The organism is Hymenobacter mucosus (genome assembly GCF_900188255.1).
Lineage (GTDB): Bacteria > Bacteroidota > Bacteroidia > Cytophagales > Hymenobacteraceae > Hymenobacter > Hymenobacter mucosus.
In genome coordinates this window covers 346,030-576,715 of record NZ_FZNS01000002.1, presented here as the reverse complement: position 1 = coordinate 576,715, position 230,686 = coordinate 346,030, and the positions used below count along the sequence as shown (strand labels likewise).

190 protein-coding genes and 1 tRNA gene (2 of these 191 running past the window's edge) are annotated in these 230,686 nt (G+C 55.3%); 85 read left to right on the top strand and 106 right to left on the bottom strand.

Translation table 11 applies throughout. The features are described from left to right. The 5 genes from CHB83_RS06360 to CHB83_RS06340 all read left to right on the top strand — a co-directional run. Window positions 1-372 carry the 3' portion of a PPC domain-containing DNA-binding protein gene (locus CHB83_RS06360; protein ID WP_089332048.1) on the top strand. Its footprint begins 174 nt before the window's first position, so the window shows 372 of its 546 coding nt (coding positions 175-546); its start codon lies beyond the left edge, outside the window; it ends in the stop codon at window positions 370-372. A 133-nt stretch (window positions 373-505) separates the two neighbouring features. Continuing rightward, window positions 506-3,823, top strand: a complete 3,318-nt coding sequence (locus CHB83_RS06355) for a hypothetical protein (protein ID WP_089332047.1) — start codon at window positions 506-508, stop codon at window positions 3,821-3,823. Beyond that, window positions 3,810-5,777 carry a DUF3857 domain-containing protein gene (locus tag CHB83_RS06350; protein WP_161806974.1) on the top strand — a complete coding sequence of 656 codons (1,968 nt, stop codon included), beginning with the start codon at window positions 3,810-3,812 and terminating at the stop codon, window positions 5,775-5,777. Before CHB83_RS06355 ends, CHB83_RS06350 begins: the two co-directional genes overlap by 14 nt. Window positions 5,778-5,888: 111 nt before the next feature. After that, window positions 5,889-7,868 (top strand): DUF3857 domain-containing protein, encoded by a 1,980-nt coding sequence (locus CHB83_RS06345; protein ID WP_179225470.1) that lies wholly within the window; start codon window positions 5,889-5,891, stop codon window positions 7,866-7,868. A gap of 140 nt (window positions 7,869-8,008) precedes the next feature. Further along, entirely contained in the window at window positions 8,009-8,524 is a 516-nt protein-coding gene (locus tag CHB83_RS06340) for a DUF4442 domain-containing protein (protein ID WP_089332044.1), read from the top strand. Between the two features lie 8 nt (window positions 8,525-8,532). Here CHB83_RS06340 and CHB83_RS06335 read toward each other — a convergent pair whose 3' ends face one another. The 3 genes from CHB83_RS06335 to CHB83_RS06325 form a co-directional block, all read right to left on the bottom strand. Continuing rightward, on the bottom strand, window positions 8,533-9,153 hold the full coding sequence (locus CHB83_RS06335) for a hypothetical protein (protein WP_089332043.1): 621 nt from the start codon (window positions 9,151-9,153) through the stop codon (window positions 8,533-8,535). Window positions 9,154-9,309: 156 nt separating this feature from the next. Beyond that, entirely contained in the window at window positions 9,310-10,878 is a 1,569-nt protein-coding gene (locus tag CHB83_RS06330; RefSeq protein ID WP_089332042.1) for a diadenylate cyclase, read from the bottom strand. A 148-nt stretch (window positions 10,879-11,026) separates the two neighbouring features. Further along, window positions 11,027-11,818: an energy transducer TonB gene (locus tag CHB83_RS06325; protein ID WP_045688296.1), complete on the bottom strand. Its 792-nt coding sequence runs from the start codon at window positions 11,816-11,818 to the stop codon at window positions 11,027-11,029. A gap of 114 nt (window positions 11,819-11,932) precedes the next feature. Here CHB83_RS06325 and CHB83_RS06320 point away from each other — a divergent pair, with 114 nt between their 5' ends. The 10 genes from CHB83_RS06320 to CHB83_RS06275 all read left to right on the top strand — a co-directional run bounded on the left by CHB83_RS06320 (window position 11,933) and on the right by CHB83_RS06275 (window position 24,504). Continuing rightward, window positions 11,933-12,364, top strand: a complete 432-nt coding sequence (locus tag CHB83_RS06320; protein WP_089332040.1) for a RidA family protein — start codon at window positions 11,933-11,935, stop codon at window positions 12,362-12,364. An 11-nt stretch (window positions 12,365-12,375) separates the two neighbouring features. Further along, window positions 12,376-13,497: a hypothetical protein gene (locus tag CHB83_RS06315; protein ID WP_089332039.1), complete on the top strand. Its 1,122-nt coding sequence runs from the start codon at window positions 12,376-12,378 to the stop codon at window positions 13,495-13,497. A gap of 11 nt (window positions 13,498-13,508) precedes the next feature. Beyond that, window positions 13,509-14,630 (top strand): hypothetical protein, encoded by a 1,122-nt coding sequence (locus CHB83_RS06310; protein WP_143437019.1) that lies wholly within the window; start codon window positions 13,509-13,511, stop codon window positions 14,628-14,630. A gap of 106 nt (window positions 14,631-14,736) precedes the next feature. Further along, the gene (locus tag CHB83_RS06305; protein WP_143437017.1) at window positions 14,737-16,581 is read left to right on the top strand and encodes a MutS-related protein; all 1,845 of its coding nucleotides are present in this window, start codon (window positions 14,737-14,739) and stop codon (window positions 16,579-16,581) included. Window positions 16,582-16,726: 145 nt separating this feature from the next. Next, the gene (locus CHB83_RS06300; RefSeq protein WP_045688292.1) at window positions 16,727-17,695 is read left to right on the top strand and encodes a bestrophin family protein; all 969 of its coding nucleotides are present in this window, start codon (window positions 16,727-16,729) and stop codon (window positions 17,693-17,695) included. A gap of 59 nt (window positions 17,696-17,754) precedes the next feature. After that, the gene (locus CHB83_RS06295; protein WP_089332036.1) at window positions 17,755-18,096 is read left to right on the top strand and encodes a hypothetical protein; all 342 of its coding nucleotides are present in this window, start codon (window positions 17,755-17,757) and stop codon (window positions 18,094-18,096) included. An 87-nt stretch (window positions 18,097-18,183) separates the two neighbouring features. Next, a complete protein-coding gene (locus CHB83_RS06290; RefSeq protein ID WP_089332035.1) occupies window positions 18,184-19,737 on the top strand; it encodes an FAD-dependent oxidoreductase in 1,554 nt (517 codons plus the stop codon). An 81-nt stretch (window positions 19,738-19,818) separates the two neighbouring features. Continuing rightward, entirely contained in the window at window positions 19,819-20,712 is an 894-nt protein-coding gene (locus CHB83_RS06285) for a cyanophycinase (protein WP_089332144.1), read from the top strand. A 264-nt stretch (window positions 20,713-20,976) separates the two neighbouring features. Then, window positions 20,977-23,115 (top strand): FUSC family membrane protein, encoded by a 2,139-nt coding sequence (locus tag CHB83_RS06280; RefSeq protein ID WP_089332034.1) that lies wholly within the window; start codon window positions 20,977-20,979, stop codon window positions 23,113-23,115. 102 nt (window positions 23,116-23,217) lie between these two features. Beyond that, a complete protein-coding gene (locus tag CHB83_RS06275; protein WP_089332033.1) occupies window positions 23,218-24,504 on the top strand; it encodes an MFS transporter in 1,287 nt (428 codons plus the stop codon). Between the two features lie 7 nt (window positions 24,505-24,511). Here the strand turns inward: CHB83_RS06275 and CHB83_RS06270 are convergent, their stop codons facing one another. The 3 genes from CHB83_RS06270 to CHB83_RS23765 all read right to left on the bottom strand — a co-directional run bounded on the left by CHB83_RS06270 (window position 24,512) and on the right by CHB83_RS23765 (window position 29,003). Next, entirely contained in the window at window positions 24,512-26,464 is a 1,953-nt protein-coding gene (locus tag CHB83_RS06270; RefSeq protein WP_089332032.1) for a sensor histidine kinase, read from the bottom strand. Window positions 26,465-26,602: 138 nt separating this feature from the next. Continuing rightward, complete coding sequence (locus CHB83_RS06265) at window positions 26,603-28,657, bottom strand: S9 family peptidase (RefSeq protein ID WP_089332031.1); 2,055 nt, start codon at window positions 28,655-28,657, stop codon at window positions 26,603-26,605. 169 nt (window positions 28,658-28,826) lie between these two features. Further along, complete coding sequence (locus CHB83_RS23765) at window positions 28,827-29,003, bottom strand: hypothetical protein (protein WP_045688286.1); 177 nt, start codon at window positions 29,001-29,003, stop codon at window positions 28,827-28,829. 147 nt (window positions 29,004-29,150) lie between these two features. On the opposite strand from CHB83_RS23765, the gene CHB83_RS06260 reads away from it, so the two are divergent. The 4 genes from CHB83_RS06260 (at window position 29,151) to CHB83_RS06245 (ending at window position 32,480) form a co-directional block, all read left to right on the top strand. After that, entirely contained in the window at window positions 29,151-29,396 is a 246-nt protein-coding gene (locus CHB83_RS06260) for a hypothetical protein (protein ID WP_045688285.1), read from the top strand. A gap of 62 nt (window positions 29,397-29,458) precedes the next feature. Next, window positions 29,459-30,178, top strand: coding sequence for a hypothetical protein (locus tag CHB83_RS06255; protein WP_045688284.1), 720 nt, complete (start codon window positions 29,459-29,461; stop codon window positions 30,176-30,178). A gap of 2 nt (window positions 30,179-30,180) precedes the next feature. Beyond that, entirely contained in the window at window positions 30,181-31,347 is a 1,167-nt protein-coding gene (locus CHB83_RS06250) for an SHOCT domain-containing protein (RefSeq protein WP_089332030.1), read from the top strand. 80 nt (window positions 31,348-31,427) lie between these two features. Continuing rightward, entirely contained in the window at window positions 31,428-32,480 is a 1,053-nt protein-coding gene (locus CHB83_RS06245) for a DUF3089 domain-containing protein (protein WP_179225469.1), read from the top strand. Window positions 32,481-32,575: 95 nt separating this feature from the next. Here CHB83_RS06245 and CHB83_RS06240 read toward each other — a convergent pair whose 3' ends face one another. From CHB83_RS06240 to recA, 12 genes are all read right to left on the bottom strand, one after another. Further along, on the bottom strand, window positions 32,576-32,938 hold the full coding sequence (locus CHB83_RS06240; RefSeq protein WP_045688281.1) for a hypothetical protein: 363 nt from the start codon (window positions 32,936-32,938) through the stop codon (window positions 32,576-32,578). Window positions 32,939-32,979: 41 nt separating this feature from the next. Further along, on the bottom strand, window positions 32,980-33,402 hold the full coding sequence (locus CHB83_RS06235; protein WP_089332028.1) for a hypothetical protein: 423 nt from the start codon (window positions 33,400-33,402) through the stop codon (window positions 32,980-32,982). Between the two features lie 21 nt (window positions 33,403-33,423). Then, window positions 33,424-34,131 (bottom strand): carboxypeptidase-like regulatory domain-containing protein, encoded by a 708-nt coding sequence (locus CHB83_RS06230; RefSeq protein WP_089332027.1) that lies wholly within the window; start codon window positions 34,129-34,131, stop codon window positions 33,424-33,426. 484 nt (window positions 34,132-34,615) lie between these two features. Then, window positions 34,616-35,455, bottom strand: coding sequence for a translation elongation factor Ts (gene tsf, locus CHB83_RS06225; RefSeq protein ID WP_045689286.1), 840 nt, complete (start codon window positions 35,453-35,455; stop codon window positions 34,616-34,618). Between the two features lie 159 nt (window positions 35,456-35,614). Next, entirely contained in the window at window positions 35,615-36,382 is a 768-nt protein-coding gene (gene rpsB, locus CHB83_RS06220) for a 30S ribosomal protein S2 (protein ID WP_089332026.1), read from the bottom strand. A 21-nt stretch (window positions 36,383-36,403) separates the two neighbouring features. Beyond that, entirely contained in the window at window positions 36,404-36,790 is a 387-nt protein-coding gene (rpsI, locus tag CHB83_RS06215) for a 30S ribosomal protein S9 (RefSeq protein ID WP_045689284.1), read from the bottom strand. 43 nt (window positions 36,791-36,833) lie between these two features. Continuing rightward, on the bottom strand, window positions 36,834-37,286 hold the full coding sequence (gene rplM, locus CHB83_RS06210; RefSeq protein ID WP_045689283.1) for a 50S ribosomal protein L13: 453 nt from the start codon (window positions 37,284-37,286) through the stop codon (window positions 36,834-36,836). Between the two features lie 225 nt (window positions 37,287-37,511). Continuing rightward, complete coding sequence (locus tag CHB83_RS06205; protein ID WP_045689282.1) at window positions 37,512-38,225, bottom strand: RluA family pseudouridine synthase; 714 nt, start codon at window positions 38,223-38,225, stop codon at window positions 37,512-37,514. A 99-nt stretch (window positions 38,226-38,324) separates the two neighbouring features. After that, the gene (locus CHB83_RS06200; RefSeq protein ID WP_089332025.1) at window positions 38,325-39,413 is read right to left on the bottom strand and encodes a sensor histidine kinase; all 1,089 of its coding nucleotides are present in this window, start codon (window positions 39,411-39,413) and stop codon (window positions 38,325-38,327) included. Between the two features lie 131 nt (window positions 39,414-39,544). Beyond that, entirely contained in the window at window positions 39,545-40,246 is a 702-nt protein-coding gene (locus CHB83_RS06195; protein ID WP_045689290.1) for a response regulator transcription factor, read from the bottom strand. A gap of 261 nt (window positions 40,247-40,507) precedes the next feature. Next, the gene (locus CHB83_RS06190) at window positions 40,508-41,338 is read right to left on the bottom strand and encodes a DUF3108 domain-containing protein (RefSeq protein WP_045689280.1); all 831 of its coding nucleotides are present in this window, start codon (window positions 41,336-41,338) and stop codon (window positions 40,508-40,510) included. Between the two features lie 203 nt (window positions 41,339-41,541). Continuing rightward, entirely contained in the window at window positions 41,542-42,639 is a 1,098-nt protein-coding gene (recA, locus tag CHB83_RS06185; RefSeq protein ID WP_045689279.1) for a recombinase RecA, read from the bottom strand. Between the two features lie 193 nt (window positions 42,640-42,832). On the opposite strand from recA, the gene CHB83_RS06180 reads away from it, so the two are divergent. Continuing rightward, a complete protein-coding gene (locus CHB83_RS06180) occupies window positions 42,833-44,002 on the top strand; it encodes a hypothetical protein (protein ID WP_089332024.1) in 1,170 nt (389 codons plus the stop codon). Window positions 44,003-44,010: 8 nt separating this feature from the next. Here CHB83_RS06180 and CHB83_RS06175 read toward each other — a convergent pair whose 3' ends face one another. Beyond that, entirely contained in the window at window positions 44,011-44,580 is a 570-nt protein-coding gene (locus tag CHB83_RS06175) for a GNAT family N-acetyltransferase (protein ID WP_089332023.1), read from the bottom strand. A gap of 171 nt (window positions 44,581-44,751) precedes the next feature. On the opposite strand from CHB83_RS06175, the gene CHB83_RS06170 reads away from it, so the two are divergent. Further along, the gene (locus CHB83_RS06170) at window positions 44,752-45,636 is read left to right on the top strand and encodes an SDR family NAD(P)-dependent oxidoreductase (protein WP_045689278.1); all 885 of its coding nucleotides are present in this window, start codon (window positions 44,752-44,754) and stop codon (window positions 45,634-45,636) included. Between the two features lie 138 nt (window positions 45,637-45,774). Here the strand turns inward: CHB83_RS06170 and CHB83_RS06165 are convergent, their stop codons facing one another. The 8 genes from CHB83_RS06165 to guaB form a co-directional block, all read right to left on the bottom strand. Beyond that, a complete protein-coding gene (locus tag CHB83_RS06165; RefSeq protein WP_045689277.1) occupies window positions 45,775-46,212 on the bottom strand; it encodes a hypothetical protein in 438 nt (145 codons plus the stop codon). A gap of 49 nt (window positions 46,213-46,261) precedes the next feature. Beyond that, a complete protein-coding gene (locus CHB83_RS06160; RefSeq protein WP_045689276.1) occupies window positions 46,262-47,224 on the bottom strand; it encodes an AAA family ATPase in 963 nt (320 codons plus the stop codon). Between the two features lie 90 nt (window positions 47,225-47,314). Continuing rightward, entirely contained in the window at window positions 47,315-48,703 is a 1,389-nt protein-coding gene (locus CHB83_RS06155; protein WP_089332022.1) for a peptidylprolyl isomerase, read from the bottom strand. 294 nt (window positions 48,704-48,997) lie between these two features. Continuing rightward, window positions 48,998-51,325, bottom strand: coding sequence for a peptidylprolyl isomerase (locus tag CHB83_RS06150; protein WP_089332021.1), 2,328 nt, complete (start codon window positions 51,323-51,325; stop codon window positions 48,998-49,000). A 181-nt stretch (window positions 51,326-51,506) separates the two neighbouring features. Next, window positions 51,507-51,920: an ATP-binding protein gene (locus CHB83_RS06145; protein WP_045689274.1), complete on the bottom strand. Its 414-nt coding sequence runs from the start codon at window positions 51,918-51,920 to the stop codon at window positions 51,507-51,509. Window positions 51,921-51,944: 24 nt separating this feature from the next. Further along, window positions 51,945-52,274, bottom strand: a complete 330-nt coding sequence (locus tag CHB83_RS06140; protein ID WP_045689273.1) for an STAS domain-containing protein — start codon at window positions 52,272-52,274, stop codon at window positions 51,945-51,947. Between the two features lie 14 nt (window positions 52,275-52,288). Continuing rightward, the gene (locus tag CHB83_RS06135; RefSeq protein WP_161806907.1) at window positions 52,289-54,352 is read right to left on the bottom strand and encodes a GAF domain-containing SpoIIE family protein phosphatase; all 2,064 of its coding nucleotides are present in this window, start codon (window positions 54,350-54,352) and stop codon (window positions 52,289-52,291) included. Window positions 54,353-54,582: 230 nt separating this feature from the next. Beyond that, on the bottom strand, window positions 54,583-56,055 hold the full coding sequence (guaB, locus tag CHB83_RS06130) for an IMP dehydrogenase (protein ID WP_089332020.1): 1,473 nt from the start codon (window positions 56,053-56,055) through the stop codon (window positions 54,583-54,585). Between the two features lie 603 nt (window positions 56,056-56,658). Here guaB and CHB83_RS06125 point away from each other — a divergent pair. Next, window positions 56,659-57,504 (top strand): oxidoreductase, encoded by an 846-nt coding sequence (locus CHB83_RS06125; RefSeq protein ID WP_089332019.1) that lies wholly within the window; start codon window positions 56,659-56,661, stop codon window positions 57,502-57,504. Between the two features lie 79 nt (window positions 57,505-57,583). Here the strand turns inward: CHB83_RS06125 and CHB83_RS06120 are convergent, their stop codons facing one another. From CHB83_RS06120 to CHB83_RS06075, 10 genes are all read right to left on the bottom strand, one after another. Further along, the gene (locus CHB83_RS06120) at window positions 57,584-58,882 is read right to left on the bottom strand and encodes a PAS domain-containing protein (protein ID WP_089332018.1); all 1,299 of its coding nucleotides are present in this window, start codon (window positions 58,880-58,882) and stop codon (window positions 57,584-57,586) included. An 18-nt stretch (window positions 58,883-58,900) separates the two neighbouring features. Then, entirely contained in the window at window positions 58,901-59,257 is a 357-nt protein-coding gene (locus CHB83_RS06115) for a hypothetical protein (protein ID WP_045690526.1), read from the bottom strand. Between the two features lie 277 nt (window positions 59,258-59,534). Next, the gene (hrpB, locus tag CHB83_RS06110) at window positions 59,535-62,072 is read right to left on the bottom strand and encodes an ATP-dependent helicase HrpB (RefSeq protein WP_245855291.1); all 2,538 of its coding nucleotides are present in this window, start codon (window positions 62,070-62,072) and stop codon (window positions 59,535-59,537) included. A 134-nt stretch (window positions 62,073-62,206) separates the two neighbouring features. Further along, the gene (locus CHB83_RS06105) at window positions 62,207-63,682 is read right to left on the bottom strand and encodes an efflux transporter outer membrane subunit (RefSeq protein WP_089332016.1); all 1,476 of its coding nucleotides are present in this window, start codon (window positions 63,680-63,682) and stop codon (window positions 62,207-62,209) included. Between the two features lie 2 nt (window positions 63,683-63,684). Beyond that, window positions 63,685-66,909: an efflux RND transporter permease subunit gene (locus tag CHB83_RS06100; RefSeq protein ID WP_089332015.1), complete on the bottom strand. Its 3,225-nt coding sequence runs from the start codon at window positions 66,907-66,909 to the stop codon at window positions 63,685-63,687. A gap of 133 nt (window positions 66,910-67,042) precedes the next feature. Next, on the bottom strand, window positions 67,043-68,203 hold the full coding sequence (locus CHB83_RS06095) for an efflux RND transporter periplasmic adaptor subunit (RefSeq protein ID WP_089332014.1): 1,161 nt from the start codon (window positions 68,201-68,203) through the stop codon (window positions 67,043-67,045). A gap of 46 nt (window positions 68,204-68,249) precedes the next feature. Then, a complete protein-coding gene (locus tag CHB83_RS06090) occupies window positions 68,250-68,516 on the bottom strand; it encodes a hypothetical protein (RefSeq protein WP_045690394.1) in 267 nt (88 codons plus the stop codon). A 129-nt stretch (window positions 68,517-68,645) separates the two neighbouring features. Further along, on the bottom strand, window positions 68,646-70,016 hold the full coding sequence (locus tag CHB83_RS06085) for a sensor histidine kinase (RefSeq protein WP_089332013.1): 1,371 nt from the start codon (window positions 70,014-70,016) through the stop codon (window positions 68,646-68,648). Continuing rightward, a complete protein-coding gene (locus tag CHB83_RS06080; RefSeq protein WP_045690395.1) occupies window positions 70,016-70,693 on the bottom strand; it encodes a response regulator transcription factor in 678 nt (225 codons plus the stop codon). The genes CHB83_RS06085 and CHB83_RS06080 overlap by 1 nt, the downstream gene beginning before the upstream one ends. 54 nt (window positions 70,694-70,747) lie before the next feature. After that, window positions 70,748-71,071, bottom strand: a complete 324-nt coding sequence (locus CHB83_RS06075) for a rhodanese-like domain-containing protein (RefSeq protein WP_045690396.1) — start codon at window positions 71,069-71,071, stop codon at window positions 70,748-70,750. Between the two features lie 128 nt (window positions 71,072-71,199). Between CHB83_RS06075 and pnuC the strand changes: the two genes are divergently transcribed. From pnuC to CHB83_RS06055, 4 genes are read left to right on the top strand one after another with little or no spacing between them, the layout of a single operon-like run. After that, window positions 71,200-71,907: a nicotinamide riboside transporter PnuC gene (gene pnuC / locus CHB83_RS06070; protein WP_052695646.1), complete on the top strand. Its 708-nt coding sequence runs from the start codon at window positions 71,200-71,202 to the stop codon at window positions 71,905-71,907. Then, a complete protein-coding gene (locus CHB83_RS06065; protein ID WP_045690397.1) occupies window positions 71,907-72,458 on the top strand; it encodes an AAA family ATPase in 552 nt (183 codons plus the stop codon). Before pnuC ends, CHB83_RS06065 begins: the two co-directional genes overlap by 1 nt. 28 nt (window positions 72,459-72,486) lie before the next feature. Beyond that, complete coding sequence (locus tag CHB83_RS06060) at window positions 72,487-73,362, top strand: aldose 1-epimerase family protein (protein ID WP_045690398.1); 876 nt, start codon at window positions 72,487-72,489, stop codon at window positions 73,360-73,362. 8 nt (window positions 73,363-73,370) lie between these two features. Next, window positions 73,371-73,787 carry a GNAT family N-acetyltransferase gene (locus CHB83_RS06055; protein WP_045690399.1) on the top strand — a complete coding sequence of 139 codons (417 nt, stop codon included), beginning with the start codon at window positions 73,371-73,373 and terminating at the stop codon, window positions 73,785-73,787. A gap of 85 nt (window positions 73,788-73,872) precedes the next feature. Here the strand turns inward: CHB83_RS06055 and CHB83_RS06050 are convergent, their stop codons facing one another. Next, window positions 73,873-74,097: a hypothetical protein gene (locus CHB83_RS06050; protein ID WP_045690400.1), complete on the bottom strand. Its 225-nt coding sequence runs from the start codon at window positions 74,095-74,097 to the stop codon at window positions 73,873-73,875. 406 nt (window positions 74,098-74,503) lie between these two features. Between CHB83_RS06050 and CHB83_RS06045 the strand changes: the two genes are divergently transcribed. Together CHB83_RS06045 and CHB83_RS06040 are read left to right on the top strand one after the other, a co-directional pair. Then, window positions 74,504-76,987, top strand: a complete 2,484-nt coding sequence (locus CHB83_RS06045) for a TonB-dependent receptor (protein WP_089332012.1) — start codon at window positions 74,504-74,506, stop codon at window positions 76,985-76,987. 375 nt (window positions 76,988-77,362) lie between these two features. Beyond that, window positions 77,363-78,595 carry an acyl-CoA dehydrogenase family protein gene (locus CHB83_RS06040; RefSeq protein ID WP_089332011.1) on the top strand — a complete coding sequence of 411 codons (1,233 nt, stop codon included), beginning with the start codon at window positions 77,363-77,365 and terminating at the stop codon, window positions 78,593-78,595. Window positions 78,596-78,743: 148 nt separating this feature from the next. On the opposite strand, the gene CHB83_RS06035 is transcribed toward CHB83_RS06040, so the two are convergent. After that, the gene (locus CHB83_RS06035; protein ID WP_045687427.1) at window positions 78,744-79,205 is read right to left on the bottom strand and encodes a DUF4268 domain-containing protein; all 462 of its coding nucleotides are present in this window, start codon (window positions 79,203-79,205) and stop codon (window positions 78,744-78,746) included. A gap of 134 nt (window positions 79,206-79,339) precedes the next feature. On the opposite strand from CHB83_RS06035, the gene CHB83_RS06030 reads away from it, so the two are divergent. Continuing rightward, a complete protein-coding gene (locus CHB83_RS06030) occupies window positions 79,340-79,675 on the top strand; it encodes an HIRAN domain-containing protein (protein WP_045687426.1) in 336 nt (111 codons plus the stop codon). A 22-nt stretch (window positions 79,676-79,697) separates the two neighbouring features. Here the strand turns inward: CHB83_RS06030 and CHB83_RS06025 are convergent, their stop codons facing one another. Then, a complete protein-coding gene (locus tag CHB83_RS06025; RefSeq protein ID WP_045687425.1) occupies window positions 79,698-80,669 on the bottom strand; it encodes a hypothetical protein in 972 nt (323 codons plus the stop codon). A gap of 200 nt (window positions 80,670-80,869) precedes the next feature. Between CHB83_RS06025 and ruvB the strand changes: the two genes are divergently transcribed. From ruvB to queG, 4 genes are all read left to right on the top strand, one after another. Continuing rightward, window positions 80,870-81,916, top strand: a complete 1,047-nt coding sequence (ruvB, locus tag CHB83_RS06020) for a Holliday junction branch migration DNA helicase RuvB (protein ID WP_045687424.1) — start codon at window positions 80,870-80,872, stop codon at window positions 81,914-81,916. A gap of 242 nt (window positions 81,917-82,158) precedes the next feature. Then, window positions 82,159-82,419, top strand: coding sequence for a hypothetical protein (locus CHB83_RS06015; RefSeq protein ID WP_089332010.1), 261 nt, complete (start codon window positions 82,159-82,161; stop codon window positions 82,417-82,419). Between the two features lie 75 nt (window positions 82,420-82,494). Beyond that, entirely contained in the window at window positions 82,495-82,686 is a 192-nt protein-coding gene (locus CHB83_RS06010) for a hypothetical protein (protein WP_089332009.1), read from the top strand. 66 nt (window positions 82,687-82,752) lie between these two features. Continuing rightward, window positions 82,753-83,736 (top strand): tRNA epoxyqueuosine(34) reductase QueG, encoded by a 984-nt coding sequence (gene queG / locus CHB83_RS06005; protein WP_089332008.1) that lies wholly within the window; start codon window positions 82,753-82,755, stop codon window positions 83,734-83,736. 114 nt (window positions 83,737-83,850) lie between these two features. On the opposite strand, the gene CHB83_RS06000 is transcribed toward queG, so the two are convergent. The 5 genes from CHB83_RS06000 to CHB83_RS05980 all read right to left on the bottom strand — a co-directional run bounded on the left by CHB83_RS06000 (window position 83,851) and on the right by CHB83_RS05980 (window position 87,964). Then, window positions 83,851-84,042: a hypothetical protein gene (locus CHB83_RS06000; protein WP_045687423.1), complete on the bottom strand. Its 192-nt coding sequence runs from the start codon at window positions 84,040-84,042 to the stop codon at window positions 83,851-83,853. Window positions 84,043-84,302: 260 nt separating this feature from the next. Next, the gene (locus CHB83_RS05995) at window positions 84,303-85,220 is read right to left on the bottom strand and encodes a ferritin-like domain-containing protein (protein ID WP_052694993.1); all 918 of its coding nucleotides are present in this window, start codon (window positions 85,218-85,220) and stop codon (window positions 84,303-84,305) included. 15 nt (window positions 85,221-85,235) lie between these two features. Then, the gene (locus tag CHB83_RS05990) at window positions 85,236-85,958 is read right to left on the bottom strand and encodes a ferritin-like domain-containing protein (protein ID WP_089332007.1); all 723 of its coding nucleotides are present in this window, start codon (window positions 85,956-85,958) and stop codon (window positions 85,236-85,238) included. Window positions 85,959-86,158: 200 nt separating this feature from the next. Beyond that, window positions 86,159-87,181 (bottom strand): ferritin-like domain-containing protein, encoded by a 1,023-nt coding sequence (locus tag CHB83_RS05985; protein WP_089332006.1) that lies wholly within the window; start codon window positions 87,179-87,181, stop codon window positions 86,159-86,161. Window positions 87,182-87,223: 42 nt separating this feature from the next. Then, the gene (locus tag CHB83_RS05980) at window positions 87,224-87,964 is read right to left on the bottom strand and encodes a ferritin-like domain-containing protein (protein WP_052694992.1); all 741 of its coding nucleotides are present in this window, start codon (window positions 87,962-87,964) and stop codon (window positions 87,224-87,226) included. A gap of 263 nt (window positions 87,965-88,227) precedes the next feature. Between CHB83_RS05980 and CHB83_RS05975 the strand changes: the two genes are divergently transcribed. Next, window positions 88,228-89,718: a BatD family protein gene (locus CHB83_RS05975; protein WP_179225468.1), complete on the top strand. Its 1,491-nt coding sequence runs from the start codon at window positions 88,228-88,230 to the stop codon at window positions 89,716-89,718. A 191-nt stretch (window positions 89,719-89,909) separates the two neighbouring features. After that, window positions 89,910-90,992: a chorismate synthase gene (aroC, locus tag CHB83_RS05970; protein WP_089332004.1), complete on the top strand. Its 1,083-nt coding sequence runs from the start codon at window positions 89,910-89,912 to the stop codon at window positions 90,990-90,992. A 57-nt stretch (window positions 90,993-91,049) separates the two neighbouring features. Here aroC and CHB83_RS05965 read toward each other — a convergent pair whose 3' ends face one another. Beyond that, window positions 91,050-92,396 (bottom strand): HTTM domain-containing protein, encoded by a 1,347-nt coding sequence (locus CHB83_RS05965; protein WP_089332003.1) that lies wholly within the window; start codon window positions 92,394-92,396, stop codon window positions 91,050-91,052. Window positions 92,397-92,463: 67 nt separating this feature from the next. Further along, window positions 92,464-93,825 carry a sodium:proton antiporter gene (locus CHB83_RS05960; RefSeq protein ID WP_089332002.1) on the bottom strand — a complete coding sequence of 454 codons (1,362 nt, stop codon included), beginning with the start codon at window positions 93,823-93,825 and terminating at the stop codon, window positions 92,464-92,466. A gap of 335 nt (window positions 93,826-94,160) precedes the next feature. Between CHB83_RS05960 and CHB83_RS05955 the strand changes: the two genes are divergently transcribed. Beyond that, entirely contained in the window at window positions 94,161-94,793 is a 633-nt protein-coding gene (locus CHB83_RS05955) for a NifU family protein (protein ID WP_045687417.1), read from the top strand. Between the two features lie 301 nt (window positions 94,794-95,094). Here CHB83_RS05955 and secDF read toward each other — a convergent pair whose 3' ends face one another. Beyond that, complete coding sequence (gene secDF, locus CHB83_RS05950) at window positions 95,095-98,076, bottom strand: protein translocase subunit SecDF (protein ID WP_089332001.1); 2,982 nt, start codon at window positions 98,074-98,076, stop codon at window positions 95,095-95,097. Window positions 98,077-98,243: 167 nt separating this feature from the next. Next, window positions 98,244-98,612, bottom strand: a complete 369-nt coding sequence (locus CHB83_RS05945) for a hypothetical protein (protein ID WP_045687415.1) — start codon at window positions 98,610-98,612, stop codon at window positions 98,244-98,246. A gap of 158 nt (window positions 98,613-98,770) precedes the next feature. On the opposite strand from CHB83_RS05945, the gene CHB83_RS05940 reads away from it, so the two are divergent. Both CHB83_RS05940 and CHB83_RS05935 read left to right on the top strand, forming a co-directional pair. Beyond that, window positions 98,771-99,160 (top strand): hypothetical protein, encoded by a 390-nt coding sequence (locus CHB83_RS05940; RefSeq protein WP_143437015.1) that lies wholly within the window; start codon window positions 98,771-98,773, stop codon window positions 99,158-99,160. Between the two features lie 3 nt (window positions 99,161-99,163). Further along, window positions 99,164-100,195: a hypothetical protein gene (locus tag CHB83_RS05935; RefSeq protein WP_089331999.1), complete on the top strand. Its 1,032-nt coding sequence runs from the start codon at window positions 99,164-99,166 to the stop codon at window positions 100,193-100,195. 75 nt (window positions 100,196-100,270) lie between these two features. Here CHB83_RS05935 and CHB83_RS05930 read toward each other — a convergent pair whose 3' ends face one another. The 3 genes from CHB83_RS05930 to CHB83_RS05920 form a co-directional block, all read right to left on the bottom strand. Next, window positions 100,271-100,900 carry a uridine kinase family protein gene (locus CHB83_RS05930; RefSeq protein WP_089332143.1) on the bottom strand — a complete coding sequence of 210 codons (630 nt, stop codon included), beginning with the start codon at window positions 100,898-100,900 and terminating at the stop codon, window positions 100,271-100,273. Window positions 100,901-101,003: 103 nt separating this feature from the next. Continuing rightward, a complete protein-coding gene (rdgB, locus tag CHB83_RS05925; protein ID WP_045687413.1) occupies window positions 101,004-101,588 on the bottom strand; it encodes an RdgB/HAM1 family non-canonical purine NTP pyrophosphatase in 585 nt (194 codons plus the stop codon). 139 nt (window positions 101,589-101,727) lie between these two features. After that, on the bottom strand, window positions 101,728-102,111 hold the full coding sequence (locus CHB83_RS05920) for a hypothetical protein (protein WP_045687412.1): 384 nt from the start codon (window positions 102,109-102,111) through the stop codon (window positions 101,728-101,730). Between the two features lie 211 nt (window positions 102,112-102,322). Between CHB83_RS05920 and CHB83_RS05915 the strand changes: the two genes are divergently transcribed. The 4 genes from CHB83_RS05915 (at window position 102,323) to hemC (ending at window position 106,365) form a co-directional block, all read left to right on the top strand. Then, window positions 102,323-102,571: a type B 50S ribosomal protein L31 gene (locus CHB83_RS05915; protein ID WP_045687428.1), complete on the top strand. Its 249-nt coding sequence runs from the start codon at window positions 102,323-102,325 to the stop codon at window positions 102,569-102,571. Window positions 102,572-102,719: 148 nt separating this feature from the next. Next, window positions 102,720-103,958, top strand: a complete 1,239-nt coding sequence (locus tag CHB83_RS05910) for a GlmU family protein (RefSeq protein WP_089331998.1) — start codon at window positions 102,720-102,722, stop codon at window positions 103,956-103,958. Between the two features lie 110 nt (window positions 103,959-104,068). Next, window positions 104,069-105,205 (top strand): DNA polymerase III subunit, encoded by a 1,137-nt coding sequence (locus CHB83_RS05905; RefSeq protein ID WP_089331997.1) that lies wholly within the window; start codon window positions 104,069-104,071, stop codon window positions 105,203-105,205. Between the two features lie 218 nt (window positions 105,206-105,423). After that, a complete protein-coding gene (gene hemC / locus CHB83_RS05900; protein ID WP_089331996.1) occupies window positions 105,424-106,365 on the top strand; it encodes a hydroxymethylbilane synthase in 942 nt (313 codons plus the stop codon). 96 nt (window positions 106,366-106,461) lie between these two features. Here hemC and CHB83_RS24205 read toward each other — a convergent pair whose 3' ends face one another. Together CHB83_RS24205 and CHB83_RS24200 are read right to left on the bottom strand one after the other, a co-directional pair. Beyond that, window positions 106,462-106,641, bottom strand: a complete 180-nt coding sequence (locus tag CHB83_RS24205; protein ID WP_262490728.1) for a DUF2238 domain-containing protein — start codon at window positions 106,639-106,641, stop codon at window positions 106,462-106,464. A 14-nt stretch (window positions 106,642-106,655) separates the two neighbouring features. Next, window positions 106,656-107,087 (bottom strand): DUF2238 domain-containing protein, encoded by a 432-nt coding sequence (locus tag CHB83_RS24200; protein ID WP_262490727.1) that lies wholly within the window; start codon window positions 107,085-107,087, stop codon window positions 106,656-106,658. A 301-nt stretch (window positions 107,088-107,388) separates the two neighbouring features. On the opposite strand from CHB83_RS24200, the gene CHB83_RS05890 reads away from it, so the two are divergent. Beyond that, window positions 107,389-108,039 (top strand): peptidylprolyl isomerase, encoded by a 651-nt coding sequence (locus CHB83_RS05890; RefSeq protein ID WP_045690486.1) that lies wholly within the window; start codon window positions 107,389-107,391, stop codon window positions 108,037-108,039. A 38-nt stretch (window positions 108,040-108,077) separates the two neighbouring features. Then, window positions 108,078-108,983 carry an SDR family oxidoreductase gene (locus CHB83_RS05885; RefSeq protein ID WP_089331995.1) on the top strand — a complete coding sequence of 302 codons (906 nt, stop codon included), beginning with the start codon at window positions 108,078-108,080 and terminating at the stop codon, window positions 108,981-108,983. Window positions 108,984-109,688: 705 nt separating this feature from the next. On the opposite strand, the gene CHB83_RS05875 is transcribed toward CHB83_RS05885, so the two are convergent. From CHB83_RS05875 to CHB83_RS05860, 4 genes are all read right to left on the bottom strand, one after another. Further along, the gene (locus tag CHB83_RS05875) at window positions 109,689-110,681 is read right to left on the bottom strand and encodes an ABC transporter permease (RefSeq protein WP_089331994.1); all 993 of its coding nucleotides are present in this window, start codon (window positions 110,679-110,681) and stop codon (window positions 109,689-109,691) included. Next, window positions 110,678-111,304, bottom strand: a complete 627-nt coding sequence (locus CHB83_RS23760) for an ABC transporter permease (protein WP_179225467.1) — start codon at window positions 111,302-111,304, stop codon at window positions 110,678-110,680. Before CHB83_RS23760 ends, CHB83_RS05875 begins: the two co-directional genes overlap by 4 nt. A 451-nt stretch (window positions 111,305-111,755) precedes the next feature. Then, the gene (locus CHB83_RS05865; protein WP_089331992.1) at window positions 111,756-113,489 is read right to left on the bottom strand and encodes an ABC transporter substrate-binding protein; all 1,734 of its coding nucleotides are present in this window, start codon (window positions 113,487-113,489) and stop codon (window positions 111,756-111,758) included. Between the two features lie 96 nt (window positions 113,490-113,585). Continuing rightward, window positions 113,586-113,855, bottom strand: a complete 270-nt coding sequence (locus CHB83_RS05860) for a hypothetical protein (protein WP_089331991.1) — start codon at window positions 113,853-113,855, stop codon at window positions 113,586-113,588. A gap of 370 nt (window positions 113,856-114,225) precedes the next feature. Here CHB83_RS05860 and CHB83_RS05855 point away from each other — a divergent pair, with 370 nt between their 5' ends. Beyond that, entirely contained in the window at window positions 114,226-115,767 is a 1,542-nt protein-coding gene (locus CHB83_RS05855) for a phospholipase D-like domain-containing protein (RefSeq protein WP_045690254.1), read from the top strand. 83 nt (window positions 115,768-115,850) lie between these two features. On the opposite strand, the gene CHB83_RS05850 is transcribed toward CHB83_RS05855, so the two are convergent. The 7 genes from CHB83_RS05850 to CHB83_RS05820 all read right to left on the bottom strand — a co-directional run bounded on the left by CHB83_RS05850 (window position 115,851) and on the right by CHB83_RS05820 (window position 125,159). After that, complete coding sequence (locus CHB83_RS05850; protein ID WP_143437013.1) at window positions 115,851-116,213, bottom strand: hypothetical protein; 363 nt, start codon at window positions 116,211-116,213, stop codon at window positions 115,851-115,853. Between the two features lie 217 nt (window positions 116,214-116,430). Further along, complete coding sequence (locus CHB83_RS05845; protein ID WP_179225466.1) at window positions 116,431-117,000, bottom strand: PKD domain-containing protein; 570 nt, start codon at window positions 116,998-117,000, stop codon at window positions 116,431-116,433. 80 nt (window positions 117,001-117,080) lie between these two features. Continuing rightward, the gene (locus CHB83_RS05840) at window positions 117,081-117,809 is read right to left on the bottom strand and encodes a LytR/AlgR family response regulator transcription factor (protein WP_089331989.1); all 729 of its coding nucleotides are present in this window, start codon (window positions 117,807-117,809) and stop codon (window positions 117,081-117,083) included. Between the two features lie 35 nt (window positions 117,810-117,844). Then, complete coding sequence (locus CHB83_RS05835; RefSeq protein ID WP_089331988.1) at window positions 117,845-121,387, bottom strand: hybrid sensor histidine kinase/response regulator; 3,543 nt, start codon at window positions 121,385-121,387, stop codon at window positions 117,845-117,847. Window positions 121,388-121,508: 121 nt separating this feature from the next. Continuing rightward, window positions 121,509-123,548, bottom strand: coding sequence for an OmpA family protein (locus tag CHB83_RS05830; RefSeq protein WP_179225465.1), 2,040 nt, complete (start codon window positions 123,546-123,548; stop codon window positions 121,509-121,511). A gap of 114 nt (window positions 123,549-123,662) precedes the next feature. Next, window positions 123,663-124,727, bottom strand: coding sequence for a tetratricopeptide repeat protein (locus CHB83_RS05825; protein ID WP_089331986.1), 1,065 nt, complete (start codon window positions 124,725-124,727; stop codon window positions 123,663-123,665). 138 nt (window positions 124,728-124,865) lie between these two features. After that, on the bottom strand, window positions 124,866-125,159 hold the full coding sequence (locus CHB83_RS05820; RefSeq protein ID WP_089332142.1) for a hypothetical protein: 294 nt from the start codon (window positions 125,157-125,159) through the stop codon (window positions 124,866-124,868). A 217-nt stretch (window positions 125,160-125,376) separates the two neighbouring features. Here CHB83_RS05820 and CHB83_RS05815 point away from each other — a divergent pair, with 217 nt between their 5' ends. Then, the gene (locus CHB83_RS05815) at window positions 125,377-125,799 is read left to right on the top strand and encodes a BrxA/BrxB family bacilliredoxin (protein ID WP_045690250.1); all 423 of its coding nucleotides are present in this window, start codon (window positions 125,377-125,379) and stop codon (window positions 125,797-125,799) included. Window positions 125,800-125,913: 114 nt separating this feature from the next. On the opposite strand, the gene CHB83_RS05810 is transcribed toward CHB83_RS05815, so the two are convergent. Further along, window positions 125,914-127,623, bottom strand: coding sequence for a carbamoyltransferase family protein (locus CHB83_RS05810; protein WP_089331985.1), 1,710 nt, complete (start codon window positions 127,621-127,623; stop codon window positions 125,914-125,916). A gap of 146 nt (window positions 127,624-127,769) precedes the next feature. Continuing rightward, complete coding sequence (gene recQ / locus CHB83_RS05805; protein WP_089332141.1) at window positions 127,770-129,968, bottom strand: DNA helicase RecQ; 2,199 nt, start codon at window positions 129,966-129,968, stop codon at window positions 127,770-127,772. A gap of 166 nt (window positions 129,969-130,134) precedes the next feature. Between recQ and CHB83_RS05800 the strand changes: the two genes are divergently transcribed. Both CHB83_RS05800 and CHB83_RS05795 read left to right on the top strand, forming a co-directional pair. Further along, on the top strand, window positions 130,135-131,112 hold the full coding sequence (locus CHB83_RS05800) for a KpsF/GutQ family sugar-phosphate isomerase (RefSeq protein ID WP_045690247.1): 978 nt from the start codon (window positions 130,135-130,137) through the stop codon (window positions 131,110-131,112). A 167-nt stretch (window positions 131,113-131,279) separates the two neighbouring features. Next, window positions 131,280-132,407, top strand: a complete 1,128-nt coding sequence (locus CHB83_RS05795) for a mannose-1-phosphate guanylyltransferase (RefSeq protein WP_045690246.1) — start codon at window positions 131,280-131,282, stop codon at window positions 132,405-132,407. Between the two features lie 90 nt (window positions 132,408-132,497). On the opposite strand, the gene rlmB is transcribed toward CHB83_RS05795, so the two are convergent. The 5 genes from rlmB to CHB83_RS05770 all read right to left on the bottom strand — a co-directional run bounded on the left by rlmB (window position 132,498) and on the right by CHB83_RS05770 (window position 139,573). Continuing rightward, window positions 132,498-133,436 carry a 23S rRNA (guanosine(2251)-2'-O)-methyltransferase RlmB gene (rlmB, locus tag CHB83_RS05790; protein ID WP_317044774.1) on the bottom strand — a complete coding sequence of 313 codons (939 nt, stop codon included), beginning with the start codon at window positions 133,434-133,436 and terminating at the stop codon, window positions 132,498-132,500. Continuing rightward, entirely contained in the window at window positions 133,400-134,617 is a 1,218-nt protein-coding gene (locus CHB83_RS05785; protein ID WP_143437011.1) for a GWxTD domain-containing protein, read from the bottom strand. The genes rlmB and CHB83_RS05785 overlap by 37 nt, the downstream gene beginning before the upstream one ends. A gap of 183 nt (window positions 134,618-134,800) precedes the next feature. After that, window positions 134,801-137,788: a glycosyltransferase family 117 protein gene (locus tag CHB83_RS05780; protein WP_089331982.1), complete on the bottom strand. Its 2,988-nt coding sequence runs from the start codon at window positions 137,786-137,788 to the stop codon at window positions 134,801-134,803. Between the two features lie 278 nt (window positions 137,789-138,066). After that, complete coding sequence (locus tag CHB83_RS05775; RefSeq protein ID WP_052695609.1) at window positions 138,067-138,498, bottom strand: T9SS type A sorting domain-containing protein; 432 nt, start codon at window positions 138,496-138,498, stop codon at window positions 138,067-138,069. Between the two features lie 283 nt (window positions 138,499-138,781). Further along, window positions 138,782-139,573 (bottom strand): biotin--[acetyl-CoA-carboxylase] ligase, encoded by a 792-nt coding sequence (locus CHB83_RS05770; protein ID WP_089331981.1) that lies wholly within the window; start codon window positions 139,571-139,573, stop codon window positions 138,782-138,784. A gap of 15 nt (window positions 139,574-139,588) precedes the next feature. Between CHB83_RS05770 and rsfS the strand changes: the two genes are divergently transcribed. The 7 genes from rsfS to CHB83_RS05735 all read left to right on the top strand — a co-directional run bounded on the left by rsfS (window position 139,589) and on the right by CHB83_RS05735 (window position 149,296). Next, a complete protein-coding gene (gene rsfS, locus CHB83_RS05765; protein ID WP_045690243.1) occupies window positions 139,589-139,981 on the top strand; it encodes a ribosome silencing factor in 393 nt (130 codons plus the stop codon). A gap of 100 nt (window positions 139,982-140,081) precedes the next feature. After that, window positions 140,082-142,202, top strand: coding sequence for an ATP-dependent zinc metalloprotease FtsH (ftsH, locus tag CHB83_RS05760; RefSeq protein ID WP_045690242.1), 2,121 nt, complete (start codon window positions 140,082-140,084; stop codon window positions 142,200-142,202). Window positions 142,203-142,776: 574 nt separating this feature from the next. After that, window positions 142,777-143,439, top strand: coding sequence for a LutC/YkgG family protein (locus CHB83_RS05755; protein WP_089331980.1), 663 nt, complete (start codon window positions 142,777-142,779; stop codon window positions 143,437-143,439). Next, window positions 143,414-144,223 (top strand): UDP-2,3-diacylglucosamine diphosphatase, encoded by an 810-nt coding sequence (locus CHB83_RS05750; protein ID WP_045688860.1) that lies wholly within the window; start codon window positions 143,414-143,416, stop codon window positions 144,221-144,223. Before CHB83_RS05755 ends, CHB83_RS05750 begins: the two co-directional genes overlap by 26 nt. Further along, window positions 144,186-145,124, top strand: coding sequence for a hypothetical protein (locus tag CHB83_RS05745; RefSeq protein ID WP_179225464.1), 939 nt, complete (start codon window positions 144,186-144,188; stop codon window positions 145,122-145,124). The genes CHB83_RS05750 and CHB83_RS05745 overlap by 38 nt, the downstream gene beginning before the upstream one ends. 191 nt (window positions 145,125-145,315) lie before the next feature. Then, window positions 145,316-146,479, top strand: a complete 1,164-nt coding sequence (locus tag CHB83_RS05740) for a zinc-dependent alcohol dehydrogenase (RefSeq protein WP_089331978.1) — start codon at window positions 145,316-145,318, stop codon at window positions 146,477-146,479. A gap of 192 nt (window positions 146,480-146,671) precedes the next feature. Then, entirely contained in the window at window positions 146,672-149,296 is a 2,625-nt protein-coding gene (locus tag CHB83_RS05735) for a S8 family serine peptidase (protein WP_179225463.1), read from the top strand. A 253-nt stretch (window positions 149,297-149,549) separates the two neighbouring features. Here the strand turns inward: CHB83_RS05735 and CHB83_RS05730 are convergent, their stop codons facing one another. Next, window positions 149,550-150,353 carry a M57 family metalloprotease gene (locus CHB83_RS05730; RefSeq protein WP_089331976.1) on the bottom strand — a complete coding sequence of 268 codons (804 nt, stop codon included), beginning with the start codon at window positions 150,351-150,353 and terminating at the stop codon, window positions 149,550-149,552. Window positions 150,354-150,723: 370 nt separating this feature from the next. Here CHB83_RS05730 and ricT point away from each other — a divergent pair, with 370 nt between their 5' ends. Both ricT and CHB83_RS05720 read left to right on the top strand, forming a co-directional pair. Beyond that, window positions 150,724-152,310, top strand: a complete 1,587-nt coding sequence (gene ricT, locus CHB83_RS05725) for a PSP1 domain-containing protein (RefSeq protein WP_179225462.1) — start codon at window positions 150,724-150,726, stop codon at window positions 152,308-152,310. 3 nt (window positions 152,311-152,313) lie between these two features. Further along, on the top strand, window positions 152,314-152,811 hold the full coding sequence (locus CHB83_RS05720) for a gliding motility lipoprotein GldH (protein WP_245855290.1): 498 nt from the start codon (window positions 152,314-152,316) through the stop codon (window positions 152,809-152,811). A 169-nt stretch (window positions 152,812-152,980) separates the two neighbouring features. Here the strand turns inward: CHB83_RS05720 and CHB83_RS05715 are convergent, their stop codons facing one another. Further along, window positions 152,981-153,172 (bottom strand): cold-shock protein, encoded by a 192-nt coding sequence (locus CHB83_RS05715; protein WP_045688855.1) that lies wholly within the window; start codon window positions 153,170-153,172, stop codon window positions 152,981-152,983. Between the two features lie 139 nt (window positions 153,173-153,311). Between CHB83_RS05715 and CHB83_RS05710 the strand changes: the two genes are divergently transcribed. Beyond that, the gene (locus tag CHB83_RS05710) at window positions 153,312-154,337 is read left to right on the top strand and encodes a hypothetical protein (RefSeq protein ID WP_089331975.1); all 1,026 of its coding nucleotides are present in this window, start codon (window positions 153,312-153,314) and stop codon (window positions 154,335-154,337) included. 73 nt (window positions 154,338-154,410) lie between these two features. Here the strand turns inward: CHB83_RS05710 and CHB83_RS05705 are convergent, their stop codons facing one another. Then, window positions 154,411-155,274, bottom strand: a complete 864-nt coding sequence (locus tag CHB83_RS05705; protein WP_089331974.1) for a hypothetical protein — start codon at window positions 155,272-155,274, stop codon at window positions 154,411-154,413. A 176-nt stretch (window positions 155,275-155,450) separates the two neighbouring features. Here CHB83_RS05705 and CHB83_RS05700 point away from each other — a divergent pair, with 176 nt between their 5' ends. Beyond that, window positions 155,451-156,269: a phosphatase PAP2 family protein gene (locus tag CHB83_RS05700; RefSeq protein WP_089331973.1), complete on the top strand. Its 819-nt coding sequence runs from the start codon at window positions 155,451-155,453 to the stop codon at window positions 156,267-156,269. Here CHB83_RS05700 and CHB83_RS05695 read toward each other — a convergent pair. Beyond that, window positions 156,251-157,309 (bottom strand): ComEA family DNA-binding protein, encoded by a 1,059-nt coding sequence (locus tag CHB83_RS05695; protein ID WP_143437009.1) that lies wholly within the window; start codon window positions 157,307-157,309, stop codon window positions 156,251-156,253. The genes CHB83_RS05700 and CHB83_RS05695 overlap by 19 nt on opposite strands. Window positions 157,310-157,541: 232 nt before the next feature. Beyond that, window positions 157,542-158,525 carry a hypothetical protein gene (locus CHB83_RS05690; protein ID WP_045688851.1) on the bottom strand — a complete coding sequence of 328 codons (984 nt, stop codon included), beginning with the start codon at window positions 158,523-158,525 and terminating at the stop codon, window positions 157,542-157,544. A gap of 131 nt (window positions 158,526-158,656) precedes the next feature. Between CHB83_RS05690 and CHB83_RS05685 the strand changes: the two genes are divergently transcribed. The 3 genes from CHB83_RS05685 (at window position 158,657) to CHB83_RS05675 (ending at window position 166,437) form a co-directional block, all read left to right on the top strand. Next, on the top strand, window positions 158,657-159,241 hold the full coding sequence (locus tag CHB83_RS05685) for a DinB family protein (protein WP_055562473.1): 585 nt from the start codon (window positions 158,657-158,659) through the stop codon (window positions 159,239-159,241). Window positions 159,242-159,458: 217 nt separating this feature from the next. Next, window positions 159,459-165,734 (top strand): alpha-2-macroglobulin family protein, encoded by a 6,276-nt coding sequence (locus CHB83_RS05680; protein WP_089331971.1) that lies wholly within the window; start codon window positions 159,459-159,461, stop codon window positions 165,732-165,734. A 253-nt stretch (window positions 165,735-165,987) separates the two neighbouring features. Next, the gene (locus tag CHB83_RS05675; protein ID WP_045688733.1) at window positions 165,988-166,437 is read left to right on the top strand and encodes a hypothetical protein; all 450 of its coding nucleotides are present in this window, start codon (window positions 165,988-165,990) and stop codon (window positions 166,435-166,437) included. Window positions 166,438-166,566: 129 nt separating this feature from the next. On the opposite strand, the gene CHB83_RS05670 is transcribed toward CHB83_RS05675, so the two are convergent. The 3 genes from CHB83_RS05670 to CHB83_RS05660 all read right to left on the bottom strand — a co-directional run bounded on the left by CHB83_RS05670 (window position 166,567) and on the right by CHB83_RS05660 (window position 168,554). Continuing rightward, complete coding sequence (locus tag CHB83_RS05670; protein WP_045688732.1) at window positions 166,567-166,893, bottom strand: 2Fe-2S iron-sulfur cluster-binding protein; 327 nt, start codon at window positions 166,891-166,893, stop codon at window positions 166,567-166,569. Between the two features lie 83 nt (window positions 166,894-166,976). Beyond that, window positions 166,977-167,990, bottom strand: a complete 1,014-nt coding sequence (locus tag CHB83_RS05665; protein ID WP_045688731.1) for an NAD(P)/FAD-dependent oxidoreductase — start codon at window positions 167,988-167,990, stop codon at window positions 166,977-166,979. A 147-nt stretch (window positions 167,991-168,137) separates the two neighbouring features. Further along, window positions 168,138-168,554 carry a hypothetical protein gene (locus CHB83_RS05660; protein ID WP_089331970.1) on the bottom strand — a complete coding sequence of 139 codons (417 nt, stop codon included), beginning with the start codon at window positions 168,552-168,554 and terminating at the stop codon, window positions 168,138-168,140. Window positions 168,555-168,828: 274 nt separating this feature from the next. Here CHB83_RS05660 and dinB point away from each other — a divergent pair, with 274 nt between their 5' ends. Beyond that, the gene (gene dinB / locus CHB83_RS05655) at window positions 168,829-169,908 is read left to right on the top strand and encodes a DNA polymerase IV (RefSeq protein ID WP_089331969.1); all 1,080 of its coding nucleotides are present in this window, start codon (window positions 168,829-168,831) and stop codon (window positions 169,906-169,908) included. A gap of 18 nt (window positions 169,909-169,926) precedes the next feature. On the opposite strand, the gene CHB83_RS05650 is transcribed toward dinB, so the two are convergent. Further along, window positions 169,927-170,562 (bottom strand): sce7726 family protein, encoded by a 636-nt coding sequence (locus tag CHB83_RS05650; RefSeq protein WP_089331968.1) that lies wholly within the window; start codon window positions 170,560-170,562, stop codon window positions 169,927-169,929. An 898-nt stretch (window positions 170,563-171,460) separates the two neighbouring features. Between CHB83_RS05650 and CHB83_RS05640 the strand changes: the two genes are divergently transcribed. After that, window positions 171,461-171,754 carry a hypothetical protein gene (locus CHB83_RS05640; RefSeq protein WP_045688727.1) on the top strand — a complete coding sequence of 98 codons (294 nt, stop codon included), beginning with the start codon at window positions 171,461-171,463 and terminating at the stop codon, window positions 171,752-171,754. Between the two features lie 144 nt (window positions 171,755-171,898). Further along, entirely contained in the window at window positions 171,899-172,945 is a 1,047-nt protein-coding gene (gene arsS / locus CHB83_RS05635; protein ID WP_089331967.1) for an arsenosugar biosynthesis radical SAM (seleno)protein ArsS, read from the top strand. Between the two features lie 122 nt (window positions 172,946-173,067). Here the strand turns inward: arsS and CHB83_RS05630 are convergent. The 3 genes from CHB83_RS05630 to CHB83_RS05620 form a co-directional block, all read right to left on the bottom strand. After that, a tRNA-Arg gene (locus CHB83_RS05630) sits at window positions 173,068-173,141 on the bottom strand. A gap of 135 nt (window positions 173,142-173,276) precedes the next feature. After that, window positions 173,277-173,996 carry a TVP38/TMEM64 family protein gene (locus CHB83_RS05625; RefSeq protein ID WP_052695239.1) on the bottom strand — a complete coding sequence of 240 codons (720 nt, stop codon included), beginning with the start codon at window positions 173,994-173,996 and terminating at the stop codon, window positions 173,277-173,279. Window positions 173,997-174,065: 69 nt separating this feature from the next. Then, complete coding sequence (locus CHB83_RS05620; protein WP_179225461.1) at window positions 174,066-174,989, bottom strand: DUF2167 domain-containing protein; 924 nt, start codon at window positions 174,987-174,989, stop codon at window positions 174,066-174,068. A 216-nt stretch (window positions 174,990-175,205) separates the two neighbouring features. On the opposite strand from CHB83_RS05620, the gene CHB83_RS05615 reads away from it, so the two are divergent. The 7 genes from CHB83_RS05615 (at window position 175,206) to CHB83_RS05585 (ending at window position 183,349) form a co-directional block, all read left to right on the top strand. Next, entirely contained in the window at window positions 175,206-176,345 is a 1,140-nt protein-coding gene (locus CHB83_RS05615; protein ID WP_045688724.1) for a cystathionine gamma-synthase, read from the top strand. A 390-nt stretch (window positions 176,346-176,735) separates the two neighbouring features. Beyond that, the gene (locus CHB83_RS05610) at window positions 176,736-177,116 is read left to right on the top strand and encodes an SGNH/GDSL hydrolase family protein (protein ID WP_089331965.1); all 381 of its coding nucleotides are present in this window, start codon (window positions 176,736-176,738) and stop codon (window positions 177,114-177,116) included. Window positions 177,117-177,236: 120 nt separating this feature from the next. Further along, a complete protein-coding gene (locus CHB83_RS05605) occupies window positions 177,237-178,241 on the top strand; it encodes an MBL fold metallo-hydrolase (protein WP_089331964.1) in 1,005 nt (334 codons plus the stop codon). 546 nt (window positions 178,242-178,787) lie between these two features. Further along, complete coding sequence (locus CHB83_RS05600; RefSeq protein ID WP_089331963.1) at window positions 178,788-181,547, top strand: TonB-dependent receptor; 2,760 nt, start codon at window positions 178,788-178,790, stop codon at window positions 181,545-181,547. A gap of 108 nt (window positions 181,548-181,655) precedes the next feature. Continuing rightward, the gene (locus CHB83_RS05595) at window positions 181,656-181,919 is read left to right on the top strand and encodes a hypothetical protein (RefSeq protein WP_089331962.1); all 264 of its coding nucleotides are present in this window, start codon (window positions 181,656-181,658) and stop codon (window positions 181,917-181,919) included. 99 nt (window positions 181,920-182,018) lie between these two features. After that, window positions 182,019-182,222: a hypothetical protein gene (locus CHB83_RS05590; protein ID WP_045688721.1), complete on the top strand. Its 204-nt coding sequence runs from the start codon at window positions 182,019-182,021 to the stop codon at window positions 182,220-182,222. Between the two features lie 71 nt (window positions 182,223-182,293). Further along, the gene (locus CHB83_RS05585; protein WP_089331961.1) at window positions 182,294-183,349 is read left to right on the top strand and encodes an SDR family oxidoreductase; all 1,056 of its coding nucleotides are present in this window, start codon (window positions 182,294-182,296) and stop codon (window positions 183,347-183,349) included. A 174-nt stretch (window positions 183,350-183,523) separates the two neighbouring features. Here CHB83_RS05585 and CHB83_RS05580 read toward each other — a convergent pair whose 3' ends face one another. The 4 genes from CHB83_RS05580 to CHB83_RS05565 all read right to left on the bottom strand — a co-directional run bounded on the left by CHB83_RS05580 (window position 183,524) and on the right by CHB83_RS05565 (window position 189,241). After that, on the bottom strand, window positions 183,524-185,107 hold the full coding sequence (locus CHB83_RS05580) for an amidase family protein (protein WP_089331960.1): 1,584 nt from the start codon (window positions 185,105-185,107) through the stop codon (window positions 183,524-183,526). Between the two features lie 255 nt (window positions 185,108-185,362). After that, window positions 185,363-187,606, bottom strand: a complete 2,244-nt coding sequence (locus tag CHB83_RS05575; RefSeq protein WP_089331959.1) for a xanthine dehydrogenase family protein molybdopterin-binding subunit — start codon at window positions 187,604-187,606, stop codon at window positions 185,363-185,365. 14 nt (window positions 187,607-187,620) lie between these two features. Next, a complete protein-coding gene (locus tag CHB83_RS05570) occupies window positions 187,621-188,604 on the bottom strand; it encodes an FAD binding domain-containing protein (protein WP_045689582.1) in 984 nt (327 codons plus the stop codon). Between the two features lie 10 nt (window positions 188,605-188,614). Continuing rightward, on the bottom strand, window positions 188,615-189,241 hold the full coding sequence (locus tag CHB83_RS05565) for a (2Fe-2S)-binding protein (RefSeq protein WP_045689583.1): 627 nt from the start codon (window positions 189,239-189,241) through the stop codon (window positions 188,615-188,617). A gap of 330 nt (window positions 189,242-189,571) precedes the next feature. On the opposite strand from CHB83_RS05565, the gene CHB83_RS05560 reads away from it, so the two are divergent. Then, complete coding sequence (locus tag CHB83_RS05560; protein WP_089331958.1) at window positions 189,572-192,382, top strand: TonB-dependent receptor; 2,811 nt, start codon at window positions 189,572-189,574, stop codon at window positions 192,380-192,382. Window positions 192,383-192,451: 69 nt separating this feature from the next. On the opposite strand, the gene CHB83_RS05555 is transcribed toward CHB83_RS05560, so the two are convergent. Then, window positions 192,452-192,838 carry a hypothetical protein gene (locus CHB83_RS05555; protein WP_089331957.1) on the bottom strand — a complete coding sequence of 129 codons (387 nt, stop codon included), beginning with the start codon at window positions 192,836-192,838 and terminating at the stop codon, window positions 192,452-192,454. 94 nt (window positions 192,839-192,932) lie between these two features. Next, complete coding sequence (locus tag CHB83_RS05550) at window positions 192,933-193,937, bottom strand: OmpA family protein (protein WP_245855289.1); 1,005 nt, start codon at window positions 193,935-193,937, stop codon at window positions 192,933-192,935. A 554-nt stretch (window positions 193,938-194,491) separates the two neighbouring features. On the opposite strand from CHB83_RS05550, the gene accD reads away from it, so the two are divergent. The 6 genes from accD (at window position 194,492) to CHB83_RS05520 (ending at window position 200,061) form a co-directional block, all read left to right on the top strand. After that, the gene (gene accD, locus CHB83_RS05545) at window positions 194,492-195,385 is read left to right on the top strand and encodes an acetyl-CoA carboxylase, carboxyltransferase subunit beta (protein WP_045688926.1); all 894 of its coding nucleotides are present in this window, start codon (window positions 194,492-194,494) and stop codon (window positions 195,383-195,385) included. A 230-nt stretch (window positions 195,386-195,615) separates the two neighbouring features. After that, window positions 195,616-196,359 carry an OmpA family protein gene (locus CHB83_RS05540; RefSeq protein WP_236705000.1) on the top strand — a complete coding sequence of 248 codons (744 nt, stop codon included), beginning with the start codon at window positions 195,616-195,618 and terminating at the stop codon, window positions 196,357-196,359. A gap of 406 nt (window positions 196,360-196,765) precedes the next feature. Continuing rightward, the gene (locus CHB83_RS05535; RefSeq protein WP_089331956.1) at window positions 196,766-197,476 is read left to right on the top strand and encodes an OmpA family protein; all 711 of its coding nucleotides are present in this window, start codon (window positions 196,766-196,768) and stop codon (window positions 197,474-197,476) included. Between the two features lie 130 nt (window positions 197,477-197,606). Continuing rightward, window positions 197,607-198,377, top strand: coding sequence for an endonuclease III domain-containing protein (locus tag CHB83_RS05530; RefSeq protein ID WP_245855288.1), 771 nt, complete (start codon window positions 197,607-197,609; stop codon window positions 198,375-198,377). 108 nt (window positions 198,378-198,485) lie between these two features. Then, window positions 198,486-199,469 (top strand): radical SAM protein, encoded by a 984-nt coding sequence (locus tag CHB83_RS05525; RefSeq protein WP_089331955.1) that lies wholly within the window; start codon window positions 198,486-198,488, stop codon window positions 199,467-199,469. A gap of 73 nt (window positions 199,470-199,542) precedes the next feature. Beyond that, window positions 199,543-200,061 (top strand): gamma carbonic anhydrase family protein, encoded by a 519-nt coding sequence (locus CHB83_RS05520; protein WP_045688929.1) that lies wholly within the window; start codon window positions 199,543-199,545, stop codon window positions 200,059-200,061. 96 nt (window positions 200,062-200,157) lie between these two features. Here CHB83_RS05520 and CHB83_RS05515 read toward each other — a convergent pair whose 3' ends face one another. Continuing rightward, window positions 200,158-201,492 carry a hemolysin family protein gene (locus CHB83_RS05515; protein WP_045687614.1) on the bottom strand — a complete coding sequence of 445 codons (1,335 nt, stop codon included), beginning with the start codon at window positions 201,490-201,492 and terminating at the stop codon, window positions 200,158-200,160. Window positions 201,493-201,698: 206 nt separating this feature from the next. Here CHB83_RS05515 and CHB83_RS05510 point away from each other — a divergent pair, with 206 nt between their 5' ends. From CHB83_RS05510 to CHB83_RS05500, 3 genes are all read left to right on the top strand, one after another. Continuing rightward, window positions 201,699-203,894, top strand: a complete 2,196-nt coding sequence (locus CHB83_RS05510) for a protein-disulfide reductase DsbD family protein (protein ID WP_089331954.1) — start codon at window positions 201,699-201,701, stop codon at window positions 203,892-203,894. A gap of 724 nt (window positions 203,895-204,618) precedes the next feature. Further along, window positions 204,619-205,086: an AsnC family transcriptional regulator gene (locus CHB83_RS05505; protein WP_045687613.1), complete on the top strand. Its 468-nt coding sequence runs from the start codon at window positions 204,619-204,621 to the stop codon at window positions 205,084-205,086. Between the two features lie 450 nt (window positions 205,087-205,536). After that, window positions 205,537-206,496, top strand: a complete 960-nt coding sequence (locus CHB83_RS05500; RefSeq protein WP_089331953.1) for an energy transducer TonB — start codon at window positions 205,537-205,539, stop codon at window positions 206,494-206,496. A 69-nt stretch (window positions 206,497-206,565) separates the two neighbouring features. Here the strand turns inward: CHB83_RS05500 and CHB83_RS05495 are convergent, their stop codons facing one another. From CHB83_RS05495 to CHB83_RS05485, 3 genes are all read right to left on the bottom strand, one after another. Next, on the bottom strand, window positions 206,566-208,035 hold the full coding sequence (locus CHB83_RS05495; protein WP_089331952.1) for a glutamate synthase subunit beta: 1,470 nt from the start codon (window positions 208,033-208,035) through the stop codon (window positions 206,566-206,568). Window positions 208,036-208,158: 123 nt separating this feature from the next. Further along, window positions 208,159-212,676: a glutamate synthase large subunit gene (gltB, locus tag CHB83_RS05490; RefSeq protein ID WP_089331951.1), complete on the bottom strand. Its 4,518-nt coding sequence runs from the start codon at window positions 212,674-212,676 to the stop codon at window positions 208,159-208,161. A gap of 329 nt (window positions 212,677-213,005) precedes the next feature. Further along, window positions 213,006-213,953 (bottom strand): 1-phosphofructokinase family hexose kinase, encoded by a 948-nt coding sequence (locus tag CHB83_RS05485; protein WP_089331950.1) that lies wholly within the window; start codon window positions 213,951-213,953, stop codon window positions 213,006-213,008. 282 nt (window positions 213,954-214,235) lie between these two features. Between CHB83_RS05485 and CHB83_RS05480 the strand changes: the two genes are divergently transcribed. Continuing rightward, window positions 214,236-215,096, top strand: coding sequence for an urease accessory protein UreD (locus CHB83_RS05480; RefSeq protein WP_089331949.1), 861 nt, complete (start codon window positions 214,236-214,238; stop codon window positions 215,094-215,096). 69 nt (window positions 215,097-215,165) lie between these two features. Here the strand turns inward: CHB83_RS05480 and ureG are convergent, their stop codons facing one another. From ureG to CHB83_RS05435, 9 genes are all read right to left on the bottom strand, one after another. After that, window positions 215,166-215,918 carry an urease accessory protein UreG gene (gene ureG, locus CHB83_RS05475; RefSeq protein WP_045687610.1) on the bottom strand — a complete coding sequence of 251 codons (753 nt, stop codon included), beginning with the start codon at window positions 215,916-215,918 and terminating at the stop codon, window positions 215,166-215,168. Window positions 215,919-215,975: 57 nt separating this feature from the next. Then, entirely contained in the window at window positions 215,976-216,656 is a 681-nt protein-coding gene (locus CHB83_RS05470; protein WP_045687609.1) for an urease accessory protein UreF, read from the bottom strand. 88 nt (window positions 216,657-216,744) lie between these two features. Then, on the bottom strand, window positions 216,745-218,460 hold the full coding sequence (ureC, locus tag CHB83_RS05465) for an urease subunit alpha (protein WP_045687608.1): 1,716 nt from the start codon (window positions 218,458-218,460) through the stop codon (window positions 216,745-216,747). Window positions 218,461-218,630: 170 nt separating this feature from the next. Then, complete coding sequence (locus CHB83_RS05460; protein WP_089331948.1) at window positions 218,631-219,365, bottom strand: urease subunit beta; 735 nt, start codon at window positions 219,363-219,365, stop codon at window positions 218,631-218,633. A gap of 45 nt (window positions 219,366-219,410) precedes the next feature. After that, window positions 219,411-220,010, bottom strand: a complete 600-nt coding sequence (locus CHB83_RS05455) for a hypothetical protein (RefSeq protein WP_089331947.1) — start codon at window positions 220,008-220,010, stop codon at window positions 219,411-219,413. Between the two features lie 226 nt (window positions 220,011-220,236). Next, on the bottom strand, window positions 220,237-220,566 hold the full coding sequence (trxA, locus tag CHB83_RS05450) for a thioredoxin (RefSeq protein WP_044003005.1): 330 nt from the start codon (window positions 220,564-220,566) through the stop codon (window positions 220,237-220,239). Between the two features lie 202 nt (window positions 220,567-220,768). Then, complete coding sequence (locus CHB83_RS05445) at window positions 220,769-221,137, bottom strand: hypothetical protein (protein WP_089331946.1); 369 nt, start codon at window positions 221,135-221,137, stop codon at window positions 220,769-220,771. A 70-nt stretch (window positions 221,138-221,207) separates the two neighbouring features. Further along, the gene (locus CHB83_RS05440) at window positions 221,208-222,125 is read right to left on the bottom strand and encodes a TIGR01777 family oxidoreductase (protein WP_089331945.1); all 918 of its coding nucleotides are present in this window, start codon (window positions 222,123-222,125) and stop codon (window positions 221,208-221,210) included. Between the two features lie 101 nt (window positions 222,126-222,226). Further along, entirely contained in the window at window positions 222,227-222,748 is a 522-nt protein-coding gene (locus tag CHB83_RS05435) for a GbsR/MarR family transcriptional regulator (RefSeq protein WP_045687603.1), read from the bottom strand. A gap of 309 nt (window positions 222,749-223,057) precedes the next feature. Here CHB83_RS05435 and CHB83_RS05430 point away from each other — a divergent pair, with 309 nt between their 5' ends. Beyond that, window positions 223,058-223,540, top strand: a complete 483-nt coding sequence (locus tag CHB83_RS05430; RefSeq protein WP_045687602.1) for a YsnF/AvaK domain-containing protein — start codon at window positions 223,058-223,060, stop codon at window positions 223,538-223,540. 36 nt (window positions 223,541-223,576) lie between these two features. Further along, complete coding sequence (locus CHB83_RS05425; RefSeq protein ID WP_089331944.1) at window positions 223,577-224,458, top strand: YsnF/AvaK domain-containing protein; 882 nt, start codon at window positions 223,577-223,579, stop codon at window positions 224,456-224,458. 65 nt (window positions 224,459-224,523) lie between these two features. On the opposite strand, the gene dnaE is transcribed toward CHB83_RS05425, so the two are convergent. From dnaE to CHB83_RS05405, 3 genes are all read right to left on the bottom strand, one after another. Then, the gene (gene dnaE / locus CHB83_RS05420) at window positions 224,524-228,210 is read right to left on the bottom strand and encodes a DNA polymerase III subunit alpha (RefSeq protein ID WP_089331943.1); all 3,687 of its coding nucleotides are present in this window, start codon (window positions 228,208-228,210) and stop codon (window positions 224,524-224,526) included. A gap of 376 nt (window positions 228,211-228,586) precedes the next feature. After that, entirely contained in the window at window positions 228,587-229,300 is a 714-nt protein-coding gene (locus CHB83_RS05410; protein WP_089331941.1) for a LysM peptidoglycan-binding domain-containing protein, read from the bottom strand. A gap of 61 nt (window positions 229,301-229,361) precedes the next feature. After that, window positions 229,362-230,686: the 3' portion of a LysM peptidoglycan-binding domain-containing protein gene (locus CHB83_RS05405; protein ID WP_089331940.1), read on the bottom strand. The gene runs 826 nt beyond the window's last position; the window shows 1,325 of its 2,151 coding nt (coding positions 827-2,151); its start codon lies beyond the right edge, outside the window — the gene reads right to left on this strand; its stop codon occupies window positions 229,362-229,364.

Genomic DNA, 230,686 nt, shown 5'->3' with positions numbered 1-230,686 from the left:
CAGCAAGGTATGCGGGCCGGGGCCGTGCTTACGTGCGTAGGGAGCCTAACCACTACTACGCTTCGGTTGGCTAACCAGGAGGCTCCTACGGTGTACCAAGGGCACTTTGAAATTGTCTCCCTAGTTGGAACGCTGTCAACGAACGGTAGCCACTTGCACCTGTCGGTGGCGGATTCTACGGGGCGCACTATCGGGGGGCACTTGCTCGACGGTAATATAGTGTATACTACCGCGGAAATCGTGGTGGGCGAGCTGCCGGAATTTGATTTTAAGCGGGAGACTGATGCTACGTTTGGGTACCAAGAGCTGGTCGTCTATCCGTTAACGTCAGCTAGTAAAAAGAAAAAAGCCGCCCAAACGAAACAAAAGTAGCATCCCCGCGGAATCCAATTGGTGGATGTTGATTGTTGGCTGAAATGGAGGTATACTTGTGGAACTATCGGCAGGCCGTTACGGAGCGTAACCGCCGTAGATATTCTTCATTACGCTATCCTTTTCTTAGTTAATGCGCGTTTTTACAACGTCGGGCACCGTACTGGCAGTGTGGGCGAGTGCCGTTACCGCGGGTTATGGGCAGCAGCCCGCCGCTCTTGTTTCATCCAAACAAGCTTTCCAGGAAGGTATTGCCCTGCACGACAAAGGCGACTACGCCGGGGCCATCCGCACATACCTGTCAGTGCCTTCTTCTGATACGGCTTACGTATCTGTACTAGGTGAGCTGGGATTGTCTTATCTGCTGAACAAGCAATACCCGGAGGCCGTGCGCATTAGTCGCCAAGCCATTGACCTCGGCCAACACGAAGCGCAGCCCTACATAGTGTTGGCCGAAGCAGAGGAGAAGCAGGACCACCGGGAAGCAGCCCTAAAGGTGTACACCGAAGGCCTGAAGCGCATGCCCTACAACCCCGCGCTGTGGTACAGCCAAGGAGTAGGCCAAGATGCTCTGCACCAGCCCCAAGCCGCCCTAGCTAGCTGGACACGCAGCTTGGAGCTGAAGCCCTTGTATGCGCCTACCCACCACCAACTGGCGTGGTTGGCCATTGAACAGGGACAGCCTGCGCGTAGCCTAATTAGCTTGCTGACGGCGCTAGCCCTCAGCCCCGATGGTGAAGGCAGCCAGCAAATGCTGCTGATGGCGGAGCAAATTGCCTCCAATAGCTTTGAGGTAGACGCCAACGCCAAAATAGCTCCCTTTGTGCCGAATGAGGCCTTTCAGGACCTGGACTTGCTACTGAATTCTAAGGTAGCACTGCGCAAGGACTACACTTCCAAGGTAAAGTTCGACGCCAATATTGTAAAGCAAGCCCAACTGCTAGTAGAGAAGTTTCCGGCTAGCCGCGGCGACCAAGAGACCGACTTGTGGCTGCGGGCGTACGGCCCGTTGGTAGATGTGCTACGCCGCGACGACAACCTAACGGCCTTCACCTACCTCGTCCTGTCGTCGGCCAGTGATAAGCGCGCTGCCCAGTGGCTAAAAAGCAACAAGGCCAAGGTGGAACGCATGAGCGAAGCCGTGTCGCTCGCTATTATGCAAATTCGTACCAGTCAGCTGATAGCAACTGCGGCCCAGCCTCAGCGGCGCACCGGGTGGTTTGATGAAGGCGTACTCTACGGAATAGGAGAGGGTGAAAAGCTCAGCAACGGGGATGCCCGCCTACATGGCCCTTGGATATTCATAGACGAAGCTGGCTCCATAACGTCGGAAGGGAGCTTCAATGAGGCCGGTAAGCGCACGGGGCACTGGCGTACTTACCACCCCAATGGCCGCCTCAACTTCGATACGAACTACGACTCCGAAGGCCGCCTCGATGGGCACTACCTGGAGTACCACGACAACGGGGCTTTATCGGTAGATGGAACGTACAAAGCTGGGGAGCTCGATGGCGCGGCCAAGCTTTTCCACTACTGCGGGGAGCTTAGTGAACAGCGCTCCTACCAAGTGGGAAATCGGCAGGGAGAGGTTAAATATTATTACCCTGATGGCCGCCTGCGGTTGCAGAGCGCCTACCAGGCCGATAAAAAGCAGGGCTCCGAAATCGGTACCTACCCCGATGGCACGCCCGAGTACCGCTATGGGTACGCCAACGATAAAAAGCAGGGGCCCTTCGAAGTATACTACGCCGACAAGACCCTAGAGCGCAAGGGTACCTACGAGCAAGACGAGCTACACGGCCCGTACAGCGACTTCCATCCCAACGGTAAACCCGCTAGTACGGGTGCCTTCGACCACGGCCGCTACGCTGGCAACTGGAAAGTATACTACGCCACGGGCAAGCTCAGCATCGAGAAAAACTACGACTCGGCTACGGGAGAACTGCACGGCTCTTACAAGGATTACGATAGTCAAGGCCGCCTCAACGCTGAGTTGACCTACGACCAAGGCCACGTAACACGTATTGCTTTCTTTGACGAGCAAGGCAAAGTGCGTACTCAAACCGACGTAGCCAAGAAAGGCAAAACCGTTGTGAAGGGCTTGCGCACCGACGGCAGCGCGGCATACACGGGCTCCTTCCTGAACGGGAAGCAAGATGGTGAGTGGCGCTGGAATTACCGCAACGGTAACGTGCAAACCGTGCGCCACTACACGGCTGGCAAGGCCGAAGGGCTAGAGGAAGAGTATTTCAGCACCGGCCGTCTGCGGGAACGGAATTTCTATAAGGACGGGTCGTTGGAGGGGACGTACGAAAAATACTACCTCGATGGACGGCTGCAACGCGCTGGCAACTACCAGAGTGGACAGCAGCAGGGCCAGTGGAAGCAGTACTACGCCGATGGCAAACTTAGTGAGGAATACAACATCCTCAACGACCAAATGCACGGCGGCGCCCGCAGCTACTCGCCCGGTGGGCAGCTAACCCAAGAGCGGTGGATGGAGTATGGGCGCATGCTCCAGCTTACGGCCTACGACTCCGTAGGCCATGTAGTAGACCGAATCGTAATCGAGCCGACGACCAAAAGCCTGACCTTGCATTACCCAGGCGGCAAGCCCCGTATGGAAAGCAACATGCTATGTTATGACTATCAAGGCAATACGTCGTGGCGACTACCCAATGGCAAAACTGAAACTCAATATAGTTTGGACCGGGGCGACCGTAATGGTCCGTTCCGCGCCTATAGCTCGCAAACGGGCAAGCTGATCTCGGAGGGCTTCTACCGCAACGGTAAAAAAGAAGGCGAATGGAAGGCCTACTACCCGTCGGGCGCTCTTATGAACAAGGGTACCTACCGTAATGATGAGGAAGAGGGAGAATGGCTGATCTACTTTGAAAACGGCCAGCTTGACCATACGCGCACGTACCAGAATGGGCGCTACGAGGGCATAGCACGCCAGTACAATATGCTGGGCGAGCTGATAGCGGAGAAACTGTACGAGGATAACGAGCTAGTGAGCTTCCGTAGCCCGGGTGCTGATGGAAAACCTGGTACCGCAGCTTGGCAGCCGCTAGTGGGGCAAGTAAGTACCGCTTTTGCTAACGGCAAGCCCGCCGTGGCCGAATCCTATAAAGGGGGCTACTTCTCCGGCACCCGCACCTACTACTACAGCAACGGCCAGGTATTCCGTCGGGCCCAGAATTCGCAGGAGGGGACTCTGCAAGGCGTGCTCACCACCTACTACCCCAACGGCAAGGTACAGGAAGAAGAAAACTACGCCCACGACGAACTCCACGGCCGCTCGCGCTACTACCGCCCCGATGGCACCCTGGAACGGGAGGAGACGTACCGCGCCGGCGAAAAATACGGCCCCACGGTGTACTATGACACCCAAGGCAAACCGCTCAAGAAGGAGATTCACTGGAACACGTTTGTGTATGAAGCGCGCTAACCTATCGTCCTCTCCTTGGAGGCTGTGGCTTCTGTGTGGGCTGCTTTTAACCGGCTGGGCTCCCGCGCGGGCTCAGCAGCCAGTGCAGCTGCTCATGCAAATGAAGCAGCAATATCCTACGGCCAAAGCCGTCTACCTTGATTATCGGCAGGATGTAACGGTAGCTGTGAAAGGCGACTCCGTGCAGGTGCTGGCGCGCCACCACTACGACATGCTGCACCTTGATCCGCAGTCGGATATGTACGCTCCCGATCAGGTGTACAGCTCCCACTTCAACCGCCTGCAGAAAATCGAGGCGCGTACCTTGCTTCCTGCCACCAACGACTACAAAGCACTTAAGGTTACCGATTTTAAGGACCAGTTTGAGGTGCGGCCGGGGGTATTCTTTGATGATGCGCGGGTTACCAAGTTTAGCTACCCGGCTATTGCGCCCGGCGTGCGCACCGTGTGCGACTACACCATGCGCCAGCCCGATGCCCGCTTCCTCATGCCGTTCTATTTTGGCTCCTACTTGCCCGTGCGCCACGCCGAGCTAGTGGTTACGGCTCCGCGCGGTGTCCGCATCAATACCAAGGAGTTTCATATTCCCCAGGGTAGCGTCACGTTTACCAAAACCGAAAAAGGCGGCTCGGTTGTGTACCGTTGGGTAGCCGAGAACCTGCCACCCATGCAGCACGAAGACAATGCCCCTGAGGCGAGCTACTACGCTCCCCACGTGGTGTATTTCGTGGAAGAGGCTCTCGTGAACGGGCAGCCCCGCCGCCTGCTGGGAGGAGTGCCCGAACTGTACTCCCTCTACAAAGGCTTCGTAGTTAATCTCGATAAGCAAGAAAGCCCCGCCCTGCGCAAAGTGGTTGACTCCCTAGTAGTAGGGGCCCGCACCGAGCCGGAAAAGGTAGCCCGCATCTACTACTGGGTGCAGGACCACGTGCGCTACATTGCCTTTGAAAACGGCCTGCGGGGCTTTATTCCGCACGATGCTAGCCGCGTGTATGCTAACCGCTATGGCGACTGCAAGGACATGGCTAACCTGCTGCACGAAATGCTACGCATAGCGGGCGTGAAGTCATACCGGACTTGGATTGGCACCCGCGACCTGCCCTACCGCTATAGTGAGCTAGCCACGCCCGGGGTGGATAACCATATGATTACGACCTACGAGCCCCGACCGGGGGAGTACGTATTTCTCGACGCCACCAGTCAGCACACGCCCTTCGGCTTTCCTTCCTCCATGATTCAGGGTAAGGAAGCCCTGCTTGCCCTCGATGGCCAGCAGTGCAAGGTGGTGGAAGTGCCCATCATAAAGCGCGAGCAAAACCGCACCATAGATAGCTCCTTTGTGACGCTTGACGGCACGACGGGACTGCGCGGGATGGGTCAACGACGCGTAAGCGGCTACCCCAAAGTATTTGAGGCCTACCACCTTGATGGGCTGGGGAAAACCGACGAAGCCAAAGCCGTGAAGGGCATTTTGGAGCGCGGCAACAACAAGTTCTTTGTGGATAAGTACTCCGTACAGAACCTCGATGCCCGCGACCGTCCTCTCACCATCGACTACACCTACCGCCTGCAAGACTACGTGCAGCGCGTAGACGACGAGGTGTACGTGAACCTGAACCTGGAGCAGACCTACGGTACCGACCGCCTGGATGCTACCAAGCGCCACCTGGCCCGCACCAACGACTACTACCAAACTACGCGGACGCGCACCGAATTTGAAGTTCCTGCTGGCTATGAGGTGTCCTACCTGCCTGGCAATGCCCAACGCCAAGACTCCGTGCTGGGTTTCTCCATCAAGTATGAGCGGCAGGGCAACAAAATCATTCAGGAAAAGGAGCTCTACGTGAACTACCTCTTGCTGGAGCCCGCGCAGTTTGGGCAGTGGAATGCCGTAGTGGATCAGCTCAGCAGCGCCTACCGCGACGTTATTATCCTCAAGCGCAAGAAAGCCTAGTAGCTCTAGCTGAAGATGCGGCTGACGAACGGAGTCAGCTCGCATGGTTGGTATCTATCATACAAGATTGCGCCCGCCCGCCCGGGTAGGCGCTACCCCTTTTTACCCGTGATGTCTATCTTATTCCGCGGCCGCCAGGTGCTTACCCTGGTGGCCCTAGCGCTGCCTGCTGTGTTGCAGGCTCAAAGTCTGCCTGCTGGCCTTTCCTACAGCACCTACGATTGGGAGGCCCGGCGCAAGCCGATGACCCTAACTACCACCGAAGCGCAAAATCCGGCCCTCATTCTGCGTGAGCTGCGCGTAGAAGAGTACGCTTTGGATGCAAAGCGCGAGCTGCACCTCTATTCTCTCGACCACCACATTGTGCGTGTGAATACCTCCGAGGGGATTGAGCGCTACAACAAAATCTACCTGCCCGTGCAGGATGGGGGCAAAGTGCTGTCGTTGAAGGCGCGCACCATCAGTCCACGTGGGGAAGTGGTGGAAATCGACGCCGCCAACATGAAGGAGCTAAAAGACCAAGATGGGGGCCGCGGCTTTAAAATCTTTGCGGTGGAGGGATTGGAGAAAGGTAGCGAGATTGAATACCTCTTCACCCGGGAGCGGCCCGCCAACTACTTCGGTCGCAACTATATGCAAGATGAGGTGCCCGCCCGCGACGTAACCTTTGAGTTGATTACGCCCGAGTTTTTCACCTTTGAAGCCCGGCGCTACCCTAGCAGCACGTCCGTTGTTCTGCGCGACACGGTGCAAAACGAAAAACGCATTGTACGCCTAGCCCTGCACGATGTGCCCGCCGCCCGCGAAGAGACGTTTGCCAACATAAAGGCGGAGCGCCAGCGTGTAGAATACAAAATGGCGTATAGCCAAGCCCGCGGCCGTGAGCGGCTCTTCACCTGGGCCGATGCCAGTCAGTTCCTCTACCGGCGGGTATACGGGTGGACCAAAGACGAGCAGAAGGCTGTGGACAAGCTGCTCAAGCAAATGGCCTTGCCCGCTACCAATCAAGTGGTGGCTGCTGAGCAGTACATCAAGAAGAATTTCCGCCCCGATGATTCGGCGGGGGAGGACCTAGCGCACGTTATAACCACGCGTACTGGCTCCGAGGTAGGTATGGCCCGGCTCTACGCGGCCATTTTCAACCGCCTGAACATCACGCACGAGTTGGTGGTGACATCGGACCGGACGGACGCCGCTTTCGACAAGGAGTTTGACTCCTGGAATTACCTCGACCACTTTGTGTTCTTCTTTCCCTCCACAAAGCAGTGGTTGGCTCCGGGCCGTCCCGATTATCGGATGCCGCTGATTCCGGCGGAGTGGACGGCTAATGAGGCGTTGTTTGTGCGCACCGTGAAGCTGGGCAGCACTGAAACGGCCATAGGCAGCACGGGCTTCATTCCTACCCTTGCCGCCGACCAAAGCCCCAGCGACCTGGACATTGCCGTGCAGTTTGCGCCCAACCTAGACAAGAGCACTGTTACCATTCGTGAAACCCTGGGTGGCTACCACGCCCAGCAGATTCAGCCCTTCTACGGCCTGATTCCGGATGAGAAGCGCACCGAAGTACTGCAGGAACTCATTAAGAGCAACGTGCCCGATGCTACGTTCCAGCAAATAAAGGCTACCAACATTGAAACCGGCTTGAACCCGCTGGAAAAGCCATTCATTGTGGATGCCACAGTAGAATCGGTGGCGTTGCTGGACCGCGCCGGGCCCAAGTACCTGTTCAAAGTAGGTACGCTGCTGGGGCCGCAGTCGGAACTGTACCAGGCCGACGAGCGGCAGTACGACGTGGAAAACGACTTCAACCGCCGCTATAACCGCACCATCACGTTTGAGCTGCCCGCTGGTTATCAGGTACGCAACCTCAACGATTTGAACGTGGACATCAGCGCCGGCCCCACCGATAAAGGCCCCGAGTACTTGTTTAAATCGAGCTATGAGCAGCAAGGACAGAAAGTCATCGTGACTATTCGGGAGTACTACCGCCAAATTCGCTGGCCCAAGAAGGACTTTGAAGCCTTCCGGGGAGTAGTAAACGCCGCCGCCAACTTCAATAAAGTAGTGCTGGTATTGGAAAAGAAAGGCTAGTCCAGTTTCTTTTCCCGAAGAGGCCCTGTCTTCTACCGAAGGCAGGGCCTTTGTGTGTCGTCGTTGGAAAGCGGAAATGCAACCTAACTGCTCAGCAGGCCGAGCATTTTTTGTTCATTGCACCTCCCAACATACTCGCCATGAACGCCCAGCCCACCCCCACTACGCCCGATACGCCCCGCATGGCGCAGTTTCGGCGCACCATTCAGAATCCCCTGAAACTGCGGCTGTTTCTGCTGCGCCGCCTGCCTATGGCCTACCTAGCCGGCTTGCGCATTCGGGAGGTTACGCTGGGGCGTGCTACCGTTACGGTGCCCTTCAAGTACCTCACCAAAAACCCGTTCCGCAGCATCTACTTTGCCTGCCTGAGCATGGCCGCCGAAATGGCGAGCGGCTTGTTGGCCATGATGTACGTGCAAGATGGTACACCAGCTTCCATGCTAGTGGTAGGAATGGAAGCCAAGTTCACCAAGAAGGCCGTTGGGCGTATTGCTTTTACATGTGAGGATGGCGCTGCCATCGGGCAAGCCTTGGCCGAGAGTCGGGCTACTGGTGAAGGGCGCACCGTAGTATGCACCAGCACAGGGGTAGACCCAGCCGGAGACGTGGTAGCTACCTTCCGCATTACGTGGTCGTTTCGGGCGAAGCAGACCTAAGGCGCGGGTTATTTCAACGTGTAGGTTTCTAGCTCCAAGCGGCGCTGGAGCAGGTCGGTGTCGCGGTAGAAAAGGTCGGCACGCGCCATGCCCACGGCTGGTACCACCCACTCTTGCCGCCGCTGAATCTGAAGCGAAGCCGGGCTAGTGTAGTTGTACTGGTACTCTAGCTTATACTGCCGGCCCGTAAGCTTCTGACGCGAATCAGGGATGGGTTTCAGCTCCGCATCCGGCGTAGTCAGCACCCATAGGGTATAAGTCGGGTACACGTAGTTGTACCCAATATTGCCAGACGTAGCAGATGGATAAAGTAGGACGTCGAGGTTGCCCGCTACGTTGTAGTAGGCGTAGCCTCGTGAGGTGTTCCGGACGATGGTCCGGTCGTTGAGAATATACCAGGTGCTTTTGTTGATGGTTGTGTCGCGCAGCACCGTACGGGTATAGATGCCCGAGGAATCGTACATGGTGCCGTTGCGCTCATAGAGGTAGACGCGGTACTGCCACCGGTTGCCAACCTGTAAAGGAATAACCTGCTCAACGGGAGGCTCCGGGTTGTCATCTTTGCTACAAGCAAACAAGAATACGTGGGCCGCAGCATAGATGGCAAGCAGATATAATCGGCGGTTCATTACAGGCGAGGATAAAGATCTTTCTACTAGAAAAGAACATAGAATACTTGGGCGCAAGCTACGGCTAAAACGGACTGCTACCAATGGCAAACGGCCCGTGTGCTTCCGGTAAAGCACGCGGGCCGTTTATGAGAACAGACCTATGAGAAAAGAACGCTATTCCTCGCGTAAGCCGTCCTTCGTGATAACATCAACCAATCCATCTTCACTGACTACAATAGCCAAGCAAGGGTAGGGCGAGCTGTCAACGTAACGAATGGCAGAGTTGTAGCGGGCACCGCGGGTACTGGTGCCGTGCCCGGAGGCCTTCCCGTCCAGAATCACCCCAATGGAGTAACAGTAAGACTCAGGGTCGAGGAGGACGGCTCCATCGATGGCCGTTACCAGGCGGGTGATGAGTGGGGTGAGCGGTACCGGCTCGATAAGGGTGCACTGTAGCTTGAGACGGTCAGCCTCGGCCAGGGCTTCGGTGGTGATGACAAGCAAGGTGCCATGCTTCTGCCGGCTGGCTTCTACCACCACATCCCAGAGTCGTTCCACTTTGGTAGGGTCGGTGAGGTGGAAGGTGCGCTTCAGGTCGCGGCGGAACTTGGCCCGGTTGAGCCGAGTACGGGGCAAGCTGGGTAGGCCGTAATGCGCCCGCATGAGTATCTGGCCGCCGTGCTGAAACTCCCAGGCGTAGTGATTCACGAAGTTGATGACAAACAAGTCTTCGCGCGTGGCATCGTACTGGCCGATCTGGCGACCCAGAGCATACACGTTCTCGCCATCGGCCAGCAAGCTGATGTCGTGGGTAGTCATTTCCAGGAGTTTGCGAACGGCCCGGTAGTCGGTGAGCGGGGTAGGGCAGGTGAGGGCAAATACTTCCGATAGGTTGGGATGGCCGCGCCGCGCCAGTAGAACCTTGCCCACGCCTTCGGCGCCCTCGTACCGCAGCGAGGAAATGGTATTACAGGTAGCAAATAGCTTGGTGGCTGACGGGTTCATGCCCAGGCCCTGGGCCGGGGTATCCATAAACAGCTTGCCCGCCGCCCGAATCAGTTCGTCGGTTTCGCGGGGGCGCACCAGCAGGCCCGATCCGGGCTCAGGCTCCGTGAGGGATTTCAAGCACTCCTCGTGAAAACGAATGACGGCGGCCATGAGCAGGGAGTGCGATAGGGGCTTGCCATCGGTATAGAAACGGTTTTCCTGCAGCGCCGGGTAGCTGTTGACGGCTTTGCGGTTGAGGCGCAGCACAGGCACTACGTAGTGCCGGTCAATGGGTACCGGAGCCCCGGCAAATAGCACGTAGCGGCTCGGCGTGTCGGTAGCATTCAGCGCTTCTTGCACGGCCCGCCGGATACCTAGGGCCGAGAGCTTACGCTGAATCATCGTCTCGCTCATCAGCTCCCGCTCCGGTGGATTCCACGACTGAGTTAGTTGAAATACTCGTCCTTGCTCCACCAAGCCTTCAAACGAACTGGGGCGCAAGCCGCAGTCTTCGGGCTCTAGGCACACAGAGGCCGGCTCGGCGTCTAATAGCTCTTCTGCTTCGGCTGGCAACGCCAGTAGTAGCACATAGGGGTCCAGGTCTTCATCAAGCGTATCGAAAATGCCGGATGCTACTGCCTGAGCCGCCTGCCGAAACCGCGTTTGGTAGGGCCAAATGGAGTAAGAATCAGGAAGTGGCAGCGGCGTGCCGAAACCCACCGGGGGGGCAGATACTACAGGCAGGGGGGAAAGCATGAGCAGGAAAGAATAGAAGGGGCGGAGAGCTGCCCTAAGGCAGCCAGACAGTAGTAGCCTCGTTGGCCTAGCTACAGAGGCAGACGAGGCAGCGCAGAAATTACTTTACGAAAGCGAAATATGTTGTGCTTGGCTAGCCGCTGGTGGGCTACAACGTAAATACAACCGGCAACACCATCTTTTGCTTCATGGGTTGGCCCTTATATGTGGCAGGCTGCCACTTAGGTGCTGCTTTGATGAGGCGAATAGCTTCTTCATCAAGGCCAGAGCCCATGCGTTTGATGGGCTTGATGTCGGTGAGGGAGCCATCTTTCTGCACGACGAACTCCATCATGACGCGGCCCTGCACCTTGCGCTGCCGAGCTAGGGCGGGGTACTTCTGGTTCTGCTGAATCCACTCGAAGAACGCATCGGTGCCCCCAACGGGCCGGGCTGGCTGGTCGGGCGTTACAATCTGTGTAGTGGAGCCTTCGGCGGCAGCGCCACCAGGTGCCGCAGCGGTACCGCCGGCATTAGCCGGAATCTGAAAGGTAATTGGCACGTTCACGCGCTGGCGTACTACACCACCCCGGTGCTGGGCCGGCGTCCAGCGCGGCCCCCCTTTAATCAGGCGAATGGCTTCCGCATCCAACTCGGGCGAGACGGGTTGGGCCACGGTTACGTTGGAAATAGAGCCCGTCTTCTCCACCACAAAATTTACCGTAACAGTACCTTGGGTGCCACTTTGCAGAGCCGCCGTGGGGTATTGCTGCTTATCGGCTAGGTACTCAGCGTAGGCCTCCACACCACCTAGTGGCACGGCAGGCTTCTCCACCGCGTCGTAGATTTCGGAGGCGGCGGGCTGCTTAGGGTACTTCAGCTTCTGCTGAGCAACTACGGTAGTGAGGCCAGCTGGCGCCAAGGCCAGCAGCAAGACAAAACGGCGGAGAGTGGGCGTCATGAGCGAGGAAGTGTGATGCTTACAACCGCAAGCAACCGACACAACAACCGCACCAGCAGGCCCTGGGGTTCGCAGGGTGCGCAAAAAGCGCCGCAATTCGGTAGATTTGGCTTTATGGCACCCGACACTTCTTCCACTGCCCATACCTCTGGCCGGGCCCCCGAGCCGGTAGGTCTCTACCCCCACGCCCGGCGCGCCGGCAACCTCCTGTTCCTCTCCGGGGTAGGGCCCCGCCAGCGCGGTCAGCAACAAGTGCCCGGCGTAGAGCTGGCCGCCGATGGAAGTATAGTGGCCTACGACTTCGAGCGCCAGTGCCATGCCGTATTTCAGAATGTGCGCTACATCCTGGAAGAAGCCGGGGCCCGCTGGGAAGACCTGGTAGATGTGACCGTATACCTCACCAACATGCGCGCCGACTTCCCGACCTATAACCGCCTCTACGCCGAGTATTTCCGCAGCAACCAGCCCTGCCGCACTACCGTGGAAGTCAACTGCCTGCCCACGCCCATTGCCATCGAGCTAAAGTGCATTGCGGTAGTCAGCTGAGCCCGAGACGTATGAAAACATCTATTGCCCAGCAGGCTGGCTGGGCCAAGTACTGCTGGGCCTTGTTGGTATGGCTGATTAGCGGCCTCTCAGTGCGGGCGCAGAATTCATGGGGCGCAGAGCATATAGCCAAACTCCAAGGCATGATGGGCGTGTACGAAGGCGACCTCAATGGGAAGTACCCCATCCGGCTAGTGCTGCGCCCTGGCAATACGGATAGCTCGGTAGTGGGCACCTATTATTACCTCTCGAAAGGCAAGCCGCTGGAATTACGAGGCCACATTCAGCCAAGCCTATCTACCCCAAGCATAGAGTTGCGGGAGTTGGCCCCGGCGGATACCGTACCCACCGGTTGGTTTAGCATAAGCTTGAGCTACTACCCGGAAGTGCTAGGTCACTGGTATAACAAATCAGGCACTACACTGCTACCCCTGCGAATGAAACGAATAAACGGGGCTGCTCAACCGTTTGTAGCCTCGGCTCAGGTTAAGTCTAAAACCTATCTGAAGTACTACACGGTGCCTGTGGTTACCGTGCCCAATGCTGCCTTAATGGCAATGCTAGACCAATATTTTTCTTTTGAAAGCCTGATGAGCCAGAGCCTGAGTAGCTTTCTCGAAGAGGTGCGGCAAAAGCAAAAAGACGGAGACCATACGGGCTTAGAAAGTATAGTGTATACCAAAAACTATAACGCCAATGGGCTATTAAGCATTACCGTTCGGCGAGATGTAATAGGGGCCAATGCTTGGCATAACTATGAGTCCCGAACCATTGATTTAAACACCGGCTTCCCCATAATACTCGCTGATGAAATTCAGCCCCAGAAGCTTCAATCCTTCCTGGCGCTAGGGGAACGAAAGCTGCACCAAGAGGTACTGAAATACCTTTCTGTCCCGCAAAATGCGTTAAACCCAGTCGATAAGCAAGGTCTACTTGAGCAGCACTTTAGGCTGAGTAGCACCGATGAATACGCTGTATTTGGCAATGAAATCCAGTGTCATCATTCCGTGAACTATGATGCCTTGTCAAATATGATATCCAAGTTATTTACGGATGAATTTATGGTGCATTTCACCACTACTGAGTTAAAGCCATTTCTGAAACCGGAGAGCCTTTTACAACGCTTGCCTTAGCTATCCTTTCCGTGCGAATACTTTATGCAGCGGCCGTATTGCTGGCCCTGTGGAGCTGCGAATCGAAAACAACTACACCAGCCGTTACGGCAGCAACTCCTGCCACCGACTCTACCCGTACGGTGCCAGTGCTAGGCAGCTACAAAGGCTCCATTGCTGGTAGATACCCGTTCCGATTGGCCATTACCAGTCAGCTCAACAAGACAGAAGTAGTCGGTATATATTATTACCTCAAGCAGCAGAAGCCCATTAGGCTATGGGGAATACTGGCGCCTGATGGGGAGATATGGCTGCGGGAAATAGACCCAGAGCGCCCCGATACCGTGGCCACAGGCTGGGGCCCTGGGGGAAAAGTACGTCATCCCTTTGCGTATTTTCGGCTGCGCCCTGCCTCCCAGGGTAGCCTAACCGGCACTTGGCAAGGCGCCAAATCAGACAAGCAGCTTCCGGCGCAGCTCACTCCCTACCACATCAGCGGGCCAGTGCAGAAAGCACACGTGAGTGAGCGGACCTACTTCGAGGAGTTTACGGCGCCGGAGTTCACCGTTTCTGACATGGGCGTCACGGAGAAGCTCTATTGGCTTTTTGACATAGAGAATCTATCGGAGCAAACCTTACAGGAAGAGCACCGAAACCACGAAAAAGGCGGATTCCAAGGTTACGGGGGAGTAAGCTCTGAAGTGACCTATAACGACCGGGGCTTGCTGAGCGTGTCATTACGAGACGAATACACGTTCGCCAACGTAAACAGCCGATTTTGGACGATACTAGTGGACCTACGTACCGGCGAGACGCTTAACGAGAATGAACTTGACCCCGCAAAGGAAAAAGCTTTTCTGGCGTCCTGTGAAGCTCAACTACAGCAGCAGCTGGCCGCTTACCTGGCCAGCGAAGCAGGCGGACTAGACTCGATAGATGCGGCTGGCCTACGTAGTCAACACATCGGGCCCGAAAAGTGGCCTGATGATATGCGGATCGAGAAAAACGGCGTTTCCTTCAACCACTCCGTAGAGTACGACATGATGTCGAACTTCATGCGGAAGACCTATAACGAGCAGTTTCGCCTGTCCTTCACCTTTGCCGAAATGGCCCGCTATCTGAAGCCCAACAGCCCATTGCGCCGCTTGCAGTAGTAGCGCAAGTAAATAAGCATGGACGTGCCCACTACCCGAGCACGTGTAAAGCCGATAGGCCTAGCGCCACCCTTTGTACCTTCGTGGCTTCACTGAATTTGCTGCCGTGCCCGTTTCTTCTGCTACTCGTACCCTGTCCGTTTCGCCTGCTGAGCTTTTCCAGGAAAACCTAGCCCACTACACCGAGCGCGAAGCCTACTTTGCGGGGCGGCACCGCCTGGTGGCCCTGGTGCGGCTGCTGGTATTTGTGGGGGCTGGCGCGGGCGCCTGGGTTCTGTTTTCGGCCGGGCGAAGTACGGTGGCATTCGGCGTGCTTTTCGTAGCCTACCTCGTGTTCTTAGGGCTTGTGCGCTGGCATACGGCCGTGGGCTACCAACGGGAGCACTTCCGCCTGCTGGCCCAACTCAACCGCGACGAGCAAACGCGCCTAGCAGGCCAGCTTGCGGGCTTTGACCCAGGACTTCGCTACCTCGACGTGCAGCATCCCTACGCCGCCGACCTTGATGTATTTGGCCCGCATTCCCTGTTTCAGCTTCTCAACCGTAGTACTTCCCGCCTGGGGCAAGACTGGCTGGCAGCTTGGCTTCTTACCCCCAGCTTGCCCACAGCGGTGCGAGAGCGGCAGCAAGCCACCGCCGAGCTAGCGCCCGATGTGGCCTGGCAGCAAGAGTGGCAGGCCCGCGCCCGGCACTACCCCCGGCAAGAGTCGGACCCGCGGCAGTTTGCGACCTGGCTGCGGCACCCCAACTTTTTTGCGGACAAAGGCTGGCTACTGCCCGTAATGATGGTTTTGCCGGTAGTGGCTGTGGGGGGCGTAGTGTGGCTGCTGAGCGGCCATGGCGTGTGGGTGTTGCTAGGCGCACTGGTGCTTACTGGCAGCTTAAATGCCCGCTTTGGCGCCGTGCGAGCCGACTACTACACCCAGGCCACCGCCATGCGCGACGCCCTCCGGGCAGCGCACGACCAACTAGCCTTATTTGAGGCGCGGGAGTGGCAGGCACCTGTGTTGCGCCGGTTGCACCGCACGCTGCAGGTAGCCGAAGGCACTTCGGCCGCAGCCTTACTCAACCAACTGGCACGCATTGCGGGGTGGTTTTCCTTGCGCCAAAACCCCGCCGTAGCGGGTGCCGTGAACGGACTTTTCCTCTGGGACCTGTGGGGAGTATGGCAACTTGATAATTGGAAAAGCCGGCTAGCTGGCGGACTAGAGCCCTTGATGGAGGCAGCCGCCGAGCTAGATGCATTGGTAAGCTTGGCGGCTTTCCGGTTTGCCAACCCAACCTATTCCGAGCCTACTCTGAGTGCAGAAACCTTGGAAGTGGTAGCGGAAGGTTTGGGCCATCCGCTGATTTTCGATCATCAGCGCATTACCAACGATTTCAGTACCCGCGGTGCCGGCCAAACCGTAGTAGTGACGGGGTCCAACATGGCCGGAAAAAGCACGTTTCTGCGCACGGTGGGCCTGAACTTGGTACTGGCCCAGGCAGGGGCAGTAGTGGCGGCCCGTCGTTTTCATAGCAGTCCGGCGCAGGTATACACGGCCATGCGTACCAATGACAACCTGGCCGAAAACACGTCTTCTTTCTACGCCGAGCTCAAGCGCCTCCGCTTACTACTGGACTTGGCCGAGGCACCAGCCGCGGCGGAGCTACCTATTTTCTACCTGCTCGATGAAATTCTGAAGGGTACCAATTCTCAGGACCGCCACCGCGGGGCGCGGGCGTTGGTACACCAGCTTCGTCAGCGGCCGGCAAGTGGCCTCATCAGCACCCACGACTTAGAACTGGCGGCCCTAGAGGAAGAACTGCCCGGCACCGTGCGCAACTTCAGCTTCAATAGTTTTCTGGAGCCCGACGGCACCTTGCGCTTCGACTACCACCTCACGCCCGGGGTGTGCCGGGCCTTCAACGCCAGCCAGCTCATGCGCCTAATGGGCATTGTGCTGGAATAGGTGAAAAGAAACTTTGGTAAAGGAAACACGAGAGTAGCCGTGGGCCGTAAGCGTAGGTAGTGCAAGCCAAGAGTCTGTCAAGTAAATTCAAGCTCAGGGCGCTAGTTTGCTGTTCCCTGAAGTTCTCACATTACCCCGCTTACCCGTGTACATCCGCGAAAATCTGCGCTGGCGCATCATCTGGAAATTAGGCTGGAAGCCTATCGTCCTGTTTACCCTGTACAGCGGACTGGTATGCCTAATCTACGGGCCCCTCCACTTTCGTTCGGTGGCTATTCCGTGGCAGCCGGTAGCTACGTTGGGTACGGCAGTTGCCTTTTACATTGGCTTCAAAAACAACGGCTCGTACGACCGTTTCTGGGAGGGGCGGCAGCTCTGGGGAGGTATTGTGAACAGCAGCCGCACCAGTGCCGTCCAAATTCTGGAGTTCATCACCTCTGTAGTAGATGCCCCTGGCGTGGAAGCCCCACGCGCCTCGGCCTCTGAGCTAACCGAGCGTCACCGCCGACTGGTGTACCGGCAAATAGCATGGTGCAATGCCCTGCGCATTCATTTGCGCCGCCAGCCGGGCCAGTGGGATGCCGCCGTAGCGCCATTTTTGGACGAGGAAGAATCGGAGAAGTTGCGCAACACGGCCAACCCACCCGCCCAGCTCATTCGGCAGCAGGCTGCCGCCCTGCGCATATTGCGCGAGGAGCGCGGCCTACTCAACGACTTCCAGCACGTGACGATGATGAACACGCTGGAAACGCTTTACAACTTGCAAGGCGGCTGCGAGCGAATCAAGAATACGCCTTTCCCGCGCCAGTATGCCTTCTACAGCATGTTGTTCGTGTACTTATTCACGGCCCTAATGCCCCTGGGTCTGGTCACGGAGTTTGCTAAGCTGGGGCCCTTGCACATGTGGCTCACCGTGCCCTTCTCGGTGCTGGTGTCGTGGGTGTTTGCTACCATTGAAACAGTAGGCCACAACAGTGAAAATCCCTTCGAGAACAACATGAACGACGTGCCAATGACGTCGATTTGCCGGTCCATTGAAATTGACCTGCGCCAGATGCTAGGCGAAACGGAGGTGCCGCCGAAGTTGGAACCCGTAGACGATATTTTGTACTAGGTCTTGCAACGTATGTAGGCCCGGCCGGCTCTCTACTAGGTACCTTATTTTGGCCTACTATGAAAAAGAGCTTGTGGTTCGTGTTAGGAGGGCTTACGGCGCTGGCTACCGCCTGCGACCACTCACTTTTTGGGGACGACTATCCCGTACTAGTGCAGTACGCACAGACTGGCTGCGCTGATCCGTGGGCCGATAAAGGGCAGAACACACCTGCTGGCTTTCGTAATGCTGCAGAGCAATATTTAGAAACTAGAGGCATAATTCTGGATAACGTGCAAATCAATACAGGCACTGCTGATGTGTGCTTTGCCTGCTTCTGCAAAACCGGTCAGGTCCTGATTGCCAGCGCAAAAGAAGAAGATGTGCCAGTCCTAGTAGACCTCGGCTTTCAGAGAAAATAAACGCAGAAAAACCAAGCTGGGCGTTAACAAGCTCTCGGGCGGGGGCGTAGAGGAAAAGCAACTTCACCTTTCCCTATTGCTTCTACTATGGCTATCACCCCTAAGCCCGCCCATTCATCTGGTGTTACCGAGTCATCGTGGTTTGCTACGGCTGCGCCGCTGCCTACTTATCCGCGTCTTTCTAGCTCACTTACTACCGATGTAGTGATTGTGGGCGGTGGCATTGCGGGCCTCACCACGGCCTACTTGCTGGGCCGGGCGAGCAAGCAGGTAGTGGTACTGGAAGATGGGGAGCTAGCCAGCGGGGAAAGCGGCCGCACTACGGCCCACCTGTCTTTTGCTCTCGACGACCGATATACAACCCTGGAAGAACTATTTGGCAAGGAGGGAGCCCAGCTGGCGGCTGAAAGCCACCGCACCGCGGTAGATGTAATAGAAGAAATTGTGCAGCGGGAGAACATCGATTGTGATTTCACCCGTCTCGACGGCTACTTGTTTCTTCCGCAAACCGGGACCCCCAAGGAGCTAGACGAAGAGCTGGCAGCCGCTACCCGCGCCGGGCTGCAAGGCCTGCGCCGCCAAGCTACCGCCGGCACCCAAGGCTTCGAGCCGGGCGAGTGCCTGGTGTTTCCCAACCAGGGCCAGTTTCATATTCTGAAGTACCTACGCGGCCTGACCGAAGCCATTACGCGGCAGGGTGGGCGCATCTTTACCAACACCCACGTAGAAGCGGTGCAGGGTGGCAAGGACGCGCGTGCCGTAGTGCGCGAAGGCCTTGAGGTGCAGGCTCAGGCCGTAGTAGTGGCTACCAATACACCCTTCAACGACCGGGTGGTGATGCACACCAAGCAGCACCCGTACCGCACATACGTAGTAGGAGCCCGCGTGCCGAAGGGTTCCGTTACCAAAGCCTTGTATTGGGACACCGCCGACCCCTACCACTACATTCGCCTGCAAGAGGTAGAGAACACCGACTACGACCTGCTCATTGTAGGTGGCGAAGACCATAAAACGGGTCAGGAAGAAGACCCCGAAGACCGCCTGCGCTGCCTGGAGTTTTGGGTGCGTGCCCACTTCCCTACGGCCGGCGAAATAGAATACCGCTGGTCGGGGCAGGTGATGGAGCCCAGCGACGGATTGGGCTATGCCGGTCGTAACCCCCTGGATGAAGATAACCTCTACATCATCACCGGCGACTCCGGGCACGGTATGACGCACGGTACCCTGGGTTCTCTCATTATTACTGACTTGCTATTGGGCGCCGAAAACCCGTGGGCTAAACTCTACGACCCCGGCCGCGTAACCGTACGCTTCGAATCGGTGAAGGAATTTGTACGCGAAAACGTAAACGTAGCTGCCGAGTACACCGAACTGCTCACTGGCGGCGATGTAAAGACGGCCGAGGAGGTAGCGCCCGGTACGGGTGCCGTGCTACGCCGCGGTCCTACCAAAGTAGCAGTGTACCGCGACGAGCAGGGCCAGGCACACGAGTGCTCGGCTATTTGCCCGCACTTAGGCTGCGTGGTGCACTGGAATAGCCTCGAAAAAAGCTGGGACTGCCCTTGCCACGGCTCCCGTTTTACGGCCTTAGGAGAACTACTAAGTGGCCCTGCCAACTCCAACCTGGCTTCCCTGAGTTAGTAGCCCACGCCTCCATAGTTTCCTTTCTCTCACTTCTGCAAGGGCCACTCACAGATGGCTCCTGCTCTGTATGCGCTGTATATGGCTACCTCCCGCAAAAAATCCACCGCTTCCCAACAATCTGCCTCGGCTCACTGCCCGCATCCGCAAGGAGTGCTTATCCCCATTGGAGGGGCTGAAAAGCAGGGCGTTGACAATAAAGAGCACACAGCACCCGACGACATGGCCTCCGAGCCGGTGCTGCACCGCTTTGTGAAAGAGCTTACCCTAGGGGGCTCCGTGCTAGTGATTCCTACCGCCTCGGAAGAAGCAGAAGAAGCCGGCCAAGAGTACGTCGATATCTTCAAAAACCTCGGTGTTAGCCAGGTCAACGTACTGAACATCCAAAGTCGTGAGCAAGCCAACTCAGAAGAAAGCTTGCGCCTGCTGGAAGAAGCAGCCGGCATTATGTTCACCGGGGGAGACCAGCTGCGTTTGACGGCCTTACTAGGAGGAACCAAGCTGCAACGCCGCATCAAAGAACGCTACACGTACGAGCGGTTTGTGGTAGCTGGCACCAGCGCCAGCGCCGCTGCCATGAGCACCCCCATGATTTACCAGGGGCGCAATGACGCGGGCATGCTCAAAGACGAAATTCACATTACCACAGGTCTTGAGTTTTTGCACGACGTAGCCATTGACACCCATTTCGTGGCGCGGGGCCGTATCGTACGCATGGCCCAAATTGTTGCTACCAACCCGGCCTGCATCGGGTTGGGGCTAGAAGAAAACACTGGGGTCGTTATTACGGAAGGCCGCGAACTAGAAGTGATAGGGGAGGGCTTAGTGGTTATTGTAGACGGCCTCAGCTGCTCCTCTACCAACATCCATGAAATTGAACCCGGTGAGCCCTTTACTATCCGCGACTTAAAAGTGCACCTGCTTAGCCACGGCGAGCGGTACACGCTGCCTATCATTGAGCAAATGCACGTATAAGGCTTCCGATTTACTAAAAGCCTGCCGTTGCTTCCACCGTTGTTTCGAGAGCCGCTTCATCCTGCCGGGCAGGGTAGGCGGCTCTTATCTTGCTAGGCGCTACACTAGGGCCAGGCTTCGGTGGGAAGTAGAAAACAGGAAAACTTCTAGGCTCACCAGTTTTTAAGAGAATTTCTACCGGGCCGAGGTCAGCAGCAGGCGCGGTCCTTGCGTATAGGTCGGCGGATTACCACCTTGCCGCCTCGCCGCTGTTGCCGTCCCCCAATGTCTGCCGATACCCGCTCACTACGTTATTTTTTTTCTAGCCAGGACTTTTCCGATGGATTGCGCACCACGCTCACCGTCTTGATTCCGGGCGTGCTGCTCGGGTGGATGGGGGAGTTGGAAACCGGCCTGACTATGTCGTTGGGAGCCCTGTGTATGAACCTCATCGACCAGCCCGGCCCCGTGGTGCACAAGCGCAACGGTATGCTGGCGGGCTTGGTATTGCTGCCGCTAGTGGCTCTGCTGACGGGATTGGTGCAGCCTTACTGGTGGCTGCTGGGCTTGGAAATAGGAATACTCAGCTTTGGGCTGACGATGTTTCTGGTGTACGGTGCCCGCGCTGGGCAGGTAGGTACGGCCGGTCTGCTGCTCATGATTCTGATGATGGAGCGCAGCTTCACGTTGCCGCAGCTGCTCCATTACACCAGCGTCATAACCATTGGGGGGCTGTGGTACATGGCCGTGAGCTTGCTTACCTACCAAATTCTGCCGTATCGCCCGGCGCAGCAGGCCTTGGGCGAGTCCATTCGGGCTGTGGCTAACTTTCTGCGCCTAAAGGCGGAGTTTTATCGTACCGGTACGAGCCTCGACGATGACTATCGCCGCCTGGTGGCCCAGCAAGTAACGGTAAGTGAAAAGCAGGATGCCGTGCGCGAGCTACTGTTTAAAACCCGCCAGACCGTAAAGGAGTCGACGGGGACGGGGCGGCGGCTGGTACTCACGTTCGTGGATGTGGTAGACCTCTATGAGCACATCACCGTGACGTACTACGACTACGCCGCCCTACGCACGCGCTTCGGCGAAACCGGCATCCTAAGCGTCGTTGCCGACATGGTGGAGCTACTGGCGGCCGAACTGGAAAATATTGGTTTTGCTATTGAAGCCAACCACGGCTACCGGTCCCGCATCAACCTCACTACCTCTTTAGAGCAGCTAAAGGCACGCATTGATGCCCTGGAAGACCCCCGCCAGCCGGGGCATACCTTGGTGCTGAAGAAGATGCTAGTGAACCTGCGCAACCTTACCCAGCGCCTCCAAGATGTGCTGGCTTACTTTGATGCCAGCGCCCCGGCGCCTACCAACCGGGAGTTGGAGTTTGGCCGCTTCGTGTCGCACCAGAGTTTTGATTTGGACGAGCTGCGCGACCACCTCACGCTCACTTCCGGCATCTTTCGTCACGCCATCCGCATGATGCTAGCCAGTTTGGTGGGGTATGCCGTGGCAAAGCTGGTAATGCCCGGCCACCACAGCTACTGGATTCTGATGACGATTCTCTACATGCTGAAGCCCGCGTACAGCCTCACCAAGCAGCGCAATGTGCAGCGTGTGCTGGGTACGTTGGTGGGCGGCGTTATTGGGGGTTTGGTGCTGTGGCTGGTGCCCAACCGCACGGCCTTGGTGGTGCTGTTTGGGCTGTTCATGCTCGTGGCTTTCAGCTTCCCCCGCCGCAATTACATCATAACAGTCATCTTCACCACTCCCTTTATTATTATCCTGTTCAATTTTATGGGCCTGCATTACTTGCAGGTGGTAGAGGAGCGCGTGCTGGACACTGTAACGGGCTGCCTGATTGCCTTCTCCACTAGCTATGTTCTATTTCCGAGTTGGGAATCAGATCAGTTGCAGGACTACATGAAAGGAGTGTTGCGCGCCAATTTGCGCTACCTGCAAACCCTGGCCGAAGCTCTCACCGGCTCGCCTATTGCGGTAGTAGAATATAAGCTGGCCCGCAAGGCGGTGTACGTGAGCTCGGCTAACCTGGCGGCGGCTTTCCAGCGCATGATGTCGGAGCCCCGGGGCAAGCAGCACCGGCCCAGCGAGGTACACGAGTTTGTGGTGCTGAATCATATTTTGTCGTCCAACGTCTCATCCATTACCTCCGGCATGCTGGCCGGCCCTGACCAGCGCCCGGCGCTGCCCGGCGCGCTCCTGCGCCCAGTACGCCAGGCCCAGCAAGCCCTGCACCGCAGTTTGCGCCGCCTCGATCCTGCCGAGCCCGAGGCCCCCGCAATTGCCCCCGACGCCGTGGCCCGTCGTGCCGAACCACCTGCCACCGATACCCATCTTACCGAGCAGTTAGACTTCATTCAGAAGATCAGCAGCGACATTGGCAAGGTGACGGAAGAAGTACTAAAGTAAGTAGCGCGCTACCTAGCACGTGCGCGGGGCAGAGCTAGCGGCAATGGCGTAAAAACCAGTACCTTTTGCTTCGGTTACTGCCTGCTGTTAGGACACTATCTTGTGAAAAATCTTGTGCTGCGTGAAAGTACTGGCCTACGGTACTTTACTTTCTTCTATCTGTACGTGATGCAGGGCGTGCCTGCCGGGTTTGGCCTTACTGCCGTGGTCAACTACCTAATTGGGCGTAACTTGAGCCCCGCAGTGGTAGCATCGTTTGCGGCGGCAGTAGGGCTGCCCTGGGCCATCCAATTTGTGTGGGGGCCGCTCATCGATAAGTATCAGTACTCCATTATTGGTCACCGCAAGCAATGGGTGGTGCTTACGCAGCTAATAGCCGCGCTGGCTTCGCTAAGCCTGCTACTGGTGCACGACCCTGTAGCGCAGCTCCCGCTGATGACGGGCGCCTTTGTGGTGCACAGCATCTTTGCTTCCATCCAAGATGCCAGCGTTGATGCCATTGCCATTGCGGTAGTACCCGAAGCCGAGCGAGGGCGCGTCAATGCATTTATGCGGGGCGGCATGCTGATTGGTGGTTCGGCGGGGGCGGCGGGCCTCACGGCAGTGCTACATCACTACGGCTTTTTCTGGGCGGCCCTGGTGCAGTCGGGGGTGTTGCTGGCTCTCACGGTGCTTACCTTCTCCATCCGCCTCGACCGTACCGATACGCTGCTGCCTGTGCGCGGGCAGCGGGCATCTGCTGCGGCCCTCAACGCCGAAAATCCGCCCGTAAGCTGGCTGTTTCGGGAGCTGCTGCGGGCCATTACCGAGCGGCACACACTGCGTTTGTTTTTGGTGGTTGCGCTGGCTTACATGACCCTGAGCGTGTTTGGCTGGGCCTATTCGTATCACCTTATTCAAGAGTTGCACTGGTCCGATCAGGCCGTATCCGTCATGCAAGGTAGTTGGGGTAGCGTTGCCACGCTTGCGCTTATTGTAGGCGGGGGCATCGTAGCTGATCGGGTGGGGGCTGCCTACTTGCAGCGGTGGGTGCTTGGCACGTTGGCAGCGTTTCTGTTGCTATTTTGCAGCCTGAGCTTGTTTTGGCACTACACCCCCGTTGCTACCCTTGGGCTTCTATTCTGGAACATGGCCGATCCGAGCCTGAGCGTGGCTGCCCTGCCTTTGCTCATGGCTTTGTGCCGCCCCCAAATTGAGGGCTCCCAGTTTACTACCTATATGGCGCTGGTAAACCTGTCGGGGGTAAGTGGTTCCTACCTTACCGGCTGGGCCCTTACGTGGGTAAGGGCACCTACTTTAGGGCTGCTGTGTGGCTTGTTGCTGCTTGTATTATTTGGCGTGTTGCAATGGCTACGCCGCCAGCCCGCCGCAGTAGCTACCCATACCTAGCAAAAGGTTAGCTGTTTGGCGGAGCTACCTCACAGGGTAGGCTCACCCGCACACAGGTACCGTCCGAGGAAGTGTCGATATGGAGTTGGCCGTGTAAGTACTCTGTGCGGGCCCGCACACCCCGTAGGCCAATGCCGACTTTGGGTTTGTCGTCGCTAAAGCCTTGGCCATTGTCTGCTACTACTATCTCCAGCGAGGTGCGGTGGCGGTGCAGTTGCACTTGTACCTCCGTGGCGCGCGCATGCCGTACCGCATTGTTGAGTAGTTCCGCCGCAATCCGGTAGCCTGCCTGCTGTAAGGAGGGCGGTAGTTGGTCGGCTCCCTCGTCGCAGATGGTGTGCACTACGGGCGTACCATATAGATTAATCAGCTCGCCCAGGGAAGCAATAGATTCCGTTAGGCTGCCCGGCCCCAAGTGAGCGGGAATGAGGGAGTGGCTATACGTGCGTACATCATCGCGCAGGTGGCGCAGCAAGAGCTCGGCGTGCTTACCGGCTGCTGCCGCTGCTGTTGAGGTAGCAAGCGCCTCCCGAATGGCCGGCCCCTGCCAAGCCAAGTGCAGGGCGGCTAGGTTGGGCCCCAAGGCATCGTGCAGCTCGCGGGCCAGTTGCTCCCGCTCCTCCTCCTGGGCTGCAATGAGGCGGGCACCTTGGGCATTGCGCTGATGGAGTTGCCGGATGCGCAACACGGCATTCTGACGCAGAGTGTGGCGGAAGCGCCCCGTCAGCAAAGCACTCAATACCAGTAGTTCAAGCACTAGTCCCCACGCTAACGGGTTTGGGTAGATGGGGTTGAAGCTGCTTAGGCCAACGTGGTTGCTCCAGAATATAGCGAAGCCGGTGAAAAAGAAAAGGTAGGTAAGCGCGTAGTATCCCGCCAGCCGCCGCCAGTGCCGAGACTGAGCTACCGTTAGTAGAGTTATCCAGCCGTAGGCGAATAGGCTTAGAAGTACCACCTCACGGGTAAGATTCAGCACCTGCAACAACCTCATGCTATGCTGTGCCGCCCAAGGCGCTACTACGGCGTAAAGCACCACGAACCCACCTGCAACAGCGGCTAGCCCATTGCCGACTCGGTGGAGACGGGGCCAGCGGCCCCGCAAACGCAGAAACAGTTGCATAATGCCGATACCTGCCGCCGCCGCCAGCACCATAAAATTGAATTGCCCTACCGTCCACACTAGTTGGTAAGCAGTAGTGGGTAGCAGCATAGCATCTAAGCCATCCTCCATCATCAGAAATACCGTGACGCAGGCCACGTACGTCACGTACCACAAGTGAATCCGGTCGCGCAGGAAAGCGAAGAGGACCAGGTTGAACAGGGCGCTGCTGAAGTAGAAGCCAAGTAGCCACACCCAGTGTCGCTCAAACGGAAAATTCATTTCCCAAGCCAGAAAATGCTCGGTGGTTTCAATGTAGGTAGGTAAGTACAGCGCCCCCGCGTGCAGGTCGATGCGCAGGTAGAGGGTTGCCGTTTCGTTGGGCTTAAGCGCAAATGGAAAGCTAAGGGAGCGGGCCGGAAACGTACGTGCCGCCGCCGGTAGCCAAGAGCTAGCGGCTCCTAGCCGAGTGAAGTGGGTAGTGCCTTGGGGCCGACAATACAGGGCCGCGCTATCCGCGAAGTTGAAAAGGCTCCACAAGAAGCGGAGGCGTAGCGAATCTACGTTGCGGACCATGAGCCGTATCCACACCCGCTCATGCCGCAAGCCTAGGTTGAGCGTCTGGTGCCAGGGTCCCGATTGAAATTTACCGGCGCGCCACTGGGCTTCCGCGTGCTCCGGGTTGATGGGGGTAGCAAAAGGCTCGGTGTAGTACTGGTAGGCCTCCGAAACGTGAGGCCCCTTGGGGTCTTTCAGTAATAAGGTGTCAGGCAAAGCTTCCGGTGGCAGAGCTGCCCAGCTAGGCGCACTCGCCACCAACGCCCAGCCCAGTAGAAAGACGGTAAGGAGACGTAGCCACATACAGTAGGGAAGGTAAGGGCCAAAGAAGTAACTATATAGATCAATATAAATTTTAATAGCTAAAAAAACACTCGCCCACGGAGCAGTTACACTAGGCAACTGCTCCGTGGGCGAGATAGGTAGAAACCCAACAACTATTTACTTCGTGGCTTGGCCTTCGGGCTTTAATGTGCGGCCCAACCAATCAAAGAATACTCGGTTCCAAAGCACCGAATTCTGAGGCTTGGAAATCCAGTGCCCCTCATTGGGAAAGTACAGAAACCGGCTTGGGATGCCGCGCAACTGAGCAGTGCCAAAAGCTTCCATGCCTTGGTCTTCGGGTACCCGGAAGTCTTTGCCCCCGTGAATTACCAGTATGGGGGTATCCCAGTTTTTGGCAAACTGCTGTGGGTTGAAGTCGGTGTAGCTCTTGTTTAGTGTTGCGTCCCAAGGGGTGCCCTTCATGTCGTAGTTGGCGAAGAACATTTCCTCTGTGGTGGGGTACCAACTGGTAAGGTCGTAGAGGCCGGCGTGGGCAATAAACGTCTTGAAGCGGCCTTCGTGCTTGCCAGCCAACTGGTACACGGAGTAGCCACCGTAGGAAGCACCCACGCAGCCTAGGTGCGCCTTATCCACGTAGGATTCTTGGCTTAGGGCATCTATGGCAGAGAGATAGTCCCGGATGGGCTGCCCACCCCAATCGCCCGAGATGCTGTTGTTCCATTCCGTGCCAAAGCCGGGCAGGCCACGCCGGTTAGGCGCTACCACTATGTAGCCGTTGGCCGCCAGCAGCTGAAAATTCCAGCGGTAGGAAAAGCTCTGCGTAATGGGGCTTTGGGGGCCACCCTGGCAGTAGAGTAGGGCCGGGTACTTCTTGCTAGGGTCGAAATCAGGAGGATAGATAACGTACACTTGCATCTGCTTGCCGTCGGTGGTTTTCACCCAGCGCGCTTCCGTTTTGCTGGTTTTCACGCCCGCTAGCTCCTGCTCGTTGATGTTGGTGAGGCTGGTTTCTCGTCCGGATTTTAGGTCGAGGCGTACTAAGTCAGCGGGTAGCGCTTGGGTGGTTTTGTTGGCAATAGCTACATCGTTGGCAGCTAGCTCGAAGGCGTTGTAGTTCTGGGCACCCCTAGTCAGCTGCTTAAGCTTGCCGCCCTTGCTTGGGATGGAAAACAGTTGCTCGGTGCCCTGAAGCACGCTCAGGAAGTAAATGGTTTTGCCATCAGCACTCCACCGAATGTTAGCTGCGGCCTGCTCCGAGCCGTTGGTAATGTCTTCGCGCTTCTTGGTTTTGAAGTCGTATACCACAATGCCGTTGCGGTCCGATTCGAAGCCGGGGGTAGCCATGCTCAACCACGCCACTTTCGAGCCGTCGGGTGAGAAAGTCGGTTCCGTGTCGTAGCCACCCAATCCCTCACTCAGGTTCTGGGTTTTGCCTTCCCGAATGTCGTAGAGGTAAATATCGGAGTTGGTGCTTTCGGCCTCGGCCCGGCCGGTAAGCTTACGCGAGGTGTACGCTAGGCGGTAGCCATCAGGGGCGAAGGTCAACTGTTCCGAGCCGCCCAGGGGCTGCAGGGGCGCGTCAAACTTCTCGCCGGCCATCACGTCCTTGCCATATCCGGTCGGCCGGCCGTCGGTGCCAAGGGGTTGGAAAAATACGTGTGTGGATTTAAAGTCGTCCCAGGCGTTCCAGTGCCGGTAGTTTAGGTCGTCAATGATGCGAGCATCAGCCTTGGGCAAGTCTGGGTACCAGTCCTGCACCGATTTGCCCGTTTTTACATCCTGCGTGTAGAGAATGAACTTGCCGGAAGGAGCGTATTTCAGGTTGGACAAGCCTTGCTCGGGAAATTCGCTGAGCTTCTGCTTCCCCGAGCCATCGGCATTTATCACGTAGAGCTGGTCGCTCCCGCCTTCGCCGGAGAGAAAGGTTAGTTTGCCGTCGGGGCGCCAGTTTAGAGTGTTTTCTGAAGTAGGCGTGGTCGTGAGCTGCCGGGCCGTGCCACCGGCCACTGGCACCACCCAAATATCGGTGTTGCCGGTGTTTTCGGCCAGGTTATAGCGCGTCACGGTGTAGGCTACCGTCTTGCGGTCCGGCGACACCTGCATTTCGCCCAGGCGCCTGAGCTTCCACAGTAGCTCGGGCGTATACACATTTTGTTGGGCCGCCGCGGCCAGCGGCAGGAGTGCCAGCGCGGTCAGGAGAGGTTTGTTCATGAATAAAGCAACCGTGTGGTAAGAGCCGCAAGGTACGCAAGCCCCCGCACAGGCGGCTGCACCCGTTCTGCGTAGGTCACAAGCAAAAAGCCCCCTGCCAAGGGGCAAGGGGCTTTTTCACAGTCATCTTTTTGTACTCTGGTAAAAGGCCAGGAGCTACTCGGTACAGCTAGTTCTTTCTGCCCGAGCCGCTTTTCTTTCCACCGCCGTCTTGCTTATTGACGGTGGCCCAAGCACGCTTTTCGGCTTCTTCTTCCGAAAGACCGCGCTTCTCGTAGCTTTCTTCAATGTGTTCGGCTTGCCGCTTCTGCTTGTCGGTGTAGGCCGATTTGTCTCCTTGTGGCATGGTATAGCAAAGGTGAAGGGTGCAACAACAGAAAGGAATCTCTGTTCGGTAATACGCGGCCAGCCCAGGCGTGTTATGTCGAGCTTGGCCCATTGGGAACAGGGTGTTGCCTATCTTCGCCCATTCAATTTGCTTATTTCGCTTCCTATGCGCCAGCTCGCCATCATTCCGCACCCCGAGGCCAAAATCACCCTGTTCTCTTGGAACGGCAAGTATCTCATCAAGCTGGAAAAAGGCTCCCTGGAGCAAACGTACAAGGTGAGTGAGCTAGACCTGACGAGTGAGGACGACATTCATACTCTGCTAGACGATGAGTTTGTGCAGGCAGCGGTGCGGCGCTTCCGCGAGATGCAGCAAGATTTGCAGGCTTCCTTCGACCGGCACGGAATCTGATAGCAGCGGCCACGACGACTTCTTGTCGGTCGGCATTTGTTTTCCACGCGTATGTATACTGTATGAAAAAGCTTCTTTCCTTCCTCTGCGTGCTCTTGCTAGCTGGCGGCGCCGCGCGTGCCCAACTCTACGATGCACGCACGAGCAGTGTCAACTTTGAAAAAAAGGAGCGCGAGGCCGTGAAGGTGCAGGTAGAAGGCTCTGCCCAATGGACGCGCGACTTTTGGCAGTCTTGGCTGAAGGACACCTATAGTATAAAGCTGAAAGGTGATGGAGTATTTGGAGTAGGCAAGAAGGATATCCTGTCGGCTAAGCAAGTGCCCATGTCGAGCGTGTCGGGCAAGCTGCTCGATCTGTACTCTACCGTCACTTCCCCTTCCGATTCGGTATCGGAGCTATCGGTGTGGGCTTCGTTAGGGTCCGATACGTTTATTACGTCTGGCGGCACCCCTTCCGAATTTAGCTCCCTGCGTAGCATCACCCAAAGCTTTGCCGCCGCGGCTCGCCTCAAGTCCTACCGCGAGCAAATTGAGGAAGCCGAAAAAATGCTGCGCGATTCTGAAAAGGAAAAAGATAAGTTGGAGAAAGAACGGGAAGCATTGGCCAGCACTACCAAGAGCAACCTGGAGAAGATAGAGCAGCTAAAGCAGCAGAACGAAGCTAACAAGCTGAAATCAAGCGAGGATTCCGTAAAGCTCCTCGATAACGCCCGCCTACTAGAGTTACGTAAAGCCCAATTGCAACGCCGTCGCGACCGGCTCACCAACCTTGACCGGAAGTAACCATGGATAAAGACGCTCTCGATACCCTCCGCCAACTAAAGGAATGGCTGGATGCAGGTACCATTACTCAGCAGGAGTTTGATACCCTCAAACAGAAGCTCATATTCAATAGCGACGCTGCTAAGCCTGATACTCCGCGTATTGCACCCATTGCTCCGCCGTCAGCTTCTGTAGCTACCCCTGCAGGACCTCCTGCGGCGCACCCTTCCGAGCCAACCATCATTCCGCCGGTAGAGGAGCCCCTGTTGCCCCCCCTCGTGCACCATCCAGTGGCTCCTACCTCCAGCGCAGGCACTCCCGCGCCGCCCTACGCAGCTTCCGGTTTTACACGCCCAAGCGAAGCTAGTCACCCAGGAAGAACTTCGCCAGCATCCGACGAAGCTACCTTTACCTCGCCTACTACCTATAAGGAGGAAGACTATGTGGCCGACGAGCCTTACGTTGCGCCCGCCAAAAGCCCCTTAGCGGCCATCCTGATTGTGGGTGGTATTGTAGCGCTGCTAGGGTTGGTAGCCTATCTAATGTTCGGTGGCCGCGAGTCGGAGCGCCTAACCAGTACTACTCTTACCGCTGCTGATACGCTGGCAGTGCAGCCCGAAGCTGGCCCACAAGCCGAGCAAATTGATCTGCCACCCGCTGCTGCCCCTGAAACGGTGCGCGTAGCACCCGTAATACCCGTAACGCCCAGTGATTCGGTAGCGCAGCCTAGCGCTGCCCCCACAGAAGAAACGGCTCCTCCGACGCCTGCGGTGCCTGATGCCGCTGCTGGGCAAGCTGCGGAAGCACGGATTCAAAGTATACTGAATGCGTACTACACCGACATGCAAGCCGCGCCCTTCGCGGCTGCCACGTATTTCGCGCCCAAGGTAGAGCGGTTTTACACCATGCAGAACACAACTCCTGGGGCTATCAATGACGAGCTCACGAAATCACACTTTCCTGAGTTTTTAGAAGCCGAAAGCCAGATTGAGCCGGGCACTCTCAAGGTGAGTGAGCCCGTAAATGATGGCTCTCGCGTGGTTACGTACCTAGAAAAGAGTAAGGCGTTGCGGCAGTCCATGCAAAAGCACCAGCAGACGACTGCACAAGTGCGGGTTCGCTTCGACCGAAATTTTAAGATTATCTATCTGCGCCAGGAGAAGCTACTCGAAAACACATTTAGCGAATAAGATAGTTGCCCTTTTATCTGCTACCCGTATCCTGCAACCAGGAGCGGGTGGCTGTGTTTATTGCCCCAATGCTACCCTTCTTGTCTACTCGTTATTCCCGGCTTCCTCTACTATCAGTAGGAATAGTGGGACTGACTTCTTGCCTCTCGGTTATCAAACCTACCCATGATTTCGCAGTTCGGCCACAGCCTGAAGCGCCCGACTACCGCATGGAGGATAATTGGGCAGCCTTACCCGATCGGCTTGACTCAGCCGACGCAGTGCCTCGCCACACGTTGTTACGTGACCGGCAGCGCGATGCTCCGGTGGATGTATTTTTTGTGCACCCAACCACGTACTTCGGTCGTGGGCACTGGAATGCCAATCTAGCTGATGAAAAGGTAAACTACTTCACCAACAATACCTCCATGCGCAAGCAGGCCTCTGTATTCAACAGCACGGCCCGCATTTACGCACCGCGTTACCGGCAGGCCACGCTGTTTTCTTTCTTTGACGAAAAATCGGTGAATGGGAAGGACGCGCTAGACCTGGCGTACAGCGACGTCAAGGAGGCTTTTCACTACTATCTCAAGCACTACAATCATGACCGACCTATTATTGTGGCCGGTCATAGTCAGGGAACCTACCACGCTACCCGCTTATTGCGCGAGTTTTTTGACAAAGACCCTAAGCTCCGTCGGCAGCTAGTAGCAGCCTACCTTGTTGGCTATAAAGTAAAGCCGGAGGAATACCAGGTGTTGCGTCCTTGTGAGGATTCTACGCAAACAGGGTGCTATGTCTGCTGGAATGCCGTGGAATGGGGCAACGAGTATCCTCCATTTGACGGCGGCGTAGCCGTCAATCCCTTGACGTGGACGCGTGATACGGTTACGGCACCAGCGTATTTAAATCTAGGTGGTGTGCCTAATAGCTTCAATAAGGCCGATAAGCGGATAGTTGATGCCAAAGTACATAACGGGTTAGTCTGGATTCATCCGCCCCAGCGCGAGGGGTATCCTCGCTTCCTGCTTCCTGGCCGGCCTGAACTACGCCACTCCTTCCATATTGCCGACTATAGTCTATTTTACTACAACATCCGGCAAAATGCCGAGGCTCGAGTGCGTACCTACCGTATGAAAATGGGGCGAGGGTAATGATGCTTTCTGTGGTGCGTATCTGTAGTTCAGCCAGAGGATACTAAAAAGCCCCGCTAGTGACACTAGCGGGGCTTTTTGATCTATAGAGAACCTTAGTTCAATACCGAAGTCTGGCCTTTCAGGATCTGGCGAGCAACTGCGAGGTTCGTGTCGCGGGTGTTTACTGCCAGATAAATGAATTTGTCACCAGTAGGCGAAAGCTTAATCAGGTGCAGCTGATCGGTTAGGGTCAGCAGGATGTCCTGCACCGTTTGATTCAGCTTCAATGCCTGGATGGCCTTTAGCTTCTGCTTTACCACTTCCGTGTTGTAAGCAGCCGCCGTGTCGATATCGAAATCGGAAATATTAGAGTGTGAAGCGAGGGGCATGCCCGTTTCAGTTTCTACTACGGCTACGGCCAGTAGGGTGGGGAGCTCCTCAAGGATTTCTTTAACGGCTTGTTTTGGGCTTGACATGAGTCAAAAAGTTGAAAAGTTGTAAAAACAGTTGGTATATTTTATGAGGTATGCCGGCGCAAGATCTCCCAGGCCATGCCCAGATTTGTGTCAGCAAAGCGAACTGCAATGAAGCAGTACCATTGCCCGTTGTGCATCGGGCGCAAGGTGTGCAGTTGATCCTCTAGCATCACCGTGATGTCGGTCAGTGAGCCGCTGGGCATATTTCGCGCGGCTAGCGTATCAGTTGTCAGGCGAAGCAGTTTCGCGTAACGCAAGCTGATCTGGTTAGGGTTAAGCGTCGTCGCTGTAGTATAAGAAGCTAATACCCGCCCAGATTGTGTTTCTACCACGCAGGTCAGTAGAAGTTCAGGCATATCACCTAAGAGCTTCTCTAGGATGGTTCCGGCTTGTGTTCCTGCCGCATCCGACGTGCTGACTGTGATTTTTCGAATCTTGGGTCTGTTAAGAAAAGGAATATTCATCTAGTAAAAAAAGCGGGACATCTACCCAGCCCATAACTGCCACCAATGATGCTTTTTGGTTTTGCCTTCGCGAGGTAGCAGGGTCACGTTGTACGTGCTACGGCCATTGAGTTGTACTTCCTCTTCCTTGTAGCCGCCATAAGCGTACTGCAAGTTGTTTACCTTATTGGCTGCCACCAAAATGGTGTAATTGCCAGCCTTATCGGTGCTAACGCCACGACCGTTCACGCGGTCCAGAACGGTAGCGCCTACCAAAGGCGTGCCATTTTCGTCCAAAATACGACCACGCATTGTTACAAAGCGCACAGCAGATGCGGAAGAGGCAGACGTATTTGCATCTGCAGTCATTGCTGTAGTTGCATCAGCTACGGCTGGCAGGTTTTCAATAGGCGTTGTAGCCGTAGGAAGGTTAGTGCCAGCGAATACGGCGCTACCAATAAGGGCACTACCAGCTACCAAAGAGGCGGCCCGGCGACGGAAACGCTGCGGCTCGGTCCGAATCATATCGAACTGGCGCTGCACCCATCCAACTGGGCGAACTTGGTGACCTTGCTTTTTCATTTCATAAAAACGAAGCAGCGTAGCGTCAGCATGGTTGCTATTCGTTTTCATGAAAGCATCTACTGCCTCCGTGTTTTCAATTGATAAATCGCCACGTAAGTAAGCGTCCCGATATACGGGCAGAAGCTCACCCGTAGTCGGATGAAATGGGTTAGCGCTTAGCTTCATATTATCTTGTACAAAAGGTGTGGGGTAGGACGGTGGGCATATTATTGGACTATGCCGGTGATACAAAGGTGGGGCGCTGATTTTGAAATAAATAGCGCCTTCCTGCCATTAAAGAATAAGTCCTATTCACTCGTTTTCGTCTAATTATGGTGATCAACCGACGAAAGGCATATTATTATCAGTAAATACCGGAATATAAAGGATGAAAAAAATCTAAGCCCACTGTAATATTCTTAGAAAATAACCAGTCCATTCTATGTTTGGGATATGATGTTGGTACATAGTATAGGAGGCGCCGAGGCTTTTCTGCTTAATAATAAGCAATTAAGCTCGTTAGTAGTTGGTTGTGTAATCTGAATGGTAATCCTTTTCTCAATATGGGAATGGGTCCTGAATAGATCAGGCTAAGCCTTGAGCTAGACAAAAAAGAAGGGCCCCGCCAGCATATGCTGGCGGGGCCCTTCTTTTTTGTCTAGCTCAAGGCTTAGCCTACAATAGCTACACGCTTGAAGTCAGAAATCGTCAAGCCCTTTTGAGTCTTGTCGAGCAGTTGAGCAATTGTTACTGAATTGTCTTTTACAAACTCCTGGTTTAGCAAGGTGTTTTCTTTGTAAAACTTATTCAGTTTGCCCTGTGCAATTTTTTCAAGCATTGCCTCTGGCTTGCCTTCGGCACGAGCTTGTTCTTTGCCGATCTCAATTTCACGTTCGATGGTAGCAGCATCAACGCCATCCTTATCGAGAGCTACTGGCTTCATAGCTACAATTTGCATAGCTACGTCGCGGCCTACTGACGTCACGTCGGCACCACCTACGTTTTTCAGGGCCACTAGAACGCCTTTCTTATTATCGGAGTGGATGTAAGAAGCTACCTTCTCAGCAGTCACATTTTCGTAAGAAACTACGTCTAGCTTCTCGCCAATTTTGCCCATCAGGTCAGTGATGTGCTCCTGTACGGAACGACCATCTTCTTGAGGAGCAGCTAGCAGTTCTTCTTTCGTAGCTGCGTTAGTTTTCACGGCCGCATCCAGTACGAGTTGCGCTAGGTTCTTGAAGTCGGCTACTTTCGCTACTGGCTCGGTTTCGCAAGCCAAAGCAATCAGTTTACCGTTGGTGCCATCCTCGCTTACAGCAGCCAGTACAAGGCCTTCAGATGTTGCGTTATCCGAACGCTTGTCAGCAATTTTCTGGCCCTGCTTGCGCAGAATGTCACGCGCAGCTTCGAAGTCACCATCGGCTTCCGTTAGCGCTTTTTTGCAATCCATCATGCCAGCACCGGTCATGGTGCGGAGCTTGTTCACGTCTGCGGCGGTAATTGCTGCCATTGTTGTGAGAGTATATGAGGGTGTGAGGGTTAATTTCTGTGCAACTGCCGGTAGCTAATGGCTTCAAAGGTGATGCATTAGCTAGCGTTGGCAGGTAAAGAAAAAGGGAACATCGGAGCCAACGCTTCGCATGTTCCCTTTTTTCAATGAACAGGCAGACTATTCGTCAGCGTTCTGTTTTTCCTGAATGCCTTCGTCTTCAGCTTGCTTTTTGTCGGCATCCTCCTTGTCGACTTTGCGCTCCGATAGGCCTTCCTCGATGGCTTTGCCAATCACGCCCACGATGAGCTGGATTGACTTCGATGCGTCGTCGTTAGCGGGAATGGGGAACTGCACCAGCTCAGGGTTCGAGTTCGTGTCGCAGATAGCAAACACCGGGATACCCAGCTTCTGAGCTTCTTTCACGGCAATGTGCTCACGCTTCACGTCTACCACGAACAGAGCAGCAGGCAGACGGCTCAGGTCGGCAATACCGCCCAGAACGCGCTCCAACTTCTCGCGCTCACGCGACATCATCAGCTTTTCGCGCTTTGCGAGAGCAGCGTAGGCCGTATTTTCTTTCACCATCTTATCGATGGTGCTCATTTTCTTCAGCGACTTGCGCACCGTAGTGAAGTTGGTGAGCATACCACCCAACCAACGGTCAGTTACGAACGGCATTTTGAGGCGCTTAGCCTCTTCCGTTACAATTTCTTGCGCTTGCTTCTTGGTGGCCACAAACATCACCTTACGACCGCTCTTAGCAATGTTACGGATAGCCGCAGCTGCTTGATCGAGCGAAACGAGGGTTTTGTTCAGGTCAATGATATGGATGCCGTTCTTCTCCATGAAGATGTACGGCGCCATTTTAGGATCCCACTTGCGCGTAAGGTGGCCAAAGTGCGACCCCGCGTCGAGTAGTTCTTTATAAGTGGTGGTCTGAGCCATGATAAGGGTTCCTCTGGAAGATTAGCGTTTCGAGAACTGGAACGAACGACGAGCTTTGCGCTTGCCGAATTTCTTGCGTTCCACCATGCGCGGGTCGCGGGTCAAGAAGCCTTCTTTCTTCAGCGCGGGGCGAGCCTCCGTGTTGTCGCCGACGATGGCTTTCGAGATGGCCAGACGGATAGCTTCAGCCTGAGCCGAAATGCCACCACCGCGCACGTTCACCTTGATGTCGTACTGACCGACTTGCTCGATCGTCGCCAAAGGCTGGTTCACGATGTTTTCCAGGAGCTCGTTACCGAAGTACGTCTTCATGTCCCGGCCGTTGATAGTGATATTCCCTTGCCCGGCCTGCATGTAGATGCGGGCCACCGAGGTTTTTCTTCTACCAGAGGTATTGGAGATTTCCATTAATGAAATGAATTAGAGAAAAAGGAAAGCCTTACGAAAAGGCTTAGAGGTTCGTGAGTTCAACAGCTTTGGGCTGCTGCGCTTCGTGGGGGTGCTCAGAGCCAGCATACACGTACAGGTTGCGGAACTGTGCTGCGCCCAGCTTGTTGCCTTGCAGCATACCACGCACAGCGTGCTCAATCACGCTAGCCGAGTTTTTGGCTTTCTTGTCACGCAGGTTAATGCGCTTCTGACCGCCGGGGTAGCCCGAGTGCGTGATGTAGATTTTGTCGGTCAGCTTTTTGCCCGTTACGCGCAACTGGTCGGCGTTGATAACGATGACGTTGTCGCCGCAATCAGAGTTGGGGGTGAACGACGGCTTGTGCTTGCCACGTAGCATGTTGGCAATCTGGCTGGCCAGACGGCCCAGCGGCGCAACACTGGCATCAACCACAACCCATGCCTTATCGGCGTTGGCTTTGTTGACGGATACCGTCTTGAAGCTCAGATGATCCATTGGGGAGGAGGATAAGCGTTTGGAAATGAGGAGAAAACCGAACGAGGTTCGGGAAAAACGGACACAAAGTTACCGCCTTTGGGCGGATATGCAAGGCCTTGTGTGATTATTTGTGCCTGAGTTAGAAGTAAGTACACGAGCGCCTCAGCCAGAGCAAGCCAGCAGTTGACTTGCTCGCCAACAGCAGTAATCATATACAACTAACTGCAACAGCTCAGTTATGAGCTACTGATATTGGCGTAGCGTATCTACCAATACCCGAAAATCTTTTGGGTAGGGTGCCTCAATTGTGGTGGTTTCACCATTTAGCAGCGCAAACGTGAGTTGGGCAGCATGTAGCGCAAACCGCTTGATGAAAGGTTGCTCTTCTTCTCCCTGCTTTACGTTAAACTTCTTTTTCAGTGAAGACAGGTAGAAGTTGTCGCCCCCATACATAGTATCTCCTACAATAGGCGCTTGGAGGTACATAAGGTGCAGGCGAATCTGGTGCATGCGCCCTGTTACGGGCTGGCATTCCAGCAGCGTGTGCTTGGCAAAAGCTTCCAGGGTGCGCACCATGGTTATGGCAGGCTTACCCTTATAGGCCAACCGAGCCTTGCCCTTGGTGGTCGTCTCAATGTTACGATCTACCTGCAAGCCCTCATACTCATGTACGCCCCAAGAGACGGCATGGTACACTTTTTTTACCTCGCGGTTTTCAAACTGCATAGCCAAATGACGATAGGCAGCCGGGTTTTTGGCGAGGGCAAGGGCACCGCTGGTTTCCTTATCGAGGCGGTGGCACGCTTGGATATCGTCGTACTTCTCGCGGGCTAACCGCAGGATATTCGGAGCTCCTCCGAAGCGCTCATCTAGAGTGGCCAGGAAAGGAGGTTTGTTGATGATGACGTAGTCTTCGTCCTCAAACAGAATCAGGTCGTTGAAATCAGGTAGCTTCATATGCGTGCTGCAAAGGTACGGCAATGTGGGCTAAGCATACGCGTGTGCAGCACGACCCACAAGTAATGAGTAGAATTGGCTATACAAGCAGTAGTAATCCTATTCTTGAGCAGTAGGGACCACTACAGGCCCTTTAGACTTGGGCAATTTAAACTCTAGTAAGGTCCCTTGGCCTAGTTCACTACGCACCCGGATGGTAGACTTGTGCGCTTCTACAATGTGCTTGCTGATAGCTAGCCCTAGCCCTGAACCACCCGCATTACGCGACTCTCGGCTGCGGCTCTTATCAATACGGTAGAAGCGTTCAAAAATGCGGTTTTGATGCTGCTTGGGAATACCCTCCCCATCATCTTGCACGCTAATGCGAATTCCTTTGCCACTCTCCGTCAGAGTAACCGTGACGTGCCCATACTCCCGACCGTACTTGATGGCGTTGTCGATGAGGTTGATGAGCACTTGCCGAATACGGTTGCGGTCGGCTACTACTTGCAGCGGCTCGTTGGGAGTAGCAGTTGGGCTAACAAGGGCTAACTCGACGTGGCGAGCAGTGGCTTTCATCTCTAGTTGCTCAAAAATATCGCGCACTAGTTGAGCAATGTCGAACTTTTGGCGGCGCATGCGCACTACGCCCTTTTCCAACTGAGATATAGTTACTAAATCTTGCACTAGGGCATCTAGCGCATCAAGGCTGCTGGCAGCCTTTTGCAAGAACTTTTTGCGCGTGAATTCATCCACATCATCATCGTCTAAGATGGTATGAACAAAACCCTGAGCCGCAAAAATGGGCGTTTTTAATTCGTGTGAAACGTCGGCCAAGAACTCTCGGCGTAGCACCTGCAGGCGTTTCAGCTCGTCAATTTCCTGCTGACGGCGTTGCGCCATGTCCAAGATTTCGTCGCGCATGCGTTTTAAGGGCTCTGGTCGAAAGAGAAACTTACTCGACATGCGTCGGAACTCCTTCCGCTTGATATTCTCTAGCCCTTCGTAGATGTTGTTGATTTCCCGAAAAATTAGGGCTTCAAACATCAGGTACAGAAGCAAAAAACAGGCAGCTACCGTAATGCCTGCTGCCAGCACGCCATCCTGTAGGGTTAAGGTAGGCGCTACCCAAGCGAGGGTGGTCAGCACACCAGCTACCAGTAAGGACAGGATGATGGCAATGACCCGAGATGAAATGGTAAAACGCATACTGTTGAAACAAGAGGATACTCAAAAGACGCCATGCCAAACGCGGAACAGCTTCTAGCACTAGGAATATACTACTCCTGTGGCAGAAGGCTATCCACGCCTCGCATGACGTCTTTGCTAGTCCCTGTCGATTAGTTGTCGGTATTGAATTTGTAGCCGACTCCTTTTATCGTCTGGATGTGATGGTCGCCAACTTTCTCGCGCACTTTTCGCACGTGCACATCGACAGTGCGAGCTAACACGAATACGTCATTTCCCCAGATGTTCTGGAGCAACTCGTCGCGCCCAAATACTTTATGGGGCGAGGCGGCCAGAAATGCCAGCAGTTCGAATTCCTTTTTTGGCAAGGATATTTTGCGCCCATCCTGGTACACCGCAAAACCGGTGCGGTCAATCTTGAGGCCGTTGATTTCAATAGACTCTACCTGCACCTGCGGGTCTTTATCCCGGCGCACATAGGCAGCCAAGCGGCTCATCAGTGCGCGAGGCTTAATGGGCTTAGCAATGAAGTCGTCGGCACCGGCATCAAAGGCGGCAACTTCTGAAAACTCTTCAGCACGGGCCGTTAAGAAGATGATGTATGTTTCCTTGAACTTAGGTATTTCGCGCAGTTGACGGCAGGCGGCAATACCATCGAGGTGAGGCATCATCACATCCAGCAAGATAATGTCGGGGTTGAACTGTGGCGCAACCTCCAATGCTTTGCGGCCATCGGGGGCAGAGGCTACCTCGTACCCTTCTTTGCGCAGGTTGTACTCCAGTAGCTCTACAATGTCTGGATCATCATCGACTACTAAAATCTTGTAAGCGTTAGGCGAGGAAGTTGGTTGCACGGGGCGAGGCGGTTTGGGGTAGAAAAGAATACGCGAAGACAAAAGTACCGCCGGCCGGCGGGCACAGCGTGTTACGTTTTCGTTACCCGGCACTGGGGCAGGACGACGCACGTACGGAGTTGTATAGGTTTCGGCGGGTTCCGACGAAGCTGAACAGGAATTTTCCGGGGTCCAGGGTGAATCAGTGAAATCCATACAGAGCGGGGAGGGGAGAAGGCAATAAAAAAAGCGACCCCACAGGGAGTCGCTTTCTCAAAGACATTAGTTCTTAGCTACCAAATTCAGACGGTTTCGCAGGCCTTTGTATTTGTACATATCTATTTTCACGGCGCCCACGAACATCTCAGCCTGAATCAGCACCGGAATTTTATTTCGGTCGTCGGAGAGATAAACCGAAATGGCATTTTCTCCTCGGAACAGCTTGTTGCTAGGCATTTTAGGAACGAGGCGGATAGCGCGAATAACGCCGGCTTTGGTTTCTACCGTTTCGCGTCCTTTATACACAACGTCCATATTGAAGACGTCTTCATCGAAGAAGCCCTGCACCTTTATGACTTCGCCTACCCGCCGCTGATCATAGTTGAGAGTGCGCAGGAAGTAAAAGCCGCTTACTAGGTCTTGCACGTTGTTGGGGATTTTGAAGGTTCCGTGCTTAACCTCGTTTTTGTTCTTTTTGTAGCTCTCAACCGTTGCCATGTCGCGCAAGTGGTCGAAGTCTACCGTTTCGTGCTTGCGGTAATTTTTTTCTTCGATGCTGCGCGTAAAGCGCTGGGGTAAGATGCTGGTCGTGTCGATGTAAGACCGCCACGTATCACGGATGCGCAGAAAGTAGTCGAACGAGCCAATAGTAGTACCCGAAACAGTGGCCCGGTAGCAAGGCCGTTCGTTCACGCGATGCACGTTGGGGTCTAGTTCAATTACCGCTTCCGCCGCATTGATCAAGCCATAATGCACCTTATATTGAAGAACCTCACCGCGCTCAAAGCTAGTATTGGCAACGCTACGGGTAGCATTTGAAAGAGGGCTGAATGCCGTGAGCAGCGCCGCCAAGGGCAGCAGAAGCGACGGGAACAGGAGCCAGCGGCGAGTCATGTAGTAGCGGCAGAGTAGGGTGTAGCCGGTGCCTCTTCAAATGGGGTGCCAGCAAAGATACAGGATTCGGATTGGGTACGAATATTTCCTTACGCAAAGCCCATCTGAATTGGTTTTGTGCCGGGTCACTTACCCAGTATAAGCATAAAAAGCCCCGCTGGTTTACCAGCGGGGCTTTTTACATACCGCAATAAGATTACGACTTACAGCTCAACTGTTTCATCGTCATCCATCGAACGATCCTCAGGAATAGCTGCTAGTGCTTCCTCCGGGTCGCCTTTCACCTTGGCGCGGATCTGCGCTTCGATCTGGTCGGCCAATTCAGGGTTGTCCTGTAGGATGGTCTTTACGCCTTCACGGCCCTGACCAAGACGGTCGCCATTGTACGAGAACCACGAGCCCGACTTGGCAATGATGCCCATGTCAACGCCTAGGTCAAGAATTTCGCCCACCTTCGAGATACCCTCGTTGTAGATGATGTCGAACTCGATAACCTTGAAGGGGGGAGCTACTTTGTTTTTCACCACCTTCACCTTCGTGCGGTTACCCGTCACGTTGTCTTTGTCCTCTTTGATCTGACCAATACGACGGATGTCAAGGCGAACCGAGGCGTAGAACTTCAGAGCGTTACCACCAGTAGTGGTTTCGGGCGAGCCGAACATTACGCCGATCTTCTCACGCAACTGGTTAATAAAGATGCAGAGACAGTTGGTTTTGTTGATGGTACCCGTAAGCTTACGCAGGGCCTGAGACATCAAGCGAGCATGCAGACCTACTTTGGAGTCACCCATGTCGCCCTCCAGTTCACCTTTCGGTACCAGCGCTGCTACGGAGTCAATCACGATAATGTCGATGGCACCAGAGGAAATTAGCTGATCGGCAATTTCCAGCGCTTGCTCACCATTGTCGGGCTGAGCAATCAGCAGGTTCTCAGTGTCGATACCTAGCTTTTTCGCATACAGCGGGTCAAAGGCGTGCTCGGCGTCGATGAAGGCCGCAATGCCACCTTTCTTCTGCGCCTCAGCAATAGCGTGCATGGTGAGGGTCGTCTTACCCGACGATTCTGGACCGTAGATTTCTACCACGCGGCCCTTGGGCAAACCGCCTACACCTAGGGCAATATCTAGGCCTAGCGAGCCGGTGCTGATAACTTCGACGTCCATCACCTTGTTGTCGCTGAGCTTCATCACGGTGCCTTTGCCGTAGTTTTTGTCAAGCTTGTCCAGGGTGAGCTGGAGCGCTTTCATTTTCTCGGCGTTGGCGTTGACAGTTTTCTCGGCCTTGTCAGTGGTTGCAGCCATTATATAGAGGGGTTGTTTGGAAATGCTTAGGTTTGGTGAATGTAACCCTTTTAGCCGGCCTCTACAACCGTGTAGGAAGCAAGCCAGAGCCACATTGCCGGGGCCTTTTCGGGTCGGCTCATGGTAACGTCGACGGGCTATATTTTGTGCCCACAATGCTAAAAAAATTCGTTGATTTTAGGGTGTTTTTTCTGTGCTAAAATTTTTGGGAAATAGCCGCGTTTCTACCGCCCTGATACTGACGTTGGTAGGCTGGTTGGGTACCCTGCGAGTAGCGTTTGGGCAGTTAGATAATCGGGCATTTACGTATCCCCTGCCCTTGGGGCCCTCTTACGAGCGGCAGCTCCGCTTAGATGTGCAGGGCTTCTTATTCAATAAGGACAACGAGTATTTCAACAAAATTGACCCCGGTCTCACCTACTTCGGTGCCCAACTAGCCCCGCGGCTAGTATATTTTCCTGCCGCCAATCTACGACTGGAAGCGGGCGTCTACCTCTGGAAAGACTATGGTGCGCCACGGCTACGGCAGGTGCGGCCGCTACTCACGGTAAAGTACCAGCAGGGGCCGCACCGGCTCATCTTTGGCAATCTGGAAGGCCATCTGCACCACGGCTATATTGAGCCGCTGTTCGACTTCGAGCGCGTCATTACGAATCGGCTGGAAGAAGGTACCCAGTATCAGCTACGAACGCCCCGCACCTTTCTGGATGTGTGGGTAAACTGGCAACGCCAGCAGTACCGATTTAGCAATTTCCAGGAAGAGGTAGCGGGTGGATTTTCCTCGGAGTTTAACCTGCTGGGCGACTCTACGGGTTGGCTCCTGAAGCTACCTGTGCAGTTCACGGCCACTCACCGCGGCGGCCAGCTCGACACCATTGACATACCCCTGCAAACCCTGTTTAACGGCGCTACCGGCCTACGAGTGCGGCGGGCAGTAGCGTCTCGCTTCGTGCAGGCAGCGCACTTCGACGGGTACTTCGCTTATTTCAAGGATTACTCTTTTACTAGTGCACTGCCCTATGGCCACGGTACGGGTCTCTACCTGAACGCTGGTCTTGATACCAAGCTATCCAATCTGCAACTGGCTTACTGGAGTGGCAACGGCTTTATATCGCCACTGGGGGGACGGCTGTATCGCTCAATCTCGGTATCAGCTGTGGACCCAAATTATACGGAAAAGCAACGAGAACTGCTGATTTTGCGAGTGATGCGAGATTACCGGCTGCCCGGCAACCTGCTCCTGACTACCCGTTTTGAGCCGTTGTATGATCTAAACAATGGGCTCTTCGACTTTTCCTTTGCTCTCTACCTCAATTTCAACCAAAGCTTCTTGCTGAAGACCCTCCGACGCGACGATGACTAGCAGCGCTCTTACTGTCCGGTCTGCTTGCGTACGTAGTAACGGATGGGTGTAGCGTTCCGAACACCCAGTGCCCAGCGGTGGGGCTGGGGTGGGACGGGGTGGAAGCCAACGGCCTCGGCCACGGCGCAGCTGCGTGGGTTATCGTCGCGGCAACGGATAAGTAGATGAGCAGCATGCAGGGTAGTAAACCCAAACTCCACCATGGCTGCGAGGGCTTCGCGGGCGTACCCGTGGCCCTCGGCCTCGGCGGAGAGGTAGTACCCAATTTCACCCGTAACAGGCGACCTCCAGCTGGGCCGCAGGCTAATATCGCCCAGGTAGCGCCCAGTAGTAGTATGCCAAATGCCGAATACGTACAGGTGGCCGGTTTCCCAATCTTGGTCAAACTGATACAAGACCTGGGCAGCGTCAGCACGGGTTTGCACGGCTGCTAGGCGAGCGGGAAACGCAGGTTGGAGGCGCGGGCGGTTAGCATCCAGAAGGCAGAAGAACAGTTCGACATCAGTGGGCTGGTAGGGCCGTAGTGTTAAGCGAGCAGAAAGGCACGGGACCCGGGTGAGCGATGGAGCAGCGTACATGATTTGGGGAGAATGCCTCGAAAAGAGCTAGCTGAGATGCAGCAGAGGCATCTGCGACCTTGTACGCGAAAACCCGCTCTCCAGAATGGCGTTGAAAACAAGCAGTACGTCGAGAGTTTGCTTGCATGGCGGCTCGTCGCAACAACTTACTTCAACTTTAATACTATAGCCATGAGTGCTAGACTGCAGAATAAAGTAGCAATTGTAACGGGCGGCGGTGCCGGCATCGGCGAAGCCATTTGTAAGAAATTTGCTCGCGAAGGCGCCGCAGTAATTGTGGTAGGCCTCGCTAGTGACCCCGTTCGTGAAGTAGTAGATGAAATCTTGGCCAGCGGTGGCCGAGCCATTGGATACCTCGGCGACATCTCCTACGAGGAAGCCGCCAAAGACTGCGTAGAAGTAGCCGTGAAAGAGTTTGGGAAGCTAGACATTCTGGTTAATAATGCCGGTGCTTTCCCTGCAGTATCTACCATTGACAAGTATCCCACGGATGCATTCGAGTACATGATTAAGAACAACGTGTACTCCAACTTCATGATGACGCGCGCTGCTATTCCGCACTTGCAGAAAACGCACGGCAACATCGTGTCGGCTGGTTCAGAGGCGGGCCATATGGGCGAGCCCCAAAACACGCCCTACGGTGGCACGAAGGGATTTGTGCACGCCTTCCAACGCGGTGTAGCCGTGGAACAAGCTAAATTCGGGGTACGCTCCAATATTGTTGGCCCCGGTCCTATCGATACGGCATGGACCCACAAAGAAACGGGCCCCATGGACGCAAAGATGGAGAAGATGACAACCCAAGGCGTGCCATTGGGCCGTCGGGGTACGCCAGAGGAAGTAGCCAACGTATACCTCTTTCTTGCCTCTGATGAAGCAAGCTACGTAACCGGTGCCACCTATTACGTAGACGGTGGCGTGACCATCTCTAAAGGCCCGCACGGAGATGAGGTGCCTAGCAACCTGAAAAAGGAGCCAGTTGGAGGATTGAACCTGAAGCACTCTAAAGACGGCAACACCAAAATTCGCCAAGAGGCTACCGCTTCTATGAGCTAAACACCTGAACAGTCCGAACAAGGCTGTTTAGGACAGGTATAGATACAAATAAAAAAGAGGCCTGCTACACAGTAGCAGGCCTCTTTTGCGTTCAAACAGACGGTGCTACGGCCAAATCAACTGGCGTAGTAGAGCCGGCTATTTCTGCAGTGCTGCTCCAATGCCTGAGCGATGCTGTGGAGGGCTACCCAAGGACTGCTGCGTGCGCATTACGTTGAAAAGACGGGCAGCCTCATTAAAGAATTCTAGCCGGCGAATGAGCATCTCCTTAGTCAGCACACGGCCTTCGGGCGTACGCATCATAGCCTTCTTATCCTCCAAAATCTGGCGCATCTGGGCTTCCGTTTCTGCGGTGTGCTGCGTGAACTGAGCATAAAACTCTTCCACCCGTGCCAGGCCTTCCGTTGTCAGCCGATACTGGGCACCCGCTTGGTTTAAGACTTCGCACAGCACGTATATCTCAATCGGCAGCGAGACGCCAAGGGCAGTGGTACGCACATCAAGGCCCACTTGCAGAGCATCCAGAATAATGGCAATGTTGCGCTCAAATTGCTGGTAATAACCGGCTGCTTCCATGTAGCTAGGAGGGAGAAAGTAAGACGTGAAGGGTACGAAGGTGCCGCTTCTACAGGAGTTCCTTTATAATCTGCTCTACGCTGATGCCTTCGGCTTCGGCCTTGAAGTTACGCACCAAACGGTGACGCAAAATAGGTAATGCCACGGCGCGCACATCCTCAATATCGGGGGAATATTTGCCGTGCAGCAAGGCGTGACACTTAGCTCCCACAATAAGATGCTGAGAAGCCCGGGGACCAGCACCCCATTCCAGTAGCTGAGAAGCCCGCACGGCCGCCCTATCTGTGTTAGGACGGGTCTTGTGCACCAGTCCAACCGCATACTCTACTACGTTGTCGGCTACGGGCACGCGGCGCACCAATTGCTGGTAGGCTTGAATCTCGCTGGCGTGCAGAATTTTAGAGACACTAGGCTTCTTATCGGAAGTAGTGTTCTTCACAATTTGCAGTTCTGCCTCGTAGCTGGGGTAGCCTAGCTCAATGTTAAACATGAAGCGGTCTAGCTGGGCCTCAGGCAAAGGATATGTACCTTCCTGCTCAATAGGGTTCTGAGTGGCCAGCACGAAGAAAGGCCGCTCTAAAGGGTACCGCTTGCCAGCTACCGTCACGGCGTACTCCTGCATGCTTTCCAGAAGGGCCGCCTGCGTTTTAGGCGGCGTGCGGTTGATTTCATCAGCCAGCACAATGTTGGCGAAAATCGGACCCGGTACAAAGTGAAAGTCGCGCTGCTGGTTTAGCGTTTCCGAGCCCACAATGTCGGAGGGCATCAGGTCAGGAGTGAACTGTACCCGGTTGAACGACAAGTCCAGCGAATCGGCAATAGTTTGGATCAGCAAGGTTTTAGCTAAGCCGGGCACGCCCACCAGCAGGCAGTGACCCTGCGAGAAGACGGCCGTTAGTACTAACTGTACTACCTCTTCCTGCCCGATAATGACCTTGCCGATTTCCTTGCTTAATGTGCGGTATGATTGGGCCAGCGCGTCGGCGGCTTCTTTATCGGAAGAGAAGGACATATTCTATCGAAATGTAGAGTAAGCATAAGACCCACGCAATGAGGTTTCGCTGCACGAAGCTCACTGCGTGGGTCTTATGCTCAATTCACTTTATAAAGAAGAATTCAGAAGGTTGCAGCCCGTATACTCCGGATCTACTTCCAGGTACACCGTGCCACGGTTCTTGAGAAACCACTCGTCGAGGGCTTTGTTTTTCTTCTCCTCTAGTGCGGCAGCGGCCAGTTTCTGGTAGTCGTCCGTAATGTTGGCTTGGTGGGGCGGATTGTTCGACTTCAGCCACAGGATACGAACGGCATCCTTGCCATCGTCGGTGCGGTAGGGCAGGGGTGGGGTGATGCTGCCTACCTTCATTGTGTCAATGGTGAAGAAAATGGCCGGGTCCAGCTTGTCGAGTGGTAAGTAAGAGCTGCCGTCGGTTCGGTTGGCAATCAGGCCACCATTGCCTCCAGACGTTTTATCGTCGGAGTTATCTTTAGCTGCTTTCGCAAACGTTACGCTATCGGCCATAATGCGGCGACGCAATTTAGCTAACTCCTGGGCAGCTTCGGTAGCATCGGCAGTGCCGGTTTCGGGCTTGAGCAGAATGTGCCGGGTGCTGAAACTGTCGCCTTTGCGCTCAATCAGCTGAATCAAGTGGAAGCCAAACTGCGACTCTACCACGGGTGAGAGCTGTCCCGGCTCCAACCGCAAGGCGGCGGCTTCGTACTCGGGCACCAGCTCGCGGCGCTTGAAGAAGCCTAAGTAGCCCCCTTCTACCGCCGAGCCAGGGTCTTGCGAGAATTGCTTTGCCAGCGTGGCGAAATCCTCGCCCGCCAGAATGCGTGCCCGCAGGTCGTTAAGCTTGGCTTGAGTAGCCTGCTTCGCTTTGGAGTTGGTCTTAGCAATTTTAATGATTTGACCCACTTCTACCTCCGTGGAGTAGTAAGGAAGACTGTCTTTGGGAATGCGGTTGTAGAACTGGCGCACCTCACGCGGAGTCACCGACACCTTACCCGCAATTTCATCCTGCATCTTTTGCTGCACCAACTGATCCTTCACCTGAATGCGCAATTCGTCCTTAAGCTGCTTGATGGGTTTGTTGTAGTACTCTTCTAGCTTCTTCTCCGACCCAATCTGCTGTACGAAGTACGCCATGCGGCGGTCCAGCTCATTTTTTACTTGACTGTCTTCTACAACTACTGAGTCAGTCTCAGCCTTTGCTAGTAGCAACTTGTTGAGAGCTAGGCTCTGTAAGATACGGCAGCGCAAGTCGGGGGGCAGGGGCTTGCCTTCGGCTCGAGCCTGCTCCTGAGCGTATAGGTTTTCCAGATCGGAGCGCAACACGATCTGGTTATCAACTTTGGCGACAATGCCATCGACGATTTGGCGGCCAACGGGGCGACCTATGCCGAGCTGCGCGTAGCTGGACGTAACCGAAGCAGCCAGCAGGGCCGCACTCAACAGCACCCCGCGGGCCGATGATTGGAAAAACTGAGTCATTGGAATCTTTACCAGTAATGCCCGCAGAAGCTACTACCCTCTACCAGCTAGACAGCAGGCAAAACGCCAAAAGCTGCCCGTAAATTTCATCATAAATCCTTTCTCCGGCAAAAACCACCAGTGCAGGTAGCAAAAGCCCAAATTCAGGAAGTAGAGCCCAGAAGTGGGGGCACCGTTGCACGGCCGAAAAAAGAAACGAGTACTGAGCAGTAAGAAGCTATCAGAACGGAAAGCGCTACGTGGTACCAACTTTCTTGGTCTTGCTTCTGCTGCAGCAGTACTCGCTTATAGATGCTACTTCGTTACTAGTTTTTCTACCTCTGGCTGGTTGATGCTCACAGGATACTTTTCGCGCAGTTGGGCAATCCATTCCTTTTCCAGGTAATTCTGGTAATCGGAGGTAGCTTGTCCGCGCGCTTCAGCTAAGCTCTTTGGGCCCGCTGGCAGCTGTTTCTCAACAATCACAGTGTAGTAGCGGCCGTCCTTCTGGGTAGTATACGTGCCTGGAGCACTGCTCAAGAACTCGTCTATTACCTTGTTATCACCCTTCTGGAAGCTACGCTGCTGCACTTGCACGGCCAATGGGTTTTGTGCATTAAAGCGCTGCTCAATAGCGGCAGGGTTGCGGGTGTAGCCCCGGAAATAAATGGCATCTGCCGAACCCGCCGCCCGCGACTGCGCACCGCCTATTGTTACATTTACTGGTACGCGGCTAGCCCGGATGCCCTGCTGAACGAAGTAAGACTGAATCTGGCTGGCCCGCTGACGAGCTAAGGTAGCCGCCGCTGCATTTTTCACCTGACCACTAATCGTAACCTGAAGCGTGGTGTCTGTTACTAGTTGGCCCGCCAATGCTTCTAGCGAAGCCGTGCTAGCTGGGTTTAGTGTAACGGTGCGTGGCCGGAAGCTGACGCTGGCTGGAATGCCTTGGGTGGTAGGCAGCGAAGCGGCAGGATTAGCTACTAGCTGCTGCACCTGTGTGCGCAACGCCGGAGTGGCCGCGCTAATCACGGTAGCTTGCACGCGCGGCTCCCACTGATACTTGGCCTGGTTGGCGGCAAAGAACTTCTGCAAACCTACTGTGTCTTCAATGGCCTTGCTCCATACCTTCTCATCCATGAGTTGGAACAGCAGAATACCGTCGCGGTACTCTTTCACCAGCATGCGGTAGTCCTCATACTTGGTTTCCAAATTGGCTTTCTCAAACTCAGTTAGGCTCTGATCTACGTACTGGTCGTAGAGCTGCTGCATGGTGAAGCGGGCATCAGAGCCGGCACGGGGCTTCTGATTGCTCTGGACGTAGGTTAGGAAGTCGGAAACGGGGTAGGGCTTGCCCTGAATAGTAAATAGTGTTTGAGCGTCGCCAGTAGCCTTTTTGCCTTTTGCTGGGGTGGCGGGAGCCGTGTACTTAAAGCGGCCATTTACCAGGGCGGTGTCGGCCCTGCTAAGCACGTAGTCTTTGGCCACCTGATTTTCGGAAAAGTTGTTTTCAGTGCGCACCCGCTTCAGGAAAGCCGTGCGGTTGAGCTCCGAGCGCGAATCCTTGGACACCTTGCTCTTCAGCGTCGGCTCCATGGCTTCAAATGTGGGGATGGGCTGCTTCTCAATAAGCCGGATGATGTGCCAGCCATAGGGCGTCTGCACCGGTGCCGACAGGTCGCCGGGCTTCTGTAGTTTGAATGCTGCTTCTTCGAAGCTCGGAATCATACGCCCAGTGCCAAAAGGAGGAAGCTCTCCACCGTTAGCCGCCGAGCCCGCGTCTTCCGAAAACTGCGCAACAAGCTTTTCCCAGTTCTCCTTGCGCTGGGTAAGGCGGCTATAGAGTTCATCCACCTTCTTTTTTACCGTTACCGAATCGGCCTTGGGCATACCTGGCGTAGCCCGAATCATTAAGTGAGCTACCTTGATTTCCCCCTGGGCGGGTCGCACATCGTTCACCTTAATGATGTGGTAGCCAAAGCGCGTACGCACCGGCTGCGAAACCTGCCCGGCCGGCGTACTATACGCTACCGACTCGAAGGGATACACCATTTGCATGGCCGTGAAATAACCCAGCTTACCGCCGTTTTCGCGGGCAGAGGGGTCTTCTGACGTTTCCCGAGCTACCTTCCCGAAGTCCTCGCCTCCCGTTACGCGCTGGCGCAGCGCAGTGACCTTCTGGTAGGCCGCTAGGGTATCTTTGGGGTCGGCATCGGGCTGCACCCGAATGAGGATGTGCGAGGCATTAATTTCCTTGCTCATCCGGTCATAGGCCTCGCGTACCAGCTTATCGGTTACGCTTTTCTCCGTGAGGTAGGGCTGAGCAAGTTGCTGCTTGTAACCATCTAGCTCCCGCTTAAAGGCCTGCGTAGTATCGAGGCCGCGTTGCTCGGCTTCCAGCACCTTCAGCTTGAAGTTGGTATACAAGTCCAGATACTCTGTTACGCTGGCCTTGGTGCCGTACTCAGGTGCCGAGCTGTTGTTTTTGCGGTACACGTAGGCAAACTCCGAAGCGGGTACTGCCGTGGTGCCCAAGGTTTCGACAACAGGCTGCTTAGCTGCAGTAGTAGGTTTGGTAGTTTGGCAGCCAGCGGCCAAAAGAGCAGCTGCGGCAGTACCAGCAAGCAAAAAGCGGTGGTGCATAGAGGAAAAAAGGAATCTGCGAAGCGCGTAAACCGGCCAGGATGAGCCCCGGACATGAACGGCTGACAAACGCAATTTTACGGATTTTTTTCGGCCAGCCGGCCGGCCGCTTACGAAGTAAGTAACATAAAAAAAGCGCCCGGTCGCTGGGCGCTTTTGGTGGTACGTAACGAACGAAAGCTCAACCTAGTTTCTTATACAGGCGGCACACATTGTGGGCGCCCACCGTGGTGAACTCCACCCGGTCCATAATTCGGTTGACAAGCATCATTCCTACACCGCCCTTCTTCCCAATGCGGACGAACTCCTGCAAATCGGGCTCCTTGTATGAGGAAGGGGAATAGGAAGTGGGGCTTTCATCCTCGATTTCGATACCAAACTCCTGGTTGCGCATGCTCACGCGCACATCCAAAAACTGAGATTCGTCTTCCTGATTGCCGTGAATGATGAGGTTGGCCACCACTTCATCCACTGCCAACACAATCTGGTTAGTATGCAACTCCGATAACTGGTAGCTTCCCAAAAAGCCGCTCACGAAATCACGCACCACCTTAAGGTTGCGGCGAGTGCAGCTGATTCGGATTGCGTTTTTCATTCTATTCTGATACCCTATGGCTCATTAAACAGCAGCAGCTTCTGCCTGCGACGGTACAATCGTCAGCAGCGAATCTAGACCCAGTATTTCAAACACATTGTGGACTTTCTCTTGCATGTTGAAAAACACCAGCTTCACGTTGGCGTCCTGAAAACGCTGCAAATGAGAAATAAAAACTCCTAGGCCCGCCGAGGAAATATAGTTGAGGCGTTGGCAGTCGATGAGAACCTTGGTATAGTTGAGAATCTCAGGGGCATTTAACTCGCTATCTAGCAGCACTGACGAGCTAGCATCTAGCTCGCCATCTAGGCTGAGGGTAAGCGTATTTTCAGAGGAATGTTGCGTTATTTTCATAACTGCGTGCTACGTTAAAGGCGGGCTTCGGGTTCGGAGTCCTTGAACTTAATGACGAGTAGGGTTTGGTCGTCGTGAATGGGCTGACCGCGGCTGAACTCCTCTAAGTCGCTCAGAATACGCTCTTTAATGGCTGTAGCGTCTAGGTAGTACGTGCGCTCCAGCATTTGCAGCAAGCGGTCTTCCCCGTACTCTTCACCACCCTCACCCCGGGCTTCCACAATGCCATCGGTGTAGATGACCATGACGTCGCCAGGGTTATAGTCGTAAAACTGATTTTTGATGTGCTTCTCGTAGGTATCGTTGCGAATGATACCCAGGCCTAGCCCAGCAGTGTGGAAGTACGATACTTCCTCTTTAATGGAGTGGTAGTACAGCGTATGGCAGTGGCCGGCGCGGGCAAATACAAAGCCGCCGTGCTCATAATCAATGATGTATAGAGAAGCCGTGATGAAGGCGGCCTTCTCTAGGCAGCGCGCCAGGGCATTGTTGGCCTGGGCCATGAACTTACTGGGTACGGGGAACTTCTCCCGCTCATTGCGCGCTAGGGGATTTTCCTGCATGAGGGCATGAAAGATGCCCTTCATCTGCGCCACGTGGAAAGCAGCGGTAATACCCTTGCCCGATACGTCGCCGATGAGCACCGCCAGGCGCCGGCCGGGCAAATGCAAGAAGTCGTAGAAGTCGCCCCCTACTTCTTTGGCAGCCAGAGCATGGGAACTGATTTCAAACCAGTTGTCGATGGGCAGGTCTTTCGGAATCAGGCTGTCCTGCACCGACGAGGCAATCTTAAGCTCTTCCTGCACCAACTGATTCTGAATAGAGGCCTGCATGAGTTGCAGGTTCTCAATGCTCAGCACCGTCTGACTAGTGAAGGTTTGCAGAATACTTAGGTTTTCACGGTCGAAGCCTTGGCGCTGCTCTTTCAGCATGTAAAGCGCTCCATATTGGCGCTTGCTGGAGCGCAGCGGCATTACAATAAGGGAGCCGTAGGGCAAGTTCAACGAGCGGAAACCAGTGCTATTAGGCAGGTCGTTGTTGAGGTACTCAATCTGGCCCAGGTTGTATTCTGCCAGGAGCTGACAAACGGCAGTGGCTTGCTCGGGCGCAATGCGATAGTGCTGGCCGCGGTAGTCGGTAGAAGAGTTGTCTGCTTCCAGCCAAGCCGCATCCGCCTCCACGGTTTGGATGGCCGAGTCGAAGAGCATGCGGTATACTTCCTCCGCTGTTTGGCTTTTCTGAATGAGCTGGGTGAGGCGCTGCAGGCTAAGAATCTCCTCGCGCTTTTGCTCGAATACTCCGGCCGTAGGCAAGTTGAAAAACGTTACCATCAAGCCCATAAAGGCATAGAAGGCAGCGAAAAAGGCATTCAGCAGCAGGAAAGCCTGCTGAGGTGCCGGGGTAATAAGCCGAACGGTATGGGCTGTGCGCAGGAAGTAGCCAACGAAGACGCCCATGGCCACAATAATACCTAGCTGTAGTAGCACCGTTTCCAGCTTTTGGCGCCGGTTGAGGTAGGCTACCCACTTTTGGTTGCTGCTCAAATAAGCCCCAAATCCGCCTAGGAAAACGAGCACCCCAATCAGGACTGCTTGGGGTGGTGACCAGGACACCAAGCGCACCAATAGCGTAATGCCGAGTAAGGCCTCAAACCAGCCCCATTGCCGCCGCAAGCGGGCAGACGACCGGAATAGGACTAAAGAACGCCAGCTGTAATTGGTACGAGCTAAGAATAAAATGAACAGGCCAACGTTTATGGTGTAAGCGACGGTAGACACTACCGACGAAATTCCCGGTGTCTGCTGGCGAAACAGGTCTTCTAGTAGGTGCAAGCCCACGCAAACAGTAGCCAGTAAACCAGGGCCTAGTAGTAGTCGGCGCAGAAGGCCTACAAAGTCTAAGCCCCGTAGGCGGTCAGGCTGGGCACGCTCGTGTAAAAACACCGCAGCAGCAAAAACTGCTTGAGCTACGAGCATGGGCCAACCTGGGAAGCTAGTATTGCCAATCTGTTGCGGATGCGCATACAGCAAGGAGCAAACCAGCAAGCCAACCCAGCTTAGAAGGGCAAGCGGCAACATAAAGGAAGATAGCTTCCGGTCAAAGGGCATGAAACCAGGTTAAGGTCAGCCATTCCGCCGTGCAAGCATGGCGTTTGGCGAAATGGATGGGCAAGATAAGCCATGTGTACCTAACTACCGTTGTCAGTTGACTGATGTCATGAGCCAGCTAACCGATATATAGGGCGATAATACAAAAATGCCGACAGCGCAGAGGCTGTCGGCATTCTAGGAAACACTACCAGCTCAGCCTACTTGCTGCTGTAGTTGGGCGCCTCACGGGTAATTTGTACGTCGTGGGGGTGCGACTCTCGTAGTCCAGCCCCCGTGATGCGTACGAAGCGCGCCGTCTGCAACGTTTCAATGCTACCAGCTCCGCAGTAGCCCATGCCCGCCCGCAGGCCACCGGCCAGCTGATAGAGCACTTCGCTAGCCAGACCCTTGTATGGAACGCGACCTACAATACCCTCAGGTACCAGTTTCTTCACGTCATCCTCGGCGTCCTGGAAATACCGGTCTTTCGAGCCTTCTTCCATGGCTTCTACCGAGCCCATACCGCGGTAGCTTTTGTACTTACGGCCTTCAAAAAGCGTTACCTCGCCGGGCGCTTCTTCCGTGCCAGCCAGCAAGGAGCCAATCATGATGGTACTAGCGCCACCAGCCAAAGCTTTTACCACGTCGCCAGAAAACTTGATGCCACCGTCGGCAATGAGTGGAACCCCAGTGCCTTCTAGGCCACGGGCTGCTTCCATCACGGCCGAAAGCTGAGGTACCCCAATGCCAGCAATAATGCGCGTAGTGCAAATAGAGCCGGGGCCCACGCCTACCTTCACGGCATCGGCACCTGCATCAGCCAGGGCCCGGGCTCCTTCGGCAGTAGCTACGTTGCCGGCAATAACCTCCAGGGTAGGATACTGCTGCTTAATGCTGCGTACGGCGTCCAGTACGCCTTTGCTGTGGCCGTGGGCTGTATCTACGCTTACTACGTCAACGCCAGCATCTACCAGGGCAGCAATGCGCGCCAGCAGGTCGGGAGTAACACCTACGGCAGCCCCCACGCGCAGGCGGCCAAACTCGTCTTTGCAGGCGTTAGGGGTGCGGCGGCGCTTCCGGATGTCTTTGTATGTAATTAGTCCTACTAAGCGGCCTTCCGCGTCTATCACGGGGAGCTTTTCTACTTTAGAATCCTGTAGGATGTCTTCAGCCGCCGTGAGTTCGGTGCCCGCCTTGGCCGTTACCAGGGGCGAAGGAGTCATCACGTCCGAAACCGAACGGGTCATGTCTTTCTCAAAGCGCAAGTCGCGGTTGGTGAGAATGCCCTTGAGACGGCGCTGCTCGTCTACAATCGGAATACCACCGATGTTGTTGTTGCGCATCAGCTTCTTGGCATCGGCCAGAGTAGCTGTTTCCTCCAGGGTAAAGGGGTCGAGAATCATTCCGCTTTCGGAACGCTTCACGCGGCGCACCAGCTCGGCCTGGGCCCGGATGCTCATGTTCTTGTGAATGATACCAATACCGCCCTCCTGGGCCATGGCAATGGCCATGTCGGCTTCGGTTACGGTATCCATAGCCGCCGATACAAAGGGAAGTTTAAGCCGAATGTTGCGGGTAAGCTGAGAACTGGGGTCGGCGTCGCGGGGCAGTACTTCCGAGTAACCGGGAAGTAGCAGGACGTCGTCATAGGTAAGAGCCTCGAAGGCAATTTTGGCAGCGTAGTCGGCCATGGCAACAAGAAGGTTAGGTTCCGCTTATTGCCGGGTAAAATTACGGCGAATAATTGGGTTTCCGGTTTTTACCTGTTCATTTCCGGTTGTCGTTCTGTTAATTTCTTTTCCCGGGCCGTAAAATCAACGTCATAAAAAGAGACCCGACGCAGTAGCTAAGGCCTTTCTAACGGAGAGGGAAGCATGTAGTAGGAGAGCGGGCTATTACTGGGCCGGTACCGTGGGAACCAGCATTCTGGGTGTTGGACAGCGCAAATCTAAACTGTAATGCAGGGTCGCGGTCAGGTATTGCTCTTCTCGAAGACTGGGCGCCCTACTAAGGTGCTATCAGTAAAGGAGGCGGAAATGCCACTATACTTTGCCTATTAATTCATGTAGCTGCCTTTCAAAGCGGCATTGGGCGTGGTCTTAGTTGAAGGTGTTGTCGTTCATGCTTGCCGAAGCCTAGTCACAGTTCACTCGATGCGGTGCCATACAATTGGCCCATAATGGGGTTGAGGGCGGAAACCGAGTGCCTAAAAACCCAAGGGGCACTTTTGGGGTTAAACCTGCCAGCCGCTTCATCCGAGGCGGTAGCATCAGTATCATTCCCCTCAACATAGTATGGCAACTACCAAAACGTGGTTCATAACCGGTGTAAGCACCGGATTCGGCAAAGAACTGGCCGAGTACTGCCTAAATAAAGGCGACAGTGTGGCGGCTACCTTCCGCAAACAGGAGCAAGCCGATGAGTTCACTCAGAAGGCTGGCGATAAAGGCCGCGGCTTCGTGTGCGATGTTGTGAGCGAACAGCAAGTACGGCAGGCCGTGCAGGAGACTATTCAGCACTTCGGCCAACTTGATGTTGTGGTAAATAACGCCGGCTACGGTTCCTTGGGTAGCATCGAGGAGATTGATGAGGCCGAAGTGCAGCGTCAGTTCGATGTGAACGTGTTCGGTCCGCTGCGGGTATTGCGGGCCGTGCTACCCCACCTTCGCGAGCGGAAAAGCGGCCACGTGCTCAACATCACTAGCATTGGTGGCCTAAAGACCTTCCCTGGCGTGGGCGTGTATAACGCCAGCAAATTTGCGCTCGAAGCCCTTGGTGAGAGCTTAGCTCAGCAGGTTGCTCCCCTGGGTATTAAGGTAACCAACATTGAGCCGAGCGGTTTCCGTACCGACTGGGCAGGTCGCTCTGCTTCCTTCGTGGATACCGCCATTGAGGACTACCGCTCTACCGTAGGCGAAAACCTTAAGGGTATTCAGAGCTATAGTGGTAAGCAGCCTGGCGACCCCCAGCGTGCTGCTCAAATCATGTACGACTTGGTGCGTCAGGAAAACCCGCCCCTGCACTTACCGCTTGGCAAAGCAGCCGTGAAAGGGGCGCGGGAAAAATTCACGAAGCTGGTGCAGGAGCTAGAGCAAGTGGCTGACCTCGGCGACTCTGCCGACTTCCCAGCTGGCGAGTAAGTACGCTTGCACTCATAAAGAAAGCCCCGCGGTGCTGCACCGTGGGGCTTTCTTTATGAGTCTTTCCAGTAACAGTGTGCTATGCGGGCTTTGGGCCGGCCGTAGTGGCAGCCAATTGGGCGCGTAGCTCTTGCACTTCGCGCTCTAACTGAAGAGTACGGAACGTTACCTTCACTTCTAGATCTTGGTAAGAGCGCTCTAGTTGGTTTTGTAGCTCCCGCATGTCCGTTACATCGGTATTGGTGCCAAACCAGCGTTCTACCTCGCCCTGGTCGTTGCGTATGGGCACGGCACGGGTTAAGAACCAGCGGTACAAGCCCTCTTTGCTGCGCAGGGGAAAAGTCAGTTCCCACGGTTCACCGGCCGGCCAAGCTTTCTGCACAAAAGCCGCCACTTGGTTGATATGGTCGGGGTGATGTACTTTTTCCCAGCCCCAGCCTTTCATTTCTTCGAGCGTAGTACCCGTGAAATCGTACCAGCGTTGGTTGTACCACGTGATGTAGCCGTCGGCCTCTGCCATCCAGGAGAGTTGGGCTACATTGTCGGCCATGGCTATAAAGTCGGCTTCACGGCGGCGCAGCGCTGCTTTGGCTTCGTGCTGCTGGGTAACGTCCTGCATGGCCCCGATCATGCGCATAGCTTGGCCCTCATCGTTGCGCGCTACGTGCCCCCTGTCCATGATTTGGGCGTAGGAGCCGTCAGCTTTCAAGAAGCGGTAATCATCGTGCCAGTCCGTTTGGCCGCCGTCAATTACGGCGTGAATGCCATCAACTACTCGGTCTCGGTCTTCCGCATGAATATGGTCGTACCACCAATGCGCAGCCGTGTTAGAAGCATCGGCACCGTAGCCCAGCACGCGTTGTACGGCCGGGTTCCACTTAATGGTGTTGTCTACTAGGTTCCAGTCCCAGATGGCGTCGTTGGTAGCCAGGGAAGCTAGGGCATAGCGCTCCTCGCTCTGGCGCAGGACTTCCTGCTGCTGGCGCTTGCTGGTAACGTCGGTGATGGTACCAATAAACCGCACGGCTTGGGTGTGTTCAGCATTGAAGAAGGCCCGTCCCGTAGCCCGTGCCCACCGTAGCGGAAGGTTCTCCTGGAGGCCAATAATTCGGTATTCTGTATCGAACAATCCCGACCCGTTGGGTGCTAAGGCCCGCTGCACGGCCGCGTCGATGGGCGCACGGTCGTCGGGGTGGAGGCCCCGCAGGAAATCTTCATAGGTAATGGTATCGGTAACTGGTAGGCCGAACAGCTCTTTGCAGCGGGCCGACCACACTAGTTCGCCGGATACCGGATTCAGGTCCCAGGTACCCACGCCGGCCGCATCCACGGCGGTTTGCAGTCGTTCGTAATGGATAGATTCCTCGGAGAAAGCCATAGGTGAGGGCAGAGGGGGCTAGGGCTGCAATAGTTGCAACTCCATACCAGATTGGAAATACAGAGTGAGGGCGCGGAGGTGACCATCTGGTGCCCGTCGCAGACGAGTAACCAGCGCAGTCGTTTCTTCGTCGGGTAGCTGCAAATGCAGGTAGGGGCGGCTCAACAGGGCATCGCGCTGCACCGACCATTGCCCGCGGATAGCGCGGCTTGCGGTATCCACTTGCAGATGACCTTCCTGTAATTGCAGGGTAGTGGCCTGGGCCAGGGGAGTAGTTGCACTGGCTCGGTTCAATATTCGCTCCGCTACACGCCAGGTACCCGCTAAATAGGCGTCTGGTACTTGCTGTAGGTTTACATCGAGCAGATCAATCATGCAGGCAGAAAGTCGGGCGGAGCAAAGGCCTTGGTTGCTTAGGCGGGGCTAACGTACGCGTGGGCTGGAAGGCGTAGGGGGTGGTAGTAATACCGGATTTTTTGAAAAATGTTAGGGAATATAGTGGAAGCTTACCTCAACAATAAAATCAGGTAGAACATACCGCGGCCAGGTGCTGAGTAATCTATTCCCTACGCTGGCTTGGCGGAAGCAATAAATAGTTGATAAACCAGGCGTTAGTAACCGTGGCTGCGGCTTAAGTATAAGGCGCCAAAAGCTACATTCCATTCTGCTTTTTAGTACCCCGAATAGCCTGCGCGTCCAAGGGATTTTCGGGCCAGTAGTGCTTGGGGTAGCGCCCCCGGAGTTCCTTGCGCACCTCAAAGTAGCTGCTGGTCCAGAAGCTGCGCAGGTCGCGCGTTACCTGAGCCGGGCGGTAGCCCGGCGACAACAGGTGCAGCGTGAGGGGCACCCGCCCCCCGCCTACAGTAGGCGTATCTAGCAAGCCAAATACTTCTTGCAGCCGTACGGCCAGAACTGGGGCGGCGGGGTCGACATAGTCGAGGCGGATACGGGAGCTGGTGGGTACTTCTAGGTGAGACGGGGCCAGGCGGTCTAGTTCTTGGCGTTGGGACCAGCCCCCGGGTAGCCAATTGAGCAGCGCCTCCCCCAAGTCTACGCGGCTCAACGCCGCCAAAGATTTTACATCCGTCACGTAGGGTCCCAGCCAGTCGTCAAGCTCCGCACCCAGGTGCTCATCCGATACATTGGGCCAGCTTTCTGGAAACGTATGATGTAGAAAGGCCAACCGCTCCCGCACGTGCGTAGCGGCCTCGCTCCAGGGTAGGCGGCTGATGCCGCCCGCTCGCAAGGCTCCGAGCAGCGCCGCCGTAATAGCTTCGGGGCTGGGGTTGGGTATGGTGGTTTCTGACAGGACCAGAGCCCCCAACCGGCGCAAACGACGGGCTACTACTCGGCCAGTTGCTTCGTCCCAGCGTACTTCATCGCGGGTTTCTACTTGATCAGCAAAGTACTCCTCCAACTCGGCCCGGCTCAAGGGGGCTGCCAAACCTGCTCGGGGCTGGGAGGCCACCCCATCGAGAGCCGCTACGGCAAAAAATACATCCTGCTGCCCAAAAAACTCCGCGGGGAGCATGGCCCGCTGTCCACTTACTAAGCGCACCCGTTCGGACGTTTCGCGTTGGGCCAGGCGGTCGGGGTAGGCGAGGGCCGCCAGCAGCCCCGCCACATCCGGCTCAATTTCTCCCTGGGCCCCGGTGCGGCGCCGCAGCACGGCCGCCGCTTCCCGCACCCGGCGCAGGGCTGCTCCGTCTGGCAGCAAGCCAGGCAAGGGGGCTCGTCCCGTGGCCAAGGCTTCAAGACGCAAACGCAAATCGGGTGGGCCAAACGACCCATCTGCCGGCCGTAGAATATCACGCTCCGTAAGTAGCGCTGCCAACGCACAGGCCGTAGCGCCGTGTCCTAACGCTTGGCCACGGGCTACTAGGTGCGCCAAGCGCGGTGCCAAACCCAGGCCCGCCAACGCGCGGCCGTGGGCCGTAGGATGGCCCGTACTAGCCAATGCCTGCAAGCGCACTAATAAGTCGCGGGCCTGGGCCAGGGCGGGTGCTGGTGGAGCATCTAGCCAGCGCAGAGCAGTAGCGTCTTGCGCACCCCACAGGGCTAGTTCCAGGGCAAGAGGGCTGAGGTCGGCGGTTAGAACTTCGGGGGCTAGGTGATGAGGCAGCTCTCGGTACTCGGCTTCCGTCCAGAGGCGGTAGCAGGTGCCGGGCCCTAGGCGGCCCGCGCGGCCCCGGCGCTGGTCGGCGGCGGCTTGGCTGACAGGCTCCGTGCCCAGAGTTGTTAGGCCAGTGCGGGGCTCAAAGCGGGGCACGCGGGCGTACCCGCCATCTACTACAATTGTAACGCCCTCAATGGTCAGGCTGGTTTCGGCTATGCTGGTTGCTAGCACCACTTTGCGTCGGCCTTGGGGGGCGGGGCGTAGGGCCGCGTCTTGTTGCTCGGCGGGTAGCTCTCCGTGGAGGGTATGGATGTCGATATGATCTGGCAACGACGCTAAGCGCTCGGCCACACGACGCTGGTCAGCCAGGCCAGGCAGAAATACCAATACGTCGCCGGTCGAATGCTGGGCCAGCGCTTCGCGGATGATGAGGGGCGTAAGGTCCTGTAGCTTCTCGTGCGGGCGGCGCGACACAGTAGCGGCCCGCTGTGGCGTGAGATAATGGGTTTCTACTGGAAACATGTGCCCTAGGCTGCGCACTACGGGCGCCCCCAGCCACGCCCCCAGGCGATCAGCATCCAGCGTGGCCGACATCACCAGAATGCGTAAGTCGGGCCGGAGCACGCTCTGAGCATCCAGGGCCAGGGCCAGGCCCAGATCAGCCTGCAAGCTTCGCTCATGAAATTCATCGAACAGCACGGCCGCTACCCCTTCCAGAGCCGGGTCGTCCTGGAGTTGCCGGGTCAGGATCACCTCTGTTACTACCTCAATCCGCGTTTTGTCCGACACCTTGCTTTCCAGGCGCATGCGGTAGCCTACCGTCTGCCCCACTGGCTCGCCCAGCAACTGGGCCATGCGCGTAGCTGCGGCCCGGGCCGCTAGTCGGCGGGGTTCTAGCACTAGAATGCGCCCATCTTCGCGCCAGGCGGCCTCCAGCAAAGCGAGCGGCACTAGGGTGGTCTTACCCGCCCCGGGCGGAGCTTGGAGCACGGCCACATTAGAAGCTGCTAGTGTCTGGAGTAGTTCTGGCAGCGCGTCACGAATGGGTAGGTCGGGCAGGTTGAAGGACATCATGGTGCAAAGATGTCACTTGGAAGCTTTGGACGCGGTAGGGTAGGCTGAGCTGGGGCGGCGGAAAGCTCAAAACCCAGCTCAGCCTACTGCAATACATGCGGCACGCTGGGCCGGGTTTTGAAGTAGGGAGTGTTTTATCGGCCGGCTGGTACTGCAGTAGCGGCCCAGCCGCCGCCCAAAGCACGGTAGAGGTCAATGGCTTGCAGAAACTGAGTGCGGCGCACTTCGGCTAAGCTCAATTCGGCCTCCAGGGCACTACGCTGGGCGGTGATAACCTCCAAGTAGGTAGCGTAGCCCGCTACTTGGAGGTCGGTGGCGGTAGCAATGGCTTTAGTCAGGGTTTCTACTTCCTGCTGGCGCAGGGCCGCTACCTGCCGGTAGTTTTCTAAGCCGCGCAAATTGGTGGATACTTCGCGGAAGCCCGTTTGAATCGCTTTTTGGTAGCCATAATATGCCTCTAGGTTCACGGCCACCGACCGGCCATAATCGGCCTTGAGCTGACGGCGGTTGAACACCGGGGCCGAAAGGCCGGCCAATGCGCCGTAGGCCAGAGAAGCTGGGTTTAGTAGGGCTGCGGTACGGAAAGCGTTGAAGCCAAGGTAGGGGGTGAGCGTAAGGGAAGGCAGGAAGGCCGCGCGGGCCGCGTCCACGTCGGCGTGGGCCGCCGTCAGTTCCAACTCCGCCTGGCGTACGTCGGGGCGGCGCAGGAGCAGGTGAGAAGGCAAACCGGCCACTAGGCGCGTAGGAAGTTCCTGCTGGGCCAAGGCGCGGCCCCGCGCAATGCGGCGGGGGTAGCGGCCCAATAGTTGGTTTAGTTGGTTTTCGGTTTCCGTGATGCGCTGCCGCACTTCAAACCCCAAGCTGCGAGTGCGCAATAGCTGGGCGGCAAACTGCTGCACGGCCAACTCAGTGGCCCGCCCGGCTTGCTTCTGCACGCGCATAATATCTAGGCCGCGTTGTTGCAGGGTGGCATTGCGCTCTAGGGAAGCCAGCTGGTTGTCCAGCGTTAGCAGCTCGTAGTAGCCGCGGGCAACTTCCGCTACCAACGAAGTCACCACCAAGTTGCGGCCTTCCACCGAAGCCAGCAACCGCAGATACGCGGCCTTGCGGCGACTGCGCAGCTTGCCCCAGAGGTCTAGCTCCCAGGAAGCCCGCAGGCCCAGGAAGTAGTCGGGGGTGAGGGTAGTAGGAATACGACGCTGGCCTTCAATATTCTGGGAGAGGTTGGTGTCGAAGTTACCCACCCCGTTGAGGGTATAGTCGCCGTAGTGGTCGAGGCCGGCGGCGGCTACCCCGTTTACCGTCGGCAGCAGCGGAGCGCGCCGCTCCAGCCAGTTGGCCCGGGCCTGCTCCACGCGTTGCAGAGCCATGCGCAGGTCTAGATTTTGAGCCAGGGCCGTATCAATAAGCCCCACGAGGGCCGAATCGGCAAAAAAAGTTTGCCAGGGTAAGTCGGAGATGCTGGCAGTGTCCGGAGTGGTGGGGTTGCCGGCGTACACGGTGGGCGTGGCTACCACTGGGGGCAGCTCGCGCGGGGCCGTCACCTGGCAGCCGCTGACAAGGGCTACCACGCTGAGCAGGCCAGTCAGAAAACGGGAGGTCAGGCGCATAGTTATTTAGTAAAATGAACAGGTTCACCGGCGGGTACGGCCGCGCCGAGATGGTGAGGCTGGTGCAGGACGGGCGGCGTGGTTTCCGCATCCTCCGCATCGGCATCCAGATTCTTAGGCTTTTCCAGGCTGGCAAACAGCACGTACAGCCCCGGAATCAGGACCATGCCGAACAACGTGCCCAAGAGCATGCCGCCTGCCGCCGCCGTACCAATGGAGCGGTTGCCCAGGGCTCCGGCGCCGCTCGCAATTACCAGCGGCACTAGGCCCGCAATAAAGGCAAACGAGGTCATCAGAATAGGCCGCAAGCGTGATACGGCGCCTTCCACGGCCGCATCCATAACCGATGCCCCGGCTCGGCGGCGCTGCTCGGCAAACTCAATAACGAGAATGGCATTCTTACCCAGCAGGCCAATTAGCATTACTAGTGCTACCTGGGCGTAGATGTTGTTTTCCAGGCCCAGCAGCTTCAAGCTCAGGAAGGCCCCAAATACACCGGTGGGCAGGCTTAGCAGCACTGGCAGCGGTAGCAGCAGGCTTTCGTACTGCGCCGCTAGCAGCAAGTACACGAAGATGAGCACGATGCCGAACACGTAGAGCGCCTGGTCGCCGCTCAATATTTGCTCCCGCGTCATGCCACTCCACTCGTAATCGTAGCCGCGGGGTAGCTCCTTGGCCGCTACCTTCTCAATAGCTCCAATGGCATCACCCGACGAGAAACCGGGTGCGGCGTCGCCGTTCACCATGGCTGAGGTATACATGTTGTAGCGCGTGAGCTGATCGGGACCGAACACCCGCTCCAGACGCACGAAGGTGGAGAAGGGTACCATCTCGCCCCGGTCGTTTTTCACGTGCAAGGCCAGGACATCTTCGGGGCGGCCGCGGTATTCGGGCGAGGCCTGCACCATTACCTTGTACATCTGCCCGAAGCGAATGAAGTTGGAGGCGTAGTAAGAGCCCATTAGCGTTTGCAGAGTGCTCATGGCCCGGTCAATGGTCACACCTTTCTTGGCCGCCATGTCCTGGTCCACGTGGATCAGGTACTGGGGAAAGTTGGGGTCGAAGCCAGTGAATGCGCCGTTGATAGCGCCTTCCTTGTTGAGGGCTGTAAGAAAGGTTTGGGCTACGGCGGCCGTCTTCTGCAAGTCGCCGCTGCCGGTTTTGTCGAGTAGGCGCAACTCGAAGCCGCTGGAGTTACCGAAGCCCGGCACCGTGGGCGGCGGCAGGAACTGAATACTCGCGTCGCTGATGCTTTTGGTTTTCTCTTCCAGTTCCGTAATCATGTCCTGCACCGACTGCTTCCGCTCATCCCAGGGCTTGAGGTTGATCATGCCCATGCCGTAGCTAGAGCCCGCCACCTCATTCACGAGGCTGTACCCAGCCAGCGTCGATACGGACTCTACCGGGCCCAGCTTCTGAGCAATGCGCTGCACCTGGGACAATACCTGCTCGGTGCGTTCCACGGTGGCACCGGCGGGCGTGGTCACGTTCACGTAAATCATGCCCTGGTCTTCCGTGGGGATAAAGCCCGACGGCAGGATGCGCGTCAGGCCCCAGGTAGCTCCGAAGAACAGCAGTAGGGCGGCCAGCGTAACCACGCGGCGGCCTGCCACGCTCCGCAGCAGGCCTTGGTAGCGGCCCGCTACAGCCTCGTAGCGACGGTTGAAGCCCGCAAAAAAGCGGCCCATGACACCTTTAGGCTCTTCGCCCTCGGCTTGCGGCGTATGCTTAAGCATGAGCGCACACAGGGCGGGTGTGAGGGTCACTGCATTCACGCCGGAAATCACAATGGCAATGGCCAACGTGAGCGAAAACTGCCGGTAGAACACGCCCACGGGCCCATCCATGAAGGAAACCGGAATAAATACCGCCGACATTACCAAGGTGATGGCAATGAGGGAGGAGCTGATTTCGTGCATGGCCTCGAAGGTGGCGGCCCGCGCTGGCAGGTGCTTTTCCTGCATTTTGGCGTGCACGGCTTCCACTACCACAATGGCGTTATCGACCACAATACCAATAGCCAGCACCAAGGCAAACAGGGTAAGCAAGTTGATGCTGAAGCCCAGCACCTGCATGAAAAACAGGGTGCCCACCAGCGCCACCGGCACGGCTAGCGCCGGAATAAGGGTAGAGCGGAAATCTTGTAGGAAGATGTACACGACCACGAATACCAGCAGGAAGGCCTCCACCAGGGTGCGCAGTACTTCGTGAATGGAGGCGTCGAGGAAGCGTGATACGTCGTAGGCAATGCTGTAAGTCATGCCGGGCGGGAAGCTCGTTTCCTTCAGCTCGGCCATGCGCGCCTTTACACCCGCAATAACCTCAGACGCGTTGGAGCCGGGACGCTGCTTGAGCATGATGGCCGCCGAGGGGCGCCCGTCAATCTTCGACGACATGCCGTAGGTAAGCGAGCCAAATTCTACGTCGGCCACGTCGCGTAGGCGCAGAATGGAGCCATCGGCGCTAGAGCGCACCACAATGTTGCGATACTGCTCGGGTTCGAACAGCTTGCCAGTGTAGCGCAGCACGTATTGCAGCACCTGGGCTTCCCGCCCCGAGCTTTCGCCCGATTTGCCGGGCGCCGCCTCTACGTTCTGAGCCCGGATAGCCTCAATCACCTCGTCGGTTCCTACCTGGTAGGCCGCCATGCGGTCCGGTTTTAGCCACACTCGCATAGAGTATTCCCGGGAGCCCATGATTTCGGCGAAGCCTACCCCGTCAATGCGCTTCAGCTCTTGCAGGACGTTGATGTCGGCGAAGTTGTAAATAAACTTCTCGTTTACCTTGGGGTCGTCGCTCATGATGTTGAGGTAGAGCAGCATGCTGTTCACCTCCTTCTCCGTCGTTACCCCCGCCTTAATTACTTCTTCGGGTAGTTCGTCGATGATGGTGGTGACGCGGTTCTGCACGCCCACGGCGGCTAGGTCGGGGTCGGTGCCTACCTCGAAGAACACCGTAATTAGGGTCACGCCGTTGTTGCTACTCACCGACGACATGTAGGTCATACCCGGCACCCCGTTGATGGCACGTTCCAGGGGGGTAGCCACGGCCTTAGCGCACACCTCGGCGTTGGCGCCCGTGTACTTAGCCGTTACCGTTACGGAAGGCGGCACAATGTCGGGAAACTGCGTGATGGGCAGCGTGACCAGCGCCAGCGCCCCTAGCAAGACCAGGAAAACTGAAATAACCAGCGAGAGAATTGGCCGGCGAATGAATATATCGAACATAGAGAAGGGAGGGAATTGCTGAAAGCTGGGTGCCCCTTCCTGAGCAAAGGAGGGGGTAGGAGTAGTTGGCCGGAGCGGCTAGATTCTCTGGGCTGTCAGGCCCTGGGTAAGCACCGCCCGACGGAGCCTGAGGCTACCGGGCAGAAGCCAGCACAGAATCTGGGGCCACGGCGCGGGGCCGGATGTGCTGACCGTTTTTCAGGCCGGCCGTGCCCTCATACACAATTCTTTCACCGGGCTTTAGGCCCTCCTTCACCACGTAGAACAAACCGCTACGGGTCTGGGGCTTGAAGTTGCGCATGTGCACCTGATTGACACTGTCCACCACGTACACATAGTTTTTGTCCTGGATTTCGAACACTGCCTTCTGTGGTACCAGTAGCGCCTCCGGAAGGGTATTGGTGAGGCGGATGCGGCCAGTGGCACCGTGCTTAAGCATGCGCTGCGGGTTGGCAAACCGCGCCCGGAAGGCCAAGGAGCCCGTGCTTTCGTTGAACTCGCTCTCTGTTGTTTCAATGATGCCCGCCTGGGGGTAGCGCGAGCCGTCGGCCATGGTCAGCGACACCGAATCGGTGTGGCGCTCTGGGTGGCGCTGGCGGGCTTTGGTGTATTCCAGGTACTCTCCTTCAGCCACGTTGAAGTAAGCAAACACCGAGCGCAGGTCGGAAACCGTAGTAAGCAAAGTGCCTTCCTCTACCACGCTGCCTACCTTCAGCGGAATTCGGTCAATAACGCCGTCGAAGGGCGCGCGCACCAGCGTGAAAGAGAGTTTGAGACGAGCCGCGGCTTCCGTGGCCTGGGCGTCGGCCACGCGGGCGTCGGCATCCTTCACCTTGGTTTGCGACAAGGCCAGCTCTGTTTTGGCAATGATGTTCTTATCTACAAGCAGCTTCACGCGCTCCATTTCCAGGCGGGCGGCGCGGGCCTGGGCCTGCGCCCCCGATACAGCCGCGCGGGCCTGGTTGACGCTGTTCTGGTAGGCGCTGGCGTTTAGCCGAAACAGGGGCTGTCCCTTCTTCACTTGGCGGCCTTCATCCACGTAAATGTGCTCTAGAAAGCCTGCCACCTGGGCCCGCACTTCCACGTTGCGCACGGCCTGCACGTTGGCCACGTAGTCGTGGAATAGCTCTTGCTCGGTAGGTTGCAGGGTAGTCACGGGCAGCTCAAGCGGGGCTTCCGCGGTGGGCTGGTCTTTGCCATCGGCCGAGCAGCCCGCTAGCAGGGCGGTACCAAGCAAAACGGGCAAGCTCCGACGCAATACGGTGGCGAGCGGCAGGATAGGAGAAGAAGTCATGGGAAGTGGAAGGTGAGAGGAGTAGAAGGAAGGAAGCAGGAAGCCACTAGGGCCCCGCCACCGGTACCGCCGCCGGCAAGGCCGCGCGTAACGACACCAGGAGACTGTCTTGGCGCTGGTGGTCGTCTTGGCAATGGGCGAGTAGGCGCTGCGTCATGCGCAGTTCAGCTTCTGCGTCGGCAAGGGCCGTTGGTTGCGCTTCTTCGTCGGCGCTGCGGTACAGTAAAAACGCGTTCAGCCCCACCGACAGCACAACGGCTGCAGTGAGGAGGTAAAGCAAGAAACTATTGGGCCGGGGCTCAGAAATGGTCATCGTCGGGCGGCTGGTTTACCCCCCAAAGGACTTACCCCGACATTAAAACGGTATGAGAAGCAGATTAGAAGATATTAAAACCGGCCTCCGTGGGCATGGAAAGCATCTTTTGCTTCTATTACTTACGGCTTATACCGCAGGCAGCCATACCGTGGCCGTGGTACCCTCGCCAGCTACCGACGTAAGCTCCAGGCGCCCCCCGTGGCGCTGTACTATCTTCTGGGTGAGCGGGAGGCCCAGTCCGTAGCCAGGACGCCCAGCGGCTCCGGCGGCACGGTATAGGGGTTCGTAAATGTGACTCAGCTCCTCGGGCGTGAGGCCGCGGCCCGTATCAGTGATGCGTACTTGCAGCGTGTGGGTAGCAGCGTAGCCGAGCTCTGAATGAATGGCGCCCACCGAGTACTTGCAGGCGTTATCGAGCAGGTTGAATAAGGCTGTAGTCAAGAGCTGCGCGTTGCCAGGCACCATAAACACATCGGCCTCTTCCGATGCCGGCAGGTCGCCGAAGGTCAGGCGTAGCTCCCGGCCGGGGTATTTGCTGTGCGCGTACTCTAGGGCTTGGTTGAGGCACTCATCGAGGCGCACCGGTACGGGTGCGGGCAGGGCACCGTCTACCTTCGCCAAAGCCAGTAGGCTATTAGTAAGACCGTTCAAATGGCGGGCCGCTTCCAACCCAGCGCCTAGGCTTTGGCGAGCTTCATCTAGCGTGTGGTCGTAGGTGAGGGCCGTTTCCAGAGTACCCATGAGGGTAGTGAGCGGGGTGCGCAACTCGTGAGAGGCGTGCGACAGAAAGCTTTTCTGGGACTCAAAGGCCTGTTCCAGCTCGGATAGGAGCACGTTGAACGTCTTGGCGAGCTGAGCTAGCTCATCACGGCGGTTGCCCTCGTGCAAGCGACGACCTAGGTTAGATGCCGAAATGCGCTCGGCCTGCCGCATAATACGGGCCACAGGGTGCAGGGCCGAGCCCGCGAAATACCAGCCGGCCAGAATAGTTAGGGCCAGGGCGCCCACATTGCCAACCAGCAGCAGAATGCGCAGGCGGTCGAGCTGAGCCCGCGCCAGCCGATCTATTGCCGAGACGAATATGGTGTACTGCTTGCCACGGTGGGAATACACCAGGCCCACGGCTTCCTGGGAGTTGCTGGCCGTAAAAAATACGGGGGCCTGGGTGCGTAAGCGGCCCAGATAACGGAGATTGTAGCGCTGGTTGATGGTATCGTCACTGCTGTAGCGCAGTTCACCCTGGGGCCCGTAGATGCTAATTTCCTCGTCGGGTACTAGGAGCAAGTCGCCGCGGCGGATGCTGCCCAGATTGCCCGATTCCAGCTTGCCCGTGCGTACCAGCACGCGACCCGCCAGCGTAGCCATGTTTACCAAGCGGTGCTCAAAGCGCTGCCGCCGGGTAGTGGCGTGGAAATAGTAAATGAAGGCCGAGAAGCTGACCTGAATGGCCAGTACCAGCAAGGTAAAGCGCAGGGTAAGCTTGTTCCGAATCAGCATTAGCCTTCCCGCATCACGTAGCCCATGCCCACCACCGTATGAATCAGCTTGGGCGTAAAGTCGCGGTCTAACTTTTTGCGCAGGTAGCTCACGTACACGTCAATGACATTGGTACTGGTGTCGAAGTCTAGCTCCCAAACGCGCTCGGCAATATCCACCCGGCTAATAATCTTGCCGCGGTTTAGCAGCAAGTGTTCCAGCAAGGCGTACTCGCGGGTCGTCAGGTCGATGCGTTGCCCGGCCCGGGTCACAATTTTAGAGTCCAGGTTCAGTTCAAGGTCGGCCATGCGTAGCACTTGCCGCCCCGATTCGGTGGCGGCGGCGCGCTTAGTTAGGGCCCTGGCCCGGAGTAGCAATTCCTTGAAGGCGAAAGGCTTAGCTAAGTAGTCGTCGGCTCCAGCCTCGAAGCCCGTCACCTTATCATCGAGCGAGTCGAGGGCGGTGAGGAGGAGTACGGGTAGTTGGGGCTGCTCCGCGCGGATAATGCGGCACAGCTCAAAGCCATTGATGTAAGGCAAGTTCACGTCCAACACTGCCAGGTCGTAGGGCTGGCGCTGGAAGAACGCCCGGCCCATTTGGCCGTCATACGCTAGGTCAATTTCGTACCCCTCATTCTCGAAACCCTTCTTCACAAACGCTGCCAACTTCGGCTCATCTTCAACCAGTAGTATTTTCATGTGAGGTGGGGACGGCAGAGCACAGGAGCAGAAAGTGGGGCAACGACCAAAAAGCTAGTATACGGGTACGTTGGGGTCTACGCGGGTGCTCCACGCGTGGATGCCGCCGCGCAGGTTCAGCAGGTTGGTGAGCTGGTGGCGGTGCTGAAGGTAAGCCAAGGCTTGCATGGAGCGCACCCCGTGGTGACAGATGAGCACAGCGGGGCGCTCAGGGTCTATTTCCTCGGCGCGGCTAGCCAGCTCGCTCAGCGGAATCAGCTCACTACCCCCAATGCGGCAGTACGCATACTCCTCGGGCTGGCGCACATCAATGAGTTGAATGTCTTCGCCGCGCTGTAGGCGGGCGTGCAAATCTTCGGGCGTGAGTTCGGGGAGCATGGTGGGGAGTGGATAAGACAAGGAAAAGATACTGAGGCCGTAAAATTAACCCATAGCTCCTTAGCTTTGACCTTCCAAGTTGCCGGGGTGGCAGCCGCGCTGCCGGGTACTCCGCTTTTACTACTGTTGTGTTACACGTATATGAGGTATGGGCCCCGGTGGCCCAAGTAAGCGGAGCAGCCGTGGGCTGGGGCCAATTGCTAAACGAGGCATGGCGTCCGTTCGACTCGGTGCTACAGTGGGTCGGTCCTGCCCACCTAGAACAGATAGCGGTGGCTACCGGCTTTTTGTGCGTGTGGCTGGCCGCCCGCGAGTCGTTGTGGAACTTTCCGGTTGCCATCTTTAGCTGCCTGCTCTACATCATCATCTACCACAATACCAAGCTATACGCCGACCGCAACCTGCAGGTATTGTTTGTTTTACTGAGCCTATACGGCTGGTACGAGTGGTTGTACGGGGGAAGCCGCCGCACGGAGCTGCGCGTCACGCACGTGCAGCGCTGGGAATGGGTAGGGTGCGCCCTATTCATTCCGCTGTTTACCCTGGGTTTTGGCTACTACCTGCAACAGCATACCGATTCTACTACGCCCCACCTCGACAGTTTTACGACGGCGGGCAGCATTGCCGCTCAGTTTCTGATGATGCGCAAGCGCCTGGAAAACTGGTGGCTCTGGATTATGGTAGACCTACTTTACGTGCCGCTGCTGTGGTATAAGGAGCTGCAGCTGACTAGTGGCCTCTACGCCTTGTACTTAGGGTTGGCAGCTTACGGTTATTGGGAGTGGCGCCAAGCCCTGCGGAAGGTTGATAATTCACCCACTACCCCATCTGCCTGATGCTTCGCGTTGCCCTCACTGGTCCCGAATCCACGGGCAAAACCACGCTTAGCCGTTTGCTGGCCGAGCACTACCACACCGTATGGGCTCCCGAATACGCCCGGGAGTATTTGGAAGCGCGCGGTCCCCGCTACGTTCTGGCCGACTTGGAGGAAATAGCCCGGGGCCAGTTGCAGGCCGAAGCTGCCGCCGAGCAGGCCGCCCGCCGCCTAGGCCGCCCGGTAGTGTTCTGTGACACCGATTTGCTGGTGATAAAAGTATGGGCGGAACATGCCTTCGGGTATTGCCCCAACTGGATTTTGCGCCACATAGAGCACCACCACTACCATTTGGTGTTGCTACTGAACGTAGACTTGCCCTGGGAGCCCGACCCGTTGCGCGAGCATCCGCAGCACCGCCAGTATTTTTACCACCTCTACCAGCAAGAATTACGCAACCAGGTGGCGAACTTTGCCGAAATCAGTGGCACGCCTGGGCAGCGCCTTGATGCGGCCTGTTTCCACGTCGATACATTACTGGGGTCCAAACCCCTGACCCCGTTTCCGTCGTAATGCGGCCAGCTACCTGTCCTTACCCTGCATGACGTATACCCTCGAAAACGAACAGTGCCGCGTGGCGGTGAATACCCACGGCGCCGAGCTTGCTAGCTTCGTCCGCAAAGACCTCGATAATCTGGAGTACATCTGGTCGGCCGACCCCGCTTTTTGGAACCGGCACGCTCCCGTCTTATTTCCCATCGTTGGACGTCTCCCCCAGGACCAGTTCACCTACCAGGGCCAGCAGTACCAACTCAGCCAGCACGGCTTTGCCCGAGACCAGGAGTTTGTGCTGCTGCGCCAAACGCCCGCCGAACTGCTGTTTGAACTGCGCCCCACTGAGGCTACCCGCGCTCGGTTTCCGTTTGAGTTTATTCTGCGTATCAGCTACCGCCTCGCGGGGCCGCAGCTCACCATTGGGTGGGAGGTGGAAAACCCTGGCTCGGGTGAGTTGCTATTTAGCATTGGCGCCCACCCGGCCTTCCGATGCCCTCTGGTAGAGGACGAATCCTTTGAGGATTATGACTTCACCTTCGACCACCCCGTAACGGCGGAGCGTCATTTGCTGGAAGGAGGCTTACTCAACGGACACACCGAACCCCTACTGGAAGACCAGGCAAGCCTACCCCTCAGCTACCCGCTTTTTGCCCAGGATGCTTTGGTTCTGAAGCACTTCGACTTCAATCACATCACGCTCCGCAGCCGACGCTCGGGTCGCGGGGTGCGCCTACGCTTCGATGGGTTTCCCTTCCTGGGTCTCTGGACTAAAGGCCCCGGCTCCCCATTCGTATGCATTGAGCCCTGGCAGGGCATTGCCAGCTCCACCACCGACGCGGGTGAACTGGCCGATAAGGAAGGCATCCTGAGCCTGGGTCCCAACCAACAATTCATGACTTCTTACAGCATCACTGTCGAGTAATTTTTTGCATGTCATCTGATCTTACCATCCGCGCCATTGCTGCGGCCGAAACGTACCCTCTCCGTCACCAAGTATTGTGGCCCGACGAGTCCATCGAATACATCAAACTAAACCAAGATGACCAGGGCCACCACTTTGGCGCCTTCCACAACGCCAAGCTCGTGTCGGTTATCTCCCTGTTCATTGATGGCAATGTGGCCCGCTTCCGCAAGTTTGCCACCCGCCCCGACTGCCAGGGCCAAGGTATCGGCTCTCAGCTCTTGCGCCACGTGCTAGATGTAGCCCGCGAGAAGGGCGCCCAGCGCATCTGGTGCGATGCGCGCGCCCAAAACGAAAACTTCTACCGGGCGTTTGGCTTAGAGCCGGAGGGCAACCGCTTCTACCGCGGCACCATTCCCTACATGCGCATGGCCAAAGATTTATAAGTCTAACTCCGGCATAGAGCACACACAAGCGCCCGCCCTGTGAACGTATCAAGTTCAGGGGGCGGGCGCTTGTGTGTGCTAGCACTTATACTTCCATCGGCACGCGCGGGTAGCTATAGTCCGGTTCCCAGTCGTTGATGGGGCGGGAGATGCCCGGCGGCAAGTCGAGGTCCGGTAAGCCGTCGTCAATGGGTTCGCCACCCTCGTCGTCGTTGTCGGGGGAAGGCGGATGAGGAAAGCGCCGGCGTGGCGTGAGCAGGAAATAAGCCAGAATGGCCAGTACCACAAGAAGGTATGCGACGATATTCATGGCAAGAAAAGGTAGGACAACAGAAAAACTACACCGAGCGCGGTATCATAGAATAACGAAAGCTAGGAAGAGTTGTTTTGGGTATCTGCGGGAATTAGCGACAAATGGTGCTAGTCTAAGATAGGTGATTATCAGTCGAAAGGAAAGTATCTGGGGCTGATATACCTGCGGCGGGAAGACGGCAAGTACGGCCCACTTCCCAGCCTAATTTGATTCTGGCAGCCCGCGCCCTACCTTTACAGCAGTTTTAGGGGTGCCCCAGGCCACACGTGGCAATAAGGCTGAGATCATACCCATTGAACCTGCCCGGGTAATGCCGGCGAAGGGAACAAACGATCCGCGAGCGAAAAACCGATGGTGCCGACCCCTGGCGCCAGGTCCGTTCTACTTATTACCAGTCTTCTTTTTGAAACGTTTTCTGACTACCGGCGCGGCCCTACTGGCGTTGTCCGGTCCGGCGTGGGCACAAGGTCCCGTGTCTGGCTCCGTTACGGATGCCCGCACCGGTACCGCTTTGCCCGGCGCCACCGTGCTGCTCGATGGGGCAGCTATTGCGGCTACTGCCGATGGTACTTTTATTCTACCAGCCGTTGGGCCAGGTTCTCATGAGTTGCGCATCACGTTTGTAGGCTACGAGCCTATAGTGCGCCGCTTTCAGGGACAAGCCGCCGCCCAGCAGATTTTCTTTGCTTTACAGCCTGCAGGCGTTCTTACGGGCGAGGCACTCGTGACGGCTACCCGCGCCAACGAGCGCACCGCCACGGCCTACACCAACCTGAGCAAGGAAGATTTGGCCAAGCGCAACTTCGGACAAGACATCCCCTACCTGCTCGATCAGACCCCGTCCGTGGTGGTCAACTCCGACGCGGGCGCGGGCGTGGGCTACACCGATATTCGCATTCGGGGTACCAGCAACACGGGGATCAACATGACCATCAACGGGGTGCCCTTGAACGATGCCGAATCGCACGGCTCGTTTCTGGTGAACCTGCCGGACCTGGCTTCGTCGGTCAACAGCTTGCAAGTGCAGCGGGGGGTAGGCACCAGCCAAAATGGGGGCGCAGCCTTCGGGGCCAGCATCAACATCAGCACCCTAGACAACCGCCGTGAGGCTTATGGCGAAACCCAAAATACCTACGGCTCTTTCAATACCTGGAAGAACAACGTGCAATTTGGTACGGGCTTGGTAGGTAAGTACTTTACCTTCGATGGGCGGCTCTCGCGCATTGTGTCAGATGGGTACGTAAAGCGCGGCGCCTCCGACCTCAAATCGTACTACTTCTCGGCGGGCTACCAGCAGAAGAATACCCTGCTCAAGTTCATCACCTTCTCGGGCCGCGAGAAAACCTACCAGGCTTGGAACGGCGTACCCGAACCCGCTATAACCGGCGACCGGACTTTGTTGCAACAGTACATCGACAACGGAGAATTGAGTGAAGCCGATGCTGAGCGGGCCATGCAGGAAGGCCGGCGCTACAGTTACTACACCTACGACAACCAAACCGATAACTACCAGCAAAACCACTACCAACTGCACCTGGCCCAAGGCCTGGGCGACGATTGGAACCTGGGCGCCGCCTTGCACCTTACGCGCGGGTTTGGGTACTATGAGAGCTATCGGGCCCGGCGGCGCTTCACCGACTACGGTCTGCAGAACGTCATTATCGGAGGCGACACGCTCACGCGTACCAACTTAGTAGATCAAAAATGGCTGGATAACTACTTCTACGGGGGGACTTTTGCCCTGAACTATCAGCCCAAGGCCAACGACAAGCTACAGGCTACGGTAGGCGGGGCCTGGAACCGCTTCACTAACGACCACTATGGCGAGGTGATTTGGGCGCAGTATGCTTCCAATAGCAACATCCGCCAGCGCTACTACTTTAACGACGCCCGCAAGACCGACTACAACGGCTACGCTCGGGCGACGTGGCAGGTGCTCCCGAAGCTGGGCGTGTACGGCGACGTGCAGGTGCGCCACATCGAGTACACCATTGATGGGGTAGAGGACGACCAGAACGATGTGACCACGCGGGCCCGCTACACCTTCTTCAACCCCAAGGCTGGTGCTACTTTCACCCTGCGCGAGGGCCAGCAGCTGTACGCTAGCTTTGCCGTAGGGCAGCGCGAGCCTGTGCGCTCCGATTTCACTGACCGACCCGCTGGTGACCAAAGCGCCAAGGCCGAACGCCTGAACGACTTGGAGGGCGGCTACCGGTTGTCGTTGCCGAATAGCACGCTGCTGGGCCCTGGCACGGCGTTGCGCGTCGAGGCCAACTATTTCTACATGAACTACCGCAATCAGTTGGTAGCCACCGGGCAGCTAAATGATGTGGGTACGGCCCTGCGCACGAACGTAGCCCGGAGCTACCGCACGGGTGTAGAACTGTCGGGCTTTGCTTCGGCCAATGACAAAATTAGCTTGAGCAGCACCCTCACCTTGAGTCGTAATCGCATCTTGGGCTTCCGCGAGGTAATTTACGATGCCGATTATACCCCTATTGTAGCATCCGAAGCCCGCTCTACTACCATTTCCTACTCGCCTTCGGTTGTATCGGCGCACACGCTGGAAGGCCAGCCCCTGAAAGGGCTCCGCTTGGCACTGCTTTACAAAACCGTCAGCCGCCAATACCTCGACAATTCCACCAGCGAAGACCGGCGCCTCAAGCCCTACCAAGTGCTCGACTTCCGCCTCCGTTACAGCATCTACCCCTCGTTTATGAAGGAAGTGGAACTAGGCCTACTGGTGAACAACGTACTGAACCGCCGCTACGAGGCCAATGGTTACACTTACGGCTACCCCGATGCCACGGGCCGGCAGCAAACTTTCAACTGGTACTTCCCCCAAGCCACGCGTAATTTCCTGGCCTCGGTGGGGGTTAAGTTCTAATCACGGTATAAAAACTACGGTTCAGCTTTGATTTACACACTGTTGAGTTTGAATTTGGGGGTAACGTTGCCTCCATAGTGCGGTAATTTTCCTCGGAAACAATCAATATTATATAAGAAGGGTCGTATATTTCGGCATAGACTTTGCCAGTAGAGAAGGCATGATTTTTCAGCTGAGAATCTGCCTCTCAGCTTTTTGCCGGCGAGGAATTGACGGGTGGTTCTGGCATTCTTCCCTCAAGCTTCACGCCCACAAGCCCTGACTAGTTCGTTTAACTGGTCAGGGTTTTTTATGTCGACGCTAGTGGGGTTGCGGGTCGGGGCCGCCGCCCCGAATTTGTTATCTTTGGTCAGTTAACCCACCCATATTCCCGCTATGTCTTCGCAAGCTGACGTTCTTTCGCCCAAGGCCCAGGTACAGCAAAACAAAGGCTCCCTGAACGCCGCCGGCTTTACTGATTACTATGACATCGACGACCTGCTGACGGAGGAGCACAAACTTATCCGCCAAAGCATCCGCGACTTTGTGAGGAAGGAAATCTCGCCCAATGTGGAGCAGTGGGCTCAGCAGGCGCACTTCCCCTCCGACATCGTGCGCAAATTTGGGGAGGTAGGCGCTTTCGGCCCTACCATTCCTACGGAGTACGGCGGCGGAGGCCTCGACTACATCAGCTACGGCCTGATCATGCAGGAAATTGAGCGCGGCGACTCGGGCATGCGCTCCACGGCTTCGGTGCAAGGCTCTCTAGTGATGTTCCCCATCTACCAATACGGTTCTGAGGAGCAGCGCCGCAAGTACCTGCCTAAGCTAGCTTCTGGCGAGTGGCTCGGGTGCTTCGGCCTTACCGAGCCCGACCACGGGTCAAACCCCGGCGGGATGATTACCAAGATTGAGGATAAAGGTGATTACTACCTGCTCAACGGTGCTAAGCTCTGGATTTCCAATTCGCCAGAATGCCAGGTAGCAGTAGTATGGGCCAAGGATGATAACGGCCGCATCCGCGGGGTTATCGTGGAGCGCGGTATGGAAGGCTTTACTACGCCCGAAATTCACAACAAGTGGAGCCTGCGTGCCAGCACCACTGGCGAGCTGGTGTTCGAGGATGTGCGCATCCCCAAGGAAAATATCCTACCCAACATTGACGGTCTTAAAGGGCCGCTCTCCTGCCTCGACTCGGCCCGCTACGGTATTGCTTGGGGGGCACTAGGTGCCGCCATTGACTGCTACGAGTCGGCACTGAAGTACTCTTTGCAGCGGGAGCAATTCGGCAAACCAATTGCCTCCTACCAGCTTCAGCAGAAGAAGCTGGCCGAGATGATTACGGAAATTACCAAGGCCCAATTGATGGTGTGGCGCCTGGGCATGCTCAAAAATGCGGGTAAAGCTACCTCCGCCCAGATTTCAATGGCCAAGCGTAACTCCGTGGAAATTGCCTTGGAAATTGCCCGCGAAGCCCGCCAAATTCACGGCGGCATGGGTATCACCGGCGAGTACCCCATTATGCGCCACATGATGAACTTGGAATCGGTGGTAACTTACGAAGGCACCCACGACATTCACCTACTCATCACCGGCGCCGATATTACCGGCATTCAGGCATTTAAGTAGGCAAAGTGCAGCTCTTAGCAAGAAGCCCCGCTGATACGTATCAGCGGGGCTTCTGTAGTGGTAGTAGGGCGCCATATAATGCGGTGTTAGCTTACCCAAAGCCTAGCTTGCAGATAGCTTTACCATAATCAAGGAATTAACGGAAAACCTAGCGCAATTCATCGAACGCATATTGGGCGGAACTCCAAAACTCGTCTAGGGCCATGATACGAGGCTTGAAGAAAGAAATAAGCTGGGGCCAGTCCTCCCGGTTGAAGAGGTTGATGGGGCGAAGCTCCTGGTAAATGCGGCTGTAGGGCTGCCCGTTGGCATCCACACCGTCGGCTTCCCACACCCAGGCTTCGTCGGTAGTCTCGTTCAGCATGTTGCGCAGTTGCTGAAACTGCTCAAAAAACAGCTCCCGAATGCCCGCATCGGGGTGGGTTAGCTCAATGCCGATGGTAGCGTGGCGGTTATCGGCCTGCATGCGGAAGTACACGTGCTTCAGGCCAGTTTTATAGTTGATCCAGTTCGTGGGCACGCCTTCGGCAGAGGGAACAGGCTGCATGTACTGGCCAAATGTAGTCCAGAAGGCTTGTCGGAGCTGGGTTACTTCAGTTTTGCTGTACATAGGGCAAAAATACCGGGCCAGGAAATCAATACAAGGAAGAGGGTGGAGTGAGGAAGAAAAGAGGGCCCGTAGCGGCAGTACGGCAAACTTCTAGTTTCCGTGTTATTTTACGGCCTCACTTGCTTTACTTGCTCATGCCTACTCCTTCTGCCGAAACCCTTGTTTTGCTTGAGTGCCTTGTAGCTGGAACTACGCACCGCCCTGGCTTGCGGGAGTTAGAACCTCAGTTGCAGCCCAATCAACTGCTTAATCTGCAGCGGGAAGCCGATAGTGCCTACGACGATTGGGCCGTGCGCGTGTATACAACGGGTTCCGATGCTTTTTGGCTGGGCTACCTGCCCGAAGGCCGTAATGAAACCGTGGCGCGCCTATTAGATGCCGGGTATCCCCTGGCTGCTCGCCTCACTCATAAAGCTTGGGAAGAAGAGTGGCTGCATTTGGAAATTGAAGTGCTGCTCGAACGCGCGTAAGACCCACCTGCTAGGCTAGCGGCTACAGGGCGTCGGCCAGGGTTAATACCTGGGCGCGGGCTTCTATGATTTCGGGTGCATCGGGGAAAGTGTGTTGCACCCAGTGCGTGAATCCGCTTACCATCTCGCCCACTGCCTGCCGGTTGCTAGCCGGGGCGGGGGTAGTAGCCCCGGCCTCTTCTGCCGACAACGTGGGGAACAGGTCTTCCAGCCCTAGCTTGTTCATAACGTCCGAGATGAATACCATGCCGCATACCTGCATACCTTGGTAGAGCTGCACTAGTTCCGGCATGGTTAGGCGTAATTGCTCCTGGGCCCGAATGCGGCTTAAGTGTTCAATCAAGGGTTCTAGCGCTGCCGGCTGCAAATTGTCTAGCCGGCTTACAGCCCGCATGAACGGATGGTCGGCGGCCTGTGGGAGGCTGTGTACGAGCAGCAGGGAAAGGCGCAGCATTTGCAGCTGGGGCTCTGTGAGCCGAAGGTTGGCTACCGGTGGAGGGGCCTCTGGCAGCTGAGCAGTGTATTCCGCAAATATTTCCTCTATCTGCAAGCGGTGCCAGCCCAGCGACACGGCCCCGTTGGGGGCGGGCAGGTGCTGTTCCAGCGTCGTAAGGAATGCACCGCTGAGTTCCAGGCAATAGGTCTGTAGCTGTGTGAGCTGATCGGCGGTAATGTGCATCTGCTGTTGCACGTAGGCCAGCACGGGCGCAGCTACGGAAGTTTCCAGCGTAAGCCGGCCCAGCAGAAGCAAGTAGTACAACGCCAGCGGCTCAGTGTGTAGCGTTGCCAGTAGCTCGGTGTGGCTGCTGATGCGGTTGAGCTGCTGCACCTGCGCCGCGGTAAGATGGGTGAGGTCGTGGAGGCGGCGCATATGTTCTTCTGCGGGCCGGCTCAGCAGTTCGGCTGCTGCCATTCCGTGCAAACTCAAGCAATGAGCTAGCTGATCATAGAAATCGGCAGGAAGGGCATCGAGCCAGGCAACGGAAACGGACATGGGGGCGGAAAGGATATTGGCCGGCAAGTTAGTATCCGCAACGATGCGGAGCCTTGCTACAACCCTTACGAAGCGGCTAGGATACTGTTTGCTAACTATATTAGTAATATAATGCAGTTGTGCTATTTTTTTGCTAAAAAGGGAATAATCTACGGGCCCGCCGTGTTACCTTTCGACACGCTCAACCTGATGAAATTCGTATGCGCGAACCTTATATGACGGGTGGCAACGACCACATGGATGCCACCGAGAAAGATATTGACAAGGCCCTCCGCCCGCTTTCCTTCGATGACTTTACGGGTCAGGGCAAGGTAGTAGAAAACCTGAAAGTATTTGTGGCGGCCGCCAAACACCGCGGCGAAGCCCTCGACCACGTGCTTCTGCACGGGCCTCCCGGCTTGGGTAAAACTACTCTTTCGCACATCATTGCCAACGAGTTGCAAGCTGGTATTAAAATGACTAGCGGCCCGGTGCTAGACAAGCCTTCCGATTTGGCTGGCCTGCTCACCAACCTGGAGCCCAACGATGTGCTCTTCATCGACGAGATTCACCGCCTGAACCCGGTAGTGGAGGAGTATTTGTACTCAGCCATGGAAGATTACCGTATCGACATTATGCTCGACTCGGGTCCCAATGCCCGCTCTGTGCAAATTTCGTTGTCGCCGTTTACCCTGATTGGGGCTACTACCCGCTCGGGGATGTTGACCTCCCCGTTGCGGGCTCGTTTTGGTATCAGCTCCCGCTTGGAGTACTACGATTCCAAGCTGCTGACCTCTATTGTGCAGCGCTCGGCGGAAATACTAGGCACTCCAATTTATGAAGATGCGGCCTTCGAAATAGCCCGTCGTTCGCGCGGTACGCCCCGTATTGCCAACAACTTGCTACGCCGTACCCGCGACTTCGCTCAAATTAAAGGTACGGGTACCATCACCCAGGAAATTGCTCAGTTTGCCCTCAATGCCCTCGACGTGGACCAGAATGGCCTCGACGAAATGGACATCCGCATTTTGAGTACTATCATCGATAAGTTCAAGGGTGGCCCCGTTGGCCTTGGCACCATTGCCACTGCCTGCGGCGACGAAGCCGAAACCATTGAGGAGGTATATGAGCCCTTCCTCATTCAAGAAGGCTTTATCAAGCGCACTTCCCGCGGCCGAGAAGCTACTGAGCTAGCCTACCAGCACCTAGGCCGCCAAATGCCCCAGCACCTGCGCGGAAATACTGCCACGGGGGAGCTGTTTAGCTAACCTTTGCTGCTAGTAATGAATAGAGAGCCGGAAAGCAGCGTAATACGCTACATTTCGGCTCTCTATTTTTTTGAATAACGCTTCTTTTTACTGGTTAGTTAATAAGTGAAAAGCATAGTGCTGTTCTTACTAATCGAATAAGGCTACTTTGGAAACAACCAACAGCAACCTGTTACTATCCGAAGTGGTGACAGCCTAACTATAAAGGTTAGTTTCAGCCACCGCAAAATGAGAAAATAGCAATGCGTAAGAATATAATTATTCCCGTAACTAGTGTAGTAGAAGTAGTTGAAAAAACAATTAAATACTTTCAGCACTCAGGATTTAAACTCGTAGAAAACGGGAACGGAAAATTAAAATTCACACGTGGTTCTCTTGCTTCAACTATGTGGACATTCAATCCCCTGAAATGGAAGTCTGAAGTGCGAGTCGAGATTAATGAAGGCCAGATTAGTGCAGAATTTAATATTGATACGACAGGACAGATGGTAACGAATGCGTAAGAGAAAGTGTGGGACGAGTTTATTGAAAATTATAAACGCTTTATAAAGGAAAATAGAGCTGACTATTTCATTCCGATGAATGAAATAGTAAAAGCGAATAAAAAGAATAGCCTAAAATATCTTGGTTGGGCATTAGTAGGGGGATTAATTGGTGGTATCCCGGCCGAATTTATTGCTTATGTAACAGATATAGACGCTATAGCTGCAATGGGTACAGCAGGTGGTGTACTTGTGCTTTTAAACAAAAAGATAAATAACGAAAAATAGAAAAAGGAATTATAGCGATACTGAATTAAAAATGGCGTTCCAGCTTTTCTGGCCACCTTTGCATCCATGCTTCCAACCGCCCACTATACTGCTTTTATCAAACGCCGGGCGGCAGAGCTGGGCTTTATGTATTGCGGTATTTCCAAGGCTGAGTTTTTGGAGGAGGAAGCACCGCGGCTGGAAAACTGGCTGAACCGACAGATGAATGGCAAGATGGCCTACATGGCCAATCACTTTGATAAACGCCTCGATCCGCGCCTGCTGGTAGACGGAGCAAAGTCGGTGATTTCGTTGCTACTAAACTATTACCCGCCTGAGGAAGCACAGCAGCCCGACGACACGCTCAAAATAAGTAAGTACGCCTACGGCCGCGACTATCACTTTGTCATCAAGGACAAGCTCAAGACCTTGCTGCAGGATATGCAGGAGGAAATAGGAGAGGTAGGCGGCCGCTGCTTTGTGGATTCTGCCCCAGTGATGGACAAGGCCTGGGCTAAGAAAAGCGGCTTGGGTTGGGTAGGAAAAAACACCAATCTCATTCGGCCCGGTACAGGTAGCTTTTTCTTTATTGCCGAGCTGATTGTGGACCTGGAGTTGGACTATGATGGCCCCATTAAGGACTACTGCGGCACTTGCACCAAGTGCGTTGACGCTTGCCCTACGCAGGCCATTACAGAGCCCTACGTGGTAGACGGCAGCAAGTGCATCAGCTACTTCACCATTGAGTTGAAAGACCAGATTCCGCGGGAAGTAAACGGGCAGTTCGGCAACTGGATATTCGGCTGCGACATCTGCCAGGACGTATGCCCCTGGAACCGCTTCTCCAAGCCCCATCAGGAGCCTCAGTTCAAGGCCCACCCTGGCCTAAAGGACCTTACCCCCGGCGACTGGCAGGAAATCACGCACGAGTTGTTTTCGGAGCTGTTCCGGCAGTCGGCCGTGAAGCGGACGGGTTACGTGGGGTTGCAGCGCAATATTCGGTTTGTGCTGGGTGAGGAGCCCCCACCACCGGCGGAAGCTGGCGGGCCTACCGAGGAGCCGCGTATGTAATGTTCGCGCATTCCCACTACACGACGGAGCCGTGAGCAGGCTGCCTAGTAGGCGAGCGGCTCACGGCTCCGTCGTGGGTGGGTGTTGTGTTGGGTGGCGGGGGCAATTGGGTACCTATACGGCCGGCTGGGCAAACACGCGGTTTAAGATGCGCCGGTACAAGGTAGAGAATTGCTGATAGCACCAACTTTTCAGCTCCGACAGTTCTGTCGGAACCAACATCCGGAGTGCTTTGCGCAGCTCCTTCTCGAACAAAATTTTGTCGAAGCTTACTTTAAGCAGGATGGTTTTGGCGTACTCAAGCATGGTGGGGTTTGGGTTTCGGTAAGCGGGTAAAAATGGAAAGGAGTTCAGTAAGCAGGCCTCCTATACGGGAGATGTTGAAAAAAGCCGATTCCTAGTAGATGTTTTTGCCTCACTTTATTGAAAGATACAAAACAATGTTTGCCGAATGCAAGCTGGAGTATAGTGAATTTAATATGCCCTATTTATACACGCAAAAAAGGAACGACACAGTCGTTCCTTTCGTGTTGGCTGATGCCGGCTATATAGACGGGAAGCAGTATTTAGTAGATAAATAGCTGAGCTAGCTCCACTGAGGTAGCTGCGTCAATAGGCTCATCGAAGGCCTCAGCAACCTTGGCTAGGATAGCACTTTGCGACAAAGCTGGGGTAGCTACATTAATGGGAAGGCCCTGCTCGAAAGGTACGCGCTTGATGGTAGTAGTAGTGGGAACGTACTGCGTGATATTTTCCTCGCCAGCATAGGCTTTATTGGGCCCCGAACCGGCAGTGGTAATGGGCGTATCCGAAGGGCTTACCCAGCTCTTTACATTGGCACCACGCTGGCGGCGCATCGTGCGGATATGAGAGGCATGGCGCGCCTCCGTGGAGTGCGTGCGCAGGGCTGCTTCCAGCAATGAGTCGTAGGATTGGATAAACTCTACCTGCCCTTTGTAGGCCCGTACACCGGCATCCTCTAAGAGCTGAGCTACCTGCAAGAAGGTGTCGAGGTTGGTGTATACATCAGCAAACACCGCAGCTTGTGCGCCATTCTTGCTACCCGTAAAGTCGAAGCGCGGCGCCGGTGGAACTGTCCCGCCCGCGTCCACAATAAGCCGGGAAAGCAAGGTTACGTGCTGCTGCTCGTGGCGCTGAATAGTTTCAATAGCAGCTTTGTTTTCCGCCGAAACAAAGAAGGCCGTCGGATTAGCCGGCCCACCAGGAGTGAGGCCAAGGGCGCGGGAGTAAAACTCGTTTTCGAGGTACTCTAGTGTAAGTGCCAGCGTGAGCACATCGAGAGGAGTGCGTGTGTCCTTGATGTCGCGGGCCGCCGCGGGCGAAGCTAGGGCCGTGAGAGCTGCGGGCAGCACGGCAGCGCCGGCTTGGCCGAGGCGGCTCAGGGCCGTGCGCCGAGGACCGGTTGCAGTTAGTTGCTGCTCATCAAGCTCAGCCAACTGGGCTAGTAGTTTCAGAAATTGCATAAGACAAGGCAGCGCTTACAAAGTAGGAAGATCAGTGACAATGAGAGTTGCTTGCACGTACTTGGCAATCAACTCGGCTACTTGCGTGGGCGTCTTAACCGTATCAAGCCCGGCTAGTGTGCCTGTGTTTTCTACCACATCGGCGGCAGCAAATGAGCCGGGCTGCGCCTGGTCGCGCACGAAAGCTGCATGACGTGACTCTACCGAGGCAATCTTGCCTACTAGTTTGAGATACGCAGGGGCCGTCAGTAGCTTGCCAGCGCCGTTGTAAGCACCTACACCTACATCTTCCAGCAGTTGAGCCGCGGCATACACTCCAGCCCGGGTAGTGAGGTTAAAAGAAGTGAAATCGAAAGCTATAGGTACTACGTTATCGAAAGCGTTTGTCCCAAGAGCATAGCGAAGAAACTCCCGGTGAATTACCTCATGGTCGCGCAAATCCACGAAGGCGGCTCGGTCATCAGCAGTAAAATCACTAGGAAAAGCATCCACCACTTTCTGATAAAAAGCAGCTTCTAAATGTTCCAGCAAGTAGGCGTAATTCAGTACACCTAAATCGTCTTTGGTGAAGCGCAGTGTACTTACGGAAGGGCCCGTTTCGTCATTATCGTCGTCGGAGCCGACGCAGCCAGCAAGCACCAGCGTGGAAGCAGCGGCAGTAGCCCCGGCCACGCGGAAGAAAGAGCGCCGCTGTATGGTGCGCTCAAGAAAGGAGGTAGTAGGTACGGACTCAGACATGCATGAATAACCCAGAAAGCGAGGAAAGGAGGCGCAAAGCAAGTAGCCCCGGCTAAACAAAGGTACTCGGATAAACCGGGATGCGCCAAGGGCAAGAGTCTGCAAGCACAGAGGGAGTTGCACTAGTAGCAAACAAAAAAGGACGACCCGTGTGGTCGTCCTTTTTTGTTTGCTAAACAATTTCTTCCAAAGACTAGGGCCTAGAAGAACGTGCTGCCCGTAATGGTGAAGGTTTGGGCGATAGTAATTACCGTAGGTACGGGTAGCGGCTCGTCGAAAGCTTCCGAGAAAGCAGCAGCCGGGAAGTTGAGGGAAGCCAACGTAGTCTGTAAGTTCACACCGCCTTGCGTTACGTTGTCCTCAGCTGGGAACGTAATGCCAGCTGGCGTGTAGGAAGGGGCTTGGCCAGCACCATAAATTGGAGCAGTGTACGTTGGGGCGGCTCCACCACCGTCTTGACCTGAAATCCAGCTCTTAGGCGAAGTGCTTGGGTTTGAACCGGCAGCAGTCTTGGAGGCTTCATTGTTCAGGGGACCACCACGGCGCATCGTGCGGAGGCGTGAGGCGTGACGAGCTTCAACTGAATGGATGTTCAAAGCTGCCGTCAGCACATCTTTGTTAGAAGCTAGGTAGGGAGCACCACCTTTGTAAGCTCGTACACCAGTGTCTTCCAATGACTGGGCTACAGCAAGGAAAACCGCTGCACTGCTAAATACGCCAGCAAACGGCCCCGCGTTGTTGCCCTTACCACCTGTAAAATCGAACTGTGATACAGCCGGAGCAGCAATAGGAGTACCGCCCGCCTGCGTAATAGCTGCACGCAAGAAATTTACGTGGTTGTTCTCGTCGGTACGAATCTTAAGGAGCGCGTTGCGGTTAGTTTCGCTGAACTGATTCCGCAAGACCGTCTGAGAAGCCGACACTGTGGTGCTAGCTGCACCAGTTCCTACAGTACCGTCGCCAGCCAAACCTAGGTTGTAGAAGGTAGCTTCTAAGTACTCCAGCTTCAACGCGAAGTTCAGCACGTCGAATACGGAAGGTGCGCTGCTAGTTTGGCCGTAGGCTTTGTTGAAGATGGCACCCATTGCCATAGGCAGGGTAGCAGCTGTTAGTTTTTTGCCAAAGCCAGTGAGGTGCTTGAATACCTCGCGGCGGGAGTCGAAACGCTCGAAAACCTCTGGATCAGTTTTCTCAATTTCGGAGAGGATATGAAAGAAATTCATCTTGAATGCGCTGTTAGAATGGGAGTGAGAACTACCGGTGCCTTATACCAAGCCGGAAACGTTCAGTTTTGAACCGTCCTTGAGGAAGGTGTTTGCCACAGTTACAACCTCAGAAGGAGACTTGCTAATCTCTAAGCCGTTCGTGGCGATAGTTACCACATCCGAATCAACGAACGAGCCTTCCGATACTAGGTCGCGGATAAGAGCCGCGTGGCGAGCTTCTACCGAAACGATTTTGCCAGCAATTACCAGGTAGTTCAAACCTGCGTTGTCCGTAGCGATGTAGCGGCCAGCACCATTGTAGGCAGCTACCCCCAAATCTTCAAAGGCTTTTGCGGTGCCCAGTACAGACGTACGAGATGAGAAGTCGATTTTTGAGAAGTCGGGCTCCAGCGCCTTAATGGCATTTGTGCCGAGAGCTGCTTTGAAGAACTCGCGGTGAATTACTTCGTGATAGTACAGGTCATCCAAGATCTGCTTTTCAGCGCTAGTAGCGCCCAGGCCTTTGTAGTAAGAGCCATCACGCAGGGCCGTGTAGAAACCAGCCTCCAATTGCTCCAGAGCATATGCGTAGTTTAGTACACCTAAGCTGCTAGAGCCAACGTTGACCATGCCGGGCATGTCATTCGTCGTTTCGTCGTCATCATCGCAGCCCGATAGGAGAAGGGCCGTAGCACCTGCCGTAGCACCGGCGTACATAAAGAAAGAGCGACGCTTGATGGGCGTATATAGCGGCTTGGCGAATTCCGCCTCGTCCCCACCGGGTTGGGTGATTTTGGACATGGGTAAGGTAATTGGTGGTGAATGAAAAGTGAAGGCAATACAAGGCCCGCCACCCCGGCTAGGTGGATTTTTTTGGGCAGTAGACTGTTGAGATTGTGTTTGGAGAGAATTACGCTAGCTCGGCAACTATGGATTGATCAATGCCCAAATTTTGTAAACTGACTTCGCAACCCCGGTCCCCGTTATCTCTATTTCCTAGCAAGGAAATGAGGCCGTACCCTGCGGATTTCCGTATTTTTGCTTCTTCTCAGCCTGCTTTTTTGATGCGCTTTCTCTTGTATTTTCTGGCTGTAGTGTTGCCCGCATTTCTGTGGGTGCCAACGGCAATGGCCCAGGGTACAAGTGCGAGCCGAGCGGAGGCAGAAATTGAACTGGGCAAGGCTTCCTTTCCAATCAACGAGTATTTTACCATCAGCTTTCATTTGCGGGGGGCTGCTTTGGAGCGCTATTCGGCTTTTCCCGATCTGGAAGGATTTAAGAAAAGCGGAAAGTCTAGCACTACCACTACACGCATTGTAAACGGGCAGCGCTCCTCCGAGCTGATTATCACGCAACGCTATGCCGCCTATGCGGAGGGCGAATACGTGATTAAGCCGTTCACCATGACGATAAATGCGCTGACGGTACGCTCGGGCGGTGGTACACTGCGGGTAGGGCCCCAGGCTACTGGTCCGGCTACGCCTCCTAGTACGGGCCCGCTACAAGGCATTGGGTCACTGGATCAGTTGTTCGGCAAACCCAAGCCCCAGGAGTACGTGGAGCCCAAGGACCAAGCCTTTCTGGCCCTAGTGCCCGATCGGGCGCGGATATACGTGGGACAAGGGGTGCACATTGCCTTGTATTTCTACCTCACCGCGGAGGACCAGGGCGTACTAGACTTCTACAACTTCGCTGGGCAGCTTCCGGATATTATTCGGCAACTGCGCCAGCGTACGGTATGGGAAGAAACCTTCGATGAGCAGGAAATAACGCCCGAAGCGGTAACCGTAGGTGGTAAGCCCTTTCTGCGTTTCAAATTGTACGAAGCGGAGCTTTACCCACTTAATACGCAGCCCTTGGTATTCCCGGCTGTAGCCCTTCAAATGGTGAAGTACCGGGTAGCTAAAAAGCCGGACCCGGGGTTAGACAACCGAATGGAGGGATTTAAAACCTACTTCTCAGGGGCTAAAACGGTAACTGTGCTAGCCTTACCGCCGCACCCCCTGCGTGACCAAGTGCCGGTAGGTAGCTACCAGCTTCGGGAGGCTATTGACCGTACCACGTTTCGAACCGGACAGGCATTTGCCTACACATTTACGGTAGAAGGAGAGGGAAACTTGGCTGCAGTAAACCTGCCGGCCCCTGCCCCACGCGAAGGACTAGAGTTTTATGGCCCTGATGTAGACCAGAACCTAACCCGGGAGAGTGGCCGGGTGGGTGGTCGCAAGAGCTTCCGGTTTCGGGTGGTAGCGCGGCGGCCGGGCCAGGTGCCGTTAGATAGCCTGCTAAGGCTAGTGGTTTTCAACCCTGAAACGGCCCGCTATGATACCCTGCGTCCTGAGCTACGGCCACAGGTGCGTGGCCCGGTGCGAGAGACCGTCACGTTCAGCCCGCACCCCACGGACCCCTTCTACCAAGAAGCGCTGCGCGATGCTGATAATACGCTGCAACAAATAGGCCTCTACCGAGATGTACGCCGCTACGCCAATTTCTTACTAGTAGCACTGTTGGCCATAGCCGGGTTTGGCTGGTGGCAGGCAGGTAGAAATAGGTAGGCCAGCTACTCCAGTGGTAAGCACAATATGATTTCTAGGCAATCCTAGCGTTGGTATCAGCCCGCTAGGTAGCGCCATTACGCGGAGTTAGCGGGTTGCTGTGGAGATTCTGTGCCTGCGCTGCGAATGACACCTGTATCTTTGCCCAGACGCATTGCTTGCGGCTTACTCACCTGTCACTTCAACTTGCTATGTCTAATTCCTTCGGTACCCTGTTTCGGATTACTACTTTTGGCGAATCGCACGGGCCGGGAATTGGCGTAGTAATCGATGGCTGTCCGGCTGGGTTGGCCGTAGAAGTGGCTGATATTCAAGCCGCCCTCGACCGGCGGCGGCCCGGACAGAGTGACTTGACTACCCCCCGCAAGGAAGCCGACCAGGTAGAAGTACTGTCGGGGTTGTTTCAAGGCTATACCACGGGTACACCCATTGGCTTATTTATTCGCAACCAGGATCAGGCCAGTCACGATTACTCGCACATTGAGCACGCCTACCGGCCCTCTCACGCCGACTATACCTACGACCAGAAATACGGTCGCCGCGACTACCGTGGCGGCGGGCGCAGTTCGGCCCGCGAAACGGCGGCGCGGGTAGCGGCCGGTGCGGTAGCGCACAAGCTGCTGGCTCATTATGGCATTCGGGTGAGTAGCTACGTAGCGCAAGTGGGTGCCGTGCAAGTGCCCGTAGGCTACCAGGAGCTAGACTTAAGTTTGATTGAATCGAACCCAGTGCGCTGCCCACACCCCGAGACTGCCGAGCGTATGGCCGAGCTAATTCGCCAGACCCGCGACCGGCAGGATACGGTAGGCGGTATTGTGGCCGGGGTAGTACAAGGAGTACCCGCCGGGTTGGGTGAGCCTGTGTTCGACCGCCTGCACGCCGAGCTAGGCCGGGCCATGCTGAGCATTAATGCGGTCAAGGGATTTGAGTATGGCTCAGGCTTTGGCGGAACATTGCTATTCGGCTCGGAGCACAACGATACATTCTACACCGACGAACAAGGTCAAGTACGAACTCGCACCAACCACAGTGGGGGAATCCAAGGTGGTATTAGCAATGGGCAGGATATCTACTTCCGGGTTGCCTTCAAGCCGGTAGCTACCATTTTGCAGCCCCAGGCCACCATCAATGACCAAGGAGAGGAAATTATGCTGGCCGGACGGGGCCGCCATGACCCCTGCGTGCTACCCCGCGCCGTGCCTATCGTAGATGCCATGACTACCCTGGTACTAGCCGATATGCTCCTGCGTGCCCGTGCCAATAAGGTAGACTAAGCAGAAAGCCCGTGCCCGCATCATCATTTAAGTAAACGTCCTAATAAGTATTCTAGCTTATTCTACTGGTGGCGCGGGAAAAATCCAGGAGGATGGAGCCAGGGTGCGCGGCTGGGTGGCCAGGTCTACATCGGCGCGCACGAGGGGGCGCCCCGGCCGGCGGTTCAGCACCAAGTATGAATCGGCGTACACCTGTACGGGCCCTGTACCTCGGCGCTGATACTGGTCGGCCAGGAAATGAGCGAACTGTAAAATAAGGTCGGGATGCGTTGCTAGCTTGCGAGTTTGCGTGCGAGTGAGGTAGGATGATGGCTGCACAAACTCGGTATTTCCATTGGGCGTTACGACCCGGTATACCACAGTGCCTTGCTTGGAGCGCAGCATCATATGCCAAGCAAAATAGTGCCCCTCTTCCGTCCAGTGCACGTTGCCAGGGTACAGCACAAAGCGAAGTGGAACTATTAGTTGTAATACAAAATAGGCTGCTAACCCAGCCATTAACAGGCCCGCACCGGCCGGAACAGCAGCTTCTTTGAGCGTACTCGGCCCACCGATACGGGCTGCTACCCACTTCCTGAGTAGTGGAGTATACCGCGGCCACGAAGGTGGAAAAAATACGCAGGCGGTCATCATCAGCGAGAACCACGGAAACGTGCCTAAGCCAAAAATAAGGACGTTGGATAGGTGAAACACGGCCGCTAATGCGAAGGCCCAGCGCCGGGTGCGCTGCCACAAGAGCAGAGGGGCAACCAGCAAATCGAAGGCGGTACCAGCATAGCTCATCACCCAGGGGGTAAGCCAATGACCAAGCAAGCTCCCAATAATAGGGTAGTGTGCCTTAGGAGCCAGCCACACCGTCAGTGGGCGGGCCATCAGCCAGTCGGTGTTCAGCTTGGCGAGACCAGCATAGAAATACACAATACAGAGTTGGGCCACCAGCAGGTAGCGTGTCCAGGCAGGAGTAGTAATGCTGAGCTTTACCCGACCGGCGTGCACGTCGGCAGAGGCGGCCCGATGGGCCGGCAGCAAGCACAGCCAAAAGGCCACTAAGCAGTAGAGGTAGAAATGATTGATGTACCGCGTTTGCTCGGCCAGGAACAGTAGGGTGTAGCACAGGGTGAGCAAGGGCGCCGCCAGACGATAGCGCCATCCCGCCGCCACCGCAATTCCGGCGGCTATAGCCCCTAAGTGCAACCCTATCATCACGGCCGGCGGCCAGTGCGGTAACCAGCCAAAACCGTAATAGGAGAAGTGGAACTGAGGCTGGGTATATTCCTTGTAATAGCCCAGGGCGAGGCTGCCTGCCATTTCAAGGGCTAAGAGCCCGCCCGCACCTATACGAAAGACTACTAGCCAAGCAATGTCAACGGGGCGAAACAAGGCAGTAGTAAGACGAGGCAGCATACCGGCAACGTACGTGAGGGAGGGTAGGCCAGGTTTTGATGACAGCCCACCCAGCCAGGATGTACTGTCAGCCCCACAGTAGCCACCCGCTTACAATGCCTAGTACGGGTAGTAAATAGGGCAGAGCATAACGCCCAATGTAGGCAAAGAATGAAGGCATAGGCACGCCCTCTTTTTCCGCAATAGCCCGCACCAGGAAGTTCGGCCCGTTGCCGATGTAAGTAAGGGCACCAAATAGCACGGCCCCGCTACTAATGGCGCGCAGCAGTGGCATAGTAGCCGCCGACTCCGCAAATTGACGCACAGAATCTGCATCATTGAAGGGAAGTTGATGACCCGCCATACTTAAGCTCACAAAGCTGGCATACGTAGGCGCGTTATCGAGAAAGGCAGACAGCACACCCGTAAGCCAGTACAAGGAAGTTGGGGTAAGCTGCTGCGCTACTGCTGGCGAAGAAGCCACCTGAGCGGCGGTTTGCAGGGCTGGCATCATCGTCAGAAAAATGCCGAAGAACAGCAGGGCTACTTCCTGAATAGGCTCGAAGTTGAAGTGGTTAGCTTTGAGCGCCTTGTGGTGGGCTGTGCGGTAGCAGCCCCAAGCTGCCCCTAGTTGCACTACCTCCCGCACCACCGATACCTTTAGGCCAGCTATGGGCAGGTAAGGTAGCCACGGCAGACGGCTAGGGTCTAGGAACACGGCAGCCAGCACCACTAACAGCCACAGCAGATTATAGTGACCATTCAAATCATATAGCGGGAGCGGGCCCTGCAGAGCCCGCCGCTGCTCGTTGCCCGAAAGCGGTGCCGGATATGGATTGCGCCGGTCTTTTAGCCAGAACAGAAGTAGCAGCAAGCCCGTCCCTAGCAGCCAAGGCGCTAGCAAATGCCAAGTAGTCCAGAAAAAAGGTACGCCACGCAGGTAGCCAATAAACAACGGTGGGTCGCCGAGGGGCGTGAGCAACCCGCCAGCGTTACTTACAGTGAAGATGAAGAAGACAATATGGTAAGGCCTGATGCGCGAGTCGTTAAGCCGAATGAACGGGCGAATCAGCAGGAGCGATGCCCCCGTAGTGCCAATAAGTGAAGCCAGTGCTGACCCAATGCCTAGCAGCAGCACGTTGCGGGCTGGTGTGCCTTGCCGGTTAATATTGAGGTACATGGTGCTCCCCACGACAAACAGCGCCGTGAGCAAGGCTACGAAAGAGAAATACTCAGCTAGCGTTTCTACCGCCGTGTGCCAGTCCCGGCGAACTATCCCGTAGTAGCCCAGCACAAGCAGGCCCAAACCTACCGCCACCGTAGCGTAGTGCTTTTCCCAGAGCTTCGGAAACAGCAGTGGGCCAGTGGCAATGAGGGTGAGTAAGCCAAAGAAAGGAAGCAGCCAGGGCCAGGCAGGAGCGGCAGCAGAAAGTAAAAGAGTATGTAGCATAGGCAAGCTGCAAAGGTAGGAGGTTAACCAAGAGCGGTAAAAAACGAGGCTGCGCTGGTTGTATAGCGCTTAAAAAGCCTTTTATAAGGGATAAACTGCTGCAAAGTCTTGAGCTACTACGCTGACTTGTGGTAGGGTGCCTAAGCTAGATGAATTATGCTTGGCGTTGATGCGTTATATTTAGAAGCACTTGCTAAGGATGGCGTGCTACCTGCACGAGCTTCTTTAAATCATAGCTACCTTTGCAACTTCTACCGTCTTGTGCGGTTCTATCTGTCCAGGCCGACTGAAAGCGGCCGACTCACTCTCTCTGCTTGTCTCCAAGTCTTTCAAACATGGCTGAACAACTCACTGCCCCCGCTGCCCCGGTTTCTATCTACGCCGAAGCCAGCCCCAACCCTGAATCCATGAAGTTCGTGCTCAACACCCAACTCCTGTCGGATGGGGTGAGCGTAGACTATCCAACGGTAGAAGCCGCTGCTAATTCGCCCCTGGCGCAGGAGCTATTCGGCTTCGATTACGTTGGCCGCGTATTCATTGCGCAGAACTTCGTTACCATCACCAAAACCACCGAGCATCAGTGGGCTCAGCTCATCCCCGAGCTGCGTACCTTCCTGAAATCGTACGTGGAGGCCGCTGGCCCTATCTTCACCGTAGACCCCGCCGCTGAGCAGCGCGCCGCCCAGCAAGCTGCTGCCTCGGGTAATTCTTCGGAAGTAGATCAGCAGACCAGCCAGAAAATCATTGACCTGCTTGACAACTACGTGCGCCCAGCGGTAGAGCAAGATGGCGGCAACATCACCTTCAAGAGCTACCAGGATGGCATCGTAACGGTGAATCTACAAGGCTCGTGCTCGGGCTGCCCCTCGGCTACCGTTACGCTAAAGTCAGGCATCGAGAACCTGCTCAAGCGCATGGTTCCCGAAGTGAAAGAGGTCGTAGCCGAAGGCGTTACCGCTTCCTTCTAACGAAACCCTTCGTCAACAAAAAGCCCTGGCCTGACGGCCGGGGCTTTTTGTTTGGGCTTCAATCTGTAGCTAGACCTTAAGCCCTGCGTAGAAAATTATCATCAGCACACTGCCCCACCCAAGAGGCTGTGAATATGCCACCTATGAGGTAGCCAGTGCCGCCGGAAGCACTGCAGAGACACTCTGTGAATTAGCCTAAGTGATAAGATGGGCAAGCTGGGCTAGAATGCAACGCATAAAAAAAGCCCGGCCGAGCGGCCGGGCTTTTTGCTACCTGCTCATTGAGCAGGAGAAACAAAGGTTATACGTTGGCAGTGGAGAGCTTGGGAGCACCCGCGTCAGTCGTCGTATTAAGGTTGGCTTTTTCCTTACGGCCGTAGGTATCCAGAATCAGCGGCGCCGCAATAAAAAGCGACGAATACGTACCGTAGATAATACCAATCAGCATGGCGAAGGAGAAGGAGCGGAGGGTTTCGCCCCCGAACACGTACAGCACGCCCACTACCAAGAATACCGTGGTGAACGTAATCATGGTGCGGGAGAAGGTGCTATTCAGGGCGGGGTTTACTACCTGAGCAAACGTCAGGTGCTTGTTCTCACGCAGGTATTCCCGAATACGGTCATAGATAACAACCGTGTCGTTCATGGAGAAGCCAATTACCGTTAGCACGGCTGCCACGAACACCTGGTCCATTTCGTAATTCAGGCCCAGAGCCCGCGCAATGGGGAAGGTTGCAATAACCAGCAGCGCATCGTGGAACAGGGCTACTACTGCTGCCATGGAGTACTGCCATTTCTCGAAGCGTAGCAGTACATACACGAAGATGGCCAGCAGCGTCAAGCCCAAGCTGATTACCGACGTTTTCTTGATGTCGTCGGCAATAGTAGCGCCCACTTTCGAGGAGCTTTTCACCGTAGGCGTAGCGGCGGCGTACTTCTGCTTCAGGCCCGTTTCTAAGGCTGCGCGCACTTTATTGTCGGCATCGGTGCTTTCGTCAGCTGCCAAGTAGCCCGTTGTGATGCGCAGGCGGTTAGCTGAGCCAAACGTTTTTACCTCTGTGCCAGCGCCACCAAAGTAATCGGTGGTCAGCAAGTCGCGCACGTCAGAAGCCGGAATAGCTTTGTTGAAGTCCACGATGTACTCACGGCCTCCACGGAAGTCAACACCCAAGTTAGGGCCACCTTGCAGGGCCATCAGCCCGAAGCCCAGGAGGATAATAACCGTAGAAGCAACGTAGGCATACTTGCGCATTCCCACGATATCGAAGTTGGTGCCTTTGAACAAGTGACGCGAGATAGCCGTGTCAAAAGTCAGGGAGGATTTGTCCTTGCCCTTGGTCAGACGCTCGATGATAAGGCGCGACACGTATACCGCCGACAGGAAGGAAGTGAATACACCAATGCCGAGGGTGATGGCGAAGTTCTGCACCGGACCTGTACCGAAGAAGCCCAGAATCAACGCAATAATCAGCGTGGTAACGTTGGAGTCGAAGATAGCCGAGAAAGCACGGCCGTATCCTTTGTTGATGGCGTCCTGGGTTTGCAGGCCGTGGTCAAGTTCTTCCCGAATCCGCTCAAAGATCAGCACGTTAGCATCCACCGACGTACCAATTACAAGCACCAGACCAGCAATACCGGGCAGCGTAAGGGCAAAGGAAAACTGCGCCAGAACACCCAGAATTAGGAACATGTTGAAGAGTAGGGCCGCATCGGCGACCATACCAGCGCGGCCGTAGTACACGGCCATGAAGATCATAATGATAACCAAACCAGCCAGCGAAGAATACAGGCCCTGGTTGGTAGCCTCCTGGCCCAGTGAAGGACCTACGATGGCTTCTTCCACAATGCGAGTAGGAGCGGGCAGCTTACCAGCCTTCAGAATGTTAGCTAAGTCCTTGGCTTCTTCAATTGTGAAGTTGCCGGAGATGCTGGAGTTGCCACCAGCAATTTCCGTCTGTACGTTTGGCGCAGAGTACACGTAGTCATCAAGTACAATGGCTACCTGACGACCTACGTTGGCGGCAGTCAATTTTTGCCACTTACGAGCACCGGAGGGGTTCATCTGCATAGAAACCTCCGAGCGGCCGCTCATGGGGTCGATGTCGCCGCGAGCGTCGCTGATTACTTCGCCACCAATAGGAGCATCTGCGCTGCCACTCTTGCGAATAGCATAGAGTTGCAGGTATTCCTGACCGTCAATAACGTCGGGCTTCACTCCCCACATGAAGGTGAGGTTAGAGGGCAATACAGCGCGGGTGTCGGGACTGCGCAGCACGGCATTCACACGGGCCGTATCGCGCACGTTGGAGCCCAGAGTACCGGGCATGGTAAACAAGCTAGCCAGCACGTTCTTCTTGGGAGAAGCTGAGTCGGCTTTGGCCGTAGCAGGCGTTTTCTTGGCCAGCTTGCTAGCCAGCGAGGAGGTATCGGCGGCAGCCGTAGCGGTAGTGGCTTGGGCGGTGTCGGTAGAAGCAGTAGCAACAGCAGCCGTAGCACCGGCAGCTTCCTTAGCATTCAGCACTTCGTTTAGTTGGTTCAGGTAGGGCGCGTACTCGTCGGGGCGCCACACTTCCCAGAACTCCAGCTTGGCTTGGCCTTGCACCAGCTTGCGCACACGGTCGGGGTTATCTACACCGGGCAACTCAATCTGAATACGGCCCGTGCCTTTCACCCGCTGAATGTTAGGCTGGCTGGTACCGAACTTGTCGATACGGGTGCGTAGGATGTTGAAGGAACGGTCAATGGCCTCTTCTACTTCCTTGTTGATTTCTGAAACAACCTTTTCGTTGGTTGAATTAATGTCGATGCCGCGGCTCTTGTTGGTGGTGTTGGCGAAGATGCTAGCCAGCTTGTTGTTGGGAGCTACTTCGCGGTACGACTGAGCGAACAGCGTTGTGAAGGGCGTTGAAGGGTTAGACTTCTGAGCTTGCTGGGCATTTACGAGGGCTTTGTTGAAAGCCACATCCTTGGAGTTGCCCGACATAGCCCGCACGATTTCTACTGGCGAAACCTCTAGGGTTACGTGCATACCACCGTTCAAGTCGAGGCCCAGGCCAAGCTCTGAGGTGCGCACATCCTTGTAGGTGAGGGGGCCAAATACGGGCGCACGCCATACCGAATCAAGGTAGCGCTGGCGCTTGGGCTCCACCAGTTTGCCGCCGCGGCTGGCGTAGGCTACCGCATCGCGCTGCACGCCCCGCGAAACGAACGTGAGAGTGAGAAAGTAAATGCACAACGCCGACACAATAAGTGTCAGCGTAATGACGAGTCCTTTATTACGCATTGAGTAAATAATTGATGTGCTGGGTTGGAAAGGATGCAGTAGCCAGTGTACTGCGAGCTGCTGGAGCAGCTGCGCCACGCAATAGTCAGAGTAATATCGGCGACAACTGAACGCCGATTTCTAAGAAAAAGTGCAGGCAGTCAATTGGTTGCAGGGCAACCTGGGCACTACGGGGCGTGCGGCGATAAAGCAGCTACGAGCAGCCGCGTGCGGAATAAATCCGGAATAGCGCAGGGCCGGGGAGCAAGTTGCGCCAGGCGTACTGGCAACCAGCCAAGCCCGACCACTGGTGTTGGGAGCGGTAGCCACGCATCCACCGCTGGGGCCAGGAAAAGCCCTAGCGGCGAAGTGGCTTCGAGATTTACGCGCTGCTTTACTACTGCCGCCCGGGGGGCAGCGTCTACCCGCGTGCCCTTACCCACCGGCACCACCCGCAGCGTAGCCACAGCTTGGTGGTTCAGCGACAGCACAAACAGCATAGTAGCTGTGAGCAGCGCGAAACGCAAGCGGAGTAAAAAGGTGGGTAGGAGGTGCACCGAGTTTGAGGGTAAGAGCTACAAATATACCTTTTTGCCTTGCCCGGCGCAAAGTATCCACCGAGGAGATAAAGCAAGGCAGTTGTTTTTTCGCACTTTACAACCAACTATATGCCTATACCCCTATGAGTGGCCGCTTTATATCGTGTCTGTTATTTATGGTGCTGACATTTTCGGTGCTACATCCGGCCGTAAGTCAGCCTGCTACCATCCAAGCATCGGTAGAAGTAAACCGGATTCTGAGCCTCGTGCGCTACGTAGAAGTTGTGGCCGGTGGCAAAGGCTACCGGGGCGTGCGGCAGCAGTTTGAGCAAAGTGCTTTCAATACGCCAGCAGCGCAGGCCGCTATCCGGCGCTACCAGCAGCTCCCCCGCGAGGTAGATTTTCAATGGCCCGACTACCCTGCCGACCGTCTGGGCTCATCGGGCAGCAGTTGGAACCTCTTTATCAAGTGCGCCGCCGATGCGAAAGACCTCCCGGATTTGCAGCAGCGCGCCGTTGGGCTCATGCCCAACCAAACCTTGGTTGAGCTTGGTCAGGTTTATTAGGCATTGAGCCGTGCCTTTGAGGAGCTGCTCTGGTATCCCTACCAAACTCAGCTAACTCAGGAGCGAGAGGCTTACCAAGCCTACCTCAACCAAAAACAACTGCTCAAGCACTTTACCCGGCTGCGCACCTTTTACGGCAGCAGCTGGCCGAATGAAGTGCCGTACCGCATTCTGCTAAGCCCATTGCCTGGGCCCGCTACTACATTCACCAACTCCGCCACGGTAGCCAGCAACATCGTGCTACTCGACTGCCACCCCGCTTCCACCGATTTCGTGTCGGGCAGCACCGTCATGTTTCACGAAATGAGCCACTCGCTTTCTATGCAGCAGCGGCAGGAGTTGCAGCAGCAAATGGAGCGGTGGTACCAGTACAGCGGCTCACCTGCTTGGCGCTATGCCTACTCTTTGATGGAAGAAGGCCTGGCTACTGCTGCCGGCGAATGGATTTACAAGCAGCAGGCCGGCCAAACAGAAAGTGGCGAGTGGTACCACGACGACTACAATGATCGGTATGCCAAAGCCATTTATCCGCAAGTAGAAAGCTACATTGCCAATGGCCGCACTATAGATAGCGTATTTGTGCGGCAAGTAGTCGCCACCTTCGATGCTACTTTCCCATATGCTGCCACCGAGTACGTAAACCTGTTCCGCAAAGCACTGTACTGGACCGATACCGACCCGGCGGCACCAGTGCTGCAACCCTTCCGTGACGCATTTCGCAGTACCTATACCCTCACGTCAACTCCCATCCTAAACAAGGATAAAACACTGGCTACGGCCAAAGAGGGAGTGTATCTGCCGATCATAATTATCACCCAGGAGCACGCCGCTACGTTGCGCTATTTGCAGAAAAATTGGCCTAGCCTAAGCAAGCAGCGCCTGCGGCCGGAGCAGGACTTTGTTCTTAGCCTGACCAGTACAACCGGGCCACTGATTCTTATTAATGTGCATGACCGGGCGAAACTGTCTGCTGCCGCGCAGTACTTAAAGAAGCAGAAGGTTATTCAGCCTAAGCAGCCACTTTGGGTGATGTAACATAGGCCAGAAAGCACAAAAGCCTCGGTGCCGGATAGGGCAGCGAGGCTTTTGTGCTTTTTATTCGGGTAGTACTTATATAGTGCTGGAGTGAATCTTGCCTTTCAAGTAACCCACTAGTACATCCAAGCCCTGGTCGAAATGCCGGTTGTTGGGAATGATAATGTCGGCGTCGTGCTTAAAGGGTTTGATGTACTTCTCGTAGGTAGGCGCTACGTGGTTGGTGTAGCGGTAGAGCACATCCTCCAGGTCATAGCCCCGCTCGTCCCGGTCGCGCACAATGCGGCGCTGTAGCTTCACGTGCTCCCGGGCATCAATGTAAACCTTCAGGTCGAGCAGCTTGGCCACTTCTTCGAAGTAGAACACGAAGATGCCTTCTACCACGACAATAGGCGCAGGCCGAAACACGAGTTCCGCAGGCTTCACGTTGGGGTTGTTGAACGTGTATTCCTGACGGCGCACCTCTAGGCCTTGGCTGATGCGAAGTACATCGGCCGCGTACGCCTGCGAATCAATGCTAGAGGGCAAGTCGAAATTCGTGACGCCCTGGGAATCTACCTGCTGAATTTCGCGCGGGTGGTAGTAGTTGTCCTGGGAAATCAGGCAGATTTCTTCTTCGGGAAACGAGGCCAGCAGCCGGCGCAGAAAGGTGGTTTTACCGGAGGCGCTGCCGCCCGTGATACCGACGATGAAAGGGTGTTGCATGGAGGGGGGAATAGGCCCGTACCGGCGGGGCCAACCCTGCAAAAGTAAGAAGTTTGAAGCGGAGAAGAACAGAAATCAGGAAAGGCAGCTCCTTCAGAGGATATTACTGCACTTGGTTGAGGAACGCAACTAGCTCCGTCACGGCCCGGCTGCGGTGGCTAATGCCGTTTTTTTCTGCCAGAGTCATCTCCGCGAAAGTGCGGCCGTCGCCTTCTAAAGGCTGAAAAACGGGGTCATAGCCAAAGCCATCCAATCCGCGCACTTCCTCCGTAATCATGCCTGCTACCGAGCCCGCGAAGGTGTGCACCGCGCCAGTTGGTAGCACCAAGGCCACTACCGTTCGGAACTGAGCCGAGCGGTCCTCATGTTCCGCCAACTCTTGCAGGAGCTTCTGCACATTATCGGCAGCTAGGCGCTGGGGACCAGCATAGCGCGCTGAGTACACGCCGGGCGCCCCGTCTAGTGCTGCCACTTCAAGGCCGGTGTCATCGGCAAAGCAGGCCACGCCGTAGTGGTCCCACACGTACTGGGCCTTTTGGCGGGCATTACCTTCCAGAGTTTCCTGCGTTTCGGGCAACTCTTCCTGGCAGCCGATATCCGCCAGGCTCAGCAGCTCAACGAAGTCTGGTAGCAACGGCCGGATTTCATCCAGCTTGTGGGCATTGTTAGAAGCGAAGCAAAGACGCATAGCGGTAAAGAAAATGAAGCAGTAAGGTGACAGAAGCTATACAAGCTACGGTTCTGTCATCTGCACGACATAAAAAAGCCGGTCGAGCCGGCGAGAAACAAAACAACGAATAAATCAGCTTTTGCCCGTCCGCGCCCACCTACCGAAACATCGATTTTATCGTGTCCCAGGAGCGTTGCATGGCGCCTGGCATAGGGGTAAAGGTAGTTTGGTAACGCTGGCCGCCCGCCGTATTACAGATGGTGAGGCGATAAGTAACCGACGAGCTACTTATCTCTTGGTTGATCTCCTGATCGATAAACTGGTAGCGGTGCTGAGCATTGGGCTCAATAGCCGCGAGGTGGCTGTACTCAGCTTCGTTGGAAGCTTTGCGCGCTAGCTCGTACTTCTGAATGCCGATTTCGCTGCTTACTTCCCATTCCACCCGCACGGCGGCATCATCATAAGCTGCTTGAAACGAGGTAGCATCGGAACCACGCCCTCCAACAGAACCAACCAACAGCACAAATGAGAGCGTGAACATACGATGATACATAGGCAGATGCGTGTAGTAGTAACAGTTGTCAATACGGTAGTAGCTGCCAAACATAACCAATTCTGACTACCCAGGTTCCGAGCGGGCTCGGACGTAACGGAAAAGTAATGGTATGCTTTTGAAATCCGAACGTAACATGTACTTTTGCAGTCCCTTCCGCAAAATCGGCAGGCACTCAGGTACAAACGGCATTACGACCATGAAAAAAGACATCCACCCCGAGTATCGCGAAGTTGTGTTTCAAGACACTTCTAGCGGCTTCAAATTCCTGACCCGTTCGACCATGAACTCGAACGAGACCATCACGATGGAAGACGGCAAGACTTACCCCGTTATCAAGGTGGAAGTTAGCAGCGAGTCGCACCCCTTCTACACTGGCAAAAACGTGCTCCTCGACACGGCTGGCCGCGTAGAGAAGTTCATGAACCGCTACAACAAGAAGAAGTAATTTCCCGTGGCAGGTGCTTTTTCAAAGGCACGTGGCATGAGCGAATAGAAACTCCCGCTGGCTCGCCTGGCGGGAGTTTTTTTATACTTGCACTAGCTAAAAACCAGCGCCGGGCCTGTATCCCGCCCACTTTAAGTTTTTTGTACCTATGCGCGTTCTGCTTTTTGATGATCCGGCCATTCGGCCCCAACTGTTGCCCTTCACCTTCACGCGGCCCGTGGCTGCACTACGTTGTGGCATTCTTACTCTGGCTGAGAAATGGCAGCACCGCTTGGGAGTAGCAGAGGTAGGGTATCTGACGGAGGCGTACTTGCAAGCCAAATTTCCGGCTGGCAATACCCAAGGCGCTGCGCTGCTCATCAACGGAGCCGTGTGCCCCGATGATGTGCTAACGAAACAGGTACAGGCACTAGCGCCGGGTGAAGCCCTGTTTGACGAGGAAACCCTGGTGGCAGCTCACCTCGCCGACGCCACCCAGGTAGCCGAACTGATTCAGGATGGTTTCCAACGCACCCATGAGGTAGCGGAGCCCGCTACGGTCATTCAGGCCGTGTGGCATTTATTCTTGCGTAACGGAGCCGAAATCCGCCGCGACTTTGACTTGCTCACCCGTGGTCGGCAGTCGGCGCCGGTGGGGGATGTGCACACTATCGTGTACGCGCCGGAGGATATCTTCATTGAGCCCGGCGTGAAAATCCGGGCTGCTATTCTCAATGCCGAGAACGGCCCAATCTACCTGGGTAAAAACTCCCAGGTGCATGAAGGCGCTATTATCAGCGGACCCTTGGCGCTTTGCGAAGGCTCGCACATCAACGCGGGGGCCAAAATGCGCGGCGACAACACCGTAGGGCCCTACTCTAAAGTAGGTGGCGAGGTAGGCAACAGCATTGTGCTGGGCTACTCCAACAAAGGCCACGATGGCTACCTGGGCAACTCTGTGATAGGGGAGTGGTGCAATTTGGGCGCCGATACAAACACTTCTAACCTGAAGAATAACTACGCGCCCGTTAAAATTTGGAGCCACTCGGCAGGTCGTTTCGTCAACACGGGCCAGCAGTTTTGCGGGCTGATGATGGGCGACCATAGCAAGTGCGGCATCAATACCATGTTTAATACCGGCACGGTGGTAGGCGTGGGAGCCAATATTTTCGGGGCTGGCTTCCCGCGCACCTTCATTCCGAGCTTTAGCTGGGGCGGAGCGGCAGGTTTTGAAACCTTCAAACTGCCCAAAGTGGCGGAAGTAGCAGAACGCGTAATGGCGCGTCGTCAGCTTTCGTATGATGCTACTGAGCAAGCTATTATGCAGCACGTGTACGAGGTTACTGCCAAAGACCGCGTGTGGGAGAAAAGCACACCGGCTGCTCCACAGGCAGGCATAGAGTTGTAAGCGCCGGGTAAGCCAACCAGTTTCTAGGCGCTATTCTTTGCAAGCCTACTAAACGGTGAGGCTAGTGATAGAGAGCCATCAGGAGCAGTTTGTAGTTTCTTTTTTAACAAATGCGTTTCTCAGAAATACCGGGTCAGCAGCAAGTTAAGCAGCTTCTTATTGGGAGTGTGCAACGACAGCATGTGGCGCATGCCCAGCTGTTTCGTGGGGCCGAAGGTTCGGCAGCCCTGGCTCTTGCCCTGGCCTACGCTACCTTCCTGAACTGCGAAACCCGCTCGGCCACGGATGCTGACTCCTGCGGGCACTGTCCGAGTTGTCAGAAAATTGACAAGCTCATTCATCCTGACCTCAACTTCATCCTACCCGTTACGACCACGAAGGCTGTACCTAAAGATGCCGTCAGCAGCAAGTTTGCAGCCGAGTGGCGCACCTTCGTGTTGGAGAATCCGTACCAGGGGCTCAACGACTGGATGCAGCACATTGGGGCCGACAACAAGCAGGGGAGCATATCCAAGGAAGAAAGTCTGCAACTGCTGCGGCTCGTTTCCTTGAAGGCATTCGAGGCACAGTTCAAAATCGTAATTATTTGGTTGCCAGAGTTGATGCATCCTTCAGCGGCCAATGCTGTATTGAAGCTGCTGGAAGAGCCACCACCCGCTACGGTATTTCTGCTGGTGAGCAATGCTCCTGAGCAGCTATTGCCTACTATCATTAGCCGCGTGCAGCCAGTAGTGGTTCGGCCCTTACCTGAAGAAGATCTGCTCGCGTGGCTACGCGATACGCATCAGATCCCGGAGGTGAAAGCTCGGCAGCTGGCCCAGCTAGCCGAAGGTAACCCTGGCACTGCCCTAGTGGCGCAAGCCAGCAACAGTGCCGACCACGACTACTTTACCTTCTTTGTAAAGTGGATGCGACTATGCTACAGCAACAACGTAGGGGAGATGCTCGCCATCAGCGACGATTTTCAGAAGCTGGGTCGGGAAAATCAGAAGGAGCTGTTACAGTACGCGCTGGTGCTATTGCGCAAGGTGCTCCTTTTCGGACTCGATGCGAAACTAGTGCCTCATTTGGCCGCTAACGAGCAGCAATTTGTGCAAGGGTTTAGCCGCTTCGTTACACCCCGCAACGCAGAGCCTATTACAAAGGAGCTGAACGAAGCGCACTACCATGTAGAGCGCAATGCTAACCCCCGCATGGTTTTCGTGGACACGTGTCTGCGGGTGGCAGAACTTCTAAAAACGGCCTAAATACGCTAATTACGCATAAAATACAACTTGCTAAATTGATATAGCAAGTGCTAAACTTGGTATAGTAACTACCTTGCTGGGTGGGCGCCGTATCTTTGCAAAGGCCTTTAGCCAGGATGTACTTCTCTTTTCGCTGAGGTAAGCGGAAAGCGGTTGAGAGCCGGGAGCAGCTTAAAGAAAGCGGCTCTTTTTCAGATTGTGCTTTTTATTTTTCTGCTTTGAAAACAATTCGCATTGGAACGCGCGGTAGCAAGCTGGCGCTGTGGCAGGCGCACCACGTTGCCGACCGCCTCAACGCTGCTGGCCTCGCCACAGAAATAGTTATCATCACCACTACCGGCGACCTAGTCCTAGACCGTTCCCTAGACAAAATTGGAGCTAAGGGCGTGTTCACGGAAGAGCTGGAAGAAAGCCTCCGCACGGGCTACATTGATATTGCTGTGCACAGCGCCAAGGACGTGCAGAGTACTATCCCGGCTGATCTAGAGTTGCTGGCTTTTTTGGAGCGTGAGCAAGTAAACGACGTAATCGTCAGCTTCGACCCCAACCTTGATTTGCAGCGTCCAGACCTTGTGCTGGGCACTAGCAGCACCCGCCGCAAGGCCATGCTGAGGCGCTTCCTGCCCCATGCTACTACGGCCGAGGCCCGCGGAAACCTCCAAACTCGCCTCCGCAAGTTGGAGGAAGGCCAGTATCATGCGCTAGTCTTGGCCTATGCGGGAGTACACCGGATGGAATATGATAATCTTATCCGGTACGTGTTGCCGGAGACGCAATATATCCCAGCTACTGGCCAGGGGAGCGTAGCTATTGAAAGTGCCCGCAACTTAGACCCAACTCTTAAGAGCGAACTGGAGCGTATTCTCAACCACCCAGCTACTAACGTATGCTTGCGGGCCGAACGGGCTTTCCTGCGCACGATGGAAGGCGGCTGCAGTATTCCATCGTTTGCTCTGGCCACGCTAAGCTCCAATGGGCAGGAGGTGCATCTGCACGGCGGGCTGATTAGCCTTGATGGTCAGCAGTTCATTGATGAGCAGCAAACGGCCTCAGCGGACCAGGCCGAAGACTTAGGTGTTCGTATTGCGGAAAGCGTGCTAGCCCACGGTGGGCAGCAGATCCTCAACGATATCCGTCAGGAGCGCAACGTGGCGTTGTAGGCGGGAAAGTAGCTTCAGTAACAAGCAACAGGCCGGTCACCTTGCGGGACCGGCCTGTTGCTTGTTACTGAGGTAGATAGATTTTATTGTCCTGGTTTAAGCTTTGGGTGCGCGTCCGAATAAGGCGTATACTATCAGTGCAAATACGGCTCCGCTGGTGTCTGCTAGCATGTCCTTCTGGGCGTCCCAAATGTCACCTTGACTACCAAGAAAGGCAGCACCAGCTTCTCCGCCGGCCTTTACGGCATATACCCACTCTATCAATTCGTAGGTCATGGCTACGGTGCCAATTACGCAGAGCGGAAAAAGGTAGCAATGAAACGGCTCTGAATAAGGCCTTTGCGGTCCGTTAGTTCAATGATAGGGTAGGCGTAAAATCCCACCGTGAAGTGGGCTACCCGGTCGTACATGTTGCGCTTGAAGCCAAACAGGTTGTTGAACCAGTCAAACGGGACTTTCTCAAAAGTATAATGGCCGCCAATGGTGTGCATAAACAAAAGCACGCTCATCAGGGCGTAGGCGAGATTGGAAAACCGTACGCCGCGCACATACAGCACTACCAAGGCCACCACAATAAGAAAAATCGGAACGTTCTCGGCCCACCATGTTCCGCGCTCCGCTGGGGCAATGCCCAGCACCACAAACTCGACTAAATAGGCGGCCAGCAGGAGCATAGGAAACCAGTGGGTGCGAGGGGCAACAGGCGTAGAAGGTGAAGTCATACGATGAAGTGAGGGGAAGAAAAACGGACGAAGTGCTGGCCTCCATACGTCTCTAAGCAGAATTAGTCGAGCTTCGGTCGTATAGTCGAGATTTTAGTACAAATGCTGCGCCCGTTGTTGCTACCCGTACAGCGGCTTCAGTCTGGGGCGCCCACATAAAAGGATAGCTAGGGTAGGTACCCAGGAGGCTTTGAGCGGACTGCTGGTGGTAATAAGTGCATGTGGTGCATCTGTCACGGATAGAATTTCAAACTGCGGCTACCGAAAGCGCGTAATTTTGCCTCGTCAAAACTGATTTTGTATGTCACGTATTCCATTCCTGTCCCGCTTCGCCTTGCTGCTAGGTGCCTTACTCCTGGTAGCTCCTCTGGTAGTCGCCGCCAAAGGCCCCCGAAAAAGTAAAAAGGACGAAGTAGTTACTATCACCACCCCCCAAGGTGCTATTCGACTGATTCTGTTTGATCAGACCCCGTTGCACAAAGCCAACTTCCTGAAGCTAGCGACGAGTGGCTTCTACGATGGCACTACCTTCCATCGGGTTATTCCTGACTTTATGATTCAGGGCGGTGATGTGAACTCCAAAGACGACAACCCTAGCAATGATGGGGCTGGCTCACCCGATGAGAAAATGATTCCGGCCGAGATACGACCCGAGTTTACCCATAAGTACGGGGCCGTAGCGGCAGCCCGCTCCCCCGATTTTGTCAATCCCCAGCGGAGCAGCAGTGCTTCTCAGTTCTACATTGTTGAAAACCACCGGGGTACTTCGCACCTCAACGGAGCGTATACAGTCTTTGGCCAGGTTATCAGCGGGCTGGATGTGGTAGATAAAATTGCAGCTCAACCCACCGCCGAGCGTGATCGTCCGCTCACGGATATTAAGATGACGGTGAAAGTAGAAAAGCTGAAAAAGAAGAAAATCACGGAGCTATACGGCTATCAATACGAGTAAGCTCCTACCTGGCTCGCGCGTCGCTAACTCATCACTACATGAAAATTCTTCTTACCGGCTCCAATGGCTTACTGGGGCAAAAGTTAGTAGCATTGCTGCACCAGCAGCCAGATGTGGAACTCTTAGCTACCTCTCGGGGACGTAACAAGCTAGCGTCAATGTATCCATCGGTACGCTTTGTTTTCCTCGATGTTACGGACGTCGCTCAGGTGCAGCAAGTTATACTGCAGGAGCAACCCACGCATCTCATTCACACGGCCGCTATGACCAACGTGGATGAGTGTGAGCTGAACCAGCAAGCATGTTGGGAGCAAAATGTGACGGCCGTGCAGAACTTAGTAGCTGCGTGTGAGCAAACGAGTACCCACCTGCTTCACGTCAGCACCGATTTCATCTTCAGCGGTGAAGTAGGTCCCCTGTCGGAAGAGGCCGCCCCTGGTCCCGTCAATTTTTATGGTAAGAGTAAGCTAGCTGCTGAGCAAGCGGTGCAAGCTTGCAAGTCTCCTTGGGCTATTTTGCGCACCGTGTTGGTGTATGGCACTGCCCATGAATATGGCCGGACCAACATTGTACTTTGGGTGCGCGAATCGTTACGGGCAGGCAAGCAAATTAGTGTAGTAAGCGACCAATATCGCACGCCTACGCTAGCCGAAGATTTAGCACTTGGCTGCTGGTTAGCTGCTAAGCACGATGCCACGGGTATTTATCATCTCAGCGGGCGTGAAATGCTTACTCCGTACCAGATGGCCCTTCAGGTAGCCGATTACTTTCACCTGGATAAGTCACTCTTAGTCCAAGTAGACGCTAGTACATTTGCGCAGCCAGCGCGGCGGCCAGCACGTACGGGTTTTATTATCGAAAAAGCTGAGCGGGATTTAGGCTATCAGCCTCATTCCTTCCAAGAAGGAATTGCGCTTCTGGCTCAGCAGATGCAGCTAGCGTAAGACCTCAGCCCAATACGCGAACGACCAGATGTCCTACACGACATTTGGTCGTTCGCGTATTGGGCTGAGAGTAGTAGAAAATTGGGCTAACAAGCAAGAAAAAAAAACCCGTAGACAATGCCTACGGGATTTTCACACACCTATTGCAACAACCTATAGTACGTAGCCTTGCTGCGAGCAACTGCGCAGGCTAGTACAAAAAATCTAAAAATTAGTCATCAGATGACGTGGCTACTCCGACGAATAAGCCACCAACCAAGATTGCAGCGCCCTTACGCAGTGCTGCGGACCCGGCCGCGTATGGAATGCATTCCCCGTCAATTGTGAGATAATGCTTGGCATTTACCGTTACGGTGTGCCGCGCCATCATCTCAAGTATCAACGTCCGAAGTGCTTTGCCATGTGGACGATTGACAAGGAGCGAATTCATGTAAAACGGTAAAAAGAACTTAATAAAAGTGACCCCTTATCTTCTCCTTATGTGCCGTTCCACATGACAATATTAAGGGGGTAACTATAGGGTTGTAAAGGACACTTTTATCAAAATTGTGACTTGTATAATTGCTAGTTTTATTGTTAAAAATTAAGTTGATTTAAATCTCGCTAAAACTGCACAATCTCTAAAATCCTTTTCTGCTGCTCGAAAGCTTAGAAGGTAGTGTGCGTACATAGATTGTTGGCTAGATTGTGATGTGAAAAAATAGGCTATTTTGTGACATCTAGATGTTTGTCAAACCCCGTAATTTTAGTGCTTACTAAGGTGTGCAGACTTAGAATGGTGAAGAATATGGCTGCCCCAGGCCACACCAAAAGCCACCATGCTGCTGGCGCCACCCGAATGCTTGCTAGTAATCGCCCCCAACTAGCAACTTCTGGGGCTAGCCCAATTCCAAGAAACGACAAGGTCGTTTCAAGTCCAATAATGATGGCAATACTGAGTGGCAAACGGATTAGTAATACCGGCCAGGTATTAGGCCAAATATGGTACCGCAAGATTCTGAGAGTGGGCAACCCAGCAACAACGGCGGCTTCCACAAAAAGCAAGGCCTTGGTCCGTAAAGTCACGGCACGCAGTAGGCGAGCTGGGGTAGTCCAGCAGGTCAGGACGAGTAATACAACCAAGCCCATGGATGAAGGGCGTTGTACGGCAGCAATTGCAAGAACCAGCAATAGTAGCGGAATAGAGTCTAGTAGCGCAATTAGTGCTTGCACCATACTATCTATTGGCACCGCTATTTGCCGTTGACCCCAACTAGTACGTCGGAGTGCGTAATAAACGGTGCAGCTCAAAACTCCTATTACTAGCCCTACAGGAAAAGGATTAGTGCGTAGCTGAGGTATAAATAGCAATGCAATGACCGCACCTATCACCCCCGCCGCTGCACTAGCACGCTGCACCTGATAAGTGCTGTTGCCCCAAAAACCAGCTACGCTACCCGCTGCACCGCCTAGCAGGGAGGCCAAAACAGCCGTTGGAATGCTGATGAGTAGCGTGGTGCGAGCACCAGCTAGTAGGAGCTGTAACACATCGTGCCCCAAGGGGTCGGTTCCCAACCAGTGGGGATCTTGAAACGGAGGCTCCTGGGTATGGAGTAAATCGGGAACAGGAGAAGAAGTGGGAGCAATACATGCACTGACTACCACTAGCAGAAGCCAACTAACCGCAAGCCACTGCGCAAACGAGAGCCGACGAGTCATATGTGCAAGCGAATGCGCGGGTCAGCCCACTGGTACAGGGCATCGGCAAGTAACTGGCTTGCTAGCCGCGCTATTGCTACTAGTAGCACAACTCCCAGCAGAACAGGAAGATCTTGTTGGGCAGCAGCTTCAACGAACAAGCGCCCCATGCCTGGCAAGGCATATACCATCTCTACTACCACAGAGCCCGTTACCATACTAGGTAATAACTCTGTAAATAAAGGGAGGACTGGCAGCAAGGCATTGTGCAACACATGTTTCCGAACAACCTGCACTGGTGGAGCTCCTTTTGCGCGGGCCGTGGCTACGTATGGTTCCCTTAGTTCTTGCTGCATAGCACCATCCAGTTGCACCACGAACCCGGGCAGTGCCACCAGAAGTAAGCTAAAAACAGGTAAAACTAAGTGGCGGAGGTATTGCAGCAACTCCTCACTCCAAGAGCTGTATTGCTCCGTATCATCGCCTAACCCGAAGGCCGGAAACCAGTTCAACGCATCCGGATTGGCCAATAGCAGCAACAAGCCCAGTGCTACCAGAAACAAAGGCAGCGCTTGAATACCGTGAAGTATAGCCAGTACCAAACCACGCCACCTATTATAGTAGTTTACCCAAGAAGCGAGCAAGACAGTACTAATAGTGGCTAAGAACGTTGCCGAGACAGTAAGCGGTAGCGTGTAGCGTAATGCTTGTAGCAATAGTTTCGTTACGGGCGTGCCCTCGCGGTAGGAATTTCCAAGATCACCTTGCACTACCCCTCGTAGCCACCGATGGTATTGGTTGCGTGTTCCATTCCAATGCCAGTGGGGGTGCCAAGCAGGAGTATCGGTATCTGATGTTAATACCGATAGGTAAAATACTGGAAGATCAAGCCCATAGCGCTGACGAACTTGCTGTGCTATACGGGTTTGTTCACCTACTGATAATCCTCTGCCAAGCGTAGGTGCGTCTTGCAATGTTTGCAAGCCGATATCGGTAGCTGCCCACCTAGTTAGTAGAAAGATAATAGACAGGATGCCCCATGCTGCTAATACAGTTCGGCCTAAGCGAAAAAGCAGATAGCGCCCCATTTACCAGCTATTTAGTTACTGGTGAAAAGTCAATGGCGTTGGCGCGGTAACTCGGCTTGATGGAGGTCACAGGCACTCGCCCAAGGCGCCGGGCTGCTGCTATTCGGTATTGCAAGAAGTACAATACGTAAATGGGCCGTTCAGTGTAAAGTAAGCGTTGGAAACGACGCAGTAAGCGAGTTTTTTGCGCTGTATCAGGTGTCTGTACAATAGCCTCTATAAGATGGTCGCTGGCAGGAGTCCCAAAACCAGAGTAGTTGTACAGAGAGGTGCTATTCGAATGAAAAAGGGGGGTGAAGTCATACGCGGCAGGGTTGCCCCCTATGCTACGCAAACTCACTTCCGTAGTGCCTTCTCGGAGTTGTTGTACGAGCAAAGAGGCTTCGGTAGGACGAAGATCTACCGGAATGCGTATGGCCGTCGCTGCCGCTCGAAACTGAAGAGCAGCCGCTTCTAGAGCGGGGTCCCCTGCCCGATAGCTGAGTGAAAGGCGAAGCTCCAGAAGTTTACCTGCTTGCTTACGCACCCAACCCTGACCATTTACCTCGCGCCAGCCAGCCTTTCGTAACAGCGTTATAGCCTGCTGTGTATCATAGGTAGGTAACGGTAAGCTGTCATTGTAGTAAGGGTGTACTCGCGGACTAACGATGCTAGCGCTTCGGTATGCAGCGCCCTGTTGGGTAGCACGAATCAGACCTGGTACATCAAACAAAGCTGACAGCGCCTGTCGTGTAAATCGGTCTTGCAACGTTGGTTGACGCGTATTGAAGTTAGCAACAACGCATTCGTATGAATCCACCGTATAAAAGCTCAACCTAGCGCGGTCGGCATCCGAACGTCGAAGGCGAGCGAATTCAGCAGCAGGCATTAACGGATATAAGTCAATGTCGCCTCTTCGAAGCGCAAGCATTGCTGTGCCTGCGTCTGGAATAATTTGATAGGTAATACTTTTAGGAACCGCACGCAAAATCGGTGGTGCCTTAGCAAGAGCATCTCCCCACCACTTCAATTTGCGAGTGAAGGTTAGAAAGCGTCCGGGTTGCCAGTTTTTTAGCTGGTAGGGACCACACCCTGGTAAATTATCCGGGTGCTGAGCTAGCTGCGCAGCCTGATATCGTTGTACGAAGCTAGTAACGGATGCGTATGCGGTTGCGGCTCCCGAGCGTAGTTCGCGGATAGAAACAGAGCGTAATGAGCCTTTAGGATCTAGTGCGTACTCAGGTAGGATAGAAAAGTCACCTGAATTGCGGACGTAGTCAGATGACTGCCCAGTACACACCAGCGTGAAGCGGCGGCTATCGGTTGTGTCGAGGCGGATATCCTGGATGAAATGGAACATAGCTTGATCCATTTCAGTGGGTAGCCCCGGGCAATTCATCATCTTCAGCGTGAACGCCACATCCTGAGCCACGACTGGCTTGCCGTTGTCCCAGGTAGCCTCAGGGCGCAGGCTGTAACTTACTAGCATCAATGAATCACCGAGGCGTTCAACCTGCGGGGAAGCTGCCGCCAGCCACGGCACTATGTTGCGCCCAGTATCTGAGATATTAAGCAGCGAGCAGTGCAGCAAAGTGCTTACCTCGTACGAGCTTGGGTTATTGGCGATAAGCGGATCAAGGTTCTCCGGGTCCCGCGCCCACCGGATACGCACGGTGTCGGGCGTTGCAGAGGTAGCGGAAGGAGAACATCCTGTTATACTACTCCAAAGTAGCAACAACAGACCGAAGAGGATTCGCTTCATGAACGGGTAACTGCGCAGTACAAGCTGCGTGGCAAGTTACCACGTTTAAAAATACCTACAGAGAATCAGAGAGTACTATCCTCTACGAAAGGTGCATTAGGCAACAACCTGACCTTCACCCCAGCCGCTAGTGCCGTGGGCCGCAACAACCTGACCTTCACCCCAGCCGCTGGTGCCGTGAGCCGCAACAACCTGACCTTCACCCCAGCCACTAGTGCCGTGGGCCGCAACAACCTGACCTTCACCCCAGCCGCTAGTGCCGTGGCCAAGAATTTGCGAGGTAGAAGAAGTCAGAACCGACTGCTGGGCAGGAGAAGCAGCGAAAGTAGAAACTTGAAATAGAGCGATGGCGATGATTTGGAACATGATGCTTGGAATTATTTGTGGTTCAGGTGGTTGACTGACACAAATGTGGGGACCAAACTAGCCGGCGTAAAGGAAAGAAAACCGGTAAACGTGACCTCAAAATCGCAGCCTTTGGAAAAAGAAATCTTTGCTTCCAAGGCCCTCTATTTCATAATGAAGGCATTATTAGTGAAAAATACGGAAGTATAACCTGGACGATATGCCCATTTTTGTGACATAATGCCAGGAAATAAGGCATGATTAGCCATTATACAAAGGTCACAGGTCACATAGGACATGTAAAGGCAGTTTATTTAATTTTTGTGACGTGGATTTTATGATTGTGTATATTGTAAAAAGTGGCATAAGGTGCTTGAAATAGGCTTTTCTGATGGACGAACTTACTACGCTAGTTAAAATTGTGACCGATCGTCGGTTGGCAGTACTCCCTTTTCTAGACTTCTCTGCTCGTAATGCAGCCAGCAAAGATTTACAACTGGTTCGATTATTAGAAGAAGATCCTAATACAACTCAAAACAAGATAGTTAAAAGCTTGTACGGAGCTACTGATGCCCGTAGCCAGACCACGTTCCGAAAGCTCAAGTCGCGGGTGCAGCAAAAACTGCTGAACCATCTCTATTTCTTAGATCACACGGATGTACGACATGTTGTGTCGCGTCGGCATGAGCAGCAATGCTTGGGTTTGTTACACCAGGCGCGTATTCTATTAGGAGAGGGCGAGTATAAACTAGCCGAACGGCTGTTTCGAAAATCCTTAAAAGTGGCAACTGATGCCGAACTGACACAATACGCCGTGATGTGCGTGCGAATGCTACGCATTCTCTATGCGGAAACTCGTAACGCAGCTCGTTTCAAAGCGATGAACAAACAGCTAGAAGAACTTCAGCAAACACTGAGTTTAGAAGACGAAGCTGAACAGCTATTCTTTGAAATAAAAGTATTTTCTCAGCAGAAGGTGCGTTGGCGGCAGTTTATTCTTAAACAATTGCCTTCCTCCTTAGAGCGCTTAGAACAGCTTCATAAGAAGGCTAAGACGTATAACACATTCTATTTTCTGTACGTCACGAAGATGTCGCGGGAAGAGCTAACGGGTAATTATGCGGAAATTATTCGGCTGACAGCAGCTACGGAGAAAGCCAGAAAGCAGGGCAAGGTGAACGAGATGCGTTTCGATAAGCGCTTTAATAACTACATGAGCGTGTACGCACACTTGCAGTGCCGACAAGCTAAAAAAGGATTGAAGCTTGCTGAAGAGTACTTCAAAGATTTCCATTACTCTTCGGGAAACTGGTTTTACTACCTGGAAATCTACCTGCTGCTGGCTATGCACGCGAGTCAGTATGGGCAGGCTTATGAATTGCTACAGCAGGCTCGTAAGAACCCGTATTACCGCAAGCAGCGACCGGCGGCACAGCAGCGGTGGGAGCTGTACGAAGCGTATATTCAACTGGTGCAACCAGAGCAGTCGCCAGTGAAGATGCGCCACTTTGCTCAATTGGTGCAAACGGTTCCCGATTATAGCCGCGACAAACAGGGATACAACGTAGCCATCCTGATCTTGCAATTTCTGTATTTCCTTCGCCGCCGCGACATTGAAGGGCTGCTAGCACGACTAGACGGTTTGCGTAAGTACGAACAGCGTCACTTGCGTAATCCGGCAACTCTGCGCAGTCAGCTGTTCTTTCGTATGCTCCTGCTAACTGTAAAAGAAAACTTCGTAGCACGCCAGTGCGAGCAGAAGGCGGCGCCTCTACTGGAGAAACTGCGGGTGGCTCCCCAACCGGGAGAAGCCTACGGAGAAATTGAAATCGTGCCCTATGAAGATCTTTGGGCCTTCACCCTCACCATCTTGCACCGACTAGAAGAGGAGCAGCGTGCTAATGAGCAAGCTAGCCGCGACTATGTAGGATAGCACTTGTTTTAGAGGCGCAGTTGATTACCACCTTCTTGCACGCGGGAGTAATCAGCTGCGCCTCTGAAGTAAACGCGTTTATTCTACCGATTACTTGACTGAGTTCCAGAGCTTAGTTGTGCCGGCCCAGTAGGAGAGAGTTGGGCTACGTAACGTTGGTACTGCAATGCAGTTAGAATGTTTTTTAGCTTCTCGCCATATTGCCGTTCAAGGTCGTGCAGCTTATTCTGCATCATGGCGGGGTCGTTGGCGTACTGAGTTGTTATTTCGTTTTCCTGCGTAAGCCGTTCCAGCACAAGCCGACGCACCTGCATTGAGCGCGCATCATCCAATGAAATGCGAGCTGCCAAACGGCGCGTATCCTCTATTGCTTGCGCTTTGAGGGTAGATGGGCTCTGTTGCGCGTGCGTGACATGAGAAATGCCGCTAGCTAAAATTAGAAACAAGCAAAAGCTAAAAGTCTTCATTAATTACGCAGGTGTGGTTTGGTAGTGCAAGCGTAGAAGCAAAGCCTACCAAAATGGAAGTATGAACAGTAAGCGGTATTTTATTGGAAGTTGAGCGAGCTACTTGAACTGATTACACAAAAGCTCATTGATAATGACAAGCTAGGTGTGCAGAGATGGCGTAAACGGACGAAATGACGGGATGCCATGCAGTCAATTAAGGTAGTACCACTATTATGCGACTGACACAGTGACTATCGGGGCAGCTACCAGGACCGTTGCCGCGTAAACTCATCCGCACGGTATACTGTCCAGCTCGGCGAAATCTGTGAGCCACCTGCCGCCCATTGGTAACGTAGCCGTCCCGAAAATCCCAGAGAACTACCACGTTGCTACACAAGGGTAGCTGTGAATCCGCAGCATCGAAGGTGATGGATTGGCCTACGCGAACGGTGTCAGTTGAAGGATGAAAATTTACTACCGTCTCTTTGGTGAAATCTACTGGTATAAGCTTCTCAGCGGTGCGCACAGCACCAGTAGCTTCCTCCACTACATCGAGTTGTACTGTGTAAAGCTTCCGTTCCTGATAGCAATGCGACACGACGGGCCCAGTAAGTAGGGTGCCATCGCCCATGCTCCAACGAAAAGTCAGCGGGCCGGCATCCGGGTCAATGGCTCGGCGCGCGTCTAACTCCACGCACAATGGTACCACCCGAGGGGCCGGGCAGCTGACACTTAGCGTGTCACCCGCATTTTGGGCGCACGCCGGCTGGGTAACTAAGAGCAAGCCACTTAGTAGGCAGCCCAGCAAAGTAGTGCTACCGGCTGCCCGCAACCATTGTATAGAGTGTACGACTACAGAAATACTCAAAACTTATTTAGGCGTTGAAAAACCTCGCGTTGATAGGTCTGGCCAATTGGGATGTGCTTACTACCAATCAAAATGGTATTATCCTCTATTGACTGAACTCGCTTCAGGTTGACAATAAAGGACCGGTGTACTCGCGCAAACAAGCTAGTAGGAAATTTCTCCTCCGCAGCTCGCATAGTACTGTACACAATAAGCTTGCTGGTACCCGTTACAATATGCACGTAGTCGCCGAGGGCTTCAACGTACCGCACGTCGTCGAAAAGCACTTTTACCAATCTGTTCTCGACTTTGACAAAAGTGAATTGCGGATTCTGTGCTGCCTGGATTGTATCAGTAGGAGCGGTGGTGCTGCTTTCAGTTGCTTCCAACGCTTTTTGGGCAGCTTTCAGAAAACGAGCGTAGCTAATGGGCTTCACTACATAGTCAAGTACATCGTATTCAAAAGCTTCCACCGCGTAGCTTTTACTGCTGGTAATGAGAATAACCAGGGGCGGATTTTCAAGTGTCGCCAATAAATCGAGACCCGACATCAGCGGCATTTCGACGTCCAGAAAGAGAAGGTCGACGGGTTGCGTACGAAGCACTTCCGCCGCAGCTACAGCACTCTCGCAATTTCCAATGGATGTGAGGAAGGAAGTATTGGCAATGCACGTTTCAACAATCTGAATGGACAAAGGGTCATCGTCAACAACCAAGCAGCGCAGAGGGGTGGTAGAATCGGGCATAGGTAGCGTCAAATGTAGATGTTGTCTTAGCGTATTTATACAGCAAGCTTGTTCATGCCAAGGCGCTGACGCAGTACTGGATACACCAGCATCAGCTCTTGTTGTATGTAGCTTGTATGAGCTATCAGTTCGGGGGCAGAAAAAGAGGTTCGCTTGTCCTCTAAAAGCTCCAGACGTTCAGTTAGCGAGTCCAAGCCAAAATAGGCAGCTTGCCCGCGTAGCTTGTGGGCTACCTGGCGCAAAACTATAGGGCTAGAATCGGCTTGCAACTCAGTAGCTAGCTGGGGAGCCTGGGCAAGGAAGGTGTGAATGATGCTATGGATGAATCCCTCATTCCCACTCGATAACTCTTCGAGCAACTCCCAGCGTACGGTTACGTGGTTAGCTGCATACTCATGGGAAGATACTTCAGCGGAAGCAGGTAGGGTAGGGGGTGTGCCTGAAAGACTTTCCGTCACTTGGCGACCCGTATAGAAAGCTAGGCGTGCGTATAGAACAGCTGGATCAAACGGCTTGGCCAAGGTGTCGTTCATGCCTGCTTCCAACGCCAGCACCCTATCTTCGGGTAGGGCAGATGCGGTTAGGCCGATGAGCGGAAACTGTTCAGCGCTGGGGAACAACATACGAAGCTGGCGCGCCGCCTCGTAGCCATCCATCTCTGGCATTTGCACATCAAGTAATACGGCATCAAATGGCGCAGTTTGGGCTGCTTCCACAGCTAAGCGACCATTGGCAGCAATGGTAACTTCTACGTTCCAGGCCTCTAAGGTTTTGCGCGCTACCAGTTGGTTGAGGTCATTGTCTTCGGCTACGAGCACGCGTAGGGCAGGGACAAATGGAGCCAACGAGCCTACTGCTTCGGGACGCACAGTTGCAGCATCCACAACCGTACACGGAATTTCAAAGCTGAATGTGGAGCCTGCTCCTTCTACACTTTCTACCCACAACCGCCCGCCGTGCAGTTGCACGAGGTTGCGGGCAATGCTCAGGCCTAGCCCCGTGCCTCCAAACTGACGCGTAGTACTTGTATTGGCCTGAGAAAAGTCCTCGAAGATGGCGTCTAGTTTCTCAGCGGCAATGCCAATGCCCGTATCAAGCACTGCAAATCGTATCAAGGGCTGCTCGGCCCCTAGGCCAGCTTGGGTTGATACCCGTAGCGTAACTCCTCCTGTGGTCGTAAACTTGACAGCATTGCCCACCAAATTCACCAGCACCTGAGTTAGTCGTACCGCGTCGCCTAGCATAGCAATAGGCACGTCGGGTGCTACCTCGGTGTGGAAATACAAGCCTTTCGATTCTGTGGCGAACTGAAACATCCGCGCAATTCGCTCAACTACTTCTGGTAGGCGCAAGGGAGTACGCTCCAAGGTAAGTTTGCCCGCTTCAATCTTCGAACTATCTAGGATATCGTTTATGATAACCAAGAGATTCTGCGACGATGATTGAATAGCGGCCAAGTACTCGCCTTGTTCTTCGGTAACGGGAGTGTTACGAAGCAGATGAGTGAGACCAATGACGGCATTCATGGGCGTGCGAATCTCGTGGCTCATGTTGGCCAAAAACTGTGCTTTCGCCCGGCGCGACGCTTCGGCTGCATCGCGCGCTACTACCAATTCGGCATTAATCCGTTCGGTAGTGTCTTTCTCGTGCCGCAATTCTGCCGTGCGCTCCCGTACGGTATTTTCTAGTTGCAACTTCTGACGCCGCAGGTTAGCCGTGCGCAGCCTCGTAAATACGTAGGCTGATCCTAGGCCAGCCGCTAGTACCAGGACCGCAAACCACCAAGTGCGCCAGAAAGGTGTGGCGATGTGCAGAGGGGAAAAAACGGACTGACTCCACATACCGTCGGAGCCGCGGCGGGCTCGAACTTCCAGTACGTATTGTCCAGCATCAAGCCGCGGGAAATCTGCTTCTGCAAGGCTGGATGGGCGGCTCCAATGGTCATGAAAACCACGTAGTCGGTATTGGTACTGCCAAGTGCCGGAAGGAGATAGGCTGGCAACCCGAAAAAACCACGTTACTCGGTGCAGGCCAGCCGCCAAGTGCAGTGGTTGAGTGACTCGTTGCCGTTCCCCGTCAATTTCAACTTCTGTTAGAGAAACAGGACTGCTGCGGGCCGGCAATTGGGCCGGTAACTGCACGTGCACCAATCCATTTCTGGCGGCTAGCAGTACAGTTGAGTCAAGGTGGGGAAGTACCGCCGAGGCATTGGGAAGCAAATCGTGAATGACGGGGTTGTCCGGCGTAGTAAACGGCGCAAATGTGTACGTCCGCCCCAGCGACAACCCGTTGCGATGATGCACTAGCAAGCCTCCCGATGTTGGAACCAAGCCATAGCAGTAGTTGCTGGCAATACCGCTATTGGTGGTTGTGAATTGCCGAAACTGATTATTCTCGTAGCAAAACAATCCGTCGCCTTCCGTGCCAACCCAAACGCGGCCGGCAGCGTCTTCGGCCAGGGTGGTAGCATCTATGCCACCCGGCACAAGACGATGAACGGTAAAGCGGCCTTTTTCGAGTACCGCCAAGCCAGTACCGTGGGTTGCAAACCACACCCGGCCTTGGTGGTCTGGCAAGATGGCGTACACATCATTCTGTAGTAGGCCGCTTGCTGTTGTATAGTGCTGCGTTTCGTCTTTCGTTACCCGAAAAACTCCTTCTCCAATAGTACCTATCCACAGGGCTTGTGCCGCGTCGCGTGCCAGCGTAGTTACATGTAAGTCAGACGGTAATGAGGAAGTTTTCGTTAATACATCTGACGCAGGAGCAAGCGCAGCAGAGGGCTGCGCCCTCGGGAAAGTCTGCTGCCAAACTCCGATTGCATCAGTTCCTACCACTACTCTATTGCTGCTTAGTAGGGGGAGGAGGGAAGTAATACTACCTGGAATAACCGACAGTGTTGGTGACCAGGCTAGTCGTCCTTTTTGCTGGTACACGCGTAGCAGCTTTCCAGTTGCAGTGCCTGCCAGTACTTGCCGACCGGTGCCACCTAGCGCTGTTAGGCGGGTGGCGCTAGGAAACAAGGTTACATGAGCATCCACCAAACGCCACAAACCCTGGCCAGAAGTGCCTATCCAAAAGGTGCCCTCCTGGTCGCGCAGTAAGCAACTTATAGCTGTTCCAGAAGCTAGTGCTGGATGGTAACGACGCTTAAATGCGCCCAGTTGCGAACTGTCAGGTATGGGTAGGCCCGATTGCGCACGAAAAGGGCCGCGGGCAGTTTTCGGGGCGGCACTAAATCCAGCGTCCTCACTGTGCGAACGACCTCCTTGATAGTGCCCTACCCATAATTGCCCGGTCTTCGGATCCTCAGCTAGCTGGGTCACGAAGTTTTCGGCGAGACCTTCCTTGGTAGTAAAGGCTTGAAACGTGGTGCCATCAAAGCGGACCAAACCCTCCCCAGTTCCAATCCAAAGGTAGCCAGCGCGGTCTTGATGGAGGGCGTAAATGAATGGCTGCGGGAGCCCTTCTGCGGTGCCAAACTGCTTCAGGAACTGCTGCGGTGCCTGTGCCCGCACCGCCGAAGCTAGGGGCACGCACTCAAGCAAAAGCAGCAGAAAAAACCGGAGGCAGCGCATATGTAGAACAGATGGTACCAGAAAGGTACACGCTCCCCCTTCGCCAAGGGGTAGTAGTACGCTCAGCAGTGCTTTATTCTCGCCAAACGAGTCTACTTGTCAGTTAAAGGCTGCAAGGGGGCTATTTCCCAATCACCTTAAACTCCGTACGCCGGTTGAGTTGGCGTCCGTCTTTTGTAGTGTTGGGCGCTACCGGCTGACTGTCGCCATAGCCAGCAAAGGTCAGCCGACTTTTGTCAATCCCTTTTCCTACGAGGTAGTCTACTACCGTCTTGGCACGGCGCTGGCTCAGATCTTTGTTGTACTCTGCCTTGCCAACGTTGTCGGTGTGACCGGAAATCTCCAAGCGTAGCGCCGGCGTATCGGCCAATAGCTTTTGCAGGCGCTCCAGTTCGCCTGTGCTCTCTTTACGCAAGCTGGCTTTGTCGAAGTCAAAGAAGATGTTGTTCAGCACTACTTTCACCCCTACGTCCAGCTTTTTCAGGGCAATATCTTTTACTACTTCTGAGTAAGCCGCTCCGGCTGGTAAGTCAAAATTTTCGGAGTGGAAAAGGTAGCCTTCCTGCCGAACTACAATGCCGTAGTTGATACCTGAGGGCAACGACACCAAGTACCGCCCCGACTGAGCATTGGCCCGGAACGAAGCAATAGTTTGGTTAAGAGAGTTGTCGATGACGTCAATCGTAGCTTCCACTGGCTCCTTGGTCGCTTCATCCGTTACGGTACCCTTCAAAATGGTTACCTGGGCAGAAGCAATAGCTACCGGCGGAGCCAGTAGGGCTTCCTTTACCGGCTGCACGCGTGAGGCTAGGAGCTGATCCTCGTGGTTGAGGAGAGGCTGTTTTTCCGGACCCAGGAAGGTGATTTGATAAATGTCTTTGGAGCCCAGGCCGTCGTCTCGGAAGGAAGAGTAGTAGCCGTGGCGGCCCGAGGCGGATATCACGAAGAATACATCATCATCGGGGGTATTAATGGGCCAGCCCAAGTTTTCAGGCGTGCTCCACTTACCGTTTTCATACACCGACTTAAAGATGTCGTACCCGCCCATGGTGTTGTGACCTTCCGAAGAGAAGTACATGGTCTTTCCGTCGGGATGGAGGAATACTCCTTCTTCACCATAGGGCGTATTAATGGTAGGGCCTAAGTTGCTAGCTTGCCCACGGCCCTCCATTTCAATTCTATAGATGTCGCGGCTACCTAAGCCGCCCTCCTTATCCGATACAAAGTAAAGGCTGCGCCCATTGGGCGTGTAGGCCGCCGATGATTCGTGGGAGCGACTATTGATGCGCGAGCCAAGCTTTTGGGGTTTGCGCCACTGAGCGCCCCGCAAGTCCGACTCGTGCAGGTCGCCGCCATTGTCTTCCAGGTACACGAGCAGGCGTTGACCGTCGGGGGCCAAGCCCACCGTAGCGTCGTGCCCATCGGTGTTTACTGGCTCGCCAAGATTGCGTGCTGGGCCCCAGGTGTCTTTGCCCGCACGTGTGCTTTGGTACACATCCTCAAAAAAGCCGCCCGTTTCGGGGTCTTTCTGCCCGCCCGTAGAATTATCGCGCCGTGATGTGAATAGGATAACCGATTCATCGGCGGTAATTACCGGACCGTAGTCGGCGTAGGGGGAGTTTACGCCCGGTCCGGCGTTGTCAATAAACACGCGGGTAGGCTTAGCTTCTAACTTCTGCCCGTTCTCGCACTCGCGAATTTTCCTTTGAATATCTTGCGTGAAACCAGCTGTGTTTTTGGTTCCAGTAGCTGGCGTGGCTCGCTTATATTCCGCAATAGCGTCTTTCCACTTCCCATTCAAGTGCAGGCCACGGCCCAAAAAGTAATGAATGCGTGGGTCTACATCGGGGCTTAGTTGGTAGGCCTTCTGTAGGTAGCCGAGGGCGCGGGGTTTAAAGCCCGAGTGGAGGTAGCACTCGCCAATGCGCAAGTTGATGTGGGCATTATTGGGATTGAACTTCTGAGCGGCTAAGTAATGGGGTAGGGCCTGCTCATAACGCGGCGGGTCCATGTCGTACCACTCGTCGCCGAGCTTGATTTCCTTCAGAGCTGTTTTCAACCCATCCTTATCATTGCCAAACTGATCTTTGCTGAACTCTACATTTTGGGCGGCAGCACCCCAGGAGTAAAATAGGAAGCAGGCTAGTAGGTAGTTACGCATGAGCTGTAGTGCTGGGCTAGGGGCTATGCCGCCATTTCCCGCGTGAAGTGCAGGAAATAGCTTGCGGCGCTCCAAAGCCATTTTATTCAAATATTCTCGTCCCTTCAGTCCCTGCTATTGCGCTCCGCAGCCAGAGTTAGCCGCGTGCGTATTGCCAACTTCTAAGCCTAGCTCAGCTGCTTTTCGCCAGTCCTGGCAGGCCGCATCGGGTTGGCGCAGCATTTCGCGAGCGTGGCCCCGGTTCAGGTAGGCTTCGGCGTATTGCGCATTCAGGCTAATAGCCTTCGTGGCGTCCGCATTGGCTTTTTGAAAGTCTTCCAGCTTTAGGTAGGCAGCGGCCCGGTTGTTCCAGGCAAATGCGTAGCTTCCATCAAGCTCTACCGCTTGGGTAAAATCAGCTACTGCACCTTTGTAGTCGCCCTGCTCAAACCGAGTGCTGCCTCGGTTGGTAAAAGCCAGCGCATTATCCTTCTTCTTGCTTAGATATTCGTTGTAGTCCTGCAAAGCGCCTTTTAGGTCGCCGGCACGGCGCTTCGTGGCGGCTCGGTTCAGCAAAGCTGGTAGCAAGTCGGGTTGCAAAGACAGCGCCTTGGTGTAATCCTGAATGGCGGCCGGCAGGTTGTTGAGCTTCCGTTGGGTGCTACCCCGGTCGTGCCAGGCGTAGGCGTAAGCTGGATCTGCTTTGATGGCTTGGTCGAAATCTGTCTTAGCTGCCTGAAAATCGCCTTTCTCAAATCGAAGGGCGCCGCGGTAATACCAGGCAGGGGCGTAATCTGCCTTTAGCTCAGCTGCTTTGCTGTAATCCTGCTCGGCCTCAGCAGGCTGGTTGAGTGCTTCCTTGGCTTGCGCCCGCCCAAAGTAAGGACCAAACGTAGCGGGATCTAACTGGATGGCTTGGTCGTAATCCTGAACAGCTGGCTGGTACTCCTTTAGCTCGTAGCGGGTAGTAGCACGGTTATAGTACGCCTTGGCAAAATCAGGCTTTGCTGCTAGTGCCTTATCAAAATCAAGAATGGCCGCCCGATAGCTCTTCTGGTTATATTTTGCTACCCCACTGTTGTAAAGTTTCTCAGCTAACTGAGCTGGGGGCAGCGTAGAAGCTCGCACAGTATCTACTTGGGCCTGGGCGGTACCACCTGCTAGCGTGAGCGTTGCAGTTAAGAATAGAAAGTGTCGCATAACGTCCCGTCATATTAATCGGCAGGTATAAATGTAATTTTATTTGTTCTATACTTGATATTAAATCTGTATAAATGTTTTATAATAGTATTATTATAATAATAAGTAGGTGATTAGCCAGCCGCTTTCGAGCGCCTTTTAGCCTGGCAGTTGAGTGCGTACAAGCTCTTCCCACTCCCGCCGCAACGACACAGTTGGTTGTGAACGGTGGGCTCGTCGATACCAGTATGCCGCATTTCCTTGGTCACCCTCTTGGCGATGGAGAAAAGCATGCAGCCAGTTATGAAGTGGGTCGTGCTCGTTGTCCTGGGCAATGGAATGAGCCAGATGCCACTCGTCGCGGCCGGCGTACCATAGTGCTTCGAGTAAGGGCGATAGATCTGCTGGGGGCTGAGGCTGCGTTTGCGTAGCCAGGAATTCGGTATAGGTCATGGCGTTGGTGGCAGAATAGTAATTTGCTAGCATCCCGTAAGCGGCGACTGGGCCCAACCAAAGCAGGCTAGAAAAAAGGACTTCCTGCAAACTTCTAGCCGAACCTTATGGTTACATAGGCCCGATGCCATTGACCAGCGAAAATCACGTAATTTTGTAGGGTCAATGGACCGCATCGTAGGTCCTTGTTTATCCATTCAAAGCCTAGCTTTCTCCTATGGCCACGTACCCCGAATACATGGTAGCCCCGATCCGCCAAGACCTCGTTGAGGCCGGTTTCGAGCAACTCATGACCCCCGAAGAAGTAGATTCTGTGCTCAACGAGCAAAGTGGCACCGTTCTGGTGGCTGTAAACTCGGTGTGTGGCTGCGCCGCTGCCAAAGCACGCCCGGCCCTGAAGATGGCCGTATCTAGCTCTGACAAGAAGCCTGCGAAACTCGTAACCGTGTTTGCCGGTATGGAAACAGAAGCTGTTGCGAAAGTACGGGAACACCTGTTGCCTTATCCGCCTAGCAGCCCTGCTATTGCCCTGTTTAAGGATGGCGAGCTAGTGCATATGATTGAGCGTTACCACATTGAAGGCAACGACCTGATGCGCATTGTGAATAACTTGCAGGGTGCCTTTGAAGAGTATTGCTAAGCATTCAAAATAGACTCTTGGCTGACCTAAGTAGCGTCAGCCGGTAGTAACGAAAAAGCCGCATGCAGCTAAGCTGCATGCGGCTTTTTTTGGAGTGAAAATCTTACACGGGCTTTACTTACGTAGCAGGAAGGAGCCTACTATGAGGGCATCTAGGCCAGAGCGGAAGTAGCAGTCCAAGGCATCGGCCGGCGACTCTACCATGGGCATTCCGTTCAAGTTAAAGGACGTATTAAGTAAAACCGGAACACCACTATAGTGCTCAAAGGCTACTAGCAGCTCGTGAAATAAAGGGTTGTCGGCCGCTCGCACGCTTTGGAGTCGGCCGGTACCATCGGCATGGGCGACAGCCGGCAACCGTTGTTGGGCCTCTGGTAGCAGTGTAAAGACCTTCTCCATGAAATAAGCCTTCTCGTTGGCCGGAAGGTTAAAAAATTCGTGCTGTCGCTCTTCGGGCACGGCGGGCGCGAAGGGGCGGAAGGCCTCCCGGTATTTGATGCTGGCATTTACCCGCGATTTCATGTTGGGGAGGGTAGGATTGGCTAGGATGCTACGGTGTCCCAGAGCCCGTTGGCCCAGTTCAGAGCCCTCCTGGAACCAGCCAATTACCAGGCCTTCCTGCAATAAAGAAGCCGCCGTTGTTGCCACGTCTGCCGGGCGCGTATATACTGCTTTCCGTCGCTCCAGTTCGGCTTCTATTTCCTGTGTAGAGTAGGGACTACCATAGAAATTGTGCGTGCTGGCGGCCGCTGCAGGCTGTGGTAGATCTAGCATGTAGTGCCGGCCATATAATGCGCTACCTACACTGATACCCGTATCATCGGGCGTGGCACCCACAAAAATCTCTTGGTAGGGAGTGTGTTGGGTAAGTTTGCCGTTGAGTACGGAGTTCATAAACACGCCACCAGCTAGCACCAGGCGCCGCCGCCCCGTGCGAGCATGTAGGTTACGCAGCAACTCAAATACTACCTCTTCGGTAATGCGCTGCACTGCCGCCACAATATCCCATTCGCGCTGGGTAGGCTCGGCACCTGGGGCTAGGGGCGGTCCTAGCAATTCTACCAGTTTAGGCGAGTAATAATGCGGCGTGAAGAAGAGAAAAAACTCGAAGTAGCGTAAGTCTAGTTCGTACGTTAGGTCATGCACCTGAATGAGGGGCCGCAGTAGTTGGTAGTAGGTGTCTGCATTGCCAAGCGCCGCCAGCGCCATAATTTTCCACTCGTCACCGTTGGGCCGAAACCCCAAGAACTCAGTAAAGGCCCCATAGAATAAGCCTAAGGAGTGAGGGGTCCGGTTGGCGGCTAGTTCCTGCAAGCCGTCAGCAGTAGCCGTTCCAAGCAAACCTGTGGTTGTTTCCCCGAATCCATCCGCCACAAAAACATCAGCTTCCGCAAACCCCGATGATAGGAAACCGTTGGCGAAATGCGCCCGATGATGGTCAACGTAGTGTAAGCGCATAGTAGCTCCCTGGTGGCTGGTGAGCGTCTGTCCAATGCCACGCACACCGCCTTGCAAAGCCGCCAGTTCGTTGAGCGTAAACTGCGCGAGCTTGCCGCGGTTTTGGAGGGCGTCGGCTAGGCTTTGCTGAGGTTGCAGTAAGTAAGGAGCCGGATTCCAACCAATAAATACATCCGTAATGTCGGCAAGCGTAATACCAGCGGCTGCGCAACAGTACTGAATAGCCAGCCGTGGGAAGGACTTGTCTTGCTTAATCCGACTTAGGCGCTCTTCGGCAATGGCTACCAGCACCCGCCCAGTGGGGCTCACTACACAGGCCGATGAGTGGAAGCCGCTGCAGTTGATGCCGAGAATGTACTGTGCCATGGGCTAGGAAAGGTGGAAATACAAAACACGCAGCGCCGAAATTAGACATTTTAGTAAGCCTACCCCCAGTAGAAGGGCTGGGTAGTATAGGCCATGAAAAAGCCCCACCAGTCGGTGAGGCTTTTCCTCGGGAGCTGACAGTCGAGTTAATTGGCTACCTCACTCAGAAACTTAATGCGCATCAGGCGGATATCTTCCTCCGTGTAATCATCAGAGCCGAGCTCTTTCAGAGCCACCGCAATATTGTCGGTCTGGGCCGTCATAAAGTACTCGTAAATTTCCTCTTGGCGCTCCTCATCTAGTACACCATTGATGTAATAATCGAGGTTGAGCTTCGTGCCGGAGTAGCAGATGTGCTCAATTTCCTCCATCAGCTCCCGCATATCAATGCCCTTGGAGGAAGCAATTTCCTCTAAGTCCATTTTCTTGTCGATCTGCTGAATGATGTAAATCTTAATTTTTGACTTGTTGACGGCCGATTTTACCACCACGTCGGCAGCCGTTACAATGTCATTCTCATCTACGTACTTCTGAATAAGAGCCAGGAAGGGCGCGCCAAACTTCTGCGCTTTTCCTTGGCCCACACCCGATACGTGCGAGAGGTCGTCCATCTTCGTGGGGAAGGTGGTGGCCATTTCTTTCAGCGACGGATCCTGAAAGAGCACGTAGGGCGGCAGGTTCTTTTGCTGGGCAATCTTCTTGCGAAGTGCCTTCAGCATGTCAAACAGGGCCTCGTCGTGACCGGCAGCCTGCTGAACTTCCTCTTGTTCCTGTTCTTCTTTCACCTCTTCCTCGTAGTTGTGGTCCTTGGTGAGCTTGATCGAATGCGGGTTCTCAATGAAATCGAGACCCTTCTGCGAGATTTTAATTACGCCAAAGTTTTCGATGTCCTTTTCCAGAAATCCGTTGAGCAGGCTTTGGCGAAGAAGAGAGTGCCAGAACTGCGCATCGTGCTGTTTGCCTTCCCCATATATCGGTAGGCTGTCGTGTCCGTAGCTGTCTACATGGGGGTTACGCATCCCCATCAATACTGTTCCAATATGGTCGAGGCCAAAACGCTCTTCGGTTTGCACTACTGCTTTCAGGGCCAGCAGTACTTCCTCCTTAGCCTCGAACCGCTCTTTGGGGTGCTTGCAGTTGTCGCAAAAGCCGCAGTCCTTCTCGAAATGCTCGCCGAAGTAATGCAGCAATTGCTTACGGCGGCACACCGCAGAATCGGCATAATTGGCCATTTCCTGGAGCAGCAGCTTGGAGTTGTCGCGCTCCGTAACGGGCTTGTCTTTATTGAATTTCTCCAGCTTCACGATGTCGTCGTAGCTGTAGAACATCAGGCAGTCGCCCTCCATACCGTCGCGGCCCCCGCGGCCGGTTTCCTGGTAATAGCCCTCAATGCTCTTAGGAGTGTCGTAGTGCACAACAAAGCGCACATCGGGCTTGTCGATGCCCATGCCGAAAGCAATGGTAGCCACAATTACGTCGCAGTCTTCGTTGAGGAAGGCATCCTGGTTGGCCATGCGCACGTGGGGGTCCAGTCCGGCGTGGTAGGGTAGGGCCCGAACGTCGTTTACCTTGAGCAGTTCGGCAATTTCCTCCACCTTCTTGCGGCTCAAACAGTATACAATGCCCGCCTGCCCCTTGTGCTGCTTTACGTAGTGAATGAGTTGCTTCTTGGTGTTGTGCTTAGGACGTACTTCGTAGTACAGATTGGTGCGGTTGAACGAGGTCTTGAACACCGACGCATCATCCATCTGCAGGTTTTTCTGAATGTCCTGCTGCACTTTGGGCGTTGCCGTCGCCGTGAGGGCAATGACAGGTACCTGCACGCCTAATCCATCAATAATGCTGCGAATCTTGCGGTATTCCGGCCGGAAATCATGCCCCCACTCCGAGATACAGTGGGCTTCGTCGATAGCCACGAAGCTAATGGTAGCCTTATTCAGAAACTCAATGGTTTCGTCCTTAGTCAGTGACTCCGGCGCTACATACAGCAGCTTTACTTCGCCACTGATAACGTCCTTCTTCACCTTGTTCATTTCCGACTTCGACAAGGTCGAGTTCAAAAACTGCGCATTCACGCCAAAGGCGTTCAGCTGATCGACCTGGTTTTTCATCAGGGCGATAAGTGGCGAGATAACAATGGCCGTACCTGGCAATACCAGCGCAGGTAGCTGGTAGCAAAGACTCTTGCCTGCTCCCGTGGGCATAATCACGAAGGTATTGTTTCCCTCAATGACGTTGTGGATAATGTCTTCCTGTACGCCCCGAAACTGACCGTACCCGAAAACTTCCTTTAACTTGCCCTTCAGATCAGCCTGGGGCTTCACTGGAACTTTCACGGCTGGCATAGACATCCTCACTTGCGCTGATTGGGGTTGCAGACTGGAGCACAAACACTTCGGTGTTGCATTCCGAATCTAGACAAAATTATGGTAGACCGTATGGAGTAGCAGGAATAAGGTCTAGATACTTTCTCCCGCTGCCACCTACTTCCTATCTGATACCAAATTTAGATTGAAACTGCAGAACGACCCCATCCTAATTGCAAAAAAAGTGCTTCAGCAAGAAGCTGACGCCATTCAAGGTATTGCAGATGCTATTGCGCTGACACCTGATTTTGCACAATGTGTAGAAGCTATTCTCTCTTTACGGGGTAGGGTGGTAGTAACGGGTATTGGTAAGAGTGCCCACATAGCTGGCAAGATGGTAGCTACGCTCAATTCTACTGGTACGCCAGCCTTGTTCATGCACGCCGCCGACGCCATCCACGGCGACCTGGGTATGATTCAGCCCGAGGACTTCGTAATTGCCATTAGTAAGAGCGGCGATACTCCCGAAATTAAGGTTCTCGTGCCGTTGCTAAAGCGTAAAGCAGTGCCGTTGGCTGCTTTAGTGAGCAACGCAGATTCGTACCTGGCCGTGCAGGCCGACTACGTGCTGCACGCCCCCGTAGAGCGTGAAGCTTGCCCCCACAACTTAGCCCCGACTACCAGTACTACCGCTGCCCTGGCCCTCGCCGACGCCCTGGCAGTGTGCCTGCTGGAAAGCCGGGAGTTTACACGTCAGGACTTTGCTCATTTGCACCCGGGCGGAACCTTGGGCAAGCAGCTCTACCTAAAAGTGGGCGACTTGAGCCGGCAGAACCAGCAGCCCCAAGTGCACGAATCAGCCCCTCTCAAAGACATCATCCTTGAAATATCAGGTAAGCGCCTTGGCGCTACGGCTGTACTCAACGAGGCCGGAGAATTGGTGGGTATTATCACCGATGGCGACCTGCGCCGCATGCTTGCTACCTTCGAGGGCCGCTTGGAGCGCGTCCGGGCCCGTGATATTCTAACGCCTTCTCCCGTAAGTATTGAGGTCGAAGATTTTGCGGTAGAGGCCCTGCGCCGAATGCAGGAGCGCAACATTACCCAACTCATTGTAACGGAAGCGGGTCAGTTCAGCGGATTCATTCATTTGCACGATTTGCTACGGGAGGGATTAGTATAAAAACGCGTTCATATAAAAGAAATATTATGTTACAGCTTATTTTATTACTACTCTTGTCCGTGGGATTACCTCATGCACTCCCGCTAGACTAGTACTTCGGTCTATTTCCTTCGAATCTCCCATTGAATATCTTCCCTCGGCGGAAAATATTTCAGGCCCCTACCTGTATGGAACAACATACTTACCTCGTAGTCATGGCGGGCGGCATCGGCAGCCGCTTCTGGCCGTTCAGTCGCACGCACCATCCTAAGCAATTCCATGATGTGCTCGGCCTAGGTCGCTCAATGCTGCAACTTACCGTCGACCGGTTCATGGGCATCTGCCCCATGGAAAACGTATTCGTGGTAACCAACCGAGACTACACGGAGCTGGTGCAGCAGCACCTTCCCCAGTTGCCCGCCAATCAGATTCTGGGTGAGCCCATAGGCCGTAATACGGCACCCTGCATTGCCTACGCCAGCTATCGAATAGCTCAGCGCGACCCCCAGGCCGTCATTATTGTGTCGCCGGCCGACCACGCCGTAATGCATGAGGAGAACTTCCGCGATGCGATTCGTACGGCTGTCGATGGTGCCCGTACCCACAATGTTCTCATTACCCTGGGTATTCAACCTTCCCGCCCCGATACGGGCTACGGCTACATTCAGTTTATTGACGATGTAGTGCGCGCCCAGGATGTGCAAACGGTGGATGGGGCCGAGGATGGCTGTTTCCCCAAAGGACTGCGCAAAGTGAAAACCTTCACTGAGAAGCCAAATCTAGAACTGGCGCGCATGTTTGTGAGCAGCGGCGACTTCCTGTGGAACTCTGGGCTGTTTGTATGGCGCGCCGATGCTATCATCAATGCCTTTCACCAATACCTCAGCGACATTGCCGAAGTGTTTGATGAAGGCTGGAACGAACTAGGAACGCCTCAAGAGGAAGACTTTATTTCCCGTGCTTATACCCGCTGCCGCAACATTAGCATCGACTACGGGGTGATGGAGAAGGCCGACAACGTGTATGTGCTACCAGCAGATTTCGGCTGGAGCGACCTTGGCACTTGGGATTCGCTGCACCGCATGGGCCAGCACGATGCTGACGAGAACGTGGTAGACGGCAACGCCCTGCTGTACGATACGCGGGAGTGCGTTATCAAAACTCCGTCGGAGCGCCTTGTGGTAGTACAGGGACTTGAAGGCTTTATTGTAGCCGAGTACGACAATGTATTGCTAATCTGCAAGCGCACGGAAGAACAGCGCGTGAAAGAGTTTGTGGCAGACGTAAAGTCTAAAAAGGGTACGGGCTACAACTAAGCTCCTGCTCTGGCCACACAACAAAAGCCGTCCGGCAAGCCAGCTATAGCTTGTCGGACGGCTTTTATTGTGTGGTTGGTTACGTTGGGCCTACTTATCTGTAGAAAGACGCTGGCGCAATACTTCGTAGAGCATAATACCGCTGGCAACAGATACGTTGAGCGAACTGATTTGCCCGGCCATGGGAATGCGCAGCTTGTGGTCAGCCAGCTTGAGATATTCAGGGCTGATTCCATCTTCTTCGCTACCCATCACTACCGCTAAGGGGCCAGTGAGGTCCACGGAGCCTGTTTCCAGGCTCGAATCCGTCTTCTCGGTACAGGCCACAATTTGTACACCCGATTCCCGTAGGAAAGTCAGAGTGTTCTTCAAATTGGGCTCCCGGCACACCGGAATAAGGTTGAGAGCTCCGGCAGAAGTTTTCAGGGCGTCTCCATTGATTTGGGCGGCGCCGTGGCTGGGTACTATAATGGCGTGTACCCCCAAACACTCGGCGTTACGGGCAATAGAGCCAAAGTTGCGCACGTCCGTAATGCGGTCCAGAACCAGCAGTAAGGGCGTTTTACCTTCCTCGTACAAGCCAGACAAGATGCTGTCGAGCGGCATGTAATCGATAGGCGATACGTAGGCTACGGCCCCTTGGTGGTTTTTGCGGGTAATGCCGTCAAGCTTCTCAATGGGCACCATAGACACCGGAATACTAGCCGATTTGGCTAGCGCCGTGATGTCTTGGGTCATGGAGTTTTTAGTGCCCCGCAGCAGGAAAATCTTGTCCAGGGTGCGGCCAGCATTCAACGCCTCCAAAATGGGGCGCAGCCCGAAAATCATGTCGATGCTGCGGTCTTGAGCTGGCCGGTGTGGGTAGCGCGGCTTATCATCGCCGCCACGGGGGCCTGCGCTTCGTTCAGGGCGGTTCTCCCCCTCCTCGCTACGTGCAGGACGACGCGGCGTTACGGGGCGATTTTCAGAATCAAAAAATTGGCGGCGCTCATTCAGCGGCCGGGGCGGGCGATTATTCCTTTTCTCCATTGCTCCACGGCGGCATACCAGAGACGTTCGTACTCGGGGCGGCGCACCAGTTCATAGTTTTCAGGAGCAAAGGTACTGGGTTTAGGGCGGAACGTATATGTTCCTGCTCGCTCTGGTGTTCCGCGGTATACCCAACGCTCCTCGCCTCCAGTCCGGTAAACGGTTTCTGGTGGCCCCATCACAATATATAGCAGGCCTCTGTCGGTTAGCCAGCCCGCCTTATGGGAAGAAAATAAGCGGTTAGCATCCATCACGCGGCCATAGTAGGTGCGAATAAGAAGACGGGCCGTGGGTTGGTCGCCCTTGACTAGGTTTAACCAAAAGGCATCTACGGCCTTCTTAGGGTCAGGCGCATCAAATAACTTCTTGCGCTCCGCCGAGGACGTCAAAAACGTTAGCGGGGCAATCAATTCATCCGCAGAAGTCAAGTCAGGAAAGTTGTTTTCTTCGACCAAAAGGCCACACCACGGCGTTTGTTGCTCTGTGCGTAAGAGGTACAAGCCAGCTGGTAGGCGAAGGAGTTGCCCGGCCCGAAACCAAGTGGAATCCTGCAAGCCCAAGGTACGGGGTTGAGGCCCCACTGCCGCTGGGTTGCTCATGGGCGGCAAAGCTGGCTGAGAGCTGAGAGGATAAAGCCGCGTTTGTACTGCTAGGTCTGGCCCGTAACTATCCACGCCGAATGGCTCGTAGGCTTGTACAAAACGACGTAGCAGTGGCTGTCCCACTGAATCAGTAAGAACAAAGCTCCGGGAAAGATAGTCGGGCTTGAGGGCTAGCCAAGCTGCATCACCAGCGTCGGCTTCAGCGGCTGTGCTTGCATTGATGCTGAGTAGCTGCCCGGCCCGCAATCGGCTTAGGGGCAGACAAAATTCTACCCACGCTGCCGAGCCATCGGTACGAATACGCCGGGCTAGGTGGCGCACCGTATCCTGCCATAGCGGGCGTTTCGCATCGTAATCAGCCCACGCCGCGACGTGTAGTGGGTAGCCTTGCCGCAGCATGTTGCCATCAGGGAAGCGTAAGTAAAGCCGAAGACTGTCGCCTTCTCGCCTCGTGTCAAGGCCAACGCGACGCTCGGCGCGGTACTGACCAGCAAAATCCCGGCGCGGTGCGGCCAGTACAGAGGAAAGGCTACTGTAGCTAAGTAGCGTCAGCAGCAAAAGGGTCCAATAGTTTTTCACGGGCGGGGAGCAGTACAGTTCTAGCACTAGTACGGTACGCAACCAACGCTGGGAAAGCTGGCCTACGTATGAGCACGAGTGCGTTTCAGGCGGCAGATTAACTAAATACAAGCAAACTCAGTGGATACAAAAAAGCCGGCCCCACAGGTAGGGCCGGCTTCGTAACTCAACTACGTAGCGTGATTAGCGCTGGTAGTATTGCTGTAGCAGCGTGAGCGCCTTAGTAGCCCGCTGCTGGTCACCAATTTGCTCAGCGGCCCGGCCTATGCTGTTCAAGGAGAGTAAGTTGGTTTGGAACTCCTGGTCGAAGAGTGCCGTGTTGTGGGTGCTGTAGTACGCCAACGCCCGCTCGGCCCGGCCCGTCATGGTATCCATGATTTCGTTGGCCCGCTGCTGCTCACCCACCGCTACCAAGGCGGGAATAAACTGAGGTACATAGTAATCGTAGGGGACGGCCTTATCAGGCATTACCGCAAAGCACTTGTCAATCACCTGCTTAGCTCGTGCTTTGTCGCCGCTGGCGAGTAAGGACGTCGCCAAACGAGAGAACTTGTCGCGGTAGTTAGCCGGGAAGCGTAGGTTATTCTCGTCGTAGAAAATGCTGGCGTTATCCAGGCCCCGATACGCGAACGTATTCATCAGCTTATCGAACATGATGTTCTGGGCTACAAAGCCTTCTTCGCTGTTCTTAGGATCATACGCGGGGTCTTTGGCGGGCAAAATGCGGTAGGCCATCCCTTCGAGTTGGAAATACGGCTCCAGACCCATGAAGTCGCGCGAGTCAACGGTGCTGGAGAAGTACACGGGGCGCTTCCAGTTGTTAGTAGCCAGAATGTCCAAGATTACCAGGCTCTTCTTCTCAATGGCGCTCTTGCCTACTTCCCACTCCATACGCGGTACCAACTGGCTCCGGCGCTCGGCTGGAATAATGCCCATGCTCTCTACCGCCGTGGTATCAATGGGGAGGTAGAACTTGCGAGTGGGGAAAGAGAGTAGCGACTTGGTGCCGTCGCCGTAGCTTACTTGCAGCAGCGGGCTGTTTTGCTCCACTAGCTGCATAAACTCCTTTACATTTACCTCCGTCACAGCGGGGTTTTCGGCGTAAGGCAGGTAATCGTTGGTGCCCTGGGCGTAGTTGCTGTTCTCCATCGAGATGGGCAAGGGCTCCGACTTGTAGGAGCGGCGCTTCATCTGGTCGATGTACCAATCGGTATTTAGATAGCTAAGCACCGCCACGCGCACGTCGGTGCGCACGCCTTCTACTTCCTGGGCGTACCAGAGAGGGAAGGTATCGTTGTCGCCATTGGTGAACAGAATGGCATTCGGAGCACAAGAATTCAAGAGGTTCTTAGCCGAGTCGACAGAGTTATAGCGGTCCGAGCGGTCATGGTCGTCCCAGCCCTGTGCTACCATGATGCCGGGAACAACTAAGCCAAGAAGAGTAGCTACGGCCGCCCGAGCAGTATCGGCCTTCAGGGCCGATTTGAGTAGGTCGGCTACGCCCAGCACCCCCAAACCAATCCAGATAGCGAAGGCGAACGTGGCCCCAGCAAAGGTGTAGTCTCGCTCACGAGGCTCAATGGGAGGCTGGTTCAGGTAAAGCACGATGGCCAAGCCCGTGAACAGGAAAAGCAGACCAACGATAAATGCATTGCGGCCGTCGCGGCGTACTTGATAGAACAGGCCAATGATGCCCAGAATGAGTGGCAACGCGAAGAAGCTGTTGCGAGCTGGGCTATCTGCTACTCGTTCAGGTAAGCCCGCACTAGTAGCACCCGGCCACAGGATACCTGACTGCTGTACGTCGCCTTCCCGACCTACATAGTTCCACATAAAGTAGCGCCAGAACATATGGCCCATCTGGTAGCGGAACAGGAACGACAGGTTTTGACCCATTGTCGGCTTCACACCTTCCTGAATATCCACCCACTTCTTGTAGTTATACATGTGGGAAGGGTCGTTGCTGTACAGGCGGGGCAGCAGCATCTTATCCTCGGGGCGGTACTCCAAAACGGGCCGGTACTCGGCTACCACGTACTTGTCGCCCCGGCGCACGTAGCGCGGAGCACCATCGTTTTGGGCAATAGGCTGGGCATTGAACTGGGGACCGTAGAGCAGGGGCCGGTCGCCGTACTGCTCCCGCTTGAGGTAGCTCACAAAGCTCAGTACATCCTCAGGGTCGTTTTCGTTGATGGTAGGATGGTAGCTGCTGCGGATGGGAACAATAAGATAAGAAGAGTACCCTATCAGAATGAACACAAACGCCAGCATGCTGGTGTTGAGCAGGCGGCTGCGGCGCTGAAACGACTGGCGGAAGCCAAACCAGATAAGCGCCAGGAACAGCACCAAAAACACTACTAGGCCCGAGCTGAAGGGCAGACCTAAGTTATTTACAAAGAACACCTCAAAGTTGCCGGCCAAAGTTGGCAGGCCAGGAATGATACCGGCCAAGATCAGACCTACAATCAGGCTGCTGACAGCCAAAGTGATGATGCCACCAGTTAGGGTTGGGTTCTGGGTCCGGCGGTAGTAGTAAATGAAACCCAAAGCCGGAATGGCCAGCAGGTTCAGCAAGTGCACCCCAATGCTAAGGCCGATAACGTACGCCAGCAGCACCAGCCACTTATCAGAGTCGGCTTCATCGGCACGGTTTTCCCATTTGAGCATCAGCCATACAACCACGGCCGTGCACAACGACGACATGGCGTACACCTCGGCCTCAACAGCATTGAACCAGAATGAGTCGGAAAAAGCGTAGGCGAGGGCGCCCACAGCTCCCGCTCCCAAAATCAGCAGGCTCTGACCGCTGGTAGGCTCGGAGGTGCGGTCATCGTGCATGCCAGGGCGGTGCAGCACAAGTTTCTTAGCCATCATGGTAATGCTCCAGAACAGGAACAGCACCGTAAAGGATGAGCTAAGTGCCGAAAGTGTGTTTACCAGCACCGATACTTTGGTAACATCACCGAAGGACAGCAAGGAAAACAGGCGGCCCAAGAGCAAGAACGTTGGAGCTCCGGGGGGGTGAGGCACGAGAAGCTTATAAGAGCAGGCAATAAACTCGCCACAGTCCCAGAAGGATGCTGTGGGCTCCAGCGTGAGCAGATACGTGATGGTGGCAATGGCAAACACCAACCAACCAACCAGGTTATTTAAGCTTTTGTAACTCCGCATAAGTAGTAAGGTGAGGCGAGGATAGCCCCGCCCGCCGCTGAACGACAGGGTTTAGGTCAGAGTAGGAAATCAGTGGAATGTCAAAAGTAGACAATAAGTGCCGAGCGCCATACACGCGAATCAACCAACCCGCCTCCAGTTCTCAACCAACGGCCGCAACTGCCTCTACCAATCCCGCTCATTCCAACTTGGTTACTCTACCACCTACTGCCTTGACAAACATCCACAAAAAAAGCAGCCTCGGGTAAGGCTGCTTTCTTGTAGAGAGTGAGCAAGGATTAGTTTTGTAGAACCAAACGCTTTGTGCTCAGTACTTTGTCGTTCAGGGTGAGGCTGTAAAAATACATACCGGCTGGGAGATCAGCTAGGTTGATGGTCATACCACCTTCCATAGCTTCAGGGCGTAGCGCCACAATGCGTACTTCCCGACCAATAATGTTGTTCAAACGCAGCTTATAGTCGCCAATAAGCTTTTGTCCTACCGATACGATTACTTGTCCACGGGCAGGGTTGGGATACACAGATAACGTAGGTACCAACGCCTTCACCGACAAAGCCGATGAGGTAGAGCTATAGTGGCTCAAACCAGGAGTGCCCTGGGCTGGTGAGTAAGCAGCCGTGCCGCTTTTTATTGTTAAGGAAGCCGCTAGCAAAGGCAGCTGGGTGAGCAGCAGCAGGGCGAGCGAAAAAAGGCGAGTAGAAATTTTCATGGCATTCGGGCGGGTTCAGGAGCGGAGCAGACCCCCAACAGGTGTCTGCTGATATAAAGGTACTTGTTTTTGGAGCCGTGACAACGGGCCATTAGTAGTTACTAGACTACCAGGCGGTTTTCCTAGATGAACAAGACAATGTTCATGCCTTATTGTTTACCTACGGCTAAATGGCAGAGGAGAGATGCTTGTTTAGAGCAGTCCGTTGCACGAAGGTTTAAGATTGTCCTTCTTAATAACCAGAAATTAAACTACATATCGATCTGCTGCTTAGAGTAAGGTACTAGTGCACGTACTTTATCTCTTTGAGGTCGAAGTGACGGAGGTGCCCACCGATAGCTACGGCCAAGCGGCCATGCTCGTCAACCCCCACAATTTGCCCCGTAACCCGGCGGCCCTCTATTTCATAGGAGTGCTCTTCTTGGTAACGGTATAGTACGCGTAGATAGTCGGCACGTAAGGCACCTACCCGGCCGGCTCGAAGCTGTAGGTAGCGTCGTTCCAGGCATTCGAGTAAGCGAGCTACTATAGTAGGCAAGCTGTATGCTCTACCAGTAAGACAGGTCAGAGAGGTAGCCGTACTCACCCCAAATTCTCGTTGGTTAATATTTAATCCTATTCCAACGATACTATACTGAATTTTCGAGCCGTTGAGGGTGTTCTCAATCAGGATACCTCCTAGCTTCTGCTGCCCAAAGAAAATATCATTCGGCCACTTTACCCGCAGGGCTGGGTCGGCGCCTAACAAGGCACTACCCCAGTCGTGTACGGCAAGAGCCACAACCTGGCTGAGTTGAAATTGATCGGCGGCCGGTAGAAACGACGGATGCCAGATTACTGACAGCGTCAGGTTTTCACCGGGCGCGGCTTCCCACTGGTTGCCACGTTGGCCGCGGCCGGCAGTCTGTTTGTCGGTTATGACACAGCAGCCATCCGTGGCCCGGTTTTGGACAGCCAGATTGTGTGCCTCCGTGTTCGTAGAGGCACATTCGGGCAACCAGACAAGCTGTTGGCCCGTGAAGAGCGTTTGGGGGTATATAGCCTCCACCTGTTTTTCGTACTTTGTGACGTTCAAACCTAACAATACCCCATGAAAAGTACCCTGGTTCGGCAGGATTCGGACAAGTTGGCAGATGTAGTAGTGCGCGGCATGCAAGAGAAGAAAGCGGCCGATATCGTGGTACTCAACCTGAAAGATCTTAAAAATGCCGTAGCTGATTATTTTATTATCTGCTCGGCCTCCTCAGATACGCAAATAGACGCCATCGCGCGTTCGGTAGAAGAAGAAGTAGAAAAACTTACGGGCCAGAATCCTTGGCAAACGGAAGGCCGCATGCACCGCGAATGGGTGCTGCTGGACTACGTGGATGTAGTAGTACACATTTTCCTGCGCGACCGGCGCCAGTTCTATGCGCTGGAGGAGTTGTGGGGTGATGCTGAAATTACCTATATCGAGGAAGAAACTACTGCTTCAGTAAAGTAAAACGCGACTGGTCGCGTCTTGCTCTCAAGAAGCGGAGCCCGCTAACAAACTGCCGGTTGGCAGGTTCCGACTTTGTCTCTCGTTTTAGCACCCCTTATTCATGCCTGATACGACCCCTAAAAAGAAAAAACCAATGCTGCCCAACCCGGCTCCAAAGCCGAGCATGCAGCTATGGGTGCTGACGGGGCTGGTAGTATTCATCCTAGGGATGATCTACCTCAACCGCAGCAACTCCCTGATAGAAATTACACAGAAGCGCTTCGAGCAGATGCTGGTAGCTGGCGACGTGCGCGACGTAACACTCGTGAACGAACGGCAGGTGGAAGTGACGCTTAAGTCTGATGCACTTAAAAAGCCAGAGTACACCCGGGAGCTTACGCGCCGCGGTCCGCTCACGGCTGTTAACGAACCGGGCCCCCAATTTGGCTTCCGTGTAGTGGAAGGCAAGGGTTTCAAAGAAGACCTAGATAAAGTGCAGGCAACTCTACCCGCCGACCGGCAGATTGGTCTGAAGGTAGTGGACCGCACAGGCTATGGCGACTTCGTAACTACGTGGGGCTTTATGCTCCTGCTCTTCGTAGGCTTCTGGCTGCTCATGCGCCGCATGAGCGGGGCAGGTGGTCCTGGTGGGCAAATCTTCAACATTGGTAAATCACGCGCTGCTCTGTTTGAAGGCGGCGACAAGGTGAAGATTACTTTTAAGGATGTAGCTGGCTTAGAAGAAGCCAAGGAAGAAGTACAAGAGATTGTAGAGTTTCTGAAGAACCCTTCCAAATTCACCATTTTAGGTGGTAAAATCCCCAAAGGGGCCCTTTTGGTAGGTCCTCCCGGTACTGGCAAAACCTTGCTGGCGAAAGCCGTAGCGGGTGAGGCTGATGTGCCGTTCTTCTCTCTGTCGGGCTCCGACTTCGTGGAAATGTTTGTGGGTGTGGGTGCTGCGCGCGTGCGTGACTTATTTAAGCAAGCTAAAGCCAAGGCTCCCTGCATCATCTTCATCGACGAAATTGACGCCATTGGCCGCAGCCGCAGCAAAGGCAATATGCCTGGCGGCAACGACGAGCGGGAAAATACCTTGAACTCTCTGCTAGTGGAAATGGATGGTTTTGGCACCGACTCAGGAGTAATTATCCTGGCCGCTACCAACCGCCCCGATACGCTTGATTCGGCACTGCTGCGTCCTGGTCGTTTTGATCGTCAGATCAGCATTGATAAGCCAGACATCAACGGCCGTACCCAGATTTTCAATGTGCACTTAAAGCCTCTGACTCTAGGACCAGACGTGGAAGCTAAGAAGCTAGCTGCGCAAACGCCTGGTTTCGCTGGCGCTGAGATTGCCAACGTCTGCAACGAGGCCGCTCTAATTGCCGCTCGCCGCGACAAAAAGATGGTAACCATGCAGGACTTCACCGATGCCGTAGACCGTGTGATTGGCGGCTTGGAGAAGAAAAACAAAATCATTAGCCCCGGTGAGAAGCGAATTGTTGCTTACCATGAAGCCGGTCACGCTATTGCTGGCTGGTTCTTGGAGCACGCCGATCCCTTGGTGAAGGTGAGCATTGTGCCCCGCGGCGTTGCGGCGCTGGGTTACGCTCAGTATTTGCCTCGCGAGCAGTTCCTATACAATACCGAGCAACTCATGGACGAAATGTGCATGACGCTAGGTGGACGTGCTGCTGAGGAACTAGTCTTTGGTAAGATTTCTACTGGTGCTCTGAGCGACTTGGAGCGCATTACCAAGGTAGCCTACAGCATCGTGACGATGTACGGCATGAATGCTAAGCTCGGTAACGTATCGTTCTACGACTCGAAAGGCCAGAATGAGTACGGTTTTACCAAGCCATATTCAGAAGCCACGTCACAGATGATTGACGAAGAAGTTCGCTCTATCATCGAACAAGCGTATACCCGTACTAAGGAGCTGCTGACTGAGCGCCGGCACGAGTTGGAGGTAATTGCCAAGGAATTGCTAGAGAAGGAAATCTTATTGCAGGACGACTTAGAGCGTCTCGTTGGTAAGCGTCCCTTTGACAGCCAAACTACCTACCAAGCCCATATGGCTGGCACCGACCGCTCAGAAACGCTGAGTGAGCGGAAGCAAGAACACGCCGGTATTCCATTAGGTAGCGACCTTCCAGAGTTGAATCTGCCAGGCGTAGACAATGGCTCGGACTCTACCGGAGCTACTTCTGAGCCTAGTGGCTCGGCCGTAACGCCAGTATAGGTGTACCAAGCACTAAAAAGCAAAGCCCGTTTCCGATCCGGAAACGGGCTTTGCTTTTTAGTGCTGATGAAGTATTGGATCGTATTGGTTATTCCGATTGTAGTCGATTTTGAAGGTAAGCACGAAAGGCAGGTAGAGATCTGCCCTTTACAAAGCCCTGCTGCGCAATGGCAGCTCGTATACTAGGAGTTAGCTCACCTAGCCATTGTTCAAACTCTGCTTCTGTCGGCTGAATAGAGGGAGGCCGCGAGGCAATAGACGAGGTAGTAAGGCGCGTGTGGTTATTCATAATAAGTGGGTTTGCTAACCTGTTTTACCAAAAAGATGCCAAATCATTATTTTTTGCTTTTCATACATGCTGGATAAATGCAAAAATACTCTAGCGCTACAATAAGCCATTTTTGTTACTTAGTACGAGAAAGACTTGTTGTATGGTTAGTAGTAGCTGTTGCAGGCTCAAAGAATAATACCGGGAAAAGTATTCCCATATTGAAATTATTAAAAATAGCAGTTGTAGTTTGGCTGTTCAACGGGCAATGTAGTGGCCCCGTAGAAACCCCGTATCTTTGTGCTCATGGCTGATACTTCCCGCGACATAATTCTACGCCGCATCCGCGAGTCGTTGCAGCAGCCGGCTCCGCAACCTACCCGGCCTGATTTCACTGCTCCATTGCATCCGCGTTCTGCCACTGCCGATGACTTAGCCGTGGCTTTTGCCCAGAGCTTTGTACGAGTAGGAGGTGTCTTTTTCTATTGCGATTCGGTAGAGCATTTCTACGATCAGCTATTTGCCTACAAGAAGGAGAAAGCCTTGGAACACCTGTACGTATGGGAGCCAGAGCTTAAGAAGCTGCTGCACGAAGGTGAAATAGTGTTTCAGGGAGACGAAACGGAGTTTGTAGCACACGCCGATGCGGGCCTTACTACCTGTGAGGCTTTGGTGGCTCGCACGGGTAGTGTGCTAGTGAGCGGTGCTACGGGTAGCGGCCGCCGCCTCAGTATCTATCCCGATCAGCACCTTATCTTAGCGCGCACGTCTCAGGTAGTGGCCGACATTGGCGACGCCTTGCAGATGATGCAGCAGAAGTACGGAGCAGACCGGCTGCCATCCATGATTTCTCTCACTACCGGGCCGAGCCGGACGGCCGATATTGAAAAGACACTGGTGCTTGGGGCGCATGGTCCCCGCAGTATTGTGTTGTTTTTGCTGGATGACGCGCCCGCCGCAACTACCTGATCTCGCCCTGCCTGCTGGCCGGAAGGTGTATTTCGCTTCTGATTTTCACTTGGGTGCCCCTGATGCCGCCCGCTCTAAAGAGCGGGAGCAACGTATTGTGCGCTGGCTAGATCAGGCCGCTCAAGATGCTGCGGCTATCTACCTGCTGGGCGACATCTTCGACTTTTGGTTTGAATACCGCCATGCCATTCCACGCGGCTTTATTCGGTTGCAGGGCAAGTTGGCTGAGCTTACCGATGCGGGGCTGCCAGTGACATTTTTCACCGGCAACCACGATATGTGGATGTTCGACTACTTTACCAAAGAGCTCAACATACCAATTCTGCGCAACCCTGTAAGCCAGCGGATTGGCGGGCACCAATTTCACATTGGGCACGGGGATGGCCTCGGTCCCGGCGACCACACGTACAAAGTACTTAAGCAGATTTTTGCCTCGCCAGTAGCTCAGTGGTTGTTTGCTAGGGTTCATCCTAACCTGGGTATTGGCATTGCTAACCGGTGGAGCCAGCGGAGCCGCCTGCAAAATGGCGCGGCCGATGAGCAGTATTTTGGAGAAGAAGAATGGCTGCTGACTTATTGCCGTGAAGTGCAGCGCGAGTTTGCGCACGAGTACTACGTATTTGGGCATCGTCACTTGCCGCTTGACGTAGAGGTAGTACCGGGCAGCCGCTACGTGAATTTGGGCGAATGGGTCAATTATTGCTCTTACGGCGTGTATGATGGCACCGAACTGGCCTTGCAGCATTTTGAAAAAGGACCACCCTCTGAGTACCACACCCACTAGCCGAAAGGGTGGGGTAGCCTTGCTCATGGTGCTCAGCGCATGCTGGGGGGGACTACCAGCTCAGGCCCAAACAACCGCACCTGCTGCCGGCTCAGTGGCACCGGCTGCCCAGTCGGCGCCACTTGCCACTGTTCCTGCCGATACAAAGAACCGAGTGGGCGTATGGCAGCTAGTACGCACCATTGCCTTGCCTACCCCTGGGCCGGCCTCACTTGATCGGCGCGGCAACGTGTACGTGACCGACGTCCGCAATACTCTGCACCAGTATGGCCCTGATGGGCAGGCACTCAATACCTATTCGCCGCCATTGCCAGGCCATACTGCCCAGGTAGAAGCTTGGAATACCACCAAAGTGCTCGTGTTTTACGACGACCGGCAGGAAATCTTGCTCCTTGACCGGTTCATGGCTCCTATCACCAAACTTACCCTGCTCGACTACTTCGACGGTATAGTGCGGGTAGCCACATTAGCCCCCGACGACCGGTATTGGCTGCTCAACGAATCGGACCTGACTCTGCGCCAGTTGGATCTGGCTGCGGCTCGCTTCACGATTACTACCCCGTTGGATTTGCTGATTGGCCGGAGCCGACCCGACTTTCGGTTTCTGCGGGAGTATCAGAATAATATCTACTTGCTCGACCACAACAATGGCGTGTACGTGTTCGATAACCTCGGCAACTATCGTAAAAAACTACCCTTTACTGGCTTAACCTCCCTGGGTTTTCGCGGCGACGAGCTGTATTACATTGCCCCCGATGGTCTCCATTTTTTCCACCTCTACCACCTCACTGACCGCGTAGTGCCGCTACCTCCTGTAGCCACGCCACTGCAGCAGATTTTGCTGGGCGAGCAGTACGCCTACCTACTGACAACTGCCGGCTTACAGGTGTACAAAATGTAGGGCAAATTAGTAGAAGTGCTGTTGTGTTTATGAGTGTAAGGTTGTGATTGTCAAGTAGTAAAATATCGTTACTTTGCTTATTAGCACGCTGTGCTAGCGGCTTATTGGTAACCTACTGTGGAGCTGGGCGTTAAGAGAGAAGTGAGCTGCCTCACCTGTTTTCCTTCCACTCTATAAGACCTGTTACCGCTATGAAAGCACTCGTGTATCACGGGATGAAAGACGTGCGCGTCGATACCGTAGATGATCCGAAGATTGAAGACGCCCGCGACGCTATTATCCGCGTGACGAGTACTGCCATTTGTGGCTCCGACCTGCATATTTACAATGGTAGCATTCCGCAGCCCCGGCCCATGGTACTAGGGCACGAGTTTATGGGCATTGTGGAGGAAGTAGGAAAAGGGGTGGGAAGCAAGCTAAAGGTAGGCGACCGGGTAGTGGTGCCATTTCCCATTGCCTGCGGTACCTGCTACTTCTGCAACCACGACCTGCCAGGCCACTGCGAAAATTCTAACCCCGACCACTACGGCCCCGAAGGTGGCCTGATGACCGAAAAAGGAGGCGCTCTGTTTGGCTATACTGATATTTACGGCGGTTACAACGGAGGGCAGGCCGAGTACGTGCGCGTACCCTACGCCGACTTCGGCCCCCGCGTAATTCCAGATAGCCTGACCGACGAGCAAGCCCTGTTTCTGACAGACATCTTTCCTACTGGCTATTCCGGTATCGATTGGGGCGAGGTGAAGGGCGGTGAAATTGTGGCCATTTTTGGCTCGGGCCCGGTAGGTATTATGGCGGCCAAATCAGCGTGGCTGCGCGGCGCAGCCCGCGTGGTGGTGGTAGATACCGTGCAGTACCGTCTCGATAAGGCGAAGGCTTCAGCCAATGTAGAGACTATTCTGTGGGAGGATGCCAAGTCCACGGTAGAACAAATTCGCGCTTTGAGTGGCGGCCGGGGTGCCGATGTGTGCGTAGAGTGCGTCGGCTTTGAACCCGACCGCGACCTGCTAGACCGCGCTAAGGCCGTTATTAACTTTGAGAAAGGCTCGTCCAAGGTATTAGAAGCTTGCATGAGCGCAGTGCGTCGCGGAGGAATCGTGTCGGTGCTAGGCGTGTACAGCTCTCCCTTCGACAACTTTCCCCTGCATAAGTTCTTCGACAAAGGTATTAAGCTAGTAGGCGGCCAAGCCCCAGCCCAAAAGCACATCGACAAACTGCTGCAATATGTACTTGATGGGAAAGTGGTTCTGGATGATATCATCACCCACCGCTTGCCCTTGGCTGAGGCGGCTCATGGGTACGACATCTTCCGCAACAAGAAAGATAACTGCGTAAAAGTGGTGCTGAAGCCCTAGCCTCAGCTGACTCTATTACACACAAAAAAGCCAGCGCTATGCTGGCCTTTTTTGTGCCCCTTGATAGGCGGTGAATGAGCTGAATGAGCTGAGCCGCGGCGCTGGAGGAGTGAGGGTTTTATGCCTACATTTGAACAGAACGGTTCCGACCATTCGCCGCTCCTTTCTGCTCCTACCACAACCAAGTTTTCTATGTTTACTGCTGCTCGTGTCCGTTGGGGTTTGTATTGGTGTGCAGTCACTTTTTTAGTTGGGCTTGCTACCTCTCATGCTACCTTGGGCCAGCAGCCGGCTACCCCGGCAGCGGTAGCTAAGCTAGCTCCCCAACTTCGCGCTACCTCAGCGGTTTCGGCCCTGCGAGTGCGGGTGACTGATGTGGCGGCGTTTCAGGCGTGGCTATACCGCGAGTTGCCAGCGGCCAAGGTCCTTGCGGAGCTCCATCACTCGGGCTTGCTTCAAGTGCGTGGAGCTGCGCCTGCCGCATTGGCCCGCTGCCCTTGGGTAGCTTACGTGGATGTGGCCGCCCGTACGGCTCGGGAGGAGCGCCAACTCAACGGTGCCGATTTTACCTTGAATACCGTAGCGCCGGTGCACGCCCGCTACCCACAGCTCGCAGGGCAAGGGCTTACCGCTTCTGTCAAGGAAAATCCGCTGGATATCAATGATATTGATTTCAAGGGGCGACTGGTGAATCCTGACCCGCAGGCTGTGCTTCTGTCTTCGCACTCCACCATTATGGCCACTATTATGGCGGGCGCTGGCAATTCGTCCCCCAACGGTAAAGGCGTAGCATGGCAGGCCCGTATAGCGCAATCCAGCTACGATAATCTGCTACCCGATGATGGGACGTTACTTGCTCGGCAGGGAGTATCAGTGCAAAACCATTCCTACGGCGTCGCTATTGAAAACTACTACGGCTTAGAAGCCCGTGCCTACGACCAGCAAACGCGGCAGTACCCGGGGCTGCTGCACGTCTTTTCCTCTGGCAACTCCGGCAATCAAGCCAGTACTGCTGGTCCGTACACGGGCTTGGCCAACGTAGCCAACCTGACTGGGCAATTCAAAATGTCGAAGAACACGCTGAGTGTAGGCGCTACTGATGCTGTGGGCAATGTAGCTGCGCTGAGCTCACGTGGCCCCGCGTACGATGGGCGCGTAAAACCGGAGCTAGTAGCCTACGGCGACGGTGGCTCGTCCGAAGCTGCGGCGCTAGTGTCGGGTGTTGGCTTACTGGTGCAGCAGGCCTACCGTAATCAGCACAATGCCTTGCCCCCGGCTGCGCTGGTAAAAGCAGTGCTGCTCAATAGTGCCGATGATACGGGGCGCCCCGCCGTGGATTTTGTGTCGGGTTACGGACAGGTTGATGCGCTAGGGGCCGTGCAAACCGTAGTGGATGGTCGTTACCGGCAGGGGACCGTGGCGCAAGGCCAGGAGCAGCTTATTTCTCTTACGGTGCCCTCGGGTACGCACCGAGTGAAGGTGACCCTAACGTGGTCTGATCTAGAAGCCACTGAAAACGCGGCCCAGGCCCTCGTCAACGACTTAGATATTACATTGGTGCAGGCGGCTACCGGGCAGCGCTGGCTGCCGTGGGTGCTCAGCGCCTATCCCCACCTCGACTCACTGGCCTTGCCCGCGCGGAGGCGCCCCGACCACCTCAACAATACCGAGCAAATTACTATAGAAACTCCCACGCCTGGTCTCTACCAGTTGCGAGTACGCGGGTACCAGGTGCAGCAGGACCCCCAACCCTTTAGTGTAGCCTACGAGTTCGAGCAAGGGTTTCAGTGGACGCACCCTACCCAGGCGCGTAACCTGCGCGCAGCGGAGGCCACGCGGCTACGGTGGCACTGGCGCGGACCAGCCGCTGCCGGCCGCCTAGAATATAAAGCAGTAGGACAAGCCACATGGAAAACCATTGCTGCTTCGGTTGATGTAGCTGCCCAAAATTACCTCTGGACTGCACCCGACACGACTGCGCCAATGCAAGTTCGGATGCGCACGGGTATTGGTAATATCGAGTCTGATACGTTTTTCGTGGCCCGGCCCCTCACGCTTGAAGTCGCCTACGCGTGTACGGATGAAACCCTGCTGAACTGGCGCCGAGTACCGGGGGCCACGCACTACCAAGTCTACGCACTCGGTGCCACTCATCTAGAACCCTTCCGCCTTCTCACCGACACCGCTATACTACTGACCGCCAGCGAAGCTAGGGCACGCTACTTTGCCGTGGCGCCTATCATAAGAGGTAAGATAGGGGAGCGAGGCTCGTCCCCCAACGTAACGGATGCTACGTACGGCTGCTACATTCGCTCCTTTCTGTCGCGGCAGGTAGTGGCCGATACGGTGCAGTTTCAACTTGTGTTAGGTACTACCTACCGGGTAAAAACCGTAGCCCTAGAGCGCCGCGACTCGGAGGGCGTATTTCGCACGGTACAAACGGCCGCGCCGGCTCTCTCCCTGGTGCTCACCGACCCTCGCCCCGCCGTTGGCCGCGCCGAGTACCGCGCCCGCGTAGATGTAGACGTGCCTCGCACGTTGTACAGCAGTGTAGAGGAAGCCTTTTTTGTGCCGCGCAACGAAGTGTTGGTATACCCAGTGCCGGTAGTAGCAGGCGAGCCGCTGACTCTAGTCGGGCCGAAAGATCAACCGTTGCGCGTGCGGGTATATGATGTACTAGGCCGTTTACGCAGCGAAGTCAGCACGGAAGGCACCGTTAACTCGGTGGTGCTGCCTGCCTTGGGTAAAGGCACCTTTCTTCTGCGGATTAGCGCTGGTGGGGGAGCCGAGATAACTCGCCGCATCCTCGTGCTGTAACCGGGTATTTCGTCTACTGAATTTATCTCCCTGCTCGCCTGTACTGGTACGAGCAGGGAGTTGTGAACGTGAGAGCCTAGTAAGCCAGAGCCCACTGGTTGGGCAACAACTGGTGTGTACTGCCTTGGTAGCAGGACTACGCTACATTCACGAAGACTGCGTTACTAAAGTGGGTGAATATATGAATGCAAAAAGGCTCCTGGCGCATGCCAGGAGCCTTTTTTATAGGAGGATGAGCTCGTAAGCTACGTCCTTAGTACAGGTAATTCAGAGCCGTACGGTCGTTCGTGTTGAACGGACGGTTCTGACCACCACCGATGCAAGCCAGCATCCACGAGTTCGGATCGGGACCGGAAGGAGTACCGGGGATGAGGATGGCGCCCACAGTGCTAGCACCTTCGTTTACCGCCGAACCACCGCAGCTATACTGACGGCTCATGTAGTCGGTGTGACGGAAGCCAATGCAGTGACCAATTTCGTGCGCTAGCACCGAGGCAATAGTCGTAGTAGCGTAGTTGGTACCCAGCGCGCCAGAGTTTACTAGCACTTGGTTGTAAGGGTTGCCGCCCGAAGGGAAGCCAGCAGAAGCCAAGTACGAAGAGCCAGCCGGCGCAGGGTTCAGCACAATGCTACCACCTGAAGTTACACGGGAAAAACGTAGTTGCAGACCTTCAGCGTTGTAGCGACGGATAGCCTCATCGGTAGCCGTGATGTAGGCCGAGGGCAGCGACGTAGACACGCGAATCGTGATGGTGCGGGGCAGACCCGTCACCAAGTTGGTGGTGCGGTATTGCTCGTCTTCCCCTACACGTACCATCTTATAGTCGGGCGTGCTAGCCAACATTTCGTCGGTTAGCATGATGTCGCCTTCTACCATGACACCGCCTGCAACTTTTTGTGCACCGGCGGCCGTAAAGCCGAGCGCTTTAATTTGGTTGACGGCCGTTTCGGAGACCTCATTTTTTACTTCAACATTGGCTTTTTCCTGGCACGACGACAGTGACAGGGCCGACACTGCAAGCATCGCAGCGGGTGCGAAGAGTTTTGAAATTTTCATGTGTTTTGGTTGTGGTGGATAAAAGAACGGGTAAAAGGTATGCTTTTATTAAGGAATTATCAAAATAAAGCGTGATGAATTTCCATAATTATATACATAGGTTATTCTGCTTGTTTAGTTTGTTAATAAGATGAATTTATGATGAAATATAACTTTTTAGTGTGGAAAGATTCTTAGATAGCTAAAGATGTTATAAGCCAACGGATGTCTTCTCACGTGTAAGAAGTTAAGGAGGCATTATTCCTTCAATTCGGAAGAATGATGGGCCGAGCCTCGGTCCGGCAAGGCCCCGCCTAAATCTGTATCTTTGTACAAGACCCTTTTTTTCGCGGAATCCTTTCTTCCGCTTTACCTATAGATCTTTCAAGCCGTGGCTTGCACATCCTGCTCCTCCAGCGGAGGCTGCTCAACTTCATCTACCAAGGGCTGCGGCTCAAAAGGTAGTTGCAGCAGTGGCTGTACCCGCCTCAACGTATTCGACTGGCTTCAGGACCTCGACCTGCCCAGTGACTTTAAAGAATTTGACATCGTCGAAATCCGCTTCAAAGGCGGCCGCAAAGACTTTTTTCGTAATACAAGCCGCCTACCCCTTATCACCGGCGACCCGGTAGCAGTAGAAGCTGCTGGCAATGGCTGGCATTTGGGGCACGTTTCCCTGAAGGGGGAGTTGGTGCGCCTGCAAATGAAAAAGAAAAAGGTGCCCTTAGACTCTAAGGATATCCGCAACATCATGCGAGTAGCCACCGAGCAAGACGTGGAGCGTTGGAACGCCGTGCGTGACCTGGAAACGGGTACCATGTTTAAGGCCCGCTCGGTGGTAGAAGAACTGCGTTTGAAGATGAAACTCTCCGACGTAGAATACCAAGCCGACCGTACCCGGGCTACGTTCTTCTACTCTGCCGACGACCGGGTGGACTTTCGCGACCTAATCAAACGCCTCGCCGACGAATTTCGGGTGCGCGTGGAGATGCGCCAGATTTCGCTCCGCCACGAGGCTGGTCGCTTGGGTGGCATTGGCTCGTGCGGGCGTGAGCTGTGCTGCTCCACGTGGCTTTCTGACTTTAAAAGCGTAAGCACTACCGCTGCCCGCTACCAGAATCTGAGCCTCAACCCCGCGAAGCTCTCGGGGCAATGCGGCCGTTTGAAGTGCTGCCTCAACTACGAGCTAGACACCTACCTCGACGCCCTCAAGGACATTCCTCAGGTGCAGCGCCCCTTGCTTACAGAGAAGGGCGACTACACCTTACAGAAGACCGACATCTTCAAGAAGAAAATGTGGTTTGCCGTGCGTGGCGACAACAACTGGGTAGTGCTCCCCACCGAGCGGGTGCGCGAGGTGCTAGAAATGAACAAGCGCGGCGAAAAGCCGGAGAGCCTGCTGCCGCCCGTACGCGAAGAGGAAAAGGCCCCCGAAGTAACCGCTATTGTGGAAGGCTCACTGGAACGCCTCGACGATAAAATCAAGGCATCCAAACGCAGCAAGCGTAAGAAGTCCAAGGAGAAGCCGGGTGCCGCTGCCGTAGCACCCGTAGCAACGGCTAAGCCGCCCCGCCCTGGTTCTCCCAAGCCTGCTCCTCTGGACGGTCCTGCGGACAGCGTATCGACTGCACCAGCCGGTGCTCCCGAAGGCCAACCAGAGGAAGCACGCCGTCCGCGTGGTGCGGCCGCTCGCCCCTTAAACCGGCGTGGTCGGGGTAGGGGAGATGGTAGTAAGCGTTCAGAAGGCCCGCGCACTGGCGAGGCACCAACGGGTGCCGAGCCGCGGCCTCCCCGCTCTACTGAGGGCCGTCCTCCGCGGGGCGCTACCCCTGGCCCCGGAACTGATAGCGCACCCTCTTCAAGTGCGGATGGAGGTGAGCGGCGCGGCCGCAACGCTACACGTCGTGGAGGGCGCCCGTTCCGTGCTGGTGGCGGAGAGGCAACTGGTGGTTCTACTCCTACACCCCCGGCCTCTTAGTTTATGCGAGCTATCCTTCGATTGCTGCCTCTAGCGTTGGTGGGCTTGCTCACGGCTTGCGACCCGAGCCAGGTGTACGAAAAAAACACCGACCTCAAGTCGCCTGCTGGCGACCCGTATGTGTGGGCGGTGCAAGACAAGCCGACCTTTGAGTTCGAGATTCAGGACACAACGCAACGCTACGATGTGTACTTCAACGTGCGCAATGCCTCAGCCTACGAGTACTATAACTTGTACGTGAAGCACACCCTCCTGGGCCCCGATGGCAAGCCCATGTCCCGGCTGCTGCACCAGATGTTGCTGTTGGATCCGCAAACAGGGGAGCCTCGCGGCAATGGCACGGGTGATATTTACGACCACCAATTTCTGGCCCTGCCCAATCAGCGCTTTCCGTTGGCCGGGCAGTATAAAATCATGCTGGAGCAGTATATGCGCCAAGATCAGCTGCCCGGCATTATGGCCGTGGGAGTGCGTGTGGCCAAGCATTCGGCCGGAAAATAAGCCGGGCACTGCTTACCGCCTATAACAACGGGCGCCCGCTTACCGCAAGGGTAGGCGGGCGCCCGTTGTGTTTTGAGCAAAGCCAACGAGTAGCTAAGAAAATAAGGAAAGGAGGTCATTGAACCTCACACGGGAGGTTTCTGCGCAGCGGTTCTGGCGAGGGAGGTACTTAGATGCGCTCTACTTTTACAGCGTTCTGGCCCTTCTTGCCGTCGATAACATCAAACGATACCCGGTCATTCTCGCGGATTTCGTGAACCAGACCAGTTTGGTGCACGAAAATCTCTTGGCCATTCTCGTCCTGCACGATGAAGCCATAGCCTTTAGACTCGTTAAAAAATTTCACTTTGCCAGTTTTCATAGCTGGTAATAGATGTTGGGGGTGAAAGAATGCAGTAAAACTAATGGGTATTTTGAAACTGCGAAAACTAGCGAGGCGGCAAAAACACGTGGCTCAGCTGTGCGTATGCGTATCTAGACGCTACTAACCTCCCTACTCCATGCCCGAACAGCCCACTACCCCCAATCAGCTAGCCAATTCTGCCGGTGACACGCCTTCATCTGCACCCCAGCAATCGGCTCCAGGAACTAGTGTTTCTCCCGAGCCATTGGCTACCTCAGAACCAAGCGCTGAGCAGGGTAGCGCAGCGTCAGGGACCACCCCTAACTCGCAGCCTCCCGCTGCCGGGGGATTACCGCAGGAGTTGGAGGCCCCCGAGAATACTACTGGTCAGCAGGCCTTCGCCAACGACCCCAACCATGAGGAAAACGAAGTAGCTAGCCCCAGCCGCGGTGAGTTTGGCCGCCAGTCGGCGCAGGGTGTTACGCAGGGTGGCTATGGCAACGAGCTGAGCCGCGGCGACGCCACCTACGCAGGAACTGTAGAGCGGCCCGCTGCTACTACTGGCTACATTGGCGAGCGGCGCCAGCAACCCGATGACTTCGTATCGGGTGAGAACGGTAGCTTCGGTACCCAGCCCGCGGGCGCGGAAGTGCCCAGTGGTTCGGCTGTGGGCGCTCAGTTTGCCAATGACAATGCAGCTCCCAAAGGCGTCGATTCCGGGTTTGCGGAAAACTATGGCACTTCTTCCTTGGGTGGAAGCCTCGTCGGCAATGCCCAGCCCGATAAAGCCCATCGCAACCAGGAAGAAGACTACACGCCAAACCACCCGGAGGGTGGCCCAGAGGGGCTACTCACCGGCGTCGCTCCCACCAATACTGGCCAAGGCACTGGCGAGGCAGATGCCACGCCCACCACGGGCTCGCGCAGCGGCTACCAAGCAGCGGGTTCTCCTGACTCGCAGGGGGGCGCGCAAAAAGGCTTCGGCTCGAAGGGCGGCTCGTATAACGATGAGTACGATAGCCAGAACCCTAAGCAGGCTGACAGTTCACCATCTCGCGGCGACTACGACACGCAAGACGCGGCCCCTAACTACGGCGGTGCCTCCGACGACCGAACGAACCAGGAGGATGCTCCCGATTATGGCGCCGCGCCACGCCGGGCCGCGGGCACTCCTGACAACTAGCCCCACCATATCAAAGAGCAGTCCGCAGAAGGAGCTTGAGGTATATAACCCAAGCCCTCTTTCTGCGGACTGCTTATTTACGCTTGGCTCGAAAGAGCTTGCCTTTCTCGTTGCTGAAAATGAAATCCTGGTTGTTGATAAAAACCAGTGCCTCAGCTTGGCCCGAGGTGGGCACCGGCAAGCATTGTTTGAGACCATCGAAGAGACGTCGGCCAGGCAGGCGCTCAAATAAATAGACGTGCCCGTAGCCGAGCAGGGCTACTCGGCGCCCGTCCGGGCTGATATCGGCGGCCGTAATCCACGTGTTGATCTGAAGGCTATCGGCAAGGCGGGCGGTGTAGTTACCGGGTTGGGCAGGAAGTACATACTGCTTTACCCAGTGGCCTTCGCCGCGGTTTTTGGTGAACAGGTAAAGGCTATCTTGGTAGTAGTAGAAGGCCTCACAGTCGAAATTTCGGTAGGGCTTCTTTGGCGGGAAGTCGTGCTGATCGGGATACGTAAAGCTGATGGTATCTACCTGCGAGTAGTCAGGGCCGGCCAGGCGGTAGATGGCGAGGTTGCGGCGTTTATTCTGATTGTTGCCGAAGTCGCCGATGTACAGTCGTTTCTCGTCGTCCTGGGCCAAGTCTTCCCAGTCTACATTCATGAGCGGGGCCAAGTCTACAGTATGCAGTCGGTCGCCCTGCGGGGTTATTTTATACAGGCGGGCCGTGTTGCCCCCATCAGCGTGAGTCCACAGGTCGCCCTCCGCATCGGCTATTTCCAGCCCCGAGCTTTCCGCTACCTGCTTACGCTGGAGCTTTCCGGTAGTTGTAATCTCATACTGGTCAGCAACCAGGGCAAATTCGCCCCGCCCTTGGTCGGGGCTACAGCCGCAGATTACGGACTGCAAAAACACGAGAATCGGAAACAGCTTGTCCCGAAGTAAAAAAAGCATAGGCAGGAAAGTGAACGTACTCCAAGCTACCAACCTAGTCAATTGGTACAAATTGCCGGCTGGCATACCTGAACTACCACCAAATTTAATACGGTACTCGGGTTGAAAAGGCTATTAGAAGGAAAAGCAAAGGAGTATCTTGTTGGCTATCAATTAGCCCTCCTTTCTAGCAAAGAATGCGCATTGCCTTAGTTGCCCTAGCCCTGAGCGGAATGACAGCGGCTCGCGGGCTAGCCCAAACACCTACCCACTTGTCTGCTGATACACTGGCTTCGCTTAGTCAGCCAGCGCGTGTGCCCTTCCTGAAGCGGCCCGTCGTGTGGCGCACGGCCATTCCGGTGGTGTTTGTGGGGCTGGGCTACCTCAGCCGCAACGAGAATGTGCTGGATGAGATGAAGGAGGTAGTGCACGAAGAAACCCACGAGCACTTTCCGCATTTCCATACTTCCCTCGATAACTACTCGCGTCATGCACCCGTGTGGGCCGCCTACGGTTTGTACGCCCTAGGTATGCACGGGCAGCGGGGAGTAGTGCCATTCACGGCCATTTATGGCCTCTCGCATGCGCTGAGTTCGGGTGTCGTCAGTGGGCTGAAACATGTTGGGGGCACCCGCCGCCCCGATGATCCGGCCGATTTCAGCTCGTTTCCTTCGGCCCATACCGCCGAAGCTTTCATGACGGCTACCTTATTGTACGAGCAGTTTGGGCACACGCGGCCGTGGCTGGCGGCGGGAGGCTACACGGTAGCTGCCGCTACCGGAGCCATGCGCATGCTAAACAACCGACACTGGATAACGGATGTGGTAGCTGGCGCCAGCATCGGGTTTTTATCGGCCGAAACGGTGTGGCGCCTGTATCCGGCGGCGGCGCGCCTGCTTCCCGGCCATTTAGAAGAGAAGCTGTTGCTGATGCCCACCTACGTGCCGGGCGGCGCCGTAGGCTTTACGCTGGCAGTAAAGCCTCAGGAGCGGCCAGCTTATTCAAAGCGGAGATAGGGCTGGAGCTTTTCAAGGGTAGTAGCATCCAGAATCCGAATCTGGCGTAAGTCGGCGGCTTGCTTGAACGGGCCGTGCTGCTGGCGGAAGGCCACAATTACCCGGGCTAGCCGCTTGCCAATGTAAGGATGGCCCTGTAGTAGCTCGAAAGACGAGGTATTGATAGCCACCGCAGCGGGTGCATAGCTTGGCGCTACAAACGTGTACTTGCGGAGGCTGTCTACCAGGTCGGGAGCGTCGCGCAAGCTGTAAATTTCACCTAGTTGATCTTCCTGTAGAAAGCCACCCAGGCGCTGCCGATATTCTACTACCCGCCGTGCGTAGCCACGCCCAATGCCGCGGATTTGCATGAGCTGTGTAGTGTCCGCCTGATTGAGGTCGAAGGCTGCCAGGTGAGCTGGCTTACGAGCCGGGCGGGCCGCACCCGTGGCCGGAAAGCCGGCCTTGTTGGACTCAGCAGTAGGGTAGCGACTAGCATACTGCCGGGCTTCGTGCGGTGGCAGTTGGTCGGGGAGCTGAATGAAGGGGGCGAGACGGGTATACACAGAATCGGGCAAACCATAGGTTCGGCGGATTTGCTCCTTGGCCTTGAAGCCTCCTAGTACCTCACGGAAGCGTACGATTCGCTGGGCAACGTAATAGGGTAAGCCGCGCGCCTCCCAGTCGGTTGCTGTTAGTTGATTGGGGTTGAAGGGAGCTAGCGCGACCTGGGGTACGTGCGGCCGGGCGCTATAGCTACGCCTCGGGTAGCGACTAGCAAATGTAGGCCGCGCCTGGCGCTGGGCTGCAAGCTCGGTGGCCCAGGCATTGAGTTGGGCTTGGTCGGCGGCAGGGTTGTACTCAGTAAGTTTGGGTCTTACCACGGCTGGCAGGAAAAGCCACATCACCAAAAGAACCAGCAGAATTACAAAGCCCGAGGTTTCGCGTCGAGAAAAACCAAAATAGCGGCGCAAGCTGCGCTGCAAGGGGGCTACCAAAGATTGCTTGCGAGGCGAAGTTACCGTAGCAGGTCGCGGCCGAGTAGGATTAGGAGCAGACACGGGAATAGCACGAATGTATACTAGCTAGAATGAGATGTTGAGTATAGGAGTAAATCGTGATAAATAAAAATATAGCAAGAAGGTAGTGAGCTCAGCAGCAGAGGTTACTACGCCCCACCTCCTAAGCTAAAAGCTGCATAAGTGCGTGTACAACCCTGCGCGAAACGGGCAAGACAAACAGTAGAATATGCTATAGCTATCTGCTGTAAAAGGTATTGATTGAGGCTGCGGGCTACTTTCTGATTTTCACGTCTACCTCATATCGGTAGCGGGGTGGGCCGCCGAGGGGCACGGCAAAGAAGGGCAGGGCCACGTCGTACTGATCAGTGACGTAGAATACGAGGTCGTTGCTTGCTTTGGTAAGAGAGGTGATTTGCAGGTCCAGAGACAAGCCGTGCTCCTTCTCACTGATGCGGTGCGTGCTGCTAGTCCACACGTTGTCGCCACTTACGGTAGCCGTATGCCCGTTTTTAGCCACGCTGAATACTTTCAGGCTCACGTCGCCATCTAAGTCAAAGTTACTTTGCTTGATGCTTACTACCCGGTCGTTGACAAAGGGGTAGAGATGGGTAATAGTTCGGCGTTGGGGCGAAAGGCGAAACGAGTATTCGTAGGTGAAGGCGTTGCCGCCCTCCACGGGTATATTCTCAGTAGGCGACGAGCTAAGGAAATAGCGGTACAAGTTGCCATCGTCGCCGGTTTTTCCTTGTACGATTACCTTGAACACGAAGCCATCAAAGTCGGGTACAAATTCACCCGTCAGCGGGTTCAGCGGCCCCAAGGTATACCACTGGTTATCATAGGTCTTTTCGGCCCCAAATGTCTTGGTGCTAAGCAAGGTGCCAGACCGGAACTGCCCCTTCGGATCGGTGCCGCGCGCATCGGGGCCGGAGTGGGTACCCGCGCCGCCGTAAAGGCTAAACTCAGTGGTCGTATTCCAGCCAAATTTAGCTTCGTCGTGCTGCCCACCGCAGTCGGGGTCGAACACCCGGATGTACACGGGCTGCCGGTTCTGCTTGGGTACGAGGAAAAAGAACGTTTCGGTGTGGTCATCGTCGCCCCAACTCGCGTCGGCCTTCGCGCCGAAGGTGACCAGAAAAGCAATGTTCTCGCCGGGGTTAGGTGCGGCCTGGGCGTGTGCGGTAGGTGTTGGGAGTAGCCCCCAGAGTAGCACCAGCAGGCCCCAGCCCCAGATGGTACGATGAAAAAGCGGCATTCGCAGAGTACGTGGTAGGGCGTAAAATCCGGTGAATTTAAGGATAAACCGAGTAGGGCTTTGCCGAAACCGCAAGGGGGGCGTATCATTACACCTACTTCTACTTTCGCCCCCGCCCGACGGTATCTGTTATGAGCCAACCTACCCGCCGCACCTCCGAGTTTCTGGATTCCCTTACCGCCGACTTACACGCTATTCGGGAGGTTGTGAATCAGCGCTTTCGTCCCCTCACCGACGACCAGCTGAACCGCGGACCAGGCCCCGGCAAGTGGAGCGTAGGGCAGTGCTTGGAACATCTCAACATTGTGGGAGGCCTTTACTTGCCTACTATTAGCCGCAAGATCAAAGCTGCCCAGCAACGCGGTAGTACCCCGGCTGAAACGGTAGTACACGGGTACATCGGCAAGAAAATGACCGACGCCATGCGCGTGCCTGCCAGCGAAAAACCCATGAAAACGCCCCAGCAGTACGCGCCCAGCGGTATGCGCCTACCCCGTACGGTGCTGGAAGTGTTTGGCCGCCAAGTAGACGAGTTGCTAAGTCTAATTGAGCAGACGCGCACTGTCAATGCCAACACCATCCGGATTCCGAACCCTATTATTCCGCTCTTGCTACCCCGCCTGACCGATGCGCTGGAACTGCTAGTAGAGCACATGAAGCGCCATATCGGGCAAGCGGAGCGCGTACTTGATACCCGGCAGCTTACCGGCGAGTAGCAAAGGCAAGAGGGCATACGCAAACCAAGGGGAGCCTTGCTTTACCCAAATCAAACCCAGAATTAAGGGCGTGTTTGGGTAGAACAAGGCTTTATTGTGCTGTGCAGGATAGCTAGAAGCCCTGGCAGGTGGAAAAATAAATTGGCTTGATGTGGAATTAAGCAGCTTTGTGCATCTGCGCTGTATCAGGTCACCCTCTTCCACCCGTTGTTCGGCTATGCGCCCCTTCCTGTTTAGCTTACTTGCCCTGCTCATGCTCTTTTTCTCCGGTTCATCCCAAACGGCCCCGCGCGGCGGTGGTGGTTCCAACCCAGCCGCGTGGAAGAAGATCGACCAGCTTCTGGCCAAAAGACAGACTACCTCGGCGGCCAAGCTACTTGAGCCTCTGTACCAGCAAGCCCGCCAGCGGCAAGATACCCCAGAGTATCTGCGGGCCTTGCTGTATAAACTGCGCCTATTAGAAGCAAGGGAGGAAGAGTCGGGAGAGAAGTCTATTGCCTTGGTAGAAGCCGACCTGAAAACTGCCAAGTTTCCAGCGCGGGCCGTTTTGCATAGCCTGTTGGCCCAACTCTACGCCATGTACTACGAAGAGCATCGCTACGCGCTCTACGACCGAACTACTACCGCCCACGCTGATTCGGCAGACCTTAATGGGGCCGATGTGCGCACCTGGGATGCAACTCGCCTGGGCAGTGCGGTGGTCCGGCACTACCGCGCCTCCTTGGCTGAAAATTCCCAGCGCCTGCAGCAGTTGGCCATACAGGAGCTAGGGTACGCTGTGCGCCTAGGAGATACCGAAGGCCAAATCCTGCGACCTACTCTCTATGACCTGCTAGCTCATCGCGCCATAGATGGCTTAGGAAACGACGAATACTACGTTACAACCCCAGCCCAGCAGTTTGAGCTACAGGACAAAGCCCTGTTTGGGGCCGCTGAGAACTTTGTGCGCCTGAAGCTGACTGCCCCTCTGGCTGATTCATTAAACGGGCAGTTCCACGCCCTGCAAGTGCTGCAACAGCTCACCGCTTTTCGGTTGCAGGACAAGAAAAACCTGGCTGCCTTGGCTGATGTAGAGCTTAAGCGCCTGCGCTTCGTGCAGCAGCACTCGGAGCTAGCTGGCAAAGAAGAATTGTACCGCACCGCCCTAGCTCGCACCGCCGAAACGTTCAAGAACCTGCCGAATGCCGCTGAGTTTCTTTTTGCCCAAGCCGAAAGCCTATCAGAGGAGCAACCAGCTAAAGCCCGTGAGCTAGCCCTGGAAGCTGAAAAGCGCTACCCCAAGTCGCGCGGAGCAGAAAGAGCCCTGGCGTTGCGCCGCCAACTAGAAGCGGTGGAGCTGTCCTGCACTACCGAGGAAGTAGTGCTGCCAAACCAGCCATGGTTGCTGAAGCTGCAAGTGCGCAATGCCGCTACCCTCTATGCTAAGGCCTACCGGGTGAGCAGCGCTCTGGTGTTGCGCCAACAGGAACGCCCCGAGTTCTACCAGAATCAGACAATTCAAAAACGCTATGCCCGTGCATTGGCGGCTACCCCCACCGCGGCCTGGAAGCTGACTGTGCCCGGCCCGGCTGATTACAAGAGCCATAGCGTGCAACAGGCAGGGCCAGCTCTACCGTTGGGCCACTACCTTATCGTGGTAAGTACGACAGCAGAAGCCCCGACGAAAGAGCGTGCTGGTGTTACTACCGCCTATGCTGAGTTGGGAGTAAGTGAGCTAAGCCAGGTCCGGCGCAGTGCTGCTACCCAGGAAGGGCCAGAGCTGCTAGTGTTGCACCGTCAGAGTGGGGAGGCGCTGGCAGGTGTGCAGGTGTTGCCTTTTATGCAGTACTATGATCAGAAAGCCCAGCACTATAAAAGCCGACGTGGTGCAGCTCTAGCTACCTCCGCAAAAGGGTTAGCGCAAATACCACTAGGGGTAGTATCTGGCGAAAACACGCTGCTTGAAACGGTGTTGCTTTCCAAAGGTGCCGATTCCTTACTGGTATCGGAGGGTGGCTATTATTTCCCACGCCGGGCACGCACGCAAGAAAAAGAACAGCCCCAGCGTCGCACGTTTCTGTACACTGACCGCGCCATCTACCGCCCTGGCCAAACGCTGTACTTTAAGGGCATCCTGACCGAAACGCTAGCTGACAAATCCCGCCTGCTGACCAAGCTGCCCGTAGTGCTGCGGCTAGAAGATGTGAATGGCCAAACAGTCCAAACCCTGTCGTTCACTACCTCTGAGTTTGGGTCTTTTCGCGGCTCTATGGTGCTGCCTACCGGGCTACTCAACGGCGAAATGAGCCTGCAAACCGAGTACGGTAATGTGAGCTTTGCTGTGGAGGATTACAAGCGCCCTACCTTCCAGGTAACGTTTGAGCCAGTGCAAGGCACGCCCGTGCTCGGGCAGGAAGTGACCTTGCGCGGCAAAGCCACCGCCTACGCCGGCCAGCCCATTGATGGGGCCACGGTAAACTACCGGGTAGTGCGCCGTACCCTGTGGCCTATGTTTGGCCGCGGCGTTGGCGGAGGCCGGCCCGAAATGGAAATCCTGAACGGCACAGCCCAAACCGATTCGGCAGGCGGTTTTACGGTGAAGTTTACGGCGAAAGGAGAGGAGAACCCCACGCTCAACAAGCGCGGCCCCTGGCAGCCTGGCTACGTGTTTGAGGTGACGGCCGACGTAACCGACGCCGCCGGCGAAACGCGCACCGGCGAGCAGCGCGTGAGCCTGGGTGCCGATGCTTTGACGCTGCGCCTGGAAATGCCCGAACTATTGAACCGCGAAAAGCTCCCAACTCTGCGCTTGCTCAGTACAAATGCAACTGGCGAGGCACTGCCGGCCAAAGGCACGCTCCGGCTTTACCGCCTCTCAGCTCCTAGCCGCGCCCTGCGACCCCGTGCCTGGGAGCAGCCTGAACGTGAAGCCCTGAGCTTGGAAGAATTCAAGCGACTGTTTCCGCTGGATGCCTACACCAAGGAAGACAACGACAGTACCTGGGCCCGAACCCTCGTGCTTACGCAGGAGTTCGATACCGAAAAGTCGCCGCTCCTGCCGGGGCTAGCTGCCCCGCTGGCTCAGCAGGCTCCCGGCCGCTACGTGCTCGAAGCCACGGCTACCGTACCGGCCAACGCTCAGCCTGCCAAAACGGAACAGCGGTTCACCCTGTACTCTCCCTCTGTTACTACACTGCCGGTTCCTACCCCTGATTGGTTTGTAAGCCTCCAGGATAGTGTAGTGCCGGGCCAGCCCGCTCGGTTCCTGGTAGGTAGCTCCGAAGCCGGGGCACGCATCCTGCTGGAAGCCGAAGCCAAAGGCGAAACCATCCGCCACGAATGGCTGACGCTAGCCGCTGGCGAACAGAGGCTCATAGAAATTCCAGTATCCGCCACCCTCGGCGAAACGCAGCTGTACGTGCACACCACGCAGGTGCGCGACAACCGCCTGTATACCCATACGGCCCCGGTGCAAGTGGCTACCCCGCCCGCGCCGCTAGTCCTCAGCATTGCCACCTTCCGCGACAAGCTCCAGCCCGGCCAGAAGGAAACCTGGCGCGTCACCATCCACCAAACCGGCGGCAAACCTGCCCAAGCAGAGCTGCTCGCCTCGCTCTATGATAAGTCACTGGATACCTTCCGCCCGCATGCCTTCATGGAGCTGGACTTTCCGAAGTCGTACTACCAGCCCGCTCTGGCTTGGCAAGGCCAGTTTGGTACAGCATATTCGGATGAGCTATCTAGCAGCCCGGTATCCGATGGTTACGAGCGTGACCTTGAGTATCCTCGGATTAATATGTGGGGCTTTAACGGCGAGGATAATGACTATTTCGCAAGAAATAAGAAACGAAGAGTTGTTGCCACGCAAACAATAAAAGGTAATACTTCCGCTGATTTAGCAGGTCTGGAGGACGCAACGGGTGCCGTTGCAGATCAAGAAGAACTAAAGGATAAATCAACACGACCACAGCGCATGGCTATGATGCGTATGGTCCCGCCGCCGCCACCGCCACCTAGCGCACCTCCAGCGCCTGGGAAGTCAAATGAGATTCCAGATGAAGAAGAACTGCGCGATAAAGTTGATCCTAGCCTAGCTGCTGTTCAGGCCAGGAAGGACTTCCGCGAAACGGCTTTCTGGATGCCTGAGCTGCGCACCAATGCCCAGGGTGAAACCGTGCTGGAGTTCCAAATGCCCGAAGCCGTGACACGCTGGCAGCTGCTAGCCCTCGCCCACGACCAAGAGTTGCACACCGGCCTGCTGCGCCGGGAACTGGTGACACAAAAGCAACTGCAGGTAACGCCTAACGCCCCGCGCTTCTTCCGGGAAGGCGACCGGCTACGCTTCACTGCCAAGCTCAGCAACCTCACCGACCAGCCCCTACAAGGCACTGCCCAACTGTTCCTCTTCGATGCCCGTACCCAGCAGCCCCTGGAAAGCCGCCTGCTGAAAAGTGCTGCAACCCTCAAGTTCGACGTAAAAGCCAACCAAAGCAGTGCCCTCGGCTGGGACGTTGCCCTGCCGGAAACCGCCGAAGGACAAGTGCCCTTAGAAGCTATTACCTACCGCGTAGTGGCTCAAACAGCTGCCCCCAAAAAGGCCAAGCGCAAAGCCCAGCAGCAAGCCGAAGTCTTTTCTGATGGGGAGGAGAATACCCTGCCCGTACTACCCAACCGTCTGCTCATCACGGAAAGCCTACCGCTAACTATCGTGGGGCCGGCAACGCGGGAGTTTGAGCTGAAAAAGCTGACGAGTACTACCTCGCCCACGCGCCGCAACTACTCGCTCACGCTGGAAATGACCCAGAACCCGGCTTGGTATGCCGTGCAGGCGCTGCCCTACCTTATGGAGTACCCCTACGAGTGCTCCGAGCAGGTATTCAGCCGCCTCTACGCTAACTTGTTGGCCGCTAAAATTCTGCAAAGCAACCCGCGTTTCCGGACCACGCTGGAGGAGTGGAAGCGCGCCGCCCAAGCCGGCGACAAAGTAGCCCTGGCCAGCAAGCTGGAACAAAACCAGGAGCTGAAAAACCTGCTGCTCCAGGAAACGCCCTGGGTGCGCGATGCCCAGTCAGAAACGGAGCGGATGCGCCGCCTCACCGAGCTGTTTGATGAGCCCCGCCTAAAGGTCGAAACGGCCCGGGCCCTTACCAAGCTGGCGAAAATGCAGCAGCCGAACGGTGCTTTCCCCTGGTTTGAGCGCATGCCCGACGACCGGTATATCACCCAGCTCATTGTGGCCGGGTTTGGCAAGCTCCGGAAGCTAGGCGCCTTCGATGCAGCCGAGGACGACCAAGCCCGCCAAATCCTGCAACGCGCCCTAGCCTACCTCGACGCCGAGCTGCAGCGCGACTATGCTATGCTCCGCAAGGAGCCCAAGGTGGATCTGAAGAAAAACCACCTGCTAGACATACATATTCAGGCCTTGTATGCCCGCAGCTTTTGGTCAAGCCAGCCGGTAGTTAAAGGCGCGCAGCCCGCCTTAGGCTATTATCAGCAGCAAGCCGCTACCTACTGGAAAGACCAAACCCGCTACCTCCAGGCCCAGATTGCGCTAGCCCTGCACCGCGAGAAAACCCAGCCCGCCGCTACCAAAGACATCCTCACGGCCCTAAGCGAGAATGCCCTGCACAGCGACGAGCTAGGTATGTATTGGAAGGAAGTGCGCGGCGGCTACTACTGGCGCGAAGCACCTACCGAAACCCAGGCTACCCTCATCGAAGCCTTCGACGAAGTACGGAACGACCAGAAGGCAGTAGATGAAATGAAGCTCTGGCTGCTCAAGCAGAAGCAAACCCAAAACTGGGAAAGCACACGCGCTACCGCCGATGCCTGCTACGCCCTGCTGCTGCGCGGCTCCGACTGGCTCCAGCCCGTGCAGCCGATTCAGGTAACCGTAGGAGGGGAGGCCGTTAAGCCAACCACCCAGCAGGCCGGCACCGGCTACTTCAAAACCACCTTCCCCAACGCTAGCATCAAGCCAACCCAAGGCAAGGTTACGGTAAAGAAAACGGACGCCGGCGTGGCCTGGGGCGCCCTCTACTGGCAGTATTTCGAGCAGCTGGATAAAATTACGCCCGCCGCTACCCCCTTGCAGCTGGAGCGCCAGCTCTACCGTGAGCAGCGCACCACGGGCGGCCCCACGCTGGAGCGCCTCACCGCTGTTACCCCCTTGCGCGTGGGCGACGTGCTGGTAGTGCGCCTAGTACTACGCTCCGACCGAGACCTGGAATATGTGCACCTTAAGGACCAGCGCGCTGCCGGCCTAGAACTCATCGGCCAAACCTCTGGCTACCGCTACCAAGGTGGATTGGGGTACTATGAGAACCCTCGCGATGCTGCTACCAACTTTTTCATGAGCTACTTCCCCAAGGGCACGCACACCTTTGAGTACCGTTTGCGGGCTGCGCAGGCGGGCAACTTTTCAGGCGGCCTTTCACAACTGCAGTGCTTGTATGCTCCGGAGTTTACAACCCATTCGGCCGGTACGCGGGTGCAGATAGCAGCGCTACCGTAGTAAGCCATGCAAGGAAACGCACCTACTGCAAGCGGGCTGGTAGCATTCGGAAGCAGATAGGATTAAGGGAATGAGTAGCGGTATTCTGCTGATACAGTGTCAGATTTGGCCCTCAGCTCGAAAAGTTTTTTTGCCGCCGAAAACGCCGTGTGCAGGGCTGAATACCTGTTCTCACCGGTCAGAAAGCAGCCGGGGGTTGAGTCTGATAAAGTTGGGGCGTAGCTTTGCAGCCCCTTTGTCCTTCAGAATGACGATGATGCAGAAGTTATATGTGTTGCTGGTAAGCTGCCTACTGTTGGGTAGCGCTCCGGCAGTGGCGCAAGGAGACAAACACGGACCTAGCGCGAAGACTACGCCCACGGCCCTGCCCGGCGAAGAGAAGCTATCGGCGCAGGAGCGGGCCGAGCGGGACTTTCTTATGCCCGTTCGCCGTAAGCAGGCCGCCACATTGCGCGCCACGGCCCGTGAGGAAATAGCTAGCCAGCCTGCTATTGAAGTAACCGCCCGCAACTTAGAAGGAGCCGATGCTGCTAAGCCAGTAGTGGAGGGCCTAGAAGCCAATGCTGCTACAGCCACCGTGCGCCACCATACGAGCTACCGGCGCCACAGTTCATCCCGCCGTCGGTCGCGTAAGCACGCAGCTACTAGCCGTAAGAAGTCAACCGCTAAGAAAAAGAAGACAACCCGCCGCCATCGGCGCTAGAAGTCTAGAAATAGTAAACGCCACGGGCGGACCATATTGGCCCGCCCGTGGCGTTTGTAGTAATACCAAGTACGCTTGGCCCAGCCGCATAGGCAGCTGTACGCAGCGCAGTTAGTGTTCCTAGGAAAATTAGGCGTCTTGGGGCATCAAGCGCACCACGAGTCCATCAATGCGGGGCGTGAGGCGAATCTGGCAGGACAGGCGGCTACCCTGGGTCATTACGGGTAAGCTTTCCAGCATGGCTAACTCATCGTCGCTAGGTTCGGGTAGTTCGGGGCCCGCCAGCACCTCTACGTGGCAGGTGCCACACAGGGCCATACCGCCGCAGGTTGCCTGAATATCGTAGCCATCGGCTTTCATGATTTCCATCATGCTCAGGCCCATGTCGGTGGGGGCCACAATCTCACGCCGTTGGCCGGGCGCTTCCTCTACGTATACGCGTACTTCTTCAGTCATTATGCTAGGCAGTTACTAGTTGCCCCGCACAGGCTGATCCTACCCACTTGTCGCCGGTAGAATCAGCCTGTACGGGGCTCCTATTATAGGGTAGGCACTCCGTTCACCGTGGTGTACTTGAGCACATACTTTTTATCGGGATAAATGTACTTGTAGGCGCCCTGGCACATAAGGGCTGCCTCATGGAAGCCACACAAGATTAGCTTCAGCTTGCCAGGATACGTGTTGATGTCGCCGATGGCGTAGATGCCGGGCTCGGAAGTAGAGTAGTCCACCGTATTCACTTTCACGGCGTCGTTCTCAATTTCCAGTCCCCACTCGCCGATAGGACCGAGCTTAGGCGTGAGGCCGAACAGCGGAATAAACGAATCGACTTCTACTTGGTTTGCAGTACCATCGTTGGCAGTGATGGTGACAGCGTTGAGCTGCCCGTTGCCGTGCACGTGGGTCACGTTGCTGCTCAGCACCAAGTTCACTTTGCCCGCCTCGTGCAGGTCCTTCACTTTCTCCGCCGAGTCGGCCGCGCCGCGGAAGGTAGTACCACGGTGCACCAGGGTTACTTCCTTCGCCACTTCGGCCAAGAAGATAGTCCAATCGAGAGCCGAGTCGCCACCACCGGCAATGACGAGGCGCTGGTCGCGGAAGGTTTCGGGGTCGCGCACCATATAGTACACACCCTTACCCGATTCAAACGACTCAAGGCTTTCGATGGCAGGCTTGCGGGGCTCAAACGACCCCAGGCCGCCGGCAATAGCAATAGCCTTGCACAGGATTTCGGTGCCGTCGATGGTCGTTACACGGAAAGAACCGTCTTCTAGCTTCTGGTAACCTTCTACTCGTTCGCCCAGCGTGAAGGTGGGGTGGAAGGGCTCAATCTGACGCATGAGGTTGCGTACCAGGTCGCCGGCCAACACTTCCGGGTAGCCCGGAATGTCGTAGATAGGCTTCTTGGGATAGATTTCAGAAAGCTGCCCACCTACTTGGGGTAGGGCGTCAACTACGTGGCAGCGCAATTTGAGCAGGCCAGCTTCGAATACAGCGAACAGGCCTACTGGGCCGGCCCCGATAATGCAGATATCGGTGGAAATAGAATTCATCAGCGAAAAGTGAAAACAGACAAACAGCGGCAAGGGCCTACTGACATAACAGCCCGGCCCCTGAAACGTTGGACCCGGTCTTACTTGCGGGCGCAAAGATAGGCACGCAACGCTAGCCAGCCCACCCTACTCCGCACGGGCGGGTCACTAGCAAGCCGCAGCGATGTACGGACGAGAATAAGAAGCCAAAAATTGTGCGGCTGCCGCGCGCTCCGCAAAACGGTACACGGGCAGAAACTGTAACTGATTGAGCAGCTTACTAAGCTGGCCCATGTTATGGTTGGTGGGTAATACCTCGGCAATAACCCCTACTCCGGCCTGCCGGAACAGTTGGCGCAGCCGCAAATACAACGGCACCAGTTGCAAATTGGGACCTAACGTATTGGTAACGTCGAGCAGCATAGTAAAGCCCGGCTCTACTTGGGCCAATACCCGTTGCCAGTCGGGTAGGAAGTGCGGCATGTGGTGCACTAAGGTTTGTACCTCTAAGCGCTCATAAACAATGTGGTTGTGCACGCGGTCAAGGTAAATTCGATACTCAGGCCGATAGGCAAGAAGTTGCATGGATGATGGTGTGCAATAGGATAGCAGAAGGTGGGGCGTGATAAGTAAACAGTACGGTTTAGGAAAAAAGTCCCTGCTTGAGATTCAGAAGTCTCTGGTTGGGAGGGCACAGCCTGCCCTTGGCACAGTTCATCTACTGTTAAGCTTGGGCGCCATGTTCGGTGCCGCCACCGCGCGGTCGCGCGTCGTCATGTAGGTTGGCTCATTGCGACGACAGAAGGTGGGCTAATGAGAACGGGAGCGTATCTTCGTAGGCCACTACTGGGTAGCAACCGTGGAGCCGGACGTACAGCGGAAGATCATACACCTCGACATGGATGCCTTTTATGCCTCCGTAGAACAGCGCGACCATCCTGCGTTGCGGGGGCGGCCCGTGGCCGTGGGAGGGTCGCGGCAGCGCGGCGTGGTAGCGGCAGCTAGCTATGAAGCCCGGCAATTTGGAGTGCGCTCGGCAATGGCCGCTACGGTAGCGCTGCGCAAGTGCCCAGACCTGGTTTTTGTGAAGCCACGCTTTGAGGTGTACAAGGCGGTGTCGCGGCAGATCCGGGCCATCTTTGCCGAGCATACGCCCCTGATCGAGCCTGTCTCATTGGATGAGGCTTACCTCGACGTGACCACTAATCTGAAGCAGATTGCTACGGCTACTCAAATTGCCGAGGAAATCCGGTCGGCTATTTTCAACCAAACCCAGCTCACGGCTTCCGCCGGTATTTCCTACAATAAGTTCTTAGCTAAACTAGCTTCCGACTACCGCAAGCCCAACGGGCAGTTTGTGATTAAGCCTCACCAAGGGCTAGAGTTTGTGGCGGGGCTTGCTGTAAGCCAGTTTCACGGCATTGGGCACGTGACGGCAGCTAAGATGAACCAGCTCGGTATTTTCACCGGGCTCGATTTGCGCCACCAAACGGAAGCGTTCCTGCGTCAGCACTTTGGCAAGGCCGGCGGCTACTACTACGCCATTGCCCGAGCCCAGGACCACCGCCCCGTGGTGGCCGATCGGGTACGGAAATCCTTAGGGTCGGAAACTACGTTTGACCGGGACTTGCTAACCCTGGCTGAAGTTGCCACCGCCTTGGTGCCCATTGCTACATCGGTGTGGGAGGCTAGCCAACGGACGCGGGTGCAAGGCCGCACCGTTACGCTGAAGGTGAAATACGGCGACTTCCAACAGATTACGCGCAGCCGAACAGGGTGGGCCTACATTCATACGCAGGAGATGTTGCTGCAAGTCTGCCAAGAGTTAATAGCCTCTTTAGAGCCGCTGGAGAAAGGAGTGCGGCTATTAGGCGTAGCCATTTCCAACCTAGATACTGGGGAGGAAAAGGTAGGTCAGCAGCTAGTTCTAGGCTTCTGAAGCAAGACAAACAATTGGCTAGGCACCCAGCCGGCTGCTTCGCTTGCGGCGGCGGGTGCTGGGCTTCTTCCGGCGCTTGCGAGCGGGCCGTTGTTGCCGTTCGGCTTTGCGCATGGCCCGGTCGAGTAAGCGCTGGGGTAGGCGGTTTGTGAGTCGCTCCCGCACGTAGGCGGCCAGGCGGGAAAGCGGCACGGCGTGGGCCTGACGCAGGAACTGTAGCACTTCCCGCCGCCGCAGGCTGCTTAGCCCCACCAAACCATTCGCCGTTAGAAACTCCTTGATTTCGTCGAGCCGCAGCAAGCTTGCCACCGCGGCCCGGTCGACGGTAGCATTGTACTGGGCTGGGCGGTGCGGGTGAAGGCCTTGCTCCGAGGCAACGAGTACGCCCACCCATTCGGGTACTAGCTCTAGCAGGCGCGGCACGTGTTTTTCCGTCACCACGAAGGTTACAAAATCGTAGGCCCCACCGTAGCAGCGCAGTTGGTTTTCTACCCGCTGTAAGGTGTCGCCGTCGCCCTTTACTTCGTAGCCATGCATGAAGGCTGGCGTGATGTGCACTACATCGGCGCGGGTAGTTCCGGTAGGCAACTCATCCACGTACACGCCTTCCATTAGCAGCGGATACAACAAGGCACGGATAGCAGGATCATTCATCAGACCCCGAAGATACTGCACAGTCTAGCTGCACCCTAGTACTTCGTTTGTGTAAGCTATAATTATTTGATAAATAGATACTTGATTCAGGATGGAAAGCTCCTGTTCCTACCCTTCTAACCTGCGGTAAGGCACCAGCCTGCTGTCCCAGATGGAGAAACTCAGTATAAATACCCACAGGAAATCCGTTTTCTTACTGATCAAACCGTAAGCTCAACAAGTAGTTTTGCTAGCAGGATACTACTAAGTGTACTTTCTCAAGTGTCAGAGGCTGAATCACAACTGGTTATCGAGATAGAGACTTGCCGTGAGGGAGCGGGTATTCAGCTGCGGGGATGCTGCGCAGGGCCTACCGAAGCCGAGGAGTTAAAGCGTAGTATCCGGCAGGCTGTTGCCACGCAAGTTCCCATTCTGTGGGTCAACTGTTTTCTGCTAGAATCACTGTCGTGGCACGGGCAACGGGCAATTCTGGAAGTGCAAAATGAGGCGCGTCGGGCCCGAATACGGTTGTATTGGTGTGGTTTCTCTGCTGCCGTGCTTGAGCAAATGGGGCGCACCGGCCTGCAGCTATTGCTGCATACGTTGCCTGCGTCAAGCTATCCAAGCAACAACTTGTGGGCCTAAGCTGTCGGGGCCTTGGCGATGAGCAGTAAGGGCACGGGTACTAGCAGATATGTTGCGTTTGTAAGTATCTTGGCAAAGGCTCAGCTTGGATGGATATAGCTAAGCCACGGGACTATAGCAAAACGAACTAGTGGAAGACAACCTGCGGGGCCATGTAGCAAGCGAGAACTACTCGCTTCCCCGACCTTATGAACCAAGCTCCTCGCACCGAGGTAGCAAGCGAGATAGGCTAAGCGGCACTATCGTCTCGACGGCGACCAAGCTGCTTCCTCTGTTGGAACTGATTGAAAGGATAAAGCCCCACGTAGCCAACGACTCTGTTTTTAGCTCCCGGCGCGACAAGATTCGGGCGCAGTTAGCTATTGTGCAGGCGCAGTTGCACTCCGACCAGCCAAAGCGCCAAGCCATCAGCCACGCCTTTATGCTCATGGCGGAGTTTGTGCAGGAAGAGTCCAAGGAAGTAAGCCGGGACGAGGTGAAGGAATCAGCCAAGCGTTTTGTGCTGGCCACTCTCAAGAACGCGCCGTCTATTATTAGTGCCGCTCACCAGTCGGGACTACTTTCATAGTGAACTAAATCGACTCAACGGATATTTTCGTAAGTCTAGCTCGTGCCTGCAAGGCCAAAAGGAGAGGCTAGTGGTTTATGTGTAAGCCATTGGGCTACGTGGTTCTGCTCTCCTTATCCTACCCTCTTTACTACCGCGCATACAATGAAATCCCTCAAAGCGACTGGGCATGATCTTGCAGACTCGGCCTTTCAACTCACCGTATTGCGCCGGGAGGTAGCCGATACGCTGCATCTGCCGCTGTTTCACGAGAAGATGTCTACGGCGGGCTTGTTTCCCCTGGCGCCGCTGGAGCCCACTGTGCTGCAAATCAACGTGGGTAAAATGTGCAACCAGGTATGCCGCCATTGCCACGTAGATGCTGGTCCGGACCGGAAGGAAATCATGACCCGCGAAACTATGCAGCTATGCCTGAACGCGCTGGCTCAAACGTCGATTGGAACCGTGGACCTAACGGGCGGAGCTCCGGAGATGAACCCCGATTTCCGCTGGTTTGTAGAGCAAATACACCAGCTGGGGCGCCATATCATTGTGCGCTGCAACCTAACCATCATTGTAGCCAACAAGAAATACTACGACCTGCCCGAATTCTTCCGTCGGCATGGGGTAGAAGTGGTTAGCTCGTTACCCTTCTACAATGCCAAAACCACCGACCGGCAGCGGGGAGATGGAGTATTTGAGGACTCGGTACAGGCCTTGAAGATGCTAAACGCCGTGGGCTACGGCCAAGAAGGCACGGGCTTGCGCCTGAACTTGGTGTATAACCCGAACGGAGCCTTCCTGCCGGGCTCACAGAAGGGCTTGCAAGACCAGTTTAAGCGGGCTCTACACAAGGATTTTGGTATTGTTTTCAATGAACTCTACGCCATTACCAACATCCCCGTGAGCCGTTACCTCGACTACCTTATCGAATCGGGGAACTACGCGGGCTACATGGAAAAGCTGGTGACGGCTTTCAATCCGGCGGCGGCTGAAGGAGTAATGTGCCGCAATACAATATCGGTGAGCTGGGAAGGCGGCCTCTACGACTGCGACTTCAACCAGATGCTAGACTTGCACGTGGCTAGTCCCGTACGGCACATTCGCGACTTCAACCTAGCTACCCTCAACCAACGAAAAGTGGTGCTCAATCAGCACTGCTACGGGTGCACGGCGGGTAGCGGTTCCAGTTGCGGTGGTACTACTGCTTAGCTTTAAATTTTGAATAGAGTAGCACGGCTGGGGCGCTAGGGGAAACCTATAGCGCCCCAGCATCTTTAAGAAGGCAATAGAAAATAAAAAAGCCTCCTCGCAAGGTGCGGGGAGGCTTTTTGTGGTCACGTAGGGAGTCGAACCCCAAACCTTCTGATTCGTAGTCAGATGCTCTATCCAATTGAGCTACGCAACCATTTTGTTACCGTGTGCGGAGCGTTTCTCCGTTTTGGTTGTGCAAAGATAGCAGCATAATTTCTGCTCTTGCAAGCCCCGAGAACTATTTACTGCCTGTTTTTTCTTGAAAAAAACGCAAGAGGCTGAATTTCAGCTAAATTTTTTCTTCCTCTTGGATGCCCCGACGCAATGCTCGCTTCATAGCTCGTGTAAAAAGGAAGTATAATCCGAACATGGATACTGCTACCAGCACCACCACGAGTACTTTGCCGGCAGTGCCAGTGTCGGGGTCTTGAATGAGGGCGAGCACATCTTGCGCTTTTGTGCCCAGCCAGTAAAAAAACAATGTGCGCGGCAGCATACCTACTACCGAGGCGGTGAGAAACTGCCGCCTCGGCACGCCCACTACGGCTAGGATAAACGTGATGAGGGCGAAAGGCAATACCGGCGAAAGGCGCGTGAGCAAAACCAGGCGCCAACTGTCGCCGCGTAGCTCGTGCATCACGGCGTGAGCCTTAGGGAAGCGCTCCAGGAGCCGAATAAGTTTGCCTTGGTCGAGGGATGTTGCGAGCATGTGACCAAACAGGGCGGCCAGGATATAGGTAAGCAGCATGCCAGGAAAACCGGCCCAATCGAAGAAAAAGGCAGTGACCAGTACCACCACGGTCGTATGCGTCAGCGAAAACGTCATGGTGAAGGCCACCACTGCGAAGTACAGCAGCATTTGGGGCAGCGTGGGATTTTCCAGCCAGCTTGCGTTTTCGTGTAATCCCCACGCGAGCAAACTGTCGCCGGCTAGGGGCAGCAGCGTGAGGAGAAGTAAGGAAACTAGGGTGGAAGTGTTCTGATGAAACAGCTCTTTGAGAAACGCCATACGCAGCAAACAAACGGGCCGGCCTTCTATGGCCGGCCCGAAGGTAGAACGTAAAAGCAGCCCAGAAGGCTACGCTTCCGGCTCGGGGTCGGGGGAGGGGCCACCCACTATAGCCGGCTCCTCCGTAGTCTTGGCCCCAAAAAAGCGGCGCACGGCCGTCCAGGCGGCCGCACCGAGAGCAAGGAGAATCTTCCAGAATTTGAGGATGAGCGCAAAGAAGCCCACCTTCGCCAGTACCTTCCCCGCAATCAAGCCGCCAATGCCATAGGCCGCCACGTCGTCTAGCTTTGGGTCGAAGTCGGCATATTGCAAGCCTTTGCTAAAGCTCACGCTTTTGATAACCGCCGGAATGGTAGTGCGCACCTCGGCCAGTTGGCCTACCGAGCCCACGGCATTGAGGTTGAGCACGCCTTTGCGGCCCAACAGGCGCACGTTGTAGTTGAGCGTGTTTTCGGGTGAATTGCCAAACTTAAGTTCCTTGGCCCAGTGAAGCACGTTTAGGTTTTTGTCGTAGTAGGGCTTGGCAGCCCATCCTACCAGGGTGATGGGGTCATAGCCCGCACCGATGCGTTCCTGGTTCGACTCCTCCATGTCCGACTGCATGTCCTTGAGTAGGTCGTTATAGTCGATGTCTTCGGCGTCATCGTCTTTTACGTAGCCCATCTTCTCATACTCCACCACAAAGGCCCAGCCATCTACATCGAGGGGGCCTTTGGTAGCGGGGAACAGCATGCCCAGTGATTCTCCCTCGGGGTTGCCCCAGAAGGTGGTGAGCACGCGGGTGCTTTGTTCGGCATTGAGGTAGCGGAAGCCAGTTGGTACGGTGATTTCACCCACGCCGTCGGGTAGGGAAACGCGCCCGGTTTGGTAATGCAGAGTAGCATGAACGGAGTCGATTCGGGCTTTGCGGAGGGCCGCCGAATCAACGGGGGTAGCGGCATAGCTGAATACAGGGGCCCAGGCGAAGGTCAGAAGCAGTAGAAGTTTTTTCAAGCGTATAAAGAAAAGATGATGAATAGTATTTTGTTGCTAAGATAGACTCATTTCCAACCACCTACTGCACCCAATCAAGCCTGGTCAAAAAAATAAATAGCTGGCTGCTAACCCTTTTGTCCGGTTGGAGGGTTGATGCAGCGGTACCCGTGAAGCTTCGCCTACATTCCTACCTTTGCGGGGCCTACCCACGTTTCTACATCACCCGTTTCTCGCATGAAATTCGGAACCAAAGCTATCCACGCTGGCGTCCATCCTGACCCCACTACCGGGGCCATCATGACGCCCATTTATCAAACCTCAACCTACGTGCAACGCTCTCCCGGCGACCACAAAGGCTTTGAGTATTCGCGCACCCACAACCCAACTCGCTCCCAACTGCAAGATGCCCTAGCGGCGCTAGATAACGGGAAGCATGGCCTGGCCTTCGCCACCGGAATGGCTGCCATTGACTGCATTGTGAAGCTGCTGCAGCCCGGCGACGAGGTTATCAGCACTAACGACCTGTACGGAGGCTCTTACCGCCTCTTCACAAAAGTGTACGCCACATACGGCATCAAATTTCACTTTGTGCCCATGCACGATATGACGGCCGTGGAGGCTGCCGTAACGGAGCGCACCAAGCTGATTTGGGTAGAAACGCCTACCAACCCGTTGCTGAACGTCATTGACATTGCGGCGGCTTCGGCCGTGGCTAAAAAGGCGGGCGCGCTGCTGGTGGTAGACAATACCTTCTCCACGCCTTACCTGCAAACGCCGCTGGAGCTGGGTGCTGATATGGTAATGTACTCCCTGACCAAGTACATGGGCGGCCACTCCGACACCGTGATGGGGGCTGTCATTGTAAACGACGACGAGCTGCACCAGCGCTTGAGCTTCTACCAGAATGCCTGCGGTGGTACGCCTGGCCCTCAAGACTGCTTCCTAGTACTACGCGGCCTCAAAACCCTGCACGTGCGCATGCAACGCCACTGCGAAAATGGCCGCAAAGTAGCCGAATTCCTCAAGGCGCATCCCAAAGTGGAGAAAGTGTACTGGCCTGGCTTCGAGGATCATCCAAACCATGCCATTGCCGCCAAACAGATGCGCGACTTTGGTGCTATGATTTCCTTCGTGCTGAAAGGCGACCGAAAGGAGGATGCCATTGCTACCCTGGAGAAATTTCAGCTTTTCTCCCTGGCTGAAAGCTTAGGAGGCGTGGAAAGCCTCTCTGGCCACCCCGCTACCATGACGCACGCCAGCATTCCGGCCGAGGAGCGTCGTAAAGCCGGCCTCTCCGACTCGCTGATTCGTTTGAGCGTGGGCATTGAGGATGCTGACGACTTGCTGGAGGACTTGCAGCAAGCCATTGGCTAACGGGTTCAAGTCACAACTCTTCGGCTTGCTGACGGTCAGTCCCTAGCCGACGCGCTACAGTCAGCGTAGTAAGTAGAAAGTGCTTGCCTACACGACAACGCCGCCCGGCCGAGAAGGCCGGGCGGCGTTGTCGTGTAGGTGACTACCATAATGCTAGTTAGAGTAGACTGCGGTGGCACCATCTGCGGTTGTCTGAGTAGCATTACATGGCAGCTCCATTCATTGCAAGTCGCCTGGTTAATGCGGGTTCTGCTTCTTTTTTGCTACTTCTGAGCATGGGCGTGCCCAACCTGCTGCCGAGCCAGCCCCACGTACCACTGCGGTTACTCCATCACCACCCAGTTGCTCTGAGCCATTGAGGCTAGCAACAATATTCGCACCCATGAGCTAGTGTCTCTGCTGATTGGCGTCAACAACCAGTGCCAGGGCCTGCCACTGGCCACCTACCGCCCCGAGTTGCGCGAACTGCTGCGCCTAGCTGTGCGCTCTGCTGGTGGGCGTGCGGGGCGAGTGGTGATGCTTCCCACTCCCGCCTGGGGGCAGTCGCCCTACGCCCGCAACTACGACCCAGCCTGCATTGCCACCAAAATTGACCAGCACAATCCCGTGGCTCAGGAAGAATGCCAACTGGCCGCCGTGTCCTTCGTGAACATAACCGACCGGACCCGCGCCGCCGAGCCTACTCCGTTTGCCAACGACGGCCTGCGCTACTCGGGCCAGCAGATGCAGCAGTGGGCCCTACGGACCCGGCAGTTGCTCCAACAGTGCTAGAGTGAGGTAGAAGCGGGCGGCAAAGCCCCTAGTCAGTAGATTTCCGCGGCCGTGTTAAAGTAAAAGTGAGGGAACATCGTCAGTCAGCCTAGGCTCACGTATCCTAGGCATCAGATTTCTATGAAAACTCCCTCCCGCTTCGACGGTAAAAAGTACCTTAATAGCATTCCCACCAGCATGTCGGGGAATTATGGGCGTATGTTGCGCAACTGGCTGCTGGGTAAAGAAGAGCGAAATCCGCGCCGTCCGCTAGGGCCCTTTCGGGCCGATGCGGCAGTATTGGCCGAGCCAGTACCTAGCGCTGCCCTGCGCGTTACGTGGTTTGGGCACTCTACTACCTTAATCGAAATAGATGGCAAGCGCTTCCTGACTGACCCAGTGTGGCGGTTGCGAGCTTCGCCGGTAGCCTTGGGGCCCAAGCGCTTCTTTGCTCCCCCGCTACCGCTGGCCGAGCTACCCGTGCTTGATGGCGTTCTGCTTTCCCATGACCACTACGACCACCTTGACAAAGAGGCCATCCGAAACTTGGGCCGCACGGGGGTAGCGTTTTTCTGTCCGCTGGGGGTAGGAGGGCACCTGCGCCGCTGGGGCATTGCTGCCGCCCAAATTACGGAGCTCGATTGGTGGCAAGAAGTGCAGGTAGGAGAGACGCACACCTTGGTAGCTACCCCAGCGCGCCACTTCACGGGCCGCGGCCTCACCCGCGACGCGACGCTGTGGGCTTCCTGGTGTGTGCTCGGGCCTACCCACCGCGCCTTTTTCGGCGGCGACTCTGGGCCCTTCGAGGCGGGCTTTCAGGAAATAGGCGCGGCGTACGGGCCGTTTGACTTGGTAATGCTGGAAGTGGGCGCCTCCGATGAACTGTGGGCCGATATTCACATGGGCCCCGACCATGCCTTAGCCGCGCACCGGGCACTGGGTGGCGGTGCTTTTCTGCCCTTGCATTGGGCCACTTTTAACCTGGCTTTCCATAGCTGGCACGAGCCCGCCGACCGGCTGGTGGCTGCCGCCGCCCCCGATGTGCCGTTACTGCTACCTGCTCCAGGTCAGCGGATAGATGTAGCTGCCGGCCCCCAGCCGGGGTATTGGTGGCACGCTTACCTCAGTGGCCCCGCCCACCGCTGAAAACAAATAGCCTAGTTGCTTGTAGTGCCAGCAGAATTTTCCGAAAGCAAAAGTGCCCGCAAAGTGGCGGAAGCTCGTGCTTTCAGGACGAAGCGCTAGTAGTTCGTCTGGTGCGTTACTTACTTTTTGCCGCGTGACTTATTTTTCTTCAGCCGCTTCTCTTGCCTTGCAAAGTCGGCTGACTACCGTCTACGTTCCCTTGCCCACCCCGCGCCCACTGGTAGCTGCAGTTGCTGCCGGTCGTGGGTGTTGTTGCTGTTGTTGAGGCCAGTAGGCTACCTCCTGGGATGGTCACATAAGAGAGTAGCTACCTAGTAAAACGCTTGCGTAGCTGAACACTAATAGCTGTTAGGGTTCCGTCGTGCGTATGCGCCAGAAATGCGCTGCCCCAGCCGTTTTGCATCCTAGTATTTTCTCCGGCTGACCTGCCTGCCTTCCGGTGCGGAAGGTGGCGGGACGGTCATCATTTTTCACTGCTTCGCACCGAAGCGCTACCTGGCTACGAAGCCCGGCGTCGGTGCTGTTTTGAGCTTTTTTCTCGTCTATATGAAGAACGTATTCTCTGTTCAAGTAGGGTTGGCTGCGGCACTGTCGCTGACTAGCCTAGCCGCCATTGCGCAAAATATTACGGTAACGGGCCGCGTGACCAATGCCGCCGGTCAAACCCAGCCGGGCGTTACAGTGCTAGAACGGGGCACCTCCAATGGTACTAGCACCGACGCCGACGGGCGTTTTAGCCTTAGTGTATCGCCAACGGCTACGCTGGTTGTATCGGCCATTGGAGCCACTACCCAGCAGATTCCGCTGAACGGCCGTACCACCTTGGACGTACGTTTGGCCGACAATGAAACGGCGCTGAACGAGGTAGTAGTGACGGGCTCCCGGGCCGCTGAAGGCCGATCCAATATCCTTACTACCTCGCCGGTAGACGTGATTTCGGCCCGCGAAATCAAAGCCTACGCCCAAACCGACGTCACCCAGATCCTCACCTACATTGCCCCCTCGTTTCAGAGCACGCGCCAAACCGTAACCGATGGTACCGACTTTGTGGACCCCGCTACGTTGCGCGGCTTGGGTCCCGACCAAGTGCTGGTGCTGGTGAACGGCAAGCGGCGCCATACTTCGGCGCTGGTAAACATCAACGGTACGCCGGGCCGCGGCTCGGTAGGTACCGATATGAACGTGATACCGCCGGCCGCTATTAAGCGCATTGAGGTGCTGCGGGAAGGCGCGGCGGCCCAGTACGGCTCCGACGCCATTGCCGGTGTTATCAACATTCAGCTAAAAGACGACACCACCGGCGTGCAGGCCAGCAGCACGGTAGGTCAAACCTACGAGGGCGATGGTGAGTTGGTGCAGGCCGATGCCAACGTGGGCATTGGGCTTGGCGGGCGTGGCTTTCTGGACCTGAGCGGACAGTTTAGTAACCGCTCCTACGTAGACCGGAGCGGCCTCGATACGGCCCCGCTTATTTACCTGGGTACCAGTACTGGCAACTACCCCAGTGGTTTGTCTGATGACCGAAAACGTGCCTTGAAAGCTCAGGACGATGCTTTAGTAGCAGAGCGTGGCTTCAACCGCCGCGACATTCGGGTGGGTAGCTCCGACGTGCGCACCTATGGCAGCTTCCTGAATGCGGGCTACACACTAGCGCCCAGCATTGGCTTGGAAGCGTACGTAGCCGGCGGACTCACGCGCCGTACTGGCCGCGCCGGGGCCCTCTACCGCCTACCCAGCCAAGCAACCCAAAACGACCCCAGCATTTACCCCAATGGCTTCCTGCCCTTCATCAACAGCACCGTTGACGATGCTTCCATCATCACGGGCATCCGGGGTAAGGTATTGGGCTTTGCGGCTGACTTGAGCAATACCTATGGCCGCAACAGCCTACGTTACGAGCTGGAGAACACCCTGAATGCTTCTCTACAAAACAGTCCTACCTCGTTCTACGCTGGCACGCTGGTGTTTCAGCAGAACACGGTGAACTTGGGCTTTTCGCGCAAATTCCTGAGCGTACCCGTCATCAGCACCCTGAACGTGGCCTTTGGGGGTGAATTCCGGGCCGATAACTTCCAGATTAAGGCTGGCGAAGAAGGCTCGTATGCCGCCGGAACGCGCACCGTCAACGGTGCCCGGGCAGCCTTCGGGGCGCAGGGCTTTCCTGGCTACCGGCCTGCCGATGCTACCGACCGCACCCGTACCAACGTGGCTGGGTACATCGACCTCGAAAGCGACATTACCGAGAAGTTGCTGGTAAGCGTGGCTGGCCGCGCCGAGCGCTACTCTGATTTTGGCTCCAATGTGAGCGGCAAGCTAGCAGCTCGCTATAGCCTTACACCCGACGTAGCCCTGCGCGGTGCCATCAGCAACGGTTTCCGGGCCCCATCCTTACAGCAGCGCTACTTCACCAACTCTAGCACCCAGTTTACCAGCGGTGAGCTGCGCGACGTGCTTACTACCAACAACGACGACCCCATTACGCGGGCTTTCGGTATTGGCTCGCTTAAGCAAGAAACCTCGAACAACTACAGCCTAGGCCTCACGGCGCGAGTATTGCGGAGCATTACGTTGACGGTAGACGCCTACCAGATTGATATTGATGACCGGATTGTGCTTAGCTCTCAGTTCAGCCGGGGTACGGCTGCCGTGGCCGACATCCTCAACGCCAACCAGCGCCCCAACCAAAACCCGGTGCAGGGTGTGCAATTTTTTGCCAATGCCGTGAATACCCGCACCCGCGGCGTAGATATAGTAGCGAATGAGCGCCTAACCTTGGGCGCTGACAGCCGCCTGACGCTGACGGCCGCGGCCAACTTCAACGAGACGAACGTGCGGAGCTTCAACAGCTCACAGTTCATCGACAACAACGCCAGCTTGCAGAATACGCTCTTTGACCGAGCCCAGCGTGCCCGCCTTGAAAACGGGCAGCCCCGCAGCAAAATCAACCTGAGTGCTGATTACGGCTACAAAATCTTTAGCGTGAACCTACGCACCGTGCGCTTTGGGGAAATCCAAACCAAAGATGCCAACCCCGACCGTTCGTACATCGACCAAACCTTCTCGGCTAAGTGGGTGACGGATCTGGTGCTGAGCGCCCAGGTACTGAAGCAAGTGGGCGTGAGCATTGGCGTAAACAACCTGTTCGACGTGTACCCCGACCGCCTTTACCAAGACCCCAACAACAACGAGCAGAGCCTGAACTATACCACGCTAGACGCCACCAACCGGGGCCGCTTCCCTTATAGCTCCAACCAGTTTGGCTACAGTGGAGGTTTCTACTTTGGCCGCGTGAACGTGTCCTTCTAATCGGGGGATTTTCTGCGAGTATCGACGCCGAAACTAGGCCTGCACGCTGAATTTCGCGTATGCACAGGTAACGCTCTTTCTGATTACACCCACGTAGTTCTTTCTGTTATGTCTAATCCTATCCCCAACCTCGGCGCTAATGCCACGCAAATTGTGCGCTACAACATCCAACTGCCAGCCATGCAGGATGCTGATAGCCTAGAGCAAGTGCGTGCCCAGTTGATGGACCACAACCTGATTGTTGACCGGCTGGTACCGGGGGAGGCCGTGGTAACATCGGCTACCGGTTCGGTGCCCGACTGGGAAGCCATCAAGGACGCGTTGAAGCGCTCTGGCTACCCCGCCACCCATACCACCACCGACGACGAATAAGCAGCGAGTTACCCTGGCTTGCTAGGTGGGAGGCTCTAGGGCAAGAACCTGCGGCAAACTAGGATGCTCTTCTTTGAGAAACTGGTAAAACACAGCTCCATGACGGACTTAGAAAAACTTCAAGCATTGCTACGCGACGACTTGCAGGTGCCCTGCCAAACTCAGGACGGGGAGCCCGGCATTACTACCCTAACCGTGCAGCCCGATGACAAATTGGTGCTAGGGCCGGCGGGTAGCCAACTGGTGTACTCCTTTCAGGAGGGCAAGTTTGTGAGTCTGGAAATTCTGCTGGCTGCTGGGTAGCATCACTTTTTTTCACGCGCGGGTAAGTGGTTGTGGTAACAGCTGCCTACCCGCGCTTTTTACTTCAACTTATGTCCACAAACACGATTCTGGTGGTAGGTGGCAATGGTATCATTGGCCGCAATGCTACCGATTATCTTCAATCTACTGGCAACTGGAATGTTCTAGTTACCTCGGCGTCGGAGCTGGACTATGATACCCCAGCCCAGTACGTGCAACTGAACTTGCTTGACAACCAAGCTGTGGTCCAGCAGGCGGAGCAGTTGCGCGAGGTAACCCACGTTCTGTACGCTGCCTACATCGAAGGGAAAACGCTGGCGGCCCAAACGCACGTGAACCTGGACTTACTTCGCAACTTGGTGGTAGGGCTGGAGCAGGTGGCGCCCAATTTTCAGCACCTCACCTTTATTCAGGGTGGGAAGGCCTACGGAGTTCACTTGGGCCGCTACAAAACGCCTGCCCTGGAAACCGACCCGCGCCACTTTCCGCCCAACTTTTACTACAGCCAAGAAGATTTCCTGCGGGAGCACTCCGCCGGCAAGAGCTGGACGTGGACGGCCGTGCGCCCCGATATTGTGGTAGGCTTTGCCGTGGGCAACCCCATGAACTTGGCCAACCTGATTGCTGTGTACGCAAGCCTGTGCAAAGAACTGCATGTGCCTTTCCGCTTCCCCGGCAGCTTGAAAGCCTACGATGTGCTGGTAAACGTGACGGACGCCACACTTCTGGCGAAAGGTATGGAGTACGTATCGACGCGCCCGGAGTGTAGCCAAGAGATTTACAACGTCACAAACGGCGACGTTTTCCGGTGGAGCCAGTTGTGGCCGCGCTTTGCCGAGTATTTCGGGGTTGCCTATGCCGAGCCCATCACGTTTCCGCTGCAAGACTATATGGCCGATAAAGCCGAACTGTGGCAGCACATGGTTGAGAAACACGGCTTGAAGTCGCACACCCTAGACGAGCTAGTGCAATGGCCCTTTGGCGACTTCATCTTCAATGTGGAAGCCGACGCCTTTTTCGATGTGAATAAGCTGCGCCGCGCGGGCTTTCACGAAATGCACGTAGACAGCTTCGAATCCTTCCGCAATCAGTTTGAACAACTAAAAGCTGAAAAGATAATCCCATAGCCGCGGTGTAAATCCTCAGCCTGACAACAGAAAACGCCATCCGTTCTACAAAGAGCAGGTGGCGTTTTCTGTTGTCAGCCGGAGTCTATGCAGTTAGTTTCTCATCCTAGCTACTGTACTGCCAAGCTGAAAGTGGCTACTTGCTCTAGATAGTAGGAGCCAGGATAAGGACAGCTATTTGCTAGCTGGTAATGCTGGGAAAAGCGCAGGTGCTTTACGGTGCTTGGTAGCTTGCTCGTAGGCGTAAGTGTACTTAATAAGGGTAGGCTCGTCGAAGGGGCGGCCCAGGAGTTGAAGGCCCGCGGGTAGGTTGTCGTAAGTGAAACCCATAGGAACGGTGAAGGCCGGCTGCCCGGTGTGTGGGGCAATCAATTGGCTATTGTCGCCTTTGTAGCCCTTGAAGTCGCCTACCTTAGCGGGCGGGTTGTTCCAAGTTGGGTAGATAAGGGCGCTTACTTGGTAGCGGTCCATCACGTCGGTAATAGCTTTGCGAAAAGCAATGCGCTTGGTATCGGTGTAGGCATCGGTACAGGTAGTACCCTGGGCCCCTTCCGTATGCTGTTGGTGATACGTAAGGTTCTCGGCGATGTAGGGCGCGAACTTGCCGGACGCCACAATGTCGTTCAGACTCTTTACCGGGGCTTGGGGGCCCAGCGCCGCCAGGTAGTCGTTGATGTCGTGTTGAAATACGGAGCACCACTGGTCTTTGCTGACGCTGGCGAAGTTGGGTACCTCTACGGGGTCAACGATGATGGCTCCCGCCTTCTGCAAATCAGCAATAGCCCGCTCGAACAGGGCCTTCACTTGTGGGTCGGGCTTTCGCTCACTAAGCGTGCGGAGCACCCCGATGCGGGCACCTTTAAGGCCGTTCTTATCAAGAAATTGCTGGTAGTTTTTCGGGATTTTGCCTTCGCTGTACTTCGTCAGCGGATCGGCGGGGTCGTAGCCGGCCATCACTTCCAGGAGGCGCGTAGCATCGGCTACGGTGCGCGTCATGGGGCCACCGGTATCGTTGCGCAGGTAGAGGGGCGCAATGCCTGCTCGGCTCACTAGCCCTAAGGTAGGCCGAAACCCAACCAGCGCCGTGTGCGACGAGGGCCCGCGAATAGAGTTACCCGTGTCGGTGCCCAGGCCCGCCGTGCCAAGGTTGGCTGCTACGGCTGCGGCCGTGCCGCCACTAGAGCCTGCTGGCACGTGCAGCAAGTTGTAGGGGTTCAGCGTTTCCCCCGCTAAAGAGCTAATGGAAACCATAGGGCTAAACGCCCATTCCGCCATATTCGACTTAGCCAGTACAATGGCGCCGGCTGCCTTCAGGGCTTTCACTGTGGTAGCATCTTCCAGGGGCACAAACCCTTTAAGGGCTAAGGAGCCCGCAGTGGTTTGCAAACCAGCGGTGTTGTAATTGTCCTTGACAATGAGCGGGATGCAGTGCAAGGGCCGCAGCTTCTTGGTGCTGCGGTATTCCGCATCTAGCTGGCGCGCAATTTCCAGGGCCTGCGGGTTTGTGAGCACAATGGCGTTCAGCTTGGTCGGCTGGTCGTAGGCCTCAATGCGCTGCAAGTACGCCGTTACTAGCTGCTCGCAGTTGCAGTCGCCTTGCTTGAAGGCTTGGTGCACGTCGGCAATGGTAGTCTCAACCACCTGAAACGCTTTGGGCTTCGATGGGCTATGCGGAGTAGGCGCCGAGCGGTAACTGGTAAGAGCAAAGCCTCCCAGCAGTAGGAGCAGCACGCAGATAAAGGGAAGAAGTTTCCTCATGCAAGTTGTGAAGAGGTGATGGGTAGCTGACCTAAAGTAGATGATTTTCTCGGCGCCCAGCTCAGAAGTTCTTCGTTCACTTTTTGCCGAGAAGTTTCACGACCCGTTCTTGAGAACACCTAGTTCTGTACCAGTCTGGTAGGAAATAGCGTCGTTATTACTTGCGGGCAAGCCTAGGCTGCCATGGCCGGAACGAGCACAAAAGAGGGCGGCACCTCGCTCTACCTGAGGTGCCGCCCTTTTTGTATGACATGCTTAAATCAACTTGTCCGGGGTGATGGGTAACTCCCGAATGCGCTTACCGGTGGCGTTGAATATGGCGTTGGCAATGGCTGGCGCCACGCCAATAATGGCAATTTCGCCGATGCCTTTCGTGCCTAGTGCATTCACGTGGGGGTCGGGCTGGTTGACAAAGGCTACCTGCACGTCGGGCGAGTCGGCATGCACGGGTACGTGGTAGTCGGCGAAGTCCTTGGTCACGTAGCGGCCAAACCGGTCGTCGATGGTAGCATGCTCCATCAGGGCCATACCAATACCTCCCACGGCGCCGCCCTTCATCTGGTTGCCGGCCGTTTTCTCATTCACAATGGTACCGGCATCGGCGCAAGAAACCAGCTTGCTCACGCGCACCTCGCCCGTTAGCTGGTGCACGCGCACCTCAGCAAAGTGTACCGAAAACGAGTACATGGAATACTTCTGGCCCTCGGGACCGGGCTTGGCTTCCACCGTCACGGCAGTTGCCGCCTCGGGTTGGCGCAGCAGGTCGGCGTAGGCCACGCGGGTAGCCGCATTGCCGCCCACCGTGAGGTAACCATCCGTGAGGGTCACGTCTTCCTTCTTAGCCGAGGCAAAGGCGGCGTTACTGCTGGCGGCTATGCCGCGCAGCTTGTCTTTCAGAGCCAGGCAGGCCTCCTGTACGGCTGGCCCTACGCTGTTTACCGTAGAGGAGCCGCCTTGGGTACCCGCTTTAGGATAGCTGGATTTGCCCAGATCGAACGTGATTTTCTGAGGCGAAAGGCCCAGCGTTTCGGCCGCAATTTGAGTCATGACCGTGCCAGTGCCTGGTCCAATATCGGTGGTAGCACACTGAAGCAACACGGTGCCGTTGGGCAGCAACTGGGCGCCCACGGTGGCTGCTCCACGGTGAGCTCCAAAGGTGCCTACGCCCATGCCGTAGCCAATAAGCCAGTCACCGTCGCGGAGGGAGCCGGGCTTTAGCTGACGCTTGTTCCAGCCAACGCGTTCGGCACCCAGTTGGTAGCATTCCTTCAGAAACTTAGTTGACCAAGGCTTATTTTTCTCGGGGTCCTGATCGGTATAGTTGCGAAGGCGAAACTCCAGCGGGTCCAGGTTCAGCAAGTGGGCCATTTCGTCCATGGCCGATTCCAAGGCAAAGGCGCCGGTAGCTTCGCCAGGACCGCGCATCCATATAGGCGAGCCAATGTCGAGGGCTGCCAGGCGGTAGCGCGTCGTCACGTTCGGCGACTGGTACATCATGCGCGTCTGGGCCAGCGTCGATTCGGTAAACTCCTCGTAGGTAGAAGTCTGCCCGATACTCTCGTGCGTAATAGCCGTGATTTTACCGTCGGGCGTGGCACTCATGCCCAGCTTCTGCCACGTATAAGGCCGGTAGCCCACCATGGTAAACATCTGCTCTCGGGTGAGCATGAGCTTTACGGGGCGGTTTACCACCTTGGCGGCAATAATGGCTGCCGACTCATGCGGCCAACTGTGCAGGGCGTTACCGAAGGCGCCTCCTACGAAGGTGGCAATCACCTTCACATTTTCTTCCGGCAGATTCCACTCCCGGGCAAAGTCGCGGCGGGTAGCCAGGGTGCCCTGGGTTTTGTCGTAGAGCGTGAGGCGGTCGGGCGCTTCCCAGTGGGCCGTAATCGACTGTAATTCCATGGGGTGGTGCACCTCCGTGGGAATCACGTACTCGCTTTCCAGCTTGATAGCGCCGGTTTTGTAGGCATCCACCTGACCCCGCTGGTAGTCAGCCATCGGCGACTTCGGGTTCTTCTTAGCTGAGGTCGGTAGAAACGCCTGCGCCGCGTTGGCCTCCAAGTTGGTTTGATGCTTTTCCTTTGCGTACTGCGCCTTTACCAGCCGCGCTGCAAAGCGGGCCCGCTCCCAGCTGTCGGCTACTACCAGCGCAATAGGTTGGTCATTAAAGCGAATCAGATCATCTTTAAAGATCTTCAACGGGCCACCCACGGTAGCGGGCTGAGAGGGGTCCTTGCCGGCCGTGTCGAAACCCGGAACCTTGGGCGAGTTGAAGTGGGTGATAACAGCCAGCACGCCCGGAGCCCGTTCGGCCGCGCGCGTATCAATGCTAGTAAGGCGCCCCTTGGTAATAGTGCTGCCAACCAGTACGGCGTAGGTAATACCGGGTATCTCATACTCGGCCGAGTACTTGGCCGCGCCAGTTACTTTCAGGCGGCCATCTACCCGGTTCATGGGCGCCCCGATTTGCTTGTCTTGTGCTTGCTCTTTCATAACAAAGTCGGGAATTAAGCCGCCGCAGCGGTTTTAAGGGCTTGCACAATGGTGTTGGGACCGAGCTTGAGCTTGTACGCGTTGTACTTGAAGGCTTTGGCGCCCTGCATGGCCACGATAGCCGCTTGGCGGAAGGTGTCTTCGGTGGCGGGCTTGCCCACCAGGGCCTGCTCGGCGGCGGTCAGGCGCCAGGGCTTGTGCGCCACGCCACCCATAGCCAGCCGCGCCGCCTTAATGGTGTTGTTACCATCAATGTCTAGCGCCGCCGCCACCGATAATAGGGCGAAGGCGTAGCTGGCTCGCTCGCGTACTTTTTGGTAGTGCACGTGCTTGGTAAAGGGGCCATCGGGTACAACTACGGCCGTAATTAGCTCGCCGGGCTCCAGGTTAGTATCTTTTTCCGGCGTGTCGCCGGGTAAGCGGTGAAAGTCGGCAAAGGGAATGCTCCGGTTGCCTCTAGGGCCGCTTACTTGTACTGTGGCATCTAGGGCTACTAGGGCCACGCTCATATCGGAAGGATGCACGGCAATGCACTTGTCGCTAAACCCGAAAATGGCGTGCATGCGGTTTACGCCTTCCAGCGCGCCGCAGCCAGTACCTGGCTCCCGCTTGTTGCACGGCATGGCCAGGTCGTAGAAATAGCTGCAGCGGGTGCGCTGCAACATGTTGCCGCCTACTGTAGCCATGTTGCGCAACTGCGCCGAGGCCCCGGCATTCAGCGCCAAGGACAGCAAGGGCTGCTTTTCGCGCACTTGCTTGTCGTCAGCTACGGTCGAGTTCAGAGCCAGCGCACCAATGCGCAGGCCGTTATTTTCACGCTCAATTTTGGTGAGCGGCAGGCGGTTGATGTCAACTAGCTTCTGTGGGGTCATGATGCCCCGCTTCATCAGGTCAACGAGGTTGGTACCGCCGGCAATAAACTTGGCCGTGGTATCCTTGGCTACTGCATCAATGGCAGCCTGTCGTTTGGTAGGGCGGACGTATTGGAACTGGTTCATGGCTTCCTACTTATACTTTTTGTCCCCCGTCTTTCACCTCCTGAATGGCGGCTACAATGTTGGAGTAGGCTCCGCAACGGCAGATATTACCGCTCATATACTCCCGGATTTCTGCTTCGGAGCCGGCGTGGCCCTCGCGCACGCACGCTACCGCCGACATAATCTGGCCGGGGGTGCAGTAGCCACACTGAAAGCCGTCGTGTTTCACGAAGGCCTCTTGCATGGGGTGGAGTTTGTCCCCGTCGGCTAAGCCCTCAATGGTGGTGATTTTCTTGCCTTCGTGCATCACCGCAAAGCTGAGGCAGCTATTTACGCGCTGTCCATCCACGTGCACGGTGCAGGCGCCACACTGGCCATAGTCGCAGCCTTTTTTGGTGCCCGTGAGGTGCAGCTGCTCGCGTAGTAGGTCCAGTAGGGTGGTGCGGGGCTCCACGGAAAGCTTGTGCTTCACACCGTTTACGTCCAGCTTAAGCGTGACTTTCTCAAAGGCAGCCGCTACCTTCTCGTCTAGCTCGCCGGAGGCGGCTTGCACTACGGGGCCGGGTACGAATGTAAAGGCCGTGAGCAGCGACGACTGCTTAAGGAAATTCCGACGGGCCTCGTCGTGGCCGGTGGGCTTGTCAGGTTCAGTATTCATAGTAGAAAAGGAAAGGCGAAGAGAGTGGTAGTACGAGAAAGACGGGCTCCGAGGCGCACCGTTGCGGGGCGCTAGCAAGTGCTAACCTCAGAAACGCTTAGATGTTGAAGCACAAATGGAAGTATTGTGCAGTACTGTTTTGCTTACCAGTAGATTGCTTGTTGACAGACAAGGAATAAGCCTATAACAAATTACATAATTGATATTGTATTTCTGTATCTATATTACCTCAACTATGTAGTTGACTTGCGCCGGCGGATCTGGCTACAGCGGTTTGAATGAGTAGAGCTTGCTTTCCCCTCTTTTATATAACCAGTTTACTGCGCACGCATGAAAAAACTACTACTTGTTCCTCTCGTTGCCTTGCTAGTGCCGGCGCACGCCTGGGCCCAAACCGTTTCCGTTTCGGGCCGAGTGCTCGACAGTAAAGGCATTGCCCAGCCGGGCGTTACAGTGCTAGAACGGGGCACCTCCAATGGTACCAGCACCGATGCCAGTGGCCGCTTTACTCTCAGTGTATCGCCAACGGCTACGCTGGTTGTATCGGCCATTGGAGCTGCTACCCAACAGATTCCGCTGAACGGCCGCACTACCTTGGAAGTGCGTATGCAGGATGCCGCTACCGACCTGAATGAAGTGGTAGTAACGGGCTCACGCGCTACCGAGGGACGGTCCAACATCCTTACTACCTCGCCCGTGGACGTGATTTCGCCCCGTGAAATTAAAGCGTTTGCGCAGGTAGATGTTGCTCAGATCCTGACGTACGCGGCGCCTTCATTTCAGTCGTCGCGGCAGGCCGTTTCCGATGGTACTGACCACGTAGACCCCGCCTCTCTGCGTGGCCTGGGCCCCGACCAAGTGCTGGTGCTGGTGAACGGCAAGCGGCGTCATAGCTCCGCTCTCGTAAACATCAACGGTACGGTAGGCCGTGGCTCAGTGGGTACCGATCTGAACACCATTCCCAATGCTTCCATCAAGCGCATTGAGGTGCTGCGGGAAGGCGCGGCAGCCCAGTATGGCTCCGACGCCATTGCCGGTGTTATCAACATTCAGCTAAAAGACGACACCACCGGCGTGCAAGCCAGCAGCACCGTGGGCCAAACCTACGAGGGCGACGGCGACACCTACCAAGCCGACGCCAGCGTGGGCATTGGGCTTGGCGGGCGTGGCTTTCTCAACCTAAGCGGACAATTTCAGAACCGCGCCTATACTAACCGTAGCGGCGACGACACCGCGCCCCTAATGTACTTAGGCAGCAATAGCGGCAACTATCCTGCTGCAGCCAATACCGAACAACGGCGCCGCGAGTTGAAAGCCCAGGATGATGCACTAGTAGCTCAAAATGGCTTCGACCGCCGGAACATGCGCGTAGGGCAATCGGAGTCGCGCAACATTGGGGGCTTCCTCAACAGTGGCTTCACGCTGGCACCCAGCATCGGGCTTGAGGCCTACGTAACGGCGGGGGTGACGCACCGCACGGGCAAAGCCGCCGGTTTTTATCGCCTGCCCAACCAGCTCACTCAGAGCGACCTAACTATTTACCCCAATGGCTTTCTACCATTCATCAATACCACAATTAATGACCAGTCGGTACTAGCGGGAGTGCGAGCCAAGGTGCTGGGCTTCGAGGCTGATTTAAGTAATACCTTCGGCCGCAACGACATTCGTTTCGATATTACCAATACGTTGAATGCATCTTACCCCCTAGGTCTTAGCCCACGGGAGTTTTATGCGGGCACGATTGCCTTCCAGCAAAACACCAGCAACCTCAACTTCTCGCGTCATTTTACTGATATACTGGGCCTCGCTACTCTGAACGTAGCTTTTGGGGGCGAGTACCGGCGCGACAACTACAGCATTGCGGCTGGCGAACGAGGCTCCTGGGACAACTTCGGGCGTACAACCGCGGCCGGCGCGCCCACGGCCTCAGGTGCGCAGGTATTCCCAGGGTATCGTCCTACCGACGAACTAAACCGCTCCCGCACCAACACGGCGGGCTATCTAGACCTGGAAAGCGACTTGACGGAAAAGCTGCTTGTGCGGGCCGCCGGCCGTGCCGAGCGCTACGGCGACTTCGGAAACAACGTGAGCGGCCAGCTAGCCGCCCGCTATAGCATTCTGGAAGATGTAGCAGTGCGTGGCACCATTGGCAACGGGTTCCGGGCGCCGTCCTTGCAGCAGCGCTACTTCACTAACACCAGCACCCAGTTTGTGAGTGGAGTGCCCCAGCAGGTGCTCACCGTCAACAACGACAACCCTATTGTGCGCAACCAGTTCACCGATGCCGTGAAAGGGTTTGGCGTGCCCTCACTAAAGCAGGAGAAATCGACTAACTATAGCGTGGGCGTAACCGGCCGCGTGCTGAAAACGATGACGGTGACGGTAGACGCCTACCAGATTGACATCCGAGACCGGATTGTGCTCACGTCGCAGTTCGCGCGGAGCGGTGTGGCTACCGGCACGGTAGACCAGATTCTTGCTTCCTACCCTGAAATTGGCCGGGTACAGTTTTTTGCCAATGCCATTGACACCCGCACGCGTGGTATCGACATTGTGGTGAACGAGCGCCTATCCGTAGGCGAGAGTCGCCTAGGCCTAACTGTGGCCGCCAACTTCAACGAGACCAAGGTGCGCCAGATCAACACGGCCCCTACTATCGAAAACGACCCTAGCCTGCAAAATACCCTCTTTGACCGCCAACAGCGGGCCCGCATTGAGGCCGGGCAACCTCGCAGCAAGATTAACCTGACGGCCAACTACGGCTACCGTATCTTCAACGTGGAGGTTCGTACGGTTCGGTTTGGCCAGGTGCAGTATAAGGATGCTGACCCCACGCGTTCCTTTATCGACCAGACCTTCTCGGCTAAGTGGGTAACCGACCTGACGCTGAGTGCTCAGGTAGCTAAATTTGCCACTGTTTTTGTTGGCGTCAACAACATCTTCGACGTGTATCCGGATCGGTTTCGCACAAATCCGCGCAACAACCCCAATAACTTCTCCGTCGATCCAAACCTGAGCTTTAGCTCTTCGCTCGACAATACCAACCGCGGACGCATCGTGTATAACCCCAACCAGTTTGGCTACAACGGGGGCTTTTACTTCGCTCGTCTTGTGCTCGACCTGCCTACTTCATCCAACTAATTGGAAGTAGTACCCCAACACAAAGGGCCGGCTCCTGATGGAGCCGGCCCTTTGTGTTGCCCGGCTTGGTTATTCGCGAACTAAGCGTACGAGTTGGCGGCCGTCGGCGGTGCGCCCAACGTATAGGCCAGGGGATACAGTAGCGGTAGGCTTCCACGTCACGGTACCATCGGGGTGGCTAGTGAGGTGTTCCACTGTTCGACCCAGGCCATCTACTATCATGACGGACTGAGGCGAAGCTAACCGGAATGATACGTCCTCGCGGAATGGATTAGGGCTGGCAGGTAGATAGAGCGGCCGCCGCTGGGAAGTAGCTAGTACTTGGTTGGTAACTAAAAAGGTAATGGTGCGAACTTCGCTAACATTAATAGGACAATCATTATCAGCCGTTATCAATAGCCAGCCGAGTAAAAAGGTGTAGCGTAAAAGATTAATTTTTTCATAAGTACATAGCATGAAGTGCTGCGATGGGAAGACACTAAAAGTGCTACGTCGAGCAAGTCAACGTAGCACTTAAAGGGGGCTTGGTAAAAATTTGCTATTCAAATGCTTACTGGCCGCCTGATGAGTTCGTGTCCAGAATCTTGAATAGCTCGTCGAGCTTTGGGGTCAAGATGATTTCCGTGCGGCGGTTCAAGGCTTTGTTGGCTGGCGAATCGTTGGGGGCCACGGGCACATATTGAGAGCGGCCCGATGCCGTTACCCGTTGGGGCTGAATACCACCAGTGGTAAGCAGCCGCGCAATTTCCGTAGCACGCAGTACACTCAAGTCCCAATTGTCTTGCATAGCTGCCGTAGGCCTTGTGAAGGCTACATTGTCGGTGTGGCCTTCTACCACCACATTCACGTCGGGCTGATTTTGAAGCACGGCAGCTAGCTGTTTCAGGGCCTCCTGGCCTTTGGGGTCTACTTTGGTGGAACCCGTCTTGAAAAGGAGTTGCTCCGAGAGCGAAACGTACACCTTTCCATCCTTCATCTTTACTTCCAGATCAGTGCCTTTGAAGCCGCGCAAGGCGTTGCTTACGCTGTTTCTCAAGTCATTCACGGCCTTGTCCTTCTGAGCCAAGGCTTTCTGCAACTCGGCCATGCGGGCTTCGCGGGCCGTAAGGTCGGCAGTAAGCTTGTCGATATCGGCCCGGCTCTTTTTCAGGTTGGTATCCAGCTCTCCTAGTTCAGCCTCGCGGCGGGCCAAGTCCTTGGCTACCTTGTTGTAATCAGCATTCTTGTCCGACATGGCGCGGTCGGAGTTCTTCAGAAGCTTATCGTAGCTGTCTGTGAGTTGGGTGTTGAGCTGACGAGTACGGCGTAGGCTGCGGCCAGTTTCGGTGGAGTCGTCGATGAGGCGGCGGGTTTCCAGACGTAGTTGGGCCAGTTCATCCGAGGCTTTCTTAAGCTCGGCTACCGCTTGGCGCTGCTGGCGCTCTATGTCGGCGCGGGCTTGTTCGGTGGCCGCTTGGCGGGCTTTCAGGTCATCGTATTTTTTGGAGGCCACGCAGCCTGGTAGTGCCGTGGCTGCTAGCAATGCGCAGAAAGCTAGTGCAGAAAGGTTTTTCACAAAAAAGACACGTTGGAGTACCACATTTGAGAAGTTAAGTGAAGAACCTAACTCCCCGGCGGTAAGGTACGGCCTCAAGCCGGATCTTGCATTGCTACTGCTGCCTTCCTAAGCCGCACCGTCTGTCTATTAAAGTAGTGCTTACCTGCCGTTCTTTTCTTCTGCTTGCTGCTCCCCATACTTTTTGATGGCAAAACTAAAATGGCATTACATTGGCTAAGCGGTGGCTGTGAGTAGGGTTGGTGTACTAAAAAGCGTAAAAACAGCCACGCCAGCAACGAGAGGCCTGCAATCTGGTAGCAAAGGCTAACTGAACAGTAGCACGAGTGCCTTAAGAGCTACTCCATTCAGCTTGATATAGCATGCCCAGAGCAGCGTTTCGTGCACTATAAGTAGGTCCCGGCCGTATACTTCCGGTTTGAGTTCGGTGGCTTTCCATTTCGCACTTCTGTATTCTGCGCTAACTTGCATCATAGAAAAGCGCAACCGCCTCCTTCTTTGTCTGGCCGGTGCCTGCTTTTCAACTCCTCTCACGACCCCTCTAAGTATATATTATGTCCTGGTTTAAGCGCGTAGAGAAAGGCATCGTCACGCCGACGGAGCAGAAGAAAGAGACGCCCGACGGCTTGTGGTACAAGTGTCCTGAGTGCAAGACGGTAGCTACGATGGCGGAGCACAAGCGCCTGCTATCTACTTGCGGCAAGTGCAACCACCACGACCGGATTGATGCCGCCGACTACTTCGACTTCCTATTCGACAACCACGAGTATCAGGAGCTGGACGCCGACTTGCGGTCCGCCGATCCACTCAGCTTTGTAGATACCAAAGCCTACCCCCAGCGCGTAGCCGCTACCGAGAAAAATACGGGCCTGAAGGACGCAGTGCGCTCGGCCCACGGCCACATGAATGGGGTGGAACTAGTAGTAGCCGCTATGGACTTTAAGTTTATTGGGGGCTCTATGGGCTCAGTAGTAGGGGAGAAGATTGCCCGTGCTATTGACTACGCCCGTCAGCACCGGGTGCCTTTCCTCATGATTTCGCGCTCTGGTGGTGCCCGCATGATGGAAGCCGGCTATTCTCTGATGCAAATGGCCAAAACATCGGCTAAGCTGGCACTGCTTTCAGAGGCAGGTATTCCCTACATTTCCCTGCTGACGGACCCCACCACGGGCGGCGTTACGGCATCTTTCGCTATGCTCGGTGACTTTAACATTGCCGAGCCTGGCGCACTTATTGGCTTTGCCGGTCCGCGGGTTATCAAAGAAACAATTGGAAAAGACCTGCCTAAAGGCTTCCAGAGCGCGGAGTTTGTGCAGGAGCATGGGTTCCTCGACTTCATTGTGGATCGGAAGGAGTTGAAGCAAAAGCTCACGGATCTGCTTACTATGCTACGTCCTGCCGAAGTACCTGCTACTGAAAAGACTACGTCGCGCACGGCAGCGCACTAAAAGAAATACCTAATATTTTCGGCAAGCTTTTTGAAAAAAGCCCGTTAGACGTGCATTCGGCGCGTTTGACGGGCTTTTCTTATTGCCACCGAGCGGGGACAAACAACGTGCCTCGGATAGATATAGCGCTTGGTCTATCTGTGCAAACATTTTTCCCGAAAGTGCAGTAAAGCCCATCAGCAGACGCTTACTCCCTATTCTGTTTCACCCTTCCACTAAGTTCCATTCCAATGACATCTCGCAACTCTCTTCTGTCTCTATTCATGGCCTTGGTGCTGTTCATGAGCTCCTGTGCCAGCACTAGCACACGTAACCCCAACATCCCCGAAGCTGATACAAACGGCACTGGTCCGCGCAAAACGGGCATGAGCAAAACCACTAAAGGAGGTTTGCTGGGTGCTGGCGGTGGTGCCGTAGCCGGTGCCGTACTAGGTCGCGTAATTGGTGGCAAGTCGGGCACGGCAGCCGGTGCTATTATTGGTGCTACCGTGGGCGGTGCCGGTGGTGCTCTGATTGGCCGTAAAATGGACAAGCAGGCCGAGGAACTGCAGAAAGACATGCAGAACGCTCGGGTAGAGCGCGTAGGCGAGGGTATCAAAATCACCTTCGACTCGGGTATCCTCTTCGACACCAACAAGGCTGACCTACGTCAGGCTTCGATGACCGAAATTCAGAAAATGGCTGACGTACTGAAAAAGTACCCCGACACCAACGTATTGGTAGAAGGCCACACCGATAACACCGGTTCGGATGCTATCAACCAACCCTTGTCGGAGCGCCGCGCTCAGTCAGTAGCTACCTACACGATTTCGCAAGGAGTAGATGCTGCGCGCGTAACGACCAAAGGCTATGGCTCTACTCAGCCTATTGCTGACAACACTACCATGGAAGGCAAGCAGGCTAACCGTCGCGTAGAGGTTGCCATCTTCGCCAACGAAAAAATGAAGAAGGCTGCTGAAAACGGCACGCTGTAATCGACTTGTTTCAAGCAAACAAAAAGGGCGACCCACTGGGTCGCCCTTTTTGTTTGGGTGGAAGCCTATCAGTAAACCTAGAGTAAAAGCTGGTAAAGGTGTGCTACGAATACACAGTTCTTCGGGTATTCTGGTCGGGTTAAAAAGGATTATACCGAGCTACTAACAAGACGGCATAGATGGTAGGTGATGGCCTACTGGGGGGTTAAATCTATTTTCGCCCAAGGCCAATAGTGGCTTAGTCAGCTAGAAAGTGAATTTTAAACAATTTTTTCCGCTTCCTTTCGTTTTTGGCAAGGTGGTTGCAAAATGCCTAATACGGTTGGAACATTCGGTATAGATTTGCACCGAAATCCAGCGAGATTCTCTTCACACGTTCAACGCACCAACACCCAAATTTCTTCCCATGAAATCTCTTCGTTCATTATTTGCATTACTCCTGGCCGTGCTGCTGTTGGGTAGCAACTACGCCGAAGCGCAAACCACTACTACCACTGCTAAGAAGCCTTGGAGCAAAACCGCTAAAGGTGGTCTGATTGGGGCAGGTGGTGGCGCCGTAGTAGGTGGCGTACTGGGCCGCGTAATTGGTGGTAAGAACAGCACTGCGGGTGGTGCTATCATTGGTGCCGCCGTGGGTGGTGCTGGTGGCGCTCTTATCGGCCGTCGTATGGACAAGCAGGCAGCTGAGTTGCGCAAGGAGATGGCTGGTGCCAAAGTAGAGCGCGTAGGGGAAGGCATTAAAATCACGTTCGATTCGGGCCTGCTCTTCACGAAAAACTCCTCGGCTCTGACGGCTTCAGCTCAGGAAAATATTCAGGAGCTTGCTAAAACCCTGGTGAAATACGGTGACACCAACGTAGTAGTAGAAGGCCATACCGACACCAGCGGCAACGACGCCATCAACAATCCGCTTTCGCAGCGCCGTGCTCAGGCTGTAGCTAACTATGCTCAGCAGCAAGGGGTAGATGCTTCGCGCTTTACCGTAACGGGCTACGGCTCACGTCAGCCCATTGCTGACAACACTACGGAAGCTGGCCGCGCTGCCAACCGTCGCGTAGAGGTTGCCATTTTCGCCAACGAGAAGCTGAAGAAGGCTGCTGAAAAAGGCACCATCTAAGGAAACGGCGCCCAGCGCTAGCCCTGTATAGCAAGCCGGCGGTACCACTAGGTGCCGCCGGCTTTTTTGTGCCCGCATTCTTTGCTCGGCAGTGTGCAACCCGCCGCTGCCGCAGGCGGTACAACCGCACATGACCGACCTGCCCATAGCATACGACCTGCCTGCCGCCCAAAAAACCTGGCAGGACCACCTGCTTCTCAACCGTTTTTATCCGCCGCTTACTCAAGATGTGCCGCGCCGCTCACCTATGCGGGAACTGATTTCCACGGTACTTTCTCACCGTACTACCCACGCCGACGAGGAACTGGCCTACGACCGGATGCTGGAGGCGTTTGGGGACTGGGCGGGCGTATTGGCTGCTCCCACGGCTGAGTTGGCCCACGCTATTCGGACGACGCGCTGGCCCGATACTCAAGCACCGCGCATCCAGGAAATTCTGCGCCGCATTCAGGCCGAGCGAGGAGAATTCAGCCTCGACTTTTTGGAGGAGTGGCCAACGGAAAAAGGAATGCAGTGGCTGAACGATATGCCTGGGATTGGACTGAAAACGGCCTCCCTGGTGCTACTCTTCAACTTTCGCAAGCCGGTGCTACCCGTTGACACACACGTGCACCGTATTGCTCAGCGCGTAGGACTCATTGGACCGAAAGCATCCGCCGACAAAGCCCATCAGGTGCTATTGGAACAGTTGCCAAAAGATTCGCTGGCGCTACTCAATTTTCATAAGCACAACTATTGGCACGGGCAGCGTGTGTGCCTGTATACCAAGCCCGATTGCGCCAAGTGTCCACTAAAGGGCATCTGCAACTATTATTTGGAGCACTATGGCCCTGCCACAGCCGAAGCCATTGCCGCCACACCTGAGAAGTGGGACACGGCTTGGGGTGCCTTGCCACACTAGTTCTTGGCGTAGGAAAAGGCAAGTAGTTAGCTCTCGGCGGTGGGCCGTACCTTTGCCCCGAACTTCTAGACTGGGTTAACCGCCCGATCTGCTTTACCCCGCTACGTTATGCGCCTTGTTCGTCATCCGGTTCTGTGCAATTACTACGTGACGTACCGGTGTAATGCGCGTTGCTCGTTTTGCGACATCTGGGAAAAACCTTCGCCCTACATTCAGCTAGCTGATGTGGAGCAGAACCTGCGCGACCTGAAACGCTTAGGAGTATCGGTAGTTGATTTTACGGGTGGCGAACCACTATTGCACCGCCAGATTCACGAGTTTGTAGGCTTGGCGCACGATATGGGTTTCATCACGACCCTTACAACCAACTGCCTGCTGTATCCCAAATACGCTACCAAGCTGCGGGGCAAAGTAGATATGCTGCACTTCTCCCTAGATGCTTCGGAAAAGGAAGTGCACGATAAGGGAAGGGGCGTGGCCTGCTACGATTTTGTGCTGGAGAGCATCCGGGTAGCCCGGGAACTGGGCGAGCGACCTGATATCTTGTTCACCGTCTTTCGGGAAAATCTTAAAGACCTGGAGGCCGTGTACCGTGATATCACCCAACCCAATAAGTTGGTACTGATCCTTAACCCGGCCTTTGAGTACAATACAGTAGAAACTGGGGAGCAACTCACGGCCGAGGAACTCAACTACTTATCGGCCTTCGGTAAGCGCCCCGGCGTATACCTCAACGAAGCCTTCATTCAATTACGTCGCGACGGTGGCAACCACGTGGCCGCTCCTGTGTGCCGGGCGGCTAGCACTACCTTGGTTATTTCGCCCAGTAATGAGTTGGTGCTACCCTGTTATCACCTAGGTGAACGTAAGTTTCCCATTGCAGGTAACCTCCGCGAGCTATATAACTCTGCAGAAGTGCAGCAACTAGCTGCGTTAGAAGGTCGCCTACCGCAGTGCGAGGGTTGTACCATCAATTGTTATATGCAGCCCAGCTTTGCGGTAGAAACCAGCAAGTACTTTTGGCAGGCCCTTCCTAGTACGCTGAAATACAACTGGGAAAAGGGTACTTGGAAACGAATGTTGACCGGCTGATACGGTCCAAAGGGCAGTGGCCCGCAAGGTGCCGTTCGAGTACCTATACATAACTCAGCTTACTTTTACTCATATGCCCGCTCTTATCCTGTCTGTTCAAGGCCACTACCCACAAATAGGCCCCAACTGTTTTCTGGCTGATAATGCTACCGTTGTAGGTGATGTGACCCTCAGCGCCAAGTGCACGGTGTGGTTCAATGCCGTCATTAGGGGCGACGTGAACAGCATCCGGATTGGAGAGCAGACCAACATTCAAGACGGAGCCGTGATTCACTGCACCTACCAGAAGGCCGCTACTACAATTGGCAACCGCGTGAGCATTGGCCACAAGGCCATTGTGCACGGCTGCACCATAGAGGATGACGTCCTGATCGGGATGGGCGCTATTGTGATGGATAAGGCCGTGGTGGGACAAGGCTGCATTATTGCGGCCGGCGCGGTGGTGCTGGAGAACACACAATGTGAGCCAGGCTACTTGTATGCAGGTATTCCGGCCCGCAAGATTAAGCCCATTACGGAAGAGCAGCAGGCTACTATTCAGCGCACAGCCGATAACTATGTGCTGTATGCCAGCTGGTTCAGTGGTACCTAACCCTCCATATGTTGAGGCATAGCCAATCAGAAAGAAAAAGGCCTTCACCACGATGAAGGCCTTTTTCTTTCTGATTGGCTATGTGTTGCTGTTGTGTTACAACTCTAACGCCTCGTCAGCTTCCTGTTCACTCTCTTCTTGAGCAGTTACGCGAAGCTGCACCAGCTCTACCGAGCGGCGGGAGCGTTTCAACACCCTGAACTCGTAGTTGTCGAGCACGGCCACGTCGCCAACTTCCGGAATGTTGCCATAGATAACGTTGAGCAAGCCCCCTACCGTTTCATAGTCGTCGCCTTCGGGCAGAGGGTAGGGGAGGTACTCGTTGGCGTCAGGCACGGCAGTAGCAGCATTTACGCGGTACTCACCCTCCGATACCTTCTCCACTACCGGTACCTCGTTGTCGTACTCATCTTGGATTTCGCCCACCAGCTCCTCCATGATGTCCTCAATGGTGACGATGCCAGACACTCCACCAAACTCGTCGCTTACGATGGCCATGTGCATGTGCTTGCGCTGAAATTGACGCAATAGGCGGTTAATCTTCTTAGTCTCAGGCACGAAGTAGGCAGGACGCATGATCTTGGGCAGTTCGATGGGCTCCTGACGTCGGATAATTTGCAGCAGGTCCTTCACGTATAGCACCCCCACAATATTGTCGATGTTGCCTTCGTACACCGGAATACGGGAGTAGCCTTCGTTGTATACTACTTCCAAAATGGCGTCCTGCGTGGTGTGCACATCAATGGCCGAGAGCTTAGTGCGAGGCACCATGATCTGCTTCACCATACGGTCGTTGAATTCAAACACGTTCTCGATGAGTTCGTGCTCCGAATCCTGAATCTCGCCACTCTGCTTACTTTGATCCAGCAGCAGGCGTAGCTCGTCGGCCGAGTGGGCCTCGGAGTTATGCGTAACGTGGCCCCCAAACAAGCCCGCTACCATGTTAGAGAGCTTGTTGAGCAGCCAAATCAGCGGGAACGTAATAACATAAAAGCCGCGCAGGGGTGCTGCAACAGCCATGCAGATCGTTTCGGGGCGCTGAATAGCCAGCACTTTTGGGGCCTGCTCACCGATAACAATGTGGAGCGACGTGATGACAATGAAGGACACGGCCACCACCGAAAACGTGTGAACCGTAACACTGCTCACGCCAATGCCGAGTGAGTGCAGAATACTGAGCACTACATCGGAAACTACGCTTTCACCAATCCAACCCAAAGCCAGCGAGGCCAGCGTAATGCCGAGCTGCGTAGCGGAGAGGTAGGCGTCCAGGTTTTGTAGCATGCTCAGGGTGAGCTTGGCCAGGCGGTTGCCTCCTTGGGCGCGCAGTTCAATCTGAGAGCTGCGAACTTTCACCAGCGCAAATTCTGCCGCCACAAAAAACCCGTTCAGCAACACCAGCAGAACGGTAAATAGAATTTTTAAACCCATAGATGCGGGGCATGGCTCGACCGGCTTGGCTCCCTTTATGCTACAAAAGTACGAGAATCCGGGCAAGCGGTTCCGAGAAGGTTGAGAAACAGCGTAAACCTGGAGCGCTCGGGGCGGTTGGTGCAACGAGGTTCCTGGGAACTCTGTTGGGTAGTACCGTACTTTGTGAGCTTGGTACCTCCTCTTCTTTGACTATCTCTTTTTGCATGAGACCCTTAAAAATTTCTGGTTTGGCCGTAGTGCTGGTGTTGCTGAGTGCCCTAAACACACTGGCACAAGTACTCACGCCAACGAAGCTGAGCACCGCGGTAAGTAAAGCGGCACTAAAGGTTGGGGAGGAAACAGACCTCATCGTAAATGCGCGCATTCAGGATACGTGGCACCTCTACGCCACCGACTTTGATCCTGACTTGGGCCCGACCGTATTCACCTTCACCTTCGCCAAAAGCCCCGCCTATGAGCTGGTAGGAAAACCCAAGTCGGTGGGGGCCGAGAAACACTTCGACGAGACGTTCAAGGGCGACGTTACGTACTTCGAAAAAACAGGCACAATTCGCCAGCGCATTCGGGTGTTGCAGCCCGGCGCCCTTACGGTAAAGGCCGATGTGGAATACCAGAGCTGCACCGATGTGGACGGTCGTTGTATTCCGGGCAATGAAACCCTGAGCTTTGGCCCCGTGGAAGTTAGCGGCACGGCCATAGCCCCCTCTACACCTGATAAAACCGGAGCCGTAGTACCAAGCACCACGACTCCCACCACTACCGCCACCGCAACCGTAGCCGACACAGCTGCTACCACTCAAGCGGCTTCAGCCCCGGTAGTAAGCCCTGCCACCGATTCAGGTACTACGGTGGTAGCACAGGCCGAGCCTGCTGCGGCTGCAGTAGCGCAAGCTGCTGCCCCCGTAAGCACTACGCAGCCAGCGGGTACTGCCCTTTCCTTATGGAAGTTTCTGCTGCTAGCCTTTGGGGCTGGCTTGGTAGCGGTACTGATGCCCTGCGTGTACCCCATGCTCCCCATGACGGTATCGTACTTCACCAACAATAGCCGCAGCCGGGGCGAGGCGATTAGCAAGGCGCTCGTGTACGGCTTGTCCATCATTGGCATTTATACCGGAGTAGGCGTTTTGTTAAGCCTGCTGTTCGGGGCTGATGCTGCGAACCTAATCAGTTCGCACTGGCTGCCCAACCTGCTGTCCTTTGTCATCTTCATTATTTTCGGAATGTCCTTTTTGGGCTTATTCGAAATCAATGCGCCTAGCAGCTTAGTTAATAAAGTAGATGCGCAAGCTGATAAAGGCGGCTGGTCGGGCCTGTTCTTCATGGCTGCTACTTTAGTTCTTGTATCGTTTTCCTGCACGGTGCCTATTGTAGGCTCGGTAGCTATTTCGGCTGCTAATGGAGAATTGCTGCGGCCTACCTTGGCTATGCTGGCCTTCTCCACGGCGTTTGCTTTGCCCTTCGTACTGTTCGCCCTGTTTCCTACGTGGCTGAAGTCTATGCCCCGCTCGGGAGGGTGGCTAAACACGCTGAAGGTAGCTTTGGGCTTTGTAGAGCTTGGCATGGCGTTCAAGTTTCTAAGCTCCGCCGACCTTTCATACCATTGGGGATTGTTGCCCCGGCCCGTATTCCTGGCCATCTGGATTGTACTGGCGGGCCTGCTTGGTTTGTACTTGCTAGGCAAATTCCGCTTGTCGCACGATAGTGAATCGTCGCACGTGAGTGTACCCCGCTTGCTGATGGCTGCCGTTGTGCTATCGTTTATGCTGTACATGGTGCCCGGCCTTTTTGGTGCTCCGCTCAACGGGCTCTCAGCCTTAGCGCCGCCAGCTAGCCGTCAGGATTTTGCTTGGATTAGTAGCAGCGCTACGCCAGCAGTGGCCGCGCAGCAGACAACGTGCACTACGCCACGCTTCGAGGGCGACCTAGAGCTGCCTCACAATCTATCAGGATACTTCACCTTGCAGGAAGCCCTAGAGTGCGCTCGTCAGCGTAAAAAGCCGTTGTTTGTCGACTTCACAGGCCACAATTGCGGTAACTGCCGCGTAATGGAAGCCACCGTGTGGAGCGACCCCCGCGTGCTCAAGCGCTTGCGCGAAGACTTTGTAGTAGTAGCTCTTTATGCCGACGATAAAACAGAGTTGCCCCAAAGCCAGTGGTACACGTCTACCCGCGACCAGCGCGTGAAAAAGACCTTAGGCGAGCAGAATCTGGATTTTCAGATTAGCCGGTTCAATATGAACGCGCAACCCTACTACGTGATTTTGGACCCGGCCAGCACAATGGAGCAGCCATTGGCTCTCACAACGGCAGTGGCCTATGAGTCAGATATTAATAAGTTTATCCAATTCTTGGATGCAGGTTTAACTCGTTATCAGCAGCCTCCAGTAGCACAGCGCTAGCTGCCACCTACCAAAAAGAACACCGCATGTAGCCTGTGCTGCATGCGGTGTTCTTTTTGGTAGGTGGCTATTAATCTCACCAAGTCCGAACTGTTTAAGAAAACACTTCGTGAAACAACACGTGGTAGGAGATACCTCAACGAGCCAAGTATATCCAGTTGTATACTGAAAGTAGCTTTCAGAAGCAGCCTTATAGAAAGAATAGTGTTTTTAGAACAGAGAGGAGTTTTTTGGAGTTTGGCGGGTAAATCGAATGGGAAATACCGTTCTTTGCGGCCGGTTTAGCAAACCTGTTCTTTTTGCTTGCAACAAGCAGGTAGAACGCCGGAACTGCTGGGCATAATAAAAGGCGGCACCCACCCAGATGCCGCCTCTTTAAAAGGAACGCACCCACCCAGATACGTTCCGTTTTTTCCTCCTCACGATTTTGCCCACCCAAAGAAGAAAAGTGCTGTAGAAGAAGGATTCGAACCTCCACGGAGTAGTTAGCCGGCCGCCGGACCAGTTTTTCCCGAATCTCCACCCCCGAGAGAGGAGGGCATGTCTGCCAGTTTCATCATTCTACATTGTTTTGTAGTAATCTCGCGCCGTTTGCGTTGGATTATGACAAATGTACTACCTTGGTCTGAATTATAAAATATAAGCAGGCTTTTGGCTAAAAAAATACATTATTTTTAAATAACGTAAACATTACTTGCTAATCAAGTAATCAACTTGCTCAAAAATGGCTCGCAATTACGAACTTGACGACACCGACCGTAAAATCCTGGCATTACTGATTGATGATGCCAAAATGCCTTACACTGAAATAGCTCGCAAGGTACACGTATCGGGTGGTACGGTGCACGTGCGCATGGCTCGGTTAGAGGAATTGGGCATTGTGCAGGGTGCTACCTTAAAGATTGATTACCAGAAGCTAGGCTACGGCGTGCGGGCTTTTCTTGGCATCTATCTGCTAAAAAGCTCGGTGTATGGTAGTGTAGTTGAGGAATTGCGGCGTATTCCAGAGGTAGTCAGCATTGACTTTACAACGGGCGCTTATGGCATCTTTGCACGGATTATCTGTCGTGACACGGCGCACTTGCGTGACGTGCTACATGATCAGATTCAGCTAATCGAAGGGATTGAGCGCACCGAGACGCTGATTTCTTTGGAAGAGGCCTTCAACCGCCCAATACAAATGATGGACTAACCTAGCCCAACCTTGGGCAAGAGCAGCGGCTCCTTTCTACCTGTGGGCGTGGAAAGGAGCCGCTGCTCTTGGTTGCTGCCTAGTACTCTCTAGCGACACCGAAACCCTACACAGTTGGGTATTGCTTGAGGTAATGGATACCTTCATCCAAAGGATAATACAGTTTAGTGTTGGTGCCAGAAAATCAGGATTGTTGTGTTATTTAAGCTTACTATTGGGCAAGTGTTCGGGCTACTTAACCAGAACAAGATGATATAGTGAATGCAGGCCGGTACTGTGAACCCATGTTTACTTGCAGTATAAGCAGAGGAATGGAGCAGAACAGGCTAATTGATCGATGAATATATAATATGGTATTATTCAGGAAATGATGCCCCACTTCTTGATATCGGTGATAGAATAAATTATATTTCATCTACCTGCCGTGCGCAGGAGGTCGACTAAGCTTTTATGACTGTGCGTTACTGTGCTTTGCTTGTTTTTGTAGCGGCACCTTATGTTGGCTTGGCCCAAAGTCTACCCGCAGTTTATCTCAATGATCGGGACGAAGCCACCGTGCCGGATAGCGCGTCGCACTACCGGATCATCGACCGCAAGAGCGACTTGCTGGAGACCTTCACAATGCGAGAGTATTCCTTATCGGGAACCTTATTGTTAAAAGGCGCTCTATCCTCCATTGATCCGCCAGTGCGTAATGGACAACTGACTTGGTACCACCCTAGCGGCACCAAAGCCGGACAAGTGCACTATCACAATGATGAAGCCGATGGCCTGTACGTAGGGTGGTACGAAGATGGTCGCATTAGCCAGCGCGGAGAATATACCGATGGGCAACGAACCGGCCGTTGGATTACGGTACACCGCAATGGCCAAAAACGCTCCGAGGGCCGCTACCATAATGGGCGGGCTGTGGGTGAGTGGCATTACTACTACGACACCGGTCAGCTAAGCGCAATAGAGCTTCCCGATCGGCAAGGCAAGCCCTTAGCTCTAGCTTTCTTCAACGAAGACGGCTCGGCTTATATGGGGAAAGTGCAGGCCCGAGAACTGCCTAAGTTTCCGGGTGGGCAAGGCGCGCTGCTGAGCTACATCGCGCGCAACACCAACTACCCCAAGAATTCCCGGCGTAAAGGCATCACGGGCAAAGTGTACGTACGCTATACGGTAGACGAGGACGGGCGTGTAGGACAGGTGCAAGTAGTGCGCAGCCTTTCTCCCGATGCCGACCAAGAGGCTCGCCGAGTAGTAGCTAGCTTGCCCGTGTTTGAGCCTGGACGGGAATACAACCTGCCCACGGCAATGACATTTACCCTGCCTATTTATTTCGCTCCGAACTTCTCTTTGTTCTCGGGAGTACGCCCCCCGCAAGTGCCGCCCACGGAGGCCCGCGCTACCAGTCCCGATGAGTAAAAGCAAGAGCCCCAGAAGCATGAAGTAGCTCCCAGGGCTCTGTCGTTCTTATCGGAACGTAGCCTATGCTTAGGCAAGCATCCCAACTGCGTTTTTGCTCGGCAAGGCCGTTTTGCCAGTTAAAAATAGGTCTACTTTCCGGGCTGCCTCGCGCCCTTCCGAAATAGCCCATACCACCAATGACTGCCCCCGACGCATATCACCAGCAACGAATACATTGGGGGTGCTGGTCTGGTAGGATGTGTCGGTAGCCTGAACATTTCCCCGTTCATCTACCTGTACTTGGAGCTGTTCCAGCAGCCCCGCGTATTGGGGCGAGGTAAAGCCCAGGGCGAGTAGCACCAGCTGACAAGGAATTTCGCGTTCCGAGCCTTCTATTTCCTCAAACGTGAGGCGGCGGCCCATAATGTCGGTTTCCCAGGTAATGTCGCTAACGAGTAAACCCCGCACGCGGCCCTCCTCGTCACCGAGGAAGGCTTTCGTCTTGATGCCCCAGTAGCGCTGGCAGCCCTCTTCGTGCGAAGTGCTACTGCGGAAAATAGCTGGTTCCTGAGGCCAAGGTGTGTGGGCGGGACGCTCAGTACCAGGCTGGTGCATTTGGGCAAACTGCGTAACGCTACGGGCCTGCTGCCGGTTAGCGGTGCCCACGCAGTCAGAACCCGTGTCGCCACTACCAATTACTACCACATCGTGGCTAGTGGCAAGTAGCTCTGCTTCTAGCAAGGAGAGGTTGCTTACCCGGCGGTTGTGTTGGGTAAGGTAGGGCATGGCAAAGTAAATGCCCTGCAACTCCCGGCCGGGAATAGGCAAGTCGCGCGGCACGGTAGCTCCGCCTGCCAGCACTACTGCATCGAAGGTGCGTGTTAGCTCCTGGGCGGCTAGGTCGCGGCCGATTTCCGTGTTACAGCGGAATACCACACCATCTTCCTCCAGCAACTGAATCCGACGGTCAATTACCCACTTTTCCAGCTTAAAATCAGGAACACCGTAGCGCAGTAAACCACCCGGTAGATCGTCGCGCTCGAACACGGTTACGGAGTGGCCAGCCTTTGCCAGCTGGGCGGCAGCAGCCAACCCAGCTGGGCCGCTGCCTACTACTGCTACCGTCTTGCCCGACTTCAACACGGGAGCCGTAGGGCGCACGTAGCCTTTGGAGAAGGCTATTTCAATGATGTGCTTTTCAATTTCCTCAATGGCCACCGGTGCTCGGTTGATGCTTAGTACGCACGCCGACTCGCAGGGGGCGGGGCAGATACGTCCTGTAAATTCGGGGAAATTGTTGGTAGACGATAAGATGCGGTAGGCTTCTTCCCAATCTTGCTGGTATACGGCATCATTGAACTCAGGAATGATGTTGCCGAGTGGGCAGCCTGAGTGACAAAACGGAATGCCACAATCCATGCAGCGGGCCGCTTGCTTGGTTAGTTGATCTTCGGTGTACAAGCCCACAAACTCGCGGTTGTGAGCCACGCGTTCCTGCGGGGCGGCCTTCGTAGGAAGCTCCCGCTCAAACTCTTTAAATCCCGTTATATGTCCCATTCTGTGGGCTGTTTGATCTGTGAGAGAACCTAGCGGGAGAAATCAGTACGCATCTGGTTTCTCCCGCTACGTGTGTTTCGGTGGTAGACAGTAGGCTAAGTAGGGTGCTATGCGTGGCTTCCATTACGCCATAGCGTACTGGGCTTTTTGCAGCACCTTCTTGTATTCGGAGGGGAAGACCTTCACGAATCTGCCCACTTCTTCGCTCCAGTTACCGAGCAAGTAGGCTGCAAGCTGACTGCCAGTAAGCTGCTGATGCTGGTGCAAGAGGGCCTGAATTTGGGTTTCGTCGTCGGCATCCAAGGGGTCAAGCTCTACCATCTCGGTGTTGCAGTTCTGGGGGAATGTGCCGTCAGGGTCATACACCCAGGCAATGCCTCCGCTCATGCCGGCCGCAAAGTTGCGGCCTGTTTTACCCAGAATTAGCGCGCGGCCTCCGGTCATGTATTCGCAGCCATGGTCGCCCACGCCTTCCACTACAGCCGTGGCACCGGAGTTGCGGACGGCAAACCGCTCGCCCGCCTGCCCGCGCACAAACAGCTCACCGGAGGTGGCTCCGTACAAGGCTACGTTGCCAATGATGATGTTCTGCTCGGGTACAAAACGGCCTTCCGCCGCCGGAAAAATGGCTAAGCGTGCTCCCGACAAGCCTTTGCCTACATAGTCGTTGGCTTCGCCTTCCAGAGCAAAGGAGAGGCCTTTGGCGCAAAATGCGCCAAAGCTCTGACCAGCCGACCCCCGGAAAGAGTAATTGACAGTGTTGTCGGGGAGACCGGCCGCGTGGTAGCGCTTCGCTACTTCATTAGATAGCAACGTGCCAATAGTGCGGTCGGTATTGCGCACATCGAAGGTGGCGAATACCGGAATTCGCTCGTCGAGAGCTGGCTTAGCATGTGCCAGGAGCTGCCAGTCAAGGATATTAGCAAGGCCGTGATCTTGCTGCTCGCTGTTGTAGAGCGTGCCGCCCGAGGGATTCGGGACGGGCTGCAAGAGGTCCGTCAGGTCCAGCGTGCGGCTTTTCCAGTGCGTAATGCCTTCACGAACCTTTAGAAACTGAGTTCGGCCCACCATCTCGTTTACCGTCCGGAAACCAAGCTCCGCCATTATTTCGCGGAGTTCTTCGGCCAAAAACCGGAACAGGTTTACAATGTGCTCAGGCTGACCCGTGAACAGTTTGCGCAGCTCTGGGTCTTGGGTTGCTACCCCTACCGGACAAGTATTGAGATGGCATTTGCGCATCATAATACAGCCCCCCGCAATGAGGGCAGCCGTGGCTACTCCCCATTCCTCGGCTCCAAGTAAGGCCGCTACGGCTAAGTCGCGGCCCGTTTTGAGCTGCCCATCGGCTTGCAGCACCACGCGGCTACGCAGTTGGTTGCGAAGTAAGGTTTGGTGAGCTTCAGCCAAGCCAAGTTCCCACGGCAGGCCAGCGTGCTTGATGGAACTCATAGGTGAGGCCCCGGTTCCCCCATCGTACCCCGCAATGAGGATCACATCGGCGTGGGCTTTGGCTACCCCCGCCGATATGGTACCCACACCTGCTTTGCTCACCAGCTTCACATTAATGCGAGCGGCACGGTTGGCATTCTTCAGGTCGAAAATCAATTGAGCCAGGTCCTCAATCGAGTAGATATCGTGGTGGGGCGGGGGCGAAATCAGGCCTACGCCGGGCGTAGCATGGCGCACCTTGGCAATCCATTCGTCTACCTTATGGCCCGGCAACTGGCCGCCTTCTCCGGGCTTGGCACCCTGGGCCATCTTAATTTGCAGCTCGTCGGCATTGGTGAGGTAGTGCGCCGTAACGCCGAAGCGGGCCGATGCTACCTGCTTAATAGCTGAGCGCATAGAATCCCCATTGGGCATATGCTCATAGCGCAGCGGGTCTTCGCCACCTTCGCCGGTATTGCTTTTGCCCCCAATGCGGTTCATGGCAATAGCCAGCGTGCTGTGCGCTTCATGCGAGATAGACCCGAACGACATGGCCCCGGTAGCAAAGCGCTTCATGATGCTTTCCGCCGGCTCTACCTCTTCCAGGCTAATGGCGGGACGATGGTGAGCAAAATCTAGCAGGCCGCGTAAGGTAAACATGCGCTCGGGCTGCTCATTCAGTAGGCGGGCGTAGCGGCGGTACACGTCGTAGTTGCCAGTGCGGGTGGCGTGCTGAAGCAGGTGCACCGTTTCGGGGTTGAACATGTGGGCCTCGCCTCGGCGGCGCCACTGGTAGATGCCGCCTTCAGGAAGCAACTGCTGCTCTTCCGAAGAGCTGCTCTTAAAACCTTGAAACTGTTTATAAAGCGTTTCGCGGGCTATTTCGTCTAGCCCAAGCCCCCCAATGCGCGTTACGGCTCCCGTGAAGTAGCGGTCCACTACGCTTTGATTGAGGCCTAATATCTCGAACACCTGCGCGCCGTGGTACGACTGCAGGGTGCTGATGCCCATCTTGGAGAAAATTTTCAGTAGGCCGTCGCACACTGCCTTGATGTAGTTCTTGGCTAGCTGAGGGTACTCGTACGTGGTGTTGAATTGACCGCCCGCGTGCATGGTTTGCACCGTAGACAGGGCCAAGTACGGGTTAATGGCGGTGGCACCGAAGGCCAGCAGGCAGGCAAAGTGATGTACCTCCCACACGTCGCCGGCCTCTACTACAAGGCCCACCGAGCCCCGGTAGCCCTTGCGAATCAGGTGGTGATGTACCGCCGAAACAGCCAGCAAGGAGGGAATAGGCGCGTGCTTGGAGTCCAGGCCGCGGTCCGACAGAATCAGTACTTCAAAGCCATCATTTACCGCGTCTTCGGCGTAGCGGCACAGGCGGTCCAGGCCGGCTTCCATGGAACCAGGCTTGCCATCGGCCTTGAAGTAGGAAAGCAGGGTCTTGGCATTGAACATGCCCGTATCAATACTGCGCAGCTTTTCCAGCTCATGATTCGTGAGAATAGGCTGGCGCAACGCCACGCAGTGGCAGTGCATTTTGTCCTCATCGAGGATGTTGCCATTGTTGCCGATGAAGGTAGCCAGGCTCATAACCAACCGCTCCCGAATGGGGTCGATGGGCGGGTTAGTCACCTGGGCAAAAAACTGCTTGAAATAGCTGCTCAGGTGCTGAGGCTGATCCGACAACACTGCCAGCGGTACGTCTACCCCCATAGAACCGATAGGCTCCTTGCCTTCGAGGGCCATGGGCGTAATGAGCGTATCAATGTCTTCACGAGTGTAGCCAAACACCTGGTGATACTTAAATACCGCCTCGGCCGCCAGATCGGAAAACACTTGGCGCGGTTCGGGCAATTCCTCCAGCCGAATCTGGTACTCGTCGAGCCACTGGGCGTAGGGCTGACGGGCGGCTGCTTGGGCTTTCAGCTCCTCATCGGTGATGATTTGGCCAGCTACGGTGTCAATGAGCAACATCTTACCGGGCTGCAAGCGGCCTTTCTTCTCCACAGTCGCTTCGGGAATGTGCAAGACTCCGGTTTCGGAGGCCACCATCACACGTCCATCATTGGTGACTATGTAGCGCAGAGGGCGCAGCCCGTTGCGGTCCAGCATAGCGCCCAGCATTTGACCATCCGTGAAGAGTAGGGCGGCGGGGCCGTCCCACGGAGCCATGAAAGTGGCGTGAAACTCGTAGAAGGCCTTTTTGAACGGGTCCATCTGCGTGTTGCCGTCCCAGGCTTCGGGCACCAGCATCATCATCACGTGGGGCAACGAGCGCCCCGAGTGCAGCAGAACCTCCACAATGTTGTCGAGGCAGGCTGAGTCCGACTGGTTGCTGTCGATAACGGGCAGTACCATGTCCATTTCCTCGGCCGAAAAGTACGGCGACACGTAGGAGCGCAGGCCCGCGTAGAACCAGTTGAGGTTGCCCCGCAGGGTATTAATCTCTCCATTGTGAGCCAGCAGCCGGAACGGCTGGGCTAGGCGCCAAGAAGGAAACGTGTTGGTAGAAAAGCGCGAGTGCACCATCCCAAACGCCGACGTCACCCGCTCGTCCGACAGGTCGGGGAAGTAGCCGCGCACCTGGTAGGTAGTGAGCTGCCCTTTGTAAACAATGGTTTTGCAGGAAAGGGAAGTGAAGTAGAAATCATCGGCGGCGGCTGGCACCTGCTCCGAAACGGTTTTGGTAATGTAGCGCCGCAACACGTAGAGCTTGCGCTCAAAGTCCTCGGGTGAGGCGATGCCGGCGGGCCGCGCCACAAACACCTGCTCAATGGCTGGCTCAGCAGCCAAGGCCGTTGGGCCAATGCCGGTAGGGTTTACGGGCACGGGACGGTACCCAAGCACCCGAATGCCTAACTGCTCGGCCGCGGCATTAATAAGGGTGCGGCACGCTTCCTTGGGCGCGGCTTCTTTGGGGAAGAATAGCATGCCCACGCCGTACGAGCCCGGTTCGGGGAGGCGGATGTTGCGGGCTGTGCATTCTTCAAGAAAAAACCAGTGGGGCAGTTGCAGGAGCAGGCCAGCCCCATCGCCAGAGTCAGAGTCGCAACCACAGGCGCCGCGGTGCTCCATATTCTCCAGCATGGTCAGCGCATCGGCAATAATCTGGTGCGACTTACGGCCGTTGAGGTAGGCAATAAAACCGGTACCACAGGCGTCGTGTTCAAACTCCGGGCGGTACAGGCCCAGGGAGGTATCAGGCGTCATGGAAATATGTGGTGTCGTGGTTGGAAAGATTCTGCCCTTCGTTAATAGGTCGAATTAGCAAGATATTATCCTCTTCCAAGCACGTGCGTCGCCACGAGCCTTTTTTACGATTTCTAACCTTTCCAGTAAGGTTGTTAGGCGCTCAATAAGTGGCTGTTATAACGCTGCAAAGCCATTTCAACGCAGTGTAAAGTTCTATTGCGCAAGTGCAGAAAAAAATGTGTTAAGTGCAGGGTATAGTCTAAAAAGCGTAGCCCGGGCTTATCAACCACTGATGAAGCCCGGGCTACGTTGCTAGTGGAGATGTAGAGCGTACTGCCGGTTGCGCGTTAGGCAATTGCTGGCATCATCTGTAGTAGCCACCGGTACAGCTTGTTGGCATCGGCCGGACGGAAAAGCTCCGTACCAGGGTTCATGGTGGCCGCCGTGCCGCAAGCCACTCCCATCCGAATCACCTCCCGCAAGCTTTGCCCATTAGACAGCGCCCATACCATACCAGCCACCATGCTGTCGCCGGCTCCTACGGTACTGCGCTTTTTTACGGCCGGTGCCGGTACGTGGTCTACGGTGTCCTTGGTAATGAGGCAAGCACCTTGGGGCCCTAATGAAACCACGATGATGTCGCACTTGCCGCGGGCAATGATGCTTTGCGCCGCATCCGGCACCGATTCACTATCCAGGGCATCAACGCCAGATAACCGGCTCAGCTCGCCTACATTGGGTTTGATGAGGTATACCTTCTCATCGAGGGCCTGCTCCAGGGCTGGGCCAGAGGTGTCCACGATAAGCCGAATGCCCACTTGCTCGGCCATGTGTGCTACCTCTCCCAAGTAAGCCGGGTCGACGCCGGGCGGAAGGCTGCCGCTCACTACTAACATGCTGGCAGTAGGAGCCAGGCCGCGCAGAGTTTGGAGAATTTGCTGCTGGTACTGGGGCTCTAGCGGCGTGCCCGGCATTCCAAACCGGAACTGGTGATTGGTAGTACTCTCCACCACAATAAAGTTTTCGCGCGTGCGGTGGGTTGTTTCAATGGCCTGCTGGGTAATGCCTTCGTGGGTTAGCAGTTCGCGCAGGATGGCGCCCGTAGGGCCACCTACCGGAAATACCGCTACCGAATCAGTGCCCAGCCGCCGCAGTGCCCGCGACACGTTGATGCCCCCGCCGCCCGGCTCGAACACTGGCGGGGCGCACGACAGTTTTTGCTCCGAGACCAGCTTGTCAACCGATGTGCTTTTATCAACCGTAGGGTTAAGCGTGAGCGTGATGATAGGTTTCATAGGCGAGAGGCAGTAGGAAAGAAAGGAGCTTGTCTATACTCGCATGCTGGGTGCTGGTTACGGACGAGCCTCAACAAGGTGCCGCCCTGGCTGGTAGAAATACTGCGTCGGTTGGGGCCAGGGTGGGGCTAGAAGCAGGTAGAAAAGCATGTTTAGCCTGGGTACCTGTAAGGTGCCATTGGCAGCCCCTAGGTATCCTTCGGCTACCTAGTGAGTACGAAGGGACAGGAATAAAGCCCGCCAGCTAGTTTCAGTAGGTAGTCCCGTTTTATCTTGGCGGCAATGAATGTTTCCGACTCTGGCTGGAGCAGCGTGGAGGTGGCCCAGGTGCGCCACAAAACGCAGTTGATTACCAGCAAAAGCATCCAACCACTTAAGATTTTAAATCCGGCCTCGCCGGCTACTGCCTGCCACGTCATGCTATCCAGCTACGGGGGCGGTATGGTGGCCGGCGACGTTATTCGCTTACGGGTGGAAGCGCAGGCGGAGGCTCGGGTATTCATCAATACTCAATCGAATACCAAGATTTTTCGCTCAACCGATGGGTCAGTAGCCCAGCAGTACGTGGTGGGGTACTTAGCCGACAATAGCCTGACCGTCGTCTTTCCTGACCCCGTGGTGCTGCAAGCCGAAAGCCGCTACCGGCAGGTGCAGGAATGGCACCTGCAACCTGGCGCCCTGCTGCTCGTGGCCGACTGGTTTCATTCTGGCCGTATGGACCAGGGCGAGCAATTTGCCTTTACCTCCTTGCATACGGAGTTGAAAGTGCGCTTAGCGGGCCGCCTTGTGCTGCTAGACCGGTTTACTTTTCAACCAACAGACCATATTGCTACGTCGCCGGCCAACTTTGCTGGCTACCAAACGATGCTCTCAGTATACTTGGTGGGTAGCCCCGAAGATGGACGCTTTCAGCAACTCGCGGACCTTCTGGCCCAGCAGCAGCTAGCCGGTAGCACCGGCCCCCATTTCACCGTAACCGGCCACGACTACGTGGTGGCCATTACCCGCGCCAAACCAGAAGTGTACCTCTTGCGGGCCGCTGCGCACAGCCGCATTGCGTTGCAGCCGCTCTGTAATCGAATCTTAGCAGCTTTGGCCAACCCGGAATTGCTGGGCTACAATCCCTGGCAGCGAAAATACTAGCTGCCTAAAACCGCCCTAGTGCTAGAGGAGCAAAGCACTAGGGCGGTTTTAGGTGGGGCAGTGCACTGTTTATCGGCGGTCTTCGCGTACGGAAGCTAGGGCACGGGCCTTGGCTTCCTTAATATGAGCAATAATATCGTCGAGGCCGTGGCCGTCGATGGCGCGGGCAAAGAGGAAGGGGCCAGAGCCGCGCATCTTACGAGAGTCACGCTCCATTACGCCCAAATCGGCCCGGATGAGGTCTTTTAGGTCAATTTTGTTGATGATGAGCAGGTCCGACTGAGTAATGCCGGGGCCACCCTTGCGCGGAATCTTGTCGCCGCCCGACACGTCGATAACATAGATGGAGTAGTCAACTAACTCGCGGCTGAAGTGAGCAGCCAGGTTGTCGCCCCCGCTTTCCACGAACAGGAAATCGAGCTGATTATTAAACTTCGCCATCAAGCCTTCCAAGGCGTCCATATTCAGAGAAATATCTTCCCGAATGGCAGCGTGGGGGCAGCCGCCGGTTTCTACGCCTACTATCCGGTCCTCGCTCAAGGCGCTATTGCGAATTAGGAACTCGGCATCTTCGCGGGTAAAGATGTCATTGGTAACTACGCCTAGCTCGTGGTCGTGGCGCATCCGCTCGCACAGGGCTTTGAGCAGGGCCGTTTTGCCAGTGCCTACGGGCCCGCCAATGCCCACTGTGAAGGCGCGTTTGCGGAAGTTGCGGTAGGAGGGCAGCCGGCGCGTTTCCCGTTCCTCAAAGTCGCCCGGCGACTCATAGGCTTCGTGGGTATGCCCGTGCAGCAGCAGGGCCAGCTTTTCGACAAATGCCATTAGAAGAAGTTGTTATTTAAGGGAGGCAATGAGCTTCGTAGGATGAGCTCTGAGTAATCAGTTTTGAAAGAGCTTGGAATATAGGTCTTCGTGCAAGACCTGAGCAGTATCAAGCAGAAAAGCCGAGCGGCAGGCATCCTGGTATTCTTTGCTGGCCTGGGCGGCCAGCAACTCCTCGAACACGGTGTAGAAGTCGTGCTGTAGGCGGTGGCCTTCCAGAGGGCCCAGAAAACCTAGGCGGATAGCGGCGCTAAGCTGGTCGCGCAGCAGCATATGCAGGTACATCGTCTGCAAATCTGGCAGTTGAAAACCGGCTTTCTGAAGCGCCAGGGTAAACAGCAAAGTGAAATGTTGAGGTTGCTGGTGCTGGACAAACCATTCGCCGAGGGCTTGCAAGCCCGCAGTAGGGTAAAAGGAAACCAATAGCTTTAGCCAGTTGCGACCTTGTACTACGCTGGCTTTGTGCAAGGCCGGCACTAGCATTTGAGCATCGTATTCTTCCGCTAGAACTAAAAACTCATTTCCTAACTCCTGACCGGCCAGCCGGAAGCAGGAAGTCATAACGGGTAGCTCCATGCTGCTCACTTGCTGCAGATACGCATACAGGTAGTTTCGCAACCCAAATGCATTCGTGACTAGCCCAAACGTGATGCTAGCCTCCAGCCCGTAAGAATACGCAAACGACCCCGTTGGAATCGACGAATCGACTAGGTGAAGCAAGCGGGCAAATTGAGTCATGATGCCGGGCTAGGAGGCTGGGAGAAGAAAATCTGAGACTAAGCTAAGTGGTTAGCCATTGGGCTTTTTCGGCGTAGAGGTGCGCCGCCTAGAACAGGTTATACAACTGAGCCAGCGGGAGCTTTTTAGCTGGCTCACACGTAAGGTGCACACCATCCACGAGCACGCGGTAGGTTTCGGGGTCTACCTCGATATTGGGCAGGTAGTCGTTCAGAGCCATATCCTTTTTCGCCACCGTACGGCAGTTCTTCACCGCTACTACCTGCTTTTGCAAACGGTAGGTATTGCGCACGTGCTCTACCGAGGCCGCCGATACAAACACCATGGAGGTCTTGCCAATGGCACCGCCCAGCGCCCCGAACATAGGCCGAGAAAAGGAAGGCTGGGGCGTGGGAATAGACGCATTGGCGTCGCCCATTTGCGACTGCGCAATGATGCCTCCCTTCAAAATCATTTCTGGCCGCACGCCAAAAAACTGTGGCTTCCACAGTACTAAGTCCGCCAGCTTGCCCAACTCTACCGAGCCGATTTCTTCCGAGATGCCGTGGGCGCGGGCCGGGTTAATGGTGTACTTGGCCACGTAGCGCCGGGCGCGGAAGTTATCCGTTTGGGTTGCCGCGTCCTCGGGGAGTAGGCCGCGCTGGGTTTTCATCTTGTGGGCCGTTTGCCAGGTGCGCGTAATTACTTCGCCTACCCGGCCCATGGCTTGGGAATCGGAGGAAATAATACTCAGGGCACCCATATCGTGCAGAATATCCTCGGCGGCAATGGTTTCGCCCCGAATGCGGCTTTCGGCAAAGGCTACGTCCTCGGGAATGTTGCGGTCGAGGTGGTGGCAGACCATGAGCATATCGAGGTGCTCATCAATGGTATTCACTGTGAAGGGCCGCGTGGGGTTGGTGCTGGAGGGAAGCACGTTAGGCTCTCCGCAGATTTTGATGATGTCGGGGGCGTGGCCGCCCCCGGCCCCTTCGGTGTGGTAGGAGTGGATGGTGCGGCCTTTGAAGGCAGCAGTAGAGGTTTCCACGAAGCCGCTTTCGTTGAGTGTATCCGTGTGAATGCACACCTGCACGTCATATTGCTCCGCAATGGTGAGGCACTGGTCGATGGCGGCGGGCGTAGTGCCCCAGTCCTCGTGCAGCTTGAAGCCCAAGGCGCCGGCCTCAACCTGCTCAATCAAGCCCTCAGGTTTGGAGGAATTGCCCTTACCTAGGAAACCGAAGTTGAGCGGGTAGGCCTCGGTAGCCTTCAGCATCATTTCTAAGTAGAAGGCGCCCGGCGTGCAAGTGGTGGCGTTGGTGCCCGCCGCTGGCCCGGTGCCGCCCCCAATCATGGTCGTCACGCCGGAAGCCAACGCCTCCGGAATCTGTTGGGGGCTGATGAAGTGAATGTGGCAGTCGATGCCGCCAGCAGTAAGAATCTGTCCCTCGCCGGCTACTACTTCCGTCGTCACGCCTACCACCATACCGGCCGTCACGCCCGGCATAATATGCGGATTGCCGGCCTTGCCAATGCCCACAATACGCCCATTCTTGATGCCAATATCGGCCTTAAAAATGCCAGTGTAATCCAGCACCAAGGCATTGGTAATTACTAAATCTAGCGCGTCGGCTTGGCCTATACCGGCGGCTTGGCCCATACCGTCGCGCAGCACCTTGCCGCCCCCGAACTTGCATTCCTCGCCGTAGGTAGAGTAGTCTTTCTCCACCATGATGAGCAGGTCTGTGTCGCCGAGGCGCACGGTATCGCCCGTAGTGGGGCCGTACATATCGGCGTACGCGCGCCGGTCGATGGGAAGGGACATGAAAAATGGGTTTAAGAAGTAGTTGGTGGCCTTACAATGCGTGCATCAGGCTAATAATAAAGAGCATCAAAAGCATGAGCCCGACATAGGCCACGTTTCAGAAGGCTATAACTATAGGCTTATATGAGTCAAGAAGTCAGGCCATAGTATGAAGCACAAATTGGCAGCGACTAGCTGAGTTTTCCTACCGCCATTTCCCGCACTGCTGAATCATCTAGCTTTCCATCAATCAGCCCATTGCCACCATACACGATACGCTCGCCGCCCAGCGCTACCAGCATTACCCGCTTTCGCTCGCCGGGCTCGAAGCGCACGGCAGTCCCGGCCGGGATGTTGAGGCGGTAGCCGTAGGAGAGGGCACGGTCGAACTGAAGAGACGCATTCGTCTCGAAGAAGGGGTAGTGCGAGCCGACTTGCACTGGCCGGTCGCCCATGTTGGTTACGTCCAGCTCCACGGTAGCGCGTCCTTTGTTCAGAAGCAGTTCGCCGGGGGCTAAGTGGTACTCACCGGGAATGGGGCTGCTGGTGTTGTCGGGGGTAGCAAGCGGCTCGGCCCGCGTTAGGCCCGAACTATAGAGGGCCAGCGTAGGGTCGCCCGTTTCGCGGCAGATGGGGTGATGCACCGTGACGAGCTTGGTACCATCGGGGAAGGTGCCTTCTATCTGCACTTCGGCCAATAGCTCTGCCACACCAGGCAGCACGTCTTGGAAACCCAGTAATTGCTTGCCCTTGTTCATGAGTACATCTACCCGCTCACCGTCGCGAATGAACTCTAGCAGCTGGGTAGCAATGAGAGACAGTGCCTCGGGGTAATTTAGCTTGAGGCCGCGCGCATAGCGCTTCTGGGCCACAAAACCGGCCTGGTGCAGCACCAGCTTATCGAGGTCTTTGGGGGATAGGTGCATAACGAGCAGACAAAAGGGAAAGGCCGCTACAGCCGCAGCAAGGGGTTAGACAAGCACGTTGGTATAAATCATCCAGCCGCCATATACAATGCAAATCACCGACGACACGGTAACGGCCCCGGCCTTGAGGTAGCGGTTGATTTTCATGCGCTGGGTAAAAGGAACACTGCACAGGCCCGCTACTACACACATGCCCAAAATGGAGCCGATGCCGAAAATAAACAAGTACAGAATGCTCAGCCAGGTAGTGCGGATTTCGCTCATCACCAGCAAAACCAGGGCGCCACTACCGGCTAGCCCGTGCATGAGCCCCACGGTGTAGGCAAAACGGTGTTGGTAGCGGCCGGTTTTGGGGGGCTTACCCCAGTCGAGCAGGCGCATGATGCCCATAGCAATGAGCATGGCACCCACTGCCGCTTCGAAATAACCGGAGTGCAGAAATGTAGCCCGCCCCAGAATGATGACCGACCCAACTAGTACTAGCATGGTTGTGTGGCCCAACCCCCAATAGACGCCGTCGCGCAAGGCTTCCGCCAGCGTATCGCGGCGCGAAATCATGTTACCTACGGCCAGTAAATGGTCGGGCTCAAAGGCATGGCCCATGCCCGCTACTGAGGCAAACAAAATAGGTAAGACAGCTTCCATCGGGACCTACGCTACACTAGGGGTTAACGGCTAAATATAGCGGCCTAACTGGAAAGCAGGGGTATTTTGACAGGGGTAGGGCGAAAAAATCTCTTGTTTTAACTGATTGCCTACTGCTAAACAAACCCCTATAAGCGTAAAATGCCCCACTCCTCATTGAGAGAAGTGGGGCATTTTAAGGGAGTATGAAAAGCTACTGCTTTTCAGCGTTCCAAAACGACAAGCCTTAGGCAGTTACCTGAGCATCAAGCTTCTGAGCAAGCACGTGCTTAGGCACGGCGCCTACCTGCTTGTCTACTACTTGGCCGTTTTTGAATACCAGCAGCGTAGGAATGCTGCGGATACCAAATTTAGCAGAAGTCTGCGGATTAGAGTCCACGTCAACTTTGCCGATAACGGCTTTGCCTTCGTATTCACCAGCCAGTTCTTCTACTACCGGGCCTACCATGCGGCAAGGGCCGCACCACTCGGCCCAGAAATCCACGAGCACGGGCTTATCGGAGTTGATGATCTGGTCGAAGTTAGCATCGGTAATCTCGATGGCTTTATGTCCCATAACAGTAGGGGGTTTAATGGAATGTGAGTGCTGTTTACGGTCAACCGGGCCGCAAGGTAGCAGATTGCGATTCAACAAGCGTCGGGCCGGAAAGTTCACTCGGCCAAGATGACAGCCTACCCCACCAATGGCGGCTAAGCCCCGATGATGCCAACCACGCGCTGCCTAGGCCACCGGGACCGTATTGCACACCTACTAGTAGTTACGAGTGGTAGGCCCGGGCGTATGCTTGTGCCCGGTTGCGTAGCTTATAAAACACATACAGGTTGAGGAAGTGCATCGCTCCTAGAATGAGAAGGATGGTGCCCAGCTTGATGCTAAGCGTCTCTACTGCCGACTGGTAGCTTCTAATGGTATCGGTGCTGCGCAACGTAAGAGTAGCGTAGCCAACGTTGATGAGGTAGAACCCAGTGAGCAGAAGCTTATTCACGGAGTCGGCCAGAGCTTCATTGCCATGAAAAATATCGACTAGGAAGGTGCGGCCATTGGTAAAAAGCGTGCGTGCTACCCATAGGGTGAGGAGCACCGTGGTGGGCAAATACAGCCCGTACACCAGCAAATAGTAATTCATGGCTTTGAGAATTAAGGTGAAGGTGAGAAAAAGTAAAAGCGCGTAAAAAAGCAGATGGGGAAGAGGGCGGCTAAGCTACTTGCGCTAATAAATCGGCTAAGGCCCCGGCGCAGGTAGGGTATCGGAACTGAAAGCCAGCATCCTGCAGGCGCCGAGGAACTACCTTGCGGCTTTTCAAAACCAGCTCGGTTTCAGTACCCAGCAGGAAGGCTCCGACCTCTAGCAGCCACTTCGGCTGCGGTATGTGCCACTTTGGCCGGTAGTGCGTATCGAGCAGGCTAGTAAGTTCTTGATTCAGAATAGGATGCGGACTACACACGTTGAAGGTTCCTTCCAGCACAGGGCGCCCTATTAGAAATTCTATGGCCCGGCAGAAATCCTGCACGTGCAGCCAACTTACCCACTGCTGCCCGGTGCTTTGGGGTGTACTCAAGCCAAACTTTGCTAGCCGAGCCATTACAGGTAATGCCCCGCCATCGGCCCCCAACACAATAGCTGTCCGCACCACAATGCGCCGCGTGCTTGGGGTAGGCGTCAGCCAGAACATAGCTTCCCACTGCTGAGCTACCATCTCCGAAAAGTTGCGACCGATGCGGCCCGTGGCTTCCGTATTGACGGGTGCGTCGCCGGTAGTGTCCTCGTATATGGTGGCAGTAGACGAGTTTATCCATACGGCCGGCGGGTTTTGGCAGGCTGCCACAGCTTCGCCCAACACGCGGGTGCTTTCTATGCGGCTTTGCGTAATAGCCGCTCTGTTGCGGGCCGTATAGCGGCAGTCTACTGAGCGACCAGCCATGTTGAGAAGTACGGCGGCTCCTTCTAACTCAGCTGCCCATGGCCCTAGGGTGCAGCCATCCCACTGAACGGTACTGGGAGTGTTTCGCCGACTCAATAGCACCACATGGTAACCCAACTGGGTAAAATGACGCGTTAGGTGTCTTCCTAAGAAACCGCTACCACCAGCCAGAATCATTTTAGGACGTGCCATGACAGTAAGAGGTAAAGAAGCAATGGATGAGGTAGTGTGATGATGTATTTTAAACTTTCAATAAAAATTGAAATATATAAGCAAAAAAATAAGCTCCCCTTTTAGCCATTAGGGCGCATTAGCTTCATAAAGGTGCTCAAGAACCAGTTTTCATCCGCTTTAATAAGGGTAGAGGCCGCCCGGTTTGCGAAATCAGCAAAGTTCTGAATGTTGCCTATCATCTTGGTAAAAGCTTCCGTTTCTTCAGCCGTAGCAGCGGGCGAGGGCTCTACCTGGCTTATTTCGCCTAGCACGCGCATAATCGGCTCAAGTTCGCGTCGGCGGCGTTCCTGTAGAATTAAGGTAGCTACGCGGTGAATATCTTTCTCAGCTGAGAAAAACTCACGTCGCTCACCAGGGCGCAACTCCTTGCGCACAATGCCCCAGTCCATAAGGGCCCGGACATTCATGTTGACGTTACCGCGCGAAATCTGCAATTGGTCCATGATATCCTCGGTGCTCAGCGCCCCTACCGATACCAGCAATAATGCGTGTACCTGCGCCATTGTGCGACTAACGCCCCAGGCGGAACCGAGGGTACCCCAGCCTTCAATGAATTTGCGCTTGGCTTCGTCGAGTTGCATGGCTCAAATGTACAGGTGTATTTTAAACTTTCAATAAAAATTGAAAATAAAAAACTGCTTTTTCTGTTTTCACTGGCTTTGACCCGTGCTACTCACTATGGCAAAATTTTGAACCTCTTTATATAGTACAAATGCCTTGTTGAGCTTATAAAACTTCCTTACCGTCCTTCTTGCTACTAAGAAGCTGAATATTAAATAGTATAGATGCATTTATGTATCAGGAAATAATTGCACTAGCAAGCATTGGACGCAGAAAATAACAAGCTCGGCACTAAGAACAGCAGCCAGTGAAGGGCGTATTAGCCCTCGATGGATACAAGCACGAATTCTTCTTTCCCCTCCCAGAACCCTCCCCGCGTACCCGCCACCAGCGAGGAGCGGCTGGTAATACCAATTATTGAGGAGCACGCCGTTGTTTCTCGCGAAGTGGTAGAAAGCGGGCGTGTCCGGCTTGCCAAAACCGTGCACGAGCGGGAGGAACACTTGGAAATACCGCTTCAGCACGAGGAGATACTGGTAGAACGCGTGGCCATCAACCAATTCGTGGCTGACGGTGCGCCTACCCCAGGTACCCGCTATGAAGACAACGTTACAATTATTCCCGTGCTACGAGAAGTAGTTGTGACGCGCCTACTTGTGGTGGAGGAGATTCGGGTGCTAAAGCGTGTCGTGCAAACCACGCACACTGAGCCCGTAACACTGCGCCACGAAGAACTACACGTAGAGCGCCAGCCCGCCGCGGCCAGTGCTGCTACCCCACTCTCACCCAATACGCCTTCCACTAATTCTTAATTCTTTCTCCTAACCTATTCACCTAATTTTTTTGTCATGAACCAGACCGTAGTAGGAATTTTCGATACCGCACAAGAAGCCCAACAAGCCGCCCGTCAACTCGCCGCCGCTGGCTTTACTCAAGATAGTGTTGATGTAGCCTCCCACGGAGCCAATCAGTCGGGCAATGCTTCCGGCAGCAACTATTACAATAGCACAGGCACCGCCACCGAAGGAGTAGCAGACGCCGCCGGCCGTACGGGCGATGGTATCAGCAATTTCTTTAGCAATCTGTTCGGCGGCGACGACGATAATGACGCCAGCAGCCGTTACTCGCACGTAGCTCGCCAAAGCGGCTCGATAGTAACCGTCCATTGCCAGTCAGCTGAGCACGCACACCGTGCCGCTGAAATTCTGGACCAAGCTGGTGCCGTAGACGTAGATGAGCGTGCCGCCCAAACCGGCTACGTAGCCAACAACCTCCAAGCTGATCAAACAAACCAAGCTACTGCCAACACGACGGATGCTGGCCTATCGGCCCAGGTTATTGAAGAGAACCTGCAAGTAGGCAAGCGGGTAGAGCAGACGGGCGGTGCCCGTCTACGCAGCCGCATTGTAGAGCGCCCAGCAGAAGCAAGCGTGCGTTTGCGCGAAGAGCATGTGAACGTAGAGCGCCACCCCGTTAACCGCCCGGCTACCGAAGCTGATTTCGCTGCCTTTAAAGAAGGTGAAGTAGAAATTACGGAAAGTGCCGAACGCGCTGTAGTAGGTAAAGAAGCCCGCGTGGTAGAAGAAGTAACCCTTGGTAAGGAAGTAACTGAGCGCGAAGAAACCATTCGCGACACGGTGCGCAAAACGGAAGTAGATGTGGAGCGCCTCAACGATACGACTACCAACCGGACTGGCTACACCACCGACGAAGAGCAACTTCGCTCGTAGTCTTATCACCAGAACACAAAAAAGGGCGCCACTTGTGGCGCCCTTTTTTGTGTTCTGGTGATTGCCTAAATCAGTTGGCAAGCGTCAATTTCCATTTCGCGCATCTTCCGAATAAACTCTTTTGGTTCGATGCGGTAGCGGCGGGAGTACGTGTCTACGGTTAGGTGCTCGTGCGGCTCGGCAAACTTAATTTCTAGCTTCTTAGAGCCGGCGGCACCCTCTACTGCCTCCATAAAGCGGTCCATGAAGGGCTCCGTAATGGTGCGCAGATCGAGCTGTACGCGTACACCATTTGCTAGCTTCTCGGCCACGTTGAACAAGGGCTCCATGGTCAGGATCTTGAACTCAAACTGGTCGGAGTCGCGGAAACGTTGGGCGTACTTACCCCGGATATACATGGGTGGTACCTGCTCCTTGTCGTAGTTACGGGGGTTAATAAGGGCCGAGAAGCGGGAGTAGTCGTCGCGGAACAGGGCTAAATTAAGGCTCGATTCGTAGTCTTCCACGCTGAACGAAACGAAGGGCTGACCCGTCTTGGTGGTTTTGAATAGCACGTTGGAAATCAGTCCGGCTACCGTCACCTCGCGGTTCTTGTAGCTCTCTACCTTATCCAACCCACAGGTGCAGTAGGAGTCAATTTCGAGCTTGTAGTCGTCTAGCGGGTGGCCAGACAGGTAGAAGCCTACTACTTCCTTTTCGCGGCGCAACTGCTCCGTGGCAGGCCAGGCTTCCATGTCGGCTACTTTCGGAAGAGGCATGGCCACCGCCCCGAAAGCTCCGCCCCCAAACAAACTCTGCTGGGCCGATTCCTGCTCCTGCTGGTACTGCTGGCCCATGCGCACGGCCTTATCGATCAGGTTCTGGTCGCCGGCTGGGGCTTCCACAAACTGGCGGCGATGATACCGCTCAAACGAGTCGAAGGCCCCCGACAAAGCCAGGCTTTCAAACGTTTTCTTGTTGACGGCGCGCAGGTTTACCCGCTTAGAGAAGTCGAAGATGTCGGTAAATGGCCCTTTCTTGTCGCGCTCGGCTACAATGTTCTCAATGGCCGCCTCGCCTGCTCCCTTCACGGCCGCCATGCCAAAGCGGATCTGGCCCTTTTCGTTTACGTTGAACTTGAGGATGGATTCGTTTACGTCGGGGCCAAGTACGGCCACCCCTTGGCGGCGGGCTTCCTCAATGAAGAAGGTTACCTTCTTGATGTCCGACATGTTGTTGGTCAACACGGCGGCCATGTACTCGGCAGGATAGTTGGCCTTGAGGTAGCCCGTCTGGTAGGCTACTACCGAGTAAGCGGCGGAGTGGGAGCGGTTGAAGCCGTAGGCCGCAAACTTCTCCATCACGTCAAATACCTCGTTGGCTTTCTTGGCCACAATGCCGTGCAGCTTTTTGGCTCCCTCGCAGAATTTCTCCCGCTCCTGGGCCATCTTCTTCATGTCCTTCTTACCCATGGCGCGGCGTAGCAAGTCGGCACCACCCAGGGAATAGCCAGCCAGAATCTGGGCGGCCTGCATAATTTGCTCCTGGTACACCATAATGCCCTGGGAGTAATTCAAGATGGGCTCCAGCAGCTCGTGCGGGTATTCAATTTCCTCGCGTCCGTGCTTGCGGTTAATGAAGTTTGGGATGAACTGCATGGGGCCCGGGCGGTACAGGGCGTTCATGGCAATCAGGTCCTCAATGTTGGTCGGCTTAAGGTCCTTGAGGTACATGCGCATCCCCTCGGATTCAAACTGGAACGTACCAATAGTGTCGCCGCGCTGGTAGAGTTCGTAGGTTTTGGGGTCGTCGAGCGGGATGTCATCGATGTTGATATCAACGCCGTGGTTCTTCTTAATCAGGGCCAGCGCATCCACAATAATCGTGAGTGTTTTAAGCCCCAGGAAGTCCATTTTGAGCATCCCAGCACTCTCAATCACCTTACCGTCGAACTGGGTTACCAGCAGGTCCGAGTCCTTAGAGGTACTGACGGGTATGTACTTGGTGATGTCGTCGGGGGCGATGATAACGCCCGCGGCGTGAATGCCGGTGTTGCGCACCGAGCCTTCCAGCTTCTCAGCCAGGCGCAGAATCTGCCCGCGCAGGTTGTCGGGGGCATCGTCGCGCCGGATCATGTCCAGCTCCTGGTTTTCAGCAAAGGCCTTTTGCAGGGTAGTACCCACTTGTTCGGGCACCATCTTGGCTAGCTCGTTGGTAGCGGGCAAGGGCAGTTCCATGGCCCGCGCTACGTCCTTAATGCTGGACTTGGCGGCCATAGTACCGAAGGTGATAATCTGGGCTACCTGGGTTTTGCCGTACTTATCCACCACGTAGTCAATCACGCGCTGGCGGTTCACGTCGTCAAAGTCAATGTCTATATCGGGCATTGACACACGCTCAGGATTCAGGAAGCGCTCAAACAGCAGGGAGTACTTGATGGGGTCGATGTTGGTGATACCCACGCAGTAGGCCACCGCTGAGCCAGCCGCCGAGCCCCGGCCTGGCCCCACGGCCACGCCCATGTCGCGGCCGCGGTTGATGAAGTCCTGCACAATGAGGAAGTAACCCGCGAAGCCCATCGTTTCAATGATGCGCAATTCGTAATCGAGACGTTCCTCTATTTCCGTGGTGCGCTCGGAGTAGCGCGGCCGGTCGCCCTCGAATGCACCCTTGTACGTGAGGTGGCGCAGGAAAGCGTCGGCGGTGGGGTGCTCAACAGGTAGGGGGAAGTTGGGGAGCAGAATATCGCGCTGCAGCTTGGGCGGCGTAATCTTATCCACAATTTCATTGGTGTTGTCCACACTTTCCGGCACATCCCGGAATAAGTGGTTCATTTCCTCCTGGCTCTTGAAATAGAACTGGTCGTTGGGGAAACCAAAGCGCGAGCGGGGCTTGGGCATCTGGGCTTCCTCATCAATGCGCATAAGCTGGCGACGCACTTGGTCGTCGGACGAGGCCAGGGGACGCAGGTTGTCCAAATGGTCGTAGAGTACTTTGTTGTCCGAAGACATCAACCGGAAGTACTTGGTTTGGAAGTCACCCACCGGAATGCTGTGCTCCTCACCGGTATTCACGCACAGCAGCAAGTCGTGGGGCGCAAAGTCGTCCTGATTGACGTAGTGGGAGTCGTTGGTGCAAATTACCTTGACGTTGTACTTCTTAGCCCACTTTAGCAGCACCTGATTCAGGTCCTCCTGGCTTTTGCCCGTGTTGTCGATGTTCTCGATGCCGTGGCGCTGAATCTCGATGTAGTAATCTTCCCCAAAAATATCTAACCACCACTTCAGCAGCTTTTCAGCTTCTTCCTCCGTTTTCCACAGCAGAGCCTGCGGAATCTCGGCCCCGATGCAGCAGGAGGTGGCAATCAGCCCTTCGCTGTACTGGAGCAGCAGTTCCTTATCGATGCGGGGGTACTTGGAATACACGCCCTCAATGAAGCTCATGGAGCAGAGCTTCGCCAAGTTCTGATAGCCGGCCTGGTCTTTAGCTAGCAACAGCTGGTGGTGACGTACGTCCCGCTCGCCCTTTTCCCGGCTGAAAGCCTTTTTGTGCCGGTCTTCCACCAGGTAGAATTCACAGCCCACAATAGGCTTCACGTTGTACTTATTTGCCTCGGCTACGAAGTTGAAGGCTCCGAACATATTGCCGTGGTCGGTGAGAGCTACGGCGGGCATGCCATCGGCCTGAGCCTTTTTCATCAGGGCCGAAATGCTGGCCTGACCATCGAGGAGGGAATATTGGGTGTGGCAGTGAAGGTGCGAGAAAACGGGCATGGGCAAGGCGCTTTGCGCCGTTAGGGCGCGAAGCGGAAAGTAAAGTTACCCATGAAACAGCCGTGGGGAAAGATTGCGCGCTAAGGGATTTTGGCGTATTACTATAATCAGCTCCAGCGTTTGTTTTATGTCACCCCCAAGCTGCACGAATACTGGTGCGGCCAGCCTACACAAAGTTGCGAGTGAGGAAAATAGGCTGAGAAAAAAAGATTCGAGAACTGTTTTTTTAGCTTGTCCCCCTTGGATTCCTGCAGAGCGTTCTGAACCGTAGGCTGCCCAAGGGCCTTGTTGCGCAGCACGTTCACACCTACCCATAAACAGAAAAAGGCAGCCACCACGTGCTGCCTTTCCTGAGTGAAATATGCGTTTGATAAGATTATTGAGCGGCTTCCACAAGCAGTACTTCGCCGATTTTTACGCCATTATCTGGCTTGGCATTCCAAGCCTGTAACTGCGCTGGCTTCACGTTGTACTGCTTAGCAATGCTGAATAGGGTTTCGCCTTTTTGCACCGTGTGCTTTTTGGCGGCGGCTGAGGAGGTAGCAGGGGTGGGAGGGCTAGCTACCAGGTTGTTGGTGGGCCGGGCAGACGTAGCAGGGGAAACCGCTGCTACCGTTGGAGTAGGGGCAGTACGCGCAGCCGTAGCCGCCTTGGGCATGCCTATAAAGCCAGCTGCTTGCAGTCGTTCGGCTGCCGTTTTCAGGGCTGGATTCTTGGCGGCTCGGGCGTTGAACCCCTTGTACTGGGGGCTACGCAATAAGGTCTGCAACTCAATTTGCCAGGGCTGCTGGCGTAGGCGCTGAGTGAGTACGCGCTGCTGCTCAGGATTAAGATCTGCCGTATACTGACGCAACCGCTGGTTGAGGGGCGTAATGTCGCGCACGGCGGCATCAATCAACTCAATGGCTTTGGCATCGTTGGGCTCGTAGTAGATGCTGCGCAACTGGCGTACGCTCGTTTGCACTAGCCCCGACATCACCCGCACAGAATCGTCGGAAAGGGTTGGCGAAAGAGTTACTTGTTGGGCCCGGCTGGCAAAAGAACACAGAGATAAAGCAGCCAGTAGGGAAAAGGTACTGAAGGCACGCATCAGAAAGGGGAAGAAAAATTATAACGTAATCGGAAGGGAAGGGTACGCCCGTAGTGCTGCCTTACTGCGCCGCCTGAACTATAAGAACTTCTCCAATCTTAACCCCCATATCGGGCTTGCTATTCCACTCCTGTAACTGGGCTGGCTTTACGCCATAGCGGCGGGCAATGCTGTACAGGGTTTCCCCCTTTTGTACTGTGTGGCGGGTAGCAGCAGGGGCCGTAGGAGCCGGCGTAGCGGGAATAGGCTTGGTAACAGGCAAGGTAGGGGCCGGCGAGGCAGGAGGAGCACTGTTGGTGGGGGGCGCTACGCGGAGCACTTGCCCGATGCGCAGGCTCGGGTTCGGGGCCAAGTTGTTCCACGCTAAAATATCGGCCGGGCGCAGGGAGAAGCGGCGTGCTACGGAATATAGGTTTTCCTTAGGCTCTACGGTGTGCAGGCCGCTAGCCGGTATGGGTTCCACCACCGTAGGCACGGGCGTAGGCGCCGGAGCAGGAGGGGAGGTAGCTGGCGGCGCCACAGGCGTTGGTGTAGTGGGCCTTGGGGCTGGTACTGGGGTAGGAGTGGCTGCGGGTACGGGCTCTTCCTCCGTTTCGCGGGGCTCATCGGCTACGGGTGCTGGCGTTGGTAAGGGCTTGCGAGGCGCCGGAGCAGCGGCGGCCGGGCTAGCAGGGCGCTCGGTATAAACGCTGGGAGCAGAAGCGGTAGTAGGAGCCGGCTGGGTAGGTGCCGGTGGAAGCTCGTTTAAGTTTTCGGTGTGGTCGTCGGTTGCGCTGTCGGGTTGCACCACGGTACCGTTGGCTGAGGTGTCTTCTGTCTCAGAGGTAGTGTCTTCCAGCACCCGCATTGCCTCGGCGGTGCGGCCCCGATACGGTTCCTTCTCCACTTGGGGCTTAGCAGGGGCAGAAGCTGCCGCAACGGGCTTTTCGAAAGCCGCCAGGGCCGTAGCATTATTGCCGTCGGCATACTCCACGGGTACATTTTTCGGGCGTGTGTGCTGCAGCCACAGTACCCGGCCAGGGCGCAGTTCCTCGTTGCGCGGCATGCGGTTTTTGCTCCAGATAGCCTTGGCACGCATGCCGTACTTCTGCGATACGGTAGCAACGCTTTCGCCGGGGCGGGCTACGTGATATTCTACTTCGGCCTTGTCGCGCTTCTTCTGCACGAAGTAAGGCTGGCCGGGTACAATGTTGTCAAAGGCAAACAAGTCATTGTACTGCATGAACTTGCGCATCTTCAGCTTGGCCCGCTTAGCCAATGACTCTTTGGTGTCTCCGGGTAGGGCAACCACCGCCCGCAGCCCATTCACGCGCACAAACTCCGCATCCTCGGGGTCGGGGGTGGGCTTGTTCAGCAGTTGGCCAGCCGTAGCGTTTTTCTGCTGGG

Bases quoted from the DNA above. Each gene is read 5' to 3' on its own strand.
- CHB83_RS06355 (WP_089332047.1), top strand. From the start codon at position 506: ATGCGCGTTTTTACAACGTCGGGCACCGTACTGGCAGTGTGGGCGAGT.
- CHB83_RS05485 (WP_089331950.1), bottom strand. From the start codon at position 213,953: ATGAAACCTATCATCACGCTCACGCTTAACCCTACGGTTGATAAAAGC.
- CHB83_RS05570 (WP_045689582.1), bottom strand. From the start codon at position 188,604: ATGAACCAGTTCCAATACGTCCGCCCTACCAAACGACAGGCTGCCATT.
- CHB83_RS06065 (WP_045690397.1), top strand. From the start codon at position 71,907: ATGCTTCGCGTTGCCCTCACTGGTCCCGAATCCACGGGCAAAACCACG.
- CHB83_RS05445 (WP_089331946.1), bottom strand. From the start codon at position 221,137: ATGAATTACTATTTGCTGGTGTACGGGCTGTATTTGCCCACCACGGTG.
- CHB83_RS05855 (WP_045690254.1), top strand. From the start codon at position 114,226: ATGGACGAACTTACTACGCTAGTTAAAATTGTGACCGATCGTCGGTTG.
- ftsH (WP_045690242.1), top strand. From the start codon at position 140,082: ATGCCTGATACGACCCCTAAAAAGAAAAAACCAATGCTGCCCAACCCG.
- CHB83_RS06030 (WP_045687426.1), top strand. From the start codon at position 79,340: ATGCCTACTCCTTCTGCCGAAACCCTTGTTTTGCTTGAGTGCCTTGTA.
- rlmB (WP_317044774.1), bottom strand. From the start codon at position 133,436: ATGGAGAAAAGGAATAATCGCCCGCCCCGGCCGCTGAATGAGCGCCGC.
- CHB83_RS05700 (WP_089331973.1), top strand. From the start codon at position 155,451: ATGCGCATTGCCTTAGTTGCCCTAGCCCTGAGCGGAATGACAGCGGCT.
- CHB83_RS06055 (WP_045690399.1), top strand. From the start codon at position 73,371: ATGTCATCTGATCTTACCATCCGCGCCATTGCTGCGGCCGAAACGTAC.
- CHB83_RS05670 (WP_045688732.1), bottom strand. From the start codon at position 166,893: ATGACTGAAGAAGTACGCGTATACGTAGAGGAAGCGCCCGGCCAACGG.
- CHB83_RS05530 (WP_245855288.1), top strand. From the start codon at position 197,607: ATGACCGACCTGCCCATAGCATACGACCTGCCTGCCGCCCAAAAAACC.
- CHB83_RS06035 (WP_045687427.1), bottom strand. From the start codon at position 79,205: ATGTACAGCAAAACTGAAGTAACCCAGCTCCGACAAGCCTTCTGGACT.
- CHB83_RS05865 (WP_089331992.1), bottom strand. From the start codon at position 113,489: ATGAAGCGAATCCTCTTCGGTCTGTTGTTGCTACTTTGGAGTAGTATA.
- CHB83_RS05510 (WP_089331954.1), top strand. From the start codon at position 201,699: ATGAGACCCTTAAAAATTTCTGGTTTGGCCGTAGTGCTGGTGTTGCTG.
- CHB83_RS06165 (WP_045689277.1), bottom strand. From the start codon at position 46,212: ATGGAAGCAGCCGGTTATTACCAGCAATTTGAGCGCAACATTGCCATT.
- CHB83_RS05960 (WP_089332002.1), bottom strand. From the start codon at position 93,825: ATGCTACATACTCTTTTACTTTCTGCTGCCGCTCCTGCCTGGCCCTGG.
- CHB83_RS06105 (WP_089332016.1), bottom strand. From the start codon at position 63,682: ATGCGCCTGACCTCCCGTTTTCTGACTGGCCTGCTCAGCGTGGTAGCC.
- CHB83_RS06240 (WP_045688281.1), bottom strand. From the start codon at position 32,938: ATGTCAAGCCCAAAACAAGCCGTTAAAGAAATCCTTGAGGAGCTCCCC.
- CHB83_RS05830 (WP_179225465.1), bottom strand. From the start codon at position 123,548: ATGCGTAACTACCTACTAGCCTGCTTCCTATTTTACTCCTGGGGTGCT.
- CHB83_RS23765 (WP_045688286.1), bottom strand. From the start codon at position 29,003: ATGCCACAAGGAGACAAATCGGCCTACACCGACAAGCAGAAGCGGCAA.
- CHB83_RS05410 (WP_089331941.1), bottom strand. From the start codon at position 229,300: ATGCGTGCCTTCAGTACCTTTTCCCTACTGGCTGCTTTATCTCTGTGT.
- CHB83_RS06190 (WP_045689280.1), bottom strand. From the start codon at position 41,338: ATGACTCGCCGCTGGCTCCTGTTCCCGTCGCTTCTGCTGCCCTTGGCG.
- hrpB (WP_245855291.1), bottom strand. From the start codon at position 62,072: ATGATGTCCTTCAACCTGCCCGACCTACCCATTCGTGACGCGCTGCCA.
- CHB83_RS05920 (WP_045687412.1), bottom strand. From the start codon at position 102,111: ATGTTCACGCTCTCATTTGTGCTGTTGGTTGGTTCTGTTGGAGGGCGT.
- CHB83_RS05860 (WP_089331991.1), bottom strand. From the start codon at position 113,855: ATGTTCCAAATCATCGCCATCGCTCTATTTCAAGTTTCTACTTTCGCT.
- CHB83_RS06140 (WP_045689273.1), bottom strand. From the start codon at position 52,274: ATGAAAATAACGCAACATTCCTCTGAAAATACGCTTACCCTCAGCCTA.
- guaB (WP_089332020.1), bottom strand. From the start codon at position 56,055: ATGGCCGACTACGCTGCCAAAATTGCCTTCGAGGCTCTTACCTATGAC.
- CHB83_RS05910 (WP_089331998.1), top strand. From the start codon at position 102,720: ATGCGCGTTCTGCTTTTTGATGATCCGGCCATTCGGCCCCAACTGTTG.
- CHB83_RS05675 (WP_045688733.1), top strand. From the start codon at position 165,988: ATGATGCAGAAGTTATATGTGTTGCTGGTAAGCTGCCTACTGTTGGGT.
- CHB83_RS05525 (WP_089331955.1), top strand. From the start codon at position 198,486: ATGCGCCTTGTTCGTCATCCGGTTCTGTGCAATTACTACGTGACGTAC.
- CHB83_RS06095 (WP_089332014.1), bottom strand. From the start codon at position 68,203: ATGACTTCTTCTCCTATCCTGCCGCTCGCCACCGTATTGCGTCGGAGC.
- CHB83_RS05795 (WP_045690246.1), top strand. From the start codon at position 131,280: ATGGAACAACATACTTACCTCGTAGTCATGGCGGGCGGCATCGGCAGC.
- CHB83_RS05540 (WP_236705000.1), top strand. From the start codon at position 195,616: ATGACATCTCGCAACTCTCTTCTGTCTCTATTCATGGCCTTGGTGCTG.
- CHB83_RS05815 (WP_045690250.1), top strand. From the start codon at position 125,377: ATGGCCACGTACCCCGAATACATGGTAGCCCCGATCCGCCAAGACCTC.
- CHB83_RS06145 (WP_045689274.1), bottom strand. From the start codon at position 51,920: ATGAAAAACGCAATCCGAATCAGCTGCACTCGCCGCAACCTTAAGGTG.
- CHB83_RS05705 (WP_089331974.1), bottom strand. From the start codon at position 155,274: ATGCTTTTTTTACTTCGGGACAAGCTGTTTCCGATTCTCGTGTTTTTG.
- CHB83_RS05460 (WP_089331948.1), bottom strand. From the start codon at position 219,365: ATGCACCTATCCCCCAAAGACCTCGATAAGCTGGTGCTGCACCAGGCC.
- CHB83_RS05590 (WP_045688721.1), top strand. From the start codon at position 182,019: ATGACGGACTTAGAAAAACTTCAAGCATTGCTACGCGACGACTTGCAG.
- CHB83_RS06330 (WP_089332042.1), bottom strand. From the start codon at position 10,878: ATGCTTTCCCCCCTGCCTGTAGTATCTGCCCCCCCGGTGGGTTTCGGC.
- CHB83_RS05425 (WP_089331944.1), top strand. From the start codon at position 223,577: ATGAACCAGACCGTAGTAGGAATTTTCGATACCGCACAAGAAGCCCAA.
- CHB83_RS05605 (WP_089331964.1), top strand. From the start codon at position 177,237: ATGAAAACTCCCTCCCGCTTCGACGGTAAAAAGTACCTTAATAGCATT.
- CHB83_RS06040 (WP_089332011.1), top strand. From the start codon at position 77,363: ATGTCTTCGCAAGCTGACGTTCTTTCGCCCAAGGCCCAGGTACAGCAA.
- CHB83_RS05820 (WP_089332142.1), bottom strand. From the start codon at position 125,159: ATGACCTATACCGAATTCCTGGCTACGCAAACGCAGCCTCAGCCCCCA.
- CHB83_RS05535 (WP_089331956.1), top strand. From the start codon at position 196,766: ATGAAATCTCTTCGTTCATTATTTGCATTACTCCTGGCCGTGCTGCTG.
- dnaE (WP_089331943.1), bottom strand. From the start codon at position 228,210: ATGCCCGTTTTCTCGCACCTTCACTGCCACACCCAATATTCCCTCCTC.
- rplM (WP_045689283.1), bottom strand. From the start codon at position 37,286: ATGGATCATCTGAGCTTCAAGACGGTATCCGTCAACAAAGCCAACGCC.
- CHB83_RS05430 (WP_045687602.1), top strand. From the start codon at position 223,058: ATGGATACAAGCACGAATTCTTCTTTCCCCTCCCAGAACCCTCCCCGC.
- CHB83_RS05660 (WP_089331970.1), bottom strand. From the start codon at position 168,554: ATGCAACTTCTTGCCTATCGGCCTGAGTATCGAATTTACCTTGACCGC.
- CHB83_RS05680 (WP_089331971.1), top strand. From the start codon at position 159,459: ATGCGCCCCTTCCTGTTTAGCTTACTTGCCCTGCTCATGCTCTTTTTC.
- CHB83_RS05710 (WP_089331975.1), top strand. From the start codon at position 153,312: ATGCCCGAACAGCCCACTACCCCCAATCAGCTAGCCAATTCTGCCGGT.
- CHB83_RS05810 (WP_089331985.1), bottom strand. From the start codon at position 127,623: ATGGCACAGTACATTCTCGGCATCAACTGCAGCGGCTTCCACTCATCG.
- CHB83_RS06150 (WP_089332021.1), bottom strand. From the start codon at position 51,325: ATGCACCACCGCTTTTTGCTTGCTGGTACTGCCGCAGCTGCTCTTTTG.
- CHB83_RS05650 (WP_089331968.1), bottom strand. From the start codon at position 170,562: ATGAATGATCCTGCTATCCGTGCCTTGTTGTATCCGCTGCTAATGGAA.
- CHB83_RS24200 (WP_262490727.1), bottom strand. From the start codon at position 107,087: ATGACTTCACCTTCTACGCCTGTTGCCCCTCGCACCCACTGGTTTCCT.
- CHB83_RS06325 (WP_045688296.1), bottom strand. From the start codon at position 11,818: ATGACGCCCACTCTCCGCCGTTTTGTCTTGCTGCTGGCCTTGGCGCCA.
- recA (WP_045689279.1), bottom strand. From the start codon at position 42,639: ATGGCTGCAACCACTGACAAGGCCGAGAAAACTGTCAACGCCAACGCC.
- CHB83_RS05715 (WP_045688855.1), bottom strand. From the start codon at position 153,172: ATGAAAACTGGCAAAGTGAAATTTTTTAACGAGTCTAAAGGCTATGGC.
- CHB83_RS05915 (WP_045687428.1), top strand. From the start codon at position 102,323: ATGAAAAAAGACATCCACCCCGAGTATCGCGAAGTTGTGTTTCAAGAC.
- rdgB (WP_045687413.1), bottom strand. From the start codon at position 101,588: ATGCGTCTTTGCTTCGCTTCTAACAATGCCCACAAGCTGGATGAAATC.
- CHB83_RS06265 (WP_089332031.1), bottom strand. From the start codon at position 28,657: ATGAACAAACCTCTCCTGACCGCGCTGGCACTCCTGCCGCTGGCCGCG.
- CHB83_RS06075 (WP_045690396.1), bottom strand. From the start codon at position 71,071: ATGCTCCCCGAACTCACGCCCGAAGATTTGCACGCCCGCCTACAGCGC.
- CHB83_RS05840 (WP_089331989.1), bottom strand. From the start codon at position 117,809: ATGCCCGATTCTACCACCCCTCTGCGCTGCTTGGTTGTTGACGATGAC.
- CHB83_RS05825 (WP_089331986.1), bottom strand. From the start codon at position 124,727: ATGCGACACTTTCTATTCTTAACTGCAACGCTCACGCTAGCAGGTGGT.
- CHB83_RS05520 (WP_045688929.1), top strand. From the start codon at position 199,543: ATGCCCGCTCTTATCCTGTCTGTTCAAGGCCACTACCCACAAATAGGC.
- CHB83_RS06255 (WP_045688284.1), top strand. From the start codon at position 29,459: ATGAAAAAGCTTCTTTCCTTCCTCTGCGTGCTCTTGCTAGCTGGCGGC.
- CHB83_RS06115 (WP_045690526.1), bottom strand. From the start codon at position 59,257: ATGATTGATCTGCTCGATGTAAACCTACAGCAAGTACCAGACGCCTAT.
- CHB83_RS06270 (WP_089332032.1), bottom strand. From the start codon at position 26,464: ATGTGGCTACGTCTCCTTACCGTCTTTCTACTGGGCTGGGCGTTGGTG.
- CHB83_RS05975 (WP_179225468.1), top strand. From the start codon at position 88,228: ATGCGCTTTCTCTTGTATTTTCTGGCTGTAGTGTTGCCCGCATTTCTG.
- CHB83_RS05755 (WP_089331980.1), top strand. From the start codon at position 142,777: ATGGCTGATACTTCCCGCGACATAATTCTACGCCGCATCCGCGAGTCG.
- CHB83_RS06085 (WP_089332013.1), bottom strand. From the start codon at position 70,016: ATGCTGATTCGGAACAAGCTTACCCTGCGCTTTACCTTGCTGGTACTG.
- rpsB (WP_089332026.1), bottom strand. From the start codon at position 36,382: ATGGCTCAGACCACCACTTATAAAGAACTACTCGACGCGGGGTCGCAC.
- CHB83_RS05940 (WP_143437015.1), top strand. From the start codon at position 98,771: ATGGTGCTGACATTTTCGGTGCTACATCCGGCCGTAAGTCAGCCTGCT.
- CHB83_RS06235 (WP_089332028.1), bottom strand. From the start codon at position 33,402: ATGAATATTCCTTTTCTTAACAGACCCAAGATTCGAAAAATCACAGTC.
- CHB83_RS06295 (WP_089332036.1), top strand. From the start codon at position 17,755: ATGAAAAAGAGCTTGTGGTTCGTGTTAGGAGGGCTTACGGCGCTGGCT.
- CHB83_RS05735 (WP_179225463.1), top strand. From the start codon at position 146,672: ATGTTTACTGCTGCTCGTGTCCGTTGGGGTTTGTATTGGTGTGCAGTC.
- CHB83_RS06345 (WP_179225470.1), top strand. From the start codon at position 5,889: ATGTCTATCTTATTCCGCGGCCGCCAGGTGCTTACCCTGGTGGCCCTA.
- CHB83_RS05625 (WP_052695239.1), bottom strand. From the start codon at position 173,996: ATGGCGTTTCTCAAAGAGCTGTTTCATCAGAACACTTCCACCCTAGTT.
- CHB83_RS06120 (WP_089332018.1), bottom strand. From the start codon at position 58,882: ATGGCTTTCTCCGAGGAATCTATCCATTACGAACGACTGCAAACCGCC.
- CHB83_RS05585 (WP_089331961.1), top strand. From the start codon at position 182,294: ATGTCCACAAACACGATTCTGGTGGTAGGTGGCAATGGTATCATTGGC.
- CHB83_RS06000 (WP_045687423.1), bottom strand. From the start codon at position 84,042: ATGCTTGAGTACGCCAAAACCATCCTGCTTAAAGTAAGCTTCGACAAA.
- CHB83_RS05890 (WP_045690486.1), top strand. From the start codon at position 107,389: ATGTCACGTATTCCATTCCTGTCCCGCTTCGCCTTGCTGCTAGGTGCC.
- ruvB (WP_045687424.1), top strand. From the start codon at position 80,870: ATGCGCGAACCTTATATGACGGGTGGCAACGACCACATGGATGCCACC.
- CHB83_RS05615 (WP_045688724.1), top strand. From the start codon at position 175,206: ATGAAATTCGGAACCAAAGCTATCCACGCTGGCGTCCATCCTGACCCC.
- CHB83_RS05455 (WP_089331947.1), bottom strand. From the start codon at position 220,010: ATGGAAGCTGTCTTACCTATTTTGTTTGCCTCAGTAGCGGGCATGGGC.
- queG (WP_089332008.1), top strand. From the start codon at position 82,753: ATGCTTCCAACCGCCCACTATACTGCTTTTATCAAACGCCGGGCGGCA.
- trxA (WP_044003005.1), bottom strand. From the start codon at position 220,566: ATGGGACATAAAGCCATCGAGATTACCGATGCTAACTTCGACCAGATC.
- CHB83_RS05905 (WP_089331997.1), top strand. From the start codon at position 104,069: ATGCGTTTCTCAGAAATACCGGGTCAGCAGCAAGTTAAGCAGCTTCTT.
- CHB83_RS05565 (WP_045689583.1), bottom strand. From the start codon at position 189,241: ATGAATACTGAACCTGACAAGCCCACCGGCCACGACGAGGCCCGTCGG.
- CHB83_RS05560 (WP_089331958.1), top strand. From the start codon at position 189,572: ATGAAAAAACTACTACTTGTTCCTCTCGTTGCCTTGCTAGTGCCGGCG.
- tsf (WP_045689286.1), bottom strand. From the start codon at position 35,455: ATGGCAGCAATTACCGCCGCAGACGTGAACAAGCTCCGCACCATGACC.
- CHB83_RS05835 (WP_089331988.1), bottom strand. From the start codon at position 121,387: ATGCGCTGCCTCCGGTTTTTTCTGCTGCTTTTGCTTGAGTGCGTGCCC.
- CHB83_RS05965 (WP_089332003.1), bottom strand. From the start codon at position 92,396: ATGCTGCCTCGTCTTACTACTGCCTTGTTTCGCCCCGTTGACATTGCT.
- CHB83_RS05885 (WP_089331995.1), top strand. From the start codon at position 108,078: ATGAAAATTCTTCTTACCGGCTCCAATGGCTTACTGGGGCAAAAGTTA.
- CHB83_RS05480 (WP_089331949.1), top strand. From the start codon at position 214,236: ATGAATGTTTCCGACTCTGGCTGGAGCAGCGTGGAGGTGGCCCAGGTG.
- CHB83_RS06060 (WP_045690398.1), top strand. From the start codon at position 72,487: ATGACGTATACCCTCGAAAACGAACAGTGCCGCGTGGCGGTGAATACC.
- ureG (WP_045687610.1), bottom strand. From the start codon at position 215,918: ATGGCATTTGTCGAAAAGCTGGCCCTGCTGCTGCACGGGCATACCCAC.
- CHB83_RS06090 (WP_045690394.1), bottom strand. From the start codon at position 68,516: ATGACCATTTCTGAGCCCCGGCCCAATAGTTTCTTGCTTTACCTCCTC.
- CHB83_RS06290 (WP_089332035.1), top strand. From the start codon at position 18,184: ATGGCTATCACCCCTAAGCCCGCCCATTCATCTGGTGTTACCGAGTCA.
- CHB83_RS06335 (WP_089332043.1), bottom strand. From the start codon at position 9,153: ATGAACCGCCGATTATATCTGCTTGCCATCTATGCTGCGGCCCACGTA.
- CHB83_RS05470 (WP_045687609.1), bottom strand. From the start codon at position 216,656: ATGACTCAATTTGCCCGCTTGCTTCACCTAGTCGATTCGTCGATTCCA.
- CHB83_RS05580 (WP_089331960.1), bottom strand. From the start codon at position 185,107: ATGAGGAAACTTCTTCCCTTTATCTGCGTGCTGCTCCTACTGCTGGGA.
- accD (WP_045688926.1), top strand. From the start codon at position 194,492: ATGTCCTGGTTTAAGCGCGTAGAGAAAGGCATCGTCACGCCGACGGAG.
- CHB83_RS05980 (WP_052694992.1), bottom strand. From the start codon at position 87,964: ATGTCCAAAATCACCCAACCCGGTGGGGACGAGGCGGAATTCGCCAAG.
- CHB83_RS06250 (WP_089332030.1), top strand. From the start codon at position 30,181: ATGGATAAAGACGCTCTCGATACCCTCCGCCAACTAAAGGAATGGCTG.
- CHB83_RS06230 (WP_089332027.1), bottom strand. From the start codon at position 34,131: ATGAAGCTAAGCGCTAACCCATTTCATCCGACTACGGGTGAGCTTCTG.
- CHB83_RS05595 (WP_089331962.1), top strand. From the start codon at position 181,656: ATGTCTAATCCTATCCCCAACCTCGGCGCTAATGCCACGCAAATTGTG.
- CHB83_RS06015 (WP_089332010.1), top strand. From the start codon at position 82,159: ATGCGTAAGAATATAATTATTCCCGTAACTAGTGTAGTAGAAGTAGTT.
- CHB83_RS06135 (WP_161806907.1), bottom strand. From the start codon at position 54,352: ATGTTGCCGCTTGCCCTTCTAAGCTGGGTTGGCTTGCTGGTTTGCTCC.
- CHB83_RS05985 (WP_089332006.1), bottom strand. From the start codon at position 87,181: ATGAATTTCTTTCATATCCTCTCCGAAATTGAGAAAACTGATCCAGAG.
- CHB83_RS05995 (WP_052694993.1), bottom strand. From the start codon at position 85,220: ATGCAATTTCTGAAACTACTAGCCCAGTTGGCTGAGCTTGATGAGCAG.
- recQ (WP_089332141.1), bottom strand. From the start codon at position 129,968: ATGCCAGCCGTGAAAGTTCCAGTGAAGCCCCAGGCTGATCTGAAGGGC.
- CHB83_RS06170 (WP_045689278.1), top strand. From the start codon at position 44,752: ATGAGTGCTAGACTGCAGAATAAAGTAGCAATTGTAACGGGCGGCGGT.
- CHB83_RS06200 (WP_089332025.1), bottom strand. From the start codon at position 39,413: ATGCGTTTTACCATTTCATCTCGGGTCATTGCCATCATCCTGTCCTTA.
- CHB83_RS05990 (WP_089332007.1), bottom strand. From the start codon at position 85,958: ATGTCTGAGTCCGTACCTACTACCTCCTTTCTTGAGCGCACCATACAG.
- rpsI (WP_045689284.1), bottom strand. From the start codon at position 36,790: ATGGAAATCTCCAATACCTCTGGTAGAAGAAAAACCTCGGTGGCCCGC.
- CHB83_RS05955 (WP_045687417.1), top strand. From the start codon at position 94,161: ATGGCTGAACAACTCACTGCCCCCGCTGCCCCGGTTTCTATCTACGCC.
- CHB83_RS05685 (WP_055562473.1), top strand. From the start codon at position 158,657: ATGAGCCAACCTACCCGCCGCACCTCCGAGTTTCTGGATTCCCTTACC.
- rsfS (WP_045690243.1), top strand. From the start codon at position 139,589: ATGAAAAGTACCCTGGTTCGGCAGGATTCGGACAAGTTGGCAGATGTA.
- CHB83_RS05440 (WP_089331945.1), bottom strand. From the start codon at position 222,125: ATGGCACGTCCTAAAATGATTCTGGCTGGTGGTAGCGGTTTCTTAGGA.
- CHB83_RS06350 (WP_161806974.1), top strand. From the start codon at position 3,810: ATGAAGCGCGCTAACCTATCGTCCTCTCCTTGGAGGCTGTGGCTTCTG.
- CHB83_RS06160 (WP_045689276.1), bottom strand. From the start codon at position 47,224: ATGTCCTTCTCTTCCGATAAAGAAGCCGCCGACGCGCTGGCCCAATCA.
- CHB83_RS06100 (WP_089332015.1), bottom strand. From the start codon at position 66,909: ATGTTCGATATATTCATTCGCCGGCCAATTCTCTCGCTGGTTATTTCA.
- CHB83_RS05740 (WP_089331978.1), top strand. From the start codon at position 145,316: ATGAAAGCACTCGTGTATCACGGGATGAAAGACGTGCGCGTCGATACC.
- CHB83_RS05665 (WP_045688731.1), bottom strand. From the start codon at position 167,990: ATGAATTCTATTTCCACCGATATCTGCATTATCGGGGCCGGCCCAGTA.
- CHB83_RS05515 (WP_045687614.1), bottom strand. From the start codon at position 201,492: ATGGGTTTAAAAATTCTATTTACCGTTCTGCTGGTGTTGCTGAACGGG.
- CHB83_RS06280 (WP_089332034.1), top strand. From the start codon at position 20,977: ATGTCTGCCGATACCCGCTCACTACGTTATTTTTTTTCTAGCCAGGAC.
- CHB83_RS05435 (WP_045687603.1), bottom strand. From the start codon at position 222,748: ATGCAACTCGACGAAGCCAAGCGCAAATTCATTGAAGGCTGGGGTACC.
- CHB83_RS05690 (WP_045688851.1), bottom strand. From the start codon at position 158,525: ATGCCGCTTTTTCATCGTACCATCTGGGGCTGGGGCCTGCTGGTGCTA.
- CHB83_RS06050 (WP_045690400.1), bottom strand. From the start codon at position 74,097: ATGAATATCGTCGCATACCTTCTTGTGGTACTGGCCATTCTGGCTTAT.
- CHB83_RS05730 (WP_089331976.1), bottom strand. From the start codon at position 150,353: ATGAAAATTTCAAAACTCTTCGCACCCGCTGCGATGCTTGCAGTGTCG.
- CHB83_RS05495 (WP_089331952.1), bottom strand. From the start codon at position 208,035: ATGGGACATATAACGGGATTTAAAGAGTTTGAGCGGGAGCTTCCTACG.
- CHB83_RS06285 (WP_089332144.1), top strand. From the start codon at position 19,819: ATGGCTACCTCCCGCAAAAAATCCACCGCTTCCCAACAATCTGCCTCG.
- CHB83_RS05750 (WP_045688860.1), top strand. From the start codon at position 143,414: ATGACGCGCCCGCCGCAACTACCTGATCTCGCCCTGCCTGCTGGCCGG.
- CHB83_RS06175 (WP_089332023.1), bottom strand. From the start codon at position 44,580: ATGTACGCTGCTCCATCGCTCACCCGGGTCCCGTGCCTTTCTGCTCGC.
- CHB83_RS05780 (WP_089331982.1), bottom strand. From the start codon at position 137,788: ATGCGGAGTTACAAAAGCTTAAATAACCTGGTTGGTTGGTTGGTGTTT.
- CHB83_RS05600 (WP_089331963.1), top strand. From the start codon at position 178,788: ATGAAGAACGTATTCTCTGTTCAAGTAGGGTTGGCTGCGGCACTGTCG.
- CHB83_RS06025 (WP_045687425.1), bottom strand. From the start codon at position 80,669: ATGTCCGTTTCCGTTGCCTGGCTCGATGCCCTTCCTGCCGATTTCTAT.
- gltB (WP_089331951.1), bottom strand. From the start codon at position 212,676: ATGACGCCTGATACCTCCCTGGGCCTGTACCGCCCGGAGTTTGAACAC.
- CHB83_RS06080 (WP_045690395.1), bottom strand. From the start codon at position 70,693: ATGAAAATACTACTGGTTGAAGATGAGCCGAAGTTGGCAGCGTTTGTG.
- CHB83_RS06260 (WP_045688285.1), top strand. From the start codon at position 29,151: ATGCGCCAGCTCGCCATCATTCCGCACCCCGAGGCCAAAATCACCCTG.
- CHB83_RS06340 (WP_089332044.1), top strand. From the start codon at position 8,009: ATGAACGCCCAGCCCACCCCCACTACGCCCGATACGCCCCGCATGGCG.
- ureC (WP_045687608.1), bottom strand. From the start codon at position 218,460: ATGTCCCTTCCCATCGACCGGCGCGCGTACGCCGATATGTACGGCCCC.
- CHB83_RS06125 (WP_089332019.1), top strand. From the start codon at position 56,659: ATGGCAACTACCAAAACGTGGTTCATAACCGGTGTAAGCACCGGATTC.
- secDF (WP_089332001.1), bottom strand. From the start codon at position 98,076: ATGCGTAATAAAGGACTCGTCATTACGCTGACACTTATTGTGTCGGCG.
- CHB83_RS06155 (WP_089332022.1), bottom strand. From the start codon at position 48,703: ATGACTCAGTTTTTCCAATCATCGGCCCGCGGGGTGCTGTTGAGTGCG.
- CHB83_RS06320 (WP_089332040.1), top strand. From the start codon at position 11,933: ATGGCACCCGACACTTCTTCCACTGCCCATACCTCTGGCCGGGCCCCC.
- CHB83_RS05875 (WP_089331994.1), bottom strand. From the start codon at position 110,681: ATGACTCGTCGGCTCTCGTTTGCGCAGTGGCTTGCGGTTAGTTGGCTT.
- CHB83_RS06315 (WP_089332039.1), top strand. From the start codon at position 12,376: ATGAAAACATCTATTGCCCAGCAGGCTGGCTGGGCCAAGTACTGCTGG.
- CHB83_RS06205 (WP_045689282.1), bottom strand. From the start codon at position 38,225: ATGAAGCTACCTGATTTCAACGACCTGATTCTGTTTGAGGACGAAGAC.
- arsS (WP_089331967.1), top strand. From the start codon at position 171,899: ATGAAATCCCTCAAAGCGACTGGGCATGATCTTGCAGACTCGGCCTTT.
- CHB83_RS06010 (WP_089332009.1), top strand. From the start codon at position 82,495: ATGAATGAAATAGTAAAAGCGAATAAAAAGAATAGCCTAAAATATCTT.
- CHB83_RS05720 (WP_245855290.1), top strand. From the start codon at position 152,314: ATGCGAGCTATCCTTCGATTGCTGCCTCTAGCGTTGGTGGGCTTGCTC.
- CHB83_RS05555 (WP_089331957.1), bottom strand. From the start codon at position 192,838: ATGCTATGTACTTATGAAAAAATTAATCTTTTACGCTACACCTTTTTA.
- CHB83_RS24205 (WP_262490728.1), bottom strand. From the start codon at position 106,641: ATGACCTACGAATTGATAGAGTGGGTATATGCCGTAAAGGCCGGCGGA.
- CHB83_RS05775 (WP_052695609.1), bottom strand. From the start codon at position 138,498: ATGAAAATTTCTACTCGCCTTTTTTCGCTCGCCCTGCTGCTGCTCACC.
- CHB83_RS05500 (WP_089331953.1), top strand. From the start codon at position 205,537: ATGACTGTGCGTTACTGTGCTTTGCTTGTTTTTGTAGCGGCACCTTAT.
- CHB83_RS05930 (WP_089332143.1), bottom strand. From the start codon at position 100,900: ATGCAACACCCTTTCATCGTCGGTATCACGGGCGGCAGCGCCTCCGGT.
- aroC (WP_089332004.1), top strand. From the start codon at position 89,910: ATGTCTAATTCCTTCGGTACCCTGTTTCGGATTACTACTTTTGGCGAA.
- CHB83_RS05575 (WP_089331959.1), bottom strand. From the start codon at position 187,606: ATGAAAGAGCAAGCACAAGACAAGCAAATCGGGGCGCCCATGAACCGG.
- CHB83_RS05505 (WP_045687613.1), top strand. From the start codon at position 204,619: ATGGCTCGCAATTACGAACTTGACGACACCGACCGTAAAATCCTGGCA.